Source organism: Dickeya lacustris (assembly GCF_029635795.1).
GTDB lineage: Bacteria > Pseudomonadota > Gammaproteobacteria > Enterobacterales > Enterobacteriaceae > Dickeya > Dickeya lacustris.
In genome coordinates this window covers 690,266-920,951 of the sequence record NZ_CP114280.1, presented here as the reverse complement: position 1 = coordinate 920,951, position 230,686 = coordinate 690,266, and the positions used below count along the sequence as shown (strand labels likewise).

Sequence of the window (230,686 nt, the reverse complement as noted above, 5' to 3'; positions counted from 1 at the left end):
CTGTTCTGGCAGTACGTCAGTGTAAGACAGACCATCATAGCCAACGGCACGGTTACGGCCGTAATCCAGTGAGCCTAAGTCACCGAATTTCAAGCCAGCATATGCGTAACGGGTTTTACCATCAGCGCTGTTAGTATCTTCAGCAGAGCTTGCGTTAAATTCATACTCAAAACGACCATAACCGGTCAGATCGCTATTGATTTTGGTTTCACCTTTGAAGCCCAGACGAGCAAAGGTCTGGTCGCCGTCACCCATGACACTTTTGGACTCATCGCCAAAATAATGGGCAGCTTCGATTTTACCAGTCAAATCCAGCTTGTTGCCGTCTTTGTTGTACACTTCAGCTGCATTCGCTGCACCAGCAGCTAACAGAGCCGGGATTACCACTGCAAGAATATTGCGCTTCATCATTATTACCCTCATTGGTGTTATATAAGACACCTGCATCACAATTCAAAAACCCGTTGGGAACTTTATTGTCGATACAGTTGTCTTCCTGTGTCTGCACGCAGTGTTCCATTCAGTTGCGTGTTTATCTACCGTTTAAATGATACTAATTTCGAAATCGAGTAACCAATAGAAAATTTGTATTACAATTTGTAAATATAACGGAACTTTGTGAGCAATCTCTAAAATAAAAAAATAAGGGCACCCTGAAGGTGCCCTTATTGATGCAGATATTTGTTTTTCTTATGTAATTTTTAGCTTAGAAACTTGCATTGCGCGGTGTACGCGGGAACGGGATCACATCGCGCACGTTTTGTACACCGGTTACATAAGCAATCAGGCGTTCAAAGCCGAGACCGAAGCCTGAATGAGGAATGGTGCCGTAGCGACGCAGATCGCGATACCACCAGTAATCTTCTTTACTGAGCCCCATTTCTTCCAGACGGGCGTCCAACTGCTCCAGACGCTCTTCACGCTGCGAGCCACCGATAATTTCGCCGATGCCGGGGGCCAGCACATCCATGGCCGCCACGGTTTTCCCATCCTGATTCATGCGCATATAAAACGCCTTGATATCTTTCGGGTAGTTTTTCACCACCACCGGTGCCTGGAAGTGTTTTTCCGCCAAATAGCGTTCGTGCTCGGATGAGAGGTCGATGCCCCAGGAAACCGGGTTCTCAAACGTCTGCCCGCAGTTTTCCAGAATGGTTATCGCATCGGTGTAATCCACCTGTGCGAAATCGGAACTGACAAAGCGCTCCAGGCGGCTAACGGCGTCTTTATCGACTCGCTCGGCGAAGAATTTCATGTCGTCAGCGCGCTCTTCCAGCACCGCCTGAAACACGAACTTCAGTAAGTTTTCCGCCAGCGAAGCGATATCGTCCAGGGTGGCGAACGCCACTTCCGGCTCAATCATCCAGAATTCAGCCAGGTGGCGGCTGGTATTGGAGTTTTCCGCCCGGAAGGTCGGCCCGAAGGTGTAGATTTTAGACAGCGCGCAGGCGTAAGTTTCGCCGTTCAACTGGCCAGAGACGGTCAGAAACGCCTCTTTACCGAAGAAGTCTTCGCTGAAATCCACCCGGCCTTGCTCGTTACGCGGCAGGTTTTCCAAATCCAGCGTGGAGACGCGGAACATTTCACCGGCACCTTCGGTGTCTGATGCGGTAATCAGCGGGGTGGAAACCCAATAAAAGCCGTTCTGATGGAAGAAGCGATGAATAGCCTGCGCCAGCGTGTGACGCACGCGCGCGACAGCGCCAATCAGGTTAGTGCGCGGGCGCAGGTGCGCCACTTCACGCAGATACTCGATGCTGTGGCGTTTTGCCGCCATCGGGTAGGTATCCGGGTCTTCTACCCAACCGACGACCGTCAGCGCGGTGGCCTGAATCTCAAAGCTTTGGCCTTCACCGGGAGATTCCACCACTTTACCGGTGACTTCGACGGAGCAACCGGTGGTCAGGCGCAGTACGTCGCTCTGGTAATTGTCCAGATTATTATTCACGACGGCCTGTAGCGAATCAAAGCAGGAACCGTCATAGACGGCGATAAAGGAAATACCGGCTTTAGAGTCTCTCCGGGTACGTACCCAGCCGCGCACGGTGACGTCACTGTCAACGGCGACACGGCCTTGCAGTACATCGACTACAGGCACTACGCTCATAACATTCTCTCTATTGGTTATTGGTCAATGTGGGTGAAATATTATCAATATGTTCAGTCCCGTCGTGGGACGTCGGTTTATGTTACTTGCCGTCTTGCAGGACACAAGTGGAAATCACCGCAACGCACCAAGTTTTGTGCGATCGCGGTGTTGGCGGATTAAAGAGTAGGCAGCGTAATGTGCGTCAGGACGCTTTTTTAATGCGCGGTAAATCGAAGGCTTTACGCAGCTCGCTGACGAAGGCCTGATCCTGGCAGATGGTTTTTCCGGGGCTGTCTGATAATTTCGCCACCGGTTTGCCGTTGCATTCCACTAATTTGATGACGATATTAAGCGGTTTAACGCCGGGGATGTCACAGGTCAGGCGCGTGCCGATACCAAATACAACCGGAATGCGCTGCTGGAAGTGGCGGTAGAGGTGTAACGCTTTTGCCAGATTGAGGTTATCGGAGAACACAAGCGTTTTGCTCATCGGGTCTATGCCTAAAGCCCGGTAATGGGCGATGGCTTTTTCACCCCATTCGATAGGGTCGCCTGAGTCATGGCGTAAACCTTGGTAACGCTCGGCGAAACGTTTGTCAAAGTCACGCAGGAAAGCATCCATGGTGATGCAATCCGTCAGTGCGATACCCAGTTGATGCGGGTATTCGCGCAGCCAGGCATCCAGCGCGGCGCGCTGGCTGTTGGCCAGTGTCGGGCTGATTTGTTGATGGGCCTGGAACCACTCATGGGCCTGTGTGCCGACGGGCGTCAATGCGAATTGATGCGCCAGAAAATAGTTGCTGGTGCCGATAAGCCAGGGAAAGTGATCGTTGAGCGTGCGCACAATGTCGTGGTGTACGCTGCGCGAGAAGCGGCGGCGAGTGCCGAAATCCATCAGGCGGAAGTCACGTAAATCCACATCCTGGCTGAGGGTGCGAAATTCGCTCAGAGTATGGTGCAATTGCGCGAGGGCGGCATCGCGATAATTTCCGGGGTGGCGCGCCTGATGTACCACTTCACTGATCACCGCCAGCAACGGCACTTCCCATAAAATCACTTCGTGCCATGGGCCGGTGATGCGGATGTCCAGCTTGCCCTGGTGTTGACTGACCTGAATGTGGGCCGGGTTAAAACGGAACGTTTTCAGCCAGTTGAGGTAGTCAGGTTGAAAGAACGGCAACGATGCGAGATAAGCATATTCGTCATCACGCAGCGATAACTGACTCATGGCGTCTATTTGAGCACGAATTTCATCGGCATAGACCCCCAGTAACTCATCGCCACGGCAGCGAAATTCCGCTGCAACATGAACATCACGATAATGATGATATACCGCTTGCTGCATGTGCAATTTATAAGCATCGGTATCCAGCAATGAGGTCAGTATCGGGGAGGTGTGTAAAGTCATAATGCGTTCCCGCATCCTCGTTTCATGCAATTTTGTTTAAGGCTGCCTTGCTCAAGGCAATCTTGTTTAATGCAGTTGACAGTGGCGCGACGTAGCCGTGGCGCTGCGGTGTCAACCTTCTGTCGATTTAATGGCGCTTATCACATCATATTGGGCGCATGAAGGCGAGATTCAATTGTGCGATTGTGACAAAAAAGTATCTGTTTTTACGCTGAATTTAACAGGAGTGATTGAATCATAATGTTTTTTATACTAAACAAAAAAGCCGCGTCCGCACGATAAGCCGCATGCTGGCGAGAAGACGAGCAGAACAGATGCAGAAAGTTTGCATTCCGCCACTCTCTCCCCTTTAATAGACCTAACAGCCTGTTGCATAACGGAACAGCGTAAAAACAGACAAGACAGCCTGCACAGAGGCGATGGGAAAACAGCGGCGCGCGCCGCTGTTTGTTCTTGTTTGCCGGGCGAATACATCAGGATGGCGCAAAACCTGATAAACACGGTTGGGCTTGTGCGGCAGGGTTGATGTGGTTCTTTCTTTATATATAGCCTCACAGAGAAGAAGGACTACCCGCACGGGGCGTCGCGCCATCTCTCATTCAGTCATAAGGTAATCAGTTATGAGTCAACAACCACAAGTAAAATATCGGCACGACTACCGCGCGCCGGATTACACCATCACCGACATCGCACTGGATTTTACGCTTGATGCAGAGCACACCCATGTGGTGGCGACCAGTCAGGTGGTGTTGCAGGGAGAAAAAGGCGCGACATTACGGCTTGATGGCGAAGGGTTGACGCTGGTGAGTGTGCAGGTCGATGGTCAGGCGTGGGCCGATTATCGAGAAATCGCCGGGGCGCTTGAGCTCTCTGGCGTGCCGGAGGCGTTCACGCTACGTATTGAAACACAGATAAACCCGGCGGCGAACAGCGCGCTGGAAGGGCTCTATCAGTCTGGCGAGGCGTTGTGTACCCAGTGTGAAGCAGAAGGCTTCCGTCATATCACCTATTATCTGGATAGGCCGGATGTGCTGGCGCGTTTTACCACCCGCATTACGGCACAGAAAGCCCGCTACCCGTATCTGCTCTCTAACGGCAACCGCGTGGCGCAAGGCGAGCTGGATGATGGCCGCCACTGGGTCGAATGGCAAGATCCGTTCCCGAAACCCTGTTATCTGTTTGCGTTGGTGGCCGGTAATTTTGATGTGCTGCGCGATACTTTTGTCACCCGTTCAGGCCGTGATGTGGCGCTGGAACTGTTTGTCGATTGCGGCAATCTCGATCGCGCTGACTGGGCCATGACCTCGTTGAAAAACGCCATGAAATGGGATGAAACCCGTTTTGGCCTGGAGTACGACCTCGACATCTATATGATTGTGGCGGTGGACTTCTTCAACATGGGGGCAATGGAAAACAAAGGGTTGAACATTTTCAACTCCAAGTATGTGCTGGCGAAAGCCGAAACCGCCACCGATAAAGACTATCTCGGTATCGAAGCGGTCATCGCCCACGAATATTTCCATAACTGGACCGGCAACCGCGTCACTTGCCGCGACTGGTTCCAGTTGAGCCTCAAAGAGGGGCTGACGGTATTTCGCGATCAGGAGTTCAGCTCCGACGTCGGTTCCCGCCCGGCGAATCGCATTGATAACGTGCGGGTGATGCGCGGCGCGCAGTTCGCCGAAGACGCCAGCCCGATGTCGCACCCCATTCGCCCGGACAAAGTCATCGAGATGAATAACTTCTACACCCTGACGGTGTATGAAAAAGGCTCGGAAGTGATCCGTATGATGCACACCTTGCTGGGCGAAGAAAAATTCCAGGCGGGGATGCGGCTCTATTTTGACCGCCATGACGGCAGCGCCGCCACCTGTGATGACTTCGTGCAGGCGATGGAAGACGCCTCAAGCGTCGATTTATCGCAGTTCCGCCGCTGGTACAGCCAGTCGGGTACGCCGGTTGTGACCGTGAGCGACGAGTATGACGCAGCGACCCGCCAGTACCGCTTGCATGTCAGCCAGATGACGCCGGTTGGCGCGGATAAGCAAGACAAGCTGCCGCTGCATATTCCGCTGGATGTTGAGTTGTATGATACCGAAGGCCGGGTGATTGCGCTGCGCCAGAAGGGGCAGGCGCTGGGGGCGGTGCTCAATGTCACCGCAGCGGAGCAAACCTTCGTGTTTGACGATGTACCTTGCCAGCCGGTGCCGTCACTGCTGCGTGAGTTTTCGGCACCGGTAAAACTCAATTACCCGTGGCGCGATGAACAGCTCACCTTCCTGATGCGCCATGCCAGCAATGCCTTCTCGCGCTGGGATGCGGCACAAAGTCTGCTCGGCAACTATATTCGCCTGAATGTGGCGTGCCACCAGCAACAACAGCCGCTGTCGCTGCCGCTGCATGTGGTCGATGCGTTCCGGGGCGTGTTGCTGGATGAAACGCTTGACCCGATGCTGGCAGCACAAATCTTGTCGTTGCCGAGCGAAAACGAAATGGCCGAGCTGTTTGAGGTGATTGACCCGGATGCGATAGCCGCTGTGCGCCAGATGCTGGTGCAAACGCTGGCCGATGAGATGGCGGATGAACTGCTGGCGGTGTATCGCGCCAATAAGCTCGCGCAATACCGCGTTGACCAACACGATATGGGCAAACGCGCGCTGCGTAATCTCTGCCTCAGCTATCTGGCCTTTGCCGATCGCGCCGAGGCGGATAAGTCGGTCATGGCGCAGTTCCAGAGTGCGGATAACATGACGGATTCGCTGGCGGCAATGAGTGCGGCCGTGGCCGCGCAGTTGCCTTGTGCCGATACGCTGCTGGCGGATTTTGACGAGCGCTGGCATCAGGATGGTCTGGTGATGGACAAATGGTTTATGTTGCAAGCCAGCAGCCCGGCCGCCGACGTGCAGGCGCGGGTACGCGACTTGCTTAACCACCGCTCATTTAGCCTTGGCAACCCCAACCGGGTGCGCTCGCTGGTCGGCGGCTTCTGTGCCGGTAATCCATCCGCCTTTCACGCCAAAGACGGCAGCGGCTATCAGTTTCTCACCGACATGCTGACCGAACTGAACACCCGCAACCCGCAGGTGGCCTCGCGCCTGATCGAACCGTTAATCCGCCTTAAGCGTTACGATTCAGCGCGTCAGGCGCTGATGCGCCAGGCGCTGGAAACCCTCAAAGGGCTGGAAAACCTCTCCGGCGATCTGTTCGAGAAAATCACGAAAGCGCTGGATGCGTAAGGTTCAAACATCAAGGATGGGTTATTTATTCGCTTACCCTCAAAGCCGGGAAATTCCCGGCTTTTTTAATTCCATCACATTATAGCCATTCGGTTAGTTATATCGCCTGCCACCTATCCTGCTTTTATTGACATTCAATTATCTGAGTGTAATAACTGCGACCGTAAAATAAGATTATCTGCTTTGTTATTTCAATATAATTTAATGGCATGGAGTGTTTATGAGTAATGAAAGTATTAGTGAGGTTATTATTGATCTCGATAATGTATTTGATTTAAATAAGTATGAGGTAAGCTCCATGCTGCAATATGCAGCGAAAGGGCAGTTAGATGATTTGATGAAGGGTTTTGTTGAAGATGTGAAAGAATATAATAAAGAAAAGTCATGTCAGCCGAATAGTGATGGTTTTCCAGGCGAAATAATTCGTAAAAATAATACCATTTTTATTAATGGCCAGCGAGGCACTGGTAAAACTACATTCATAAGAGCAATGTTGAATTGCTATTCTGAGGAAAAGAATGGTGTTTTCCCTCTGGCTTTTATAGACCCAACGTTAATTGAGACACATCAAAATATCCTGATTGATATTGTCGTGAAATTTAAACAACTCTATGACAGCAAGCTTAAGTATTGTGTGGATGAAGAGAAAAATCAGCGACTGAATAAATGCCTTGAAGAGATGGCGGAAGGGCTGAAACTTGCCAGTCACCATAAAGAAAACCATGATAAGCATGATGATGGCTGGTTCTTAAGTCAGGCGTTGAAAAGTGCCAAAAGTGGACAGTATTTGGAAGAACGATTACATCGCTTTATTAATGAAATTGCCGAGGTGTTAAATAAAGAATTATTTATTATCGCTATTGATGATGTTGATACCCATACGCAAAAAGCTTATGAGGTTCTGGAAACTATCCGCCGCTATTTGAACCACCCCAGAGTGGTGGTGCTGATTTCAGGGGATTTAAAACTGTACAATTACATTGTCAAAAATCAAAAAAAGATTGAGTTACAGTCGGGTGATGAAAAAGAAAGTGATGAAAAAGAATCTAGGGATTTGATCCTTCACTTAACTCAGCAGTATATGCTAAAAGTTTTTCCTGCACATCAACGCATCGATTTGCAGTTGTTGATTAAATTATTTGAAAGCCAACAGAGACGCGTATTTTTTTCAAGAAATGGTAAAAAGTACAAGGGGATTGAAGGTTCTGATCCACACACGGATGGGCAGTCGCCAGATTTTTTGTTTGATATTATCTCCCTCTCGCTGAAGGTAAAAAAAGATCAGCAAGAGTATTTTCGGAATTTTATTCTTTCTCAGCCAATAAGAACGGTTGTGCAGTTTTTAAGAATGATGCCTGTCAATCAGAATGGCGAATTGAATGAACTCTCTAAGTTAACGGAAACGATAATATCTGCATTGAAGCGTATTTTTTTGGGGGAGTTTATTGATCAGGGGATCGATGATGACCTATCGGAAGAAGGGGTTAAAGATTTTAATAAAATTGCCTGTGCAATATTTAATGTGTGCCATCGGCATGGCGATCTGGAAACCGGTTTTTATTTGCGACCTGATAGTGATGATGGCGCTTATAACGCGGCGAAAATGTATCTCACAATGCTCGTTAGCCGGTTTTTAAAAGAAAATACATTATCAAATGCGTTGACTTTTATGTTCACCAGTGCAATGCCAGCCAATGTCTATATGCACTATTTGGCTGAAAAAGAAAAAGAGGTTAGTAATCTGCCAAGAGCGTATGTTGAGTATCTTGGGTTAACCCGTGGTGAAAACGTGACGGGGGTGGCGGCGCATTGTAACCCGATAATTTTCCATGAACATGGGAGTATATCAAAAAAAATTCATGGTGGAGTGATAAGAGTCAATAGAAGAAGAAATAATCTTATTAAAGAGAGATTCAAAGCCCTAACGGGATGGGAAGACGGTGACGTGATAAGCTCGTTAGATTGGCTTTCCAGAAATTTAGCGAAAGTGAACCATAACTATATTGATGTCGTCGCGGCAGTGACTATTCTGGCCTCGGCCAGCAGCGTTCAGGAAGGGGCAGAAAAAAGAGATTATATTTCTGTCTTTAGCTTGCTGGCGGTGATGGCTCGATTGCTGGACAAAAATAGTAATTATTCTGTTGAGCGTTTTATTTCAGTACAGACATTCGGTTATCCAGCTTTCCTAAATAGAGACAAAGAGACAAAGGATAAAGCGGATGATACGGATGATACGGATGATACGGATGATACGGATGATGATAATACGCAAGATTCAGAAAATATTTTTATAGATATTCTGAATGATAAAATAACAGAATGGAAAAAAACTAGCGAAATAAGTTGTTCATCCTTACTGATGGGGAAAATCTGGGAGAGAGTTCAGTATACATTGCTTTCTGCATCAAAAGATTTTTCTGGCAAGAAATTTTCATATAAAGGTGAAGAAGGAAGCAAAAAAGAAGACATTCTTCTCGGTCATCTTTTCTCATCATTTGTTTTTGGGGTAATAAATTCTTTTTTGATAGAAGAAGTTAATTACAATCCAGATATCCCTGAAAAATTGGTAAAGCGATTCGCTTCTGCTAAAAACACGGCTATTTCTCCCAGAGAGTTAATCAATAATATAAATCGCGTTATTGGCTTTATTAATTCGCACAATAAAAAAACAGAGAATAAAAGTAATCAATTTAAATTCTCTGATTTCCTGCCAGTAACCAGCGCAATCATTCGCTGCCCGCTAATTTTACCCTTCTTATTGCCTGACTTGAAACCCTCCTCTTTTTGTCAGGTAGGTTTGGGAAATAAAAAAATCACATTATGGGAAATAAAAGGCGGCAGGAAAAAAGATAGAGAAAAACTGTACCAGATGATTTTATCCACTGGATTGTTGGGCAACTTATATTCTATTGAGGAAATTAACGATGTGCAAATAACTCAGAAAAGTAACACACCTTCGGAAGATAATTATTTATATATTTCCCGTTTGCCTGTTTCTGGATGTTTTATAACACCAAAAGAAGATACATCATCAACATCAAAGAAAAAACAACAGTAGCCCCACAACCAGATAACCAATAAGGCCCAACATGTTTCTCAACCAATACCTTCTTGCGGAGCCCCGGTTGTATGAGCTTTTGCTGACGCAACTGCCGTTGTTGCTGTCGGGTGAGCGCTCGACTTTGCCGGAAAAAGACATCGAAGCCGTGACCTATAACAGTTGGTATCAGCGTCAGTTTACCCATACCGACCCGATGTTTGAGCGCCACTGGGATCACTTGCTGTCACGTCAGCGTGAAGCCAAAGGGTGGTGCAGGGCGTTGCTTGGGCAGGCGGCTCGCTACCATCTGGACGAAGACCAGCGTCGGCTGGCGGTGCGCCAGTCGCGCTTTGGCGAGTGGCAAAACTGGGTGGCGAATCAATCTGGTTTCCCGGTTATCGCTTATCAACTGGAGCAGATGTGGTGCGGCAAGACGTGCCCACCGTTGTTTGAATTGCTGGCTCGGCTGAAGCAGACGTTGGGTTACCGGCCAATTGTGTCGCCCTGGCATCCACGCGTTGAGGATTATCTGCAACACGAAGGGTTGCATGAAGCGCATATGCACCTTAACGGCACCACCTTTGTGGAACTGATGTGGCATCACAGCCTGCTGCATCCCGATGCGCTGATTAATGAAATGGAGAAAAGCCGTAAGGATGACCCTACCCGATTGCGGCGCTTTTATGCCGTAGCTCACTCGCTGGATACCCCGATTAAAGTGAGCCGTATGCTGCATATCGCGCGTTATTGCCGCGAGTGGCTACTACGCTGGGCCGAAGGTCGGTATCACCCGGCGTGTGAGGGTAAACCGGCAAAACAGCACTTTGCTGACTTGCTGCGCTGTGACGATATTGTCGCTCCCGACGCGGGCTTTTTTGCCTGGGAACAGGCGGCATATGCCCAGCCACAACAGTATCAGGGCCTGTGCGAGCTGCATTTTCATATCCGGGTGTTACATGCGTTGCGCGCTCATCCGTCGGCGACGGAAGATGCCTGCTATTGGCTGTATTTGCTATGCATGAACCTGTTTCAGCGTTTGCTGGTGCAGCGCACCGATCAGATAGGTTTTGATCAGTTCCAGAAATTTACCGAGTTAGGTCCACGTGAGCCGATAGAAGAACGCTATGCTGCCCGTTTTTATCAGTTACATGGTGAGCGGGCATCGGGCACATCGATGATGGCGACGATTGAAGGGCGTTTTGCGCCGAAAGACACGTCCGATAAGAATAAGCAACTGATCACGCGTATCCTTGACGGGTTTTGGGACTACCAGAACCCGAGTGCGTCATCGCTTGATAAGCCACCGGAGTTAAATGCGCTGGCACAAGCCTGTCTTGGCGCGACACGTCCGGCGCTACGGCTGGTGGTGCATTTCATCAAACGTCACTGGGATTATCGTGATGGCTCTTCCCATTTCAGCGCACTACGTGAAGATGTGTTGATGCGTGCTCATGCATTATTTCAGGTGTTGGAGGCGTTTCCGGCGTTGCGCTCGCTGCTTACCGGGTTTGATGCCGCCGCCAATGAGCGCGAGGCTCCACCGGAAGTGTTCGCCGTGCTTTTTCGTCAGGCACGCCGTCAGGGTATCGCCCATTTCACCTACCACGCCGGGGAGGATTTTGAACATCTGATCAGTGGCATTCGCGCCGTCTATGACAGCCTGACGCTGCTGGAGTTATCGAATGGCGATCGCATCGGTCACGCTACGGCGATTGGTATTATGCCGACGTTTTGGCGTACGAAAATGCCGGAGACGTTGTTCATTAAGCAAGGCGAATGGCTGGAAAACCTGCTGTTTGTACGCAAGTTGTTACTGGAGCAGCGAGAGGGCAGCGATTTATCGCTGGTACGGCTGGATAGCGAAATTGCGATGCTGGCGTACCGGATTTTTGCACAGCACCCTTCCATCGTCGTGTTACAGATCTTTTTTGACGGTCGCGGGCTTGACCCCATACAGGTGCGAAATTATCTGCAAGATAAGACGGACAGGCCGGTGGGCTGGCTGGGAGAAGAGTTCGAGCGGGTCGGTGAGTTTGCAAAACGCTATGGCAAAGAGGCGTTGATATTGCTGAAACAGCGCTGGTTTGATGCAGACGTGATCACGCGGTATGAAGCCTCCGCCGAGTTCGACACCGATTTTCTGCCTGACAGTACTCTGCTTGCTGCACAGCAATACGTGCAAAAGCGGGTGCGTGAAAAACACATAGTGATTGAAACGCTGCCGACCAGCAATGTCAGGATCAGTTATTACGAGGATATTACCCAGCACCATGTATTCCGCTGGATGCATCTTCCCGAGCGTTATGTTGCAGGCGATCATCCTATGTCGGTGGCATTAGGATCTGACGATCAGGGGATTTTTGTCACCGATATGAAAGGGGAGTTTTATCATCTGTTTACCGTGCTGATGAACGAATTTGGCTACAGCGAGCAGGATGCACTGGCGCAGGTGGCGGCGTTAAATGAGAACGGACGTATTTACCGTTTCGATTATCCGCTTTAAAGAAGAACAGGGGGCAGTGAAACACTGTCGCCCCCTTGGTGGTGAATATCTCATCAACCATCTCATCAACCAACGCGCTGAGGTGCGGGCTGTGTCGCGCGAGCCACCGGCGTCAGTATCCGCTCCAGCACCTGTGCTTCCAGCTCTGCCAGCCGGGCGGAACCACGGCGGCGCGGGCGCGGCAGGTCAATCGTGACATCAAGCCCGATGCGGCCTTCTTCAATCAGAATCACCCGGTCAGCGAGGGCGACGGCTTCGCTGACGTCGTGCGTGACCAGTAATACGGTAAAACCGTGCTGTAGCCAGAGTGATTCAATGAGCCCCTGCATCTCAATGCGGGTCAGCGCATCCAGCGCGCCCAGCGGCTCATCGAGTAGCAGCAAGCCGGGGCGATGGATCAATGCACGTGCCAGCGCCACCCGCTGTTTTTGCCCGCCGGAGAGCGCCGCAGGCCAGTCGGCCGCGCGTGATGCCAGCCCGACGGCGTCCAGCGCCTGATGCGCGGCGGTGCGCCAGTCGCCGCGTAACCCGAGGCCGACGTTATCCAGCACCCGTTTCCAGGGTAATAAGCGCGCTTCCTGAAACATTAGCCGAATGTCGTCACGCGCCTGCTGTAACGGCGCGCTGCCCGCCAGCAGCGCACCGGCGCTTGCCGACTCCAGACCGGCCAGCAGGCGCAACAGGGTGCTTTTGCCGCAACCGCTGCGCCCGACCACGGCAATAAACTGCCCGGCTGGGATGTGCAGGTGAATGTCGTTGAGGATGGTGCGTGCGCCATAGCGTTTGCTCACGCCGTCAATCAACACCGGTGTGCCAGCGTTAAGGCGTGCCGGTACGTCCAGGGACAGGGTCATACGGTTTCCTCCGTTAATTGCCAGCTTGGGTGCCAGCGTAGCCACACCCGCTCCAGCGTCAGGGCAATGACGTCAGCCAGTTTGCCCAGCAAGGCATAGAGAATAATCGCCACCACGACGACATCGGTTTGCAGAAATTCGCGCGCGTTCATGGCCAGATAACCGATGCCGGAACTGGCGGAGATGGTTTCTGCGACAATCAGCGTCAGCCACATCAAACCCAGCGAAAAACGCACGCCGACCATAATCGATGGCAGCGCCCCCGGTAACACCACTTCATAAAACAGCCGAAAGCCTGATAAACCGTAGCTGCGCGCCATCTCCAGCAGGCCGCTGTCGATATTGCGAATCCCGTGATAGGTGTTGAGGTAAACGGGAAATAGCGTGCCGAGTGCGACCAGAAAAATCTTGGCGCTTTCATCAATGCCGAACCACAAAATCACCAGCGGGATCAGCGCCAGATGCGGCACATTGCGCAGCATCTGCATTGAGGTGTCCAGCAGGCGCTCACCGGTGCGCGATAACCCGGTGATAAAGCCGAGCGCCAGTCCCAGCGCACCGCCGATGGCAAACCCGGTCAGCGCCCGCCAGGTGCTGATGCTGAGGTGTTGCCACAGCTCACCGCTGCGCGTCAGCCGCCAGAAGGTGACGGCGATGGCCTGCGGTGACGGCAGGATGCGGCTGGAGAGCCAGCCTGCGCTGGCGGCCAGTTGCCAGACGGCGACCAGTAACAGCGGCAGGAGCCAGGGCGTAAGCCGCCCGGTCGCGAGGTGTACAATCCGGCGCATCGGCAGGCTCCTTAGCTCTGGGCGGCTTTTAACAGCGGCACGAATTCATTGCCGACGATTTCGCCTTGCGAGCGCAGTGGCTGCGGCTGCGGCACCTCGGGCACCGCCACATCCAGATGCGGGAACAGCAGCTCGCCCACCTTGTAGGCCTCTTCCAGATGCGGGTAGCCTGATAACACAAAGGTATCAATCCCCAGACTGGCGTATTCCTCAATGCGTTGCGCCACGGTTTGCGGGTCGCCCACCAGCGCCGTGCCCGCGCCGCCACGCACCAGCCCGATACCGGCCCACAGGTTGGGGCTGATTTCGAGCTTGTCGCGTTTGCCGCCATGCAGCGCCACCATGCGTTGCTGGCCTACCGAGTCAAAGCGTTTTAGCGATGCCTGCGCTTCGGCGATGGTCTCGTCATCCAGTTTGGAGATGAGCCGGTTGGCGGCCTGCCACGCTTCTTCGGCGGTTTCGCGCACGATAACGTGCAGACGAATACCGAAGCGGACTTGTCGCCCCTGCGCGGCGGCTCTGGCGCGCACCTGGTCGAGCTTTTCTTTCACTTGTGCAGGCGGTTCGCCCCAGGTGAGGTAGAGGTCAACCTGCTCGGCGGCTAAATCCAGCGCGGCATCTGAGGAGCCGCCGAAATAGAGCGGCGGGTGCGGCTGTTGTACCGGCGGGTAGTGCAGTTTCGCCCCTTTGACCTGAATATGCTTGCCATCATAGTCAACGGTTTCGCCTTTCAGCACTCCGCGCCAGATACGGGTGAATTCGGCAGAGGCTTCATAGCGCTGTTCGTGATCGAGAAACAGCCCCTCGGCTGCCAGCTCGTCCGGGTCGCCGCCGGTGACCAGGTTGAACAATGCCCGGCCATTGGAGAGTCTGTCCAGCGTGGCGGCCTGACGTGCGGCAAGCGTAGGCGAAATGATGCCGGGGCGTAGCGCAACCAAAAAGCGCAGCCGCTGCGTTACCGGGATCAGGGAAGCGGCGACCAGCCACGAATCCTCGCAAGAGCGCCCGGTTGGGATCAGTACGCCGCCAAAGCCCAGACGGTCAGCCGCTTGGGCAATTTGTTGCAGATAGCTGTGATCGACCGGCCGGGCGTTTTCGCCTTTACCAAAATAGTGGCCGTCGCCGTGGGTGGGCAGGAACCAGAAAATATTCAGACTCATTGTGAGCGTCTCCGTTCTCTTCTCTCAAACTGGATATTAGGGTGTGACCGGGGCGCGCCAGATTCGGCTGGCGACATCAAGCCGGGTTGGGATCAGGTGGTTGTCGTAAAACAGATCGGCGGTGTGCTGTTGCGCTTGCAGCGTGCGTTCATCCACCGGTTTGATAACGGTAATCGGGCGATGGTCGAAATAAGCGCTGATGACCGCTTCGGGCAGGCCCATGGCGTTGGCCAGCAGCGTGACGCTTTGCGCGCGCTGGCTGAGGGTTAACGCATCCGCTTGTGTCAGGGTATTGAGGAACTGTTGCAGGAACGGGCCGTATTTTTCCGCATAGGCGCGTGAGGCCAGATAAAACGAGCCGGTCAAATTCAGGTCGGTGCCATCGGCCAGTACCCGAACGCCACCTTGCAAGAGTGCCGCTGAGTAGTACGGGTCCCAGATAGTCCAGGCATCGACATTGCCTTGCTGAAAGGCGGCGCGCGCATCGGCGGGCGTCAGGTAAGCAGGCTGAATATCGGCAAAGGTCAGCCCGGCTTTTTGCAGGTTACGCAGCAGCAGGTTGTGCGAGCTGGAACCTTTCTGGAAGGCGACTTTGCGGCCTTTGAGGTCAGCGACGGTTTTGATTGGGCTGTCATCGCGTACCAGAATCACTTCCGCTTTGGGCTTGGCTGGCTCAACGCCGATGTACACCAAATCCGCCCCGGCCGCCTGGGCAAACAGCGGTGGAATATCACCGGTACTGCCAACATCAATACTGCCGATATTCAGCGCTTCGAGCATCTGTGGCCCGGCGGGAAACTCTATCCAACTGATTTGTGTCTGGGGGAACTGCTTTTCCAGCAATTGATGGGTTTTCGCCAGCACCAGACTGACCGAGCCTTTTTGAAAGCCGACGCGTAACTGGGCGGGGTCGGCCGCATGAGCCAGCGAGGTGGTACCGGCCAGTATCGGCAGTAATAACGTCAGGGCTGCATGTTTCAAGCGAGAAAGCAGCGGGCGGTGCAACATAACAGGCTTCCTTATTTCAACGGTCAACGTTTCAGGGGGTCGTGTAGTGGTGTCAGGCACTGAGTCGCTCAAGGACTGGCTGGCGTAGCGCCTCTGGCGCGCGGCGCTGTAATGCCAGGAAAAACAGCTGTAGCGCTTCTGTCAGGCGAGCTTCGAGCGCCGGGGCAAAATCCGGCGTGCGGTCGTAGTGGCTTATCTGGCTGTCTTCTGCGAACACGCCCTGTAGAATTTCCTGTGCTTTCAGGGCGTTGAGTACCGGTTTGAGGCTGTAATCAATCGCCAGCATGTGGGCTATCGAGCCTGCGCTTGCCAGTGGCAACACCACTTTGTTCTCGAAGGCCCGCTCGGGCAGTAAGTCGAGCAGCGCTTTCAGGCCGCCGGAAAACGAGGCTTTATAAATGGGCGTTGCTATCAATACGCCGTCGGCCTCGGCCAGTTGGCTATTGAGCGTTTGCAGCGAAGGGCTGTCAAAGCGGGCGTTGAGCAGGTCATCGGGCGCGAAGTTGTGCAGGTGCCAGGGCAGCACGTCCACACCTTGCGCTTCCAGCCACTTACCGGCGTGATGCAATAAAGCGGTAGAGCGAGAAGGGTAGCGCGGGCTACCGGCCAGCGTTATGACACGCATAGTGACTCCTTATAACTAAAAATTAGCAATAATCACGATTTGATAACAGTTTTTGCAGTCTGGCAGAGCCGATACCGATTCGAAAAATGATTTATTGTGGAATGGAAAGCGAAAAAACGAATAAAAAAGCGGCAGGGCTGGACGAAAGAAAAGAAAACGATTGCGCAGATGCGCCGTTTTTTGGCCAAGGTCAATTCCCTTTCATGGGCCGATAGACGATAATACGCCCCCGGTTTGCTACCGGGACTCCAGGAGAAGTCATGTATCCCCTCATTCGTAAAGCATTATTCCAGCTCGACCCCGAACAGGCGCACGAATTTACCGTGCATCAACTGCGTCGTATTACCCATACCCCCCTTGAATGGCTGGTGCGCCAAGCGGTGCCGACCAAGCCTGTCACCTGTATGGGGCTGTCGTTTCGCAACCCGCTCGGGCTGGCGGCAGGTCTTGATAAGGATGGCGAGTGTATTGACGCCTTGGGGGCCATGGGCTTTGGTTTCCTTGAGATAGGCACCGTGACGCCGCGTGCGCAGGCGGGCAATGACAAACCCCGGCTGTTCCGGGTGGTGGAAGCGCAAGGGTTGATTAACCGCATGGGCTTTAATAACCGTGGGGTAGACAACCTGGTTGAGAATGTGAAACGCGCCCGTTTTGGCGGCGTGCTCGGCATTAATATCGGCAAGAATAAAGATACGCCGGTTGAGCAGGGTAAAGAGGATTACCTTATCTGTATGGATAAGGTTTACGCCCACTCCGGTTATATTGCCATTAACATCTCCTCGCCGAATACGCCGGGCCTGCGCACGTTGCAATATGGCGACGCGCTGGATGATTTGTTGCAGGCGATAAAAAATAAACAGGCCGAACTGCATGCCCGCCATCAGAAATATGTGCCGGTGGCGGTAAAAATTGCGCCGGATTTATCCGAAGAGGAGTTGGTGCAAATTGCCGACAGCCTGGTGCGCCATCAGATTGACGGTGTGATAGCCACCAATACCACGCTCGACAGGCAACTGATTCAGGGCCTGAATCATTGCGGGCAAACCGGTGGATTAAGCGGACGACCGCTGCAATCGCGCAGTACCGAGGTGATTCGCCGCTTATCTCAGGAATTAAACGGGCGTTTGCCGATTATTGGCGTCGGCGGGATTGATTCGCTGGTGGCCGCGCGGGAAAAACTGGCGGCAGGCGCAACGCTTGTTCAGGTATACAGCGGCTTTATTTATCACGGCCCTCGCCTGATAAAGGATATTGTTACATACATCTGATTTTCCATTTCTCAGCGCCAGCGCCGGGGTTTCTTTCTCCGTGTCGCTGGTTTATATTCGGTTTCGTTTGCATAAAATCACGTCATTTTATTTTCTTCACGGCCTGATGATCACTCGGCCAGTGAAGCTTTAGACACAATAAGCATCAGCACCGGGCAATGGCTCGGGACAAAGGTTAAACATGAAGCTCATACCTGACGATCACTGGCGTTGGTATTTTGATGCCGAACAGGCGCGCCTGATGCTTGAGCTTGCCAATGGCACGCTATTTCGCTCGCATTTTCCCGCCGCCATGCTGACGCCGGATGCCTTTAACGCAACGGCGTTTTGCGTTGAGGATGCCGCACTGTTTTTCACTTTTCAGGAGAAGTGTCAGCCTTTGGGGTTAACCATGGCCGCAACCGCTGAGTTGGTACTCAATGCGTTGGTCGCCAACCGTTTTCTGAAACCGTTAATGCCGAAAAGCTGGCATTTCCGGGTGCAGGGCGAAGTGAATAGCGCTCCGCAACTGGGTGATCTGGTGAGTGTGGTGTTAAATGAGCGAGCGGAATCGGCGTGCTTTATGGTGGTGGAGGCTGGCGACAACGCCAGTTTGTGCCTGCTGGCGCAAGAGCAACTGGTGCTGAACGGCAAAACGCTACAACGCGCGGACGCGATAAAAATCATGCATGACCGACTATGCGTTTACACACCCTGTCGCGACGCGCTCTCCCCGCGTTACGCCTTTGCCGGATAAAGCAGAGCAACGCACCATTGGTGCGGCGGCGTTGCTCTGTCTTGTTTTATCGGTCTTGCTTTATCGGTATTTCTTGATTGGTATGTCTTTATCCATATCGCTTGATGCGACCAGGTTTAGTCCAGCGTAATATCGCTTGCAGGCACGCAACTGCACGCCAGAATTTCACCGTCATCCGTCTGTGCCCCGTCTTTTAGCGGCGTGACGGCACCTTGTGTCAGCGTTAACCGACAACAGCCGCATAAACCCGCCCGGCATGAATAAGGCACCCGAATCCCCTGTTGTTCCAGTTGCTCTAGCACTATTTGCTGGTTGTTGCCGATGAACGTCTGGCCCTGATAGGTGATGCGCACCGCCTGAGTCTGCGTTGGTAATGTCGGTTTTTCACGTGTCTCTTGAGCGGCAGCGCCATACGGTCGAGGGGGCTTGGTGGCGAGCACTTCCAGACTATCGCCAAGGCGCAGCACGCCCCGGCTGCGGGCTATCAGGTTCATACCGAAATCAACATCGCCATTTTGCGCGCTGCGATACTGTTGCAACGTTGCCAGCGGTTCGCCCGCCGGGTGGCGGCGTCCGCGCTCGATGCTAACTGTCGTCAGCACGCAGCGGCTGCAAGGTTTGGCGACATCGAAAATCACCTCCCCTATGCGCACGGTTTGCCACTGGTCTTCCTCGTAGGGCTGTGCGCCACTGACCGTCAGGTTGGCGCGAAATTGCTCTATGCGAATTCCGCCAGGGCAGCGCCGACGTAAATCGTCAAACGAGGCTTCATTTACCAGCAAAAAGGGGTAGCCATCGGCAAAATGCAGCGCGGTTTCCGGGTGGCGCTTAACGCGCCGCGAAGGTTGCGGCCCTTGCCAGCGCAACTGTACCGGACGCTGCAGGTATTCACTGAGCCAGCGGTTGATGGGGTCATGGGCAATATGCGCCTCAAAGTGGTTGCCCCAAACCTCGGTTGGCGCGAGCGAGGGCGAGAAATCAGTAAAGCTGACCGCCAGCGTGTTGCCGTCAGGGGCGCTCAGTAACAGACCCTCGGGCGTCAACGCAGGGGCAAAAAGCACCAATTGCGGGTACTGTCGCGCGGTAATAAAGGTGCCGTCTGGCTCGGTTAGCATAAAGATGCGGTCAAACGCGGGCCCGCTGGGGCTGACCATCATGGGCGACAAACTGATACCGCGCATCGATTTGACCGGGTGAACAAAAAGCCGGTTGAGTGCTATCACAGGGGGCTCCTTGCTGAAGGAAAGCGGCAACTTTATGACAAGCCGCCGGGATTAGCTATAATGCGCCTCAATTTTCTTTAAGGTGATAGCTGCGATATGAACTCTCTGTTTGCCAGCACGGCGCGTGGTCTGGAAGAATTGTTAAAAAGTGAACTGGAGGCGCTGGGCGCGCAGCACTGCACGGTGGTGCAGGGCGGTGTACACTTTCAGGGAGATAATCGGCTGCTGTACCAAAGCCTGATGTGGAGCCGACTGGCGTCGCGTATTCTGTTGCCGCTCAATACGTTCAAAGTCTACAGCGATCTGGATTTGTATCTGGGCGTGCAGGCGGTGGACTGGAGCGAGATGTTTGATGTCAATCACACCTTTGTGGTGCATTTCAACGGCACGAACGAGGTTATTCGTAACAGTCAGTACGGTGCGCTCAAGGTTAAAGATGCCATTGTGGACAGCTTTAGCCGTAAAACCGGCCAGCGCCCGGACGTGGCGCGCCAGCAAGCCGATATTCGCGTGGATGTGTTTTTGCAGCGTGAACAGGCAAGCGTTGCGCTGGATCTCAGTGGTGAAGGGCTGCATCTGCGCGGCTACCGCGAGCAGGCGGGACAGGCTCCGCTCAAAGAGACGCTGGCGGCAGCTATTGTGCAGCGCTCCGGTTGGCTGCCGGGCACGCCGATGTGCGACCCGATGTGCGGTTCCGGCACGCTGTTGATTGAGGCCGCGATGATGGCCGCCGATCGCGCGCCGGGTCTGCATCGCCAGCATTGGGGCTTTCTGGCCTGGAAAAAACACGATGCCGCGTTGTGGAAAAGTGTCACAACCGAAGCGCAAGCGCGCGCCCGTGCCGGGTTGCAAGCCACGACATCGCGTTTCTTCGGCTCGGATATTGACCGGCGCATCATCGAGATTGCCAGCGCCAATGCGCGTCGCGCCGGCGTCAGCGAACTTATCCGTTTTGACGCGCGTGATGCCACACAACTGAAAAACCCGCTGCCGCAAGGGCCGGCAGGCACCGTTGTCAGCAACCCGCCTTACGGCGAGCGGCTGGAGAGCGAACCGGCGCTGATTGCACTGCATAACCTGCTGGGCCGTAAGATGAAGAGTGAGTTTGGCGGCTGGCAGTTATCGCTGTTTAGCGCCTCGCCGGAACTGCTCAGTTGCCTGCAACTGCGTGCCGATCGCCAGTTCAAGGCGAAAAACGGCCCGCTGGATTGCGTGCAGAAAAACTACCGCCTGGCATCAGGCGAGCCGCAGGCAGATGCGCCGCAAACGGCGGTCTTTGCCGAGGATTTTGCCAACCGCCTGCGCAAGAATCTGCGCAAACTGGAAAAATGGGCGCAGCAACAGGGCATCGCCTGTTACCGTCTGTATGATGCCGACCTGCCGGAGTATAACGTGGCGATAGACCGTTACGGCAGCCGGGTGGTGGTGCAAGAGTATGCGCCGCCAAAGAGTATTGATGCGCAAAAAGCCCGCCAGCGCGTGTTTGATATTATTAATGCGACCCTCAGCGTGCTGGATATTCCGGCCAGCCATCTGGTGCTGAAAACCCGCGAGCGGCAGAAAGGCAAAAGCCAGTATGAGAAAATGGCCGAGAAGGGTGAGTTTCTGCAAGTCAGCGAGTTTAACGCCAAGCTGTGGGTGAACCTGACCGATTACCTCGACACCGGGCTGTTCCTCGACCATCGTATTGCCCGGCAGATGCTGGGACAGATGAGCAAAGGCAAAGATTTCCTCAATCTGTTTGCTTACACCGGCACCGCCAGCGTGCACGCCGGGCTCGGCGGCGCTCGCTCGACGACCACCGTGGATATGTCGCGTACCTATCTGGAGTGGGCGGAAAAGAACCTGCGCCTTAATGGTTTGACCGGGCGGCAGCACCGGCTGATGCAGGCTGACTGTCTGGCGTGGATGCAAGAGACGCACGAACAGTTTGACCTGATTTTTATCGACCCGCCGACCTTCTCTAACTCCAAACGGATGGAGGCGACATTTGATGTGCAGCGTGACCACCTGATGCTGATGACCCAGCTGAAACGCATGCTGCGCCCCGGCGGTACCATTCTGTTTTCCAACAACAAACGCGGCTTCCAGATGGATATCGCCGGGTTAACGACGCTTGGGCTGGTGGCAAAAGATATCAGCGCACAGACCTTGTCACAGGATTTCGCCCGTAACCGCCAAATCCACAACAGTTGGCTGCTTACACACGCTTCTGAGGAAAAATAATCACCATGTCATTAATCAGTTTATCCGGTGCCTGGCTGTCATTTAGCGACGCGCCACTGTTGGACAATACCGAACTGCATATTGAAGACAACGAGCGGGTGTGTCTGGTCGGGCGTAACGGTGCCGGGAAATCGACACTGCTGAAAATTCTGGCAAAAGAAGTTCTCCTGGATGATGGCCGACTGGTGTATGAGCAGGATTTGATTGTCGCCCGCCTGCAACAAGACCCGCCGCGTGATGTGGCTGGCAGCGTGTTTGATTTTGTCGCCGAAGGCGTGGCAGCGCAGGCTGAACACCTCAAAGCCTATCACGTTGCGCTGCGCCTGGTCGGGGAAGACCCGAGCGAGAAGAACCTCAACCAGTTGGCGAAGATTCAGGAAGTGCTCGACCATCAGGGGCTGTGGAAACTCGAAGACCGCATTAATGAAGTGTTAGATCAATTGGGGCTGTCGGCGGAGATGCCGCTGTCGGCGCTGTCCGGCGGCTGGTTGCGTAAGGCGGCGCTGGGGCGGGCATTAGTGAGTGGCCCGCGAGTGTTGTTGTTAGACGAGCCAACCAACCATCTGGATATCGAAACCATCGACTGGCTGGAAGGTTTTCTGAAGGCCTTTTCCGGCAGTATCGTGTTCATTTCTCATGACCGATCATTCATCCGTAATATGGCGACCCGCATTGTTGATTTGGATCGCGGCAAGCTGGTGTCCTGGCCGGGTAACTATGACACCTACTTAGCCGGTAAAGAAGAAGCGCTACGGGTAGAAGAGCTACAGAATGCCGAGTTTGACCGTAAACTGGCGCAGGAAGAGGTGTGGATACGCCAGGGCATTAAGGCGCGGCGAACCCGCAACGAAGGGCGGGTGCGCGCGCTTAAGGAAATGCGTCAGGAGCGCGCCGAGCGCCGCGAAGTGATGGGCTCGGCCAAAATGCAAGTGGAAGAAGCCGCGCGCTCCGGCAAAATCGTCTTTGAACTGGAAGACGTTGACTATCAGGTAGCGGGCAAGACGCTGGTGTCCGGCTTTTCGGCACAGGTGCAGCGTGGCGATAAAATTGCGCTGGTGGGGCCGAACGGCTGTGGGAAAACCACGTTACTGAAGCTGATGTTGGGGCAACTGGCGGCCAGCGCCGGGCGCATTCACTGTGGCACCAAGCTGGAAGTGGCCTATTTTGATCAACACCGGGCTGAATTAGACCCAGATAAAACGGTGATGGATAACCTCGCCGAAGGCAAACAGGAAGTGATGGTTAATGGCCGCTCCCGCCATGTGCTGGGCTATTTGCAAGACTTCCTGTTTCACCCCAAACGCGCCATGACGCCGGTCAGGGCGTTGTCTGGCGGGGAACGTAACCGCCTGTTGCTGGCTCGGTTATTTCTGAAACCCAGCAACCTGTTGATTCTTGACGAACCGACCAACGATCTGGATGTCGAAACGCTGGAGTTGCTCGAAGAGCTGCTGGAGAGCTATCAGGGTACGGTACTGCTGGTCAGCCATGACCGTCAGTTTGTCGATAACAGTGTCACCGAATGCTGGATTTTTGAAGGCGAAGGCGTCATTGGCCGCTATGTCGGCGGTTACTACGATGCGCAGCAGCAGCGTGCGTCCTCAGCGGCGCAGCGCGCGTCGAGCGGTGCTAAAAAAGAACCGACGCCGCAGCCTGCCGCCGTCGCCAGCGCACCGAGCGCCAAGCGTGGCGGCGGTAAACTCAGCTATAACCAACAGCGTGAGCTAGAGCAATTACCGCAGCAGATTGAGGCGCTGGAGCAAGACATTGAGCGCTTACAGCAACAGATGAATGACCCGGCGTTTTTCTCGCGCTCTCATGATGAAACGCAGCCGGTACTGACGGCGCTGGCGGCGGCCGAACAGCAACTGGAAGGCTGTTTTGAACGCTGGGAAGCGCTGGAAGCGCAGAAAAATGGCTGAATATTCGGCAGGCTACCGCAGCCTGCCCCTCACCGCGAGTGCGGTGAGGGATAATCTGTCTGCCGTGCCAAAAAGAGGGCGTACCGAACCCGCTGTTGCCCGTTATTGACGCAATACCACGCGTGTTGTCTCTCTCAGATTCTCATGAGGTGGCTAATGAACGAGCATCACCACCACGCTGATCCGCATCGCTATGATCGGCATAACCATGAACGCCATAACTATGATCGGCATATGTTGTGCCCGCATTGTGATTTGCTGCTGGAGTTGCCGTCGTTGCACGATGGCGAGCGGGCCGTATGCCCGCGCTGTCATGCGGTGTTATCCAGCCGTCAACGAGAGCCGCGCTGGCGGCCTGCCAGTTTCGCCTTCAGCGCCCTGATCATGCTGGTGTTATCCCTGCTATTTCCCTTCGTCTCGATGACGGTGGCGGGGATTCGCAGCGAGATTTCATTGCTGGAAATTCCCCGGGTGATGGTGGCCGAGCGTTATGTCAGCATGGCCACACTGTTTTTGCTGTTTGTGCAACTGGTGCCCGCCTGCTCGATGTTGATAATGGTGCTGCTGTGCCTGAGAGCACCGCTGCCTTATCGCATCAAACGCAGGTTTACGACGGTGCTGTTCCAGTTAAAAAGCTGGGGGATGGCGGAGATTTTTCTCGCCGGTGTGCTGGTGAGTTTTGTCAAGCTCATGGCCTACGGCGACATTGGTCTCGGGGCGAGTTTTATTCCCTATATTGTTTTTTGTCTGTTGCAGTTGCTGGCTTTTCAGAGCCTGGATAGACGCTGGCTATGGGATGATGTCGCACCGCCGCCGTTGATGCCAGCCGGTCTCGTCTGTGGCCAAAACGGGTTGTCGCAAGGGGTGCGCGCGTGTGCCTGTTGCAGTGCGATTTTGCCTGCGCATGAGCACCGCTGCCCACGCTGCCTGCGCCGGGGTCATGCGCGTCGCCGCCACAGCCTGCAATGGACAGTGGCGCTGCTGCTGACCTCGGTGTTGCTGTATGTGCCAGCGAATCTCTTACCGATTATGGTGACAGAGGCGCTGGGACACAACGCGACCTCAACCATTATGTCCGGCGTGATTCTGTTGTGGGAAAGCGGCTCATGGCCGATAGCATGGGTGATTTTCGTTGCCAGTATTATGGTGCCCTCATTGAAAATGCTGGCGTTGGGCTGGCTGTGCTGGCGCGCCCGTGCGGCGCGTTGCCGTGATTCAGCGCGTTTGCACCAGTTGTACGAGATAGTGGAATTTGTCGGCCGCTGGTCGATGATTGACGTATTCGTGATTGCCGTACTGTCGGCGATGGTACGAATGGGGCGACTGATGAGCATTTATCCGGCCATTGGCGCGGTACTTTTTGCCAGTGTCGTCATTTTGACCATGATTGCCGCGATGACCTTTGATCCCCGCTTGCTCTGGGACAGGCATCACGAACAGGGAGAGGAGCATTGCGTTGACAAAGACTAATCAAACGACGGCACACGTCGAGAGCATCGCGCGCTGGTCGCCGGTGTGGATAGTGCCGATAGTCACGGTTCTGATCGGTGCCTGGATTTTGTTTTATCACATCAGTCATCAGGGCCCGGAAATTACGCTGACGACACGCAGCGCAGAAGGGATTGAGGCGGGGAAAACCACCATTAAAAGCCGCAGTGTCAATGTGGGGGTGGTTGAGAATGTCCGGTTAAGCGATGACCTGCAACAGGTGGAAATTAAGGCCCGCCTGAACGAAGGAATGGAGAAATTACTGGGCAAGGATTCGGTCTTCTGGGTGGTGAAACCGCAAATAGGCCGTGAAGGTGTGTCAGGGCTTGGCACGTTACTTTCCGGTGCGTTTATTGAGCTGCAACCCGGGGCCGATAAGCAGGATAGCCGGGCATTTCATTTGCTGGACACACCGCCCCTGGCCTCTCCCGATGCCAGAGGTATCCGCATCACGCTGAACAGCGATCAGTCCGGCCAGTTAAATGCAGGCGACCCGGTGCTGTTTCGCGGCTTTCGCGTCGGCTCGGTGGAAACCAGCTATTTCGACCCCGTTGCCCGTAAAATGCGCTATCAATTGTTTATCACCGCCCCGTACGATCCGCTGGTGACGGCGAATGTCCGCTTCTGGAAAGACAGCGGTGTGGCGCTCAACCTCTCGGCACAAGGGATGCGTGTGGAAATGGGGTCGCTGAGTACCTTACTGAGCGGTGGGGTGAGTTTTGATGTGCCTGCTGGCTGGGAGCCTGGCAATCCGGCTCATGAGCGCGATGAATATCAGTTATTTGACAACCAGACCAGCATTCAGGATTCGCTCTATAGCGACTATAAAGAGTATTTGCTGTTCTTTGATGAATCGGTGCGAGGATTACAAGTGGGCGCACCGGTCGAGTTTCGCGGTATTCGGCTGGGTACGGTGGTTGAAGTGCCTTTCTTCCCGCATAACCTGCCGCAGAGTTTTGACAGTGATTACCGTATTCCGGTGCTGATCCGTATTGAGCCCGGTCGTCTCAAACAGGGGTTGCGCGAGCGGATGGACGTTGGGCAAGAGCTGAGTAAAGGGGCGATATCGGGGCTGCGTGCTTCGATGAAAACCGCCAATTTGTTGACCGGCGCACTCTATGTGGATCTTGATTTTTATCCGCAGCAAAAAGGGCGTGCCCTGGCGATGAGCACCCTGGATGGCTATCCGGTGCTGCCGACCGTCAACGGCGGGTTAACGCAAATTCAGCAAAAGCTGATGTCTGTGCTGGATAAAGTTAATGGTTTGCCGCTAAACCCGATGGTCGAGCAGGCGACTAAAACATTATCACAGGGTCAGACGACTTTGCGTGAGTTGCAAACCACCTTGACGTCGCTTAATACATTTATGCGCAGTGAGGCGATGCAACAGCTGCCGCAGGATATGCAGCGCACGCTGCGTGAGCTGAACCAGAGCCTGCAAGGTGTGCAACCGGGCTCCCCGGCCTATAACCACATGGTGGCGGATATGCAGCGCTTGGATCAAACACTGCGTGAATTACAGCCGCTGTTACGCACGCTCAATGAGAAAAGCAATGCGTTGATTTTTGAGGCACCCGGTGCCCAGGACCCTCAGCCGAAGAAGGCGAAACCATGAAGAAGGCGAAAGCATCATGATGAAAGGATGGCCGTTATGGCTGGTGCTGGTGCTGGGAGGCTGCGCCAGCCCGCAGAAGATTTACTATCAACTTCCGGTGACGGCGCAGAAGGCGCAGACCTCGGTGACGCAGGCGCAGGGGCGGCAGTTGTGGGTTGCGCCGATAGCGCTGGCCGATTCGCTGGCAGGGAGCGGCCTGGTGTTTCAGACCTCGCCCGTGCGTTACACCATTGCGGCGAATAATCTGTGGGCAAGCCCGCTAGACCAGCAACTCCAACAGGCGCTGGTCGCATCGTTACGTCATGACCTGGCGGGCTGGCACGTTTTTAGCAGCGGGCCGGTGACGAAAAATACCGCGAGTCTGCGTGTCAATGTGACGGCATTTCAGGGCCGGTTTGATGGGCGTGCGGTGATTCAGGGGGAGTGGGTGCTGCAAGACGAGCAACGCGTCGTGACGCAGCCATTTGCGCTGGAGATAGCCTTACGTGAAGACGGCTACGATGCCTTGGTCAGCGCGCTGGCACAAGGCTGGCAACAGGTCGCTGAGTCCGTCAGACGGCAGGCCGCTGCCGGCGTATAGGCGCTCATCACGCGCCACAGCGATAATAGTAAAAACCGCTGGATAGCGAGGGCTCACGGTAATTATGTGATGCTTGTCGCATTCTGGCGGTTTTGTTTTATGCTCAAGCGGTTAAGTGGCTATATCCCGCCCGATCGCAGAAAAACCCTCAGTGTGGTTCACAAATATGACAATCTCGTGAATTTTATCGCTTGATCTTCACCGCCGGAATGACTATTCATAAAGAGTGGTTGCATGAAAAGTAACCACTGGTTTCTTTCCACCAGCGTCAAAATGAGGGAAACAAGGCATGAAGAGACAAAAAAGAGATCGTTTGGCACGGGCACATTCACGGGGTTATCAGGCTGGCATTGTTGGTCGGCCCAAGGAGCTCTGTCCTTATCAATCTATCGATGCCCGCTCTAACTGGTTGGGAGGCTGGCGGCAAGCCATGGAAGACAGGACGGTGATTGCCTGACGCTGTCTTTCAAGAAGGAAGAACCTCCGCGAATGCGGAGGTTTTCGTTTATAGATATCCCCGTCATACGTCAAGTTGCAGGTGCGTGAGCCTTCCTGCAACGCGAATGATTTAGGGTATAACCGGATAATCAACGCGCGCTGTTGAATAAAACTATTCAGATAGCGCGTAAGCGATGCGCGGATGCCTCAGCCAGCATGTCGAGCAACTGTTCACTGTCTTGCCAGCCCAGACAGGCGTCGGTGACAGATTGGCCGTAAGTGAGCGGCGCTGAATGTTCTAAAGGTTGCGCGCCTTCGCGCAAGAAACTCTCCACCATCACGCCAGCAATAGCCTGACTGCCTGCGCGCATTTGCTCACAGATAGCCTGTGCAACACTCAACTGACGTTTGAACTGCTTCTGGCTATTACCGTGACTAAAATCGACCACTAACCGCTCTGGCAGGGCAAATTCACGCAAGGCAAGGCAGGCGCGGGTAATGTGTTCGGCCTCATAGTTGGGCGTTTTTCCGCCGCGCAGAATAATGTGGCCAAATGGATTGCCGTGCGTCTGGTAGACCGTCATGTGGCCCTGCTTATCAGGCGACAGGAACATATGGCGCGATCGGGCGGCTCTGATAGCGTCGATGGCGATGCGCACATTACCGTCAGTGCCATTTTTAAACCCCACCGGGCAGGAGAGCGCGGAGGCCATTTCCCGGTGAATTTGGCTTTCGGTTGTACGCGCGCCGATAGCGCCCCAGCTAATGGTATCGGCGATGTACTGACCCGTGACGATATCAAGAAACTCGGTGGCGGTTGGCAGGCCCAGCGCATTAATGTCGAGGAGTAGCCGACGCGCTTGTCGTAAGCCCTCGTTAACCTGAAAACTACCGTCTAGCTGCGGGTCGGCAATTAATCCCTTCCAGCCCACTACCGTGCGGGGTTTTTCAAAATAGGCGCGCATGACGATTTCTAGCTGCGACTGGTAACGGGTGCGCAGCATCGCCAGTTTTGCCGCATACTCTCTGGCGCTGTCGGGATGATGAATGGAGCATGGCCCGATTATCACCAACAGGCGGTTATCCTGACCGGAAAGAATGTGTTCTATACGCGTGCGAGAAGCGATGATGGTTTCTGCGACTGCCGGAGTCAACGGCAGTTCGCTCAACAGTTCGTGCGGCGTCACCAGACGGGTCAGCCGTTCGCTGCGCAGCTCATCAGTGGGTTGCATGTGTTATCTCTGAATGTGCATAAAGCTTGCCGTAGTCGGCGGGCCTGGAATGAATACCTGTCAGGTGTTACCTCATCACACGCAATCGGTGATGAGGCGTGCGCAATTGAGGCATGCGCAATAATGCAGCAAACGCACCTGACTGCGATGGGCGATAGTCTATCAGACAATCCATCGGTTGGGGCCGCTAAGTGGTCGTTAATACATACGTCGATTGATACCCATCAGGTCGATAATGCGGGCAGATATCTCTTCAACAGAATAATTGGTGGTGTTGATATAGTTGATCTGATGACGGCGAAACAGCGATTCCACCTCATTGAGCTCCATACGACACTGACGCAGTGACGCATAACGGCTATTACCGCGCCGTTCCTCGCGGATGGCGGCTAGCCGCTCGGCGTCAATCGTCAGGCCAAACAACTTTTGTTGATAGGGTTTGAGTGCCGCAGGCAGTGACAGGTTATCCATGTCATCGGCGGTAAACGGGTAGTTGGCGGCACGAATGCCAAATTGCATTGCCAGATACAGGCTGGTGGGCGTTTTACCGCAGCGCGACACGCCCAGTAAAATCACCTGAGCCTGATCGAGATTACGTAATGAAATACCGTCATCATGCGCCAGCGTGTAATCAATGGCGGCGATGCGCGCGTCATATTTGGTCAGGTTATTCGCGGTCAAACCATGCGTACGGTTAGCGACCGGCATGGGCGCAACATTTAATTCCTGCTGCAATGGCGCAACCAGCGCCTGGACGATGTCCTGACAAAACCCCTCGCTATGCGTGATGATATTGCGGATAGCCGGTGTGACAATCGAATAAAACACCAGCGGGCGAACGCCGCTCTGACGATAGAGCTCGTCGATTTGTTCGCGTACGGCCGTTGCCCGCGCTTCATTATCGACAAACGGCAAGGTGTGGCTGTGCGTGTTGACTGGAAACTGCGACATGACCGCATGGCCCAGCACTTCGGCGGTGATGGCGGTGCCGTCGGAGACATAAAAGACGCTTCTTGCCATACCGATTTCTCTTGCCAGATTCGGCTCTTTTTCCATACCCACTCCTTAGTGACCTGCGCTGATGACTGACACTCTTTGTGCCGAAAATTCGCTGTTTTGCTAAATTTTTATTGAAACGTTATTTCAATATCTTTCTGATTAAGATGCCTTTATTAAGCAATATTGTTTTTTTTATGGCTTTTGGCAATCACTGTCTGTCAGTTGTGTTTTTTTCACTAGGTTGATCGATTCACCTTTCCGAAGTTTGAGATGGCCTGTGCTACGCTCGTAGCGCCGGTGTCGTTCCGGCGCGATATTTCTCGTCTTAATTCTTTACACCCTAACTGTAAGCAAAAAGGATTATTTTCGATGTCTAATAACGGCCCTGATATGCGTCATGTCCTGTGGTACAACCAGCTCGGTATGCATGACGTTGAGCGAGTGGGGGGGAAAAACGCCTCCCTGGGGGAGATGATCACCAATCTGTCGGAACTGGGGGTGTCGGTTCCGAATGGGTTTGCCACAACGGCGCAGGCGTTTAATGATTTTCTCAATCAAAGCGGTATTAATCAGCGCATCTACGCACTGTTGGACACCATCGATGTTGACGATGTTAGCCAGCTTGCCAAAGCCGGTGCGACTATCCGCCAGTGGATTATCGACACGCCTTTTCAGCCAGAGCTGGAGCAGGCGATTCGCGATGCCTATCAACAACTGGCGGACGGTGAGCCGCAGGCCTCGTTTGCCGTGCGCTCGTCAGCGACCGCAGAGGATATGCCGGATGCTTCATTTGCCGGGCAGCAGGAAACCTTCCTTAACGTGCAGGGCATTGACGCCGTCATGGTGGCGGTAAAACATGTGTTTGCGTCACTGTTTAACGATCGCGCCATTTCGTATCGCGTCCATCAGGGGTATGACCATCGCGGCGTAGCGCTCAGTGCCGGTGTGCAACGCATGGTGCGCTCGGATTTGGCCTCATCGGGTGTGATGTTCACGATTGATACCGAATCCGGCTTCGATCAGGTGGTGTTCATTACTTCTGCCTGGGGACTCGGCGAAATGGTGGTGCAGGGGGCCGTGAACCCGGATGAATTCTATGTGCATAAACCGACATTGCTGGCAGGACGGCCTGCGGTTGTGCGCCGCAATATGGGCTCGAAAAAAATCCGCATGGTGTATGCCGCAAGCCAGGAGCACGGCAAGCAGGTGCGCATAGAAGACGTGGAAGACGCGCTGTGTACCCGTTTTAGCCTGAGCGATGACGAGGTGCAGGCGCTGGCGCATCAGGCGGTGCTGATTGAGAAACATTATGGCCGCCCGATGGACATCGAATGGGCGAAAGATGGTCACACCGGCAAGCTGTATATCGTGCAGGCTCGGCCAGAAACGGTGCGCTCTAACGGGCAGGTGATGGAGCGTTATCATCTTGCAGGCGCAGGCGAGGTGCGGGTAGAAGGGCGCGCCATCGGTCATCGCATTGGTGCTGGCGAAGTCAAAATCATTAATGACATTAGCGAAATGCACCGCGTGAATGCCGGTGATGTGCTGGTCACTGATATGACCGATCCCGACTGGGAACCTATCATGAAAAAAGCGGCCGCGATAGTCACCAACCGTGGCGGGCGCACCTGCCATGCGGCGATTATTGCCCGTGAATTGGGGATACCAGCCGTGGTGGGGTGCGGCGATGCAACAGAGCGGTTGCATAATGGCGAACCGGTAACGGTCTCGTGTGCGCAAGGCGACACGGGGTATGTGTATCAGGGGCGGCTTGATTTTACGGTGAACAGTTCGCAGGTAGAAACCCTGCCAGCACTGCCGCTGAAAATCATGATGAATGTGGGCAATCCTGACAGAGCATTTGATTTTGCCTGCCTGCCGAATGAAGGCGTTGGGCTGGCGCGGCTGGAGTTCATTATCAATCGCATGATTGGCGTACACCCGCGCGCATTGCTGGAGTTCGATGCCCAGACGCCGGAATTACAGCGTGAAATTCGCCGCCTCATGCAGGGCTACGACTCACCGGTCGAGTTTTATATTGAGCGGCTCAAAGAGGGCATTGCGACGCTGGCGGCCGCCTTCTGGCCGAAGCGGGTGATTGTGCGCTTGTCGGATTTTAAGTCCAACGAATACGCTAACCTGCTCGGCGGCAGCCGCTATGAGCCGCATGAAGAGAACCCGATGCTGGGTTTCCGGGGCGCCGGGCGTTATGTCTCGCCAGATTTTCGCGCCTGTTTTGCACTGGAGTGTGAAGCGGTGAAACGGGTGCGTAACCTGATGGGGTTGACCAACGTTGAGGTGATGATCCCGTTTGTGCGCACAGTCGTACAGGCGCAGGCGGTGGTTGATGAGCTGGCACATCAGGGGCTCCGGCGCGGCGAGAACGGGCTGAAAGTGATTATGATGTGTGAGATCCCGTCCAATGCGTTGTTGGCCGATGCGTTTCTTGAGCATTTTGATGGCTTCTCGATAGGTTCAAATGACATGACGCAGTTAACGCTTGGGCTCGATCGCGATTCCGGCGTGGTGTCGTCACTGTTTGATGAGCGTAATGATGCGGTGAAGGCGCTGCTGTCAATGGCGATTCAGGCGGCTAAACGCCACGGCAAATATGTTGGTATCTGTGGTCAGGGGCCGTCTGATCACGAAGATTTTGCCGCCTGGCTGATGGCAGAAGGCATTGATAGCCTGTCATTGAACCCGGACACCGTGGTGCAAACCTGGCTGAATTTGGCGCAAAAAGCGTAATCTGTCGTTGCTGCATCGGCGGCATCCGCTTACGACGCCTGGCATCGAGAGAGGTCAGGCGTTTTTTATTGCGCCGGATGAAACGGTGTGATGGAACTCGATGCGATAGACGAGGGGGCAGTGTGGGGCAGATTCCCTGTTGGGGTCATCGCGCCTGTTTGCGAGACCGTCAGCATCAGAAAAGAATAAAAAAAAGCCCACCTTAGGGGATGGGCAAAGACTACACACAGCAATTCGTTACTCGCTCTGACGAGGAAAAACCTCACTGACAAACATTCTGTTTTGAGGAACATACCGTTTTGACGAACATGACGTTCTGACAAACATAACGTTGACAATAGCTCTGGGGTTTATAGTAGGTTTTGGTGCGTGAGGAGTCATTAGGAATCATCCTAATGGTTAATCATTATTGAATAATTGATGTGTTCAAAAGAATTTTTATCGATCAAAGCGATCTTGTATCGAGTTTATTGCCGCAGATTGCAGATTAATAATGAGATTTTTCTTAAAATGTTAAGATATTCTTACCTTTCTTCAATTCCCGGCGTAAACCACGCCGGGAAGATGAATCCTCTTAGGATTTTTTGGTCGGCGAGGGGAGCGCATTGAGCGACGGGGGCTCTGGCGCATCCTTCATCCAGGCAGAGAGCAGGCGATAAGAGACAGCCAACACCACCGGCCCGATGAATAGCCCTATCATGCCAAATGCCAACAGACCGCCAATGACGCCGGAAAGGATGAGTAACATCGGCAAATCCGCTCCCATACGGATTAACAGCGGGCGGATGATGTTATCCAGCGTTCCTACCACGCAGCTCCAGATAAGCAAGACGGTGCCCCAACTGGTGTCGCCGCTCCAGTAAAGCCAGATTATCGCGGGAACCAGTACCAACAGTGGGCCGAGCTGCGCGACACAAGACAGGAACATCAGCACCGTGAGCAGCGTGGTATAAGGAATACCGGCCAAAGCCAGGCCGAGCCCACCCAAGACGGATTGTACAATGGCGGTGACAACGACCCCGAGCGCGACTGCCCGAATCGCCTGTGCCGCCAGAATTACCGCTGAATCGCCCCCTCTGCGCCCCAGCTTGATGGCAAAACGTCGCACGCCCAGAGCGACCTGATCGCCTTTGCTGTACAGCAAGATGCTAAACAGCACCATCAGGGCGCAATGCATCAGGAATCGACCAATATGCGCCGCTTGCGCCACGACCCAGGCCGCCGTTTGGCCGATATACGGCTGTACTTTCGCCATGAGCGCCGGGCCGCTGCTGTGGGCCAGAGAGTGCCAACTGCTGTGTAATTTGGCCCCGACCAGCGGAATAGCATTCAGCCAGTCAAGCGAGGGCGGCGTGAGGCGATCTTGTTGATTTATCCAGCTAATCAGGTTAGAGGCGTTATCAATGACGCTACTCACCAGAATCGAGGTTGGGATAACAAACAGCAACACCAACAAGAGCGTCATGACGATGACCGCCAGTGCGCGATATCCCCAAAGTATTTGCTGTAAACGCATCAACAAAGGCCAGGTGGCAATCACCACCATGCTTGCCCAGGCAAACCCGAGAATAAAGGGTTGCACCACCCAAAAACAGGCAATAATCAGAAAGCCGATAAATAGCAGGCTAAACAGGATTCGCGCCAGGTCGAATCGCTGTGACTGAGATGATTTCATCAAACGTAATTACCTCATTCATTTAGCAATATGGCTAATAAAAATGATGAAAGCAGGGGGGTGCTGTCATACCGCAGGCACCCGATTGACGGTGGCCTCAATCATGCGTGATTTTCAACACTTTGCACAGTGATACCTTAACGAACAAGGCGATATGAGCCGCGTTGCGCCGCTTACCGTGGCATAACGGCACTAAGTTTTTGTTATCCACTAACGCACAGACCTGAGAAATATGATAAAACGACATAGCCTCAGGCAGCGGCTATGTCGCCTGAAAGGTAATTATCGTAACTAGGCAAACACCTCTCGCACGGACAGGGTCAACACATAATGATCCCACAGATCACACAGGCACCGGGCATCGTTCAACCGGTGCTGAATTTTTTGGAAGCGTTGAAGCAACACGGGTTTACCGGCGATACCGCCACCAATTACGCCGATCGCCTGACAATGGCGACGGACAACAGTATCTATCAGTTATTGCCTGACGCCGTGGTTTTTCCACGCTCAACGGCGGATGTGGCGCTGCTGGCGCGTCTGGCGGGTGATGCGCCATTTCGCGAGCTGATTTTTACGCCCCGGGGCGGCGGCACCGGTACGAATGGTCAGGCGCTGAATCAGGGCATCGTGGTGGACATGTCCCGCTACATGAACCGTATTTTGGAAATCAACCCGGAACAGGGCTGGGTGCGTGTTGAGGCTGGGGTGATTAAAGACCAGCTTAACCAGTATCTCAAGCCATTCGGCTATTTCTTCTCACCAGAGCTCTCCACCAGTAACCGCGCCACGCTTGGCGGCATGATCAATACCGATGCCTCAGGGCAAGGGTCGTTGGTGTATGGCAAAACCTCAGACCATGTATTGGGGCTGCGCGCGGTGCTGTTGGGCGGCGAATTGCTGGATACCCAGGCAATGCCGGTGGCGCTGGCAGAACAACTGGCGCAGGATGACTCGCCCGTTGGCCGTATTTATCACACCGTGTTGCATCGTTGCCGCGAGCAACGTGCGCGCATTATTGAAAAATTCCCCAAACTGAACCGTTTCCTGACCGGTTATGACCTGCGCCATGTCTTCAGCGATGATATGCAATCGTTTGACTTGACGCGAATCCTCACCGGTGCGGAAGGTACGCTGGCGTTCATTACCGAAGCGAAGCTGGATATTACGCCGCTGCCTAAAGTGCGCCGCCTGGTCAACGTGAAATATGACTCGTTTGATTCTGCGCTGCGCAGTGCGCCGTTTATGGTGGAAGCCCGCGCGCTGTCGGTAGAAACGGTGGACTCAAAAGTGCTCAATCTGGCGCGTGAAGACATCGTCTGGCACTCCGTCAGTGAACTGATTACCGATGTGCCGGGCGAGGAGATGCTGGGGCTGAATATCGTTGAGTTTGCCGGAGACGATGAGGCCTTGATAGACGGGCAGGTCGGCGCGCTGTGCGAACGTCTTGACGGGCTGCTGGCTGGCCGTGAAGCCGGGGTGATTGGTTATCAGGTGTGTCGCGAGCTTGCGGGTATCGAGCGCATTTATGCGATGCGTAAAAAAGCGGTCGGCTTGCTTGGCAACAGTAAAGGTCAGGCCAAACCAATTCCGTTTGCCGAAGATACCTGTGTGCCGCCGCAGCACCTGGCGGATTATATTGTCGAGTTTCGCGCCTTGCTGGATAGCCACAACCTGAGCTATGGCATGTTTGGCCATGTCGATGCCGGTGTGCTGCATGTCCGCCCGGCGCTTGATATGTGTGACCCACAGCAGGAAATGCTGATGAAGCAACTCTCGGATGAGATTGTGGCGCTGACGGCAAAATACGGTGGTTTGCTGTGGGGCGAACACGGCAAAGGGTTCCGCGCACAGTACAGCCCGGCGTTTTTCGGGCCCGAATTGTATGATGAGTTGCGCCGGGTTAAAGCGGCGTTCGACCCGGACAATCGCCTCAACCCCGGCAAGATTTGCGCACCGTTCGGCCTTGATGCGCCGATGATGCAGGTCGATGCGGTGAAGCGCGGCACCTATGATCGCCAGATTCCACTGGCCGTGCGTAGCGCCTATCGCGGGGCGATGGAGTGCAATGGTAACGGGTTGTGCTTTAATTTTGATGTTCGCAGCCCGATGTGCCCTTCGATGAAAATCACCGGCGATCGCATTCATTCTCCCAAGGGGCGGGCCACGCTGGTACGTGAATGGCTGCGCCTGTTGTCAGAACGGGGGGCCGATCTGCTGGCGCTGGAAAACGCGTTGGCACAGCCGCGCCTGAGTCTGCGCGGTTTGATAGCCAAAACCCGCAATACGCTGGCGGCACAGCGGGGCGAGTATGATTTCTCTCATGAAGTGAAAGAGGCGATGTCGGGCTGTCTGGCCTGTAAAGCCTGCTCAACGCAATGCCCGATTAAAATTGACGTGCCGGGTTTCCGCGCCCGTTTTCTGCAACTGTATCACACTCGCTATTTGCGCCCGGTGCGCGATTATCTGGTGGCCGGAGTAGAAAGTTATGCACCGTTAATGGCGCGCAGCCCGAAAACGTTTAACTTCTTTTTACGCCAGCCGTGGCTTAATGCGATAAGCCGCACGCAAATCGGTATGGTGGATTTGCCGCTGCTTTCTGAACCCTCGTTGCGTCAGCAGTTTGTCGGCCACCGGGCAATGGCGACTACGCTTGAGCAACTCGAGCAAATGCCTGCTGCCGAGCGTGCCGATCATGTGCTCATCGTGCAAGACCCGTTTACCAGTTACTACGATGCACAGGTGGTTGCCGATTTCATTCGGCTGGTGGAAAAACTGGGGTTACGACCGGTATTGCTGCCCTTCTCACCTAATGGTAAACCGCAGCATATCAAAGGCTTTTTACAGCGATTTGCCCGAACGGCGGATAAAACGGCCGCCTTCCTTAATCGCGTGGCGCGCCTTGGTTTGCCGATGGTTGGGGTCGATCCGGCGTTGGTGCTGTGCTATCGCGACGAATACCGTGAAGCGCTGGGTGATAAGCGCGGTGATTTTCAGGTACAACTGGTACATGAATGGTTAAGCAGCGTTCTGAGCAAGCGAGACGGTGCCGCTGAAGCATTACGTGGTGAGAGCTGGTATCTGTTTGGTCACTGTACGGAAACCACGGCATTGCCTGCCAGCGGCCAGCAGTGGGCGACTATCTTCGCCCACTTTGGCGCGCGGCTGGAAAATGTCAGCGTCGGCTGTTGCGGTATGGCGGGGACTTATGGCCATGAAACCCGTAATTTGACACATTCCAAAGGGATCTATGCGTTGTCGTGGCAACCTGCGCTGCAACAGTTGCCTCCAGCCCGTTGTCTGACGACCGGTTATTCTTGCCGTAGTCAGGTGAAACGCATGGAAGGGCGCGGCTTAAGACACCCATTGCAGGCGTTACTGGAGTTGATGTGATGCTGTGGAAACGAGATGCGGATATTGAGCAATTAAATCAGATGGCCAAGGGCGGGATTGCGAGTCATATCGGTATTCGCCTGACGCGACTGACGGATGAGACGCTGGAAGGCGTGATGCCGGTTGATGAACGTACCCGCCAGCCATTTGGCCTGTTGCACGGTGGCGCATCCGTGGTGTTGGCTGAATCACTGGGGTCGATTGCCGGTTATTTGTGTTCACAAGGCGAGCAGCGTGTCGTGGGAGTAGAAGTGAATGCTAACCATCTGCGCGCGGTGACGAGCGGTGAGGTGCGTGGCGTCTGCCGTGCGCTGCATGTCGGCAAACGGATGCAGGTCTGGCAGATTGACATTTTCGATGAGCATGAGCGGCTTTGCTGTACATCACGCCTGACTACCGCTGTGGTGACGCCAGCCTCGTCATAGTACCGGTCGCTTTTCTCTCACAGGCTCCTTTGGATCCTGTGGTGAGATCAGGGCACAAAAACCACGCGTTGCATGAAATCAGCCTGAAAAGCGGTAACGTTGTCCCACAGACCCATCAGGCTGAATTGGTTGCAAATACACTGTAATGTCTGGCGTGCAAAGTAGTAGCTCTGTACCCGGAATAAACGCGTTCGTTCAGTAGAATTAATTTCGATGATCAAACGCTGATGAACCTTGATCATGCTGAACAGGTAGCTGGCATCATCCCCTTGCTTCATGCTCAGGTCTGCCATTTGTGTCCCCGTGAGGTAATAGTGTCTGAGATCGCTCACGTCGCTGTCATCTCGCTCTAGTGACAACTCAGCCAGATAAAACTCCATGGTGATATTGCGTAATTGACGCCGATAGTCATCAATCTGCGTCTGTAGCCAGGCGTTGAAGGAAAACATATCTATTGCTCCAATAAAAACAATTCTCATTATCATATATCTGATGTGTGCTTCATGCCATGCTTTTGATAGCGGTTACAGCAAAGGGGGCGCGGGTATATTGCGCAGGGAGACAGATGCCTGATGCTGTGCGACGAGATTTCAGAATCGAACGGCTGGATTTACAGGCAGCGGGATTCTATTCTTAAATTCTATTGAAAGTAGTTGGTTCAATGCGTTGATTTTCAATGAGAATGCTTGCTATTGCCCAGTGTTAGACGCTGGTTTTATGTGTGGTGTTAAAACAGGAAACCAATAATGAAACGTATTTTGACCTTAATGGGACTCTTCTTTTCTGCGGTGTTGGCAGGCGTTCAGCCCACGTATGCAACCGAGTATTCGCTGCCGCCGCCGGGCAGTCGATTGATTGGCGAAAATATCACCTATACGGTGCCGAATGAGGGGCATCCGTTAGAAACCATTGCCGCTAAATTTAAAATTGGACTATTGGGGATGCTGGAAGCCAATCCCGGTACCGATCCCTACTTGCCCAAACCGGGCAGCGTGCTGACCGTTCCTTTACAGATGTTATTGCCAGAGACGCCACGTGAGGGGATTGTCATTAATCTGGCCGAGTTACGACTGTATTATTTCCCTAAAGGGGAGAATACGGTGCGGGTTTACCCGATAGGTATTGGTCAACTTGGCCGCAATACGCCCGTCATGGTGACGCATGTTATCGAGCGGCGCCGTAATCCTACCTGGATACCAACGGCGAATACGCGCCGTCACTACAAAGAGCAGGGCGTCATCTTACCGGCGATGGTACCCGGAGGGCCGGAGAATCCGATGGGGTTATTTGCACTACGGCTGGAGAAAAGCGGCGGCGTGTATTCGATTCATGGCACAAATGCCGATTTTGGTATCGGTATGCGCGTCAGTTCCGGCTGTATCCGTCTGCGCCCTGAGGACATTGAAGCTCTGTTTAACGACGTGCCGGTAGGGACTCGTGTGCAGATAATCAATGAGCCGATTAAAGTAGCGGTAGAACCGGATGGAAAGCGTTATATAGAGGTTCATCAGCCGCTGTCACGCACGGATAAAGATGACCCGCAAACCATGCCGATAGCGCTGGGCCAAAAAGTAACTGCATTCATTCGCGATCAGCAGACCGATGCCAGTGTGGTGCAGCCAGCTATCGCAAGGCGCTCGGGTATGCCCGTATTAGTGAATGTCGGGCAGGTGCCATGATAATGCGTTGAAAGGGAGAAAGGCAGCGGAGCGCGTTTACGCGCGTTCTGCGCGGGTTTGCCAGCGGGGGTATCCGTAAGCGAGCTTAGCAGGTAAGGCCTGGTGATATAACGTTAGTCCGTTCATATGAACGGCGGTAGAAAAAGATAAAAAAAATGGCGCACAGAGTGCGCCATTTTTCATTCAGCCAGTTCTTACTTCTTGTAAGTACGAACCTGGTTGTCCAGGCGCTGGTTAGCACGAGCTGCGTCATCTTTAGCAGCCTGTACGTCGGTAGCCAGAGCGTCAACTTTGCTGGTCAGAGCAGATACTTTGTCGTTCAGAGAAGAAACGTCAGAAGACAGCTGATCCAGTTTAGCATTGCTGGAGCAACCAGCCAGCAGAGTTGAACCCAGGATTACCGCGCCCAGTACCAGTTTAGTACGATTCATTATTAATACCCTCTAAATTGAGTTAATCTCCATGTAGCGTTACAAGTATTACACAAACCGTTTTCTGATGAGAATAAATTTTTTATGGGAACGCGCTTAATTTTGATCGTTCGCTCAAAGAATCAGCGAGTTTTACAGAGAGGTTAAAAAAGTAAGTAAAACAGCGTTATTTTATCAGAGAACTCTGGCCTTTATGACGCTGGATATAGCATTTTTGTATAACCGATCACGCTATTAATTGATTGCCAAAAGGCGCTAAAAATAAAAAAGCGCCCCGCAGGGCGCTTTAAAAAGTTCTCATTATCACATTACAGGCGGTGTACCGAGGCGGTATTTGTCGTGCCGCTTGATACCAGCGCGCCGGAAACCATCACCACAACGTCGCCTTCCTGAGCCAAACCACTGGCCAGCGCCGCTTCTTTACCGATGCGATAGAAGTCATCTGTCGAGGCAATTTCTTTCACCAGCTGTGTTTCTACGCCTTTCGTCAGCAGTAACTGACGCGCAGTCAGCTCGTTGGTAGTCAGCGCCAGAATGCGGGCGTTCGGAAAGTATTTACGAATAGACTTCGCTGATTTACCACCCTGCGTCGCCACGACGATAAGCGGTGCTTCCAGCAACTCGGCTGTTTCTACTGCGCCACGGCACACGGCTTCGGTGATACGCAGTTTACCGGTGTTGTGCGCTTTATCCAGACGCTGCTTCATCACACGGTCAGTACGTTCACAGATGGTCGCCATGATGCTGACAGACTCCAGAGGATATTTCCCTTTGGCGCTTTCGCCAGACAGCATGACAGCATCAGTGCCATCCAGAATGGCGTTTGCGACGTCACCGGCTTCTGCGCGAGTCGGGCGTGGGTTTTTAATCATGGAATCAAGCATCTGGGTAGCGGTGATTACCACTTTACGTGCCTGGTTACATTTTTCGATCATCATTTTCTGGGCGAAGATCACTTCTTCTACCGGGATCTCAACACCCAAATCGCCGCGCGCGACCATGATACCGTCAGAGGCGTCCAGAATGTCATCGAAGTTATTCAGGCCTTCCTGGTTTTCGATTTTGGAAATGATCTGAATGTGTTCGCCACCGTGTTGTTTCAGGTGTGCGCGAATTTCTTCAACATCGGAACGCTTACGAATGAAAGACGCTGCGACGAAGTCAACGCCCTGCTCACAGCCGAAGATCAAATCACGTTTGTCTTTTTCAGCCAGCGCAGGCAACTGGATAGAAACGCCCGGCAGGTTGACGCCTTTATTTTCACCCAGGTCGCCGTTGTTGAGCACTTTACAGATGACTTCGGCACCTTTGATTTCAACAACTTCCATACCGATCAGGCCATCGTCAACCAGCACGGTATTACCCACTTGCAGGTCATTGGCAAAACCGGCGTAAGTCACGGCTACGCGATCTTTGTTACCGATGACGCTCTGATCCGTGGTGAAAGTGAATGTCTGACCAGCGGTCAGAGAAACATCTGCACCGTTTTCCAGTTTGATGGTACGGATTTCTGGGCCTTTGGTATCGAGCAGGATAGCGGCTTTCTGGCCGGTTTTTTCCATAACGGCGCGCAGATTTTTAATACGCTGGCCGTGTTCGGCATAGTCCCCGTGCGAGAAATTCAGGCGCATAACGTTCATGCCTGCACTCAGCAGCTTGCCCAATACTTCTTCTGATTCAGTTTTCGGGCCGATAGTACAAACGATTTTGGTCTTTTTCATAACGGTAGTTTCTACAAGTTGTGATGGATAAAAAAACGGGATGACCGACGGTTAGCGGCAGGCGAACCCTCGGGGATAATATGTTTGCGATGATATGAAAACGATAAGTCTGGATGGTGACAGTTGCAGGAAGATGAAGAAGCACGTGAGTGGATGCTGTCCGAAAAACAGGCGGAGCGAGGCGGCAGCATCCCTGAGGATTGTGTGATGTATTGTTGTGTTATCAGTGGCACGTGATTCGCTGAAACCATTCAATGAAACGACGTTCCGTATTATAGTTATCAGGCAAAGAGATACAAGCCGTTGACGGGAAGGATAATGCGTATTTTCGTGCTCTTGCGCAAAAAAATGCGCGATTTATTGTTTTTACACAAACTTGTTGCGCAAATGCACGAAAAAATCATTGCCTGATGGCCATGCCATCAGGTTGAGGTTGATTATTTGTCGGGCGCGTTACCGTGGGCGGTGTGGGTTTACCGGGTTGTTGCTGTTTTGTGTCGATCCGGTTCACGTTTCCGTTACCACAGACTTGAGCGTTGCCGGGCGGGTGGTAATTTAACAGCCACAGGGGATATCGGCTCATTGCGATAGTGAGCGCAACGATAAACCGCCAAGGGTTGTTACTGCGCGAGAAAGGCGACTGAATCGGCAGGCAAAACCAGATGTTCGCACCCGCTGCGAGCCTCTGGTTTTTTTGTTTTCGGGGCTCAGACAATGAAAATCGTCAAAATATTAAATAATAACGTTATTACGGCTCTTGATGAGCAGGGCAACGAACAAGTGGTGATGGGCCGAGGTCTGGGCTTCAAAAAGCGCATCGGTGATGAGGCCGATCCTGCGCTAATAGAGAAAGTGTTTTCGCTGCGTAGCAGTGAATTAACCGCACGCCTGAGTGAAGTGATTGACAGGATTCCGTTAGAAGTTGTCACCACTGCCGATAGAATCATAGCGCTTGCCAGGGAAACATTGCCGGGCACACTGCAAAATAGTGTGTATATCTCATTAACCGATCATTGCTACTTTGCAATTGAACGCCACCGGCAAGGGGTGGATATTCGCAACGGTCTATTGTGGGAGATTCGGCGTCTTTATCAAAAAGAGTTTGCGGTTGGTTTGGCGGCCCTCGATATTATTGAGCGGCGTCTTGGCGTTCGTTTACCGCAGGATGAGGCCGGATTTATTGCCTTGCATTTGGTCAATGCACAACTTGACAGCCATATGCCCGAGGTAGTGAAAATTACGCGAGTCATGCAAGAGATTTTGAATATCGTCAAATATCAACTGCATCTTGATTATAATGAGCAAGCATTCAGTTATCATCGCTTTGTTACCCATTTGAAGTTCTTTGCCCAACGTTTGCTGGGGCAGGCAACGGTTTTTAGTGAAGATGATTCATTACATGATGTGGTGAAAGAGAAATATCGTCTCGCCTATCGCTGTGCTGAGAAAATACAGGAGCATATAGTATTAAACTATGGTTATACCTTGACTAAGGAAGAACTGATGTTCTTGGCTATTCATATTGAGCGAGTCAGGTCTGAGTTGCAGGAGAACATATAATGCCTGTGCGCACGGTTGCGAGTGAAAATAGCGTTTCGTCACAAAATTAAAAAACGCTTATCGTCACTGCTTGTCAATACAGAAATAAAGCGTAGTCTGTCAGTAACAAAATTTGGATTGTGACTGTATCTCCTTGAAATGAGAATACAGGCAAAACCTGAACTGTTTTTTGCAGAGGCATTCTGCAAAAAGACGGTTCAGGTTTTTTTTCGTCCTGAAAATGCCGGTGCTGACGTTGTTTTAAAAAAGCACCATTTTCAGGGGGCGTGAATATTAAAAGTGTGGCGATGAATGGTGTAGCGATGAATAATGAAACATTAGCCAGTGAAATAAGGGATGGTGTCGGCGGCAGGGCGAATATCATTAGCGTGATTCATTGTGCCACCCGACTGCGGTTTAAACTGCGTGATCATGCCAAAGCCAATGTGACTGCACTAAAAAATCATCCTGGAATTATTATGGTTGTTGAAAGTGGCGGTCAGTTTCAGGTTGTGGTGGGTAATCAGGTTGCCGATGTCTATCAGGCATTAATGTCGCTTGATGGCATGGAAAATACGGGGGAAGATGCAGCCAGTGGTACGCCCAAAGAGGGCCTTTTTTCCCGATTCATTGACATCATTTCCAGTATTTTTACCCCGTTTGTTGGTGTTATGGCTGCAACGGGTATTTTGAAAGGGTTTTTAGCATTGGCGATTGCTGTCCATGTGATAACAGAGAATAGCGGAACATATAAGTTATTGTTTGCAGCCAGTGACGCGCTATTTTATTTTTTCCCGATTGTGCTCGGTTATACTGCGGGAAAAAAATTTGGTGGTAATCCATTTACGACGTTAGTCATTGGTGCAACGTTGGTTCACCCTAGCATGATAGCAGCATTCACTGCTGCACAGGCACCAGAAAGCACTGCGCTATATTTTCTGGGAGTGCCGATTACCTTCATTAATTATAGCTCGTCAGTAATACCTATTTTATTTGCCAGTTGGGTGTCCTGTAAATTAGAGAAACCGCTAAACGCCTGGCTACATAAAAATATTCGTAATTTCTTTACTCCGCTATTCTGTATTGTCATCAGCGTACCGTTGACGTTTTTATTGATTGGCCCAACGGCGATTTGGATAAGCCAAATGCTCTCTGACGGTTATCAGTGGTTATACGGCCTTAACTCTCTGTTAGCGGGTGCGGTTATGGGGGCTTTCTGGCAGGTCTGCGTCATTTTTGGCCTGCATTGGGGGTTCGTCCCTTTAATGCTCAATAATCTGAGTGTTATGGGGCATGACACGCTATTACCGCTGCTGACACCGGCAGTATTGGGGCAGGCAGGGGCGACGCTCGGCGTCTTGTTACGCACCCAGGATATGAAGCGTAAAGGTATCGCCGGGTCAGCATTTTCTGCCGCTATTTTTGGCATAACCGAGCCTGCGGTGTATGGCGTGACGCTACCACAGCGTCGGCCGTTCATTTTAGGATGCATTGGCGGAGCGCTGGGGGCGGCGGTGATGGGGTATTTTCATACCACCAGCTACTCATTTGGTTTTCCGAGCATTTTTACTTTCACGCAAATTCTCCCACCAACCGGCGTCGATAGCAGTGTGTGGGCGGCCATATTCGGCACCCTGGCAGCCTTTGCGTTCTCTGCGTTAGCCACCTACTTATTCGGCATTCCTGCGACAGAGCCACGGGATGAGGCCGTCACCGAGGCCGCGCCCGCTGAACGCCAGCAGGCGTCGGCGGTGCGTGATGAGGCGTTGTCCAGCCCGTTGGTGGGTGAGGTTGTGCCACTTGCTGATGTGGCTGATAACACATTTGCCAGCGGTATGATGGGAAAAGGCATCGCCATTCGCCCATCGCAAGGTCGGCTTGTTGCACCGGCTGACGGCACCATTGCATCCCTGTTTAAAACGCATCACGCCATTGGTTTGGCCTCTCACTACGGTGCCGAAATTTTGATACATGTCGGGCTGGATACCGTACGGCTGGATGGACGTTACTTTACGCCCCATGTCCGGGTCGGCGATGTGGTTCGTCAGGGTGATGTGTTATTAGAGTTTGATATCACAGCAATTTCAGCAGCGGGATACGACCTTACAACCCCGATGGTTATCACCAATAGTGAAGAGTATCGGGGCATTGAGCCTACCGTGAGTGGCTGTGTGCAGGCCAATGCCCCGCTATTGAAATTAGTCTGTCAATGAGTAGCCCATTTATACAGGAGAATCCGTGATGAAGAGTCCTTTTCCGGCGCAGTTTCTTTGGGGGGGCGCGATTGCCGCCAATCAGGTAGAGGGGGCTTATCAAGCTGAGGGAAAAGGGTTATCCACCTCGGATTTGCAGCCTCAGGGCATCTTTGGCGATATCGTCGAGCGCAGGCCTGGCGACAGTGGCATTAAAGATGTGGCGATTGATTTCTATCACCGCTACCCGCAGGACATCGCGTTGTTTGCCGAGATGGGGTTCACGTGTCTGCGCACATCGATTGCCTGGACGCGCATCTTCCCAGACGGGGATGAAACGCAACCCAATGAAGCCGGGCTGGCGTTTTATGACCGGCTATTTGACGAGATGGCGAAATACGGTATTCAGCCGTTAGTCACGCTCTCGCATTATGAAATGCCTTATGGCCTGATAAAGAAATACGGCGGTTGGGCAAATCGACTGACCATTGCGTGTTTTGAGCGCTATGCGCGGGTGGTGTTTGAGCGCTACCGCCATAAAGTTAAACGCTGGCTCACGTTTAATGAAATCAATATGTCGCTGCATGCCCCCTTTACCGGTGTGGGGTTGCCGACAAACAGTGATAAGGGCGCGATTTATCAGGCGATTCATCATCAACTGGTGGCCAGCGCCCGTGCAGTAAAAGCATGCCATGAACTGATCCCCGATGCGCAAATCGGCAATATGCTACTGGGTGCGATGCTTTATCCGCTGACGTGTAAACCACAGGATGTGATGGAGACTTTGCAACAAAACCGGGAATGGCTGTTTTTTGGCGATGTGCAGGTTCGCGGTGCCTATCCGGGTTATATGTGGCGTTACTTCCGTGAGCAGGGCATCACGCTGGATGTGAGTGAGCAAGATAAACTGGATTTGCAATCCACCGTGGATTTTATTTCTTTTAGCTATTACATGACGGGCTGCGTCAGCACTGATGAAGCGCAGCGAGAAAAAACACGCGGTAACATTCTTAATATGGTACCCAACCCTTATCTGGAAAGTTCTGAATGGGGTTGGCAGATTGACCCATTGGGACTGCGCTATTTATTAAATGTACTTTATGATCGTTACCAGAAACCGCTCTTTATTGTTGAAAATGGCTTAGGCGCTAAAGATACGCTAACAGAAAAGGGAGAAATTCATGACGATTATCGTATTCGTTATTTAAACGATCATCTGGTTCAGGTCAGCGAGGCTATTGATGATGGCGTTGACGTATTAGGGTATACCAGTTGGGGGCCTATTGATTTAGTCAGCGCATCAAAAGCAGAAATGTCGAAACGTTACGGTTTTATTTATGTTGACCGTGATGATAATGGTAATGGCACACTGGAGCGGCGGCGGAAGAAAAGTTTTTATTGGTATAAGTCTGTTATTTCCAGTCAGGGAAAAACACTGATTCGATAAATTTATTATTTTTTACCTGCGGGGAAATGACCCGCAGGTGGTCACTGCTTGCCAATTTCTTAGTGGTGCGTAATTTTCGTTACGCAATTTAATAAAAGACGGGGAAAAGAGTGATGAAGATAACAATGAATACATTAATGATGTTGGGTGTGATTTATCCCATGTCATGCATAGTAAGCGCTGCACCCTTGAGTATTGAACAACGTCTTGCTGCATTAGAAAAAGATTTGCAAGAGACGAAGCAGGAATTAACACGTTATAAAGAACAGGAAAAGAAAAGTAATGTCGCAGCGCTGCATAATCGCAATTCATCTTCGCCGATAACAGCGGAGAACATGGCGCTGCCAGCACCTCATGCGATCACACTGGTGGCAGATAAACCCCCGTCACCTGCCGTTGGGTCGCCAGGCGAACGCTCAACCATGACGCTTCATGAATTGAGTCAGGCGGTAAAGGAGGATCTTGGGTTTACCTATTCCGGGTATTTTCGTTCCGGCTGGGCAACCGGGTCACAGGGCTCGCCGAAGTCGTGGGCGATAGGCTCGCTGGGGCGTTTTGGTAATGAACATACCAGTTGGTATGATCTTATTTTAAAGCAGCGGGTTTTTAATAAAGACGGTAAATCTGCTTATGGTGTCGTAAAGCTTGATGGCAATGTTGGCCAATCCTATTCCGGTGGCTGGTTTGGCGAGAGCAGTAGTAATGAAAATAAACTGCAATTCTCCGATATTTATTTAACAACCACAGGGTTTTTACCCTTTGCACCGCAAGCCGATTTTTGGGTGGGTAAACATGCTTTACCGGTGTATGAGATCCAAATGCTGGATTGGAAAAGTAATAAAACCGACTCAGCCGCAGGTGTCGGTGTGGAAAATATTAAGTGGGGAGTCGGGGCGTTTGATTTGGCATTAACCCGCGAAGATATTGATGTCTATAATCGAAGTTTGACGCAGTTCCAGCAGGTGAATACTAATGCTGTCGAGGCACGCTATAAAGGCATTCCACTTTGGGATGGTGCCAGCCTGATGGTGCTTGGTAAATATGCCATGGCGAATAAAAATGACAGCCAGAAAAATAATGAAAGCAACAATAATTATTTCCCCATGAAGGACTCTTGGCTGGGGGGTGTTGTGGTGCGTCAGTCATTGCCGAATAACGGATTTAATGAGTTCACCGCGCAGCTGGCGAATAACTCCATTGCCAGTAGTCTGGCGCGCTATGCGGGTTCCAGCCCGTTTGTGGCCGTGAATGGCAAATATTATGGTGAACACAGCGGCGGCACGGCGTTGCGGTTGATATCACAAGGTGAAATGTATTTACGCCCGGATATTATCGTGGCCAATGCACTGGTATATACCCGGGGTCAGGATGTTTATAGCTATGACACCGGCGCGCATACTGATTTTGATAGTGTCCGGGCGGTTATCCGGCCTGCGTATATCTGGGGGCAATACCATCAAACCGGGGTCGAGCTTGGGTATTTTAGCCAGACCAACAAAAATCAGGCAGGAAAATCGTTTACCGAGTCCGGTTATAAAACTACGTTATTTCACACCATCAAGGTGGATACCAGTATGTTGACTTCCCGCCCGGAAATTCGCTTTTACGGAACGTATATTCATGTCGCCGATAATGAACTTGACCAGTTCACGTTTGCCGATAGCAAAAAAAATCAATTTACCGCAGGTGTACAGGCGGAAGTGTGGTGGTAATGGCACTGCCTATATCTTGACGGATTTACGCTCTCCCTACAAAAGAGGTTAAACATGAAAACCAGGAAAGGTTGTCTTGCCGTATTACTCTGTTCGCTGGGTGTGTGTGCGCCATGGGGCGCGCAGGCCGCAGGCGGCATCCCGGCGTTACCCAGCGTTGATGTGGCAACCCGGCATTACTTATCACAAGTGAATGCTGATAACAGCATCACTTTTCGGCTCTTTGCACCACAGGCCCGTGAAGTGAGCGTTGTTACTGGCGCGACGCCGGAAACCTGGGTCGCTCACCCAATGAGCAAGAATGAACGAGGCATTTGGTCATGGCAATCACCGCCACAGCAGCCCAATTTGTATGAATACTTCTTTAATGTTGACGGTTTTCGCAGTATCGATACCGGTTCAGCGCTGCCCAAACCACAACGTCAGGTTAATACCAGTATGATTCTGGTGCCCGGTAGTCTGCTGGATACCCGCGCTGTGCCGCACGGCGAGCTGCGGACAATCACCTACCATTCGCCCTCGCTGAAATCAGAGCGGCAGCTCTACGTCTGGACACCGCCGGGTTACGGTGCGAGCGGCGCGGCGCTGCCTGTACTCTATTTTTATCACGGTTTTGGCGATGCCGGAGATTCAGCGGTCGCGCAGGGTCGCATTCCACAAATCATGGACAACCTACTGGCAGAGAAAAAAATAGTGCCGATGCTGGTGGTTATCCCCGATACCGAAACAGACGCGGCGGAGGCAATTCCAGAGGATTTTCCGCCCAAAGAACGGCGTAAGACATTTTATCCCCGTAATGCGGCAGCGGCGGATAACGAATTAATCCATGAAATTATTCCATTGATTAGCGAGCGTTTTCATGTCCGCCGCGACGCGAATGGTCGCGCCCTGGCCGGGCTGTCACAGGGCGGGTATCAGGCATTGGTTTCCGGCTTGAGTCATCTGGATCATTTTGGCTGGCTGGCAACCTTTAGCGGCGTCACCACAGAGACGGTACCGAATGCGCAGGTGACGGCGCAACTGAACCATGCAGCAGTCATTAATCAGCAACTGCATAATTTTACTGTGGTTGTGGGTGAAAAGGATACGGTAACAGGTAAAGACATCGCAGGCTTGAAGGCGCAGTTGGAGCGCCAGGGCGTGCATTTTGACTATACGCTTTACCCAGGCCTTGGGCATGAAATGGATGTGTGGCGGCCCGCGTATAGTGAATTTGTACAGAAACTATTTAAGTAATCCACTGCGAGCCATCAAGACCGAACGGGCAGCGTATTCTGCCCGTTTTTTTATCACCGCAGGTGATGAACGGACAACAACGTCACAGGGCTGTTTTGCCGTAAAACCGGGAAAGACGCATCGAGAAAGTCGTAAAGGATGATGGAATGAGTCAGCAGGGTACACAAAACGTGTAGGATAAACGCATGCAGCGAAATAGCAGAAAATATATGGTGCGACCGAGTGGACTCGAACCACCGACCCCCACCATGTCAAGGTGGTGCTCTAACCAACTGAGCTACGGTCGCAATATGGTGCGTTCAATTGGACTCGAACCAACGACCCCCACCATGTCAAGGTGGTGCTCTAACCAACTGAGCTATGAACGCATTTTTTAATACCGCCGCCGGGTGGCGACGGGGACGAATATTAGCGGGCTACCTGGGCGCTGGCAAGGGGAAAAAACAAAAATAGCGATATTCACAGACTGATTGCACAGCTTATGGGCAGTACGCCGCATTTTTAGCGGCGTATCTGTAGATTAACGCGCCGCTCTGGTGAGAATGTGAGCAGCCGGCTGGCGCTGTACGCGACGGATGCGTAATACCATCATGGTGGCCGAAGAGGTGAGGCCAATAATAAATCCCCACCAAAAACCGGCTGGCCCCATGCGCGGTAACAGCACGTCAGTCAACGCCAGCAAATAACCGATGGGCAGCCCCAGCATCCAATAGGCGATAAACGTGATGAAAAAAATCGCGCGGGTGTCTTTATATCCGCGCAGTACGCCGCTGCCGATAGTCTGTATCGCATCAGAAATCTGATAAACCGCAGCCAGTAACATCAAATGAGAGGCCATCGCGACCACCGCCGGGTCTTTGTTATAGAGCATCGCGATAGGTTCACGCAGTGTAATGGTAAAAATCGCGGTACAGATAGCCAGAAGAATACCGGTGAAAATACTGGTATGGGCGGCGATGCGGGCGGCATCGACAGCCTTTTCCCCCAAACGGTGGCCAACGCGGATGGTGGCCGCTACGCCAACGGATAACGGCAATACGAACATGAGCGAGCTGAAGTTGAGGGCGATTTGATGCCCGGCGACATCCACCACGCCTAACGGCAATACCAGCAATGCGACAATGGCGAACAGCGTCACTTCAAATAACATGGCCAGAGCAATGGGCAACCCCAGACCCGACAAGCGTTTTAATACGGCCCAGTCGGGCTGCAACTGTTTTTTCTGCCGCCGGATATCCTTTAACCAATATGCGTGTCGCGAATAAAGTGCCATGAGCAACATCATTATCCAGTAGACCGAAGCCGTCGCAACCCCACAGCCAACGCCGCCGAGTTCAGGCATGCCAAACTTGCCGTGGATAAACACGTAGTTGATAGGAATATTGATCAATAAACCAATGAAACCGATAACCATACCCGGCTGTGTTTTGGATAACCCCTCACACTGGCTGCGCAGCACCTGATAGAACAGGTAGCCTGGAGCACCCCACAGTAGCGCATGTAAATATTTGATGGCTTTATCCGCCAATTCGGGAGCGCCATCATGCATCAGGCGAATAACATATTGCCCTTGATAAAGTACAAACATGGTGGCGACAGCGATAATAGCGGCCAGTATAAACGCCTGCTGGGTTTGATGGGCGATACGCTCCCGCCGGCCTGAGCCATTCAGATTCGCGACAACCGGGGTGAGCGCCATTAATAAGCCATGCCCAAATTAGAATCACCGGCAACCAGATGGAGGTGCCCACGGCAACGGCAGCCATATCGGTCGCGCTATACGAGCCTGCCATGATGGTATCCACCACACCCATTGAGGTTTGCGAGACTTGCGCAATAATGACGGGAATGGCCAGCGCCAGCAAATGACGCGCTTCTGCTAAATACTTCTGCACAACAACCTTCCTAGAACAGGATTGAGAGGGATCTCGGCACGAGAAAGACAATCATCCTTTATTTCGTAAAAAAAGATAATGCATTGTAACGATTTAACGGTGTTAAACCAATGCCTGTGCTATGCCGTCTGTTCCGTTTGGTTTTCCTGTCAATCTGGTGCACACTGCCGTGCATTCGATGAATGCGTTTTCAGGCGTTATTCCGATCATCGGATAAGCGCCAAGGTTGCATCCATCGCGTTTTATGACCCGATTCAGGAGAGCAGAACACCATCATGTTTACCGGTATTGTTCAAGGCACGGCGACAGTCGTGTCTGTTGATGAAAAACCCAATTTTCGCACTCACGTCATCCAACTGCCTGCTGAACTGCTGCCTGGACTTGAGCCGGGCGCTTCTGTGGCGCATAACGGCTGTTGTTTGACCGTAACCGAGATTAACGGCGATTGCGTCAGCTTTGATTTAATCAAAGAGACATTACGCTTGACTAACCTGGGCGAGATTAACGTCGGCGACAGCGTGAATGTTGAGCGTGCGGCCAAATATGGCGATGAAATCGGTGGGCATGTCATGTCCGGCCATATTATGTGTACGGCAGAGGTTGTGAAGATCCTGACCTCAGAAAATAACCATCAGATTTGGTTCCGCCTGTCGGATACCAGCCTGATGAAATATGTTTTGCATAAAGGGTTTATTGGTATTGACGGCATTAGTCTGACGGTGGGTGAAGTCACTCGCAGTCGTTTCTGTGTGCATTTGATCCCTGAAACACTGCAACGTACCACGCTGGGGAAAAAGCGGCTTGGCGATCGCATCAATATTGAAAATTGACCCGCAAACACAAGCGATAGTCGATTCCGTTGAGCGTGTGATGGCGGCCCAACAAGCCCGGCAGCAGGCAGAGGCAGAGGCAGCGCAAGACGAATAACCTTAACCCGGCGGCAAAGGGCAAAGAATGTGCCTGAGCCGCCGGTTGAGGCCTCAGTGAGAAACCTGGGCTCTTGCGCTGTCAAGCGGTTAGCGCGCGCAACGCACAGTCAGAACAAATGCACAGTCAGGACAGTTGGCGAGCCGTTGGCATAGCTATCTGGCAGCGTCAGATGATGGTTGTTGTCGTCAAAAACCATGACCGGAGTGTGGCTGCCAGCGCTGGTCATGGTTTTTCCTGACCAGCCGGGACTGGCGCGGTATTAGCGCCGATAGTCGAGGAAGGGGCCATCGCCGACAGAGCGACGCTCAATGAGCGTCGGGTGGACTTCAATGGTCTGCGCTTCCTCACGTTTGCTGGTAATGCGATCCAGCAACATTGAGAATGCGGCTTGTCCGAGACGCTCTTTCGGTTGATGGATAGTGGTGAGCGCCGGCGTGAAATAACGGGCGTGGCGAACATTGTCATACCCTATCACCGAAATATCCTGCGGAACCCGCAATCCCAGCTCATCTGCGGCACAAATCGCGCCCATCGCCATGATATCGCCGCCACAGAATACCGCCGTCGGGCGATGCTTTTGCGCCAGAATTTGGTGCATGGCCTTATAGCCGGATTCCGGTTCGAAATCGCCTTGCACCACCCATTCTTCGCGTATCGTAATTTCCGCTTCCTTCAACGCCTTGAGAAAGCCCAGATAGCGACCGCTGCCGGTATTACGTTCCTGCGAGCCAGGGATTGCGCCAATATCACGGTGGCCCCGTTCAATCAGGTAACGGCCAGCCATGTAGCCGCCGGTGAAGGCATTATCGATGATGGTGTCGGTAAAATCGCTGTGCGCTTCCCCCCAGTCCATGACGACCATCGGGATATGGCGGTAGTCAGCCAGCATGGATAACAGCGCGGGTGGGTATTCGGCACACATGACTAATAAGCCATCAACGCGCTTTTGCGCCAGCATGGACAAATAAGCGCGCTGTTTATCCAGATTATTGTGGGAGTTACACAGAATGAGGGTGTAGCCTCTGGCGTAACAGCTATTTTCGACGGCTTCGATAATTTCAGCAAAATAGGGCGCTTCACTTGAGGTGGCCAGCAACCCGATAGACTTGGTGTGATTCACTTTCAGGCTGCGCGCCACCGCGCTTGGTGAGTAGTGCAATTCCTTGATGGCTGCACGCACCGCAGCTTTGGTTTCTTCGGCGACGAAACGTGTTTTATTGATCACGTGTGATACGGTTGTGGTTGAAACGCCTGCGCGCTTTGCCACATCTTTAATCGTTGCCATCTCAAGTGACTCCTGAACAGTTGTAACAGCAACGCATCTGTTACAGCAGTAAATATGTTGTTAATCGTTTGCCTGCGTGAATTCATCTCCAGCCAGATAGCAAGGCACGATTTCAGGTGGAGATATGCCGAAGTGTCGCCGGAGGGGAGGCCGGGAGGCGGCCAACGCAGTGCATACAGTAAACTGCGAATTCTGGCCGATCTAGATCAAAAGTGGAAGAAATAATTCGTGTTATCTCTGTGATGAGGAAAGCGGTTTTTTTAACGCTGTTTCATATAATGAAAAACTGGTTATATTTATCGTCGGTGTATATTCATTGTGATGTGATAACCCGCCGTTTCGTCAAATACAGGAGCATGTTTATGGATACTAATTTGAAGATGTCGTTATTCACAACGGCCGTTGCGCTGGCGGTGATTGTGGTGTTCAGCATGAATGCTGTATTGAATTAACGCCGTATTGTCCGGCTGACGCGTTCTTGCTGGCCGGGCAATCTCAGTGCGCTAACGGCAGACGGCTTGTACAGAAGTGCATCGAGAGTGGATGGAGCGCGAATGAAATGAGAGTCATCGAGCGTCGTGGGCCATAACCGTAACCCGCCATCAAGCCGTATTACCGCGCTAAAGGTGTGATTTTTAATCGCTGTATCAACGAATTGTCTTCGGTGTCACCACGCGGCGTGCGCCGACGTAGTGATCCTGCCAGTAGTCTTCACTCAGTTTGCTGATTTTTATATCAGAGCCGGTGCGGGGCGACTGAATAAAGCGGCCATTGCCAAGATAAACGCCGACGTGATCGGCGGCACCTCGGTTGGTAATTCTGAAAAATACCAGATCCCCGCTCTCCAATTCATTTTTCTTGATAGGGGCGGCATCGCGCAGATGGAACATCTCGTTAGCGGTGCGAGGAATCGGGATTTTCACCACATCTTTGTAGGCGTAATACACTAATCCGCTGCAATCAAAACCAGAATAGGGCGATGAGCCACCCCAGTGATAAGGCTTGCCAATCTGACTCATCAGCTTATTCATCGCTGTCTGCTTGGCATGCTGATAACGCTTTTGATGCGCCGGATTCATGGCAATAACGGACTTGTTCTGTGTGTCTTTTTTGTTCTTACCGTGATGCGCGCTGGCGGCTAACTCTTCGCTATGAGTGCTGGATTTACCTTTGTGATTTTTTGCTGCTGGCTGCCCTGTGCCTGGTTTTGTGCTTTTGGTATGTGCCGCTTTCGCTACCGTTGCTGGCTGTTCGGGCACATGCCCTTTCTTGGCATTTTTAGCTGTGGGCAGGGGCGCTTTGGCTAAGGGGGTTTTCTCTGGTTTTTTATCATTTTTGCCGGTTTTAGCGGCATTGTGTGCCGTGTTAGCCGGGGCATTCCCTTTAGCTGCGGCAGTTTTGCTGTGTGCAGGTGCACCGGAGTGGCTGGTTGCCGTGTTTTTAGGTACAGGGTGCTTATCCGATACAGCGGCTTTACGCGATGACGCAGGGGGAGTAGACGGCGCACTGGCGCTTTTTTTAGCACTCTTTGCAGTCTTGCTTTTTTTCGGATCATCCACAGCCTTACTCGCCGTAGCCACGCCGCTTTTGCGTGGTAATACAGCGTTATTGTGAGGCGCAGCTTGTGCCAGACTAAAAAACAGATTACTGAAAAATAATAAAAAAAGCGTAATAAATAAACGCATAATGATGCTGACCGAATGGTGTCCTCAATCGTTCAATCTTTACAGTATTCCCCAAAATGACCTGATAAAAAAGTGGGGATAGGGCTTTTGTTACTACAAAATAGTGAGAAAACGTTAACAGCAGTTGTTTTTTGCTTAATTATCCATCAATGCGGCGGCGGCAGACACGCGGCGATGATAAAATCGTAAAACCCTACAAAAGATAGCGTTTTTTTGTGGTTGCCGCTATCGGTAGAATACCCGGCTATAGCACGAAAAGCGGCTAGCGCTCCTGGCCGTAATCCTATGTCGAGTCTGACTTGATACCGGCATCACCCGCTTAAGGAAGCATAAAGAATGACTAGCACTGTTGAGAAAATTCAGCGCCAGATCGCTGAAAACCCGATCCTACTGTACATGAAAGGCTCGCCAAAACTGCCGAGCTGTGGTTTTTCCGCCCAGGCGGTACAGGCGTTGTCAGCATGTGGTGAGCGTTTTGCTTATGTTGATATTTTGCAAAACCCAGATATCCGTGCCGAATTGCCTAAGTACGCCAATTGGCCGACCTTCCCGCAGTTGTGGGTTGATGGCGAGTTGGTCGGCGGTTGCGACATTCTGATTGAAATGTATCAGCGTGGGGAGTTGCAGAGCCTGATTAAAGAGACTGCCGATAAATACAGATCCCAGCAGGCAGACGAGCCTCAGGCTTAATCTGCGTTTGCGGTGACATCAGGCAACGCATGCGTTGCCTGATGTGGCAGCTATCACTCGGCTGTTTTGGTAACAGATTCTTTGGTAACAGATTGCCCTTCAGACTCATCGCCCATCACCAGTGGCCACCCACCTAAGCGTTTCCAGCGGTTGACCAATTCGCAAAATAACTCTGCGGTGCGCTGTGTATCATACAGCGCAGAGTGCGCCTGACTTGCATCAAACGCGATGTCTGCCGCGATACAGGCTTTTGCCAAAACCGTCTGACCGAGCACCAAACCACTGAGCGCGGCGGTATCGAAGGTGGCGAACGGGTGGAAAGGGTTACGCTTAAGGCCGCAGCGTTCGGCGGCCGCCATCAGAAAGCTGTGATCGAAAGTGGCGTTATGCGCAACGATGATCCCCCGATTGCAGTCTTGATCTTTAATGCCTTTTCGCACCTGCTTGAAGATCTCATGCAATGCGTCGTATTCACTGACGGCACCCCGTAACGGGTTTTCCGGGTCAATGCCATTAAATGCCAAGGCTTCAGGACGCAAAATCGCGCCTTCGAAAGGCTCAACGTGGAAGTGCAGGGTTTCATCGGGTTGTAACCAACCGTTTTCATCCATTTTCAGCGTAATTGCCGCGATTTCCAATAATGCATCGGTTTTCGCGTTGAATCCTGCTGTTTCCACATCAATGACTACGGGATAAAAACCGCGAAAACGTGCATTGAGGGCGTTCAGATTATGTTTTTCGGCCATTCGTTTTTTAATTTCTTCAGCAACATACAATGCGCATTATGGCAAATTTCGGCATGAGATGCAGCAGCAGAGCGGGTAAAGTCGCTTTGAGAGCGAAAAGCAGGTGCCTTACGGCACCTGAAACAGAAATATCAGCCGGTGAGCAAACGTTAGTTACCCAATCCCTGGCCTGCCTGAGCGCGCTCAATCAGCTCGATTTTGTAGCCATCAGGATCTTCAACAAAGGCGATGATAGTCGTACCGCCTTTGACCGGGCCCGCTTCACGCGTTACTTTACCGCCAGCCTGCCGGATACGCTCGCAAGCGCCTGCGACATCATCGACTCCCAGCGCGATATGACCAAATGCCGAGCCCATCTCGTAGCTGTCTACGCCCCAGTTATAGGTCAGCTCGATGACTGCGCCTTCGCTCTCTTCGGTATAGCCGACAAAGGCCAACGAGTATTTATATTCTGGGTTTTCGCTGGTACGCAGCAAACGCATGCCCAGAATCTTGGTATAAAAATCGATGGCACGTTGCAGGTCGCCAACGCGCAGCATGGTGTGAAGTAAACGCATAATGACCCCTAATAAAAAACGGTGGGTTAACTGTCATAGATAGCTCAGGCGGATGTTTGGCCTGAAATAGCAGAGGCCGAGTATAGCGTTGTTAACCTGCGAAGCACAAATCTCGGGCGCAGGGGATGCACTGGAAAAAAGGGATTGATGCAGTAAAATAGCGATGACCCGCTCATAAGCATACGACATCGCTTGCCAGTGACGACGATCATCGCTTCAATAAAGGCGTCTGATGAGGAGGTGTTGTGGCTGAACAGCTTGAGCTTTTTCCCGTACCCAATCCCTGTCGAGGGATTTGTCAGGCCGATGAACGAGGTTTTTGTCGCGGTTGTATGCGTAGCCGTAATGAGCGTTTTAGTTGGCAGACAATGAGTGATGCGCAAAAACAGGATGTGTTGCGATTGTGTCGGCAGCGTAAGCGTCGTGCCCAACGCAATGAAAAAAATTCAACAACGCCACAGGCCGATCAACCCACCTTGTTTTAAATGCCTCAGTGATATTTAATGATATAAATTAAGTTCAGAATCATTTTTAATTAATTATTATTTGCTAGAATAGCGCCACAACAATAAAACACCTTCTATCTATTAATGTTCGTTTTAAATCAGAGTTGATTGCAATCCAGGGATGTATCTTAGTACGCTAACTATAAGGAGAAGTGATGGAATTGCCGTTAGGTTCTGATTTAGCCCGGTTGGTTCGTGTATGGCGAGCGTTGATTGATCATCGATTAAAGCCGCTTGAGTTGACGCAAACACACTGGGTGACGCTACATAATATCCACCAGTTGCCGCCTGGACAGTCTCAGATTCAACTTGCGAAAGCAATAGGAATCGAACAGCCTTCTTTGGTAAGGACACTGGATCAGCTTGAAGATAAAGGTCTAATCACCCGACATATATGTACCCACGATCGTCGTGCCAAGCGTATATTGTTAACTGATATGGCCGACCCTATCATTCAGGCAGTCAATGACGTAATTGATCAAACGCGTAGTGAAATATTAGATGGTATTACGCCACAAGAGGTAGATGAGCTGGCAACAATTATCTCGCGGCTGGAGAAGAATATTTTAGCGTTACATGAGAGTCAGTCCTGATTAATAGAATAAATCCATGTCTTGGCAAGACAGTATTTGATTTTTAGTAACAGCGATGTGAATTTTCGTTGTAAAAATATGTCAGAACGATGTCATTGACTCTCGTTTCTGAATAATTATCGGGAGCGTCACACGTCTTTGCCGCTGTATTTACGGGCATTCGGGTGATGGTTGATGAGTAAAAGACACGCAATCAGAATGACACAAGGATAAACAATCACCACCGGTCGGTGGTGATTGTTTTTCAACAATAATTAACGAGCAGAAACGGTGACAGCACTGCCGTTGCTGGCCATAGCGACGCGCTGGCCTGCATGGAATTTGGTGTCGCCCTGTTTTTGTACCACTACGATGGTGGTGCCATCATCTTTACGAATTTCCAGCTCAACGCCCTGAACGCGGTTTGCTGCACCGCCGATTGCATTACCTGCAATCGCACCAGCACCAGCGCCGACAGCGGTGGCGACTGTTTTACCCGTGCCGCCGCCGAGCGTGTGGCCCAGCACACCACCCAGAATGGCCCCGCCAACGGTAGCCACGCCATTATCTTTGTCGCCAGCCTGAATCTGTACCGGACGAGTAGAAACAACGGTGCCGTAGGTGACAGTCTGCACTTGTTTGGCATCAGATGCACTGTAAACGTCTCCTGACAGGGTGCTGGTATTGGCGCAACCGGCCAGAGTGATACTCGTCAGAGTGATCACGAGAAAACGTTTCATCATAAAAAAGCTCCTTTTAATTTTGCTGTTATTGCTGCGTCGGGGCGTGCAGCCTGAGCCGACGAATTATCTACTGCTTCACTAGGGTAGGTGAAAGTACCATGCCACCGGTTTACATGTTGTTTAAGATATAAAAATATGCCCGTCAATATTGATAATAAACGCGCAATAAGGTTCCTTGGGAAGCCTCTTTTTTCTTAAAAAACGTATCAAACGGTTATTTTTTACCAGAGCTGGCATCCGCCTGACAAAAAAGACAAAATCTAGCCGTAATATACTACCCGTGTGCTAGTCTGTCGCGCAAATGTAAAGATAGCCGTAACGTTATTTTCCTAATTTAAAGGGTAATCCAATGAGGTCGGGAAGATATATTGGTGTGATGTCTGGAACCAGTCTGGATGGCGTTGATGTGGTACTGGCTGCTATCGATGACTCTACTGTTGCCCAACAGGCCAGCTACTGTCATCCGATTACCCCGGAATTGCGTCACGCTATTTTGGCGATGAATCAAGGCCAGGCCGTCACGCTTTCTGCGCTGGGGCAGTTGGATACACGCCTGGGGATGTTGTTTGCCGAGGCGGTACAGGCGTTATTGCATCAGACTGGGTTACGCGCCAGTGACATCACGGCCATTGGTTGCCATGGCCAAACCGTCTGGCATGAACCGCAAGGAGCGGCGCCGTGCACATTGCAAATCGGTGATGCGAACCGTATTGCCGCCATGACCGGGATTACCACGGTGGCGGATTTTCGGCGACGCGATATGGCGCTAGGCGGCCAAGGGGCGCCGCTGGTGCCGGTCTTTCATCATGCTTTGTTGCAACATCCGGTTGAGCGCCGCATCGTACTTAACATTGGCGGTATCGCCAATATTTCAGTATTGGCGCCGGGGCGAGCCGTGAAAGGTTATGACACCGGCCCTGGCAATATGCTGCTTGATGCCTGGATATGGCGAAACTGTGGGCTGCCTTATGATAAAGATGCTGCCTTTGCCATGAGTGGGCAGGTTAATCCTTCTCTGCTCAGTCAACTGTTGTCCGATCCTTACTTTGCTTTGCCCGCGCCGAAGAGTACCGGTCGAGAACACTTTAATCTGGCTTGGCTTGAGCGGCAGTTAGCGCGTTTTCCAACGTTACCGCCACAGGATGTACAGGCAACGCTGGTCGCATTAACGGCCGAGAGTATTGCCGGGCAAGTGCTGCTTACCGGTGGATGTGAGCGTGTGCTGGTGTGCGGCGGCGGGGCACGAAATCCGTTATTGATGAGCCAGCTTTCTGCACGTCTGCCGGGTATTGAGGTCAGTACGACCGATAATTTCGGGATTCGTGGCGATGATATGGAGGCGCTGGCCTTTGCCTGGCTGGCGTTTCGCACGCTTTCGGGGTTGCCGGGGAACCTGCCTTCGGTCACTGGGGCTCGAAGTGAAACGATACTTGGCGCGATTTATCCGGTAATCAACAGTGGCGGATAAGCAGCCGTCCGTAATCAGATTTAACTGACAGGTAGCCTTTGCACAGGTTGATAGACTGCTTCGTTATCGCATGTTTCCGGCACGGTGTGCCGGATTGGCATGAATAACAGGAGAACATGTCATGAAACCGCTAGTTATTGCCGCCGTCGTTATGTTAAGTGGCTGTGCCCGTTTAGTGCCCTCCAGCGAATTGAAAACCTTGCATTATCAATGTGGCACGATGCCATTAACGGTCAGCCTGCATGTGGATGATATGCGTGTGGACGGTAAAGGTGAAACGGCCTCCTTCCTGTTCGATGGCGAACGGCTGACTCTCCACCCGGTTGCGTCGGCAGCCGGTCATCGGTATAGCGATGGGAAATACACCTTTTGGTATCAAGGCCGGCAGGCATGGGTAATGCGGGATGACCGCGTTATTGTCAATGACTGTGTGTTGCGCTAGGTGCCGTTGAGATTTTGGCGTCACGGGCGCAGAATGACTTTTTGTTATTTTTCTGGCTTGGTAACGGCAGGATCTCATGACCACAGAACACGATGATGTGCATCACTCAGAGTCACGCAATAAGGTCGCGCTGTCTCCTCAGCAGGCGGCGAGTGTTGATATTGCCGATTTACGGCGCGAATACACCCGTGGTGGGTTGCGGCGTCACGATCTTAGCGCGAACCCGCTTGATTTATTCGAGCGCTGGTTGAAGCAAGCCTGTGAAGCGCAATTGGCCGATCCTACGGCGATGTGTGTCGCAACGGTTGATGAACAAGGGCAGCCTTATCAACGTATCGTGTTGCTAAAACACTATGATGAAAAAGGCATGGTGTTTTACACCAATTTAGGTAGCCGCAAGGCACAGCAACTGGCGGCTAACTCACGAATTAGCCTCTTATTCCCTTGGCATATGCTGGAGCGTCAGGTCATTGTGCTGGGGCGTGCGGAAAAGCTGCCAATGCTTGAGGTGATGAGATATTTCCATAGCCGACCGCGCGATAGCCAAATTGGTGCCTGGGTATCAAAACAATCCAGCCGCATTTCTGCACGTAATTTGCTGGAGAGTAAGTTTTTTGAAATGAAGCAGAAATTTCAGCAAGGGGACATTCCTCTGCCCAGCTTTTGGGGTGGGTTCCGTGTTGTTATCGATTCTATCGAGTTTTGGCAGGGCGGCGAACATCGGTTGCACGATCGCTTTCTGTACCAGCGTGAGGGAGAGGGCTGGTCAGTTGACCGCCTGGCACCGTAATTACGCGAATTCACGCGAATTTTGTTACGTGAAGCGCTGGCACTCGCGTGGGCTGCGCTTTATTCTATGTCACCCTGAATTTTTCTTTCGCCAACAGGGCGAAAAACCGTGTACCGGCAAAGGTGCAGTCGTTTATAGATGGAGATTTTGATGGCAAGCAATCTGATTCAACAATTGCAAGAGCGGGGTCTGGTGGCCCAGGTAACGGATGAAGCCGCGTTAGCAGAGCGACTGGCGCAGGGGCCGATTGCACTGTATTGCGGTTTTGATCCGACCGCTGATAGCTTGCATTTGGGACATCTGGTGCCGCTGCTGTGCCTGAAACGCTTTCAGATGGCTGGTCATAAACCTGTCGCTTTGGTGGGAGGCGCTACTGGGCTTATCGGCGATCCGAGTTTCAAAGCCGCCGAGCGTAAACTCAATACTGAAGATACGGTACAGGAGTGGGTGGAGAAAATCCGTCGCCAGGTTGCGCCGTTTTTGGCTTTTGATTGCGGTGATAACAGTGCGATCGCGGCCAATAACTATGACTGGTTCGGCTCAATGAATGTGCTGACATTCTTGCGTGATATTGGTAAGCACTTCTCCGTTAATCAGATGATTAATAAAGAAGCGGTGAAGCAGCGTTTGAATCGAGACGATGTCGGGATTTCATTCACCGAGTTTTCCTACAACTTATTGCAAGGGTATGATTTTGCTTCGCTAAACGGGCTACATAACGTTGAGCTGCAAATCGGTGGCTCAGATCAGTGGGGCAACATCACCTCGGGTATTGATTTAACCCGCCGTCTGCATCAGAAGCAGGTTTTTGGCCTGACTGTGCCGCTTATCACCAAGTCCGATGGCACGAAGTTTGGTAAAACCGAAAGTGGCGCAATCTGGTTAGATCCGAAAAAGACCAGCCCGTACAAGTTCTATCAGTTTTGGATCAACACCGCTGATGCAGACGTGTACCGTTTCCTGAAATTCTTTACTTTCATGGAGATTGAGGCCATTAACGCACTGGAAGAGGAAGACAAAAACAGTGGCGTGGCACCGCGAGCACAATATGTGTTGGCAGAGGAAGTGACCCGTCTGGTTCATGGCGAAGAGGGGCTGTCGGCGGCTCGCCGTATTACTCAGAGCCTGTTCAACGGCAATCTGGGCGATTTGACAGAGGCTGACTTCGCCCAGCTAGCGCAGGATGGCATTCCTATGGTCGAGCTGGCTGGCGGTGCGGATTTGCAGCAAGCGCTGGTCGATGCCGAATTACAGCCGTCTCGTGGGCAGGCGCGTAAAACCATCGCCTCTAACGCCATTACCATCAATGGCGAGAAGCAAGCTGACCCAGAGTATACCTTCACGGCGACCGACCGCTTGTTTGGCCGCTACACCCTGTTGCGTCGGGGTAAAAAGCATTATTGTCTCCTCTGCTGGAAGGACTAACCTACCGACTGAAGGGAGCGAGAGCTCCCTTCAACTTTAGATGCGCCGACGTAAAACCACGCGGTTGGACTGGTGGTGAAAATGTGTCGGCGTATGCCATTTGTATGATGCTAATGTATTGATTGTCATCATGAATGAAATGTAATGGCGCATCGAACAAGAACAACACACATCGCATTTATTAAGCAGGCAAGGGTAGTAAATTTCATGAAAAACATACTGTCTATCCAGTCTCATGTGGTTTTTGGCCATGCCGGAAACAGTGCCGCCGAATTTCCTATCCGGCGCGTCGGGGTGAATGTCTGGCCACTGAACACCGTGCAATTTTCGAATCATACCCAATATGGGCAGTGGACTGGCTGCGTGATGCCCGCAGAGCATCTGACTGAAATTGCACAGGGGATTGGGAATATTGGTCATCTCAAAGAGTGCGATGCGGTACTCAGCGGGTATATCGGCTCACCGGAGCAGGGCGGGCATATTCTGGAGATCGTCCGGCGAGTCAAAGAGGCTAACCCAAACGCTATCTATTTTTGCGACCCGGTGATGGGGACGCCCGAGAAAGGCTGCATTGTCCCCGCAGGCGTGAGTGATTTTCACTGCCAGCAGTCGCTGCAGGCAAGCGATATCATCGCCCCTAACTTACCTGAGTTAGAGCTGTTGAGCGCCCGCACTATTCATACGGTGGAGGAGGCTGTGAGTGCCAGCCGTGCGCTCTGTGAGCGTGGGCCGAGGCTGGTGCTGGTCAAACACCTGAGTCGCGCTGCGATGGATCAAGGCAGTTTTGAAATGCTGCTGGTTACGCGAGATGAAGCCTGGCATATTCGCCGCCCGTTGGTTGATTTCGGGCCGCGCCAGCCGGTTGGCGTTGGGGATTTGACCAGTGGTCTACTGCTGGCGAATTTACTCAAAGGGGCGACGCCGGTACAAGCGCTGGAACACACCACGGCGGCGGTATATGAGGTCATGTGCATGACGAAGCAGCTCGGGCAATATGAGTTGCAGTTGGTGGCAGCACAGGACGGCATTGCGAATCCTGGTCAACATTTCGCTGCGACAAGCCTGTAGAGATAAGCCAGTCGGGGCAGACATACGGCGCAATAACGGAATGCGATAGCCGGTTATTGCGCCGCGTGGTCAAGACTGCGTTGACCTCAGGCCAGTGTATGGTAAGAGGGGTTAAAATTTCACCTCTAACCCCTCTGCCGTGAGCGCTTTTTCTACCGCTGGCCGGGCGGATACGCGCTCAAGATAGGCTGACAACGCCGGGAACTGGAGCAAATTGAATTTCAGTTCGTGCGCCCAGCGACAAATGGTAAACAGATACGCATCGGCTACGCCAAAACGGTTGCCCACCAGATAATCATGTTCACTCAGCACTTCATTCAGATAGCGGAAACGCTGTTCCAGGTAGCTTTTCAATAACTCTTTGTACAATTCAGGCGTACCCGGGCGAAAAAGCGGTGTGAATGATTTATGCAGTTCGGTTGAAATATAAGCCAGCCACTCAATTGCCCGATAGTGGTGAATGGTGCTTGATGGCGCAATCAGATTATATTGCGGCGCTTTATCAGCCAGATATAGGGCGATAGCGACGGTTTCTGTTAAAACTGCCCCATCATCAAGTGCCAGTGCTGGCACCAGCCCTTTCGGATTGACCTGTAGATAATCGTTTCCCTGTTCCGTTTTTTTCGTGCGCAGGTCGACTTTTACCAACGTGAACTTGGCCCGGGTCTCGTGCAGGATGATATGCGGAAACAGTGAACAACTTCCCGGTTTGTAATAGAGTTTCATTCGCCATTCCTTCAGTAAACGTCTTTGCGGTGAGTCGCAGTGTCAGATAAACATATTCAGGTAAAACGCATAACCCCTTTTTAATGGAGGGGGAAACCGTGTTTGGTTCTGGTTCTCTTCTGTCTGTTATCGGTAAATTGGGTCTAACCACTGAGATTTTTAATCATGATTACTTATAACAATTGTAAAAATCTTAATAAGATAGCGTAAGTTCATCTTGCTACAGTTCACACCAACGGGCTGTGCGCGGCGTCGCAAGATAAGTGTGCTGTCTCGCTAAGGTTCATACCAACGGTGTGATGGAAAGCGCAACGTATGGCGCAACACATCAACGCACTGCATCACGGTTATCGGTTGTGCAACGAAAATATTCACGCGCTCAGGCCATTCTCTTGCCATCGCGTGTGCTAAAAAAGCGCGATGTGCAGGCTGTGTTATCGTTAAGTATGCTATCTCGGCCCCGGCATTACCCGCAGAAACCCGGCTGAGAGCAGAGGCGATGTCAGCCTATCACTACTATAGTTCACCCTTGATGCGACGGTGGCAATACGCCAGTAATAACGTGCGATAGCGGAGTTTTAGCGCGGGCATACGGTGGTTTTACGGGTAGCGCCTGACGGTATAAAAATCTCTCATACATCTCCCTCTTGTGCTGATGGCGATGATCCAGTATTAGTTATTGATGGCTTAATGCCATGATCCATAAAATAAAATTATAGAGGAGCAAGGAATGACGATAGACAAAAATTGGCTTGCATCGGTACTGGGTGCATTAAGCCTGACAGCGGTTTCAGTGCAAGCGGCGGACGTTCCTGCCGGTGTACAACTGGCAGACAAGCAAGAATTGGTCAGAGCCAATGGCTCTGAACCGGCATCGCTTGACCCACACAAAGTGGAGAGTGATGTCGAAGGCAATCTTATGCACGATTTTTTTGAAAAATTGATCTCGGTGCGTGATGACGGCACCGTCGTGCCGGGCCTGGCGGAACGCTGGGAAAATAAAGATAACCAGGTATGGACGTTCCATTTACGTCCGGGGCTTAAGTGGTCAGACGGCACGCCGATAACGGCAGATGATGTCGTCTTTAGCTGGCAGCGGCTGGTTGACCCGAAAACACTGTCGCCTTATCAGAGTTATATGGGCAGCTTGCATGTCCTTAATGCCGAAGACATTATCTCGGGCAAGAAAAGCCCGCAGGAGCTGGGCATCAAGGCAGTGGATGCCCAGACGGTGCAGGTTACACTTGATCAGCCATTGTCATACTTTTTGCCGATGGTGGATCACTATGTCATGGTGACGGTGCCGAAAGCGGCGATCGAAAAATTTGGCGACAAGTGGACGCAAACCGCGAATTTTGTCGGCAGCGGCCCGTTTGTACCGACAGAGTGGGTAGTCAATGAACGTATCAGCGCCAAACGTAACGTCAATTACTGGGATAACGCCCATACGGTGCTGAACAAAGTCACCTATTTGGTGATTGTTTCGAATACCGCAGAAGTGAACCGCTACAAGGCGGGCGAGGTTGACGTCACCTACACGATGCCGAACCAGTTGTTCAAGTCCCTCAAACAGGAATTGCCGAACGAAGTCAAAGTGTCGCCGTTCCTCTCTACCTATATTTATCGCTTTAATACCCAAAAACCGCCGTTTAATGACGCGCGGGTGCGGCGTGCGCTGGATTTGGCGCTGGACAAAGACGTGATTGCCGACAAAGTGCTGGGGCAAGGTCAGGTGCCTGCCTATAACTATGTCCCGCGCGGTATGGCCGGGTATACCAGCCATCAGCCCGAATGGGCCGGCTGGACGCAGCAGCAGCGTAACGCAGAAGCGAAGAAATTGCTGAAAGAGGCCGGTTTTGATGAAAGCCACCCGCTGAAATTTGAGCTGCTGTATAACACGTCGGAGTCACATCAGAAGATTGCTATCGCAGCGGCTTCGATGTGGAAACAAAACCTCGGTGTGGAGGCGACGTTGTTGAACCAGGAATGGAAGACGCTGCTGGATACCTCTCGTTCGGGGAATTTCTCCGTGGTGCGTAACTCCTGGGGGGCTGACTATAACGAGCCTTCTACCTATTTCGATACGTTACGTGCCAAAGACAGCAACAATGCCGGTAAATTCAACGATAAAGCATACGATGAGGTACTGGATAAAGCGGTGAGAGCCTCTTCGCTGGACGAGAGAGTCAAACTCTATCATCAGGCAGAAGGTATTTTGCAACAGCAAATGCCGCTGATCCCTATCTACTACTATGTGCGCAGCCAAATGGTGAAGCCCTATGTGGGCGGGTTTAAGCCTGATTTGAAAGGGGATTACTACAGTAAGGACGTTTATATCATCAAGCATTGATGGAAAATCTGCGCCAGGCAACCTGAGTTCCTGGCGCATTTTTATGCTGGCGGGGTGTTGAGCCTCGCGGGTTTGTTACTCGTTGCTGCTGACTACGCTTGGTTGCTTACTGCTTTTGATTGCTTACTACTCTTGGCTATTGAGCAGATGCCCCATTTTGGCCGCTTTGGTTGCAAGATAGTGCTCATTTTTCGGATTGCGGCCAACAATCAACGGCACACGTTCGACGATATTGATGCCTGCTTCAGTCAGAATGTTTACCTTTTTCGGGTTATTGGTCAGTAGTCGCACTTGCACGACGTTCAATAATTTAAACATGTCTGCACACAGGGTGAAATCGCGCTCATCGGCGGCAAAACCCAGTTGATGATTGGCTTCCACCGTATCTGCGCCCTGATCTTGCAGTGCATATGCCCGGATTTTGTTCAGTAACCCGATGTTACGCCCTTCTTGGCGGTGATACAGCAGTACGCCACGCCCCTCTTCAGCAATCTGATTAAGCGCCGCTTCCAGTTGAAAACCACAGTCACAACGCAGGCTAAACAGTGCATCCCCGGTCAGACACTCCGAGTGTACTCTGGCCAGCACCGGTTCGGGACTGGAAATATCGCCATAAACTAACGCCAGGTGATCACGCCCGGTCGCAGTTTCCTCAAATCCTACCATCAGGAAATCGCCCCACGGGGTGGGTAGTTTGGCTTCCGCCACCCGTTTTAGCTGCATGTTAATCTCCAAAGCATGAATGATGGATTCCGGCTCCTGCTGGGAGGGGAATCAAGTATCGACGCCACCGCCATGCTCCCGCGTCGGGGGCCTGAGGTCCTCATGACCGGTGACGAAATGACGTGGGGATTGCGGTGTCGTTGACATAACTGACAGCTATTTTACGCCATACTGACTGCGGCTGCCCTCTTTTTTGATAAAATTGTGAAAATTTTGTTTTAATATCCTGCTGAATTATAGGGAGAAATGATGCAAGACCTCACCAAACGTACCCTGATTGGTACCATGTCATTGATGGTGCTGCCGCTATGGGTATGGGCAACAGGATGGCAATGGCAACCAACGGTAACGGGGTGGTGGCTTAAACCTTTGTTTTGGATGACTGAAACCGTATCGGCCCCTTGGGGGATAGCAACCAGCGTCCTGCTGGCTGGCGTGACGGTGTGGTTATTGCGCCTCCGTGGGCGACAGGCTATGAGCGCGGTCGTCATCTTGCTTGCCACTATCGTTGCAGGGCAGGGGATAAAGGCGGTGATGAAGCACTGGACGCAAGAGCCGAGGCCGTTTGTCGTGTGGCTGGAGCAAACGAATCAGATAGCCGTCAGCGATTTTTATGCATTAAGCAATAATGCGCGCGCCGCGTTGCTGGCGCATCAATTGCCACCGTCAACCGCCATCCCTTCCTGGCAACGCCAGCACTGGCAGCAACAGGCTGATTATGCCTTTCCGTCGGGACATACCCTGTTTGCCGCCAGTTGGGCGCTTGTTATGGCGGGGCTGTTGTGGCCACGCCGACATTATACGGCGACGGTGCTGATTCTCTTATGGGCGAATAGTGTGATTGGCAGCCGGTTGCTACTGGGCATGCACTGGCCGCAAGATGTTGCTGTTGCAGCGCTGATAAGTGCTGTGCTGGCGCTAATAGCCGGTTGGTTGTTGCAGCGCGTTTGCTCTATTCCTGCCACCCCGCGATGAATCCCACCCGCTCTCAGGCAAGGCAGGCAACGCCTGTCGTGCCCCTTCGCTATGTTAGGTTGCTGTGCCACATGGCTTGCCATATTGAGTTTAAGCCGTGTGGCAGCATGATAAGCAACGCGTGATTCGCCATAGCAGGCCTCAAGTGCCGAATAATGCTATGCGTCGCGGCTTTTCTTGTCTGAGTCCTTGACTGCCTTTCCCTCTGCGCGAGGGAAATGCTAAGTTAATGGGGTTCATCGCCGTAATTTGGCATAATTCATCTGGTTAAGTTGAGCCTATTCAGTCTATTCGCCTAAGACGAACCCACAGGAAGCGAACGTGAAATACATGCTGATTTTTTTTCTGGTGCTGGCCATTTTTATTGTGTCTATCACTCTTGGTGCGCATAACGATCAAGGGGTGGTGTTTAATTATTTGCTGGCTCAGGGCGAATACCGCTTATCGACGTTACTGGCAACGCTGTTTGCTGTCGGGTTTGCTTTGGGATGGGTGATTTGTGGCATGTTTTATCTGCGTTTACGCATTGCGCTGGGGCGTGAACAACGTAAAATCAAGCGTCTTGAACAGCAGTTGTCAGCCGCCTCGGCTACCTCGCAAAATGATTCTGCCACCCATTAAGGAACAACCTCCATGTTAGAACTGCTGTTTCTGTTGCTGCCGGTTGCCGCCGCCTATGGCTGGTATATGGGGCGCAGGAGTGCACAGCAGGATAAACAGGACGAAACTAACCGTTTGTCACGCGATTACGTAGCAGGGGTGAATTTTCTGCTGTCCAATCAGCAAGATAAAGCCGTCGAGCTCTTTCTCGACATGCTCAAAGATGACAGTAATACCTTTGAAGCTCACCTGACGCTAGGCAATCTTTTTCGCTCGCGTGGCGAAGTTGACCGGGCTATCCGCATTCATCAGGCGCTGACTGAAAGCGCGTCGCTCAGTTTTGAGCAGCGTTTGCTGGCGGTGCAGCAGCTTGGTCGTGACTACATGGTCGCAGGGTTATACGACCGCGCCGAAGAAATATTCAAGCAACTGGTGGATGAAGACGAGTTCCGCCTCGGTGCCCTGCAACAGCTATTGCAGATTCATCAATCCACCAGTGACTGGCCAAATGCTATCGAAACGGCGGAGAAGCTGGTCAAACTGGGGAAAACACAGCAGCGTAGCGAGATTGCACACTTTTATTGCGAACAGGCATTACAAGCCCTGGGCAGTGATGACCTTGATAAAGCAATGTTAATGCTGAAAAAAGCCTCGGCTTCAGATAGTCAGTGCGCGCGTGTTTCCATCATGCTGGGGCGCATTTATATAGCGCAACAGCAGTATGACCGGGCCGTCGTGGTGCTCCAGCAAGTGCTGGAGCAGGATAAAGAATTGGTCAGCGAAACGCTGGCGATGCTACAAGATTGCTATTTTAAGCTTAATCAACCCGAAGGGTGGGCGACGTTTTTACGCCGCTGTGTTGAAGAGAAATGTGGTTCCAGTGCCGATTTGATGATGGCTGACGTTCTGGAACAGTATGAGAGCACCGAGTCAGCCCAGACCTATGTCACGCGGCAGTTACAGCGTTATCCAACCATGCGCGTATTCCACCGTCTGATCGATTACCACCTGCGTGAAGCAGAAGATGGGCGAGCGAAAGAGAGCCTGTTGGTGCTGCGTAATATGGTGGGCGAGCAAATTCAGGCCAAACCGCGCTATCGCTGTCACAAATGTGGCTTCACGTCTCAGTCGTTATATTGGCACTGCCCTTCTTGCCGCAGTTGGGCCAGCGTGAAGCCGATTCGTGGTTTGGATGGCGAATAATCATTTTTATGCCGATGGGATCGCGATACGACTAGCGGATCTCATTTTTCGTTGTTAGTTACAACATACTAATCAGTGTGTCCGGCATAGACGCACGGGTTTGGCATTTATCTGGCGGGGCAGGTAGAATGCGCGCGAAAACGATTTCACTCATTCGTGCTCAACGACGGGCATGATCAACGACGGGAACTCCAGTGAACGGCTCAACAACCTCTCTGAACAAGATGTCTACAGGCTCTCCGATTATTGTGGCGCTGGATTATGCTGACCAGCGAGCCGCGTATGATTTTGTCGATAGAATCGACCCGCAAGACTGCCGGTTAAAAGTGGGCAAAGAGATGTTCACCCTGTTTGGCCCGCAATTTGTCACGGCGTTGCAGCAGCGCGGTTTTCAGGTGTTTCTCGATTTGAAGTTTCACGATATTCCCAATACCACCGCGCGAGCCGTTGCCGCAGCGGCGGAGCTTGGCGTATGGATGGTGAATGTGCATGCCAGCGGCGGTGCCCGCATGATGACGGCGGCGCGTGAGGCGCTGCTGCCCTTTGGTCATCAGGCACCGTTGTTGATTGCCGTGACGGTATTAACCAGCATGGATGAAGCCGACCTTCATGGCCTTGGCATAACTTTATCGCCAGCGGAACAGGCTGAAAAGCTGGCAACCTTAACGCAGCAGTGCGGTCTGGATGGCGTGGTGTGCTCGGCCCATGAAGCCGTACGCTTGAAACAGGTCTGTGGGGCGAGTTTCCGTCTGGTAACGCCGGGTATTCGTCCGGCAGGCAGTGATGCTGGCGATCAACGCCGTATTATGACGCCGCAGCAGGCGCAGCAGGCTGGGGTGGATTATATGGTCATTGGCAGGCCGATTACTCAGTCAGTTGACCCGGCGGCGACGTTAAAGGCCATTCTGGCGTCATTAGGAGTGCGGTAATGCAAGACGATAACAGCCGTTTAGTCTATTCCACGCAAACCGGGCGTATTGAGGAGCCCGTCGTAAAACCGGCACGCGCCAAAGGCGACGGGGTGGTGCGTATTCAGCGCCAAACCAGCGGGCGAAAGGGGAAAGGTGTCTGCATGATTACCGGTCTTGATCTTGACGATGCAGAACTGGAAAAACTCGCCGCCGAGCTCAAAAAGAAGTGCGGCTGTGGCGGTGCGCTTAAGGATGGCGTGATTGAAATTCAGGGCGATAAGCGCGATCAACTAAAAGCGCTGCTAGAGGCCAAAGGGATGCGGGTTAAGCTTGCCGGAGGTTGATATTCTTAATACCGACAGGCTTCTTTGGGGAGCCTGTCGGCTGTTGTATGGCGCGGCGTTTATTGAAAATTGATGGCGGTTAGCGGGTCGTCTGGTGCCCGATAACGCCGCCGACTGCCGCGCCGCCCACCGTACCCAATGCGCTGCCATTGGTTAATACGGCACCGCCTAATGCGCCAATTCCGGCACCAATTGCAGTATTACGCTGACGCTTATTCATGCCCGCGCAACCGGCAAGCGTGCTGACAATCACCATGGCCAATACGGCGGCAGTCAGTTTTTTATTCATCTGCATTTTTATACTCCTGTTGTTGCTGTTCTAAGGTGCGGTAATTGCCGTGAACATGTTTGGGAAACGTCAATATGTGAGCCCTGGCTTGCCATTACACTCGGTGTGATGTCTGGCTGCCAGTATAGTGACCGGCTTCTCTCGCAACAGGTGAAAAACTCTTAATTCAGGGGGTGTCGGCGGTGCCTGCCGAGGTTTTATTCCGCACGCGTACCTGCGTTATCGCATTCCTGTTGACCCAGCAGAACATCGCCTGTTTTTCAGCCATTTCCGCCATACCGTCACCCTCAGGCCAACCGCAGAATAACCCAAATCACACGGGAGAATAAAAATGCTGGAAGAGCTGAAAATTCAGGTGCTTGAGGCCAATCTGGCTTTGCCTCGCCATCAACTGGTGACATTTACCTGGGGGAATGTCAGCGCCTGTAACCATGAGCGTGACCTGATGGTCATTAAACCCTCTGGGGTGGAATACGCGGCGATGACCGAGCAGGACATGGTTGTTGTGGATATTCGCACCGGGCAGGTGGTTGAAGGCGAGAGAAAACCTTCATCGGATACCGACACCCATCGCGCGCTGTATCTGGCGTTTCCATCATTAGGCGGTATTGTGCATACCCACTCACGCCATGCCACTATCTGGGCACAAGCTGGAAAAGATTTGCCGCCTTGGGGAACCACCCATGCTGACTATTTTTATGGTTCTATTCCCTGTACCCGATTGATGACGCCTGAGGAAATCGCCGGTCAGTATGAATGGGAAACCGGTCAGGTGATTGTCGAAACCTTTCGGGAGCGTGGTTTATCGCCACAAGCTATTCCCGCTGTATTAGTGAATGCCCATGGCCCTTTCGCCTGGGGACGTGATGCGAAACAGGCCGTGCATAATGCGGTTGTGCTGGAGGAGGTCGCTTATATGGGCCTGTTTTCGCAACAGCTGACCCCTGCGCTGGTGTCGATGCAACCCGTATTACTGGATAAGCACTACCTGCGTAAACACGGCGAGCATGCCTATTACGGGCAGTAGATGAAAAATCAGCGGGGCGGGAATATCCGCGCCCCGATAGGTTCTCCCGCTTTTTGCAAAGCAGAACGGCCCGACAGCACGTTCTGCTTTGTGCTTCGTTTTAGCGCTGTGCGCTATCCTGACGCCAGCTCACCGCCGTTTCCTGCGCCGTGGGGTATTGGCTATGTAGCGCCCGGCGAATGACCAGGAAGGCGGCAACCAACATCGTCACGGCCACCAGCATAAAGAATCCACACAGTATTGCGTTGATTTGGTTGCTAAAAACGATAGTCGCCATGTCCTGCATATTTTTAGCCGGTGCAATCAAGGTGCCGGATTCAATACCTTTTGAGAACCGGTTGGCCTGGGCCAAAAAACCGATACTGGGTTTTTCATGAAAAATTTTCTGCCAGCCTGCAGTCATCGAGGTGATAAATAGCCACGCTGTTGGTAACAGTGTGACCCAGGCGTAGCGCTGTTTTTTCATTTTAAACAGCACGACGGTACCGAGGATCAGCGCCATGGATGCCAGCATCTGGTTGCCGATGCCAAACAGCGGCCACAGCGTATTAATCCCGCCTAGCGGGTCAATCACCCCCTGATAGACAAAGAACCCCCAACCGGCGACAGCAACGGTTGTCCCCGCCATGTTGCCAAGCCAGGAGTGGCTTTTGCCCATGCCGGGGATAACCAGTCCCGCCAGGTCTTGTACCATAAAGCGGCAGGCTCGGGTGCCAGCATCTACCGCAGTCAGGATAAACAGCGCCTCAAACAGAATGGCGAAGTGATACCAGAAGGCCATCATTGCCCGGCTGTTAAAAATATCGGTAATGATATGCGCCATGCCGACGGCAAAGGTCGGTGCGCCCCCGGCGCGTGAAAGAATGGTATTTTCACCGACGTCTTTGGCGATGGCGGTCAGGTCTGCCGGGGTAATGACAAATCCCCAGGCGCTTATCACCTGTGCGGCGTTTTCGGCGGTAGTGCCTATCACGGCGGCCGGTGCATTCATCGCAAAGTAGACGCCTGGGTCAATCACCGAGGCGCAAATCAGCGCCATGATAGCGACAAATGATTCCATCAGCATCGCGCCATAGCCGATAAAACGAATATGGCTTTCGCGCTCAACCAGTTTAGGCGTCGTGCCGCTGGACACCAGTGCGTGGAAGCCGGAAATCGCGCCACAGGCAATGGTAATAAATAAAAACGGGAATAGGCTGCCGGAAAATACCGGCCCGCTGCCGTCGATAAAGCGGGAAATGGCGGGCATTTTCAGATCAGGCATCGCAACATACAATGCCTATCGCCAGCCCCACTATCACGCCGATTTTCAGAAAAGTGGATAAGTAGTCGCGTGGCGCGAGCAGTAACCAGACGGGCAGCACCGAGGCGATAAAGCCATAAATCACCAACACCCAGGTCAGGGTAGTGCCACTGAGGGTAAACACCGGCCCCCAATAAGGATGTACGGCAATATCACCGCCGTAAATGATGGCCAGCATCATCAGCACAAAGCCTATCAGCGAGACCTCGGCAATTTTCCCTGGCCGTAAAAAGCGCATGTAAACACCCATGAATAGCGCAATCGGAATAGTGGCGGCGATAGTAAAGGTGCCCCACGGGCTGTTAGTCAGCGCTTTGACCACCACCAGCGCCAGGGCAGATAAGATGATTATCATGACGCCTAACGCACCGAGCATGGTCACAACACCGGCGAACGCGCCTAACTCCTGGCGTGCCATTTCGCCCAGAGAGCGGCCATCACGACGGGTAGAGATGAACAGCACCAGAAAATCCTGCACTGCACCGGCCAGCATCACGCCAATCAAAATCCATAATGTGCCGGGTAAAAACCCCATTTGCGCGGCCAGAATCGGGCCGGCCAATGGCCCGGCACCCGCGATGGCGGCAAAGTGATGACCAAATAACACCCATTTGTTGGTGGGGACGTAATCCAGTCCGTCGTTATGGCGTTCGGCAGGTGTGATGCGCCGGTCATCAAGCTCAAACACCCGGCGGGCGATAAACAGGCTGTAAAAACGGTAGGCAATGCTGTAGCAGGCGACGGCGGCAATCACCAGCCAGACCGCATTAACATGCTCGCCCCGGCTAAGTGCCAGCATGGCAAACGCCACCGCACCGGCAATCGCAACAGCTATCCAGGCTGACATACTTTTGATGGTTTTCATCTCACTGACTCCAGAGTGGTTGTCATTTCCCGCTGCCGATTGGCTCATAGGCAGTGTTACCAAACGCATAACGTGTGGCATCAATAAACACCATAGTGCAGTGGTTCAGGAGCGTGATTAGAACGAGAGAAAAATGTGAACAACGCTATATTTTTGTTATGAAAATGATTTCTTCAGCGCCGGGCTGTCTTGTGCTGTGCAGAGGATAGGGTGGCGGGGGGGATAACCACCAGGCGGGGCGCAGGCGCACAACCGCCGGGCAGTAGCCCCGTCCGGTCATTCAGACGAGGCGAGCGGAAGTCAGGGCAGCGTGTTCCCTGCGGCGCGATAGATGTCATACCAGATTTCGCGGCTGATGCGCAGTGATGAGGCGGTGGCGATATCCTGCAAGCGTTGCGGATTCATACTGCCGACAATCACCTGCATGCTGGCCGGGTGGCGCAACAACCAGGCAACGGCGATGGCCGTCGTCGAAACGCCGTATTCATCGGCAGCGTTGCGTAAGGCAATGTTAAGCGTCGAAAAGTGGTCGTTATCGATAAACACACCGTCGAAAAAACCGTACTGGAAGGGAGACCAGGCCTGAATAGTCATGTTTTTCAGGCGGCTGTATTCCAGCACCATACCATCATGATGCAGCGATGGCGCATGGGTCATGTTGACGTTGAAACCGGCATCGATCATCGGGGTATGCATAATGCTTAACTGCAACTGATTGACCAGCAGCGGCTGGCGCACTACGGTTTTTAGTAACTCAATCTGCAACGGATGCTGGTTGCTGACGCCGAAATGGCGCACCTTGCCGCTGGCGTGCAGCTCGTCGAATGCGGCGGCGACCTCATCGGGTTCACACAGGGTATCCGGGCGGTGTAGCAGCAGGATGTCAAGATAATCGGTGTTCAGGCGCTTCAGGCTACCTTCAACGCTTGCGAGAATATGCTGTTTGGAAAAATCGAAATAACCGGGTCGAATGCCGCACTTGCTTTGGATGATGAGCGAGTCACGACGAATACCGGCCTGCGCGATGGCGTTGGCGAAGACCTCTTCTGAACGCCCCGCGCCATAAATGTCTGCATGGTCAAAAAAGTCCATCCCGACATCCTGCGCGCACTGTATCAGGGTTATAGCTTCCTGCGGGCTTTTGCCGGCAAGACGCATACAGCCCAGCGCAATATTGGGAACGTCGAGCGCACTGTTACCAAGCGCAATTCTTTTCATTGGGTTGACTCCTTGTATTTGCAGGACATCAGCGGGGCGATAAAAAAAACGCCATCCGTCAGGATGGCGTCAGGCAGTTCAGGGCTTAGGCTGCCGGTTTGGCAATGATACTGCGGGTGTCAAGACGCACGTCCGTCAGCACGACGTCGAGTGTATCGCTCTGGCGATAAACCGCTTCGCCTTTCACGGTGACGGTACCAGTTTCCTGGCTGCACACCAGTTCATCACGTACCGCATGAATAAAGGAGGCTGGGATAAACGCGGTCGCGCCGTTATCGAGCAGCCGAACGCGCAGGCCGCCGCGATTCACATCAATGATTTCGGCGTTAAAACGGGTTTCTGTACCTGCGCTCGCTTTCAGGAAACGGGCGTAGAGCCAGTCACTGACATCGCGTTCCGCCATGCGGTTTAAGCGGCGGCGTTCAGCCAACTGTTGGGTCACATCATCGTGTGGTTTTTCAGCGGCGGTGCCGGTAATAATCGCTTTCAGCAGGCGATGGTTGACCATATCGCCGTACTTACGAATCGGTGATGTCCAGGTGGCATAAGCGTCCAGGCCAAGACCGAAGTGCGGGCCCGGCACGGTGCTGATTTCGGCAAACGACTGGAAGCGGCGAATACGGCTGTCGAGAAATTGCGTTGGCTGTGCATCAAGCTCGCGGCGCAGTACGCAAAAACCGTCCAGTGTCAGCAATTGCTGCGCATCGGCGCTGATGCCATTGCTGGCCAGTACGGTGACGGCCTGTTCGACGCTTGATGGGTCAAAACCGTTATGCACGTTGTAGATACCAAAACCAAGCGTGTCACGCAGTACCGTCGCAGCACAGATGTTGGCGGCAATCATCGCCTCTTCCACGATGCGGTTGGCAATGCGGCGCGGCTCGGTGACGATATCCAGCACTTCGCCTTTCTCGCCGAGTAAGAAACGGTAATCAGGGCGGTCGCGGAATACCAGCGCATGGGTAGAGCGCCACAGGCTGCGTGCCTGACAAACCTGATGCAACAGGCGGATTTGGCTGGCGATAGCATCACTGCCGGGCTGCCATTCACCGTGTTGCTCCAGCCAGTCGGAAACCTCGTCATATACCAGCTTGGCGCGTGACTCAATCCAGGCGGCGAAGAAACGTACCTGACTGAGCGCGCCGTCAGCGGCAATCGTCATACTGCACGCCAGCACCGGGCGACGCTCATGCGGGCGCAGCGAACAGATATCGTCTGACAGGTGGCGAGGCAGCATTGGAATATTGAAGCCGGGCAGATAGTTGGTGAAGGCGCGTTGACGGGCAATCGCATCCAGTTCACTGTCCGCCGGGACATAGGCTGTCGGGTCGGCAATCGCGACAATCATCTCCAGATTGCCGTCATCGAGGGCTTTAACATACAGCGCATCGTCCATGTCTTCGGTGCTGGCGCTGTCGATAGTGACGAAATCCAGCCCGGTCAGGTCTTCGCGCGATAACGCGCCGTCATCCAGCGCTGCGGCTTCAGCCTGCGGTGCGGTGCGCTCCAGATTGTGGCGTGACAGCGTGACCCACCACGGTGCGAGCGGGTCATCGCCGGTGGTGATGTACTGAGTCAGGTCAGCAAAGAACCCACGATCGCCTTTGAGTGGATGACGACGCATTTCGGCAACCGCCCAGTCGCCTTCTTTGAAATCCTGCTCGACGCCGCGCGCCGGGCGGCAGGGGATCGCGTCTTTCAGCAGCGGATGATCCGGCACGATAGATAACCGGTCATCTTTCTTCTGCACCCGACCCACGAAGCGGCTCAGGAACGGCTCGACCAGCGATTCCGGCTCGGCGATTTCTCGGTCTTTTTCGGTGTGCAGCGTGACGATAATACGATCGCCGTGCATCACTTTTTTCATGTGCGGCGGCGGGATGAAATAGCTCTTCTGCGCGTCGGCTTCAAGAAAACCAAAACCTTTGTCGGTGGCTTTAACGGTGCCTTCCGCTCGTGGCGTCTGAGAGTGGAGTTGCTGTTTTAGCTGCGCAAGCAGCGGATTGTCTTGAAACATAGCGTCCAGAATTGCGATTAGCGGTTAAATTGCGGTTAATAATGGCGTTAATGGCAGACAGTTTTACGCGAATCAGCCGTCGTCGGCAAGCGTTGTTCGGGCTGTCATGCCTATCTGTTCATCGGCTGGGCAGCGCATCAGCCGTTAGCGAATTTGTTACAAGGATGTCATGCCGGGCTCTCGTGTTCCGGGCTGCGGACGCGTTGATAGCACCGCGTGACCAGAGGACGCTATGGTGTTGGCAGGCATGAGAAGGGGCGAGATGAAGGACTGAAATAAACACCCGCGTCGGGTGAACACAGCAAACGGGCCGGGCGACCCGTTTGCTGAGGAGCGGGGCGTTATTCGCCCAGCTCCAGCTCGTTCATGGCGGCGATATTGAAGCCACCGTCAACGTGCAGCACTTCACCAGAGATACCGGCAGCGAGGTCGGAACACATGAAGGCAGCGGCGTTACCCACGTCTTCAATGGTGACAACGCGGCGGATCGGCGTGACAGCTTCACAATGCGACAGCATCTTTTTGAAGTTTTTGATGCCGGACGCGGCCAGCGTACGGATGGGGCCAGCGGAGATGGCGTTAACACGCACACCGTCACGGCCCATGGCGTTAGCCATGTAACGTACGTTAGCTTCCAGCGACGCTTTCGCCAGACCCATCACGTTGTAGTTTGGAATGGCGCGCTCGGCACCGAGGTAAGACAGCGTGATAAGCCCGGCATTCGGGTTCAGCATGCTGCGGCAGGCTTTCGCCATTGCGACAAAGCTGTAAGCACTGATGTCGTGTGCAATAGCAAACCCTTCGCGGGTCACGGCGTTGACATAATCGCCATCAAGCTGGTCGCCCGGCGCATAAGCGATAGAGTGAACAAAACCGTCGAATGTTGGCCACACGTTGGCCAGTTCAGCGAACAGAGCGGTAATGCTGTCATCTTGCGCAACATCACAGGGTAACACGATGCTTGAGTCAAACTCTTTGGCGAACTCTTCCACACGCGACTTCAGCTTGTCGTTCTGGTAGGTAAACGCCAGTTCAGCACCTTCGCGGTGCATCGCCTGTGCGATACCGTATGCAATGGAGCGGTTGCTGGCAACGCCCGTGACCAGAATGCGCTTACCGGTAAGAAAACCCATGGCAGTATCCTTTGAGAATTGTTGCTGCGACCATCGGCAAAATAGGTTTTACCATGATCGGTGTGAATAAACCGGGCGATTCTAGCACGCCTGACGCCCGGAGGGGTACTCCAACCACTTTCAACCACCTTCAACCATTTTCAGCCACTCTCGCCACGCGCGTGATGGGGGCGAATCACGGTTGCTGGCTGTCTCGCCGCCAGGCATCGGCACTGAGTGCCTCACCGAAATGGCTGGCGATCAGCCGTTTGGTTAAATCGTGTAACGGCGAGGCCAGCACATCGGCGGTGCTGCCTCGTTCCACCACTTCACCGGCCTGCATCACCAGAATCTGGTCGCTGATGTGTTTCATCATGCCGAGATGCTGGGTCACGTAAATATAGGAAATACCGTGTTTTTCCTGTAACTCCAGCATCAGGTTGATGATTTGCGAACGCAGCGACATATCCAGCGACGCCAGCGCCTCGTCAGCCACAATGACTTTCGGTTGTAAAATTAATGCGCGCGCCAGCCCGACGCGCTGCTTTTGCCCCGGAGCCAGCGCATGCGGGTAATAGGTGGCGTGATCGGCGCGCAGCCCAACCTGACGCAATGCCAGATGAATGGCTTTATCGCGCTCATGCGGCGTGAGCGTTGTGTTAAGGCGCAGCGGTAATTCCAGCAACTGCCCGATACGCTGGCGCGGATTAAGCGCGTTGGCGGAGTCCTGAAAAATCATGCGAATACGCTGGCTGCGATAGTGATAATCGCCAAAATTCAGGGGATGGTCATCAATTACCAGCTCACCGGATGTGGGAGGAATCACGCCAGCCAGCATTTTTGCCAGCGTCGATTTCCCCGAGCCATTCTCGCCGATAATCGCCAGCGTTTGCCGCTCACGCAGGGTAAAACTCACCGATTTTACCGCTTCAACGTGCTGGCGACGGAACCAGCCGGTGCGATAGCGAAAGGTTTTGGTGAGATTGCGGGCTTCCAGCAAGGTTTCAACCATCAGGACTCCTCCATATTGAGCGGGAAATGACAGGCGTACCAATGGTTTTTCATCGGGATCAACGGCGGCGCGGTCATACACTGTTTTTGTGAATAGGGACAACGCGGGCCTAAACGACAGCCGACGGGAAGATGCCCGAGCGAAGGAATCGCGCCCGGCAGCGCATTCAGGCGGCTTTTGTGCGGCAGCGAGCGGCCAAAGTCAGGCATCGCGCGAATCAGCGCCTGAGTATAAGGATGGTGAGGCGCATGAATTAATTCCTTGCTCAGTGCGCTTTCCACCGTTTGGCCGCAATAGAGCACGTTGATGCGGTCAGCCCACTTACTCATGGTTTGTAAATCATGGCTGATGAGCAAAATGGTGGTGTTGTTGTTTTGATTCAGCCGCGAGAGCAGGCGGAAAATTTGCGCCTGTGTGGTGGCTTCCATGGCGTTAGTCGGCTCATCGGCAATCAATAGTCTTGGCTGGTTCGCCAGCGCGATGGCGATCATCACTTTCTGGCATTCGCCATCGGTGAGCTCATAGGGGTAACTGCGCATGATATCTTTATGATCTTTGATACCTACGCGGTGTAATAGCTCGATGGCGCGGCGCTTGCGCCAGTTCATGCGTTGCCACCAGCGGCCTTTGAATGTCCAGCCGGGAATGGATTGTATCAACTGGCGTCCCACCCGTGCTGAGGGGTCAAGGCAGGATTGCGGCTCCTGAAAGATCATCGACATATTATGCCGCACCAGCTTGCGCCGCTCACGCGGGGTCAGTTGCAGCATATCGACATCGTCGAAGCGAAAACGGTCGGCGCTAATGCGCCAGTTTTCTTTATTGATGCCACAAATCGCCTTGGCGATGAGGCTTTTACCTGAGCCGGATTCCCCAACGAGGCCGCGAATTTCGCCTTCATTGAGGCTGATGCTGACGCGATCTACCGCTTTGACCGGGCCGTCCGGCGTCAGGAATTCAATGGTCAGATTACGAATTTCCAGTAATGCCATGATGATCGTCCGTCACGATTCGGTTTGAGCAAGCAGGGCGCGGCGCAGGCCATCTCCCAGCAAATTAACGATAAGGACACTCACCGTGATGGCCGCTCCCGGCAGCATCACTGTCCAGGGGGCGGCATACACCAGCTCCAGCGCATTGCCCATCAAGCCCCCCCATTCGGTGGTGGGTAATTGCGCTCCCAGATTGAGAAAGCCGAGTGCGGCGATATCCAGAATGGCTATCGACAACGCACGGGTCACTTCACCGACTAACAGCGGCAAAACATTCGGCATCACCGCATACCAGATAATGTAGCGTGTGGACGCACCATCCAGCCGGGCGGCGGTGACATACTCTTTTTCCATCTCATCATGTACCGCGCTATATAGCGTGCGCACCATACGCGGCAGCAGCGCCATCCAGACAGCCAGCATCGCGTGCAGCAAACTTGGGCCGATAAAGGCAATCACCACCATCGCCAATAGCAATGACGGAATCGACAATAGCGGGTCAAGAATGTGATTCAGCACCGCCGATCGCAGGCCGTGCGTGACCCCGGCCAGTAAACCCAGCAGGATGCCAACCAACGCGGCGCAAAGTGTGACCAGCAGCGCTGAACCAAAGGTAGATGAAGTGCCATACAGCAAGCGACTGAGCAGGTCGCGGCCAAGATCGTCGGTACCAAGAAAGAACGACACTTCGCCATAGCGTGACCATGACGGCGGCAGCAACTGGTAGCCAAGGAATTGTTGATCGACGGCATACGGTGCCAGTGTACTGCCGAGCAGACACAGCGCCAGCAACATCAGAAAACCATAAAATCCGATCATCGCCATGCGATCCTGATAGAACACTTGCCAGGTATCGCGCCAGCGGCTGGGAACGGCTTTTTCGCTATAGAGATTATCGGAGTGCATACCACTCCTTATGTTTCAGCGGATTTGTCATAGCGCCCCAAATATCAGACAGAACATTAATCGTGATAACCAGTGCGCCGACCACCATGACGCCAGCGGAAATGGCGGCAAAGTCTTGCTGGCGCAGCGCGTTAACCAGCCAGCGCCCGATGCCCGGCCAGTTAAAGACCACCTCTGTTATCATCTCAAGCGTTAACATGGTAGAAAACTGCAACCCCAATTGGGGAATGATGGGGGGCAGCGCATTGTGCAGCACATGGCGGCGGATGACCGTTGCTCGCGGCAATCCCCGGGTTATCGCCGCTTTAATGTAGTTGCGGCTGCCGACTTCCGTGGTGCTAATGCGCATCAAACGAATCACTTCGGTTGTGGGCGCAACAGACAGCACCAGTACCGGCAGAATTATATGGTGCAGGGCGCTGATGATCATTTGCTCGCGATAAGGCGAATCAGACAGCCAGGCGTCTATCAACGCAAAACCGGTTACGGACGGAACGGGGTAGAGTAAATCAAAGCGGCCGGATACCGGCAGCCAACCCAGATGCAATGAAAAGAACAACGTCATCAGCAGCGCCAACCAGAATACGGGCAGCGAGAACCCCAGCAGGGCCAGCGCGCTGATCACCCGGTCGGCCGCTTTGCGTTGCATCACACCGGTTGTGATACCCAGCGGAATGCCGACAATCAGCGAGAGCGAAAATGCCAACAGACATAACTCGATAGTCGCGGGCAGCACCTCACGCAACTGCTCGCTGATAGGCTGGCCGTTGATGCTGGAAACGCCAAAATCTCCCTGCAACAGGCTGACGAAATAGAAACGGTACGCATCCTGTAATGCGGCACCGTTTAGCGGCGCATGAGGGGTGTAATACAGCAGGCTAAACCCGATGAGCGACAATAAAAACAGCGTCACCAGCAGCAATAACAGGCGTCGAAGGGTAAAAATAATCACGGCTGCTCTCCCTGGGTTGACGAGGTCGTCGGCTCTGCTGTTTTCGGCGGCTCCTTGCTCCCGTCATCGCGATACACACCGGCAAACGAGGCATTGCCAAACGGGCTTAACACCAGCCCTTTCATGTCGTAACGGTAGGCTTGCATACGCAGTGACGAGGCCAGCGGCAGCACCGGCAACTGCTCGGTCAAAATACGGTGAGCGACCCGGTAATACTCCATTCGACGTGAAAGCTGCTGAGAAGAGAGCGCATCTTGCAGTACCTGATCGAACGTTGGGTCACACCAGTGAGCGTAGTTGGTCTGTGAACGAATAGCGGCGCAACTCAACAGTGGCCGGAAGACGCTGTCCGGGTCATTGCTGTCGGTCGCCCAGCCTGCAAGCGTCAGGTCATGATTCATTTCCATCAGCCGCGCTTCCTGAAAACGCCCTTCAACCGGCACAATTGTCACCTTAATGCCAACCTGTGCCAGGTCTGCCTGGATTAATTCGGCGGTTTTCACCGGGCTTGGGTTGTAGGATTGCGACGCAGCGGGCACCCACAGTTGCAGGCTCAAATGGGTGATGCCCATCTCTTTGAGCAACCGGCGCGCCTTCTCGGGATTATATTCCGTGACTTGCGCTTCGTTATCGTAGGCCCAGGACGCGCGCGGTAATATCGACGCGGCGGTTTCTGCGGTGCCGTAGTAAATGGATTGCATCAGCCTGTCATTGTTAATCGACAGCGCGATGGCATGACGCAGACGCGAATCATTGAGCGGCGGCTTACGCACGTTAAACGCCAGATAAGCGACGTTCATACCCGGGCGAAGCGAGAGGCGCAGGCGCGGGTCGTTACGTAAAATCGTCAACTGGCTGGCGGCCGGATAAGCCAGCACATCGCATTCGCCGGTACAATAATTTTGACAACCGCCCGGTTCCGCCAGAACCGAGATCCACCACCACCCGCTCCATACGCGGCTGACCGCGCCAATACGCATCGTGGCGTTTAAGCCGCACATACTGACCATAGCGGTATTCATCAAGCCGATAGGGGCCGGTTCCCACGGGCTGGCGGTCAAGCAGCTCTCGCCGGTCCTGGCGGGTTAATTGCTGGGCATATTCTGCGGAAAGCACCGGCGCATAGTGGGTTGCCAGATGCCACAAAAAGGACGCATCCGGGCTGTTAAGCCGGATTTCAATACTGTAATCGCCAAGCTTACGCAGGCTTTGCACGTTATCAGCCAACTGCAGGCTGTCAAAGTAGGGATACTCGCCGCCGTTGATATCATGAAACGGGTGCTCCTTATCCAGCATCCGTTGGAAACTGAAGAGCACATCATCGGCATTCATCATGCGGCTGGGGGTAAACCAGGCGGTTTGTTGAAACGGCACATCGCGGCGCAAGGTAAAGCGGTAAGTCGCACCGTTATCCGCCACTTCCCAGTGCTGCGCCAGTTCGGGCATCAGCCGGTAGGTATAAGGGTCAACGCCCAGCAGACGGTCATAAAGCTGGGCGGCCAGGGTGTCTACCATCAGCCCGCTGCGTGCCATCTGGGGGTTGAACGTGCTAAAGACGTCATTAACACAATAAACAAAACCGCTGTGGCGGATGCTTTGCTCCGGTGTGAGCGTCTCGGGCGATGTGAGCGCCAGCGCCGGTAATGCCAGCCCGGCCAGCGCCAGTGCGAGTGTATATTTTCCGAACATACGGTTTTTTTCAGCCAATCTGCGATACACAGAGTGTACCGCACTCTGCCATTCCACCCAATTGCTTACGCGTGTCTGCGGTTTTTTTGCGCAGCGCGGCGGCTATTCTCGGTAAATGTTGTTTGTTTCAGGCCCGCTCTTTACGTGTTGATAACGCTCGCTTAACCCGCTGAAGTGTTTACATTTGGTAACGCAGAATGTCTTTTTTGGCGCGAAAATGACAATCATTGATAACGATTTTGAAAAAAAATAGTGATTTTTAAGTTCTTTTATTTTCGATAATGATCGTTTTTATGTTATTGAATGTAAGTTTTGGCTACCGGGTAAGATTTTTCTTAGGTTTTTTCATGGAGTGATGGCATGTCATTAAAAACACGCATTGCACTATTATGCGGTACGACGCTTCTGGGGTTAATTGTGTTATCAGCGGTGGCGCTCAATACGCTGTACCAGTCGATGACCAAAGAGCGCACCCAGCAATTATCAACGCTGGTCGAGCTGGCGCAGGCGGCGGCGCAGCAATTTTACGATCTGGAAAAAGCCGGGCAGATGTCAGCAGAGCAGGCGCAGGCTGAAGCCAAGCGAGCCATCAGCAGTTTTCATCAAAATGATCGCTATTTTTTCGTGCGTGGGTATGACAACGATGTGAACTATGTCCATCCTAACCCTAAGCGTGTTGGCATTGTTGATGCGAATGGTGGGCGAGAGGCGGGTATGCGTTACCGCGCCGCGCTACAGGATGTGCGCATTGGTATGGTGACGGCCAAAGGCACCCGCCCCGGCGCGACGCAAGAGGTGGAAAAGCTCTATGCGGTCGTGAAATTCGAGCCCTGGAACTGGATTATCGGTTATGGCGATTACATTGACGATATTCAGAGCGCATTCTGGCGTAGCGCCGTGTTGCTGTTGTCGATAGGGGCGGTGTTGCTATTGGTGATTTCGCTGCTGGCCTGGCAGATGATGCGCACGTTGCTGCGTCAGTTGGGGGGCGAGCCGCAATATGCGGTGGATGTGGTGCAACAGATAGCCGATGGCAATTTAACGGTTGAGGTTGCGCTGCGTGCGGGCGATCAAGGCAGCATCCTGCATGCGATTCGCCAAATGCGCGATAATCTCTCCGATCTGGTCGGCCAGGTGCGAGGCAGCACCCATGCGATTACCAGCGCGTCAGCACAAATCGCTTCAGGCAATGAAGATCTTTCCGCCCGCACCGATTCACAGGCCAGCGCGCTGGCGCAAACGGCGGCGGCGATGGAGCAGTTAACGGCCACCGTGCAACAAAACGCTGATAACGCTCATCAGGCAAATCACATGGCGCGAACGGCGTCGGATGTTGCCGTGCGTGGCGGCGAGGTGGTGCGCCAGGTGGTGGAGACGATGGCGTCTATCGATGCCTCCTCACGCAAGATTGTCGATATCATCAGTGTGATTGATGGCATTGCCTTTCAAACGAACATTCTGGCGCTTAATGCCGCCGTTGAAGCGGCGCGTGCCGGTGAACAGGGGCGCGGTTTTGCGGTGGTGGCAGGAGAAGTGCGTACATTGGCGCAGCGCTCGGCATCCGCCGCGCGGGAGATTAAAAACCTGATTGATGACTCGGTATCTCGCGTAGATGAAGGCACGGATCTGGTGAAGCGCGCGGGCGAAACGATGGAAGAGATCGTCAGCAGCGTGCAGCGTGTCACCAGTATGATGGTGGAAATCAGTACCGCCAGCAGCGAGCAGGGCAGCGGCATTGCACAAGTCAATCAGGCTGTGTCACAAATGGAGCAAAGTACGGAGCAAAATGCCGCGCTGGTGATGCAGGCGTTGGCCGCCGCACGTTCACTCAATCAGCAATCCGGTGAACTGTCGCAAACGGTCAACCGCTTTCAGATTGACGACGCACAGGCCGCGTACCTGCCGGTGGCGGCGAGTTAAACGGGCCGCGATGAGCCGTTAGCGCGGCTCATCGCGTGCCGGACCGTATTTTTCCAGACCGTACTTCTCCAGACTATGCTTTTTGAGCAGGCCGCGAAACTGGTGGTAGGTGACGCTCAATAATTCAGCCGCCTTGCGCTGATTAAATCGCGCCTGCGTCAGCGCGCGCTGCACCCACGCGCGCTCTTGCTGGTGTTGCCAGTCGCGCAGGCTGAATGGCAGGTCTGGCGCGTTATCGCCGGGCTCTGGCGTCGTCGGCGCAGGCGAGAACTCGGCCAACGGCTGAAAAGGGTTAATAATGATGCGCTCGACCGGTTGTGGGTTATCACCATGGCGGTAGACGGATCGTTCCACCACATTTTTCAATTCACGAATATTTCCCGGCCAGGCGTAATCGCGTAGTACCTGCTCTGCGTGCGGGCTAAAACCGGGAAACAGCGCCAGACCCAGTTCCCGGCACATTTGTACGGCAAAGTGGTGCGCCAGCAACATGATATCTTGCTGGCGCGCGCGGAGCGGCGGTAAATTCACCACATCAAACGCCAGACGGTCTAACAGATCGGCGCGAAAGCGCCCTTGTGCCGCCAGCGCCGGTAAGTCTTCATTGGTTGCACACACCAGCCGCACATCCACTTGCAGCGACTGCCCGCCGCCAACTCGCTCCAGCACGCCATATTCAATCACACGCAATAATTTTTCCTGCACCAGCATTGGCGCGGTTGCCAGTTCATCTAAAAACAGCGTGCCGCCGTCCGCGCGCTCAAAACGCCCCAGATGACGTTTCTGTGCGCCGGTAAACGCGCCTGCCTCATGGCCAAACAATTCGGAATCAAGCAGGTTTTCATTGAGTGCCGCGCAGTTCAGTGAAATAAACGGCCCCTGCCAGCGTGGGGATAAATAGTGTAACCGGCTGGCTATCAACTCTTTACCGGTGCCGCGCTCGCCAATCACCAACACCGGTTTATTGAGATGCGCCAACTGTGATACCTGCTCAAGCACTTCCAGAAAACGGTTTGCTTCCCCAAGGAGCGATTCTTGTTCATGAGCCATAATAGCAGCCTGTTTTTTTCACCAACTATTGGTAAATTTGACCATATCAAAGCGAGCGCCGTTTGTACATCGATGGATTAATTTCTTTATTTATCATAAATTTAATGTGATTGGAAAATCTGGCACGGAAATTGATTATCTCTTTGCGTCATCAGACTACCGCTGATGGAGAACGCATCGGGCGTGACAACCGCCGGAAATGACTGAGGAGTAGAGTATGGGTATTTTTTCCCGTTTTGCCGATATCGTGAATGCCAATATTACCGCTTTGCTGGATAAAGCCGAAGATCCGCAAAAATTGGTACGGCTGATGATTCAGGAAATGGAAGACACATTGGTTGATGTGCGCTCGACATCTGCACGGGCGCTGGCTGAGAAGAAACAACTGGCTCGCCGTATTGATCAGGCGCATGCCCAGCAGGAGGAGTGGCAGGAGAAAGCGGAATTGGCGCTGCGTCGTGAGCGAGAAGATCTGGCGCGCGCCGCACTGGTGGAAAAACAGAAACTGACCGAGCTGATTACCGTATTAGAGCAAGAGGCCGCCGCCGTTGATGAAACGCTTGATCGAATGAAGCGAGAAATTGGCGAGCTGGAAAATAAGCTTACGGAAACGCGAGCCCGTCAACAGGCCTTGACGCTGCGCCACCAGGCGGCCAGTTCATCGCGCGATATCCGTCGTCAGTTGGATAGCGGTAAACTCGATGAAGCCATGGCGCGCTTTGAGCAGTTTGAGCGCCGCATTGATACGCTGGAAGCTGAAGCGGAAAGCGTTGGGCTCGGCAAGCAGAAATCGCTTGAGCAAGAGTTTGCCGACCTGAAAGCCAGCGATGAAATTGACGCACAGCTGGCGGCATTAAAGGCAAAAGTGAAACCGGTTCAGTAATCGCCACGGGCTGTCGTGATGACGGCCCCTGCTGCATCACCATAATAATGAAGGAGAAAAAATGGGTGCTCTGGTAATAACAATGATTCCGCTGACGATTTTTCTGCTATTCGTGGCGCCGTTATGGTTATGGCTGCACTACAGCCAGCGCCGTAACCGTTCATCACAGTGGGATCAGGCGGAGCGGCAGCGGCTGGTGGCGTTAACGGAAGAGGCGCAGCGTATGCGTGCGCGTATTGACACACTGGAACAGATTCTTGATGCGGAACACCCTAACTGGAGGCAATCCTGATGAGCGTGCGTAATGACAAAACACTCTATCTGCTGCCGGAAGAGGGCATGATTAAAGGGGTGTGTGCCGGTCTGGCGCGTTATTTTGACGTCCCGGTCAAGCTGGTTCGTCTGATCGCCGTGTTATCGGTTTTCTTAGGATTATTTTTAATTACCGCCATTGCCTACATTGTGCTGAGTTTTGTGCTGGAACCGGCGCCGCCGCAACCTGACGATGGGCTGACACCGCCTGACGTCTCGCCGAACGCGTTGTTAGATAATGCGGATGCGATACTTCGCAACAGCGAGCAGCGCCTGCGCGACATTGAGCGTTACATCACCTCGGATACCTTTGGCATTCGTAGCAAGTTTCGTCAGCTGTAATGCCGGGCCATCGGCGAGTGAACGGGGTTTGCGTGTGTGGCAAATCCCGCTTGCTTTAGGGCGAGGCCCGTTGCCGGGCGGTTTGACCATCACGTGGTGTTTTCTCGTCACGCTACACAGATATATGGCCGTGTTGAACAGTGCGGTTGCCCTGCGATCACGGTGAAAACAGGAGTGTCATGGCCTATTCCCTGCCTTTTCATCGCTTACAGCATGAATTTAACGAGCTGGTTAACCGTAGCACTGATAGCCATTTGCGGCTGGCCGTCACCGGCCTGAGCCGTAGCGGAAAAACGGCGTTCATTACCTCGTTGGTGAACCAGTTATTGAACGTGAATCACGGCGCTCGCTTACCGCTCTTTTCGGCCGCGCGTGAAAACCGCCTGTTGGGTGTGCGTCGGGTGCCTCAGCAAGATTTAGGCGTTCCTCGCTTTGCCTATGATGAAGGGATTGCCGCGCTATACGGCGACCCACCAGCCTGGCCGACGCCGACCCGTGGCGTCAGTGAGATTCGTCTGGCGTTACGCTATCGTTCACATGACAGCCTGTTGCGCCATTTTCGCGACACGACGACCCTATATCTCGACATCGTCGATTATCCCGGTGAGTGGTTACTGGATTTACCGCTGCTAGAGCAAAATTATGCGGATTGGTCGCGGCAAATGTCAGGTTTATTGCACGGTGAGCGTTTAGCGCTGGCCCAGCCTTGGCTCACTTTGTGTGAGGGGCTTGATCCGCTGGCGGCAGTGGACGAAAACCAGTTGGCTGCGATATCGCAAGCCTACACGGAGTACCTGCTGCGCTGTAAACAGGCGGGGCTGCATTTCATTCAGCCGGGGCGCTTCGTGCTACCCGGCGAGCTGGCGGGGGCGCCGGTCTTGCAGTTTTTTCCCTGGCCCTGGCCGGATGACCGGCTTGACACACTGGTGGCACAAGCGGCAGATAACACGCTGTTTGGCATGCTGCGTCGGCGTTTTGAGTATTACGGTCAGCACGTTGTGCGCGAGTTCTACCACCAGTATTTTGTGCGCTTTGATCGCCAGATAGTGCTGGTCGATTGCCTGCAACCGCTTAATCGCGGCCCCGATGCGTTTAATGATATGCGCCAGGCGCTGACGCAATTAATGCAAAGTTTCCACTATGGCAAACGTACCTTGTTACGGCGGCTATTCTCCCCCTGTATCGATCGTTTGATGTTTGCCGCCACGCAATCAGACCACGTTACGGCCGATCAACATGGCAATCTGGTGGCGCTGTTGCAGCAACTGGTGCAAGAGGCATGGCGCAACGTGGCATTTGACGGCATCGACATCAATTGTGCTGGCATTGCAGCGATACAGGCCACGCAAAACGGCGTGGTGTCACATCAGGGGCAACAGCAGGCAGCACTGCGAGGCCAGCGCTTGTCGGATGGCGAGTCTATTACCCTCTACCCGGGAGATGTGCCCACCCGTCTGCCGCAGGCGACGTTTTGGCATCAGCAAGGGTTTCATTTTGAACCATTCCGCCCGCCGGTTATGCCGGTGGATACCCCTTTACCGCACATTCGTCTGGACGCGGTGATGGAGTTTTTATTGGGAGATAAATTGCGATGAGTGAACCACAGCAGGCGACCCCGCCGTTGAAGCCGCGAATGACATTTAGCGATGCACCGCTCGGGCCCGAAGCGGCTGGCCTAACGCCAACACTCACCTTTGATGCGCAGGCGGCTACGCAGTTCACTGAACATGCCCCGGAGCCGCAAAGTGAAGCCGACCAGGAAGATGAAGCCAGCCGGATAGTGACGCAGGCGCTGCGCCCGCGTCGTAGCCTTTGGCGGCGGATGTTGTCTGCCGGTATCGCGCTGTTTGCGCTGAGTGTGCTGGCACAGGGCGCTCAGACGTTGTATCGCGCCTGGCAACAACATGACTGGATAGCGCTGGGTGCCGTGGCAGCAGCCTCGCTGATGGTCTGTGCAGGTATCGGCGCGTTGGCCGTTGAATGGCGACGTTTATATCAATTACGCCAGCGTGCGCAAACCCGCGATCGCGCGCGTGAACTGCTTGCGAGCCATCACCACGGTGAGGCGCGTGCGTTTTGCGAGCAACTGGCGCGGCAGGCGGGGCTGGCTGATGGGCATCCGGCGCTATTGCGCTGGCAGGCCGCGCTACATGAAACCCATAATGACCGCGAAGTGACGATGCTCTATGCCCAAGCGGTACAACCGGTACTGGATGCCCGCGCCAGGCAGGAGATTAGCCAGTCAGCGGCGCAGGCGGCATTGATGATTGCGGTCAGTCCGTTAGCGCTGGTGGATATGGCGTTTATCGCCTGGCGCAACTTGCGCTTGGTCAACCGGATTGCGCAGCTATACGGCATTGAGCTCGGCTATTTTAGTCGCCTGACGCTATTTCGGCTGGTGCTGTTGAATGTGGCGTTTGCCGGGGCCAGCGAGTTGGTGCGTGAAATCGGCATGGATTGGATGTCGCAGGATTTAGCCGCACGGCTCTCTGCCCGTGCCGCACAGGGGCTTGGCACGGGCTTGTTGACGGCGCGGCTGGGTATTCGCGCCATGGAATTGTGCCGCCCGCTGCCGTGGCTTGATGATAAGCCCCGATTGGGCGATTTCCGCCATGAGTTGCTCAACCTGGTGCGCGTAAGGCCGTCTGCGCCCGGCCAGGAATCGTGACGATGGTCAATCGGCCCGCGTGTTAAGGCGCGGGCGTAGGAAACGCGCGTACATTATTTTCTCAATCACACACATTTTTGCCGAATAACGCACGGTGTTTTGATATAGCCCGCATTCCTGTATCACGAAACATGATGATCTCTACCTGGATTTTCTACAATCAAGGATAAGTACGGCAGATGATGATGGTGCATTACGGCGTTAAGATGATGCGCTACTGCCGATAATCAGGTGATGGAACATCCTTTTTCCCCCTTGCTGGAAGGATAGTGATGATGCTTCGTGGCAACCTCAGTGTATTAGCGGGTGTACTCAGTGCCCTGATTATGTCCGGTTCCGCCCAGGCGCAATGGGTGATGACCCCTGTCGAGGCCCAACGATTCGCCCAGGCCAGTTTCCCCGAATACCTCGATGCGCTGGCGATCAGTAACGATACGGATATCGCCGCCGATATTCAGCGCAACCTCAATTTCCTTGATAAAGCGTTCCAGAAACGCGGGTTTAGCACCCAGCAACTGGCTAATGGCGCACATCCGATGTTGTATGCCGAACTCGGCCCGATGCAGCCTAACCGCCCGACGGTACTGTTTTTGATGCATTTTGACGGCCAGTCAGCGGCGGCATCAGAGTGGAGTAGCGATCCGTGGAAGCCGACGCTGAAGATAAAAGATTCGCGCGGTATCTGGATGCCGCAGGGCAATGAAAAATTGCTGCAACCGGGCCTTGACCCGGAATGGCGGGTGTTTGGCCGCTCGGCATCGGATGGCAAGGGGGTTATCCAACTGTTTTTGACGGCGGTGGATGCGCTAAAAAGCGCCAACACCGCCACGACTGTCAATATTAAAGTGCTACTGGACTCCGAGGAGGAGCGCGGTTCTCCCCACTTAACGTCGGTGATTAATCAAAATGCCGCACGATTAAAAAATGATGGCGTAGTGATATTTAACGGCGCGGTGAACACCAATAATAAACCGGTCATCACCTTTGGCTATCGTGGGTCGATACAGGTGGATATGACGGTATTTGGCCCCGAACCGGCGGCACACAGTGGGGCGTTTGGTAATGTAATTATCAATCCGGTGCAGCAGTTATCTTCACTGTTGGCAGGGCTTAAGGACGCTAACGGGCGTGTCACGCTGCCGGGTTTTTACGATAAGGTTAAGTTGTCTGACGAGGAGCGAGCGCAACTGGCGTCTCAGGCACCTAAACCCGGCACCATTGAAAGCCGTTACGGTGTCACGCAGTTGGAGAAAATGGCCCCCAACCCCGTTGAGGCCGTACAGTACCCCTCGCTGGACGTGATTGGCCTAAGAGCGGGAGATACCGGTCGAAAAGCTATCTATGCCATTCCGTCAACGGCGACAGCCAGCATTAATATTCGCACCGTGCCGGAAACCTCGCCTGATTATCTGTATGATTTAATAAAAAAATATGTAACGGCCAACGGTTTTTTCATCGTTCGTTCAGACTCGCCCTCGTTGCAAGAGCGCAATCACAATCCCAGGCTTATCTCACTCAGTATGATGACATCGTCCGGCAGTTCGTTTGCTGTTCGCACGCAACTGGCGTCGCCGCTGGCGAAGTGGGTGGTTGACGGCGTGAAAGCGCCGCTCAAAGCCGAGCCGGAAAAAAACCGCATGCTTGGCGTTTCCCCGCCTATCAACGGTGCGCTGGCGGCATTGAAAAATGCATTTGCCGTCGTTTCGCTGGTGAATGCAGACAATAACGCCTACGGCAGTGATGAAAACATGCGCATTGGCAATTACGTGGAAGGGATTCGCACCATTGTGTCAATACTGACAACGCCTTTCCCGGCTGAGGAAAAAGCCAAATAATCCACAGCGGTGCATTGGGGTGTCAACATTTGCTGACACTCCACTTCATCCTGCGGCGGTGACAGGGTATGATGCAGCTCTCGTCCCTGCCGCGCCTGTCAAAGAAGGTTGTATTGATGCGTCTGGAAGTGTTTTGTGAAGACCGAATTGGTCTTACCCGTGAGCTGCTTGACCTGCTGGTACTGCGCCAGATTGATTTGCGTGGTATCGAAATCGATCCGACTGGCCGGATCTACCTCAATTTCACCACCCTCGGTTTTGATGAATTTCGTGAATTAATGACGGAAATTCGACGCATTGCAGGCGTCAGCGATGTCCGCACGGTGGCGTTTATGCCCTCTGAGCGCGAACATCGGGCGCTGAATGCGCTGCTGGAGTCGATGCCTGAGCCGGTGCTGTCGCTGGATTTGAAGGGCAAGGTCGAGCTTATCAATGCAGCGGCGCTTCATCTGTTTGAGATAACTGCCGACAAAGCGCGGGCGTTATCCATCGGCCAGTTACTGAGTGGCTATAACTTCACCCGCTGGCAGGAATCCGGCGGGCAGGCCGAGACAACGCGTGTTGTCATCCGTAATCAGGACTTTCTGTTAGAAGTGGTGCCGGTGCATCTGGAGGATGATAACGGCAAGTCCACCGTTGCCGGTGCGTTGGTGACGCTTAAATCCGCCGTGCGGATGGGACGCCAGTTGCAGGATACCCCGATTAATGATGAACGTGAGTTCGATCACATCGTGGCTGTCAGCCCACGCCTGCGTCAGGTGGTTGAGCAAGCGCGTAAACTGGCTATGCTGGATGCGCCACTGCTGCTGGTGGGCGAAACCGGCACGGGTAAAGATATGCTGGCGCGGGCCTGCCATTTGCGTAGCAGCCGGGGTAAAAAGCCGTTTTTGGCGCTGAACTGCGCCGCGTTGCCTGATGACGTAATGGAAAGCGAACTCTATGGCCATGCGCCGGGGGCTTATCCTAACGCGCTGGAAGGGAAAAAGGGCTTTTTCGAACAGGCGAATGGCGGGTCGGTGCTGCTCGATGAAGTCGGCGAAATGTCGCCACAGATGCAGACCAAATTGCTGCGCTTTCTTAACGATGGCACCTTCCGGCGCGTGGGTGAAGAGCATGAGGTGCATGTTGATGTGCGCGTTATCTGCGCGACCCAGAAAAACTTGCTGGATTTGGTGCAGCGCGGCCTGTTTCGTGAAGATCTCTACTACCGGCTGAATGTCTTAACGCTGTCGCTGCCGCCTTTGCGTGAATGCCCGGCTGATGTGATGCCGCTGGTGGAGTTGTTTGTCACTCGCTTTGCGGATGAACAGGGCATTTCCCGGCCGCGAGTGGCCCAGGAGGTGCGTAATCTCTTGCCGCAATATGGTTGGCCTGGCAACGTGCGGCAGTTGAAAAATACCGTGTATCGCGCGCTGGCGCAGCTTGATGGCGACGAATTACGTTTACACGATATTGATTTACCGGCTTTTCAGCCGGACGTGGTGACGCACAGCGATGAGCTGCTGGAAGGCTCGCTGGATGATATTAGCAAGCGTTTCGAGCGCTCGGTGCTGACCCGTTTGTATCAGGCGTATCCGAGCACCCGTAAGTTAGCCAAGCGACTGGGCGTTTCTCATACAGCCATTGCCAATAAGTTGCGCGAATATGGTCTCAGTGGCCGTAAAAGCAGCGAGGAAGACGACGCGTAATGGTCATCGATGAGCGGCAGTATCAGCGACGTGGGGTGACGTATACCGTGCGTTCGGCGCAGCACCGCGATGCGGCGTTGCTTTCGCCGCTGCGTCTTGAGATAGATGGCGAGACGGAATACCTCGACCGCGAGCGCGGCGAGGCATTCATGAGTGAGGCCGATTTTGCAGCGCTGATTGTCACAGACAGCGCCGCGCCGGGCAATCTCTTTCTCGTGGCAGAAGTCGAAGGCCAACTGGTCGGTTTCTCGCGTTGTCAGGGGAGCTGTCTGCGACGATTGTCGCATAAAGTCGAATTTGGCGTGTGCGTGCGTAAAACGTTTTGGGGATACGGGATTGGGCGCGCGCTGCTGGCGCAATCGATAGACTGGGCGCAGGCCAACCAGATTGAGAAAATGACGCTAAGTGTGCTGGAAACCAACCAAAAAGCCATCGACGTCTATCAGTTGGCCGGGTTTGAAGTGGAAGGGCGCTTAAAAAACGATAAAAAGCTGGCGGATGGCCGTTATTACGCAACGTTAATAATGAGCCGGTGCTGCACGCCTGCAGACGATTAAGCGATAACTTTTCGCTTAAGAGAAGCATGGTTTAATAAATCGAGCCACCCGAACAGCGCAGCGGTAATGGGCTCTCGCAGCCCGACATGTCGCAACCCGATTGTTGACCAGGTGCCCGACGGGTCAACAATCGGGTTGCCATCAACATGTTTAATAAATTTAGCGACTATTCAAAGTTCATTATTTAATGCTGTTTACAGGCTTTCTTATTTTCCGGTGAGACATATAAAAACTCAAAAGAGTAACTAACCGAATAATAAGAGTAGCCAAATTTAGAAACACTAATATTCATATCCCGGACTGTCTCAAGAAAATTGAATTTATGTAATATACTGGGGCTGTTTTTCGCAGCCAGTACATCAAATGCCCGCCACCAGTCGCATGAGCGCTCAACGTATGGCCTGGAAAATTCATTACCGGAATCATAAAAAATATCGCTATCTAAATCATGTTCATCATGCGTTTTCGTAAAGCAATAAGCCAGCGTTTGTTTTTCTGGATTATGATACTCTTCTTTCATACAACTTTGTAAGAGGTCTGGATGATTTTTTAGATAATATTTAAAACTATTGTGTTGGAATGAAATAAGATAAAACAAAGAAAATAAAATGGCAAAGAGAACAACAAAAATAATAAAGAACAGCCGGTTCTTTCCTGAAAATACAAAAAACAAGGAAATGAAAAACACCGAATGAATGATGCTGTCTATGATAAATAAAAGAATACCACTTTCATTATGTTTTATTGCTGCTTGAATAAACATCAAAAGTGTCGATACAAATAATAATAAGGGCAATGTGAAGCGTGATAGTGGGCGTTTTATTTTTATCATCTTATCTTCTTTTTTATTTTTTGATGAAAATCCTTTTAATAAATGGTGTTTTTTAATAAAAGCCGAGTTTGGCAGAGGCCGGATAAAAAATAATAAAAATTAAAACACCCATCCTATAACGTACATTGTATTAATCTATACGCATGCAAAAAAAACACAATACGCCAATACAAAGGTTCTTCCTGTTACCAGGATATTTTTGCCACTGGTTGTCTTTTTGTTGATGTAAGCGTAATAAAAGATAACGAACCGTATATGGCAAAGCTTGGTGCAAACGTCTACCGTATTGCCTGGGTTGACTACAGTCGCTGGTTATCCGGCCATGATGTTGTTATCCATCACGGTGGCGCGGGGATTATGTGGCACTGTTTGCCGCAGGAGATTCCGGCACTGGGCTACCCGGTGGATTATGACCAGTTTGATCATGCAGCCCGGCTTGAATATAGCGGCAAGGGAATATGGCTAAGGGGCGGGCTACACCAACTGACTAACGCTAAACCGCGCCTGATGGAATTATTGAGTAGGCGAAGAGTTCGCGCTAATACTCGGTAAGCGAGAGGGTTTTTATGTCAAAACGTCAGTATCGTCATTCTGAATTCCAGCGATAGCGGCATTTGCCGCCATCTTAAGGAGTGAAGAATGAAAAAAACACGAGCGATGCGCAGGCATCATGTTCGCCGCTTAAAAGCAAAACGTTGCCATTACCATAATGCTGGCGCCAGAACACCCTCACAGACAGGAATGTGTTACCGCACACCCTGTTGTTGTTCTTGTTGGATGTGTGGGCATCAGCGTAAATGGCATGGCATGAATAGGCAGGAACGTCGTGCGCGGGCGCGTTTTACGGATTAGCTGGCTCGTTTTACGTATGAATCGTTGTATGGCCCACGGATGGGCAGATTTTAGTCCGATTGTCGCTGGGAAATCGCATTCGTGCTGATGTGGGGTAAAGGTGCGGTACGGCGCAGTTTTGGCCGGTATTCGGCATCGGCCACCCATCAATTCACTACCCCGCCGCGAGGTGAATGCTACACCAGGAACCGCCGCACAGTGGGCCTGCAACCGTTTATGACGAAGGAGGGGAGAGGGGGATTATATCGTCAGGGGTGAGTGAGTAGATGGCTGCTGTGACAGGGTGGTCGCGCAGGATTATTCGATTACGGAGCAAACCTTCAAACTGCGCACCTACTTTATCTGCGACTCGACGGCTGGCGTGGTTCTGTTCAGCGGCGAGAATTTCCAGCCGGGTTAAACCGAGCGTACCGAAGCCAAATGCGGCTATCTCTTTGACTGCTTCGGTCATTACCCCTTGTTGCTGTGCCGACTGGCGAACCCAGTAGCCGATATTGCCAAGGCGGTAGGCTCTGTTAATGTCATTGATAGCAACCGAGCCAAGTAAATGCTCCGAGTTGCGGTCTGTTATTACCAATTCAAAAGAACGGCCTTCGTGACGCTGCTGGTCACAATGGTTGATCCATTCCTGTGCGCAACCCAGGTCATATGCCGGTGAACACCAAGGCAACCAGCGGCCAACGCTCTCTATCGATTCATGAATAGCCTCATGCAGCATAGGGGCATCAGCGGTGACGAACGGGCGTATAGATAAACGGGGCGTCAGTAATGGAAACATGTTCTCTCCTGAAAAAATCAGCAACAGGCATGCTAAACATGGATGAGGAGTCGTTTTTTACAACAGCTTATTATTGCGCATATTGCATACAGATAATACAGAAAATATGAATAATTCAAGGCAGAGAGGCAGGTTTAACGCGGGCTAATCGTTGCCAAAACGGGCGTTGTTGAGGGAGTGAGTGGCAGTTACGTGTGCCAGTGTACTTAAGTTTACTGCAACAGTGGCGTGAGTGATATTTTATGGCTGGCATTACCCTAAGATGGCACAAGGCCGCGTAGCGATGATACCGGCTCGGAATGTGGCCGCCGCGTTTTCTGCTTTCTGGTGGCCTGTGCGCAAGTGCGTTTTTTATCGCCCTCGCCGGTTGAGGCGATACCGTTGGGCATTCAGCGCAGAGGTGAGAGGGGCCAGACAAGGCAGCCGCGCGGGTATCATAAAAAATAAAAAAGGAGAGGTTTTTTGCCTCTCCTTTTGTTGTCAGCTTTAAACCACCTCTGTAGTGGTCAACAAAAACTGGCCACAGCGTTAGAGTTTTTCCAGAACAATCGTTCTGATTCATTCGGCGTCAAACCACCATTATATTGATGGGGTCTGAGCTGGCTGTAATATTCCGTGATGTAGTTCGTTATCGCTGCGCTGGCTTCACTAAAGTTGGCGTATCCATTATTCGGCACCCACTCTGTTTTCAGGCTTCTAAAAAAACGTTCCATCGGGCTGTTATCCCAGCAATTCCCCCGGCGACTCAGGCTTTGCTTTATCTGATATCTCCCTCCACAGTAATTGTCTGAAATTTCTGCTGGTATAGTGGCTACCTTGATCCGAGTGATACAGCAAATTAGAGGGTTTTCCTCGCGCTTCCCAGGCCATGGACAGCGCTTTCGTTGTCAATGCAGAGTCCGGGAAAAATGACATCGCCCAGCCAACTGGTTTACGAGAAAACAGATCAAGCACAACGGCTAAATAAGCCCAATGTTTACCTGTCCAGATATACGTCACATCACCACACCAGACCTGATTAGGTTCTGTTACTGCAAACTGGCGCTCAAGATAATTGGGGATCTCTACGTGCTCCTTAGACGCCTTCTTATATCGATGGCCGGGCTGCTGACAGCTGATGAGATTAAGTGCTTTCATCAGCTTTGTTGCCCGCCAGCGACTCAGTTTTACGCCTTTGGTTGTGACCCTCGCGGCAATATTACGTGCACCTGCAGAACCATTACTTTCGCGATAGCTTTCACGAACAAGACTGAGTAATACCACGTGTGTGGCATCAGGCTTCTTTGGTTGCCGCCAGTATTTATAGCTGCTGCGATGAACCCCAAACACATTGCACATAACGGCAACGGGAAACCGCGCCCTGAGTTTCTCAACTAATGAGAATTGTTCAGGGAGTCTGACATCAAGAGCGCGGTAGCCTTTTTTAATATATCCCTTTCCATTTCAACACGTTGAAGTCTTTTCTTCAGCTCGCGTATTTCAATCTGCTCAGGTGTCATGGGTGAAGCTATGGGTGATTTTCCCGCTCGTTCTTCTTTCAACTGGCGGACCCACTTATCCATCGTGGATTTGCCGACATTCATTGCCGTGGCAGCGGCGGCAACAGTGTAATGCTGATTCAGTACAAGCTGGGCAGCTTCAAGGCGAAACTCAGGGCTAAAATTGCGTCTGTTACGTCCGGTCATAATGTCACCTGTTTTTGACTATGAGGCGATGATATCACCTCTATTCAGGTGGCCAAATTTAGTGTGCCACTACACCTCCTCGGGAGGTGGTGATTGTTCCTGTGAGGCTATAGCCTGAAGAAAGCCCATGCCAGAAGATCTTCTCTTACTCACCACAAGTAAGAAGGAAATCACTGACATGAGCAGTTATAGAAGTTCAGCACATGTGTTTTGGCGTTGCAAATATCACTTGGTCTGGACACCGAAATATCGCTATAAGATTTTAACGGGAGCAGTGGGGAAAGAGCTTTATCGTTCAATTTACATACTGTGCAATATGAAGGATTGCGAGATATTGGAATTGAATGTGCAATCAGATCATGTCCATTTGGTAGTGATGATCCCGCCCAAACTCTCAATATCGACGTTAATGGGCGTCCTGAAAGGACGCAGTGCCATTCGACTCTACAATAAATTTCCGCATATACGAAAAAAGCTTTGGGGCAATCACTTCTGGGCAAGGGGCTACTTTGCTGACACGGTTGGAGTGAACGAAGAGATTATAAGACGTTATGTGAAGCATCAGGATAAGAAGGATCAGGAGTACGAACAGCAGATGGAGTTGTTACAGGATTAAAAAGAACAAGGCTCCCTTCTAGGGAGCCCCACTTTAAAGCCACCTCTTCAAGAGGTGGATTTTTACTTTATCTGCTTCTCTTTATCTGCGGCTTTAACGCATTTCCACGCTGGCCGATGGGGTATGTCCCGATACTGAATACTGCGCAGTCATTAACCAGACTATTAGCGATGGCATCTGGCATCAAACTGCGGCTGTATCGCGGCTCGACCTCTGTGGATCTTATACCGCTGTGTTTCGGTCAGAAACAGCCGTCAGACCAGCCGCAACGCGGAATTATTTCAATACCGCCAGTGCCGCATCATAGTTGGGTTCGTTGGTGATTTCGTTAACCAGCTCGCTGTGCAGCACGTTGTCGTTTTCATCAAGAACGACCACGGCGCGAGCCGTCAGGCCTTTTAATGCGCCATCGGCAATCGCCACACCGTAATCCTGCTGGAATGCTGCACCGCGCAGTGTGGAGAGCACCACCACGTTGTTCAGACCTTCCGCACCACAAAAACGCGCTTGTGCAAATGGCAGATCAGCAGAAATACACAGTACAACGGTATTCTCAAGCTCAGAAGCCAACTGGTTGAATTTACGCACAGATGCCGCACATACACCGGTATCAATGCTGGGGAAAATGTTCAGGACTTTGCGTTTACCGGCATAGTGGCTCAGTGCCACATCAGACAGGTCTTTGGCGACCAGAGAAAAGGCCGGTGCCTGGCTGCCCGTCGCTGGGAAGGTTCCTGCAACCGGTACTGGATTACCCTGAAAATGTACATTCGTTGACATGCTTACGTCCTTTATTACAGGTGATTAACATGCTGATTAGTGTAGGGCAACAAGTGCAACATTGGTATAAAAAATTACTGGCCCGCTGCGGGGTGGGTGAGTAGGCGAGTCAACGCGTGCAGGTAGTCTTGATTGGCTCGGTCTGGCGAAATGGCGGGGAGTTCAGCCGTAATACAGTGCAGATTGCGCTCCGCACACCAACTGCCAAACGACCCCGGCGTGGCATAGCCCACCGAGCTTGTCAGCGGTAAAGCAAACGTGTTTGCAAGCCAGGCCCCCAGGGGGGATAAATGCGGGTCTTCAATACAGGCCAGCGGTTCATGAAACGAGATGACCCATGCTGGCGATAACCGCCCGATAAGTTTGCATAACGCATCGGTTTCAGGTTCCGACCCCGGCACACCCCCTGTGCCGAGCTGTACATCGCGCACGGCGGTGTCCTCACTCCAGCGATATTGCGTTGGGCTGGACTGCCAATTGGCTGCCGGAAAATTGCGGTTGAGGTCAACTCCATATGCGTTTGCGCGGGTGCCGAGTTGACAGCCATCGGGATTGACGGCCAGCACCACGTGATGCGCCAGTGTCTCGGGCTGAATGGTGCGTAGCGCACACGACAGCGCCACAACCGACGCGGTTTCATCGCCGTGCGTTCCGGCGATGATAAGGCCACACTGCCCACCGGGTTTACTCGCGGCAAACCATAATAATGGCGCACCCAGCCGGGAGCGGCCATATTCCTGCGGCATGGTGCAGAATCGGCCCCGTTCCGGGCGTGGGCGATGCGGTGTCTGCTCATCAGTCATGGTGATTTCAGCCTGTCAAAAAGCGCTCGCCTTGTAAAATGGCGGCGATATAGGTGCGTGGTACCTGAGAATACCAAAAAACCAGACGGCCTTGAGCCACAGTCGCGGGAATTGCGCGGCGCTTCGCAATGTGTTGCCAGGAGGATGGCCGTGTTGCGTAACGCCTCGCAAACCTCGCACTGCTACTGGTTGGAAGGACGGGTTTGCGACTATGATAATCAGCAGGTTAATAAAGCAGGCTAATAAAATAGCGACGCGGTGGGTTTTTGCAGCGTCTGGCGTGTTAGCGGTCATGCGCCCGCAGGGCGTGAAATGTCAACGTTTTGTTTGAAGGAAATAACATGCACGTGGGGTATTGGAGCGTTTTTGTACGGATGATTTCCATCGCTGTCGTAGCATCAGCGGCGCTTGCGGCCCATGCCGCACAGGTTCCCCAGGGCGTTGAACTGGCAGCCAGGCAGACTATCGTGCGGCATATTAAAGATGAACCCGCCTCGTTAGACCCCGCTAAAGCGGTAGGGTTGCCGGAAATTCAAGTGATTCGCGATCTGTTTGAGGGGCTGGTCAACCAGGATGCGCAGGGCAATCCCATTCCCGGTGTCGCGGAGCGCTGGCAAAGCAGCGATAATCGCACCTTTATTTTTACCCTGCGCCCTGATGCCCGTTGGTCAAACGGGGAGCCGGTCACAGCGGGGGATTTTGTCTATAGCTGGCGCAGGCTGGTTAATCCACAAACCCTGTCGCCGTTTAGCCATATTGCTCGTCTGGCGGGTATCGTTAATGCCGATGAAATTCTGGCAGGAAAATTACCGGTCGATAAACTCGGTGTCGTTGCGGTGGACGAGCATACGCTTAAAGTGCAGCTCAGTAATCCGGTGCCGTATTTCATCAACCTGATGGCGAATTTCAGTGTGTATCCAGTACATCAGGCGACGGTTGAACGATTCGGCAATGACTGGACTAAGCCTGGCAATTTGGTGGGTAACGGTGCCTTTGTACTCAGTGAGCGCGTGGTAAATGAAAAGTTGGTGCTGACGCCGAATAATCACTATTGGGACCATGCTAATACCCGGTTGACACAGGTAACGTTTGTGCCGATTAATCAAGAATCGCATGCCACCAACCGCTATCTTGCGGATAATATTGATATTACAGAGTCATTTCCGAAGAACCAGTATAAGACGTTACTGAAAAAACTTCCCGGACAAGTGTTTACGCCCAACCAGCTTGGCACCTATTACTACGCCTTTAACACGCAACGCGCGCCGACTAACGATGTACGGGTGCGTAAGGCGCTCTCCTATGCGATTGACCGAAGCATCATTGCTGACAAGGTGCTGGGAACCGGGGAGAAACCGGCCTATCGCTTTACGCCGGATGTGACGGCAGGTTTCCCGCCAACGCTTTCACAACTGCAACAATACTCGCAGGCAGAGCTGGATGCGCAGGCCAAAGCATTGATGGCCGCCGCCGGGTATACCCCCGCGAAACCGCTAAAACTCACGCTGTTGTACAACACACAAGAGGTACATCAGAAAATCGCTATCGCCGTGGCGTCGATGTGGAAGACCAAGCTTGGCGTGGATGTCCGGCTGGTCAACCAGGAGTGGAAAACCTATATCGATAGCCGCAATAGCGGCAATTTTGATGTGATTCGGGCTTCATGGATTGGGGATTACAACGAACCCTCGACGTTTTTATCGCTGCTGACCTCTGAGCACAGTGGCAACATCGCCCGTTTCCATGACCCTGATTATGACCGCGTCATTGCAGATACTCGCGGCCAAACCCATCCGAAGATACTGCGTGATGATTACCAGCACGCCGAGCAAATTTTGGCCGAACAGGTGCCGATTGCGCCTATCTACCAATACACCAACGGGCGCTTGATCAAACCCTGGGTAAAAGGCTACCCGATCGCTAACCCGGAAGATGTGGCTTACAGCCACACCTTGTATATCCTGAAGCATTAAGCGATGAATACCGGCGGCCATTCTGATTGCATGCACCAGCATAAACAGTAAGATGGCCGCTGCCTAATGTAGCAGGAGAGAGCGCGTGAGTGTGATGGAAGGCGAAGCGATACGCTATACCGGAGCCGTTTTCGCTTGTCAGTTAAACGGTAAGGGAGGGATTACGCCGCTTGCCAGTAGTTCATTGACGGCGGAAGGTGAGACCCCTGCCTGGTTACATCTGGACTCCACGCAACCGGCCAGCGAACGCTGGTTGCACGAAACCACCTTACTGCCTGATAGCGTGCGTAATGCTCTTTCAGGTGAAAGTGCCCGGCCACGCGTCGTGCGTTTAGGCGAAGGCTCGCTGGTGACGCTGCGTAGCATTAATTATAACCCCGATGCCCGGCCTGATGAGCTGGTTGCCATTCGGGTATTTATTACCGAGCGGTTGATTGTCTCTACCCGGCGACGCAAAGTGGCGGCGATTGATGAGGTAATGAGTGACCTGAAAGAGGGTAATGGCCCGGCAGACAGCGGCGACTGGATGGTGGCGATTGCCGAAGCGCTGACCGATCACACCAGTGAGTTTATCGATGAGCTGCACGAGAAAATAATCGACCTTGAAGATGCCTTGCTGGAGCAGCGTATTCCGCCGCGCGGCGAGCTGGCGCTGATTCGCAAGCAACTGATTGTACTGCGCCGTTATATGACGCCGCAGCGTGACATCTTCTCGCGTTTGTCCGGCGAGAAATTTAGCTGGATGCGGGATGACGATCGTCGGCGCATGCAGGAAATTGCCGAACGACTGGGGCGCGGGCTGGAGGATTTGGATGCCAGTATTGCGCGCACGACCGTCATCGCCGATGAAATCACTACGTTAATGGCCGATGCCATGAACCGCCGCACCTATACTATGTCGCTGTTGGCGATGATTTTCTTGCCCACGACGTTTTTAACCGGGTTATTTGGCGTGAATCTGGGCGGCATTCCCGGGGCGAACAGTGGCGTGGGGTTTACCGTGTTTTGTCTGTTGTTATTACTGTTGGCAAGCGGGGTTGCCTGGTGGTTAAAACGCAGTAAATGGTTGTGAGGTCTGCATCGTAATTACTGTTTGATTTGTCACACAATTGCCCGTGTAGCGAAAAACTGCTGCCGATATTGAGCAACATCAACATTTTTGGTCTACGCCTGCGGCACTATCCTTCCCGCAGGTGAATGCAACGTCAAGCGATGGGCGTTGCACTCCATATTGTCTTACTTCCTTTTTTGAATTACTGCATAGCACAATTAATTCACACCATGCCGACTTCGTTGTCGGCTTTTTTTTGCCTGTTATTTAACCTGAACCTGTCTTGTCGTGCTGCGTTGGTAGGGTTGCGTGCACTCGCGTCAGCCGCCTTGCCGTTGCGCTGACGGGCACGGTAATACTGGCGGCAGGCACCGCCAGTGTGCTGCTGTAATGGCCGTTAGCGGATCTCTACCACGTCCAGGCGCTCCAGTGGCCGGGTGTCATCATCGTCATCAGCTTGCCAGCCAACCGGTTGCAGCGGGATTTCTTCGCGATCAAAGGCCAAATCACCGCCGTCTACCACCTCGCTGCCCTGGCGGATGGCTTTAAAATCAAATAATGCCGTATCACACAGGTGCGAAGGCACCACATTTTGCATCGCGCTAAACATGGTTTCGATGCGCCCTGGGTAGCGTTTATCCCAATCACGCAGCATGTCTTTAATTACCTGACGTTGCAGGTTCGGCTGCGAACCGCACAGATTACACGGTATTATCGGGAACTGGCGCGCTTCGGCAAAGCGCTCGATATCTTTTTCCCGGCAGTACGCCAGCGGGCGGATAACGATGTGCTTACCATCATCGCTCATCAGTTTGGGCGGCATCCCTTTGAGTTTGCCGCCGTAGAACATGTTGAGAAACAGGGTTTGCAAAATGTCATCGCGGTGATGGCCAAGGGCGATTTTGGTGGCGCCGAGTTCGGTGGCGGTGCGGTAAAGAATGCCACGGCGCAGGCGTGAGCACAGCGAACAGGTGGTTTTCCCTGCGGGGATTTTCTCTTTAACGATGCCGTAGGTGTTTTCTTCGACAATCTTGTATTCCACGCCGATGCCGTCGAGATACTGCGGCAGCACATGCTCGGGGAAGCCAGGCTGTTTCTGGTCAAGATTGACGGCCACCAGTGAGAAATTCACCGGTGCGCTCTGTTGCAGGTTGCGCAAAATTTCCAGCATGGTGTAACTGTCCTTGCCGCCAGACAGGCACACCATAATGCGATCGCCTTCTTCAATCATATTGAAATCGGCAATCGCTTCACCCACGTTGCGGCGCAGGCGCTTTTGTAATTTGTTGAGGTTGTACTGCTGCTTAGGTGTAACTGATTGATTTTCTGACATTTAACGGTAGCTCGTGTTCATGGGGCCGGTGCTCCAGCATTGCTGGGGGCTAAGTGTACCATTAAGTGCGTGGCAGGCCACGCAGCAAGCCACTTCGTTGAGATACACGGTAGCGTGCCGGGAGAGGCTGTCTGAGGGTTTTCATGTGAGCCGATTTCAGGCAGGAAAACCTGAACATCGGGAAATATCGTTATTTTTACGTTTTTCTTTAATGGAGAATGATATTTTTCATGCGGTTATACCGTGGTATATGGCGGTAGGAAGCGTGACTACTGATAAGCGCAAATATCCAGTGAGTAGCCTCTTTTTCCGGCTATCAAACCGCGCTATCACTGCTATGCTGTGGGCGCAGTTTGGTGCTGGTGTGATGCACCCTGTATCAGGATACGGGCCTTTATCCGGGTGAATGTGTTGGTGAAAAAGAGAACGATACCCATGAAAAAATTGCTTTTGGCCGTGGTGGCCACGGCGATGTTGTCAGGTTGTTCCGTGTTTAGTACGAAAACAACCAGCCTGAGCAGCACTTTTATTTCGCCTTACTATTTTTCTTACACCACTGCCCATGTGTTAGAGAAAAACACCAATTGGGTGGAGGACGTGTACTTAACCGGTAATCCGGCCCGCTGGGATGAAATCCGTGGCACGTATCGTGCGGCGTTGCCGAAAATCACGCTGACTTACCGGGTTGAACCGTCAAGCAACGGTTATCGGGTCACGTATAACGGTGCGGTGAGTTATCTGCTGCGTGCGCAGCACGGCGTTGAAAATGGTAAAGATATGGTTGAAGGCGAAAGTGTGCGCCAATTTGTGATCCCCCAGCGCAGTGTTGAGGTGACGTTTGATAAAAAAGCCTTGCTGACGCTCACTGATGATATCAAGGTTGAGGCGTCGCTACAGCAGAAGGTCGAGATGCACTCGATAGAAGATCGCTAATCGCAATAGCGAAACGGCAGAGGGCGATGTGCGGGCCATACCCGTCATCATGGCGCTGTGATAGCGCGGGCAGACTTTTACTACACCGCATTTCTGGGAATTCTTTTCCCTGGAACGGACAATAAGATTTGGGAGCAGGTGACATTATGGCGTTGCCGCAATGGCTGATAGCAACAGCCGCAATCATGTTGGTGGCTTGCAGTAGTGAGCCGGTTGATAAGGGGCAAAATCGCGCTGCCGTGGCGACACCTCGCGCATGGCAAGGGCAGGGAACCCCGGCAGACGTTAACTGTATGCTGGCAGGGGGGCGCATGGGGTTATCGCGTCAGCTCAGTGGCGCCAGCATTGGCACATGCCTGCTGGCAAACGGTAAACGTTGTGATGAAACGGCACTGCTTAATGGCCGTTGCCCCGCAGGGTGAATGGCATAACGTATAAATGACATAGCGCATAAACGATGTAAGCGGCCTTTCGCCGCTACGACGCGCCGGGCCAGTTAGCGGTGGTGATGTACCACCGCTAACATCAGGCTATGACGTCACCTGATTAGCACAGGGTTCATTGGCTATCAGTTGCTGGATATTTTGCAACGTCGTGTGTGAAATACTGGTGAGCGCTTCCTCGGTTAAAAAGGCCTGATGGCCGGTAAACAGCACATTGTGGCAGGCAGAGAGGCGGCGGAAGACGTCGTCCTGAATCACATCGTTAGATTTATCGCTAAAGAACAGATCGCGTTCATTTTCGTAAACATCCATCCCCAGTGAGCCAATTTTTTGCTGTTTAAGCGCATCAATGGCCGCCTGCGAGTCAATCAGGCCACCGCGACTGGTGTTGACGATCATCACGCCATTTTTCATCCGATCGAACGCTTCCCGGTTAAGCAGATGATGGTTTTCCGGCGTCAGCGGGCAGTGCAGGGAAATGACATCGGCGGCGGCATACAGCGTATTGAGGTCAACATATTGCGCACCCAATTCAAGCGCTTGCGGGTTTGGGTAGGGGTCGTGCGCCAGCAGTTTCATGCCAAATCCTTTGAGGATGCGCAGCGTCGCAATGCCGATTTTTCCGGTGCCGATAACGCCCGCCGTGCGCTGGTACATATTAAAGCCAATCAACCCTTCCAGTGAAAAATTGGCGTCACGGGTGCGTTGATAAGCGCGGTGAATGCGCCGGTTTAGGCTCATCATCATGCCAACGGCGTGTTCGGCAACCGCTTCAGGCGAGTAGGCCGGAACGCGGACTACCTGAATACCCAATTCCTGGGCCGCCTCCAGATCGACGTTATTAAAGCCGGCACAGCGCAAGGCCAGTATTTTGATGCCGTTATGCGCCAGTTCGGTGAGCACGTCGCGGCCCGCATCGTCATTCACAAAAATACAGACGGCATGGCACCCGGCAGCCATTTTGACGGTACGAGGACTGAGCATGAAATCAAAAAACTCCAGCTCGTAGCCGAATTGTTGATTCACCTGCTCAAGGTATTTGCGGTCATACTGTTTGGTACTGTAAATCGCCAGCTTCATGATTGTTTCTCCACAGGTAGTGTCGGCGGCGTCTGCCACTACGCTAAAAAGACGCAGCCCGATTAAGCTAGCAGAAAACCCTAAGCAGACAAACTGTTAGCATGCATCAGCAAAAAACGCCTGAATGAAATGAACGTCGCCGAAGGTTGATGCACGTTGCCATGAACCGCAGCGCGACGGGGCGGGAGCTTGCGCGCTGCGGAGTGCGGTATTAGCGGGATGCGCCAAATACCGATACGGCCTGTGCCATATTGGCGATTTGCTGTTGCAGGTGATCGGTTGCGGAGTGCGATTGGCTCGCCAGCGCCGTATTCTGGTGCGTCAGTTCATCAATACGGTTCACGGCATCATTGATTTGTTGCAATCCCTGCGACTGCTCTTTGGTCGCCTGGCTGATGCCGTTCATCAACTGTGTGACTTCCTGAACTTTGACCAAAATATTATTCATTGACCGGTTGGTGTGTGAGACTTGTTGATCGCCGGTGCGGATGCTCGTCAGCGTGTTGTCGATAAGCCCGGCAATGTCTTTGGCTGAAGCGGCACTGCGCTGTGCCAGCGAGCGTACTTCACTGGCGACGACTGCAAAGCTTTTCCCTTGTTCACCGGCATGCGCCGCTTCCACGGCAGCATTAATCGCCAGAATGTTGGTCTGAAAGGAGAGGTTGTCCAGCACGCTAATAATGTCGGTAATGCGCTCACTGGCCCGGGTGATGGTTTCCATGGTGCTGGCCACTTCGCTAACGGCCTGCTCACCGACGTTCACCACCTGATTCACATCCTCAGCATATTGCGATGCACGCAGTGAGGCATCGGCATTGCTTTTGATGGTGGCATTCAGTTGCTCAACGGAGGCCGCCGTTTGTTGCAGGCTCTCTTCGGTTTTTTCGCAGCATTCAGCCAAAATGGAGTTGCCCTGAGCGATTTCACCGCAGGCACCTTTCAGTTCTTGCAGGTTGATGTTGACGTCATCGACAAAGGTGCGGAAATTCATGCCGGACTGATTCACTGCCCGCATCAACATGCCAATTTCGTCGGCACGATTCAGCGCAACCAGGCTGTTGGCCTGGCCCGACGCTGAACGCATCGCTTGCGCCAAAACCTGTTCTGTCGGTTTGGCGATATGCAAAACCAGCAGTTCACACAGCAAGCCTGCACAGACCATCAGCGTGGCGAACAGGCTAAAGGCCAGCGCAGATTTGGGCAGCAGAGCAAAGGCTATCGCTAATGGCAATAACCCCAGCAGGCCGAAATAACTGCGGATACGCCAGCGTAATGCCATGGTTTTGAACATGCTGAGCCATTTTAGCGGCCCGGTATACACCAGCAGGCCGTTCTGGAATGCCTGATGCCTGAGCTGGCCTGTATTCACCTTATCGTAGAGCGCCTGCGCCTGATGAATTTCATCCGCCGTGGCAGCGGTGCGCACCGACATATAGCCGATGAGTTTGCCATCGCGCTTGAGGGGCGTGGTGCTGGAGCGCACCCAGTAATGATCGCCGTTCTTGCGCCGGTTTTTTACCACACCACACCAGATTTTCCCCGCTTTTAGCGTGTTCCACATATCGGCAAAGGCTGATGGTGGCATATCCGGGTGGCGGATGAGATTGTGCGGCTGATTCATCAACTCTTCCGGCTCATAACCGCTGACCTTGATGAAATCGCTATTGGCGTAGGTGATGTGGCTGTCAGGTGTCGTGACTGACATCAGCTTGGTGTTGGCATCCAGCGAATACTGACGTTGACTGACAGGATAATTTTTACGCATGACGTATCCCTTTTGCGATATTGAAGGGGTGAGCAGGTTCGTATTGTTTGAATAATCAACAAAACTTTATGGTTTTGTGTCTCAGCACTATCTGGTCGCTATCTGGCGACGGGCGATATCTGTGGCGCGAGAGTCTCGGTGGCTTCAGACATCGCACGCCCTACAATGCTGTATTTATGTAAAAATTTTATCACAATCAGGTAATTGGTATGTATGGCTTTTGCGGTGGAATGTGAACTGAATGGTGAACAGGTGTGCAATACGTATTAGATTTCGCACTGAATGGCAAAGCAGCGGCGGCATGCGCCAGTGAAAAACATCATATTTGTTGAAGAAATGTCGCGTGGGGCGAGAAGGGGAACGTGAGCGTGATGGCGCGGATTATTGCGCGATGGCGGGCATATGTAAAAAAATGGCCGCACCTGAGAGGGCGGCCACCGTACTGCCGGTAACTGGCGATTATGCTGACGCCAGACCCTGCAGTGCTTCTTTTGCACCGGCCAGCGCGTTTTGCGCCGCTTCCGGGCCGTAAGCCAGCCCTTCAGCGAAGACAAATTCGACGTCGCTGATACCGATAAAGCCCAGGAACAGACGCAGGTAAGGCGCCAGAATATCGCTTGGGGTATCTTTATGAATCCCGCCACGGCTGGTCAGTACGATAGCGCGTTTGCCTTTCACCAGGCCTTCCGGGCCCTGCTCGGTGTATTTGAAGGTCACGCCAGCGCGGGCAATCAGGTCGAAATAGTTTTTCAACTGGGTCGGAATGTTGAAGTTGTACATTGGCGCGGCCAGTACAATCACGTCATGGGCCTGTAATTCGGCAATCAGCTCGTCAGACAGCGCTTTCGCTTCTTGCTGACGCGGTGTCAGCGCGGCGTCGGACGGACGCAGCATGCCAACCAGTTCGCCATCCAGCACCGGCAGCGGATTAGCCGCCAGGTCACGCACCGTGATGGTATCAGCAGCGTGAGCCGCCTGCCATGCAGCGGTAAAGTGATCGGCCAACTGATTAGACTGGGAATAGTCTGCCAGAATACTTGATTTCAGAACGAGAACTTTGCTCATTGCCAATTCCTTGTTAAGTGTGACAAAGCGACGATTGTCGCCGGATGAAGGCATCATAGGCGCGTTAATGGCAACACGATAGCGCAATATTTCGAGATCTTTGTTCGATTTTATTGAATGACGATAGCGAACGCCTGCGGCGCTGACGGCAAATCAGGGGGAAACGTATAGCCTGCGCCATCAGTGTGATACCATGCCCGCCGCAGAATTTATGCCGCTGATTCCCGGCGCTGCGTGTATGGCGAATGCCGCGTGATAATGTCGCGTGATTGCCGAGATAGGCTCAATCAGCGCTGACGGCCATAAGCCAACGTTCCATCAACGTCCCATAAAGGGCGCGTATGCGCCTGTTGAGTTGCCAGACGAGTTAAGGATTGCACCGTGACATCACCTCTCCATGCGTTAGAACCTGAACTGAATGCCCTCATGCTGCGCGATAAGCAGCGTCTGCGCCGCCGTTTACAGGGGGCGATGAAAGTGGGTAACGCCGAGGCGCAGACGGCCATCGCGCAAGAAATCGGCCAGGAGATAGCGCGCGCGCGCGCGCAGGTAGCGCAGCGTCAGGCATCGTTACCCGCGATTCATTACCCAGAGTCATTGCCGGTTAGCCAAAAGCGCGCGGAGATTCTGGCGGCGATCCGCGATAATCAGGTGGTGATCGTTGCCGGGGAAACCGGGTCGGGGAAAACCACCCAGTTGCCGAAAATGTGTCTGGAACTGGGGCGTGGTATCACCGGTGTCATCGGCCATACCCAGCCGCGTCGGCTGGCGGCGCGAAGCGTTGCCGATCGTATTGCACAAGAGCTGGAAACCACGACTGGCAACACCGTTGGCTATAAAGTGCGCTTTAACGATCAGGTCAGCGACACGACGCTGGTTAAACTGATGACCGACGGTATTTTGCTGGCGGAAATTCAGCAAGACCGGCTGTTGATGCAGTACGACACGCTGATTATTGACGAGGCCCACGAGCGCAGCCTCAATATTGATTTTATTCTCGGGTATGTACGGCAACTGCTGCCAAAACGCCCGGATCTCAAGGTGATCATCACCTCTGCAACCATCGATCCGCAGCGTTTCTCTCGCCATTTTAATCACGCGCCTATCATTGAGGTTTCCGGGCGAACCTATCCGGTAGAGGTGCGCTATCGCCCGGTGGTTGATGAGGCGCAAGACAGTGATCGTGATCAGTTGCAGGCGATTTTGGATGCGGTGGATGAGCTGTGCCACGAAGGGCCGGGCGACATTTTGGTGTTCATGAGCGGCGAGCGTGAGATTCGCGACACGGCAGAGGCGCTCAATAAGCTCGACCTGCCGCATACCGAAGTGCTGCCGCTCTATGCCCGGCTCTCCAGCCAGGAGCAAAACCGGGTGTTTCACTCCCACCACGGGCGGCGCATTGTGTTGGCGACCAACGTGGCGGAAACCTCACTGACGGTGCCGGGCATTCGGTATGTGATAGACCCCGGTACGGCGCGCATCAGCCGTTACAGCTATCGCACCAAGGTACAGCGCCTGCCTATCGAGCCGATATCGCAAGCCTCGGCCAATCAGCGCAAAGGGCGGTGCGGGCGTGTCGCGGCGGGTATCTGCATTCGTTTATATGACGAGCAGGATTTTCTCTCGCGCCCGGCCTTTACTGACCCGGAGATCCTGCGCACCAATCTGGCGTCGGTTATTTTACAGATGACGGCATTGGGGCTTGGCGATATTGCGGCGTTTCCTTTTGTTGAAGCGCCGGATAAACGCAACATTCTTGATGGCGTTCGCCTGCTGGAAGAGCTCGGCGCGATTGACACTCGCGAAGATGGCCAGTACCGCCTGACGGCACAAGGGCGGCAACTGGCGCAATTGCCCATCGACCCGCGCCTGGCACGGATGGTGCTGGAAGCGCGAAACACCAGTTGTGTGCGCGAAGCGATGGTGATTACCGCTGCATTGTCGATTCAAGACCCGCGCGAAAGCGTCCGGCAGAGAAAAAGCAGGCGGCGGAAGAGAAACACCGTCGCTTTGCCGATAAAGACTCGGATTTTCAGGCTTTCGTTAATCTGTGGGATTACCTGCAAGCGCAGCAAAAAGCCCTGTCCTCGAGCCAGTTTCGCAAACTGTGCCGCACCGAGTACCTGAATTATCTACGGGTGCGCGAATGGCAGGATATCTACACGCAATTGCGTCAGGTCGTGAAAGAGCTCGGTTTCCCGGTGAACAGTGAACCGGCGGATTATCGCAGTTTGCACTGCGCACTGTTGACCGGGCTGTTATCACACATCGGGCAAAAAGATGTCGAAAAACAGGAGTTTAGCGGTGCGCGCAATACCCGTTTTGCCCTGTTCCCCGGCTCCGGCTTATTCAAAAAACCGCCCAAGTGGTCGATGGTGGCTGAACTGGTGGAAACCAGCCGCTTGTGGGGGCGCATTGCCGCGCGCATTGAACCGGAGTGGGTAGAGCCGCTGGCCCAGCATCTGGTGAAGCGCAGTTACAGCGAGCCGCACTGGGAGAAAGCGCAGGCGGCGGTGATGGCGCAGGAAAAAGTGACGCTGTATGGCTTGCCAATTGTGGCGGCCCGGAAAGTCAATTACGGCACGATTGACCCGGTAGTATCGCGCGAGCTGTTTATCCGCCATGCGCTGGTGGAAGGCGACTGGCAAACCCGGCATGCGTTTTTGCGCGCCAATCAGGCGCTGCGCCAGGAAGTGGAAGAGCTGGAAAACAAATCGCGCCGTCGTGACATCCTGGTCGATGACGACACGTTATTTGCGTTTTACGATCAACGGTTGCCGCAGGATGTGGTGTCCGGGCGTCATTTTGATAGCTGGTGGAAGCAGGCATCGAAAACCAACCCTGACCAGCTGAATTTCGAAAAAGCCATGCTGATTAAAGATGGCGCGCAGCGCGTGAGCGCATTGGATTACCCGAATTACTGGCAGCAGGGCGATTTGCGTTTACGCCTGACTTATCAGTTTGAGCCGGGGGCCGATGCCGATGGCGTGACGGTACATATTCCGTTGCCGGTGCTCAATCAGGTGCAAGAAGAGGGGTTTGAATGGCAGATCCCAGGGCTTCGCAGCGCCTTGATTGTGGCGCTGATAAAATCGCTGCCCAAACCGGTGCGGCGTAATTTTGTCCCGGCGCCCAATTATGCCGACGCTTGTCTGGCGCGTGTCACACCGCTGGAAAAGCCGTTGCTGGATGCGCTGGAGCGCGAGCTGCGCCTGATGACCGGGGTGAGTGTCGATCGCGACAGCTGGCAATGGGATCAGGTGCCGGATCATCTGAAGATGACGTTCCGCGTGGTGGATGATAAGCACCGTGCGCTGCGCGAAGGGAAGAGCCTGCGTGCGTTAAAAGAGCAATTACAGGATAAGGTGCAGCAAACGCTGTCGGCGGTGGCGGATGACGGCATTGAACAGCGGGATCTGCACATCTGGAGTTTTGGCTCACTACCGGAATGCTATGAACAGAAACGCGGCGGTTATTCGGTTAAAGCCTATCCGGCGTTGGTCGATGAGAAAGACAGCGTCGCCATTCGCCTGTTTGACTCGCCGCACCAGCAGCAGCAAATGATGTGGCGCGGCCAGCGTCGCCTGTTGCTATTGAACATTCCTTCACCGATTAAATACCTGCATGAAAAACTGCCTAACAAAGCCAAACTCGGGCTGTATTTCAACCCGTATGGCAAAGTGCTGGAACTGATTGATGATTGTATCGCCTGTGGCGTGGATAAACTGATGGCACAGGCCGGTGGCCCGGCCTGGCAAGAAGCAGATTTTCGCCAGTTGCATGAGCGGGTGCGGGCGGAGCTCAACGACACCGTGGTTGATATTGCCCGCCAGGTTGAGCAGATTCTGACGGCGGTGTTTACCATCAATAAACGTCTTAAAGGCCGGGTGGATATGGCGCTGGCGCTGGCCCTTGGCGATATTAAAAGTCAGATGAATGGGTTGGTGTTTCGCGGGTTTGTCACCGATAACGGCTGGCAGCGGCTGCCGGATGTGCTGCGTTACCTGAACGCCATTGAGCGGCGGCTGGATAAACTGGCGCAGGATGTTCACCGCGATCGCGCGCAAATGCTCAAAGTGGGGCAGGTGCAACAAGCCTGGCAGCAGTGGCTGAACAAACTGCCGCCAGAGCGACGTGATGATGAGGAGGTGAAAGCCGTCCGCTGGATGATAGAGGAGCTGCGCGTCAGTTATTTTGCCCAGCAACTCGGCACACCTTACCCGATATCGGATAAACGCATCGTGCAGGCGATGGAGCAAATTGACGGTTAATCCGGTGTCGTCATCCCCGCAATCGGCCATGTCTGGGCGATTGCGGGGAGACGAGCGCGCGCGGGTGAGGGGTTGTGCGTTTTAACGCTCAACCCCTTTGGACATCGTTGCCAATGTCTGGTGAATGGCGCTCACCGCAACGGCACGGTTATCGTCCTCATTGCGCTCGCTGGCATCCGGGGCGGAGCTTTGAATCGCGACCAGCACCCAGTTTCCGGCCGTTTTCAGCAATAGCGGCGATCCGCTATCGCCCGGTAGCGTGTCACACTGGTGCGCCAATACCGCGTCGTCTACCCAGCCGGTTATCAGGCAATTCTGGTGACGGTACAGCTCGTCTTGATGATCTTCAGGGTATCCCGCCTGAGTCACCCGCTGTTCTGCCTGCGTTAACGCGGCTTTGAATTCATCCTGCGTGCCTTGCCAGAGTGGTAAAGGGCGAATGCCCGGCGGGGTGTCTTTGAGGTGAATTAAGGCAAAATCCCACGGTGCAGCTTTGGGCGGCACTATCCAACCGTCGCCGTCGGCTTTCAGTAACTTACCGAGTTTTTTATTCGACAGCGCGCTAATCTGGCTGGTTTCATACTTCCATCCCTGCTCTGCGGTGGCCATAAAACGCAGCGCAACCGGTTTATCCGGCACGCCGGGCGGCGCGACAAGGCAATGACCGGCCGTAAGCGCCAGATGTGGGGAAATTAACGTGGCGGTGCAAAGATTGCCGCTGGCGGTTTCCAACTGGCCGATTGCCTGCCAGGGCCACTGGCTGGTGTCAGTGACCTGGTCACGATCATCATGGTTAAAGAATAGGGTTTGTTTTTCTTGTTCCGTCATTGTTGACGAGTCGCTATCGGCCCAGACGAAGGGGGACAGCATGATTAGGGAACACAGTAACCAGGCGGATATGCGCATGAATAACGAGCCTTTAAAAAATGAAATACCGCATATTAAGTCATCAATCCGGTACTCACACAACATGCCTGAGTAAGGCAGAGAAGGCGGGTGTGTCAGGCTTGTGTTGGTCGAATGAATTGAAGACCCGATGTCTGATTTGCTTACGCTTGTGATGTGACACCCACTTAAAGGAAAAACAACACAATGACCAGCGCGCAGATAAGCAGGAGGGACAACATAATTTCGAATGAGTAACGCCGCAGCATTATTCAGTCCTCCATGAAACAAACACCCGGCGAACCGGGTGTTTGATAACGCTATTGTCAGGTCGGTAGTAGAGCGATATTGCGGTTACTACCGTGGAACCATGACCATTAATTATCACTTTGGTGAATTAAGCGGCAGTTGGCGCTGCGGCTTTCGCTTTTTTAGCTTTTTTCACTTTCTTGGTAGCCTGCGCTTTCTGGGCGGCAGGTTTTTTAGCTTTTTTCACTTTCTTGGTGGCCTGCGCTTTCTGGGCGGCAGGTTTTTTAGCTTTTTTCACTTTTTTGGTAGCCTGCGCTTTCTGAGCGGCAGGTTTTTTAGCTTTTTTCACTTTTTTGGTGGCCTGCGCTTTCTGAGCGGCAGGTTTTTTAGCTTTTTTCACTTTTTTGGTAGCCTGCGCTTTCTGAGCGGCAGGTTTTTTGGCTTTTTTCACTTTCTTGGTAGCCTGCGCTTTCTGAGCGGCAGGTTTTTTAGCTTTTTTCACTTTCTTGGTAGCCTGCGCTTTCTGGGCGGCAGGTTTTTTAGCTTTTTTCACTTTTTTGGTGGCCTGTGCTTTCTGGGCGGCAGGTTTTTTAGCTTTTTTCACTTTTTTGGTGGCCTGTGCTTTCTGGGCAGCAGGTTTTTTGGCTTTTTTAGCTTTTTTCTTTGCCTGAGATTTCTGTTCGGCCTTTTTCTTCTCTACTTTTTTTACCGGTTTTTTGGCGTCGTCAGCTTTTGCTGGCGCGGCGGCAGCAGGCGCGGCGGCAGGAGCAGCAGCCGGGGCAGTGGTGCCAGCGGCAAACGCGACGGAGGACAGACCCAGAGCCGCACCTGCGATCATCACTAAAAACTTGTTCATCTTAAATTCCTCATCATCCAGTTTAGGTTTCGAACCCTTAGGTGGCCCGATGAATGAAGCATAGGAGAACATAAGCTAGCGATCTGTGAGTGTTTGGTTTCCGCGTGTAACGGATTGTACAATCCCATCGGCGGTGAGTGAGGTGGCCGGTTTTTGCTCGATGATCGGCCAGCAAAATTTAAAGCGCGCGCCACCTAACGGGCTGCTATCAACGGAAATCGTGCCTTGATAGGCGCGCACAATCGCAGAGACAATCGCCAGCCCCAACCCACAGCCGCCGCTGCTGTTTTCTATTCCGGCCTCAAGGCGGATAAAGGGTTCAAATACCGACTGGCGATCTTCGGGGGCGATACCGGGGCCGTCATCCTCGACTTGCAGACACGCGGTGCGTGCATCAAGCGTTAACCCAACGCGCAGGCGTTGTTGGCAAAACCGTAATCCGTTATTGACCAGATTATTCAGTACGCGCTCCATCAACCGGAGATCGACATAACCGAAAGGGTGGTGGCTATTGATATCCAGTTCAATGTGCTTGTCATCATGCACCAGACGAAAATCGTCAATACGTTTTTGCAGCCACTGCGATAAATCGATCGCTTCCAGATGCAGCGTCACCTGTGGCCGGTCAAGGCGGGCATAGGTCAGGAGTTCGTCGATTAACCCTTCAAGTTGCCCAATATCACGATTGATAGCCTCCTGCTCGTCGTCGCTCAGGTTATCGCTCATGGCTAAACGATAGCGTAACCGTACCAGAGGGGTACGCAACTCATGGGCAATGTTGTCGATGAGTTGCTTTTTACTGCTGATGAGCTGATTGAGATTATCCGCCATGCGATTGAACGCCACGCCAAGACGAAACAGGCTTGAGGTGTTATCAAAATGGGTGCGCTCTTCAAGATGGCCATCACCGAGGCGCTGGGCGGCACTTTCTAGTTGCAGCATCGCTTTCCAGTGCGGGCGCATCCACAAAAATACGGGTAGCGCCAGCGACAGGCCAATGAGCACCAGGAACAGTAAATTGACCAGCCGGATTTCATGCAAAAAGAACAGATACGGAATCGGCCCGACCGCCAGAACATAGTGGCTACGGGGAATGCGTTGAATAAAGGTGTATTCGTCATCCAGTGCGACGATTTCGCCCTGAATCAAGCGCTGTTGTGCCTGATTACTCAGGTGATATTTACTGATAGGTTCGATGTGAAGCTTAAAGGAGAGGTTCAGATCCATCTGGTTGATGGTTTTGTGCCACTCGCGTGGCGGAATGGAGCGCAGCTCGTTATTAATCAGGTACAGCGAGCTTTTCATCAGGTCATCCATTGACTGGCGGCCCGCCCGCTCGGCGGTCACTTTGTACACCAGCCCCACCATCAGCGTCATGACCAAAAAACTGGCGAAGAGCAACAGAAAGAACTGTACGAACAGTTTTTTCATGGCGTGATCGTCTCCCAGGCATTGGGGGCAAACAGATATCCCTTGTTACGTACGGTTTTAATGCGCACCGGCTCTAGCGCATTGTCGTGCAGTTTTTTGCGCAGCCGGGAAATCGCTACATCAATACTGCGATCCATCCCGTCATAGCTGACGCCGCGCAGGGCTTTTAACAACGCTTCCCTGTCCATGATTTGCCCGGCATGGGTCGCCAGTAGCCAGAGTAAGTCAAAGTCGGACGTTGACAGGGCGATGTTTTCATCAGCCAGAGTGACATCCCGGTTGACCGGATCGATACACAACAAACCGAAATGCAACGATTTGTGTACCTGAACCTGTGTTTGTACCGGCTCGTTTTTCTCTGCCGTTGGCTGCGGTGTGTTGGCGTACTGACGAAAATGCAGCCGCAGGCGCGCCAGCAATACCGCCGGTGGCGTCGTTTTCAGTATATAGTCATCCGCACCCATCTCCAGCGACAGAATATGGTTCATGTCGCTGTCGAGCGACGTGAGCAACACAATCGGGCCGTTGAAGCGTGGACGCAGCTCCCGGCAGAGCGTCATGCCGTCTTTACCGGGCAACATAATGTCCAGCAACACCAGGTCCGGCTGCTGCTGATCGATGAACGCCAGCGCGTTATCTCCGCGCGGCTCGATGCGTACGTCAATATCATGTTTACCCAGGTACGCGGCGATAAGCTTGCCAACCTCTGGATCATCTTCAACAAAAACCACTCTATACATGACATTCCACTCAAAACAAACGGCCAACCACATCGGTGGATATTACTGCGTGGCGACTAAACCATGGCTAACGTATGCGCGCCAACATCACACAGCAAAAAATACCGACGCAGCAAAAGGCACTGATGCAAGGTGCGCTGGATCGCATTGCCAGCAGAAAAATCGTTGCTTTCGCCCGATCGCTCTACAATTATCGGTGACACTATACCTTAATAATCCTTTTTACGTTGTAATGGTTAAGATGAAAAGGCGTCGCGCTGACGGTTTGACGGAAAGGAGAGAAAGGATGGAAGCGGCTCGTTCTGGGCCTGTGGGCTCCCCGGAAAAAATATGTATCGATTATACCGCCTACCTTGGCGCACTGTGCCGCAAACGCTGGCGTTTTACCGATGCGTTGTATGGCGTATTGCCTGTTTTCGGCATGGTGACGAAATCCACCGGGCAACCGCAGATTAGCCGCAACGACAAACTGCATGAACTGGCGATGCAGGTATTATCCACCCAGGCCAGTGATGAAACCAATCTTGCGCGCTTAATCGCGCTGGCGCAGCAGCAAGGGGTTGCCGAACTGGATATCCGGCTGCCTTATGCGCTCTCTGGCGAGCAATTGCAGGCGATAGACTCGGCCTGTCGTGATTATGCACTGGCGTTAACTCAGCAGGCCGAGTGCCTGTCGGTGCGTCGGGCATCGGCCCTCGTTCACCCATAGCGTGCGGCACACCGGGGTCTGTATCGCCCCGGTGTGGTAGGGCGTATGTGTGGTAGGGCGTATTAGCGCTCATCCGCGCTGTGCGGCGCGGTGTCATGTAACGCCTGCTCAAGCGTCGCGCAAAATACCAGCCGATTAGCGATAGGCGATATATTAGCCCGTGCCAGCGTCTTTAACGGCTGGAACGGAATATCAGTAATAATCAGCTGTTTCTCCGCCGGCAGTAATTCAACGAATCGCCGAAAGGCATTGAGCCCACCGGCATCCAGCACCGAGACAGCATCCCATTGCAAAATCACGGTCGGATAAGGGGCGGCTCGCTCCATTAATTCGCTAAACAGGCGCTCGGCGGCAGCGAAGAACAATGGCCCGTTGATGCGCAGCACCAGACGGTGGTCGGCCAGCGTGCCCGGCAACTCACTTAACCGGGTCATGCGGGCAACATTGCCCATAAACAGCAGGGACGCCAGGACAATCCCGACGGTAATGGCTATCACCATATCGAACAACACGGTGAGGGCCATGCACAACAGCAGAACCAGAATGTCGTCACGCGGCGCACGGCGCAGAATATCCACCACCTTATGTGCTTCACTCATATTCCAGGCAACCAGCAAGAGCAGCGCCGCCATTGCCGAAAGCGGCAGATAAGAGAGCCAGGGGGCGAGCACCAACAGCGAGAGCAGTACCAGCAGCGCATGGATAACGGCGGCTATCGGCGAGTTGGCACCCGCGCGAACGTTGGCCGCCGAGCGGGCGATAGCAGCGGTGGCGGTGATGCCGCCGAAAAATGGCGCGATAATATTTCCTATGCCTTGTCCGAGGAGTTCGCTGCTCGGATGGTGTTTCCGCCCCGTCATGCCATCGAGCACCACTGCGCACAGCAGTGATTCAATCGCCCCGAGCATCGCCATTGAGAATGCCGCAGGCAACAGCTGCGACACGGTGTGCCAGCTGACTGTCGTGGTGTGCCCGTCTTGCGCGGGTAGCTGCCAGGGCAGTATAAACTGCGGCAAAATAGCCGGAATACCTTGCCCGCGAGCGCCGTCGGCCAGCAGGTAACTGAACTGGGAACCAATGGTGGCAACGTCAATATGAAATGATGACAGCGCGGCCATCACGGCGGTGCCAGCCAGCAGCGCAGGCAGGTGCCCCGGAACACGGATGCCGAATTTTGGCCAGACAATCAGCACCAGCAGCGTGGTTGTGCCGATTAAGGTGTCGCCGATATTCAACGTCGGTAACGCCTGTACCAGTGCGATCACTTTTTCGGTGTAGTGCTCAGGCACATGGGTCAGCGTCAGGCCAAAAAAGTCTTTTACCTGCATGGTGGCAATGGTTATCGCAATACCGGAGGTAAAACCGAGCGTCACCGGCAGCGGAATATATTCAATCAACCGACCCAGACGGCACATTCCCATCAGCACCAGAAAAACGCCGGAAAGCAGGGTGGCAAGCAACAACCCTGAGAGGCCAAATTGCTGGGAGACCGGATAAAGAATGACGACAAAAGCGGCCGTCGGGCCGGATACGCTGTAACGAGAGCCGCCGCACAGCGCAATAACCAGCCCGGCAATCGCAGAGGTATAAAGGCCATACTGTGGCGGAACACCGCTGGCGATCGCCAGGGCCATGGCCAGCGGAATGGCGATAATCCCGACAGTAATACCGGCAATAACATCATGGATAAAACGAGGCAGCGTGTATTTTTCCCGCCAGCAGGCTTCAATTAGCGCACTGAACGGTCTGATGCCGTTAATTCGGTGTGATTTCATGGAAAAACAAGACCAGGCAATGAAAAACAGGCGGGTCGATAGCGGCCCGTCACGGCCAGAGCGAATACCTATGGCGCGGAGCATCAGGCGGGGCACCTGTACCGCCCGGCCAGCGGTACCGTTCAACGCCGATACCATACGCCTGTTTTTTGATGCAGATCCAGCGGTAAATCAAGGGAAAAGCGCTTTTTCCCGCCATGTTATCAACCGATGGGCGAGGCGGTGAACGCCCGCCCATTACTCAGAGCATGATGGTCATCAGGTAAGCGACAAATAATGCCAGATGTGCGCTGCCGTTCAGGACGTTGGTGCGCCCGGTCGAAAACGAAATATGGCACAGCACCAGCACGGTTAGCATGACCACGATGTGCGGCATGTCGAGCGCGAAATCGAGCGTGCGGCCAGTAAACGTCGCTATCAGTGTGACAGCCGGTACAGTGAGGGAGATGGTCGCCAGCACCGAGCCGAAAAACAGGTTCATGGCGCGTTGAACCTGATTACGCAACACCGCAGTAATCGCGCCCAGCCCTTCCGGGGACAGAATCAACAGCGCCACCAGAAAACCGGTGAACTGTGCCGGTGCGTGCATGGCGTCGAGCAATCCTTCGAGCTGTGGCGAGTCCATTTTGGTCACGCTGATGACGGCCACCAGATGCACCAGCAACCAGCAGGTATGCCATAACGTGCTGTGGGCTGATGGTTTACCGTGGTGCGGGTCGCCATCATCGCTTTCATCTTCATGCTCATAAACAAACAGGCTCTGGTGCGTTCGGGTCTGAATCAACAAGAAAACGCCGTACATCATGGCGGAAAGCAGCGCGATGATAATGGATTGCGTAACGGAGAAATTGCCTTGCGGCAGTGAGGCCGGAAACACCAGTACCAGCACAGCCAGTGGGAAAATGGCCATCAAATACTGTTTGATTCCCCCCAGATTCACATATTGCGTCGCGAATTTTCGTCCGCCGAGCAGCAACGCGAAACCAACCAGACCGCCACTGACTATCATGATGATGGAGTAGAGCGTATCGCGCATCAGCGTGGGGCCCGCATCGCCGGTTGCCATCAGCGCGGAAATCAAACTGACCTCCAGAATCACCACCGACAGGCTCAGGATGAGTGAGCCATAGGGCTCGCCAAGACGATGCGCCAGCACGTCGGCATGGCGCACCACGCTAAAGGCGCTCGCCAGAATACCGATAAGCGCCAGCAGGTTAATGCCCAGCATCGCCGCCAGTGAGCGGTTATCTCCCCATAAGGCCAGCACCAGGAGTGCCAATAACGGGAACAGCAGGGTGTATTCGTGGTGACGGGTTTTTACCGCCTCGCAGGAGGTTGGCATGGTTGTCGCTCCTTATGCATGATGATGGTCTGTTACCTGAATATTCAGCATAGCCTGTCTGATGCGTTATCAGACGGAAAGTAAATGAGGGGGTTTTACTGCACTAATAGTGCATTTTGTTGTATTAATTTCTATGTCTTTATTTTTTGTTTAATTTTAATTCAATTCATTGTTTTTTAAAAAAATTAATATTTTTAATTTTAAAATAAATAGATTTATTTTGGTTATTATTTGTTTTTATGTGTCTATTTTTATGGTTTTTGATTGATAAATCAAACGTAATGTTACTTTTTACAAAATCTGACGTTTTGCACCGGCGGTTTGTGTCTTTACGACCAAAAAAACACGCCGCGATGATACGGGCCTGATGCCTGTATTTCACTTTTCTCGTAAAGGTTAGCGATTTTTTGCCGTAGAAATAAACAATACCTGCGTTGATTACAGGGTTGAATATCGGTCAAAATGAGCGCTGGCGCGATAGTCAGAGAGTGGGAATGTTTTGGTGAGGGCAGTAGGTAGTGTTAACGCGTGATTTTTTGCAAAAAGCAGATTGTAAAACCTCGTTTGGCAAGATTGATGAATCCTTATTGCTGACCCCGCAGCAACGTGCTGCGTCACTGGCGTGTACGTTAGCTTCTCGCCCCGATCGAAGCCCGGTGTGGGTATTTGGTTACGGTTCGTTGATGTGGAACCCGGTATTTGACGCCGAAGAAGCGTGCGTTGCCACGCTCACCGGCTGGCATCGTACCTTTTGCCTGCGCCTGACTGCCGGGCGGGGCACGCACAGTCAGCCAGGAAGGATGCTGGGCTTAAAGCCGGGTGGTGAAACCACCGGGCTTGCCTACCGTTTGCCGGAGCGCTCATTGCAAGAGGAGCTTGAGCTATTATGGAAACGCGAAATGCTCACCGGCTGTTACCGCCCGTTATGGTGTGAATTACAACGTCATGACGGTGAGCCGCTGACCGCGTTGGTGTTTGTCACCAACCCTGAGCATCCGCTATTGGAAGCCGATACATGCGTGCATAGCATCGCGCCTCTCATCGCGCGTGCCAGCGGGCCGTTGGGCACCAATGCGCAATACCTGTTTGCTCTGGAGCAAGAGTTACAGCATTACGGTATGGCGGATGCCAGCCTGACCGAGCTGGCGCAGCGAGTGCGCGAATTGCAGCGTGGTTTTCCCGCCGAGCCTGCATAGCCTGAATGCCGTGACCGAATACCGTGAGAGAGATAAGCGGTTATCAAGACAGACAGATTATCAAGACAAATAGACCATCGCGGCAGTTCGGCCTCATCACCTATCGCGCTGCTTTGGCAGCGGCAATCGCCCGACGCGTTTAGCGCTGGCAGCCTGGGATATTCAATACCGTTGCTTAACGGTTCATCCCGAAGACCCTGTAGTTGTCTATATGGGTGTCTATATAGCTGTCTGCATAGTTGTCTATACCGCATCGCGGGCAGTGGTGATACCATGCTGCCAACGTATCACGTCCCGGCGTCGCCGTTCTGGTGACAGACAAGGCCTGCGCGAATGAATGCATTTTTCCAACCCTTATGGGGAGCGCTGTCTCGCCCCGGCCGTATGCTGGGCGCTATGGTATCGCTGTGTCTGACAGTGCTTGGCCTACTTTTTTTTACCTTTCTGCTGACGCATCTGGCACCGATTGATCCGGCGTTACCTGTTGCCGGTGAGCACGCCAGTGAATCAACCTATCAACAAACCCGCCAACAGCTTGGGTTGGACCACTCGCTGTGGTTGCAATTCTGGCATTATCTGAGCGCCTTGTTACACGGTGATTTCGGCACGGCGCGCACCACTGGGCAACCGGTGTTGCAAGATTTGCTGCGTACTTTTCCCGCCACCTTTGAATTGGCCAGCTGTGCCATCGTCATCGGGTTTATCGGTGGGATTACGCTTGCGTTGATTTCCGCGCTGAAACCCGGCGGCGTGCTCGATCACCTGATGCGTTTTATCGCCCTGATAGGTTATTCCGTGCCGGTGTTTTGGATAAGCCTGCTGTGTTTATGGCTATTTTACGCCCACTGGAACTGGTCTGCCGGGCCTGGACGATTGGATGATGTGTATCAATACAGTGCCGAGTGGCCAACGGGGTTCGTGCTGCTGGACAGTTGGCGCAGCGGCAATTCTGCCATGCTGCGTAATGCGTTGGCGCATTTATGGCTGCCTGCCGGCGTTTTAGGGTTAGTCGCGATGGCGGGCATTGCCCGTATGCTACGTACTGCCATTCTGGAAGAGTGCGGAAAGGAATATGTGATGCTGGCGCGCTCGCTGGGTGCCAGCCCTCTGCGGATATTGCTGTTTCACGTGTTGCCAAACATCCATGCGGTGATGATAACGGTGTTGATGCTCTCTTATGCCAGCCTGCTGGAGGGCGCCATATTAGTCGAAACGGTCTTTTCCTGGCCGGGTGTCGGCCGTTATCTGACAATGGCGCTGTTTGCTGCGGATATACCAGCGGTTCTCGGCGCAACCTTGTTGATTGGCATCTGTTTTATTGTGCTGAATACGCTGGCCGATGCGTTGATTTTATTGCTGGACCCCCGCACCCGATGAGATACCTGTCACCTTCTTATGCAACCCGTCCGGCGCGCCGCCGCTGGCAGCGGGTCATCAACAGCCTGAATATCTGTCTGCTGTTGCTGGCGCTGGTGGTGTCCGTGGCGCTGTTTGCGCCCTGGCTGGCTCCCTCAGACCCCTATGTTCAAAATGTGATGCAACGGCTGCATCCACCGAGCGCGTCACACTGGCTGGGCACCGATGGTTTTGGCCGCGATGTGCTCTCCAGAGTCATCTACGGCACGCGCCCGGCGCTGATGATGGTCGCGCTGATTCTGCTGATAACCATCCCGGTTGGCTTACTGGTGGGTATTGTCGCCGGTTATGTCGGCGGATGGACTGACCGGCTATTAATGCGCCTGACCGATATTGCGCTGGCGCTGCCTGGGCTTGTGATTGCATTAGCGCTGGTTGCGGTGATGGGGCCGGGAATATGGCACAGTGCGTTAGCGCTGGCGTTGACGGCCTGGCCGCAATTTGCACGGCAGGCGCGGGCTGAGGTGATGGCGTTACGCCGCAGCGATTTTCTGGCCGCCGCCCGCATGCAGGGCATCGATGGATGGCGGCTGATGTATGGACAGATGCTGCCGTTATGCCTGCCGGGGGCGTTAACTCGAGCGGCAATGACGCCGGGTAACATGATACTGGCATCGGCGGGTCTGGGTTTTCTTGGTGTCGGGGCTCCGCCGCCGATGGCCGAGTGGGGCGCGATGGTGTCAGAGGGCAGCAGCGTGATGTTTGAGCAGTGGTGGGTGGCGACGGTGCCTGGCGTGGCGATTTTCCTCACCAGCTTACTGTTTAACCTACTGGGCAACACATTGCGTGACCGACTGGACCCGCGTTATGACAGAAACTGAACCATTGCTGTTGGATATTGAACAACTGTGTATTGAGAGCGATGTGCCTGATGCCGCCCCGCTGGTTTCAGGCTTGTCGTTTACCATGCAGCGTGAGCGAGTCGCGTTGGTGGGGGAGTCCGGCGCGGGTAAGTCGTTGCTGGCCTGCGCGTTGATGGGGCTGTTACCGCCGAGCTGTCGTTTGCGTGCCGAGCGCTTGATGATTGCCGGACAAAATGTCATGGGATTGAGCGCCCGGCAGTGGCGGCAATTGCGCGCCCGGCGTATCGCCAATGGTGATGCAAGGCCCGAAGCAGGCGCTTAACCCGATGCGGACTCTCGGCTGGCAGTTAGAAGAGCCGCTACGATTGCATACCGCGCTGTCCCGACGTGAGCGACGTGAACGGGTGCAGGAGAGTTTGAATGCGGTGGGGCTGACCGGGCCGGGCGATGTGCTGCAAGCGTATCCGCACCAGATTTCCGGCGGCATGGCGCAGCGGGTGATGCTGGCAATGGCGATGATTACCCGCCCCGATTTACTCATTATCGATGAGCGCACGTTTGCGTTGGATCGAGAAACCCGCGTACAGGTGCTCTCGCTGTTGGATCATTTACTCCACAAGCATCGCATGGGGCTGTTGTTAATCAGTCACGATCTGCCGCTGGTCATGAACCATTGTTCGCGCATCGTGGTGATGAAAAATGGGCAACGCGTGGATGAGCTGCCCGCGTCGCAATTACCGCACGCCACGCATCCCTACACGCAGGCGTTATGGCAATCCCAACCGGGGTTGCACACGCGCGGAAAGCCGCTGGGGCCGAAACCGCAAGAGATGTTGTATGAATAACGTACTGGCTGTCACGGCACAGCATCTGTGTGTGGCGTATGGTGAGCACGGAAAACGCCACCCGATTATCCATGATGCCAGTTTTAGTCTGGCGCAAGGCGCATGTCTGGGCGTTGCTGGCGCATCCGGGAGCGGGAAATCATCGCTACTGTGGACGCTGGCGGGGCTGAATGCGTGCTGGTCAGGTGCGCTGACGTTGCTCGGGTGCCCTATTACACCGGGCCGTCCTTTTGCTGCGCCGCTGCGTTACCGGGTGCAAATGGTGTTTCAGGAGCCGTGCGCGTCACTGCATCCTCGTTACAGTGTGTATAAAACGCTGAGTGAACCGCTAAAGCGTCAAGGCGAGATGGATATCGACGGGCAGATAGGGCAACTTGCCGAGATGCTCGGGCTGCCGGTGTCGTTATTGGCGCGCTACCCGCATCAGTTATCTGGCGGGCAGTGCCAGCGGGTAGCGTTATTACGCGCTTTATTGCTGCGTCCGACATTGCTGTTGCTTGATGAGGCCACCTCGGCGCTGGATACATTAGGGCAGGCGCAGGTATTGAATGTGCTAAGTACGCTGCGTGAGCAAGAAGGGTTGACCATTATTCTGGTCAGCCATGATTGCCACGTCGTACAGCATATGTGCGATCAACTGCTCTGGCTGAAAAACGGGCGTTTACAGCCGGGGTGAGCAAACGTTTTCTTTGCCGTTATCTGCAATACCGCGTCCGCAACAGCGCGCGGCTAACGCATAGCACTACACCGTATTAGCACTACATCGTATTCAGGACGCCGTTGCAGGCGCATTGGCAGCAGTCAGGATAGACAGGACCACACAATGAGAAAGGCATGGTTGGCGCTTTGGCTGACAATCACATGGCTGACCGGCATACCCGCCAAAGCCGCAACGCCGGACAATACCCTGGTGGTCGCCATCTCTCTGAATGGCGTTCTCAGCTTTGATCCCGCCGAAAGCTTTGAGAGCGTCAGCAACAGCTGTCTGGATGCGCTTTATCAGGGGCTGGTAAAAGTCAATCGCACGCAACCGACGATGCTGGCCGCTGATTTGGCGTTGTCCTGGCATGAGGGGCACGAGCCAAATAGCCTGATTTTCAGCCTTGATCCGAATGCGGTGTTTGCCTCTGGCAATCCGGTGCTGGCGGATGATGTGGTTTACTCATTGCGCCGTGCGGTAACGCTCAATAAGACGCCGATTTTCATTCTCAATGAGCTGGGGTGGCGAGCGGAGAATATGGATGAGCAGGTGCGCAAAATTGACGATCATCGGGTCGTGCTCCGCTGGGCTGGCAACCTTGGCAGCGATCGGGTGCTGCATCTGTTATCTTCGTCCGTGGCGCGAATTGTGGACAGCAATTTGCTCAAGCAACACAGTCAGGACGGCGATTGGGCGAATGTCTGGCTGAAAACGCACTCGGCAGGCAGCGGTAGCTACCACATTCGGCACTATTACCCACAGCAGGCGCTCTTGCTGGAGCGTAATCCTTACGCGGCACACCCGCCCAGACTGCCTCAGGTTATCTTGAAAGATGTCGCAGACCCTGGCGTACGGCGTCTGCTATTGCTGCAAGGCGATGTGGATGTGGCCTACGATCTCGGTGCCGATCGGTTCAGCGCGCTGGAACAGCAGCCGGGCATCAATGTGAATGTGGCTGACGGCGCGAAAATTTATTACATGGGCTTCAATACGCGCGATAACGCGTCACCGTTTCTCGGTCATCCGGCGTTTTGGCAAGCGGCGCGCTGGCTGGTGGATTACGCAGCGATTGCCCATCGGTTGCTCAAACATCAATATCAGGTGCAGCAGAATTTTTTACCGCGCGGGTTTGACGGGGCGGCGAGAGATAAACCCTTCCATCTTGATGTCGCGCGGGCGAAGCGGATTTTATCGCAAGCCGGTATCGCCGCAGGTAGCCGGTTTACGTTACTGGTTGTCAATCAACCGCCGTATGTTGACATTGCGCAGGCGTTGCAAGGCAGTTTTGCCCTGGCGGATATTCATGTTGATGTACAGGCTGTGGTGGAAAGTGAATTGTGGACACGTATGCGCAGCGGCCGCTTTCAGGCGGTGCTGACTTACTGGGGCCCGGATTATATCGACCCCAATAGCAATGCGAGTGCGTTCGCTTACAGTGTACCGGGCGGGCCGAATACGCTGGCATCGCGCTTAGGTTGGCTGGCGCCCGCGCTCAGTCAACTGACCCGCAGCGCTTCAGCGGAGCGCGATCCCACGCAACGCCGCGAGTATTATTTACAGTTGCAGCAAGCGATACGAGAGAATTCGCCATTCGTTATCCTGTTGCAAGGAAAACGGCTGGTGGCGGTGCGCAATCATGTGCTCAATGTGCGCCAGGGCATTGAGAACTCGCTGCTCTACTTTGATGAAATTGAGAAATTTGATGAAATTGAGAAATTTGATGAAATTGAGAAAGCGGCCCCTTAAGCGGCGGCCGCCTGCTTACGGCTTATCGCCGTGGTTTATCGGCAGCGCTGAAAAAAAGCCGTTTTTTCAAGACAGGCCTGCGTCGCCACGGCACCGGTAATGCACAGCGCAATCGGTACGATAAAGTCGGCCTGAAGATGCGTAAACTCCATGATCAACACCAGGCTGGTCATGGGCATTTTCATCGATGCGGCTAAGAAAGCCGCTGCGCCAATTACCGCATAGGCACCCGGTTGGTTATGCGGGAATAACACCGACCATAGCGCACCGAATACCAGCGCCAGCAACGCGCCGTTAGCAAGGCCGGGTGTCAGTAATCCGCCTTGCGCACCGGAACGCAAACTACTCCACTGAATGAAGACTTTACCGACCAATACCATGATGGCCAACCCAACCGGCAACTGGCTGGTAAAGCTTAACTCTGCGGGCCCTTTACCGTTTCCGGCCAACGGCGGCAGGATGATGACCAGCAGGCCGAGCAGGGTGAAATTGAGCAGATTTGGTCAGAATAATACGTGAATGCCGGGGCGCATGTTGCCGCGCCTGACGCGTGATACGGACAAACAGGGTGGCGGCAACGCCAAATATTGGGCCGGTCAACAGGGCCCAGACCAGCAAATTGTCACTGACATCCAGCCGCATATTCAGGTGGTACTGGTATTCATTGCCTAATCCAAGACGCGCGATTAAGGCCGCCAGCGCACAGGTAAACAGGGCGGACAGAGTGGCTTTGAGGTGAAAACGCGCCAGCATCGCTTCAAGCACGAACAGCGCTGCGCCTAACGGCACATTGTACACCGCCGCGAGCCCACCTCCGGCGCCGCAGGCTATCAATAATCGGGTGTCTGGGGAGGAGAGGTTCAGCCAGTGCCCCAGACGGCTGGCGGCCAGTGCGCCGAGTTCACGCGGGGCGACTTCTCTTCCCAACGGCGACCCCAGCGCGACGGTAATGATTTGCAGCAAGGCATGAATGACCGTTTCGGCAACGGGCATCAGCGGTTTTTCCGCCTGAAGCGCGGCAGCGATACCGATCAATTTTCTCCCATAACGGTACAACGCATACCAGCCCAGTCCCGCTATCAGCCCCGCCCCCAACAGCGCCAGAACGCGGCGTAGTGGCGGGGCCTGCGTGACACCTTGCAGAAAACTTTCATCGCTGATGACCTTGTCCAGACTATAGCCGTACGCCAGATGCTGCACTTTGTGTAACAAGAGCGCCAATAGCATACCGCCAAGGCCGGACAGGACGCCGGTGAGCACCAGCGCCGCCATCATGCGTAACACGTTCACCAGGCGTGAACGCGGGGATATCATGACATCAGACATAAACACTTGCCCCGAAGAGAAAACATGGTCAATCCCCCGCCGGTAAAACAATCAATAACCGCAAAGGGGAGACGGCCATGTTACTGACGCGACTTCAACCGGGCGTCTCTGCACTGCAATGAGAGCGAAATACATGAGAGCGGAAGAAATACGCGCAGAATAAAGGCTATCGGCCCGCAGGACGAGTATGACGCTACGGGCCCCTGCGGGGTTCACACGGTGATGCAACGGCGTGGCGCTGGGCGTGGAAGAAAGCATGCGCCCCTGGCAGCGGGGCGCATGGCGTGTATTAACGAAAGACATGCAGAGCTTGCTCGAGCCGGTGTGCCTGCTGTTTGAGTTGATCGGAAGCCAAGGCGCAGGTGTTAACCTGGGTGGCATTTTGCTGGGTAATTTGCTCCAGTTCTTCCACGGCGCGGCCGATTTCCGAGAGCCCGACCGTCTGCTCTTTGGTTGAATCGGCAATGTGGGCGATTAACTGGCTAACGCTGTTTACCCGAGAGACGATATCCTGAGTGCTTTCGCCCGCCTCCCGAACGTGGCTGGAGCCGTAGCGAACTTGCGCCACGCTTGCTTCAATCAACTGTTTGATTTCACCGGCTGCGCTGGCGCTGCGTTGCGCCAGATTACGCACTTCGCCCGCGACGACGGCAAAACCTTTCCCTTGCTCACCGGCGCGCGCGGCTTCTACGGCGGCATTCAAGGCCAGAATATTGGTCTGAAAGGCGATGTTATCGATAATCGAGGTAATACCGGCGATTTTCTCCGAGCTGGCGACAATGCTGTCCATGGTTTTTTCCATCTCATGGATGACTTTACCGCCGCTGGTGGCGGCATTGCTGGCGGTTGCCGCTTGCTGGCTGGCTTCACGGGTGGTTGCGGTGTTGGTCTGTACGGTGGTGTTAATTTCGTTCATGGCCGCAGCGGTTTGCTGTACGTTGGCGGCGGTACGTTCGGCATGGCTATTCATATCCTCACTGCCGTGGGCCAGTTCGTCGCTGGCAGAGCGAATACTCAAAACCTGCATGCTGATATCATCCACCAACCAGCGGAACATTAACCCTAACTGGCCAATAGAGCGTTGAATCGCGCCAATTTCATCCGCTCTATCTTCATAGTGGATGGTGTTAGTGTTACCGGTGGCGATATCCAGCGCCTGCTGCCTGACGCGCTCAATCGGGTTGATTAATTGCCACTCTAATAACACATCAAGCACCAGCATCATCGCCGTCATAAAGACGCTGGAGATATAGAAATCCGAGTCAAAATTACTATGAATTGCCCAGAAGGTGACATAGCTGATAAGGGCCGCCAGCGCCATAATACCGCGCAACCGCCAGCGCATGGAGATCAGGCGAAAACGAGAAAAAATACCGCTCAGACCGCGTTTAAACAGTACCCCTTTGTGCAGTTTGATTTTACCGCGAGTATCTTCGCGCATGGTTTGATACAGCTTTTCCGCCGCTTCAACTTCCTGTCGCGCCGGTTGTGTACGTACAGACATATACCCGGTCGTGCGCCCCTGTCGCACAATCGGTACGGCGTTGGCGCGCACCCAATAGTGATCGCCATTCTTGCGCCGGTTTTTGACCAGCGCAGTCCAGGGTTCCTGATGTTTGAGCGTCTCCCACATATCGCGAAATGCTTCAACGGGCATGTCTGGATGACGAACAAAATTATGCGGCTGGCCTTCTATCTCTTCCGGGTCAAACCCACTGACCTCAATAAATGCATCGTTCGCGTACACAATATGGCTATTCACATCAGTAACTGACATGAGTGTCGCGTCCTTGTCGAAAATATATTCACGCTGTGTGACTGGCTGGTTATTGCGCATTTCAAGTCCTCTTAAAGATTATTTTTAGTCTGGACATCAGGTATCGCGATGAAAAAAACAAACAAACAACACAGTCGTTATTCGCCATCGATACGTGGCGAAAACAGCAACCTAACCTGTGTTTACGACCTCCTCGTTATTGGCAGAACAGTTTGGCGGGTAACGCCGATGGCGTTGAGCGGCTATCTCGCCTGTAACAGCGATTGTTATGCGTAAAATCGCCTTCAACACCCGCAGTGATTTGCCCAGGCAAGTGATAAGTCCCGCTTTTATATTGTGGTTATTTTAAATCTAGCACTTGTGCGGAGAATTTCATTTTCAAATCAAAATAACCTTTTAGAATCACAATTAATTAATTTTAATTTAACAAAAGTTAAACAAAAATCCTGGCGAGGCCGTGACGGGCGTCACTTAAGGATGGCGTTATCATTGGAGCGACAAGAAAACGCCTGCGCGGTAACGCGCGCAGGCAGAAAGTTGCGTAGCGCTAAAGGGGGAGGCGGTTAGCCCGATGTTTGGCGGCGTTTGGCGCGATACATGGCAGTATCAGCCTGACGAATCAACTCGTGGGCATTGAGTGGCACACCTTTGGGCAAAATGGCACGGCCAATGCTTGCGGATAACGAGATGGTTTGGTTACGGATAGTCACGGGTTTCTCAATGCGTTCTTTCAGTTTCTGCGTGATGACCCGTATTTCACTGATTAAATTGCGCTGCTCGTGAATAATCATCAAAAACTCATCGCCGGATAAACGGCCGATAAAGTCATATGAGCGGGTATGTTTGCGTAACAGACGGGCGAAAGTTTTAATCACTCTGTCGCCGAAGTCGTGACCGAACCGATCGTTATAGCTTTTAAAGTTATTGATATCAAAAAACAATAATGCCAATGCGCCGCGTCGTTTCTTACTGGCCTGACGATTAAGGTAACTGATCACCGCCCGTCGATTAGGTAAACCGGTCAGGTGGTCATGATTGGCTTCAAACGCCAACTGATCGCGCAAGACCGTCAGGTGGGTGATATCGGTTGAAAGAATATAGGTGCCTAATTCTGGCGAGGTCGCTGGCACCAGTTCTGTATGAAAGGTGATGGGATTGTCATCTGGAATATCCAGCACATGCTCGAATGACAGCGCCTGATGATTTTGCCGCGACTCTTCAAGTTTTGGCATAAACAAGCCCAGTTCCTGAGGGCGAAACAGCTCATGAATATCACGATCAAATGGCCTGTCGTGGCCGGTTAACGTCTCCAGCAGGTTGCGCAGATGACGATTGGCAAATGACAATTGGTTATCTGGCGTAATGCAGGAAATCATGGCGGGAATATTGTCAGTAATATCCTGAATAAACTGATTGCGCTGGCGCAGTTCTGAGGTGCGTTGTTCTACCCGCGTTTCCAGTTCCTGGCTTAAATCCAGCAGCGTTTTCTCGGTGGCCTTTTGCTGGCTGAGATCGGTTAACGCCAGCAGCAGCCCGAATTTGCTGCCATCGGGCTGGAACAGTACCGATATAGAAACCTGAGCCCATAAATCGCTGCCATCCGCGCGAACGTAACGCCGCAACTGCGTGCTCTCCTGTAGATTGTTCTCTATCAGTAGGCGGTGATCATGGAGCAGGGTGGGCAGATCATCAGGATGGACTATTTTTTCCGCCGGCAGCGCTAATAACGTGGCCTCATCGTAGCCAAGCATGTCACAAAATGCCGGGTTGAACTTGAGCGGCCGCCGGTCAGGGGCGACCAGCGCCAGCCCGATTGCTGCCCGTGAAAAAATTTGCTGATTGATACAATCCGACTGATAAAGCTGCTCCTGTGCGATGGCCTCGCGTGCCTGCATCTCCACTTTGTGCAGCCCCGTTTGCACGATAAAAGCCAGGTCACTGAGCTGTTGCAGCTCTTCTGCATCAAAATCTCGCGGTTTGTCATGATACAGACACAGTGCCCCCAGCGGCGTGCCACGGGTTGAACGTAACGGGTAGCTGGCGTGAAATCGTATGGCTTCGGGGCCTTGCACCAGTGGATTACTGGCGAAACGCAAATCGCGGTGGGTGTCAGGCACGATGAGCGGAGCATTGGCCGTCACGGTATGAATACAAAAAGAAAACTCGATAGCCGGTTCCTTGAGCGGAAAATTGGCACGGGACAAAAACCATTGCCGCTCGTGATTCACCAGTGAAATCACCACACTATTGACCTGAAAGAACCGGCGGGTAATACGCGTCAACCGGGTCATTTCCTCGGCCGGTTGAGCATCAAAAATGGCCAGCATACGCTCGAGGATCTGTTGCTGGTTTTCGGTATCACGATGGCATGAGGGAATCATGATGAAGCCTTACTGGTAATAGTGATTGGCGGGTGCGCAAACATGCCCAGCCCAATGTGCTGCCATCCCGTAACTGGCTGAAACCCTTCTCCGATATTATTCAAAGACAGTTATCGGTAAGCGACACCTCATCACGTTATTTTTTTTAATAAATTGTGGGGTGGATCACCGAAATCTGTGACGTGTCGCGCAATTTCTGCGCAAATTATCCATCCTTTATCACTGATATCGGCGTGGCAGTGCGCCGGAGATAGCCTCCGGCGCGCCGGTTTGAGGGCCCAGATCAGGGGCGTTGGTAAACGCAGCGGCCCTTCACATAAGTGGCGCTGATGTTTCTGTCATCACCTTGCATCATCAATGCGAACAGGCGATCATCCAGCGTGGCGGCGTGCTGCTGGCGCAAGTGCTGTAGCGGGGTGGCCGCCCAGTCCAGCACCACAAAATCTGCGGCTTTCCCCGGCAGGAAATTGCCCAACTGTTCATCCAGTGATAATGCGCTCGCGCCGCCCAATGTAGCCTGGTAAAACCCCTCGCGAGCCGAGAGTTTTTCTCCCTGTAGCTGTTGTACTTTGTAGCCATCGTTTAGGGTTTGTAGCAGTGACAGGCTGGTGCCCGCGCCCACATCGGTGCCGATACCTATGCGTATTCCCGCCTGCTTCAGCGCGTGTAACCGGAACAGGCCGCTCCCCAAAAACAGGTTCGAGCAGGGGCAAAATGCGACGGCAGACTGGCTTGTTGCCAGCAGCCCGACTTCATCTGCGTGCAGATGAATGGCATGGGCAAACACGGAGCGGCGTCCCGTCAGGCCGTGATGGTGATAGACATCAAGATAGTGGCGATGTTCGGGAAACAGCGATTGCACCCAGGCGATTTCGTCCTTGTTTTCTGCCAGATGTGTATGCAAATACACATCTGGGTGCTCTTGCAGCAATTTCCCCGCCAGCGCCAGTTGCGCACGACTGGATGTGGCGGCAAAGCGTGGGGTGACGGCGTAATGCAGCCGCCCGCGCCGGTGCCATTTTTCAATCAAGGCTTTCGATTGCGCGTAGCTCTGCGCGGGGGTATCGCATAGGTCATGCGGCGCATGGCTATCCATCATCACTTTTCCGGCGATTAAGCACATATCCAGCGTTTGCGCCGCCTGGAACAGCGCATCAACCGATTGGGGATGTACGGTGGCGAACACCAGCGCGGTGGTGGTGCCATGGCGCAGCAGTTGTTGCAAGAAAAAGTCGGCGCGTTCGCGGGCGTAGCGCGCATCGGCGAATTTACGCTCGGTGGGGAAGGTGTAGGTATTTAGCCAGGATAACAGCTGCTCGCCATATGACGCTATCATCTCCATTTGCGGGAAATGGACGTGTGTGTCGATAAAACCCGGCATCAGCAAGCGTCCGCGATAGTCAATGATCTCCAGCGAGGCGAGATCGTTGGCATCGAGCTGGTGGTAGGGCAGGGCGTGTTCAATGTAACCGTCACAGACAATCAACACACCATCGTCAATAAACTGGGTGGCCTGTGGGTCATTGAGTGGGTCAGCCGTAAAGTGCAACACGCTGGCGCGATACGCCTGACGTGAGGCGGTGCGAATAGAGTGTGGGAGGGCGTCCATTACTATCTCCTGAGTCCGTTAACATCAAAACGAGAACAATACGTCAAGTCACGTCACGTCTGATTTTTGAGAGCGCCCGAATTCTGTGCTCTCGTCACGGCAGGATTCATTCCCTTGCAAGAGCGTCAACGTCAACGCCAGCGCAAGTGACTGAAAATCAGCAAAAGCGTCCTGATACTAAAATCTACCGGCGGCCAACGTCAATAAGAGGTTTTTCTTATCGCATGCTCAGTAGTGGTAAAACACTTTTTGTGTATATCCCGCCGTGTTCATGGCATAAAAAACCCCGCCTGGCGGCGGGGAAAGACGGTCAGAGAAAGTCAAAACAACACGTCAAGCGGAGTGGGCGTCGGTTATGGGCGGCGTTCGCTTTCAACCGGTTCGGTTTTACCCGGCACCATGATGGAGCGGGTAATCGCTTCCATGGTGACGAAGGTATGGCCGCAGTTTACGTTAGTGCACTGATGGTAGCGCTCCTTGGTGTTCTCCGATAAATAACGGCTGGAACGAGCGTGAGCGGCATGACGGCACAGAGGACAATGCATCATTTTTGAAATCACCTTATGTGTACGAGTTAGTGAAACGTCTTACACATATACTACACTTAAAATTCGAATTTGCAAACTCAATGTTCGAAAAAGGAGTCCTAGAACATTGAGTTATTGTTTGGCTGGTTGTGCATCGACAGTGCTATAAACAATATCGTACTCAAGATTTAGCATGGAAACCTCCAGTTCGACGCTAGTCACAAAGCCATTGCCGGAGATAGTGTGAGTGAGCCGCTTGATGATCCAGGGTTGTGCATCAATAACGTACTTAAAGCCTTTTACATTCACTAGCGCTCCTGGTTTGAGGTTTTCCATGCCTTTAGCCAGCATCAGTGAAAATGTTGCGGTATTACGCTGGGTTTCGCGCCAGCGCCCTAATGCAGCCTGCGTCGCCTCGTCTTTTGAGGCATAAACCGTTTGCAGCGTTTGTAAACTCTCTTTGTCTCCGGCCAGATAATCTGTCGGTAAGGGGAGGGTCGGTTGGCTGCTGGAGCGAGCATCGGGATGTTGCGATGCCGTAGAGGGCTGTGAAGATCGTTTACGACTGATCTTCACAGAATGTGTTTTTGCTTCTTTACTGTCATGCCAATTGGCAGACACCGCCGTGTTAGCGATGCGGTCAGCAATACTAAAACTGTGTGAATCACCATCGCGACGCTCAATGAGGTAGGTCGAGACCTTTTTACCGTCAGCCGTGGTGCCGCTACCCGCTACATACAGGCGTAGGGTCGCGTCTTTAATCGCGACGGTTCCGCCATATTTCTTTGCCAGCCGACATAAAAACGAAAGATCGGACTCTTTTGACTGATCTTCATGCGTAATTTTTGTTTTGGCGAGTGGCTCTTCCAGCGATGGTATCAGGCTATAGCGCTCCGCAATGGTACGCGCGATATCCCCTAATGTGGTTTCATCATACCAACCATCGCGCGGAGTATTAAAATCGCCCCGGAAATTGACGCTACGCGCGGTGAGGCTAATACGGTCTGGTGCGCCGCTGTGCGTTACCTGGTCAACGATAAAGGTTCCTTTATCCACCAGTGTTTTCCCTTTCCAGCCGATTTTAATCGCTATTTTTTCGCCTCGCGCAGGCATGATCACTTTGTTATCGCTGTCATCGATTTCCAGCGATAATTGATCTGATTCGAATCCCATTTCGTCGTGCAGCGATAGCGAGATTAACCGCTGACTAAGGTTACGGGACGGTTGGATACGTCCACCCTCAAGATCGCTTGACAGCGTAATAAGGAAATCGGGTGCGAACTGTTCAGCAATACCGACACGATTATTCACTATCATGAAAATGCTCCGGTAATAGCAGACTTAGCGGAGGAAAGCGCGGGCGCTATTTTCTGATCGTAAAGATCATTGGCCTGCTGGTATAAATCGCTCGCCTGATCGGCCAGATCGCCAAACATGGCGATAAGCGACTCGTCAACGCGTGTCAGGGTAATGGTAAATTCAATACGTCTGGCGGCACCGTTCGAAAAGAACTCGGTATTGGTATGTTGTAGGCTTTCGACAATATACATGCCATAAATCATTCCGCTGCCTTCAATTAAAGGCCATGCCCGTCCGGTTCCGGCCATCATTTCGAAAGCATTAAGTGATAATTTGCTGAGTTTTCCATTCACTTCCGGGCATAGAAGACCATTTAAGGTTATAGTTTCCATACCCTTTCCTAAATACTGCTGAGATGGTCGCAATCCAACACGGCTATTATTGGCCCAGCGATAATTTACCTGGCGGCTAAGTGTGCCGTAAGGCATCGTTTTTAATTGAAAAACAAATAATCCAAGTGCAAGCATCATAGTAATTACTCCTCAATAAGCACAGAAGGATGTCATCTGGTTTAAATGACGATCATTTTTTTGACGAGAGCTTTCATTTAATGTTTCTAATATTTTTTCTCTCAATTGATCAACTTGGGTTCCTTCTGGCATTGTAATGTAGACATTGTTATTAGTAACACTGTTGTCAATATAGTTGCTATTTTCCCTCGTTATCAGAGAACGATAGCTTTCTTGATCAATGTTCCCTGGTAAGTCAATATTTATGTCGTCATGTGAATTTTCCAAAGGTGTTATGGGTTTATTTCCTCCAATAAGTAAGTTTTTTTCTCCGATAGATGAGGGAATTGATATCGGTGCTACTTCTAGAGTGTTGTTTTTTATTTCACTTCTTACCTTTCTTAAGTTCTCTGATGTCTCTTTTATTAATGAGTTATCATTGTCTATTTTTTCTGTTTTTCTTAATTTATTCATACCCTCATCAAGAGATTTTGTTTTATATAATTCTGTTCTGATTTTTTTGAAAATATCCTTGTTATCTGATTTTTCTTTTTTGTTTGTTAAATCACTATGGGGGTTATTTTTAACATCTAACAATCCCGCTTTATTGAGCGGTAACGTTCCAAAGTCAATCGGAGATTTTATTTTTTCAATGGCCTCTTTTTGTATGTTTTCAGCCGATTTTTCAATGCCTTCCTGATGCTTATCTAAATATTCATTAGCAGATAATTCATACATTTCATTTCCGAAAAGATAATTGTTCGATAAGAATTTTTTCTGTTCGGGATGTTCTTCATAATAGTCGTAGGCTATTTCTCCATAATATGATAAAAACTCACCAATAATGGGTACTTTCTTAGAGTAATTTTTAAGTAGTGACCTCACAGAGCCTGATGTTTCGCCTTTTAAGAATGGATTGTTATATAAGCTATTTTTCTCGGCTTTTGGTAATAATGGTTTTTTAGCTCTTAATTTTTTTTCTTTTTTGTTTTTTTCTCTATTAGGTTTATTTTTATTTGGATTTTTTTTGCTTCTTGGTTCAGGAGTATTTTTATCCTGTTCATTGATATCATCACTCTCTTCTGAAGAGTGATTAAGTGCTTTAGATAACGTGTTTACGTCATCGGTACTATCATCATCAGATTTTTCTTGATCATCCTCTGACTCCGATTGTAGAAGAGATGTTGTGGCTTTAAATTTATCATTAGCATATTGTACACCAGTACGAAGTTTTTTCTCGGCCTTCTGATATAGGTCAACCTGTAAGCTTTCCATACTTGATTTTAAATCACTAATATCACCTGCGAGATTATCTTTCATTGTCTTATGAGAGTCATCCAGATTCCCATCTGATTTATCAATGATAGTTTTTAATTTCGCAGTTTTACCATCTTGATAATCTTTAATTAATGCATTAACATTATCTTTTTGATCTTCTCCGAAAATAGATCTAATATAATTATCTCTGTCTTTTTTTTCTATTTTCCCTTTTTCAAATGCATCATTAATTTCACCAATTGTATTCATTGGGGATTTTAAAGAGCCATGCGAGTTTTTAGGGCTTACGTTTAATTTTTTAAGTGCTGTCTTTGCCTGGTTGCCTTGCTGGCTAAGAGAGTGAATGATAGATTTCGCTGTTTTTTCAGCGTCATCACCTGTTATATTATTGTTGGCCAGAGAACCAAGTAATAGACTTGTACCTTCAAAGCTTACTCCTGCCTTATGTGCATCAGGTGAAATCTTCTCCATATTCTTGTTGAAGTCATCAAAATCAATATCGGTTTCCTGTATAATTGAATTCGAAATGTCACCAATATGAGGATATTGTTTGTTGTCTAATTTAAAGTTCTTTTTTAGGTTTAACAGCATTTCTGCTGTCTCTTTAACTGGTTTTTGATTCACCTGAGACATTATTACAGCAGGGGGGGTGAGTGCTAGAACAGCCTCGGCATTAGGCCCCATGCTCGCGATGGTTTCTTGAGCTTGAACTGCTTGGGTGTTATTAAGTTCAGTCTTATCTGCAAGTGATCTTGCTTGAGCCTGAAGAGCTTTAGCAACGTCATCATCTGGTTTTAAATGTAGCAAGGCACGAAGTTTTCCATTTTCCTCAGAAAACTCATATCCTGGCTCCATAAATTTTTTGACTTTTTCAATGGATTTTTTAGCAACCTCAACTGGATCCATATCGGTTACATAGTCATTAATTTTTTCTCTTATTTTCTCTGTTATTCCTGGCTCCTCTTTTTCAGGTGCAGGATTGGAGTCTTTATCTTTTCCATTTTTTTTATTCGCACCTTTTTTTTTATTTCTACCTTTTCTTTTATTGCTAGCTGAATACCTGGTTGGTGATTCATCAGTAACCCCTCCTAGGAGGGATTGTTCTGTATTGCTTTCAGTGTCAGCGGTTGTGGTTTTGTTATTTTTTGGGGTAGGTGCAGATTGGCTGGCTTTGCTTGATGGATGACCGCCTGTATTACGCGGCCGGCTGTTTCTAAAAATTTTTTTAGACATTGATTTGTCCACTTCTTTCTAATGCCTTGGCGCGCCAGCGAACGAGCTCTGCCAGGCTCATGGGATAAAGTTCTGAGGGCGGCCAGTGGAAAATCACGGCGATGTCCGCCATCAGATCGTCAACGGTGAGTCTCCTTGGCAGCGTTACCGCGCCGAGCTCGGAGTCAAAAAACCAATCACCTTACCGGCAAACAGCAGCAGATCTGACAGATCCAGTGCAGTAACATCCGCCTCGGTAAGGGAAGGGTAGGTCATACGGGGTAATAATTTTATTAGGGCATCAACATCAGCATTAGTAAGATCTGCCAGAGCGATACCACGTAATGTACCTGCTGTCGGTTTAATCACGCTGATGGTTTCTATCAGCGTTTCTCCGCGTTTGATAGGGGTACTAAGTGTAATAACGTGTTCTTGTCCCGTCATTGCTACCGTCATAATAAAAACTCCGTGTTGATTTAGTGAAACTAGCCAGCCTGAGCTGGCCAGAAAAGGTGTTACAGCTAAGTTAATTACAACCCGATATTGCGGCGATGCTGTGCCAGACGGTCAACGCCGTTGACTTTCTCAATCATGTTGATGGTGTCGATTTCAATCATCTCGACGCCGTCAATGATCAATTTGTAGTACGTACATTGAGTGGAGATTTTCACTTCACTCTCTTCACCTTGTTTGGATTCGCCACTGTCGATAGATTTGTGACGACCACGCAGTACGATTTCAACGGCAGTGACATCACCGGTGTCATCGCGCTGGTAAGAACCGGCAAAACGCAGCGGAACCGCATCAGCACCCGGCAGGGCATACTGGCTCCAAAAGGTGGTATCCGGCAGGCCGCCCATGCTCCAGTCCATTACCAGAGCATCATTGTCCAGACCGAAGTCCACCGGTGCGGCACCATTCATACCGCCGCCACGGTAGTTTTCCAGTTTGCGGGTCAGTTTCGGCAGGGTGACAGAGTGCACCTGGCCCATGTAGCTCATACCGTCGTTAAACAGGTTGAGGTATTTAAGTTTGCGTGGCAGTGCCATGAGTCAGTCGCTCCTTAGCTTTTAACGGATGCAGCCAGGTTCACCAGATACTTGTCGGTGATGCGCTGACGCAGCGTGAGGTTTTCCAGTGGCGGCACCGGGGTATATTCGTAATCGATATACAGTTTGCCGGCCTTCAGCGTCTCTTTATCGTTGGCGCTTTCATCGAACCAGCAATCGGCATCGATGATGTAGCCGTTGGATTTCAGTTCGCGGAATTTGGCTTTAATGCCTTCAACGATGTCGCGGATAAGCGTTGCGCTTACCGGTTTGTCCACGGCCCACATATGGGCTTCGGCCATGGTGTCGGCCAGTACCTGAGCGGTACGGGTGTAGTTTTCAAACAAAAACAGCGGGTCGCCAGAACAGGTGCGGTTGCCCCAGAAACGGAAGCCGTCTTTGCGCACCAGCGTGGTGACGCCTGCTTCGTTGAGCAAGTCAGCGTCGCTACCGATGGTTTGCAGATCCCAGTACACGCTGGCAGATATGCCGGTGACACCGTTCACGCCGACGTTGGACAGGGTTTTATGCCAGCCGGTTTCCTGGTCGATTTTGGCGCGCAGGCCCAGCGCACGTGCGGTTGCATACGCGGTGTTGCTGGTGTTAGTGGCGGTATCCCAGGCGATAAAGTCAGGCCAGACCACCATCAGTTCGCGCTGGCTGAAGTTGCCGCGATATTTGATGGCATCAGACTGAGTTTTGCAGCCATACGCACTGATGTAGCCAAATGCACGCAGTGACTGGCAGATGGAAGCCAGCGCGGTCGCAACCGGCAGGGAGTCCAGACCCGGTACGCCCAGAATTCGGGGCTTCACGCCTGTTACTGCCTGTGCATCCAACAGCGCTTTCAGACCGGTATACTTACCGTTAGCATCGGCACCGCCAATGATGTTGGATACGGTTTCTGCTTCGTTAGCGCCAGTGGCGACACGCACAACGACCGTCACCGGTTTGGTTTGATCGCCGATAGCTTGCAGTGCAGCGGCCAGCGTACCGGTTTTGCCAGCTTTACCAACGGCTGCCAGCACATCGGTTACCAGCACTGGCGTGTTGAGTGGAAAGGTCGCGGCGTCAGCGTCTGGTGCGGTGCAAACCATACCGACGATAGCCGTTGATACTGTTGAAATGACGCGGGTTCCGTCGTTGATTTCGACGACCTGCGTACCGTGATGATAGTCACTCATCAAGAATGTCTCCTGTTGTGGGGTGCGAGTCATAGTGCCTTGTCGCGTGACGGAAGGCATGCGAATGGGGTTTGCTATCCGATGGCACAACAGCGCTCAATAAGAAATTTTTTAATTTTAAATAAAAACAAAGAGTTATTTTTTATTGCGGGGGTTGCAGGGGCTGTTCTGATAAAAAAACGGATGCCGTGCATCAGGCAACGGCATCCGTGGTGAGGAGGCAGGAGGGGGTATCAGGCCGGCATGATGGGCCAGTCGATATTCGGCGCGCTTGAGACATCAATGCGGTTAAGCAGAACCCGATAGGTTTTCCAGGCTTTCAGTGCAGCGGTTTCTTGCTCGGTGGCGATATTAAGATCGACCGCATCCTGTAATACGGCAAGTTGCAATTGCGCACGGGCAAGGGACTCGCTCTTCTGCGCACTGGCGGTTTTCACCTGTAACGCCTGAACGGCTTTGGCGTCAGTTTGCCATGCCGAGTCTTGCCAGACATCGCACTCGGTTTGTGGCACTAACAGGGTCAGGTTATCCGCTAAATCACCGAGTTGCGTAATCGTCACCGCCTGACGTGTTTGTTTGTCGTAAGCGGTGCGGCCCCGGTAATCGACCATGGTGCTCCAGCTCAGGCCATCCTGACTGCGCACGATAGCCTGCTCCGGTGCGGCGTCCGATGGGGCATCGGCAAAACTGTGCGCCGGAATACCGACACCGTCCATCAGGTATTCACGGCTACTGCCGATATATTCGCGCGTTTGCGGGTCAATGTGATAAACCTGAAAATAACCCGCATGGGTACTCAGGCCCTGTTCATTAAGTTCGGTGGTATTCCCATCTGAGATCAACATCATTAACCTGCCTTAACGATATAGCTAAAGGCGACATTGCGTGGGCGGGTAGCGCCCCAATAGGCTGGGCCAGCCTGTCGTTCATTGTTTGATGCCGCAATCCAAAATATTGCGCGAGATGCTGTATCAGGGGCATCAACATTGCATTCGGCGATGTTGCCGATACCGTGTACACAAGGATAAGCATTATTATCACCGGTGATATGTGTTCCGGATTGAGAGGATACAATTTCTCGTTTTGCGTCTACACCTCGCCCATCATCCCAGCCACGAATAAACTCACCGCGTAAATCAGGCAAATTCCCCGCAGGGTAAAGTTTCGCCAACTGTAGATATTTTGCAGTATCGAATGTTTGGCCATTACATTTCAGCCAACCTTCCGGCGCTTCGGCCAGCGGCCAGGGTTGTGGAATGCCGATAAGATCTTTCAAACCGTCCGTTGGGGTTGCCGGTGTTGGTGTCGCTTGGCTATCATCCTGACATTTGCAGCAGGCAAGTGATACGGTGCCAATATGGATGTGGTTATCTTTATACAGGCTCTCTTTACCAAGCGTTAAATTGAGCGAGCGAGGGGAGTGATATTTTTTCATATATTCTCTCTTGGTTAATTAACCCCGAATTGGGGATATTTTGTCTCGCTATTCTTTCGTGAAATGACACCTGATTCATTAAGCGAATGTTGTATCAGGCATCAGCGGGGTTGAATCACCAGGGCATAAAATAAAAACTTCTTTGCAGAGAAAATAGTGAGGCTGGTTATTCGCGCCTCGCCGGAAAATATTTATAAATGGTCTTGTCCGAGACGCCAATAATATTGGCAACCTGCCAGCGAGTGGCACCATTATCGAGTAGCGTTTTCGCCTGTTCCAGGGTATCTGGCGTCATAATGCGTCGTCTGCCGCCGATGCGTCCTGCTGCCCGCGCGGCGGCGAGCCCGGCACGGGTGCGCTCGACAATCAGCTCACGCTCCATTTCTGCCAGCGCGCTCATGACATGGAAAAAGAAGCGCCCAGCCGGTGTCGAGGTATCGATGGCATCCGTGAGGCTGCGAAAATGAATGCCTCGGGCTTGCAAGTCCGACACCATGGTTATCAAATCACGCACGCTGCGTCCGAGCCGGTCTAGCTTCCAGACGATTAACGTATCTCCGGGTTTGAGCCTGCGCATGGCCCGTTTAAGGCCAGGGCGACGCGCGTGCTTGCCGCTGGCCTGATCTTCAAAAATCAGCTCACAATTTGCACTGATTAACGCATTTTTCTGTAATTCCGTGTTCTGATCGCTGGTGGAAACCCTGGCATAACCGATCAACATGCTCTAACCCTATGAAAAAGCTGATTGTATTTCCCAACGCTGTTTCTCGCAAACCTGGGTTTGAGCGATGTGTTGCATCCCGGGGATTTAGCCGGTATCCCGCTGCCCTGGCCGCAGGCTGCCCCTCCCGCCGGTTGGTTGAAATGTAACGGCCAGGCGTTTGATAAAACCCTTTATCCGAAATTAGCGCAGGCCTATCCTGCCGGCGTGCTGCCTGACCTGCGAGGAGAATTTATTCGTGGCTGGGATGATGGGCGAGGAGTGGATAGCGGGAGAAGCGTATTATCCGCGCAAAAAGCGACTCATTTGCGTACCGCAATGATGGATTACAATGGTTCTGATACACATGGCTCAAGTGTTTTTATTGGTATGCCATTTTCCGAACCAGACAGTATAACTACGGGTTTTTTTCCCAGTAATAGTAAGTGTTATGCGCCCAACGCTTTAGATATAACAACAACGGTATCTGTCGATAATGGTGTTTCTGGCACCTCTAACAATCTGGTCTTTAACAGCGACAGACCTAACTGGATTAGTGTTCGCCCCCGCAATATCGCTTTTAGCTACATCGTAAGGGCTGCCTGAGTTCTCCGGTGCGTTGAGGTTGTAACGCATAGCGTTCGCTTGTCTGGCGTATTTACCCCCATACACCATGAACGCACTTCATCGTGTATGGGGTCTTGGTGCAAGCGACGTGATATTTTTAGGCACCATCGCTATAGTAGCGGCTGATTGTCCCACGCAGGAGAGACATGATGCTTCCAGAAGAAAAAGCCCTGTTTATGAACGAGATGGGTGATGTCATACCGCTGAAACCGTCCTCTACGGTGAGGCACCTGAAACCCGCCACGTCAACGCTTCACCTGCATCGAGCCGCAGAGGTGGAACCAGATAATTTTCTGATCACCGGATTTCTCGATCTGTTTTCATGCGATACCCCGCTGGAATTCAAGCGAGAGGGGGTGCAACAAGGCGTGGTGGATAAACTGCGCCAGGGGAAATACACGCTGGATGCCAGCCTCAATGTGTTGCGTAAACCGGTTGCGGATTGCCGGCAATTGCTGTTTGCATTTATATGCCTGGCACAGCGTGACAGTTTACGTAATCTTTTGATTATTCATGGTAAAGGCAGGAACGATAAGTCGCATGCCAATGTCGTGCGTAACTATCTGTTTCGCTGGCTGCAACAGTTTGATGCGGTGCAAGCCTTCTGCGTCGCACAGCCGTTTCACGGCGGTGCTGGTGCGTGTTATGTCTCGCTACGAAAATCAGAGCAGGCAAAACGTGAAAATCGCGAGCGTCACGCGAAACGAAGCCGTTAACGCCACTCGCCTCAGGAAGTCAAACGCCCGGTGTATCCGGGCGTTTATTCTTGGGTCAGGGCGTGACGAAGTGATGGAAGTGATAGACGTGAGGGTCTCAAGCCAATTCGGCAGTGGGGCGCGCGTGAGAACCCAACTGGCCTTTGGCCAAAATCATTAATGCCGTCAAGAGCGCGGGAAGCGACAGCACGGCAAATAACGTGGTTAATCCCCATCCCATACTGACCACCTGCGCGCCGACAAAGGCGCTCATAATCGCCCCCATACGACCGATGCCATGCATCCAGCCAGATCCGGTGGCCCGTGCAGATGTTGGGTAATAACGTGCGGATAGCGCATTCATTCCGGTGTTGGCGCCATTGAGACAAAAACCGCTGCTAAACGCCACGAATGCCAGCAAGACGAAATAATCATGCGTAACGCCTATCATCGCAGTGGCCACGCCACCTGCCGCATAAATGATCCCCAACGCCCAGTGAGGGTTGACCTTGTCCATCAACCAGCCTGCAAACAGTGAACCAAAGGTGCCCCCGGCTTGATACAACGCCGTAATCATGGTGGCCTGGGTGACGGTCATTCCCGCTTCTTTGATGACCGTGGGCAACCAGCTACCCAGCAGGTACCGAAACGATAAGTCCAGGCGGCTATTTTTTTGGTTTATTTATGGTGTACAGCTGGGTAGCTGCCGAAACGATAAGGGCGTGACAAGACCAATTTTATGGCAAAGGCGGCGGCTTTTGGCGCAGCCGGCATCACATACTGGCTGTCTGGCCGGCTCGCACCGGGCGCAACTTTGTCGATAATTGCATGAATACGCGGGGAAGATGCGCGCTTGCTGACGAGAAACTGCACGGACTCGGGTAACTTGACCCACAAAAACGGCAACAGCAACAAAGGCAGGATGCCCCCCATCAGCAAGACAGAGTGCCAGCCCCAGTTCGGAATCATCCACGAGGCCGCAAAACCGCCGCTGGCCGCGCCAAAGCTAAAGCCGCAAAATACAACGGTAATGATAAAAGAGCGTTTTCTTTCCGGCGCGAATTCAGAGACTAACGTGCCGACGTTTGGCATCGCAGCCCCCAGTCCAAGCCCGGTTAGAAAACGGAAAATCACCATGTGATGCACATTCTGTGAAAAAGCGGCCAGCAAGGTCCACAGCCCGAACAATAATACGCTGGCGATAATAATCATTTTTCGCCCGCGCCAGTCTGCCAGCGGCCCTGACACCATCGCGCCAATCGCCAGCCCAATCAATGCCGCACTGATAACCACAGCCAGTTCTGCATTACCGATTCCCCATGCAGCTTTGAGCGAGGGGGCGATAAACCCCATAATGGCGATATCCATGCCATCAAGCGCGATGATACAAAAACAAAGAAAAACAATCAGTTTTTGATACGCCCCCACCGGCTGCTGATTAATTAACTGGCGTACATCAATTGCGCTATCACCTGCCACGCTGTCACTCCCACTGTGCTGAATGTTCAAAATGGCTTACACTGTAAACAATTATTTCCGATTGGGAAATACTCTGGCCAGAATAATTCTGGCGCAAGACGATTTGTCAGCATTCGGCTTAACGGCAATCTGGCGAGAAAGGGAAAACGGCAACGGGGTGACAAGAAAGAATAAACAGCCTGAAGGTCAACCTCAGGCTGTTGTACTGACAGTAGCAGGCTCCGGCAAAGATAGCGCTATTGCACAAAACCGTTCAATGGGAATGGCGGCGTTCGATAATCCGTGGTGTAAGCCGCATCCCCGTAGAATTTGCCATCGGCAGGGTTGTAATACGCGCCGGGCTGCGCCGGGTTTTCCTCACTGATTTCAATCAGGTAATGGCCTTGCAGTGTAAAGTTTTCATCTGCGGTAATGGTGTTTTCCACATAGTAGTGGTCATTTTTTATTAGGGCGTAACTTTTGATCATTATGAATACTCGTGAATAATAACAATACCATCAGCGCCAGCGCCTGAAGGATTACTTAATGAGCTGGTTGTACTAGATATTGAGCTGCATGTACCCGAACCACCGGCTCCTGGGCCTGCTGTCACTCCACTGATTCCGGCATAAGTACTACCTGTCATGGGTGTATTCCCTGATAGAAAACTAGCACCACCGGCTCCCCCCGCCTGACCCATAGGGCCGAGGTATCCCCAGCCGCCGGTGTCTCCATTCGCTGCGATAAGCTGTGTATAACCAGCAGTTGGTGAATAGAACCAACCGCCTGGCCTGCCGGGGATGGCCATGGCACTCGGGCCATAATTGACGTAATATTGCATGGACAGATAACAGATGAGCCCGCTTGTTCCCCCTGTGACTATCTGTTTACCAAAAGAGCTATTCCCTCCCGTATTACCGATTGTACCGATAGTGGATACCCCTCCAGTGCCCACAGTAACAGCGACGTCCTTCAGCGTGGTTTGTTTAAGGTCAACCAAGAATTTCAGATAACCGCCGCCGCCCCCGCCGCCACCGGATGAACTGCTAATTTCTGTAGTAGCGCTCGGCGCACTGGCGCCGCTCGCCCCACCACCGACCATCTCAACGATGATTTTTTGCGTACCAGGGCTCGGGGTATATTGGCCGGAAGCAGTGTATTTAATGGTCTGCAAATAGCGGCCGGAGAACTTATCGCTCAAACCCAGGTTTGCGAGAAACGCGGTTTTATCGACGATATCCGCCCCGTTTTGCTCTTTAACCAGTGCGGTGTTTTTGACAAACGCGGTGGTGGCCAACTGGGTTGAGTTACTGCTTTTATCGGCGGTTGGCGCAGTCGGGGTGCCGGTCAGTGCGGGGTTAAGCAGCGGCGCATACTGTGGGTGAGGGTTGATTGCTGCACGGTGATCGGTGAGTTTGTTGTCTGTGTAGGCTTTGACCTCAATCGTTTTATCATCAACGTATTGCCGCGTAGCCAGTACCACTGCCGGGTCAATTTTGAGCGTCACGGTATCGGCATTGCTGACAATCAAAATCATGCGTACGGTTTGTACCCGGCCGGAGCCTTCTTGCATTTGCGGTTTATAGGTTTCTGCGCAGTTGGCCACCGCGACCATATCGCCGTCATTGTCATACAGGGCGATTTCGCGAATCCACCAGCCGCCTTCACTTTCAGGAATGACCTGTTCTGCAATGATTTGATTGGTGTTTTTGGGGTCGATACTCAGGGCATTCAGCGGGGCGCGACGTTTTTCATTGACCAGTTGGGTCTGGCTGGGCGAGGGCGCGGGCAGGCTGCCGCCACCATCGCCGACGGCCATCTGCGTAATCGTCAGACGACCACCCAGCGCGCTGGCATTCGCCAGTTTGGCCGCTCCGGTATTCGTCAGTAAAGCAAAGTATTTTGTACTCATGCAAATTACTCATAAGGTTAACAAGACAGAATGCTGTCAGACAGCATCGGGAAGCCGGGTTGACAAGGGGCGGTGATTGCCGCTGGCGAACCGGCCATGGTTGGGTTTGCTCAGTATGCGTGGGTGAAGGGGGCCGCGCATCTGTCTGGGGCTTGCAGAGCGGCAGGACAACAGTAAGAGAACGCGATGCGTAAAAAAAGCCAGCGAAGCTGGCTTGTTAGCGGGCGGTCATTCAGCCTGCGGAGATAGACAACTCATCGATAAGATGAACGGCCCCGGCGGTGTAAGTATCACCAGAAACACTGATCGTTTCAGGGAAGTAAGGATAAATGGTCATCTCATCGCCGCTGTAAGAGCTTGCGCCTATCGAAACGCTGCCTTGGCTATCAAGATTAATATTTAACCCCAGCAGCTGGCGACTAACGGGTTTGGCGTCGGCAATCAGGCGCTCCAGCTCCTGAAACGACTCTTCGGTGATCCCGGAATCCTGAATACCGATATCCAGGCGAAACGTGCCGGGCGTATCGCCCGTTTGCCACCATTCTTTAATCCGAATCAGGTAGCCCAGTGGTTCGACCACGCGCCGTAGCGCCCCGATGGTGCCTTTGTGACGGTGAATAAAAAAGGCATCTTTAATGACTTTGCGCTTGACCGTTTCAGACCAGCTTTCGTCCCAGCGGTCAACGGATAATGTCCAGGCCAGATAGGGGAGTAATTCGGTCGGGCAGGTGTCGGGATTCCAAAGCTGGCGCAATGGAATAGGCACTTGCTCCAGACTGGCTCCTGTAACGGCAACATGATGTTCCAGCGACGAGGAGCCCGGTGGTAACAAAGGGCTTTTACTCATCGGTGCCCCCCAGGGTTAACGTATAACCGGTGCAGAAGGAGGCCTGGGTATTGTCCAGCACGATATCTGCGGCCGGGCGCGTTAACTCGACGCGCTGTACACCTTCAACATGCAAGGCGGCGTAGATGGCCGAACGACGAACATCACGGCCTAAGCGGTGCTGGCTGTTGACGTAAGCCTGGAGTTTTTTCTCGGCGGCCGCGCGGATGGGTTCGGCTTCGGGGCCCGGATAGAGATAGAGCGTGGCGCTGATATCGTAAGGCACTATCACTGCGGATTTGACGGTGACACGGTCGGCAACCGGACGCACATCCTCGGCATTTAAGGCGGCATTGACCGTTGCAACCAGCGCATCGCTGGCCGCGCCGTCTTTCTCGCGCGACAGCACTGACACCAGAACTTGCGCCGGGCCGGGGCTGATGACCGAGATGTCTGCAACCTGCCCGCTGGCGCTGCGGCCATGAAATTGGTAGGCACCGATGGAACCGGCGACGCTAAACCCTTCATAAGCTTGCTGGATACGTAAACGAAAATCGGTATCTGATTCCAGCACGGCAGCGGTAGGCGGCACGGTGGTGGTATCTGCCGGTGTGATGACCAAACGGGTCACGTTAACATTGGCCCCCAACTGATCAAGATCGTTGCCCAGGGCAAAAGCCAACATACCGGCTTTGGCGGCTTCGTTAATACGCTGTCGCAGTAATAACTCTCGGTAGGCGTTTTCCTGTAATAACTTAACCAGCGGCTCTGATTCTAACGTCAGCGCGCGGGCGATGGCTTCGCGCTCCTCTGCGCTGTAAAGCGATAGCAACGTTTCCTTGCGGGTTGCCAGCAGGGTTTCATAGTCCAGCGTTTCGACCACGCTGGGGGCGGGTAATTGACTTAAATCGATAATTGGCATGATCTCAACTCACGGGAATGGTTAATGAAAGCGAGCTACCGCTGTCAGACAGATAGCCGGAAATATCCACAATCAACTGGCCGTCATAATGGCTTTCCATGGAAATCGACGTTAGCGTTAAACGCGGCTCCCATTTCAACAGCGCCACATAGCAGGCCGCCTGAACCTGCAATTTGAGGGCTGGCGTTTGCGGTTGGTCGATGAGTGTGGAGAGGAGTGAACCGTAGTCACGGCGCATCAAACGGCTGCCTTGTGGGGTTGTCAGAATATCGCGCACACTTTGGCGCAAATGTTCCAGTTCGTTCAATTGCAAGCCGGTATTACGGTTCATACCGGTGTATACACGGGTCATAACGGTCCTCCTGTGGTATCGCCACCACCTTTCACTCCGCTGTGTTGATGGGTATGCACCACCACGCCGTTGGAGCTGAAGCTGCCCCCGGAATGGGTGACGCTACCGGTGATGCTACCGCCTTGCTGTACAATCAACTTTCCAGTACAGAGCACTTCCGGCGTATCCAGACGAATGCGTTCGCTGGCGTTAACGGTGACATTACGGGTCGTGACAGTGACGGAGTCGGATGCCACGACCGTGGCCGTTTTGATGCCAGTGACTTTCAGCGCACTGGTTGCTGGTTCATATTCCACGATGGCGCCATCCGGGAAATGGATATGGCAGGCATCTGCGGATGTGGATGGGGCAGGGTGTTGCTCGCTATAAATTCCGGGTAAGACGAATGCGCTATTCAGTTCACCGCCAATAGAAAGAATTAATACTTGTTCACCCACCGATGGCGCCCACCATTCTCGGGAACTTCCCGCACGGCGAGACAACCAGTGGAGCCATCCGGTGACGATGCCACCGGTCTGCACGCGGCAACGAGCCTGCTTGGTATCGACGTCGGTAATCACGCCAATACGGATCAGGTTGCGCAGCGCGCGCTGGATTTCGGAGAGATATTCGTATGTATTCATGGGTAGAAGCATGCGTTTTCCCACAAGGGCAAACAATATCCCGGTGTTGTGTAGCGAGGGCGACAACGTGTTGCCGTCTTCTCCGGGGTTGAAAAGCCTGGTGGGGTATCGGTAACGTTAGTCCCTGTGTGAGCAAGAGCGCTCGCACAGCGTGAGATAACCGCTGAGTCTGGCGACAAGGCGGGCGCTAGCTGCTGCGCCATTGACTGACGAGCTCTCCGCCGATGTACAGCGATGTCGGGCGAGTGACCGCTTTGGGCGGCTGTGGCTCAGGCTCGAAATTGACGTTCAGTGTTTGGTTCTCCTCGCGAACGCGGATACGTTCTGTCAATTTCAGCCTTATCGATACGCTGGATGAACCATCCGGGTTATGGTCGATAGTGAAGCTGATACCCTGTTGGCGAATACTGTCTCGTGTCAGTAATTCCGGCTGATTCTGGCGCACCCACAGCAGTAAGGTGACGAAGAGCGTGTCCGGGTTATCGGCGAAGTTATTCAGTGTCAGTAGCAGTTGATAGCGGTATTCAAAAGAGAGAGATGGTTCTTGCAGCGCTGCAATTTCGCCATCCTGAATGCGGAATTGAAATTGCGTGCTTAACGACGGCAGTGCTGTCGTGAGCGCAAGTTTAAGGCTTTGTGGTTTTTGCATAGATGGGGTTCCTGGTGTGCATAGAAACGGCGAGCGCCTGAGTCGATATTGTCAGGTTGGCTGGCGCTACTCCCAGAGGTTGATACTTTCCTGAGTGTTGGATACAGCAATATCCGGCAGCACAACGGCCGTGCCATGTGGCAATACTGAACCGAGGTCGGCCAGTCCGGGGTTTGAGAGCAGTACCGCTTCGACGACTTCCTGTGTTCGGCCATAGTGGCGATAGCAGATAGCATCCAGGGTGTCGTCCTGATGGGCATAAACTTTCATACAGAACCTTTTAAACCGCGATATTTATTACCGTTTAACCGGTACGAGTATCGCTTTCAGGGGGAACATAGCCAGACCAGCGTCGGGCGCAGCAGTGGCAACCGAATAAAGTAGACGGCTGCGTTTTATCATCCTGCGGTGTATTACATCGTGCGGCAATTGTGGTCAGTTGTTCGCTGGACAGCACAACAACAGGTGGTGTGTCGTTATGGCGTATGGCGTATGGCGTATGGCGTATGGCGTATGGCGTATGGCGTATGGCGTATGGCGTATGGCGTATGGCGTATGGCGTATGGCGTATGGCGTATGGCGTATATGGCAAAGTGCAATAGCGCGGGAAATAAAAGACGAGAGAGACAGTGCTGCGCGCAAAATAAAAAATGGCAATATGTGCAGGATTACCGGGAAATAACGCTTTAGCCACGAAAATAACAAAGTGAAATTATTACCTTGTGATTATTCCCGGCAATCCTGTAACGATGTAATGGTGTATTCATTCTGCCGGTCAATCACTGACAGGCAGCACGCTTAACTAACGCAAATCCATTTTACATGGGCAGATATCCTTAATTCCGTGTTGCCGTTGCTGTGTAAAAGATCATTTAAAAACAGGTTTGCACTGGGTCAGGTATGCTCTTTACATCAATGTCTCTGTATCCTGAATGTCTCTGTATCCTGCTGGGTGTTCTTAACCTTTATTCTGTATACCTGGTTGCACTGAGGTGGGTTGGCGCGAGTGACTGTCGGCGATGAAACATGTTCAGTGCCTGGGTATTTGCGCTCATGTCGCTTTCCTGCAACACAAATTATTTAAGGTATTATCTATCAATTTATAAAAAATAAGCTGCTGTGTATTTGTCTGGCATCGTCGCCACAGAGAATATCCATCAATTCGACCAGCGTGCCTTGTCAGGTGCCAGAACGTTTCCTTTGGATCATCACTCATCATAATTCCTCACAACAAATGTTGTTCGAACCATGCCTTCAGCCGTTGTCCATCACCGCTGTGCGTCAGAAATTGAAAATAATCTTCTATCGCCATCTCGCCGTGAGATAACTCGGCGATGAGCGACATGGCTATTTTCATCTCTTCAGGGTTGCATTGTGATATCAAAGACATATCAGCAATTAATCTAATCCTTGACAAGGTCAGGTCTCTGTTTTCAGTCTGTTCCACGGTACCTCTTCCATTGTGAGACTGTATTTATATACAGTATTTTATTCAGTGGTATTCGTCAACCCATAAGTGCATAACCTGTGAGGTCATCATGCGCTTTTCATCAAAAGCCGATATAGCTTTATTCCTAAATTCATCAAGCAGTTGACCATTAATTTTTACCTGGGCTCCCCGCGCCAGCGCCTCCCGTTCCCAGCGTGAGGTTTCAATGCCGAGCTGCCCTAAACGTGGGCGTAATGAGGCCAGATAGTCGCGTTGTGAATAGGTTAATCTTGCTGATGGATGACGAACAATGTCGCTAAATGTACAGCTCGATTCCGTCTTGTTTCCACAGTTATTGACAGAACTCCAAGGACGGCGCGCTGGTGAAGTGCGCGCGCTGTCGTTTTCAGTCGTCTTCGCCACAATGCGCCATTCATCGGGGCGGGTAGGAAATAGCCGCTCGCCGCCTGCTTGGGTGGCAATGATGCCAACGGTACGAACCAGGGGTTCGTCATAAGGATTGCGTCGTCCGTTGGCTGCTCTGGCAATGCGTACGGATTGCTGTTTTCGGGAAACATTGGTTCCTCCTTGCGCTTCAATGTAGCGGGCAAAGTCTCCACGATCCGCCGCTACTCTTACGGCTTCAGCTTGCTCGCCTAACTCTTCTTTGATGGAGCGGCTGCGAATGCGCCGACATTCGCGGTACACCCCAATGCCCGGCAAGCCAATAAAATGAAACTGCGGAATACGCCACAGCGATGCCCAGGCGCAGGCGCGCGCGGCTATTTCACGCAGCGGTTTGCCGGTTTCATTATCGCGTTCGCCGTCAAGCGCGTAGCCATCAAGGTTCTTGGCGACATATTTTGCGACATACGCCGTCGCCCCTCCCCGGTTGATATGTTTGCAGTCAAACTGCCGTTTGGTCGGCGCGGCGGGCGCGTTATCCCCAAGGCTATAGCGCCGTACTATGTCGAGAATCGCCTGGCGTTGCGCGCGTTCGCAATAAAGCATCAAATGCCAGTGCGGCGTACCATCATGATGGGGTTCTACTACCCGTAACCCATAAACGCGCAGCCCTTTATCTTTAAAGGCGGTACGCATTTTCCCCCATTGCCTGACCAGATAGTGCTGGGTCGTTTTTGGCGTAGGGCATTCTGGTTGCCAGCGAGGATTGGTCAGCACCTGACGGGCGTTATGGGTGCGAGTGGGATGGTAAGCGCCGGGGGCGGTGAGCGTGATTAGCATCCCGATATGGTGGTGTTGCAGGGCGTATTGTTCGATGCCTGCCAGCAGGGTCATTAATTCCATACGGCGGATGGCTGGATTGGCAATGCTTGACATCATGGTTGCATGTAAATCAAGCCGTTCGCCGTTACGGGTGTTTTCCAGTTCACGGCTTTTCAAAAAATCGACGGTTGCCAGACGACGAGTGTGAATTTCCAGCATCGCCGGGCGGCTCAGGCATGGCGCGGCTGCGCGGCTAACCTCGCCACTGGCTATCCATAACGCTTCACGCCAGCGACTGCGCTGAATTTTTAGCTGGCGCTCCCACCATCTGGCATTAACCAGCCTGACAATACCGGCAAACGCCTGTTCGAGCGTCAGGGTGCGACGTTGCACCGCTTGCCAGTGAAGCGGCATGACGTGCAGGGCCCGCGCTTGTGCTGCCAGTTGGCGATAAATCTGCGACTGGATATCCTCACCGAGCAATGTTGCCGGATTTGCCTGCTGGTATCGGTCGCAACTGGCGTTATAGGCATCATGCATGTGCATGGCCATTCTGGCGGCAAAACGCGTGAGCAATTTATCCGGCATGTCGGGGAGCTGGTTGTAGTATTCACTTTCGCTGAGTAATGCCGGGCAGCGTGCGGTGTCCATCTGGTGTTGCGCCATGACGATGTCAACACGGGGTAATAAGCGGCGCTCTAGCACCGCCAGCAGATAGTGAAACGCAGCCTGCCCGCCGCGCTGTTGGTCGAGATAATCAAAGCGGCGGCGAAAGTGTTGGGCGAGAAAACGCGGTAATTTCGCCAGCCGGTATAGCGTTGCCTGGCCCTGTTGCAGCATGGATGGCGATAAGCGCACCGATTCGCCCGCAATCGCCAGGCGTGGTGTATTCCAGCTGTAGGCCCAGCCGTGTACTTCGCCATTATCGGTGGTGGATATAGCGGATGCGGTTTCTGCTTGCATATTATTGACCCGAAGAGCCTGCGCACCGGGGTGTGGTGACGCAATGAGGGCGTGAGATAGCCGGTGCGAGTGTTATCTGGGTCATGCAGTGAGTATCGCCATCGGTTAAACAAAAAGAGCGTGCGCAAAAAGCGAAAAGCCGCAGCGGTGTCGCAGTACGGCGCATCAGTCCGATACTGCGACAGCCGGTCAGAGCCCAGGACGGTAGTGGCGCTGCTGATGTTCCCGAATTTCCTGACAGGTGACGCAACAAACCACTCCGGGGATAGCCTGGCGGCGAGCGTCTGGAATCGGTGCATCACAATCCTCACAAACGTGGGCGGCGATAAGCGGCGTGGTTCGGCGTGCCTTGGCAATCTGGGCATCGAGCAATAACGCTTGTTGCTCCTGAGAGATATCCATACTGTCGGCCATCAGTGTGTCTCCCACAGGTGGTGGCGGATTTTTTCGGCCTCTTGCTCTAACAGTGTGACCAACTCGTCAGCAGAGAGATTTTCTCGCCCGGCATGCTGGGCCAACTGCGCTAAATGCTCACTGAAGCGGTGGGCCAGCGCGAGATCTCTGTCGTGCTGCCGTCCCGTGTTTTTAGGGGTGTTTTTCATCTATGTTCCTGTATGTTCCTGAATTTTCCTGGCGTAAAGGTGTAACAATCCCGGCAGCCTGAAAGCCGCCTGTTGCTGGTATTCGGTCAATCAAAATAGGTGATGACTGTTTTATGGCCGGTAACGTACCGCTCAGGATGACGTTACTGCGCGGCTTATTCCGACAAGTAATGCTCGGGCCGAATGTTGGTCAGCACCTCGGGGGCATCGGCAAATAAGCGCGTTAACTCGTCCTGCGCCTGTCTCAGCGGGCCTGACCACAGACAGTCTTGTTCCTCAAGCCGTCTGAGCGGCTGGTCAAATTCCCGGGTGGTCAATCCCGCATGGAAAAACAGCGTGCGCCGTTCGCTCAGGCGAAGCGTTCGCACGGCGGTGAGCAGCGAGGCCGGCTTGTCATCGCCGCAGAACGCATGGCGCAGTTCGTTCATGGCGTTGACGAGCCGCTCGCGAGCCATTTCATCCATTTCCTCAAGCTGATAACTACACCAACGTTGGTGCAGCGCCGCGTGAAAGCACAGTGTGCGCCGGTAACGCTCCGTCAACTGTTGATAAAAGCGCCTTGTCTGCGCCCAGCGTGAGTCTGCAAAGTGTTTTCCGATCAGCGCTCGCAAATGCGGCGGCAATGCCAGCAAGTGATCGGTGGTAAAGGCATAATGCATTTTCATCGACACCCTCCCGGTTGTTGCGCGACAACGAGGGGCTGGCATGGTGTGTCAGGTTGCGATATTCGCATTTTCGAATTCAATGTTTTGCCGTTACGCGGTGCGATACGCACGCCAGCGTGAAACCGAATAAGACCGTGGTGATGAAGATTGCCTGTCTGTTTACCGTAACGTGATACAGAACGGTTGAAATTTATTTTTGCATTTGCAAAATGAGTTGACGTTTGCGTATGGATTAACATACTGCGTCTCTTTTTGTGTGATACGTTATTACTGGTCAAGCCTGTGGCGGCGGTTATCACCCCATAGACCGTGACCTGTTTTTGCAAGCCTGTGAAAGCGTTAGCGTGATTATCAGGTATAGCATGAGGCCGTTGTATCACCGCCGGTTGTGCTGTGTTTGCCAAGGCAGCCAGCGGTGCAGACGTAGGATTATCCTCAGAAATGAGTGATGGAATTGAAATCTCATCAGACATAAAGCAATATCTCCCCCGGGCCAAGGTGTTCTATGGTGTTACATGTGCTGTGTAGACACTATAAAACACGTAACGTGTATATGTAAATACTCGTGAGGTGTTTTTGAATACAAATAGTAGTGCCGTGTCTGCGGCCTCCGTACTTGAGCGGATCATGTCAAGTTATGGCGTTAAGACTCAGAAGGAACTGAGTGAAACAACGGATATACCGACTAATACCATCAGTAATTGGGTGCAGCGAGGGAACGTGCCGGGTAATATTGTCTTAAAGTGTGCGCTTGATACCGGTGCTGATGCCGGATGGTTAATGACAGGTGAGTTTGCAAATGCAAATGTTGCGCCGCCGAAAACGCCTCTGAAAGGCAAAGCCCTGTATGAACAGATTTTGTCCTCTGGCGGAAAAGCGGTATTGCGCCGCATGCTGGATGCCTATGGGTTCAGTACGCAAAAAGAGCTGGGCGATTTGTTAGGGATTGCGCCAGGCACGATAAGTACCTGGATTCGACGTGACTTTTTTCCCGGTGACGTTGTGGTTACGTGTGCGCTGGATACCGGGGTGTCTCTGGCCTGGCTGGCGACGGGAAAAGGCTCGCCGCGTTCGGAGGCCGAGAGCGTTGACATCACCGATGAGACTATCTGCCTCATGCCGCGCTATGTGTTAAAGACGGGCAAGTTACATCCGGCGGGGGAGTGGAAAATTGATGCGCAATTTATTCCACAAGGCGTACATGCGCCGCAATGGGTTGAGGGCAGTGCGGCATGTTGGTTGGTGGATACGGATGTGACCAGCATCAGCAACGGTCGCTGGCTGCTAGACATTGACGGTAAAAATGATATCTACGATGTCGCATTACTGCCCGGTCGCAGAATGCAGGTTGATGGCGGAGGGTTGCAATTTCAATGTGGTGTCGAAGAGGTGACGCCGCGTGGGGTGGTGGTTTTGACGCTAACGCCCAGTCTTTGATGTTCTCTGCGGTGTTGTCTTCCCCGGTAATTGAAATAATGGGCCGGGGAAGTGGCCGTTATTCTGTTAGCTGAGTTTGCGTGCTGCGCTATCTTTTCTTCGGTGAATGTCTCTGGCAGCTCTCTCTGCTGAAGGGCCAACAGTCCGTTGTGGCTGTCATGGCAGCGGTTCATCTATTTGTTATCTGTCCATCTGTTATCTATCTGTCTATTCACTCTTCACTTTTTGTGTGTTATTCACATCAAGTATGGTTTGCGATATGCGTATGCAAGGCGCAGTTTAGCTGATAATTGGGAAATATGTTTTTATTTTCAACTTTATTGTTTCTGGTCATAGGTTTCATCAGTATATATTTATATTAAATGATGGCTGTCGCAGATTTTTTTATCTGTTGAAATGACTTGTGATACTCATCTAACTATTTACTGTTTATTTTTTCTATTTGTAAACTACATTAAAAAGAGCGTGATACTTCTTTGTGGGTAATGGCAGGGACGGCCCGTGATAGCAAAAGCAAAGGTATGCTGCTGTCTCTCTTTTGCTGTTGCTCTCTTTTGCTATTGCTGTGTTGTGGTGATGCGGTATTCGCCCTGTCTGGTCGCTGGCGATGATGACCGTTTTGGCACGGTGCCCGGTTGGTGAATACCGTATCCGTGCCGAGAACCGTGAGATGTCAGGAAGAGATGCCCTCATTTTTTATGATGATATAGCGATATTTTATCCATCATGGCTGCATGACCGGAATAACGGCTGCGACTGAACCACAATAGTTAAAAATAGGTGACGCTATGAGCATTTTGGCTGGAAAATACGAAAATATAAAGCTGGCTACAAAATTATCACTAGGATTTGGCTCAGTATTATTACTCTCATTAATCGTATTGGTCTCGGGGATATTTGGATTTCGCAGTATTTCAGTAAATAATGATAACGCCGCTATTACTAATCAACTCAATGCAACATTGGCACAGGCGCGCATGTTGCGTATTCAATTTCAGTACACGCACGATTACAGTTTCATTGAGAAGAATGGTGAATTATTGAATAAGATGGAGGACATTCTCCGCCAGGCTAAAAATATGGGGAATGGACAGGAAATTGTTGATGATATTGATAAAATTACTCAGGATTTAAAAAACTACCGCGCAACGCGCGATGCGTTTGTGGCTGCCAGTAAGAAGCGCGATGAGGCGGGATTAAAAATCAGTCAGGATGAGAGTGAGCGTGTGCTGAATGATTTTTATCGTAAATGGAATACGACCGGCACCATTACCGCTGATGCGCAAGTGCTTTTGTTTCAACTTGGGCAAAGTCTGGCTGATATTCGTGATGTGTCCCATGATTTGCTGCTGGCCCCCTCGACCAACACATTAGCCATTACGCTGAAAAGCATTGATGAAGCTGAAAAGCTCATCAAGGAAAAAAACAGTCTGCTTACCACGGAGATGCAAACGTGGTTAAAAGGTAGCTGGGATTATTTCCTGCAATATCGCCAGTCTGCACCGGGCTATCTTGCCGCTTTTCAGCAGGAAAATAGCGCAGGCCAGGCAATGGGCGTGGCGGCTGACAAACTGAATACCGACGTTTCTGGCCTGTTTAATCAGCAACTCGACAATTCTGCACAGACGACCCGTTCATCTGAAACCAAAATGATGTTAACCAGCCTTGCCGTTATCTTGCTGGGCGTCATGATGGCGTGGCGCATCTCGGTGCAAATCGTGACGCCGATTAAACAGGGTCTGTCGATTGCCGAGCGGATAGCCAATGGCGATCTCTCCTCGTCTATCCACTCGACACGCCGCGATGAGCTTGGGATGTTGATTAGCGCGATGGCGGCGATGAATGAAAAATTGCGCACGATGATTCGCGATATTCGTGAAGGTGTTGGTCAGGTCACGCTGGCATCAGCGGAGATTGCCGCCGGGAATAGTGATCTCTCCTCGCGCACAGAGCAACAGTCCGCCGCTGTGGTAGAAACCGCCGCCAGTATGGAGCAGTTAACCTCCACCGTGAAGCAGAACTCGGAGAATGCGCATCATGCTTCTCAACTGGCGTCAGAAGCCTCACAAAATGCGATAAAAGGTGGCGAGATCGTCAGTAATGTTGTGAAAACGATGGATGACATTTCCGGGAGCTCTAAACGTATTTCGGAAATTACCTCGGTGATAAACAGCATTGCCTTTCAAACCAATATTCTGGCGTTGAATGCTGCCGTCGAAGCTGCCCGCGCCGGGGAGCAGGGACGGGGGTTCGCCGTGGTTGCCAGCGAGGTGCGCAATCTGGCCCAGCGCAGTTCACAGGCCGCCAAGGAAATTGAAGGGTTGATTCATGAGTCGGTCTCTCGGGTGAATGCCGGTTCCGCCTTGGTTGATGAGGCCGGTCAAACCATGCAGGACATTGTACGTTCAGTGACGCATGTTTTTGATATTATGGGTGAAATTGCTTCAGCCTCGGATGAGCAAAGCCGAGGTATTTCACAAATTGCCCAGGCTGTGTCTGAGCTTGATACAACGACACAACAAAATGCCGCACTGGTTGAGGAGTCATCGTCAGCGGCGAATTCGCTGGAGGAACAGGCCCAGCGGTTGTCGCACACCGTGTCTATTTTCCAATTGGGCGATGAGCGTCATGACTCACACGCCTTCCACGAGCACTCCTCTTATGGGCCGTCTTCCCACGAACAGTCATCCCGGCATAGCCGCGAGGCGTCGCCATTGCTGCTGGCAAAACCCGCAGCCCGTAAACCGGGACAGAAAAAAGGCGCTCAACCTGGTGCGGCGAAGGCGGCAAAACCCCATGCTGCCGACGATGAGTGGGTTAAATTCTAACGGTGGGTCACTCTCACGGTAAGCCATTCTCACCGTGAGTAATGCGTCATCGGCTGTTTATACGTACCAGCAAGGGCAATGGCGGTTGGCGCGTCATTGCCCATTCTGCGGTGACTGCTCATTGTGCGGTGATTACCGTTTGCGCGGTGATTACCGTTTGCGCGGTGATTACTGATGGCATGGTGATTACTGATGCACGGTGAAGGCAGCGCAAGCGAGGCGACGCCGGTATATTGGCGTCGGTTGGGTTATTGGCGGTCGCGGTATTCGTGAGCGGGCCGCCAATATCCGTGATGGAATTCATCCAGCGGAAAACAGCCGCCATTTCGTATTTGCTGTTCTTCCATGGCACTCAGGCACTGTGGCTCATTGATATAGGTTCCGGCCACCAGACTCTCGCAATGCCCTCCGAGGTAACAGACAAAAATCACCAGTGCGAACATGACGCCTCCGGGACGTTAACGTACAGCGTTGTCTTGAGTGAGAGTGTAGCCGAAAAACCGCGTCAGGGCGTTTCGCTCATGCGGATGGCGCAGAGATCGACGTGATACCGGCACCGTCACGCACCAGATCGCGCGGGAGCGTGTTCTTCAGGCGAGTGCCGACCGGCTTACTCAACCCCAGCGCTATCTGATCCCAGCGTAACAACACCTCATCGCGTCCAACTGGCGTGTCAGGGTAAATATCCTTTCCCTGAAACCAGTCAATCACCTGTTGCGTATTCAATGCCAGATTCGGCGCTTGCCCGACGACGCCTAAAGCAATAATCGCTTCATGCTGCCAGCGGTAGCCTTTGCCGATCCGCTCGGCAAGTTTGATACCCATGCGTGAAAATCGCATTTTGCCCAGCAGCGGATGTAAGGCTACGGGGAATAACCAAATTTCATCGTCACGCTGCCAGAGCTGTAATTGGTGTTCATGCCAGAATAAACCGCGTTGTTGCGCCGCCTGTCGTAACGGCAAGGCGTCTTTAGGCGAGAGGGGCGTGAACGGGAGTTTACCAAGCTTATAACGAGGTTCTGGCAACGCCGGGACACGGGCCGTTTTACGTAAGCGGGCGACGAAAAACCCTTCACTGTCATAAATTTGCGGGAAGACATGCAAGAAACCCTCTTCCGTTAACGCGTGCTCTGCCTGTGGAAACAGTGAGCCCAGTGATTCAACGGTGCAGGCTTCTGGAAACTGGTCTAGTAACCAGCGGCAGACATGCTGATTTTCCTGATGATTGAGGGTGCAGGTGGAGTAAATCAGTACCCCGCCGGGTTTCAGGGCGTGAAATGCGCTTAAGATCAATTCTCGCTGAGTTGTGGCGATTTCATCGATGCTTTCAGGCGACCAATGGCTCATGGCCGCCGGGTCTTTACGAACCACGCCTTCACCAGAGCAGGGCGCATCGAGCAGAATGGCATCGAAAGTGTCAGGCAGCGCGGCACCAAAAACCCGGCCATCAAAGTGTGTCAGCGCCGTATTACTGACGCCGCAGCGGTGCAAATTAGCATGTAGCACCTTGACCCGACTCGCCGAGTATTCATTGGCAACAATCAAGCCGTGGTTGTGAAGATGTGCTGCGATTTGCGTGGTTTTTGACCCCGGCGCTGCCGCCATATCCAGCACACGTTTTTCGTCAGGCTTTTCGTCAGGCTCGGCGTCATGCGGCGTCTGCATGAATAACGCGCTGACAGGCAACATCGAGCTGGCCTCTTGAATATAAAACAGGCCGCAGAGGTGTTCTAAGGTATTGCCCAGCCGCAGAGTATCATCGTGCGTTTGTTGCAGCCAAAACCCCTCCTGGCACCATGGGATGGGGTGTAATTCCCAGCCGTATGGCGTCACCCGCTCCAGGAATTCCGCGACGCTAATTTTTAATGTATTGACGCGAATACTGCGCCGCAGCGGGCGCTGGCAGGCGGCGATGAAATCATCCATAGCAAGATGAGCAGGCATGATGGCTTGCATCATGCTGAGAAATTCGGGCTTGAGAGCAGAAGACGAAGTGGCCTTGGTCACGGTATGGTTTCCGTTACAACAACAATCGAAGCCGGGATTTTATCATATTCGGGTGTGATTTGAGGCGTGATGAAGGAATGCGGCTCACCCGCATGGTGCGGGTGAGCGTTGCGGCACGGGTGAGGTGAGGAATTAACGTTCGGGCAGCGCGGTGCCCCAGTCACGCCAGCCATTCGGTTCCTCGTTATGTAACAGGAAATGTTTGCCGGGAAGCGTGGCGGGGGCTAATGGCGTTGCCGGTGGTGTAGCAAAAGCGATACCACCGCGAATAAATTGCTGGAACGTACCGCTTTTGATGACGCCGCCGGTTAAGCCAAACTGTAAGTTATAGCCCGAGGCCAGCCAAAAGACCGAGTTGTCACGCACCAGTTGTGCGTGACGTTTGCTGATGCGTAATGCCACCGATACCCGGTCGGATAACGGGCCGAGCGTCAGGCCAGTCACCGTCCCGACTTCAATGCCCCGGAACAGCACCGGTGTCCCTATCTGTAGCGAACCCGCTTCAGCGGTGTCTACGCTGATATTGAGCCCATCCTGATAGCGCGAATCTGAAATGGTGGCTTTTTGCAGCTCAAAGCTACGCGTCTGGGCACCGTTGCCCGGATCGGCATTAATGTAGGGCTGAATCAAGGTTTCCAGATGATTGACGCCAGCGGCGGAAATCTCCGGCGTGACAACGGAAAAACGCGTGCCGGTACGGGTAAAGTGGCGCACATATTCAGGGTATAGCACGGCTTGTACCTGCACTTCGTCGCGCCGCTCGGAGAGTTTCAGTGATTCGAGCTGACCGATATCAATGCCGAGATAACGGATGGGCATACCGGCAGAGAGCTTACTGGCATCATACGTGCGAAGCGTAATGCGGCTGCCGATTGCGCGAGCTGCCGTTTCGTTACTGTACAGTGGCCGTCGGGCGGCCTGCACGTCGGCGGCACCGTCAACATTATCAAAACTGATAGCGCCTTTCAGGGCCCGACTCAACGGCGAGGCTTGTACCGTTAAACCGGCACCATTGAGCTGTACTTTCGCGCCGCCTTCGGCCCAAAAAACGCTATTCGCCGTCAGTAACTTACGGTATTCGGGGCGGATGGCGACATCAATGGTGAACCATTCTGCATCCGGGCGAATACGCGTGATTTCGCCCACCGGGAATTTGCGATACAGCACCAGCGAACCTTCTTGTATATCCGGCAGGCTGTCGGTTTGCAGCGTGAGCGTTGTCGCAAGCGAGGCGCCGGTAACGCCAGCGCTGGCTTTTTCTTTATCGCTATATAACGGGTAGCGGGATTGCGGCTCGCCACTGCGACCAGGGAGTACCGTCACGCCGCCATTGAGCCACTCTTGCGCGCTGGCGCCCAGCACCTGTACGCCATCCAGCCCCAGTTTGACATTGACCTGACTGCTGGCGATGAACTGGCTGTCCTGGTGCAGTAAATGGCGATAGTGGCCGTCAATGACGGCGGTGAAATTCACGCCGTTATCGCCGAGGGTGCGGCGTACTATCTGGCCGATTGTCACGCCGTGCAGTATCACCGGCTGGCCGCTGTCGATGCCATAACTCTGGCTGGCCGTCAGTTCAATGCGCAGTGCGCCGGGTTGTTGTAACGCTTGTTGCATGGCATCTGCCACGGCAAAATGCTGTCTGGGCTCGCCGTCGCCGGGGATCAGCGTGAATGTTGTGCCGCCCAGCAGGGCGGGCAGGTTCATTTGTGCCAATGAGAGCCTGGGTGACGCCAGTTCGATGCGTGTTTGTTCGCGCAATAAAGGGACGACTGATGGGTCAACAATCAGCTCGCCGGTCACACGCTGATTGTCGCCTAGTGATAAACGTTGCAATGTACCGACTTCGAGCCCCTGATACAGCAGCGGGGTACGCCCGGCGTGCAGACCATCGCCGGAAGGTAAATCCAGCGTTATCTGTACCCCACGCTGGCTTTGCGCTAAATCCGGGTACAGGTCGTAGCTTTGGTCGGCTGGCGCGGCGTCTCCCTGTTCCGGTGAGTCAAAGGCCACGGCACCATTGACCAATGCAGACAGGTTTTGCATCTCAATTGTCGCTCCGCTCAGGCTAACGTCAGCTTTGAGGCCTGAGATATTCCAAAACCGACTGCTCTTTTTAACCAGTGCGGTAAAGCGGCGATCGATCAACACATCAATCACCACTCCGCGATGATCCGGGTTGACGCTATAGTCATATACCTTTCCGACCGGGATTTTACGAAAATACACCAGTGAGCCGATATTCAGTGAACCCAGGTCGTCTGCCCGCAAATGCACCAATAATTCGCCGCTATTTACCCGGTATTTAGGCTGTGTATCCTGCGCAACGAAGTGGCGAGAGGGCGAACCAGTGCCGGGCAGCATGCCGATGTAATTACCGCCAACCAGCGCATCAAGCCCGGAAACACCGGCCAGCGAAGCCTTGGGCGTCACCAGCCAGAATTGTGTCGAGCTGCGCAGCGCCTCTTTCATGTCGTTGCGAATACTGGCGATGACTTGAATGGTGCGCAGGTCATCACCGAGTTTTATGCTGCGCACCGTGCCCACTTCCACCCCCTGATAACGTACCGGGGTGCGGCCAGGCACAATGCCATCTGCCGAGACAAAATCAATCGTAATCGTCGCGCCTCGTTCTTGCTGGTTGGTATAAAGTAGCCAGCCTGCGATGAGTAACGCGACCAGCGGCAGCAGCCAAAACGGCGAGAGCCGACGGCGGGTTTTGATTTTGGCTTCGCCTGACGGCGTTGGGGTGTGCATGGTTATTTCACATTACTCCACATCAGTTTTTGCTCCACGTCTGTTGGCATCCCACATCAATCGGCTATCCAGCCACTCAACAGACAATATTGTCAGTATGACCGCCGCGCCAAAATAGAATGCCGCTGGCCCCATCGTGAAGGCCAGTAACTGGTCACGATTAACCAGAGACATTGTCAGCGCGATAACAAATAAATCCAGCATTGACCAGCGCCCAACCCAGCGCATGGCGCGTAGCAGCCGCATACGTATCAGCAAACCGCGCTGCGCCTGCATGTGGATACTGAGCAGCAGCGATGCCGTAACCAGGACTTTGCAAAATGGCACCAGAATACTGGCAATAAACACAATCACCGCCACCGGGACATTACCACTTGCCAGCGACACAATGCCCGACAATATCGTGTCTTCACGCCGCACGCCATTGACGTAGATTATTGAAATCGGGAGTAGATTGGCGGGGATGAGCAGAATCACCGCCGCCAACAGCGCTGACCAGGATTTTTGCAGGCTATAGGGGCGGCGAGCCGTCAGTGGAACATGGCAGCGCTGACAACGCCCTCGAGGGTCTGGAACCTGGGTAAAATGACACGAGAGGCAAACGCAGGCCTGCGCCGGAAGCGATCGCAATGGCCGTTGGGGATAGAAACGTTGCCAGAGTTGCTCAGGGTTGAGATGGATGAGCGTCAGTAGACTTAGCACCATCAAAAGAAGAAAAGCTATCAACCCCTGACCGGCGATAACTTCAGAAAATTCACGGACTTTAATTGCGGAAACTGCCATACCGACCAGGTAAACATCAAGCATCACCCACTCTTTGAGGCGGGCAAACAGCAGCAACGCCGGGCGCAAGTTCATGCCAATGCGCGGGGCGAAAAACAGGTATAACAGCGCGGTCACGAGCGTCAGCGGTGCGCCGATGGTGCAGAACGCGACCATGCTGGCGGTAAGCGGGTGGCCCTGACGCGTGATTTGCCAGATGCCTTCCAGCAGGCTGGCGCTGATCGATACGCCAAACAACTGGATATTAATCAGCGGTTCGGTATAGGCAAACGGCATCAATAGCAATATGGCCATCGCCATGGCGGCGAGGCGCGTAATTGACCAGTCCCGCCCGCTGGCGATAGGGGCTTCACAGCGAGGGCAATAGCCATGCTGATGGCGTTTTAGCTCCGGCAGTGTGAAGGGCGCGTCACAGTGCGGGCAACGCCGTTGCCGTAGCAAGGGGGCGTGGATGGTATCGACCGGCCCGTTAGCAGGGGGCATGTTATAAATTTTCATATTTCCTGCGGGCAGGTTAACAGGACAGGTATTATCATAGTGTAACTGAATGATGCATGACACAAAATCACTGCTACGCTGGTGGTTTAGGCGCGAGCCGGATTGGTGCCGTGCATCTATGTTTCTCTTGTCTGTTTCTCTTGTATGTCCCTCTTGGGGAAGGCCTTGGAGACGGCATTGGGGAAGATGTACCGGCTCTTGGGTCGTCGTCAGGTGTATCGCGTGGGATGACACCGCGTGAATGCCGGATGAGGTCATGTGAGGGGCATGTAATAGGCCATATGAATAGGTCATGTGAATAGTTGGGCTCGCAACAGAAATCCTGTAGCATCTCTATCCGATTCTCTCATGTCATTACCGTGTTGCCTGAGCGATAAGCAGGCGATAAAAATATTTTTTCCGATTTGCAAGAATATGAAAAAAGAACAATTTTACGATGAGCTGGTGCGCGATCTGACGGCATTAATTGCGGGAGAAGATCGCTTTATTACTCTGTTGTCAAACAGCAGTGCGTTGCTGTTTGAGCGTCTGGAAGCGGTGAATTGGGCCGGTTTTTACCTGCTGGAGGGAGATACGCTGTTTTTGGGGCCATTCCAGGGGCGACCTGCCTGTGTACGCATTCCCGCCGGAAAAGGCGTTTGTGGCCGTGCAGTAGCTGAAAACCGCATACAGCGGGTGGGTGATGTCCATGCGTTTCCCGGCCATATCGCGTGTGATGCCGCCAGTAATGCGGAGATTGTCCTGCCGCTGGTGGTCGATAATGTGCTGGTTGGCGTGCTGGATATCGACAGCGTCGCTTACGAGCGCTTTGATAGCGCGGATGAGCAGGGGCTGAAGGCTGTGGCAGCCGTGTTATGCCAGCAATTATCACAGAGTGATATGCTGACTTTCATTAATTCTCGTATGTTGCGACAAGGATAACGTGGCAATTGCCGATGGCGTCATTATAATGACGCCTGTTCATGCCTGCGCTGGTTGGCAAACCCGTTGTAATCAGGAAATTTCATGGAAAATCAACCTAAGTTGAACAGCAGTAAAGAAGTGATCGCTTATCTGGCAGAGCGTTTTCCGCTCTGCTTTACGATTGAAGGTGACGCGCGTCCGTTAAAGATCGGCATTTTTCAGGACTTGGTAAGCCGAGTCTCCGAATCTGAGCACGTCAGCAAAACACAGTTACGCTCTGCACTGCGTCTGTATACGTCGAGCTGGCGCTATCTGTACGGCATAAAGCTGGGTGCCCAGCGCGTTGATCTGGATGGCAACCCTTGCGGTGAGCTGGAACAGCAGCATGTTGAGCACGCGCGTAAGCAGTTGGAAGAAGCCAAAGCCCGCGTACAGGCGCAACGCGCTGAACAGCAAGCGAAACGACGTGAGTCGGGCGAAGCTGAACCCGCGCGCCCCCGTCCGGCTGGCAAAGGTGCGCCACGCCGTGAGCGTGAAGGCGCTGCCAATACGCCGCGTAAACCCCGTCCGGCTTCCCGTCATGCATCCTCTTCACCTGCCCCTTCATCCGTTGCCGACAGCAAACCTCGCCAGCCGAAACCGGCGCGTGCGGTGACGCCTGAGCGTCAAAGCGTAACGGATATTTCCAGCCTGAAAATTGGCCAGGAAATCAAAGTCAGGGCTGGCAAAAACGCCATGGATGCGACTGTGCTTGAGATAGCCAAAGACGGAGTCCGGGTGCAACTGGCTTCCGGTCTGGCAATGATCGTACGCGCAGAACATTTGCAGTTCTGATACGGAGGCCAACCAGGGCATGAACACTTTTGTCAAAGCAACCGCTTTAAGTTTATTGTTGCTCTCCGGGTATGGTGTTGCCAGCGAAACCATCACTCGTGAAGATCAGCTTCCGCAGCTACAACCGGAAGCGCAACACTCGACCGTCAGTGAGCGCGTCGCATCGCGTTTCCTGCGATCTCACTATCGTCAGTTCATGCTGGATGCACAGTTCTCTGGCAAGATCTTCGATCGTTACCTCAATATGCTCGACTACAGCCACAATACGCTGTTGGCGTCTGACGTGGCGCAATTTGCCGATCAGAAAGCACAGTTGGGTGACGATCTGAAAAACGGCAAACTGACCCTGCCGTATACCATGTATAACCTGGCGCAGAAGCGCCGGTTCGAGCGCTATCAGTATGCGCTCTCCCTGCTGGAAAAACCGGTCAATGTGAATGGCAGCGATGTCATTGATTTAGATAGGGCTAAAGCACCCTGGCCGCAGAATACACCAGAGCTCAATGCGCTGTGGGACGCCAAGGTCAAATACGATTGGTTGAGCCTGAAGCTGACCGGGAAAGCAGACGCTGAAATCAAAGAGACGCTCACTAAGCGTTATCAGTTCGCCATTCGTCGGTTAGCGCAGACTAACAGTGAAGACGTATTCCAGATGGTGATGAATGCGTTTGCGCGTGAAATAGACCCGCACACCAGCTACCTGTCACCACGCAATACCGAGCAGTTCAACACCGAGATGAGCTTGTCTCTCGAGGGGATCGGCGCTGTGTTGCAAATGGATGAAGACTATACGGTGATTAACTCGATGGTGCCCGGCGGCCCGGCGGCGAAGAGCAAACGCATCAGCGTGGGCGATCGCGTTGTTGGCGTGGGTCAGGCGGGTAAACCGATGGTGGACGTGATTGGCTGGCGTCTGGATGATGTGGTCGCGCTTATCAAGGGGCCGAAAGGCAGCAAAGTGCGCCTGGAAGTGCTGCCCGCCGGTAAAGGTACTAAAACGCAGCAGATTACTCTGACCCGCGAGCGTATCCGCCTTGAGGATCGCGCGGTGAAAATGTCGGTAAAAGAGGCCGGGAAAGATAAAGTTGGCGTGCTGGATATCCCTGGGTTCTATGTCGGGCTGACGGATGATGTGAAAGTTCAGTTGCAGAAACTGGAAAAAGAGCATGTCAGCAGCATTATTATCGATCTGCGTGGCAACGGTGGTGGCGCGTTAACTGAAGCCGTCAGCTTATCGGGGCTGTTTATTCCAAGTGGGCCAGTCGTTCAGGTGCGTGATAATAACGGCAAGATTCGGGAAGACAGTGATACCGACGACACGCTCTATTACAAAGGGCCGCTGGTGGTACTGGTCGATCGTTTCAGTGCGTCGGCATCGGAAATCTTTGCCGCTGCAATGCAAGATTATGGCCGGGCGCTGATTGTCGGGGAGCCGACGTTTGGTAAGGGCACGGTGCAACAGTACCGCTCAGTCAACCGAATCTACGATCAGATGCTGCGCCCGGAGTGGCCTGCGCTGGGGTCGGTGCAGTACACCATCCAAAAATTCTATCGTATCAATGGCGGCAGTACGCAGCGTAAAGGCGTCACGCCGGATATCATCATGCCGACGGGTAATGAGGTGGTGGATACCGGTGAGAAGTTTGAAGATAACGCATTGCCGTGGGACAGTATCAAGCAGGCTAATTATGCGGTGATGGGGGATGTGAAGCCGATACTGCCGGGATTGCTTGAGCAGCATAATGCCCGTATCGCCAAAGACCCAGAATTCCAGTTTATTCAGCAAGATGTGGCGCGTTATCAGGAGATGAAAGAGAAACGCAACCACGTATCGCTGAATCTGGCGCAGCGCCAGAAGGAAAATAACGAGGATGAGTCAAACCGGTTGATGCGTATCAACGATCGGTTGAAGCGTCAGGGTAAACCGCCGTTAAAATCACTGGATGATTTGCCGAAGGATTATCAGGACCCAGATGCCTATCTGAGCGAGACGGTGCAAATCGCGGAAGACCTGTCAAAAACCGTGGCTAAACCTCAGTGAGGATATAACGGTTATAGCAGTTGGCGTTTAATAAAAAGCCCGGTTTAAAAACCGGGCTTTTTTTCGTTCAGGCTATTCGTTCAGGTTATTGCCTTAGGGCTCAACGCGGGCGGTGGTGATTACCAGCCGACGCCTAAACCGAGCGTATAGAGCGTGTCGTTTACGTTACCCTGAATGCTTTCGGTACGGTTGCGAGACACTTTCATGCTGACGGAAGACCAGTCGGTAACTTTCAAGCGCACGCCAGCACCGGCTTTGATGTAGAGAGGGGTGGTACTGTCAAACGAACGTCCCACTTCGCCGTCAGTAAACAGTTCAGTCCGTTTACTAAACAAGAAACGGCTATAGTTCCATTTCAGGCCGCTGGAGTAGAAGTTATCTTCAGTGTCATTGCGATAGATGAAGGTCTGGGAGTTGACCAGCGTGGTGACAGAGAATGACCCCAGATCGTTATCCCAGAACTGATAACCCGGACCTGTACCGACTGAGCGGTTGATCTTGATGTTTTCTATCCAGTCACGTTTATACTCGTAGCGACCCTGCCAGAACCAATGCTCATCGATGAACTTGTCCAGCGCGTATTCGCCTGCCGCATTCTTGGTGCTTTCCACCTTATCTTCTTTCGCCATGTGGTAGCTGGCGTCAAGATTGTGACGCCAGGTGCCATGGCGCAGGCGAGTGTTCAGCGTAACATCGCGGTTATCGGTTTCTGTGGAGCTTTTCTTATGGGCCAGGCTGACGTCAACGTTGCCTTTCCAGGAGAAATCTTCCACCCAACGGCGTGGCACTACCATTGAGTTAATGTCGGATAACGGCAGCGTTTCCTGACCGGCGCTGACCTGCTGGCCGTCTACGCTTGCAGGTTGGGCAACGATAGCGCGTGAATTCTCAGACGCTTTGATGGCCGGGTAGAGCACCCCTTTTTCATAGCGTTGACCTTGAATGACCAACCCGTGATCGGTCTGGAACGTTTTTACTTTGTCCCAGGTGACGGATACGGTGTCAGCATAATCAGTTTTGATAAACAGTTTGCCGCTATCGAGCAGCGTGATCTGGCCGCTGATTTTGTCGCCATTGGTTAACCAGACGGTATCTGCATAGCTTGCAGACATGCCAGTAACGCTGAGTGTGACAAACAGACTCAGTGAAGAAAGAACGTGTTTGGAATGTGTCATGATGTCAGATAAAACAGTGGGTGACTAAAAAGTGAAAGACGCCGTCCAGCGGCGCAGCCGCTGCATCGATATGCCGTTTTTTCTTCCGGCGGGCAAACATTAACAGGAATTGCGTTTTGTCTCTAGGTATAAGTGCGACGGAATTAGAATTGAAATTGTTATAAACGATGTGGTTAATGATTTACGGCTATAACGGTGATGGCTATCACAGTCTGCCACCACCGTGGTGCGGATAGCGTCAGACCGCGTTGCGCGATGGGGTAAAGCGTGGTGCCAGACAGCGCTTTTCGGCATCAAAGCATGAAAGCATCAAAGCATGAAAGCGGGGCAAGGGCTGAGGCCGCCCTTTCCCGGTTAAAAAATCTTTTCCTGCACCACCCACACTGCGGCTTCGACTCTGGAGCGCAATTTCATCTTTTTCAGCAGGTGTTTTACATGGACTTTCACCGTGCTTTCCGTGATGTCCAGTTTGCGGGCAATCACTTTATTAGGCAGCCCCTGGGCAATCAGCTTGAGAATATCTTTCTCTCGCGGAGTGAGGAGTTGAATATCCCGCGTGTCGCTGCTGCGCGCCTCTCGCAGGCTGGCTGCCAACACCGGCGTGAGCGTATCACTGAGCACCATTTTTCCGGCCGCCGCCTGATGCAGGGCGACTAACAGATCTTCCGGCTCCATGTCTTTGAGAAGATAACCGTCTGCGCCGCCTCTAAAGGCGTTGATCACATCCTCTTCGTGGTTGGATACGGTAAACACCACAATTCGACCGGAAAGCGCGGTCTCGCGCAGACGTGACAGGGTGGCCAGGCCGTTCATACCGGGCATGTTCAAATCCAACAGCACCAGGTCTGGGTCAAGCTGTGCGGCTAGTTCAACCCCTTGCTCACCGTGGCTGGCTTCGCCGACCACCCGTAAATCAGGCGCCATACTGAGTAATTGTTTGACGCCGTTACGTAACATGGGGTGATCGTCGATAAGCAGTACCGTCGAGGTGTCATCGCTTATTGACGGGGTGTTATCAGGCCTCTCCTCAGAGAAATGGTCAGGCATGCTGTTCTCCTGTTAGAACGTTAGGCTGGCGGTAGTCGGCCAGAAAGCGAACACAGACTTCTGTGCCGCCGGACACAAGCCGTGCAAGGGTGAGTTCACCATTCAGGCTGCGAGCGCGATCGCGCATGATAATCAGGCCATAGTGATTCAGGCGCGAGGCATCATCGCTGATGCCGATACCGTTATCGCGTACCTGCAATTCAATGTGCCCTTGATGCTGGCGCAGCGTAATGGTGACGGCGCTGGCTTGCGCGTGCTTGTAAATATTGCTCAGGGCTTCGCGGATGATTTGCAGTAGATGGATACCCTGATGCGCTGAAACGGACTGTAACGGCAGTAGATAGTGCAGTTCAATGTCATAACCCAGACGCGAATTAAACTCGGTGACGGTCGCGCGTAGCGCGGCCAGCAGCCCTGATTCTGATAGCTGAAGCCGAAAGGTGGTGAGCAATTCCCGCAATTGTCGGTAGGCGGTGTTAATTTCATCGCGCATAGCGGCTAACTGTTGTTGCACATCATCAGGCAGGGCGGTGTGCTGCATTTGCAGGCAACTGAGCTGAATTTTCAGGCATGAAAGTGATTGAGCGATAGAGTCGTGCAATTCACGTGCAATGGTGGCGCGCTCTTCCATTAGCATCAGTTGTTGGCGGTGGCTGGATTGCCGCTCCAGCGCCAGCGTGCCGGTCAACTGTTCGAGCAGGGTATTAAGGAGTTGATGCTGGTCTGGGCTCAGTGATTGTTGGGCGGGCATCCACGCCAACACGCGGCCATAGCGTCCCAGTTTGTCGTGCAAATCCCAGCTTACCGGTTTTCCCTCTTCGGGTTGCGAAGGGGCCAGCCGGTGACATGCCCGTGGGCAGTGGTTATCCGGGCAGGTTTGTGGGTCAGGCAGGTGGGTCAACCCTGACGCAGTCAACTGCGGTTGATGATTATCTTCATACAGTTGCAGGCGGATATCATAAAGCGGGATCAGGACACTGAGCTCATCCAGTACCGGTAGCAGGCGACTGCACAGCGGCGCGCTGGTGTGCAGGCGGCGACTGGAGCGATAAAGAAACGCCAGCGTTTCATTTTTTTGCCGTAAATCTGCCGTTTTTTCTGCGACCCGGCGCTCCAGCGAGCGGTACATAGCGGAGAGTTCATCCGACATGGTATTCAGTGTGTGTGCCAGCGTACTCATCTCATCGTGACCACGCAGGGCGACACGCTGTGTAAATTCGCCCTGACCAATGGCCCGGGCCATGGCCATCAGTTTATGTAGCGGGGAGAGCAAGCGGTGGCGCAAATAAAAAAAGGTCAACAGCAGTAGCAATAGCATGATGCCGATAAACACCCTTTGCACCTGAGTGGCCACGCGCAAGTGGGCTTCGGTTTTTTGGTCGATACTGAGCACCAGCGCATCCAATTGATGGACAAAATCAGCGACGGCGGCGCTGGCGTCATGAGGGTGTGAGGCCTGTCGCAACTGCGGTTTGAGTTGTGCGGCCCAGTAGTGTTGTAATGCCGTTAAGCCCGCGCCCAAATTTTCGCGCGCGACCGCTTGTTGCAAATCATCGCTGTAGGCGTCTTGTTCCAAATCCTGCAAATAGCGTTGGCTCTCGCCATCGAGTGGCAGCAGCGAGAGCAAGCGGTAACTTTGCATGCGCAGTGAACCGGCTTTGTTGATGGCGTGCGCGTTTCCCTGAATTCCCTGAGACATCCAGCTCGACACCGCCATTCCTGCGATACCCAGCAAACCTTGTAGCAACATCAGCAGGACAACCTGGTTGACCAGCGAGAGAGGGAACCGAAAGCGTCTGAACATCGGGAAACCGCCTGTACGAAAGAGAGTGCGTCTGTGCAGCGGCAAGCCGACCAGAAACTGGCCGATAAACCGCTATCCGCGTCGCTATGGCATTTTTTCTTATTTTGGTTCACAACCCCATACCTATAAAGGGGTAATCCCGAATTTCCAGTGTGTTCGCGTGGTGGGAGTACACGGTGAGGTTTTTGGTGTAATCAATTGAAATTAAATAATTATATTGTGTGATAAATCATACTCCTTTGGAAGTGGGCGAGAGGTGGCGGCATTTTTCTACCTGCCGGGGGGTTGATGCACATCAACGTTGCCGGGTACAGACCTTCTAATGTGGCGCCTGAGGATAGGGCTCTTTTCTGATTTGAGGCTTGTGATATATGACGCACTCCACTACTACGCCAGATTCGTCACAACAGACGGTTATCCGGGAATGGCGACCGGAAGATCCACAATTTTGGCAACAGTCAGGGCGTCATATAGCCCGACGCAATCTTTGGATTTCAATACCTTGCCTGTTGTTGGCCTTCTGTGTCTGGATGTTGTTTAGCACCGTTGCTGTCAACCTGAACAAGGTTGGCTTTCATTTTAGTACCGACCAACTGTTTATGCTGACGGCGCTGCCATCGGTATCCGGCGCGCTGCTGCGCGTACCTTACTCGTTTATCATTCCGCTGGCGGGCGGGCGGCGCTGGACGACATTCAGCACGATAATCCTGATCATTCCCTGTGTGTGGCTGGGGTTTGCCGTACAAAATCCGCAAACCGACTATAACGTGTTTATCATCATCTCCCTGTTATGCGGGTTTGCCGGTGCTAACTTTGCTTCCAGCATGGCCAATATCAGCTTCTTTTTTCCCAAAGCGCAGCAAGGTAGCGCGCTGGGATTAAACGGTGGCTTCGGTAATCTGGGCGTCAGCGTGATGCAACTGTTGGTGCCGGTGGTGATTTTCCTGCCGGTGCTCAGTTTTACCGGCAAGGGCGTGGTTCAACCGGATGGCAGCCAGGTGTGGTTGCAGAATGCCCCCTGGGTCTGGGTGCCGCTGTTGCTGATCGCGTCGGCGGCCGCCTGGTTTGGTATGAACGATCTGTCTACCGCTAAGGCGTCGTTGCGCCAGCAGTTGCCGGTACTCAAGCGCGCGCATTTATGGATACTCAGCGTGCTGTATTTATCGGCGTTCGGCTCATTCATCGGCTTCTCTGCCGGGTTTGCCATGCTGTCGAAAACCCAGTTCCCGGATGTGATTATTCTGCATTATGCCTTCTTTGGCCCGCTGCTGGGCGCACTGGCAAGGCCGGTGGGCGGTATGCTGTCAGACCGGTTTGGCGGCGTGAAAGTCACGCTCATCACCTTTATGTTGATGGCCGTGTTGTCCTTACTGCTGTTTACGGCGCTGCCGGGAGAAAACCAGCCGGGGTCTTTCCTGCTGTTCTTTGGCATTTTCATGCTGCTGTTTTTAACCGCCGGACTGGGTAGCGGCTCAACGTTTCAGATGATTGCGGTGATTTTCCGTGGCCTGACTCTTGCCCGCGTCACCGCAGCCGGTGGCAGTGAAGAGCAAGCGCAGCGCAGCGCGGTGACGGATACCGCTGCGGCGTTAGGGTTTATCTCCGCTATCGGCGCTATCGGCGGCTTTTTCATTCCGAAAGCGTTTGGTACTTCACTGGCGCTGACCGGCTCACCGGCTGGGGCGATGAAAATCTTTGTGCTGTTCTATGTCGCCTGTGTGCTGATTACCTGGCTGTGCTACGGACGTAAAGCACGTAAATAACCGGGCAAAGTGACGGGACGATAACAACGAGGTAGCGCCACGCTACCTCTGTTATTGTCAGCGTTAACCCCTTCCTTGGGAGAGGGGGGGCGGGCCTCAACGGTGGGGCGATTATTGCGTTACCGGTGCTTTTTGCTGCTCAAGGTGCAGGCGTTGTTCGGCCTGTGCGCGCGCGTCATCAAGCTGTTTTAGTAAATCCGCCTGATTGACCAGTGGGTGCGTTTCACCGCTGTGATGGCTGGCCAGTTGCGCGCGTTTTTCCGTCAAGCCGGTATTAAATGGATGCGCGGTAAGATGGACGGAAATGGGGTGCGCGGGGTCAGAAACCAGCCGTTTAAGCCGGTCGATACTGGCGATATAGGCGTCAACCTGACGCGCGTTTTCGATAGCGTTTAATCCCATACCGCCGACGGTCAGCGCGCGATAGGTGTTCGCGCCATCTTTGACATCAAACGCATAAGAGGTGGTTCCCCAGGTATGGCCCGGCGTCGCGTAGGCATAAAACGTGGTGTCGCCGACGGTAAATGCCTGCCCGTCCTGCGCCACAATGTCAGCGTGTTCCAGCATTTTCCATGGCCGAGCCGAGTGTTGTGACTGGCTGGCGTCTTTTTGCGCTTCATCCCAGCCCGCCTGAGTCATGACAAATCGCGCTTTACTCAACGCCTTGATTTTATACGCGCCACCCACATGGTCGAAATGGCCATGGGTCATCAACACCAGTTTGATCTCCGCTGGATCAACGCCGATTTGCCGGATGTTAGCCAGCAGTTGATCAACATACGGCTCATGTAACGTATCAATTAATACCGGGCCTTCACTGGTTTTGATAAGCCAGGCCGACACCCAGCAGATGCCGACGAAATAGACGTTATCAAACACCTTGTAGGGCGCGATCTGTTGCTCCTGACGATTGTTTAGCCACTGCCCCAGCGCGGGCGGTAAGCGCCCGGTACGGCCAAATTCGGCGAATTGCGCGTTAATCGCATCCGATGGGCAACCCGATAACGACGACGATGCGCCTTTTGGCTCGGGAGACGATGGTGTTTGCGCCAGTGTGCTGACGGGCAGAGACAGTAAGAGGGTACTTAGGCTTGGAACGAGGTATTTTTTTAACATAATCAATCTCATAACACGAATATTAAGCTGTTGCTTATGATTATGGCTTCCTGACATGACCGAATAAACCCTAGAATGCGCCATAGTTTGTTGCATCATTCGGTCAGTTACATCATGCGGTCAGTTGCATCAGGGATAATAGGAGCGAGATGGATCGTCTCATTGCGATACGGGTATTTGTGACGGTGGCGGATTTGGGTAGCCTGACGGCGGCGGCGAATAAGCTTGATATGTCGCGCTCAATGGCGACACGTTATATCGCCACCCTTGAGCACTGGTTAGGGGCGCGATTACTACACCGCTCCACACGCAGTCTGGGATTAACCAGCATCGGTAATGACATGCTGGCGCGCTGCCGCCAGATTTTGGCGTTATCGGAGGATATGACGGCGCTGTGTAGCCACCATGATAATGAACCGCACGGCGTTATCCGCATCGCCAGCAGCGTCTCATTCGGTCAATCCTATCTGGCGCAGGCGCTGGGCCGTTATCGCACCCGCTATCCGCGCATGACAACCGAACTGATATTGACCGATCGCACTATTAAACTGGTGGAGGAACGTATTGATTTAGCGCTTGAGATAACCAATACGCCGGATGATAACCTGATAGCCAGACGGTTGGGCCAGTGCGCTTCGGTTGTCTGCGCTGCACCGGCGTATCTGGCTACGCATGGCCCTCTGCTCACACCGCATGATCTTAGCCAACACGCCTGTCTGAACCATACCCGGCTTGGCCCGGCATGGTCTTTTAGCGACAGCCTTAGCGGTGAGCGGTTCAGTGTGCCCGTTGCCGGGCGAGTGGTGGCGAATGACACGCTGGTGCTGCTTAACGCTGCGCTGGCCGCCGAAGGCGTGGCGTGTCTGCCGGAGTTTGTGGTTCACTCTGCATTGCAATCCGGCGAGCTTGTCGCCGTGCTGACCGATTACCAGACCGGATCGCTTGGGATTTACGCATGCTATGCCTCTCGGCGTCACATGCCTGCTGCGTTACGCTGCTGTCTGGATTTTCTGGCGCAAGATTTGTCGGCATCGGGCTGATGACCAGAAGGCGTTAAGGGCAAATGCGGGTGGGATGTCCGGTTACGCGGCCGATGACATTCTACTACCTCCAAAGAGTCTCCATGAGCAAATGTCACCTGACCTTATCATTTCATTCCTAAAAATTTCCTTTTTTATCAGTTAATTAAGTGTTTTCTCCCTGATGCCTCTTTGGTGGTATTTTCGCCACCCCCACCACAAGCCGGCCCCTGAGGGCTTGATCGCTGTCAAGTTCAGGCCGCTCCTCGCTGGCTACCCTACGCGGTAGTGAGCAATACCCACGTGTACTTCTATAACGACAGGAGCCGTCAGGTTCCGTAGCAGGAGAGTCCGGATGAGCAAATTTCTTGACCGGTTACGTTATTTCAAACAGGTGGCCGAGCCGTTTTCCGGCGATCACGGTCAGACGTTGAATACCAATCGTGACTGGGAGGACGGCTACCGCAGCCGCTGGCAACATGACAAAGTGGTGCGTTCGACGCATGGCGTCAACTGTACCGGTTCGTGCAGCTGGAAGATTTACGTCAAAAACGGGCTGGTCACTTGGGAGACGCAGCAGACCGATTACCCGCGCACCCGGCCCGACCTGCCGAATCATGAACCGCGCGGCTGCCCACGCGGTGCCAGTTATTCCTGGTATCTCTACAGCGCCAATCGCCTGAAATACCCGATGATGCGTAAACGCCTGATGAAACTGTGGCGTGAAGCGCGTCGGCACCATGCCGACCCGGTCGATGCCTGGGCGTCTATCGTCGGTGATGCCAATAAAACGAAAGAATACAAGCAAGTCCGTGGTCGCGGTGGTTTTGTGCGTGCCGACTGGCAGGAAGTGAATGAGCTGATTGCTGCTGCTAACGTCTATACCGCGAAAACGTTCGGCCCAGACCGCGTGATAGGCTTTTCACCGATCCCGGCGATGTCGATGGTGTCTTACGCCGCCGGTGCCCGTTACCTGTCGCTGATGGGCGGGGTGTGCCTGAGCTTTTACGACTGGTATTGCGACCTGCCGCCCGCCTCACCGCAAACCTGGGGCGAGCAAACCGACGTGCCGGAATCGGCCGACTGGTATAACTCATCGTATATTATTGCCTGGGGCTCCAACGTCCCGCAGACCCGTACTCCTGATGCGCATTTCTTTGCTGAAGTGCGCTACAAAGGCACCAAAACCGTCGCCATTACCCCGGATTACGCCGAAATCGCCAAACTGTGCGATCAGTGGCTGAACCCGAAACAGGGCACCGACAGCGCGCTGGCGCTGGCGATGGGCCACGTTATCCTCAACGAGTTCCATCTCAGGCAGCCGCGTCAGTATTTTACCGATTACGTGCGCCGCTATACCGACATGCCGATGCTGGTGCTGCTGGAGCCGCGTGCCGATGGCAGCTATGCCGCCGGACGTTTACTGCGCGCCGCTGACCTGGTGGGCAATCTGGGCGAGGAAAACAACCCGGAATGGAAAACCATCGCCATTGATGAAACCACCGGCGAGCTGGTGGCACCGCAGGGTTCTATCGGTTATCGCTGGGGCGAACAGGGTAAATGGAACCTGGAAGCGCGTGAAGGCGGAAGCCAGCGCGAAGTGAACCTGCAACTGAGCTTGCTGGGCCACCATGACGAGGTGGTATCCGTCGGCTTCCCCTATTTTGGCGGGGCGGCCAGTGAACATTTTGCCAGCGTCGCACTCGATGAGGTGCTGCTGCATCAGTTGCCGGTGAAACACCTGACGCTGGCCGATGGGCAGCAAGGGTTAGTCACCAGCGTTTTTGACCTGACACTCGCCAACTACGGTGTGGATCGCGGCCTGAACGACGAACAATGCGCCAGCGATTACGATCAGGTGAAAGCCTATACCCCGGCGTGGGCCGAGCAAATAACCGGTGTGTCACGGCAGAACATTATTCGTATTGCGCGCGAATTTGCCGACAACGCCGACAAAACCCATGGCCGGTCGATGATCATCGTCGGTGCCGGGATGAACCACTGGTATCACCTCGACATGAACTACCGTGGCATCATCAATATGCTGATCTTCTGCGGCTGTGTCGGGCAGAGCGGTGGCGGCTGGGCGCACTATGTTGGCCAGGAGAAACTGCGCCCGCAAACCGGCTGGTTGCCGCTAGCGTTCGGGCTGGACTGGCAGCGTCCGCCGCGCCACATGAACAGCACCTCGTTTTTCTATAACCACTCCAGCCAATGGCGTTATGAAACCGTCGCGCCGCAGGAATTTTTGTCACCGCTGGCGGACTCGTCACGTTTTAGCGGCAGCCTGATTGACTTTAACGTGCGCGCCGAGCGTATGGGCTGGCTGCCGTCTGCGCCGCAACTGGGGGCCAACCCGCTGCATATCGCCGGGCAGGCTGCCGCCGTTGGCATGTCGCCGCAGGATTTTACCGTGGCGGAGCTGAAAACCGGTCGCCTGCGTTTTGCTGCCGAACAACCGGACAACCCGCAAAACTTTCCGCGTAACCTGTTTATCTGGCGCTCCAACCTGCTGGGTTCTTCCGGTAAAGGCCATGAATACATGCTTAAGTACCTGCTGGGCACCGAACACGGTATCCAGGGGCAGGATTTAGGCGAGCAGGGTGCCGTAACGCCGGAAGAAGTGGAATGGCGGGCGCAAGGTGGTGAAGGCAAGCTGGATCTGGTGGTGACGCTGGATTTCCGTATGTCCAGCACCTGTCTCTATTCCGACATCGTGTTGCCGACCGCTACCTGGTATGAAAAAGACGACATGAACACCTCGGACATGCATCCGTTCATTCATCCGTTGTCGGCAGCGGTTGACCCGGCCTGGGAGTCGAAAACCGACTGGGAAATCTATAAAGGGCTGGCGAAAACCTTCTCCCGCGTGTGTCAGGGCCACCTTGGGGTCGAAACCGATGTGGTGACACTGCCCATCCAGCACGACTCCGCCGCCGAACTGGCGCAGCCGCTGGGCGTGAAAGACTGGAAAAAAGGCGAGTGTGACCTGATTCCGGGGAAAACCGCGCCGCACATTATGGTGGTGGAGCGCGACTACCCGAACCTGTATGCCCGCTTTACCTCACTTGGCCCGTTGCTGGATAAACTCGGCAACGGCGGTAAAGGCATTAGCTGGAATACCCAAAACGAAGTGGATTTCCTCAAACGCCTGAACCGCGTGCAGGAAGAGGGCGCGGCAGCCGGTCGCCCAAGAATCGACAGCGCCATCGATGCCGCCGAGGTGATTTTGTCGCTGGCGCCGGAAACCAACGGCCAGGTAGCGGTGAAGGCCTGGGATGCGTTGAGTAAAGTCACCGGGCGCGATCACACCCATCTGGCGCACCCGAAAGAAGACGAGAAAATCCGCTTCCGCGATATTCAGGCGCAGCCGCGCAAAATTATCTCCAGCCCGACCTGGTCTGGCCTTGAAGATGAGCATGTCTCTTACAACGCCTGCTACACCAACGTGCATGAGCTGATCCCGTGGCGCACGATTTCTGGCCGTCAGCAGTTGTATCAAGACCACGAATGGATGCGCGCCTTCGGCGAAAGCCTGCTGGTGTACCGCCCGCCGGTGGATACCCGCGCGGCACAGCCGTTGCTGAACAAAAAGCCCAACGGCAACCCGGAAAAAGCGCTCAACTTCCTGACGCCCCATCAGAAGTGGGGGATTCACTCCACCTATAGCGAAAACTTGCTGATGCTGACGCTTGGGCGCGGTGGCCCGATTGTCTGGCTGAGTGAGGACGATGCCCGCGAGCTGAATATTGCTGACAACGACTGGGTGGAAGTGTTCAACGCCAATGGTGCGCTGACGGCACGTGCGGTGGTGAGCCAGCGTATTCCCGCCGGGATGACCATGATGTACCACGCGCAGGAGCGCTTGGTAAACCTGCCGGGCTCGGAAATTACCGGCCAGCGCGGTGGTATCCATAACTCGGTGACGCGCGTTTGCCCGAAACCGACCCATATGATTGGCGGTTACGCTCAACTGGCTTACGGCTTTAACTATTACGGCACCGTCGGTTCTAACCGCGATGAGTTTGTGGTGGTTCGCAAAATGAACCGCATCGACTGGCTGGATGAGGACAGCCATGACGACCTGTCTTCCCATGTGCAACCTCATCTGCAGGAGAAAGCCTGATGAAAATTCGTTCACAAGTCGGCATGGTGCTGAATCTGGATAAATGCATTGGCTGTCATACCTGTTCAGTGACCTGTAAAAACGTCTGGACCAGCCGTGAAGGGGTGGAGTACGCCTGGTTTAACAACGTGGAAACCAAACCGGGCACCGGCTACCCGCATGCCTGGGAAGATCAGGACAAATGGAAGGGCGGCTGGATCCGTAAGATCAACGGTCGGCTGGTGCCGCGTATGGGCAACCGCATCGGCGTGTTGTCGAAGATTTTCGCCAACCCGGATGTGCCCGCGCTGGATGACTACTACGAGCCGTTTGACTACGACTACGCGCACCTGCAACGCGCCGGTGAAAGCCGGCATCAGCCGGTGGCGCGCCCGCGCTCGCTGGTGACGGGCCAGCGCATGGAGAAGATCGAAAACGGCCCGAACTGGGAAGACGATCTGGGCGGCGAGTTCAGCAAACGCTCGCAGGACAAGAACTTCGACGACATGCAAAAAGCCATGTACGGCGAGTTCGAAAACACCTTCATGATGTACCTGCCGCGCCTGTGCGAACACTGCCTTAACCCGGCGTGTGTCGCCACCTGCCCGAGCGGGGCGATTTACAAGCGCTCGGAAGACGGCATTGTGCTGATCGACCAGGATAAATGCCGTGGCTGGCGTATGTGCCTGACCGGTTGCCCGTACAAGAAAATCTACTTCAACTGGAAGAGCGGCAAATCGGAAAAATGTATTTTCTGCTATCCGCGCATCGAATCCGGTATGCCGACGCTGTGCTCGGAAACCTGCGTGGGCCGTATCCGTTATCTGGGCGTGCTGCTCTACGATGCCGACCGCATTGAACAGGCGGCCTCCACAGAGAGTGAAACCGACCTGTATGGCCGCCAGTTAGACATTTTCCTCGACCCGCATGACCCCGAGGTGATTGCACAGGCGCAGCGTGATGGTATTGCGCTCAGTGTGATTGAAGCCGCACAGCAGTCGCCGGTGTACAAACTGGCGGTGGAATGGCAACTGGCGCTGCCGCTGCACCCGGAATACCGCACACTGCCGATGGTATGGTACGTGCCGCCGTTGTCACCGATTCAGTCAGCGGCCGATGCGGGCAATCTGGCGCACAGCGGCGTGCTGCCGGACGTCGAGAGCCTGCGTATTCCGGTGCAGTATCTGGCCAACCTGCTGACGGCGGGCGACACCCGCCCGGTGCTGCGCGCGTTGCGGCGCATGCTGGCGATGCGTCATTACAAACGGGCGCAGACTGTCGAGCAGATAACCGATATCAGTGCGCTGGAGCAAGTGGGGCTGACGCAGTCTCAGGCTGAGGAGATGTACCGCTATCTGGCGATCGCCAACTATGAAGATCGCTTCGTGGTGCCGTCCAGCCACCGTGAACTGGCGCGTGAGGCCTTCCCGGAAGCGCATGGCTGTGGCTTTAGCTTCGGCGATGGCTGCCACGGCAGCGATTCCTCGTTCAACCTGTTCAACAGCCGCCGTATCGACGCCATCGACGTCACCAGCAAAACCCAGACCATGGGTGAGCGGCGCATGCGGGAGAACAAGTCATGATCAGTCTTCGCGTTATCGCCCGGCTGCTGGAGTACCCGGATGCGGAACTGTGGCAACAGCGTCAGGAGATGCTGGACGCGCTGGAGCAGGCCGACGAGCTGCCGCTGCGCCAAAGTGCGCAGTTGCTGCAATTCATCGGCGACTTTTATCAGGGCGACCTGCTGAATAGGCAGGCGCGCTACAGCGAGCTGTTTGATCGCGGTCGTGCGCTGTCGTTGCTGCTATTTGAACACGTCCACGGTGAGTCGCGCGACCGTGGTCAGGCGATGGTGGACTTGCTGGCGCAGTACCGTGAGGTTGGGCTGGAGTTGGATTGCCGCGAACTGCCGGACTTCCTGCCGCTGTATCTGGAGTATTTGACGCTGCGTGAGCCGCAGGCGGCGTGTGATGGGTTGCGTGATATCGCGCCAATCCTGACGCTGCTGGCCGAACGCCTGCGCCAGCGCGACAGTGACTATGCGCTATTGCTGGAGTTGCTGCTGACGCTGGCTGCCTGCGCGCCATCAAACGAGGCGGTGGCGGTGAAAGTGGCGCAAGAAACCCGCGACGATACGCCGCAGGCGCTGGATGCCGTGTGGGAAGAGGAGCAGGTGCGTTTTCTGGCTGATGCCGGTTGCGCGCCCGCGCAGCAGACGCGCCATCAGCGTCGGTTTGCCGACGCCGCGACACCACATTATCTGAACCTTGACGCGTCACCGGTCAAAGGAGAGTGCTGATGCATTACCTCAATCTGTTTTTATTCGATATCTACCCTTACATTGCCGGTGCGGTTTTTCTGGTAGGCAGTTGGCTGCGTTATGACTACGGTCAGTACAGCTGGCGCGCCGGTTCCAGTCAGATGCTCGATAAGAAAGGCATGCGACTGGCGTCAAACCTGTTTCATCTGGGCATTCTCGGCGTGCTGGGCGGCCACTTTCTCGGCATGATGACGCCGCACTGGATGTACGAGTCGTTTTTGCCGTTGGAGGTGAAACAGAAGATGGCGATGTTAGGCGGCGGCACCTGCGGCGTGTTAACGCTGGTTGGTGGGGCGTTGTTGCTAAAACGGCGTTTGACCAATCCGCGCGTTCGCGCCACGTCCAGCACCGGCGACATCTTGATTTTGACCTTGCTGGTGATTCAGGCAGCGTTAGGGCTGTTGACCATCCCGTTCTCTGCCCAGCATATGGACGGCAGCGAAATGATGAAGCTGGTCAACTGGGCGCAAGCGGTGGTGACATTCCGGGGCGGCGCATCCGCCTATCTGGACGATGTGGCCTTTGTGTTTCGCGTGCATCTGGTGTTGGGCATGACGCTGTTCCTGCTGTTCCCATTCTGCCGTCTGGTGCATATCTGGAGCGCGCCGGTTGAATACCTGACCCGCCGTTATCAACTGGTGAGAAATCGTCGCTAATCGCCACGAACTCATCGTCATGAATAATGCTACCCCAGTCACCACTCAGGTCCATTGGCGCCGGTGGCTGGGGTGATTATTGTGTTCCCCGCCGTCCACCCCGCTTAATGTGAAAATCCTCACACTTTCCACCTGAAATGACAGAGAAATGACACATTCACTTATCTTTGCTCATACTTTTTTATACTGATTGATGTATAGCAACAAAAACGGTTTAGCAACCGCAGCCACAGAGTAAGAGAAGTTTGCTTTTGGTCAATTTCGCCCGAAAATGTCAATGCTAGGATGGCCTCAGGTTAACACTCTGTGATAGAGGGATGGTGAACAATGAGCAGCGTATTTTATATTCCGGCATTAAACCTGATGGGTGAAGGGGCGTTAGAAGAAGCCGCCCGGCAAATTCAGTTACAGGGTTTTAAACATGCATTGATCGTCACGGATGGCGTCTTGAATAAAATTGGGGTTGCCGCCTCCGTCCAGACATTACTGGCTAAATACCAGATAGATAGCGCCATTTATGATGGTGTCCAGCCTAACCCGACCGTCGCCAATGTGGACGCCGGGCTTGCCATACTGAAAGCAAACAACAGCGATTGTATCGTCTCGCTGGGCGGGGGCTCCTCGCACGACTGTGCCAAAGGGATCGCACTGCTGGCTACCAATGGCGGTCAAATTGCTGATTATGAAGGCGTTGATGTTTCTGCTAAACCGCAGTTACCGCTCATTGGTATCAACACCACCGCTGGCACCGCATCGGAGATGACCCGTTTTTGCATCATCACTGATGAAGCACGCCACGTGAAAATGGCGATCGTGGATAAAAACGTCACACCGGTGATGTCGGTTAACGACCCGGCGCTGATGGTCGGTATGCCAGCCTCTCTGACGGCTGCGACCGGCATGGATGCGCTGACGCACGCCATTGAAGCCTATGTGTCAACCGCCGCTAACCCGATTACCGATGCCGTGGCGATTAAAGCGATTGAACTGATTCGTGACCATCTGCGCGATGCCGTTACCGACGGTAAAAACATGGTGGCGCGTGAGCAAATGGCCTATGCCCAGTTCATGGCGGGCATGGCGTTTAATAACGCCTCGCTGGGGTATGTGCATGCGATGGCGCACCAGTTGGGCGGTTTCTACAACCTGCCGCACGGGGTATGCAACGCCGTGCTGCTGCCGCACGTTGAACGTTATAACGCTACCGTTGCAGCCAAGCGCCTGAAAGACGTAGCCGTCGCACTGGGTGTGGATGTTGCCGGTCTGAACGACTCGCAGGCAGCGGAAGCGGCGATTCAGGCCATCAGCCAACTGGCGAGCGATGTCGGTATTCCCGCCGGGCTGAAAGACCTGGGTGTGAAAGAAGAAGACTTCAACATCCTGGCCGATAACGCATTGAAAGACGCCTGCGGGTTGACCAACCCGAAACAGGCTACCCACGCAGAAATCGTCAGTATTTTTGCCGCCGCATTCTGATGTGAGTGTTGGTAATGTGAGTGTTGGTATGGAAAAGCTCCTGGCCTGATGGTCGGGGGCTTTTTTTATCACGCGCTATCGTTGGGGTAACAGGCTATTTTATCAATCGCTATCGTTCGTTATCTCAGGCTTATTTCATGGAGTTGTAAACGTTGAAGGTGGGATTTTTTTCAAAAATGTCAGCCACAAAATCCATGAAGACCATTGCCCGTTTGGGTAACAGTCGATTAGCAACATAAACGGCCTGAATGGGAACGGGTGGTGCGGTGTAATCCGTCAGTAATAATTGTAAGTTGCCCTTTGCCAGCCCCTCCTCGAACAACCATGCTGGGCCCTGTGCGACCCCAACCCCGGCATTGACAAATTTCTGTACGGCTTCGGGTGAATTGACCCTGAGCCGACCAGAAACAGGGATACTGATATCCTGAAATCGCCAGGTAGCTCCTGTTGTCAGCAAGGTATAGATCAAGCAGTCATGTTTTTTTAAATCCTCTGGGGTCGTCGGGGTTCCGTGTTTAGCTAAGTATTTGTTACTGGCAACACAGACTCGCTCATACATGCCAAGCCTGCGGGCACGCATCGCACTGTCTTCCAGGTGTCCAATGCGGATTGCCAGTTCAACCGCTTCGTCAACGAGATTGATATAGCGGTCATTAATCTGTAGCTCGAGTGTTAGCTCTGGGTAGCGTTCTAAAAAATCCGGGATGTGCGGGACTAAGAATGTGTGAGCCAATGCGGTGGGGCAAGCAACGCGTAATAGCCCTGTGGGGGTAACATTTTCTCTGAAAGAAGACTCTGACTCTTCAACGGCTTCCAGAATACGTCTTGCTTCCAGATAATAACGTTCTCCTTCAGGCGTCAGGGAAAGTTTGCGCGTTGATCGGTGGAGTAATCGGGTCTGCAAATGCTCTTCGAGGGTTGCAACATGACGACTCACGTTCGGCTGCCCTAAGCCTAAATCCCTGCCAGCGGCGGAAAAACTGCCGGTTTCAGCGGTACGGACAAAGCATGTCATCAAAAGTAATCTATCCATCCTGAAACCTATTCATGCTTTAAATGCATGGAACATATCTAAAAATACAATCTTATCACTTTTTGGGCATGAGCATACAGTGGCTACCACATCGGCCACGCGCCGATCGATTGTTAAAACTCACAGGAGATTTTTAGATGTCCAGATTACAAGGTAAACGCGCACTGATTACGGGTGGAACCAGTGGTATTGGTCTTGAAACAGCGAAGCTGTTTGTGGCGGAAGGTGCCCGCGTCATTGTTACCGGTGTTAACCCTGATTCTATCGAAAAAGCGAAAGCAGAGCTGGGTGATGCGGTGTTAGTCGTGCGCGCCGACTCTGCGGATGTGAATGCACAGAAAGCGCTGGCACAAACGGTTAAACAGCACTTTGGGGAACTGGATATCGCTTTCCTGAATGCGGGTATATCCATGTATATGCCTATCGAGGTGTGGACGGAAGAGATGTTCGACCGTATTTATAATATCAACGTTAAAGGCCCTTACTTCCTGATGCAGGCACTGCTGCCGGTGTTCGCAAGCCCGGCATCCGTGGTCTTTAATACCTCTGTAAATGCGCACACGGGGCCAGCGAATTCTTCTGTTTATGGCTCAACCAAAGCGGCATTGCTGAACATGTCAAAAACACTTTCTAACGAGTTACTTGCTCGTGGCATTCGTATCAACGCAGTGAGCCCAGGCCCGGTTGACACACCGCTTTACGATAAGGCGGGGATTCCAGTGGAATATAACGATCAAGTGATGAAAGATATCGTTGCAACCATCCCTGCCGGTCGTTTTGGTAAGCCACAAGAAGTCGCGCAAGCGGTACTTTACTTCGCATCTGATGAGTCTGCCTGGACTGTGGGTTCAGAAATCATCATCGACGGCGGCGTTTCCATCTAAGCCACCAAAATAAGCTTTACCGTTCACCAAACCCGCCACCGTTTATGGCGGCGGGCTATCATTTTATCTGGAGTTTGAGATGTTTACTCATGACCTGACACTGATTAGCCACCCACTGTGCCCCTTTGTGCAGCGTTCAGCGATCGTTCTTCTCGAAAAAAATGTGCCATTTGAGCGCATAAATGTAGACCTATCGGCGAAGCCTGACTGGTTTCTTGCTCTGTCACCCACGGGCAAGGTGCCGCTGCTTAACGTGCGTCAGGCCAACGGCGACGATGCCATTATTTTCGAGAGCATGGTGATTTGCGAGTACCTTAATGAAACGCAAGGCGGTGATTCGATGTATGCGGACAATGCATTAGAAAGAGCCAGGCAGCGCGCATGGATTGAGTTCTCTACCTCAATGCTTGGCAATGCATGGCAATTTTTAAATGCGACGGATAAAGCCATCGCAGCCAGTAAACGCGCGCTGTTCCGTGCGCAGCTTGAACGTATTGAATCTGAATTAAGCGTAGGGCCTTATTTTTCTGGTGCCCGATTCAGTATGGTTGATGCGGTCTACGCGCCTATTTTCCGCTACTTCTCCCTCATCGATACATCAGTCACTGAGGCGATTTTTGCCGGGCTTGCGCGTACTTGCGCCTGGAAAGCGGCACTTGCGGAAAGGGAAAGCGTAAAAGCCGCTGTATCACCAGAGTATGCGGCACTTTTCCAAAACCATCTGCGTCAGCATTCTGCCATTCTCGCCGTCTGAAGATATTCACTGGGCAACCGTGACCAGTTCCCCATTGATTAAAACACGGCAATGTGAGTAATTCCGCCACCGACTGAGAGAACGATGTTGAACGCCTGCTGTTCACTTATAACAGTCTAAGGGGGGCGCGATATTGGGTTTCGTCCCTAAACGCAGATCATGAACGGCATCGTGTGTTGATCGGGGAGAGCAGGGCAGAGGTTGCCTGTCGGTTGTTCTTTTCGTTCGACTTTGCAAAGATGTAGCACACGCGATTTCAGCGCTGCCACGCCATCAGAAACAGGATCGATTCTTCACGGCCCATGGCCTGTGCCCCGGCAGTAATGCGCGACGTGGCAATGGCAATCGTAATGACAATCGCAATGTCGAACTGGCTCTGCTTTAAGGATTCCGAGATGACACCTTTTTATCAACTCACAGCCACCAGCCTGGGTGGACAGCCTATCGCTATGGCCGACTATGCAGGTAAGGTGGTTCTGGTCGTTAATACCGCCAGCCATTGCGGTTTCACGCCACAATACGGCGGCCTTGAAGCGCTCTACCAGAAATACGCCGCACAGGGACTGGTGGTGCTGGGTTTCCCCTGCAACCAGTTCGGTAAACAGGAGCCCGGCAACGCCGATGACATCGCGCAGACCTGCCACATTAACTATGGTGTGAGCTTCCCGATGTTCGAGAAAATCGAGGTCAACGGCACCGCCGCGCACCCGGTGTTCCGTTATCTGAAACACGAATTGCCCGGCGTGCTGGGTGGGCGAATCAAGTGGAACTTCACGAAGTTCCTGATCGGTCGCGACGGTAAACCACTGAAGCGGTTTGCGCCGTTCACCACCCCGGAGAAAATGGAAGCCACAATCGTTGCGGCACTTGAAAGCTGCGAGTTTCGATAATTCGAACCATGCAATTTTAGCGCGCTGTCGAACAACGCATGATCCGTGGGATAGCTTTCGCTATTCGCTATTCGCTGGTATCAGTCCTGCCTTAGTGTCTGCGCGACTTAGCCAACAGCCCGGATGTTGCTGGCCTTATTTCTTCTTATTAAGCATCGACTTAAGGTCGGCAAAGGGATTATAGGTTGCTACACCCACATCCTTTTGCGCGTCTTCCCCCGCCACAACGGTTGTGCCGTACTGCTCGGCTTCCGTGTACTTCGAGTGTTCGTGGTCATGGCAATACAGACACAACAACTCCCAGTTGCTGCCATCTTCCGGGTTATTGGTATGGTCGTGATCGATATGGTGAACCGTTAATTCACGTAAGTTTGAATAAACAAACTCCCGTGAGCAGCGCCCACACACCCATGGGTAGATTTTTAGTGCTTTCTCACGATAACCGCTTTCCAGCCGCGAGTAGTTTTTTGGGATAAAAGCCATTGCCGGTGCCACCTGTGATTTATAAAGAGGTAATTTTACAATATATCCCCTATCTGGAACAGAAAGAGAGGCGTCGCCGTCGTCCGTCTTTCGCACGTAACAGCGGGCCAGCAACGACGCCTCACCCGCACAGAGAACGGCACGCCAGCGACCATGGCATCGCGGCTTGCCTTTCCTGCTCACATAGCCACAATGGAAACCGTAAGTCGTAAAGTCAGTTAACCTCAACGATTTCATACTCTCGGGCGATAGCGCGGGTTTCGGTTCCCCATACTGAAGCTCGGGTTCTTTGCTGATGAGCGTCAAACGTTGCCTGGTCTGTGAATAGCTCCTCAACTTTCCAGATTAGCGGGTTCGTTGTTTCAGTGACCTCAAACGAAAGACACCCCGTTTCCTCTTTTGTCAGACGCTGATGTTCAGGAAGATACTGACGAACCCGTGCCGCCTCTTCCACGCTGCTGCATACCAAACGACCGGTCAATTTAATCATTTTTATCCTTTGCCAGGGTTGAAGGAGTAGCGGTTTTCCTGCTGCCAGATGTTATACCTAACAGATAAACCCTGAGTGATTTATCTCGCTCCGGGCTGGCTTTTTACTGGCCGGTAGCAAGAGGGCATAAGACTGGTGTAGTGTTTTTGAACGATGGATCACGCGGAAGGGCATTCTAATCATGCTGAAAATACTGGGAAAAAAGACGTCAATCAATGTGCGCAAAGTGCTCTGGACGTGCGAAGAGGCGGGGCTGGATTATGTGCAGGAGGATTACGGTAGCGGATTTGCCTCGACGCAAACTGATGCTTTTCGTGCCATGAACCCGAACGCCATGGTGCCGGTGTTGATTGACGATGAATTCGTGTTGTGGGAATCCAATTCAATTTGTCGCTATCTGGTGCGTAAAGCCGGGCGCGATGACCTGCTTCCCCGCGAACCGCAGGCGTGCGCTAACGTCGAGCACTGGATGGACTGGCAGGCGACCGAATTTAACAACGCCTGGCGTTATGTGTTCCCGGCTTTGGCGCGCCAGAACCCGGCCTATAACGACCAGAATGCGATTGCCGAGGGGATTAAGGCGTGGAACCACTGTGTGGGGATTCTGGAGCAACAGCTCCAGCGCACCGGGGCATGGGCGGCAGGTGAGACGTTTACGCTCGCCGATGTGGTGCTTGGGCTGTCGGTGAATCGCTGGAAAATGACACCGTTTGCCCACCCCGACGTGCCTGCCATTGATGCGTGGTTTATGCGTTTGAATCAGCGGCCAGCGTTTTTGCGCCATGGCAATAATGGTATGGTCTAAAAAAATCGGGGTGACGGCATTATATCAATCCGCCGCTTTTCATCCGTAATCTTGTCATGAGCAATATGACTCAGTCCGGTTGGTGGTTCAGGTTATTTGGCGATGGGCCGGATAACCTGACACGGACTGAGTTTTTCATCACCGACAGTGCAGCGGCGTTATTTCGCCAGAAGCTCTCTGCGCACGATATCTGCGCCTGCGCTTAATGCGTTGAGTTTGCCGGTGGCGACGCGACGAGATAACGGTGCCATACCACAGTTGGTAGACGGATAGAGTTTATCGGCATCGACAAACTGTAGTGCTTTTCGTAGCGTATTGGCGACGTCTTCGGGGGTTTCAATGATATTGGTTGCCACATCAATGGCCCCTACCATGACTTTTTTGCCGCGAATCAGTTCGAGCAGATCCATCGGCACCCGTGAGTTATGGCATTCCAGTGAAATGATATCGATAGTCGAGGTTTGCAGTTTCGGAAAGGCTTCTTCATATTGCCGCCATTCTGACCCCAGCGTTTTTTTCCAGTCGGTATTGGCCTTAATGCCATAGCCATAGCAAATATGTACAGCCGTTTCACAGTTAAGCCCTTCGGTGGCTTTTTCTAACGCGGCAATCCCCCAGTCATTCACCTCATCAAAGAAAACATTAAATGCGGGTTCATCAAACTGAATAATATCGACACCCGCGGCCTCTAATTCTCTCGCTTCCTGATTGAGTATTTTGGCGAATTCCCAGGCGAGCTTTTCGCGGCTTTTGTAGTGATTATCATAGAGTGTATCAATCATCGTCATCGGCCCCGGCAACGCCCATTTAATCGGTTGCTTCGTCAGTTGACGCAAGAATTTGGCATCTTCCACAAACACCGGTTGTTGACGCGCTACGGCACCGACCACGGTCGGTACGCTTGCGTCATAGCGATTACGAATTTTAACCACTTCACGCTTCTCAAAATCGACGCCGCTGAGGTGCTCAATAAAGGTGGTGACAAAATGTTGGCGCGTTTGTTCGCCATCGCTGACAATATCAATCCCTGCGCGCAGTTGATCAAACAGCGACAAACTTAAGGCGTCTTTTTTCCCTTCAATTAATTCTTCGTTTTGTAATTTCCAGGGAGACCACAGTTTCTCCGGCTCGGCGAGCCAGGAGGGTTTGGGTAAACTGCCCGCAGTCGAGGTGGGTAGCAATGTTTTCATAGCAGATGACCTTATTATTTTAAGTGAATCAACGCGCGTAATGGGCAAACCATTGTTCAAGAATAGGCTGGTACGGTTTGATGAAGTGCTCTTCGGCAAATTTCCCTTGTTTAATTGCCAACTGGCTGCGCTCTTCCCGGTCATACACAATCTTTGTTAATGAATGATCCTGATGATTTAAATCGGGTTGATAGTATTGCCCGGCGGCGGAATTAGCATTGTAAATCTCAGGGCGGTAAATTTTCTGGAATGTCTCCATCGTGCTGATGGTACTGATTAGCTCAAGATCGGTGTAATCACTCAGTAAGTCGCCCGAAAAATAAAATGCCAAAGGCGCAACGCTATGTTGCGGCATAAAATAGCGAACCTGTAAGCCCATTTTTGCGAAATATTGTTCGGTCAAAGAAGAACCGTTGGGCTGGTATTCTATGCCCAAGACCGGATGCTGATTCCCCGTGCGATGATAGGTATCTTTACTGGAAACACTCAAGCATATTACCGGTGCCTTGCTAAAGTTATCTTTATATTCTTGTGAGTTCACAAAATGTTTAAATATATTGCCATGCAAAACGCCAAAATTATCTGGGACGCTAAATTCGGCATGCTGCTTGTTATGCTCTAACAACAACACACTAAAATCATAATCTCGTACATAAGAAGAGAAGTTATTGCCGACAATCCCTTCGATACGCAGGTTGGTTTTTTTATCGAGAATATTGGTTTTTAATATTTCAATTGCCGGAAAGGTGCCGTCATTATTGGCAAGATGCAGGTCAACAGAAATGATTTCAAGCTCGATAGCATAACGATCGCCTTTGGGGTTATCCCAATGCGCCAGCGTATTGAAGCGATTATCGATCATCACTAAGGTGTTGCGTAAGTTCTCCTGACGACGCTCTCCTCTGGCCAAATTCGCAAAATTGGTCGTAATACGCGTGCTTTCGGAAGGGTTATAGTGCTCATCAAAGCGACTGCTCTTAATCGTAAATGTAAAATGTTTCGTCATCGCGCTCTTTTCCCTGCTGCCTGAGATGAAAACCATTGTTAATATTTTGATATTAAATGACTTTGTTTTATCGTCGAGTGGTTTTCATGTTGCCAATAAGTTAATTAAGCATTCTTTATGCCAGAGTTGTTGAGGGAGTGAAAGAGAGTTAATTTCATCACAACATGAGCCATATTCATGTCGGGTGTGCAGTCAGATCAGGACGCGAGTCCGGGGGAGGATGATGTCGGGGGGACTCAAGCTAATCAAGCATAAAAACGTGGTGTACCACAAGGGCGGTATCAACCTTGTGATACACCGGGTGACGAAAACCGTTCAGTGCTGCTATCGGTAAGACGTTGTCCTGTCTTTTATTGCCGATGATGCACTCAGGCGTTGTTACAGCGTATATCCCGGTTTTTTGGTGAGGTTATCCAGCTCTGGGCCGATTTCGATATCGTATACCGTCTCTTTCCAGCGGTCTGGCTGGACTTCAGTTAACGCCACCGAGATGGATTTGTCTTCGGCATTCAGGTACTTCTTGAGTAATTCACTGATTTCGTTTGTCAAATCCTGTTTGACGTTTTCCGGCAGATTGCGGGGAAAATACTTGATGGCGACATGCGGCATAGTGGAATCACTCCCTTAATCAATGAGATGGCTTGCTCGGCTGTATGCGGTTGCACGCCGACAGCCCCTGAGCGCGCTATCTTGGCAGAATCCGCGTGTATTCGTCATCTGCCAACTGTGCGGTTGCCGCCGCCGGGTTAGTGGGTGGTGAGCGCATCCAGTGCACGCAGGTGCTCGGGCAGCCAGGAGAGCCGCACTTCGCTGCCTGCCTGCCAGTTCGGGTTGAGCTCGCTGGCGGGCAGTTTCACCATAAACTGTGGCTGACCGGCCACTTCAGTCATCATACGTACGTGGTCGCCCAGATAAATAAATTGCTGGATACGGGCGCTGACTTGCTGGGCGCCGTCCGGCAGTACGCTTGCGTTAACGCGCACGCGCTCCGGGCGAATGCACAGGTGAATTTTGCGCCCCGGCGAGCTTGGCCGTACTTTCAGCGCGCGCAGCAGGGTGCCGTCATCCAGCGTGGCCTGATAGTAGTCGCCCTCGCTGCTGGCGTGCGTGGCAATCAGCGTGTTGTTTTCGCCAATAAACTGCGCCACAAACGCATTTTGCGGGCGTTCGTAAATGTCGCTCGGGCTGTCCATCTGTTGAATGATGCCATCGTTGAACACGGCAACCCGGTCAGACATGGTCATGGCTTCGCTTTGGTCGTGGGTGACATACACCACCGTGAGCTCCAGCGCCCGGTGCAGCGCTTTAATCTCCAGTTGCATATGTTCACGCAGCTGTTTATCCAGCGCGCCCAGCGGTTCATCCATCAGTACCAGTCGGGGTTCAAACACCAGCGCACGCGCCAGTGCCACCCGCTGCTGCTGGCCACCGGACATTTGCGCCGGATAGCGGTCAGCCAGAGTGGTTAATTTCACCCGGTCGAGCACCCGGTCAACTTTTTCTTTAATGTCGCTGCGGTTCATGCGGCGGATAGCCAGCGGGAAGGCCAGGTTTTCCGCCACGGTCATATGAGGAAACAGCGCATAGTTTTGAAACACCATGCCGATGCCACGCTGATGAGGCGGCAGGTTATGCAGCGGTGTATCACGCAGTAAAATCTCCCCCTGCGTTGGCGTTTCGAACCCGGCCAGCATCATCAGGCTGGTGGTTTTACCCGACCCCGATGGGCCAAGCATCGTCAGAAATTCCCCTTCCTGAATGTCCAGATTCAGGTTTTTGACCACCAGGCGATCGCCATCGTAGGTTTTTTGAATATTTTTGAAGCTAACGTAGGTTTTCATTCTTCCCTTCTCTTACCGGGTTATAGCCTGGCTGTGCTTTTCTTGATGAGTAACCTTATGCATAACTCATGCCTGACAATGAATTAACAAGAAAAATTTATTATTTTCGGGGTGAATAATGGGTCGCGCCGTGGGCGAGGTGATGATTTTTCGGCGTCATTTACGGTTCTGTAACGGTCTAAAAAGTGAGCCGGAACGGTAGGCCAAGATGCGCAAAGTCGTGAGAAACGGTAATGAAAAGAGGCCCGCTGAAAAACCGCCTGCTTCAAAATGGTGAGTGCGTGTTAATGAAGCGGGCAATTTTGGTGCATTTTAACCGGCAGGGCAGCGTCAAAATCCCGGCTGCCCTGCAAGGGTGCAAGGCGGCGTTTAAGCCGGTCTTGCGGCACGCTCGGGCTCACGCAGGCAGGCCAGAATGACATCGAAGGCCGCCGCCATTTGTGGCTCCTCAACGCAGGCATAACCCAGCAGCAACCCGCGCTCGGGCACGGGGCGCAGGTAGTAACTGGACAGCGGTTTGACCATCACGCCGCGCTGCATAATGCGGGCGGCGAGCAGGACGTCATCAATGGTTTCCGGCAGTTTTAAGATCAAATGCAGCCCGGCATTACTGTTGTAGCCAAGGTAGTCAGCGCCGAGGTGCTGCATAATTAACTCACTGAGCAGCGCTCGCCTGCGGGCATAAAGGAGTCGCATACGCCGGATGTGGGCGGCGTAGTGCCCTTCGGCGATGAATTGACTCAGCGTGAGCTGTGTCAGCCAGTGGCCGCCGCGATACAGCTCGGCGTGGGCCACTTTCAGCTCTCGTGCCAGCGTAGGCGGCAACACCATGTAGCTGACCCGTAGCCCCGGATAGAGCGTTTTGCTAAATGTGCCGATATAAATGACCGGTGGCTCGGTTTGCAGGCCTTGCAGCGCGGGAATTGGGCTGCCGGAGAAGCGAAACTCGCTGTCGTAGTCATCTTCAATCACCCAACTGTTGTGCTCTTGTGCCAGCGCCAGTAAGCGCTGACGGCGGGCAAGGCTCATCACCGCGCCCAACGGGTACTGGTGCGATGGCGTCACGCAAATCAGCCTGGGGGCTGTGTCGTCATCAACCTGCTCTGGCGGCACCATGCCTTGCTCATCAACGCCAACGGGCGATACCCGCAGCCCGTTAATCGTCAGCACATTGCGCATTCCCCAATAGCACGGGTCTTCAATCCATGCCACATCGCCGGGGTTACACAGCATTTTCGACAGCAGATCCATCGCCTGATGGGTGCCCTCGGTTATCAGAATCTGCTCGGCTGTGCAGGTCACGGAGCGGGCCACGCGCAGGTAGTCCACCAGCGATTGTTGCAGCTCCGGGCAGCCGCCCATCGGTGAGTAAGACAACTGCTCCGGTTTCACCCGCCGGGCAAGGCGGGTTTGCAGCCGCCGCCACAACGCATGGGGAAAACTGTTGATATCGGGAATGCCCGGCATAAACGCCCCCCACTGGCGTGCAGATGCCCCGGCGTATCCCAGCAGATGCTTGCCCCGGCGCGATAATTCCTGTGTGGCCGGGCGTCTTGGCAACGCGGCTTCGGTACGCACATCCGGCGGGCGGGCATCGGGCAATTGCTCGGTAACGTAGCTGCCGCTGCCGCTGCGGGTTTCGATATAGCCTTCCGCCAGCAACTGCTCAAACGCCGCCATCACGGTATTGCGTGACAGTGAGAGCTGTTGTGCCAAGTCGCGCGAGGAGGGCAGACGCTGGCCGGGGCTGATATCTCCGGCCAGAATCGCCAGCCGGATGCTATCGTAAAGGCGTTTGTTTAGCGTGCCTTCCTGCTGCCGCTCCAGCGCTTGCAGCAGTAAATCCGTCAGAAGTGAGCGCAAAGTGGATCCTTTAAATATTAAAAACTGGCTCTGGATTATAGGGCCATGCAAAGGATAAATAACAGCATTAGACGGTCATCGTCAGCCCAAGCCGGGTGGTGTTTCATCGAATCGGAGCCGAATTATGAGTAACAGCGAACTGAATCAACGTCGTATTGCCGCTACGCCGCGTGGTGTGGGGGTCATGTGTGATTTCTTTGCCGAGAAGGCGCAAAACGCCACGCTGTGGGATGTGGAAGGGCGCGAGTATACCGATTTTGCCGCCGGGATTGCGGTACTCAATACCGGCCATCGTCATCCGAAACTGCTGGCCGCCGTGCATGAGCAACTGGAAAAATTCACCCACACCGCCTATCAGATTGTGCCTTACGGCAGCTATGTGGCGCTGGCCGAGCGCCTGAATGCGCTGGCACCGATTGACGGTACAGCGAAAACCGCCTTTTTCACCACCGGTGCCGAAGCGGTCGAAAACGCGGTAAAAATCGCGCGCGCCTACACCAAGCGCCCCGGTGTTATCGCCTTTGGTTCGGCGTTTCATGGCCGTACCCTGCTGACATTGACCCTGACCGGCAAAGTGGCCCCGTACTCCACCGGTTTTGGCCCGTTCCCCGGCTCCATCTTCCACGCGCTTTATCCCAATGCCCAGCATGGCGTGTCGGTTGAACAGTCGCTGGAGAGTATCGAGCGCCTGTTGCACACCGATATCGCCGCCGATCAGGTCGCGGCCATTTTGCTTGAACCGATTCAGGGCGAAGGAGGGTTTAACGTGGCACCTCCCGAGTTCATCGCGGGCGTGCGTCAGTTGTGCGACAAGTACGGCATGTTGCTGATAGCCGATGAAGTCCAGACCGGTTTTGCCCGCACCGGCAAGGTGTTTGCCATGGAGTATTACGACGACAAAGCTGACCTGATTACCATGGCGAAAAGTCTTGGCGGCGGCTTCCCTATCTCGGGCGTGGTGGGGCGTGCCGAGGTGATGGATGCGCCGGGCCCCGGCGGGCTGGGCGGGACGTATGCCGGTAATCCGCTGGCGGTGGCGTCGGCGCTGGCGGTGCTGGATGTGATTGAAGAAGAGCAACTGTGCCAGCGCGCCCAACAACTTGGCTCGACACTGGTGGAGACGCTGGAGCGCCTGAAGGTCGTCAACCCGGCGATAGCCGATATCCGTGCACGCGGCTCGATGGTGGCGGTGGAGTTTAACGATCCGCAAACCGGCAAACCGAGCGCCGAGATAACCAAACACTACCAGCAGGCAGCACTACAACAGGGGCTGCTGCTGTTGACCTGTGGCACATATGGCAACGTGATTCGCTTTTTGTATCCGCTGACTATTCCGCAAGCGCAGTTTACTCAGGCGCTGGCGGTGTTAAGTGATGTACTGGCGAAATAAACTGCCAACAGAGTCGTAACCAAAAGGGTCGTTATGCAACTGAAAAATCAAGCGTTATTCCATCAGCAATGTTTAATCGGCGGAGAATGGCAGGACAGCCTGAACGGCGAGCGCCTGAACGTTAATAACCCGGCAAGCGGTGAAATCCTGGGCTCGGTGCCGCTCGTCACCGCCCAGCAAACGCAGCAGGCGATTGCGGCGGCACAGGCGGCACAGCGGGAGTGGAGCCAACGTACCGGTAAAGAACGGGCGGCGCTGATGCAGGCCTGGGCGGCGTTGATTCGTGAAAACCAGAGCGACCTGGCGGCGTTGTTGACCGCCGAGCAGGGTAAACCGCTGGCAGAGGCCAGCGGTGAAATCACCTACGCCACCTCGTTTATCGATTGGTTTGCCGAAGAAGCCAAACGGGTGGAAGGCAGCGTGTTGCAGTCGCCTCAGGCGAACCAGCGCCTGCTGGTGATTAAGCAGGGCATCGGTGTGTGCGCGGCGATTACGCCGTGGAACTTCCCGGCGGCGATGATTACTCGCAAGGCAGCGCCAGCGTTGGCTGCCGGGTGCGCCATGATAGTCAAACCAGCGGAGCAAACGCCGTTTACCGCGCTGGCGCTGGCGGAACTGGCGGTGCAGGCGGGGATTCCGGCGGGCGTGTTGCAGGTTGTGACCGGCGATGCGCCTTCGGTCGGGAAAATTCTGTGTGACAGCCCGGTGGTGCGCAAACTGAGCTTTACCGGTTCGACCGAAGTCGGGCGCATTTTGATGGCGCAAAGCGCGCCGACGGTGAAAAAACTGTCGCTGGAGCTGGGGGGCAATGCGCCGTTCATCGTGTTTGATGATGCCAGTGTCGAGCAGGCGGTAAAAGGGATCCTCGCGTCCAAGTTCCGTAACAGTGGCCAAACCTGCGTGTGTGCTAACCGCATCTACGTGCAACGGGGCATTTACCCGGCGCTGGCGGCACGGCTGGTGGAAGAGGTGGAGAAGCTGCGGGTGGGCGATGGTCGTGAACCCGGCGTTACCCAAGGGCCGCTGATTGACCATGAGGCGGTTGCCAAAGTGCAGCAGCACATCAGCGATGCGCTGGAAAAAGGTGCCGAACTGCTGACTGGCGGAGACGTACACCCGCTGGGCGGCACCTTTTTTACGCCGACCGTCATCGGCGGCGTGACACAGTCGATGCGCGTTGCCCGCGAAGAGACATTTGGCCCGGTGGCACCCCTGTTCCCGTTTGATGACGAACAGCAAGTGGTGGCGATGGCCAACGATACCGAATTCGGCCTGGCGGCATATGTGTATACCCGCGATGCGCTGCGCCAGTGGCGGGTGCCGGAAGCGCTGGAATACGGCATGGTTGGTATCAATACCGGTTTGATTTCTAACGAAGTGGCGCCATTTGGTGGCGTGAAACAGTCAGGCCTTGGGCGTGAAGGATCGCGCTTTGGTATCGAGGAATATCTGGAGATGAAATATCTCTGCGTTGACCTCACTGCGTCAGACTGACTTTCCCCGGTGCGGGGCGCATCGTCGCTCCGCACCATGAATCACCGTGGTGCGGCCCCTGTCATGCTTGCACCACAACAAGGCGAATCTGCCTGTCTCCATCGTGGCCTTTATCTCCGGCGTTGCCTCTTTTGCGCAACGAGGTATCGCCACAGCCTTATTCCGGTCATTTTTATCGGAGGGCATAGAAACTGGCACGAAAACTGCTTGTATAAAGATGTGTATGTATCAAAAAAATTAAAGCGTTTTACCCGTGTGGCATTGCGTCGATTTACTCTCTTCAGGAGCCAGACTATGTTGAAAAAATTTGCATTATCCGCACTGTTGGTGGCGATAGCCTCCCCAGCCTTGGCTGACAATCTGACGGTTATCTCTTTTGGCGGCACCAACAAAGACGCGCAGGATAAAGCGTTTTATAAACCGTTTCAGGCCGCAGGGAAGGGCTCAGTGGAAGCGGGTGAATATAACGGTGAAATGGCCCGCATCCGTGCAATGGTGCAGACCGGGCAGATAGGCTGGGATGTGGTGGAAGTGGAGGGGCCGGAGTTACTGCGCGGTTGTAACGAAGGGCTATTCGAAACGCTGGACTGGAACAAGCTTGGCACGCAGGCCGATTTCGTCAAAGGCGCGGTTTCCGAGTGCGGGGCCGGGATTTTTGTCTGGTCAACGGTGCTGACCTATAACGCCAACAAGTTGCAGCAAGCGCCGAAAAGCTGGGCGGATTTCTGGGATGTGAAAAACTTCCCCGGTAAACGCGCGCTGCGTAAAAGCGCCAAATTTACGCTGGAGATTGCGCTGCTGGCGGATGGCGTAAAACGCGAAGACGTCTACAAAGTGCTGGCGACCCCGGCGGGCGTCGATCAGGCCTTTAAGAAGCTTGATCAAATTAAGTCGAATATTCAGTGGTGGGAGTCGGGCGCACAGCCGTTGCAGTGGCTGGTGGCGGGCGATGTTGTGATGACGTCTGCCTATAATGGCCGCGTGGCGGTAGCGCAGAAAGAGAAACCGGGCATCAATATTGTCTGGAAAGATGGCCTGTACGATCTCGACAGTTGGGCGATTGTCAAAGGCTCGAAACACAAGGCGCTGGCCGAGCAGTTCATCGCGTTTGCCAATCAGCCGGAAAACCAGAAAGTGTTTGCCGAGAACATTGCCTATGGCCCGACCAACACCAAAACCACCGCGCTGTTGTCACCTGCGGTAAGCAGCAACCTGCCAACCGCACCGGATAACCTGGCTCAGTCGGTACAGGTGGATACCGAGTTCTGGATCGATCACGGCGAAGAGCTGGAACAGCGCTTTAACGCCTGGGCTGCCCAGAAGTAATTGGCTTAAACCGGTAGACCACAAGGAGAGATGCCTATGACCCAGAACGCCATGTTGACGACAGCGACCGAACAACAGCCTACGGGCCTGAAGCAGCAATTGCGTCAGGCGCAGGCCCGCTATCAGAAACGTTCACTCCTGCTGATAGCCCCGCTATTTTTGTTCATTTTGGTCAGCTTTCTGTTTCCGATATTGTCGATTCTGGGCAAAAGCGTCGCTAACCCTGACCTGCGCGTCAGCATGCCTGCCACCATTGAGGCGATGCGGCAATGGTCAGGGAAATCGATACCGGATGAGGCGGTGTTTCAGGCACTGGTGCGTGACCTGCGTAATGCCCGTAATACCGGGCAGGTGGCGACCATCACCAAACGGCTGGGCTATGAAGACGGCCAATACCGCACGCTGATTACCCGCACGCTGCGCGCATTGCCGTCAGACGATCAGCCCGAGCTGCGGGCGGCGATGATTGCCGCGCAGCCGCTATGGGGCGAGCTGACCACCTGGAAAACGCTGGACAGGGCTTCACGGCCATTTACCAGTTACTACCTGCTGGCGGTGTTTGACCATAAAGTTGACCCGCAAACCGATAGCGTGGTGGCACAACCGGCTGATCAGGCGCTGTATGTCGATGTCTTGTTGCGCACGCTGGTGATGGCCGCTGTGGTGACGCTACTGTGTGTGGTGTTGGGCTATCCGCTGGCCTACTGGCTGGCAAAACAGCCGGATAACCGAGCCAATCTCTTGATGATTCTGGTGCTGTTGCCTTTCTGGACATCGTTGATTGTGCGCACCGCCAGTTGGATTGTGCTGCTCCAGTCCGGCGGGCTGATTAACCATGCGCTGCTGGGCATAGGGATTATCGATCAACCGCTGGTGATGGTGTTTAACCGCATCGGGGTCTACATCTCCATGACCCACATTCTGCTGCCATTTTTTGTGTTGCCGCTGTATGCGGTGATGAAAGGCATTTCGCCGGGCTATGTGCGGGCGGCTATCTCGCTGGGCGCACACCCGTTTGTTGCATTTTGGAAGGTCTATGTTCCACAAACTTACGCTGGTGTTACCGCTGGCGCGTTGCTGGTGTTCATGATGGCGATTGGTTATTACATCACGCCTGCGCTACTCGGTGGGCCGGGCGATCAGATGATCAGTTATTTCGTGGCGTTCTTTACCAACACCACCATGAACTGGGGAATGGCAGCGGCGTTGGGAACACAATTGCTGGTGATTGTGGTGCTGCTGTATGTGTTCTATATCCGTGTCACGCGTACCAACGCGGAAGCGGCGGCGCGTTAAGCGAAGGAGTCAGCGATGAAACCGATGAAAGAGATGAGACAACAGGGTTCGCAACTGCTGCGGCTATGGAATGCGGCCTTCAACCTGTACGGTGCGGCAATGCTGCTGTTTCTGGTGGTGCCGGTTCTGGTGATTGTGCCGCTGTCATTTAACGCCGGTTCGTTTCTCAGTTACCCGTTGGCCGGTTTTTCCCTGCGCTGGTATCGGGAATTTTTCCACTCCAGCGAATGGCTCAGTGCGCTGGGCAATAGCCTGCTGATTGCGCCGCTGGCGACATTATTGGCAACGGCGCTGGGGGTGCTGGCGTCGGTCGGGCTGGTGCGCGGCGAGTTTCGTGGCAAATCACTGGTGATGGCGGTACTGATTTCACCGATGATTGCGCCGGTGGTGATCGTCGCCGTGGGGATGTTCTTCTTCTTTGCCAAATTATCGCTGCTCAACAGCTATGTTGGGCTGGTGCTGGCCCATGCGGTGCTGGGCGTGCCCTTTGTGGTGATAACCGTCACGGCCGTGTTGAAAAACTATGACCAGAACCTGAGCCGAGCGGCGGCAAGCCTGGGTGCGCCACCGCTGTTGACCTTCCGCAAAGTGACGCTGCCGCTGATTGCGCCCGGCGTATTTTCCGGGGCATTGTTTGCCTTTGCGACCTCGTTTGATGAAGTCATCGTGACGCTGTTTTTGGCCAGCCCGCGCCAGCGCACCTTACCATTACAGATGTTCGCCGGTATTCGTGAAAACCTCGACCCGACCATTGCCGCCGCCGCAACCATGATGGTGGCAGCGGCACTGCTGCTGCTGGTGGTGATGGAGGTACTGCGTCGGCGTGGCGAGAAATTACGCGGCGGCCACTGAGTTAAAAAAACTGACTGGTTGTGTATTGCGCCCTTGCTGTTATCAGCAGGGGCGTTTGTTTATCTATAGCCCCCAACCAGGCGAGGGAAGGGATGTAAAACGTTAAGTCATGGGACCATTACCTTAGGCCTTACCGATAAGGACGATGTTTTTAGCCATTATTAACGTGATGTGAATATTAACGAGATGTGAAAGTGCGAGGTGGTAAATAGGGGCTGTGGCTAACGGTGTGTTGGGTAAGGCAGAGATAAATATCGCAACGGTTGAGTCAGTAACGATAAACCTATCAGGGTTAATCAGGTTGGCCCTGATAGGTTTCAATAAGAAAAATAATTAACGGCCAAACAAGTCACGTCGTTTCGGACGAAAAGGTTGAGCAATCAATACCAGTGCTGCGACCAGCAGATAGGCGCCGAAGATAACAATCATCCATTGTGGCATCTCCAGACTCATGAAACTCCACTGACGTTGTGAACAATCGCCTGTTGCAGTGAAAATAGCTGGCAGCCATTTATCTAATGGCAACCATGCGGGGAAGCTGACGAAGAAGTCGCAGGTGACGAACGGCGAAGGGTGTAACTGGATATTCGTGTGCTTGATTGCCAGTGCGATCCCTTCCCATGCACTGTAGATCCAAAGTCCGATGGCCGGATAACGCAACATGCTACCGGGTGCAATAGCACCGACCAGACCAGCCAACATGACGCCATAAAGCGCAGTTCGTTGATAAATGCACAGCACGCAGGGCTTGAGGTTCATAACATACTGGAAATAGAGGGCGACCAGCTCAAAGACTAATGCGGTAAACGCCATCAGAAGCCAGGCACCTCGACCACGGGAGCAACGGTTCAAAAATCGCAACATAAAAATATTCCATGCTAAAAACGATAGTATGGGCAGTGATAACCGTGCTCACGGCCCTCATTGAATCTCTGTTTGGGGTGAACGTAACTGTCCAACTGTCCCCCCAGATATCTGTTGCACACCGGCAAGAGTGCATCGTTGCTGGTGCGGAGATTCTGCTGTGTTAACAAATACCCTGCTGTTTTTAACGCGTCATCTGCGGGATTGCCAGCCAGCGGCAAAATCCGCCTCTACTATACACGATTTAGGTTGGAAAATGGCTGTTTGATTCATCAACGACGGACTACATTTACTCACGTTGACCTGAACCCATGATCTACCCGCAGGATTTGTGTTGTCAGTCACCGGATAGAGGTAAGTAACGTGCTTTCCCTACAGGGATTCTTGAGGTGAAATTACCCGTTATCTTTAATTCATCAAGATGTTAGACCAACAGCGACTGAATAAATAACTATAAGATAAATCATTATATTTTGTTATTCCTGAGGTCGAGAAACCTGTCTTATGCAACAAATTGTGTTACATGAAAATATTGGCTGGCGGGCAAATTTCTGTTGCTATGTTGGGGTAAAGAATAAAGAGATGATGCAATCAAGGAGCATGTTGTCATAATCCTTTACTAAAATCAGAATGAATGACTGAAATTTTTTACGAACAAAACTTCAATATCTTCATAACCATGATGATGTACTTGATCTTGGCTGGTCATGCCAGTGAAAATAGCGGCCAGTAGCGTGATTCAGAGGGTGGTTAAACGGGAAATGCGTGCAGGCTGCAGAGCGCTGGCGAATAAATATGACGGCCGGTAAAGTCTGGTACAGATAATGCGTTGTATTGGCGAGGCTGGCGTATTGTACGCTCCGGGTTAATCACGATAGGGATAACTTGCTCATGTGAGTGGCAAATATATCCTTCGCTAATATTAATTTATTTTAACAATGTCGGCATGTCGGGAGGCAATTATCATGACACACCACAGATATTTGCATTTGTCTGACTGGAATTGTCTTTAGTCACAGTTTTTATGTCGAATTGAGATTTTCAGGTCCTGCTATGCTATGTGATGTAGGGGTCGTTTGGTATGATGATGTTGACTTTCACTAGTTAACATCGCTACGGAATATAAACTTATGGTTATAAAGGCGCAAAGTCCGGCGGGATTCGCGGAAGAATATATTATTGAAAGTATATGGAATAATCGTTTTCCTCCAGGCTCTATTTTGCCTGCAGAGCGAGAGCTTTCAGAACTGATTGGGGTGACGCGTACAACGTTGCGTGAGGTGTTACAGCGCCTCTCCCGTGATGGCTGGTTGACGATTCAGCACGGAAAACCGACCAAAATCAATAACTTTTGGGAGACATCCGGGCTAAACATTCTTGAAACACTGGCGCGGCTTGATCACGACAGCGTACCGCAGTTGATTGATAACTTGCTGGCCGTGCGTACCAATATTGCCGGAATTTTTATTCGTACGGCAATTCGTTTGCACCCGGCGAAATGTGTCGAAATACTTAAGTTGTATGAATCAGTTTCCGATGCGGCAGATGCGTATGCCGAGCTTGATTACAATATTTTCCGTGGTCTGGCGTTCGCATCGGGTAATCCAATTTATGGACTTATCATCAATGGTCTAAAGGGGCTATATATTCGGGTGGGGCGTTATTATTTCTCCAATCCAGAAGCCCGCAAGACGGCGCTGGCGTTTTATCAGCGCCTGGCGTCGTTAAGCCGTGATGGTTCATATGAGCAGGTGCCTGACGCTGTTCGCCAATATGGTAAAGAGAGCGGCGCGCTGTGGCACTGTATGCAAAATTCGATTCCTCGCGATCTGGCGGAAGGGCGTAGCTAGTTGTACGTCTGACCTGCGAGTAGGTATGGCGCAGAGGTAAACGGGAAGCAGGCATGCGACCCGTTTTTTTACGTCTGCATATGCGGTGATAATGGCGGCGTCAGTCAGGACGCCACCTGAGTGTTATAGTTACAGCGCATTATTTCTGGGCGGGCACCTGTCGATCAATTCGATGCTGCCATCCTCATTCACCTGCTCGAGAGTGACGTCAAACCCCCACAGGCGGTGGACATGCTTCATCACTTCCTGGCTACTTTTATCCAACGGTGCGCGATTTTGCGGTACGTAGCGTAGCGTTAGCGAGCGATTTCCGCGCAAATCGACATTCCACACCTGAATGTTTGGTTCTATCTGGCTCAGGTTGTACTGCGCAGAGAGCTCTTGACGGATTTTGCGATACCCTTTTTCATCGTGAATAGCCGCGATTTCCAGATAATTATTGCGGTCGTCATCCAGAACGGTGAAGAGCCTGAAATCTCGCATCACTTTCGGCGACAAGAACTGGCTGATGAAGCTCTCGTCTTTAAAGTTCTGCATGGCAAAATGTAGCGTATCAAGCCAATCTTTACCGGCAATATCAGGGAACCAGTAGCGATCTTCCTCCGTTGGTTGCTGGCAAATACGCTTGATGTCCTGAAACATCGCAAATCCCAGCGCGTACGGATTAATACCGTTGTAGTACGGGCTGTTATAGGGTGGCTGGTAGACAACATTGGTGTGGCTATGCAGAAACTCCAGCATAAAGCGATCGGTCAACTTACCTTCGTCATACAGGTGGTTCAAAATCGTGTAATGCCAGAAGGTTGCCCACCCTTCATTCATGACTTGGGTCTGCTTTTGTGGGTAAAAATACTGGCTGATTTTTCGCACGATACGCAGTATCTCGCGCTGCCACGGCTCTAATAGCGGCGCGTTTTTCTCCATAAAATAGAGCAGATTTTCCTGTGGTTCCTGTGGGAAACGGCGCGCTTTTTCCGGCGACATTTCCTGCTCGCGGCGAGGCAGCGTCCGCCAGAGCTCATTGACCTGACTTTGCAGGTAGGCCTCGCGGCTTTTCTGGCGGAGTTTTTCCTCTTCCAGCGAAATTTTCTGCGGGCGCTTATAGCGATCGACGCCGTAGTTCATCAGCGCATGGCAGGAATCGAGTAATTTCTCGACTTCGTCCACACCGTGCCGTTCCTCGCAGTGAGCGATGTACTGGCGGGCAAACAGCAGGTAGTCAACGATAGAGCTGGCATCTGTCCAGCTACGAAACAGATAGTTGCCTTTGAAGAACGAGTTGTGCCCATAGCAGGCATGGGCCATCACCAGTGCTTGCATGGGAAGCGTGTTCTCTTCCATCAAATAGGCAATACACGGGTTTGAGTTAATGACAATCTCATAAGCCAGCCCTTGCTGACCATGTTTATAACGCTGTTCGGTTTCAATGAACTTTTTGCCAAATGACCAGTGAGCGTAGTTGATGGGCATACCGATACTGGAGTAGGCATCCATCATCTGCTCGGAGGTGATGACCTCAATCTGGTGAGGATACGTATCCAGCCGGTAGTGCTTTGCTACGCGGTTGATTTCATCCAGGTAAATGTGCAACAGATCGAACGTCCAGTCAGGTCCGTCACTCAGGCGTTGTGGGTTTGTTACCCGCTCATCAGTCGATATAACCATCAGCGCACCCCTTACTTATGACTGCCGTCACCTCATTGCGACGACATAGTTAATCGTAGCTTACTTTGGGAAAAGTGATGTGAAATCGGTAGCTTGGATGACATTTTTCATTTGCAGATGTCGCGTTCATCGCGGCGAAAACCGCCTGTTGACGGCATTTATCCTACGTTGCAGTGCTGTTCTTCTCATAATAAATAAAAGCTATATCTGCAACGGATGACAATTGAATGCCTCATGATAGAGTAGTCTTTTATTTTGGTGTTTAAGCTATTAAGCAGCATATTTAGCGGTATTGATCGGAAAATAGGGGAGAACAGCAATAATGAAGGTGGTGATTTTAGGGAGTGGTGTTATTGGCGTTAGTACCGCCTGGTATCTGGCCTGTGCCGGTCATGATGTGACCGTGATTGACCGTCAGGCTGATGTCGCACAAGAAACCAGTGCAGCCAATGCCGGTCAAGTTTCTCCCGGTTATTCAGCTCCCTGGGCGGCACCGGGTATCCCGCTCAAGGCGATGAAGTGGCTGTTTCAGCGCCACGCGCCGCTGGCCATTCGCCCTGATTTCACTACGGCGCAATTACGCTGGATGTGGCAGATGCTGCTGAACTGCGACAGCCGCCATTATCGTGTTAATAAAGCGCGCATGGTGAGGCTGGCCGAATACAGCCGGGACTGTTTGCAAGCGCTGCGCGCTGAAACAGGCATTGCTTATGAAGGCCGTCAGGGTGGGACGCTGCAACTGTTCCGCACCCGCCAACAGTACGAGAATGCGTATCGCGATATTGCCGTGCTCAAAGAAGCCGGAGTGCCATATGAATTGTTGGAAGCCGGGCAACTGGCAACGGCGGAGCCCGCACTGGCGCGAGTATGCGATAAATTAGCCGGGGGATTGCGGCTGCCACATGATGAAACCGGCGATTGTCAGCTTTTTACCCAGCAACTGGCGAAAATGGCGCAGCAGGCGGGGGTTGTCTTTCGCTTTAACACGGCGGTGCAGCATCTTGATGTGAGCGCCGGGGCCATCAATGCCGTCTACTGCGGGGGAGAAAAAATCACCGCTGACGCCTATGTGATGGCCTGCGGCTCTTATTCGCGAAGCCTGCTGGATAAGTGGTTTGATATTCCGGTGTATCCATTAAAGGGGTATTCGTTAACCATTCCGCTTGCCAGCGACGCCGATGCGCCGGTGTCTACCGTGCTTGATGAAACCTATAAAATTGCGATAACCCGTTTTGATAAGCGGATTCGTGTGGGCGGCATGGCGGAGATTGCCGGTTTTGATCTGTCTCTTAACCTAAAACGCCGCGCAACGCTGGAAATGGTGGTGCGCGATCTGTATCCCGCGTGTGGGCCTGTCGAGCAGGCGACGTTCTGGACGGGTCTGCGCCCCATGACCCCTGATGGTACGCCGTTGGTTGGACGCTCGCCGCTAAAAAACCTTTACCTGAATACCGGGCATGGCACTCTGGGGTGGACGATGGGCTGTGGCTCTGGGCGACTGCTGGCCGATATTATTTCCGGTAAAACGCCTGATATCGAATATCAGGATCTCTCTTACTCCCGCTATGCCTGAGTCGGTGTTTATCAGAAGGTGCCAGATAACCCGGCACCTTCTGAATCGCTATATAAAAAACACGTATCGATAATTCCTCCTACCCTCTCTCCGCATTCTATTTTGCTGGTGTTTCGATCATTGTGTTTTTAGCCTTTATTCCATGATTTTATTCGCGAATACATATTTCGTGAGGGCATGACCGATGAGGACATGATCCATAAGGACATCGGATTGGCCATGTCGCTATCTTCATCCGCCTTGACGTGCATCAAGGGGCGCAATGCTGACAGGAATATGATTGATAATCGTTATTACTTGCTTTGATGCACTAACGCACACAATCAGTGAAGAAAAGAATCAGTGAAGGAGAGTGGTATGGCTCTGAGTCTTCAAACGTTGCTTGATCTCCCCCTTAATGTGAATGCCGTTGTGGCGCGGATCCGCTCTGGCGGAGAGCATCAGCAGCGACTGACTGAGCTGGGTATCCGTGTGGGCGGGCAGGTTCGCGTGATCCAACGTGACGAAAATCAACCGTTGATGCTGGCCGCTGGCGATAGCCGTGTGGCCATCAATTGGGAAATAGGCAAGCAGGTATGGGTGCATGCGCAATCAGGCCAATAAGAGCCGAGGGCTGGCACAAAAAAGAACATCGGCAGAGGTGATAGAGCAATGACGCTGGAAGCATTGGCAGTTGGCACACAGTGGCGTGTGCTGGGGTTTCAGAAAGGGTCGGCAGATTATCGTAAACGCTTGCTGGCGCTTGGTGTGACGCCGGGCGTGGAGTTTTCGGTTGCTCGTGTTGCCCCATTGGGCGACCCGATTGAGTTACGTTTGCGCGGTGCATCAATCAGCGTGCGCAAAGGCGAAGCACAGATTTTGATTCTGGAAAAATGTTAATCCAGACGAGTAAGGATTTTTTATGAGTACGCAATCCGTTATTGGGGTGGTAGGCAACCCGAACTGTGGCAAAACGACGCTGTTTAATGTCTTGACCGGTGGCAAACAAACGGTTGGTAACTGGCCTGGCGTTACGGTAGAGAAAAAAGTAGGGAGCTACCGCTACCAGCAACAGCACGTCACGCTGGTTGATTTACCGGGAGTGTATTCACTCAACCCGTCATCAGAAAGTTCAGAAGATGAGCGTGTTGCGCGGGATTATATTTTATCTGGCGAAGCCGGACTGGTGCTGAATATTGTCGATGCGGCCAATCTGGAACGTAATTTGTACCTGACGGCGCAACTGCTGGACATGAATGTTCCGATGGTTGTCGCCGTTAACATGATGGACATTGCCGCCGCCCGTAAGCTTGATATTGATATTCAGGCGTTATCCCAGCGTCTCGGTTGCCCGGTGGTGGCGATTACCGCCAGCCAGAAAAAAGGGATGGATACCCTGTTACAGGTTTGTCAGTCGGCGCTGGCGCGGCCGACGTTGCCTACGGTGTCTATTGCTTACGATGAACCGCTCAGTCAGGCCGCGCAGGAGATTGCCGCGCAACTCGTCGCGGTACAACCTGATGGCGCAAAAGCCATTCGCAATCCGCACTGGCTGGCGTTGCAGTTGCTGGAAGGGGATGTGACGGTGCGCGACCAACTTAGCGCCGAATCATTGAGGATGGCTGATGAGCAGGTTGCCCGGCTGGTTGCGCATTATGAGGATGAATTGGACATTTTTCTGGCGGATGCGCGCTATCAGTTTGTTGCGGCGGTCGCTCGTGAGGTAATCACCCGTCGTGGCGAGGCGTCCGCCACCTTGACGGATAAAATCGACCGCATCGTGTTACACCGCTTTCTGGGTATCCCTATCTTTTTGCTGGTGATGTATTTGATGTTCGTGTTCACCATCAATATTGGCAGCGCGTTTACCGACTTTTTTGACAAGTTGTTTGGCGCGTTACTGGTTGATGGGTTCGGCGAGCTCTTGCTGGCGCTGAATGTTCCCGAGTGGTTGAAAACGTTGCTTGCTGACGGTGTCGGTGGCGGTATTCAGACGGTATCGACATTCATTCCGGTAATCGGCTGTCTTTATCTGTTTTTATCCTGGCTGGAAGACTCCGGGTACATGGCGCGTGCGGCGTTTGTCATGGACAGGTTTATGCGCAGTATCGGTCTGCCTGGCAAAGCCTTCGTGCCGTTGATTGTCGGTTTCGGCTGTAATGTCCCGGCGGTAATGGCAACGCGCACCATGGAGCGCCATAGCGACCGGATTGTCACCGTGATGATGGCTCCGTTTATGTCTTGTGGCGCGCGGTTGCCAGTCTACGTGCTGTTTGCTTCGGCACTGTTTGTCGAAGGCGGGCAGAATCTGGTCTTCGGGCTGTATCTGGTGGGTATTGCAGCGGCGGTAGCGACCGGCTTCTTGTTAAAAAATACCGCCCTGAAAGGGGAAGCATCAGCATTTGTGATGGAAATTCCACCCTACCATTTACCCAGTCTGCACAGTGTATTGATTCGTACCTGGGAGCGATTAAAAGGCTTCTTGCTGCGTGCCGGACGGTTGATTGTGGTGGTCGTCACCGTATTAGGATTCCTCAATTCGATGGGGACAGACGGTTCATTTGGTAATCAGAATACGCAGAAGTCGGTGCTGTCAGCGGTAGGTCAGGCGATTGTCCCGGTTTTCCAGCCGTTGGGTATTCGTCAGGAAAACTGGCCTGCGGCTGTCGGTGTGTTTACCGGGATTTTTGCTAAAGAAGCGGTCGTCGGTACGCTGGATTCGCTCTATGGCGCGATGGCGGCTTCTCAAGAAGGCCGCGCCAAGGCAGAGGAAAAAACCTTTAGTTTGATGGGCAGCGTGCAGGTGGCGTTAGCGACAATTCCAGAGAATCTGGGCAAACTTGGCGGCGCCGTGCTTAACCCGCTGGGTATTAGCGTCGGGGATTTGAGCGATACGGAAAGTGTGGCGAAAGACAATAAATTCTCGGTGACATCGCTGACGGTTATCAGCCAGCTGTTTGATGGGCAGTTGGGTGCCTTCTGCTATCTGCTGATGGTGTTGTTGTATGTGCCTTGCGTTGCGGCTATTTCCGCTATCTGGCGCGAAGTCGGCACAGCCTGGACGCTGTTCTGTGCGGGCTGGACTATTCAGGTGGGGTACAGCGCTGCCGTGGTGGTGTATCAGGTAGGACGGTTTGCCGAGCACCCGCTCTATTCCTCTTGTGCATTGGCGGGTGTTGCCATGATGCTGGCGTTGACGGTGCTCATGTTGCGGCGCAATGGGCAACGGCGTCAGCGTGTGGTGGTCGGTGAGGCGAAACGCTGAATGGCAAAAACGGCAGGTGATAAAACGCCGATGTAGCAAAAGGTCATGAATGAAGGGGCGATGCGTCGCCCCACAGGAGAGAGTGAATGACGTTGCTGGAACTGCGGGATTTTGTTCGGGAAAGGAAAAAGGTGTCGCTCAGTGAGGTCAGCCATGCGTTTCAGGTTGATCCCGGTGTGGCGCAAGGCATGCTGGCTATCTGGGTACAGAAAGGCAAGATGCGTTTTCATGAGGGAGAGGCTGCGCCCAAATGCGGCGGATGCTGCGGTTGTGATAAACGCGTCGGCCAATACTATGAATGGCTGTCACGCCCATAAATTCTTGTCACGCTCATGAACGGTGGTCATACCTATGGATGCTTGTAACGCCGATGGGTGATGGCCGCCGTCATATCGTTATGGTTTGCAGGTAAACGCGGTATTTTTCCTTCTTTGCGGCGCAATCGCCGTTTTCCTGGTGTTGCATGCTAATGAAATGTGTGCGATTTGTTGCTTGTTTTTTCAGTGTGACGCGCGCTCGCGGCGGTATCGTGGGAACGGCGGCGAGCGCTATCGATAATCCCCGCCAGTGAAACCCAATAAAAACTGACCTGACGCAATAACTGGTGTTTATACCCTCTACATAATGAAATACATGGTCCATCGCAGGGGGTAATGATGGAAAAGTTGCTCGATCGTTTTTTGAATTATGTTGCGTTTGATAGCCAATCTAAATCGGGTGTCAGGCAAGTGCCCAGTACGGAAGGGCAGATGAAGCTGGCGCAAGCGCTACAGCAAGAGTTAACCGAGCTGGGGTTTACTCAGGTAACACTCAGCAAGCATGGCTGTGTGATGGCGACATTGCCCGCTAATGTCGCCTGGTCGGTGCCCGCTATTGGGTTTATTGCCCATATGGACACCTCGCCTGATTTTAGCGGTAAGCATGTGAACCCACAGATTGTAGAAAACTACCGAGGCGGCGATATTGCGCTGGGGGTAGGCGATGAAGTGCTATCACCGGTGATGTTCCCGGTCTTGCACCATCTGTTGGGGCAAACGCTCATCACTACCGATGGCAAAACGCTGTTGGGTGCAGATGATAAAGCCGGTATTGCAGAGATAATCACCGCGTTGGTACGCCTCAAGAAACGGCAGATTCCACACGGCGATATCCGCCTCGCTTTTACGCCGGATGAAGAGGTCGGTAAAGGCGCTCAACACTTTGATGTTGCTGCATTTAATGCTGAGTGGGCCTATACCGTAGACGGCGGGGGCGTGGGCGAGCTGGAGTATGAGAATTTCAATGCGGCGTCGGCTGTAGTGAAAATCGTGGGTAATAATGTGCATCCCGGCTCGGCCAAGGGCGTGATGGTCAATGCATTGTCATTAGCCAGTCGTTTTCATCAGCATATTCCTGCGCAAGAGGTACCGGAGCAGACCGAGGGCTATCAGGGGTTTTATCACTTGCACAGTGCCAAAGGCACGGTAGAGCGAGCGGAATTACACTACAGCATCCGTGATTTTGAGCGCGAAGGGTTTGAGCGGCGCAAGAAAACGTTATTAAACATTGCGGAGAAAGTGGGTAAGGGATTACATCCTGATTGCTATATTGAGATAACGATAACCGACAGTTATTACAATATGCGCGACCAGGTTGAGCAATATCCACATGTGATTGCGCTGGCGCAGCAGGCGATGCGGGATTGTGATATCAACCCGGTCATGCAACCTATCCGTGGCGGCACAGATGGCGCGCAACTTTCATTTCAGGGCTTGCCGTGCCCGAATTTGTTTACCGGCGGCTACAATGCCCATGGCAAGCATGAATTTGTGACGCTGGAAGGCATGGAAAGCGCGGTGTCGGTGATTATGCGCATAGCGGAACTGACGGCACTGCGGGCAAGAGACCAACAGGCGAGTTACAGTGGTTTGGCGACCAACGTCTGACCGTTACATGGCCGTCCGGCCATTAAATCACGCCCAGATGCCGGATAGGGTAGCCCGTGACAATACCGCTTAAAGGCGTTGTCACGGGCGGGCGAGGTTGCCTTAGTCGGCAAAATACCAGTAGCCGCTGTTAACAAAAGCGGTTAACTGGGCAAGAAAGGAAGGATCGTCCAGCGCCGCACCCAAATGGCCCGCCTCGAGTTCCTCATCTTGAGCAAGCGCATGCACCGCTGCGGTTTGCGGGCTGTCGAGACATTCACCGTTGACAAAACAGGCTTTGCCGATACGCAGCACCCGCAGCCCGCCGAGACGATGTAGCGTTTCCCCCTGTTGTAGCAGGTCATACACCTCGCCCGGTTGATAGGGCGGCTGCGGTGGTGCTAAATCCAGTTCATGGCGTGACTGAGAGATAAATTCGCCGAACCATGAAGCAAAGGCGGTTTTATCCTGCATGAGGTCGAGCATCAGTTGGTGTAAACGGTCAAGCTCCTGCGGCAAAATGTCTGCCGGATGCTGTCGCGGGGCGATATCCGGGTCGGTGTAGCGCTGCCCGCCCATTTCCCGCGCGAGAACGTTGTCGGCAAAACCGCTAACCAGTTCGCGGGCGCTGGGCGCGCGAAAACCAACAGAGTAATTGAGCGAGTTTTCCAGCGAGTAGCCTTCGTGGGGAAACGCCGGGGGAATATAGAGAATATCGCCCGGTTCCAGCTCTTCATCAATAATGGCTTCGAACGGTTCAACCTGCAGTAAATCCGGGTGCGGGCAGTGTTGTTTCATTGGGATTTTGTCACCGACACGCCAACGGCGGCGGCCTGTTCCCTGAATAATAAACACATCGTACTGATCCAAATGTGGGCCGACGCCACCACCGGGAACCGAAAAAGAAATCATCAGGTCGTCAATGCGCCAGTCAGGTAATTGACGGAAGGGGCGCATCAACGCCGCTGAAGGCTCATGCCAGTGATCGACCGCCTGCACCAGCAGCGACCAGTTGGTTTCACCCAGATGATCGTAACTGTCGAACGGGCCATGACTGACGTTCCAGCATGCGTCCTGATGGCTGACCAGACGGCTATCGACCTCGTTTTCCATCGCCAAACCCGCCAGTTCATCCGGGCTAATCGGGTCAATAAAAGAACGAAATCCACCTTTGATCACCACCGGGCGCTTTTGCCAGTGGTGTGCCAGAAAATCCGGCCAATCGAGATTGAGTTGGTAGTCCATAGCATGTTTCCGCTAACAAGGGGCTGGCGGCGATTATAACCAAGTCGTGTCGCTACTGCTTGTGCATATTTACCGGCGGGCGAGCATCGCGCCCAAGCGCTCGGTTTCGAGGGGCGATTTAGTTTTCATGTTGCCCCAGATGCTGACGGCCAAAAATGGCCTCGACTTTGGCTCCGCCAAGCGGACTACTGCCGATAACAATTTCTCCTTGATATTGCTCGATAATTTCCGCCGCTACCGCCAGGCCAATGCCCTGGCCGGGGCGCAGAGTGTCTGCGCGCTGGCCGCGCTGGAAAATGACTTCCCGTTTGCTGTCAGGGATGCCTGGCCCGTCATCGTCAATAATCAAGTGCAGTTTTTGCCCGGAATACTGAGCGCTGATTTCGACAAACTCAAGACAGTATTTACACGCGTTATCAAGGATATTGCCCATGACTTCCATGAAATCGTTCTTCTCGCCAATAAACGTCAATTCCGGGGCAATGTCCATGGTGAGCACTACGCCTTTACGCTGATACACTTTATTTAGCGCCGAGCACAGTGCATCAAGCTGGGCAGGCACTGAATGCACTTCGCGTATCATCGTTAAATGTTCGGTGCGCACGCTGGCGCGGTGCAGATAATAGCCAATTTGCTGTGAAATACGGCTGATTTGCGTCAGCATGATCGGTTCCGCCTGCTCAATGGTTAGCTCTTTACCGCTGCGCAGTGAGCGTAGCGTGGTCTGTAGCACCGCCAGCGGTGTTTTCAGACTATGGGTAAGGTCAGTCAGCGTGGTGCGGTATTTGTGATAACGCTGGCGCTCATTACTGAGCAGCGTGTTGAGATTGCGCACCAAACTGTTGAGCTCTTGCGGCGGATATTCGTTGAGGTGCTCGCGTGAGCCCTGTTCCAGCTCACTGATTTGATGCACCAGGTCTTTGATAGGGCGCAGGCTCCAGTGCGCCGCCAGCCATAAAAGTGGCAGAACCAGTACCAGATGCGCGATAAACACGTAGCGAAACCACTCCCAGACGATATCGGCTTGCTGTAGTTCCTGAGGAATTCTGTCTACCACCACAATCACCATTTGTGGCAGGCGTTCAGATTCCGGGTATACATTCACAGCAATAGAGTGGGTAAAGGGCGTTTTATCTTCCGAGCTGTAGGCGTGCAGCCTATCGAGCATTTGTGGGGTGCTGCCTTGCATGACGGCATTACTGACGGTGCTATCCGCATCGAGTTCGTGGTAGTCCGTTTTTTCGAGCCACTCCGGTTTTATTTGTGATTCCAGTTCCGGTACCGCGCGCTCTCGCCACAGTAACTTGCCATTTTTGTCATAAATAAACACCAGCGTTGGGTAATTGATGTCGATTTCTGGCGGCGTCGCGATAGTTAACTGATTTTCACGCCACTGCGCCAGGCTGTAGACCAGGTTACTTTCCCCTCGCAACAGGCGAAATGATGTTTTATCAAAGCTGACGCTATAACCCACAATAGCGACAACGCCGTAGGACAGCGTTAAAGCCAGCACGACGGCTGCGGTGGCAATCAGAAAGCGAAACCGCAGTGAGAGAGGAGGGGCTTTTTTCACCCTGAGTCAACCTTATGTTATCGGGTTGTTGTTATATAACGGTTAAACATCAAAGCGATATCCTTGTCCACGCACGGTCGTGATGACATCGTGAGAATCCGCTGCCTGGAGCTTTTTGCGTAAACGCCCCATCAGAACATCAATTGTATGACTTTCACGCAGTTCGGCATCCGGGTAGAGTTGCAGCATCAATGATTCTTTACTCACGACCTTGCCATTATTGCGGATCAGGGTTTCGATAATCGTGTATTCAAAAGCGGTCAATTTGACCGACTCGCTATTAACCAGCAATTCACGGCGCGAAAGATCCACTTCAAACGGCGGCAGGCTGATAATCTGAGAGGCCAGCCCGCTGTTGCGGCGCATTAGCGCCTGCATGCGGGCGATGACTTCTTCAATATGAAACGGTTTGGTCACGTAGTCGTCAGCGCCAGCTTCAAGAACGGCGACTTTTTCCTGCCAGCTTTCCCGTGCGGTCAGTACCAGTATCGGCAGCTTTACCTGGTGCGCGCGCCAGCGACGAATAAGGCTGGTGCCATCCTCCTGCGGCAATCCCAAATCGACAATGGCGATGTCGGGCGCATGCTCCTGCAGGAAGTAATCTGCCTCCTTCGCATCTGCCGCTGCATCAACCTGATGCCCCATTTCATTGAGCTGCACAGTCAGGTGATGGCGGAGCAGAACATTATCTTCAACAACAAGAATGCGCATGACATTTTCCTCAGTCATTCGTCCTGAGAGGAGCGAACCACAATCAATACACTATTATCGGCGGGGTCGTCAGCATTATCCACAGTGGGTTTCAACTGAGACTAAACAGCAAGGCAGGAAACGGTGCGGGCGGCTGAGGGTTAACCGCCCGGCAGATTGAAATGAGATGAAACGAGATAAAATTAGAGCTCATCGACCATTTTAACGGCGCGACCAATATAGTTAGCCGGTGTAAGCGCCTTCAGGCGGACTTTTTCCTCTTCTGGCAATGCCAGACCATCAATGAAGGCTTTCATCCCTTCAGCATCCACCCGCTTGCCACGGGTCAGTTCTTTGAGTTTTTCATACGGCTTCTCAATACCATAGCGGCGCATCACGGTCTGGATAGGCTCGGCCAACACTTCCCAGTTATTATCGAGTTCAGCCAGTACATGATCGCGGTTGACTTCAAGTTTGCTGATGCCTTTCAGTGTGGCCTGATAGGCAATCACCGCATACCCGACACCGACGCCAAGATTACGCAGTACCGTTGAGTCGGTAAGGTCACGCTGCCAGCGCGATACCGGGAGTTTGCTGGCAAGATGTGCCAGCACCGCGTTTGCCAGGCCAAGGTTGCCTTCAGAGTTTTCGAAGTCTATCGGGTTGACTTTATGTGGCATGGTCGATGAGCCGATTTCGCCGGCAATGGTCTTCTGTTTGAAGTGGTTAAGTGCGACATAGCCCCAAACGTCACGGTCGAAATCAAGCAAAATGGTGTTAAACCGGGCGATGCAGTCAAACAGTTCGGCAATATAGTCGTGTGGTTCAATCTGTGTGGTGTAGGGGTTCCACTGAATGCCCAGCGAGGTGACGAAACTTTCGCTGAACTGGTGCCAGTCAACCGCCGGATATGCCACCATGTGTGCGTTATAGTTGCCTACCGCACCGTTGATTTTGCCCAGGATCTCTACACGCTGTAATTGCTGGAATTGACGTTCCATCCGATAGGCAACGTTCGCGAATTCTTTACCAATCGTTGATGGCGTTGCCGGTTGTCCGTGGGTACGGGACAGCAGCGGAATATCGCGGTATTGCTGCGCCAGATGTTTGATAGCATCAATGATATTGCGCCAGAACGGTAGCACCACCTCGCGGCGTGCCGTTTCCAGCATCAGCGCATGTGACAGGTTGTTAATATCTTCGGATGTGCAGGCGAAATGGATAAATTCGTTCACTGCCTGTAAAGCGGGTAGTGCGGCAACCTTTTCTTTCAGAAAGTATTCAACCGCTTTCACGTCATGGTTCGTCGTACGTTCAATGGTCTTGATGCGCGCAGCGTCTTCTTCGTTAAATTCAGCCACGATTTTATCAAGGAAAGCGTTTGCGTCAGCGTCAAATGCAGGAACTTCCTTGATTTCTGCACAGGCCGCCAGTTTTTGCAGCCAACGTACTTCAACCTGCACGCGGAACTTCAGCAAGCCGTATTCGCTGAAAATAGCGCGCAACATGCTGACTTTATCGCCGTAGCGTCCATCAATGGGGGAAACGGCGGTCAGTGAGGATAATTCCATCGCAAGCAACTCCTGGGATTGTGTTCGAAAAAGAATGTAGTAGTAACAGCATTATCTCACGATGGCGGCGTAACCGGAATACGCGCTTGCCGCCAGCGAGCGAGGCTGCTGCCAGCAAACATCAGGCATGGCATCGGGACAGCATATCTTGTGCGTGGCGCACCAACTTGCTGCGGGAGAACATCAGTTGCAGTCGGCTGCCGCCAACCTGTTGCCAGAGCACCGCAGCACGAATGCCCGCTAACAGGGCAGCCCGGACTTTGGCCTGAATGAGCGAATTTTTCAGGACTTCCTGCGCGCCGGTTACTTGTATCCGAGGGCCAAGTTTGCTGATGACATCAACATAAATTCCGGCCAGAACATTAATAAACGTATCAGATAGCAGGTCATAATGATCGAGCTGGCGATCGAGCTGGCTGATGCGTGAGCACAGCTCGTTGAGGGCATCACGGTTATTGTGCAAACGCCGCTCCAGTACCATCAGGCTGAAGGTATAACGCGATAATTCCGCGCCAAGACCTTCGCGCGAGGAGTTCAGAATGCCTAGCAGCGTTTCCAGGCCTATCTTTAGGTTTGCTTCACGATTGCCAAAGACATCCAGCGTATTCGACGGATTGATGTTCAGGATACTTTGCAGCGATGTTTTCAGTGCATCTGTATTGCATGTTCCCTGATGCGCCAGCTGTTGTACCAACTGGGCAGACTGGCAAACACCCGCCATAGCCAGCGTAATTTCATCATAGTTTTTAGCCACAATCGCTCCTGTTGACATCATCTGGCTGGGCGTGAGGGCATAAGCGAGGCCTGTTTGATGACGCAGCAAAGAAAGGGCAAGCAAGCCCGCTTTCCGCCATTGTGCATTCACACCCGATAAAGATGGCCGATCATGCCATAAAAACGGCGTTTAACCCAGTATATGGCCGGGAAAAACCGCTTCATGCGGCAAATTGACAGTGATTCGTGCCAGATGGCAACTGTCGCTGCGCGCTGGGCGTGCGTTGATACCAGAATAGATTCTGTGCTGTGCCGTGAGTGCGCCACCGGCCAGAAAGCGCGGTGGCGTAGGATTGTTGACTGTCGGTTACTGTGACGATGTCGGGTGCTGCAATGGTATCTGATAGCCGTGATTGCCCCCGGATTAGCGCCCGGGAGACAAGCGCTCTTCAATGATGCCGCCGCCGAGGCAGATCTCGTCTAAATAGAACACCGCGGATTGGCCGGGCGTGACGGCAGCCACAGGATTATCAAACCGCACGTCGATACGGTCTTCATCAAGCGGTGTGACCAGACAGGGAATATCCGCCTGACGATAGCGGGTTTTGACCGTACAACGCAGCGGCGCGTTTAGCGGCAGGCGATCGACCCAATGCAGCTGTTGCGCGATTAAACCAGTGGACATCAGGCGAGGGTGTTCATGGCCTTGCGCCACATATAAGACGTTATTGGCCACATCTTTATCGACCACGTACCACGGGTCATCTCCGCCTTCTTTCACGCCACCGATTCCCAGGCCTTTTCGCTGGCCCAGCGTGTGATACATCAACCCCTGATGCTGCCCCATCACTTTGTCATCATCGACGGATAGAATCGGGCCCGGCTGTGCAGGCAAGTAACGTGCGAGAAAATCGCGGAATTTGCGCTCACCGATAAAACAGATGCCGGTCGAGTCTTTCTTGCGCGCAGTCGCTAAGTCCAGTTGTTCGGCGATAGCACGCACCTGCGGTTTTTCCAGTTCACCGACAGGAAACAGGCTTTGCGCCACCTGTTGGTGACTTAAGGTGTAGAGGAAATAGCTTTGGTCTTTATTGCCGTCCAGTCCGCGCAGTAACTGGCTTTTCCCATCGACATCGTGGCGGCGTACATAATGCCCGGTAGCGATATAGTCAGCGCCCAGATCCTCCGCCGCAAATTCCAGAAAGGCCTTAAATTTAATTTCCTTATTACACAGAATATCGGGGTTGGGCGTTCTCCCGGCGCGGTATTCCGCCAAAAAGTGTTCGAACACATTATCCCAGTATTCAGCGGCAAAATTAACGGTATGCAGCTCGATACCCAGTTTGTCGCAAACGGCCTGTGCATCAGCGAGGTCGGTGGCGGCAGAGCAATACTCTGTATCGTCATCCTCCTCCCAGTTTTTCATAAACAGGCCTTCGACCTGATAACCCTGCTGCTGTAGCAAGTAGGCGGATACTGAGGAGTCCACACCGCCGGACATACCGACAATGACTTTTTTCTGGCTGTTATCTGACATGGATATCTCACGAACGTAATGATGTACGGTAAAGCAGTCGCGCAAAAAACAGGCGTAGCAGAGTAGCATACTTGCCGCACGCACGCACTGGCATCACGAAAACCTGTATGGCAAAGCGTCAGGCTGGATTGGGAAAGGGCCAATTAAACGCGGCTAGTATCTCTAATGGGTAGCGTTGCCCCTGTTGATAACAGCGTATACTCGCTGCGACCAGTGGTGAACGCAGGCAGTCTGCATGCAGAATTTCTTCTGGTGTTAACCAATGGCAGCAGATGATGTCACTGTCTTGCGGCGTCGTTGGTACGCGCTTTGGCAGATCGATGACAAAGCTGAAACGTAAGAATGGCGTTTTGTCCGGCGCTATCCATTGATGTAACTGAAGAAAACTTTGCGGTGCTATGCGCAGACCCGTTTCTTCAAACAGTTCGCGCTGTGCGGCCTGTAACAGGGTTTCATCGGCTTCGAGATGACCGGCTGGCTGGTTCCATAAGCGGCGCTGCTGTATCTCTTCTTCTACGACCAGAAAATGGCCTTCCGCCTGCACCACACAGGCGACGGTCACATGGGGCTTAAACATTCTCTATTTCTCTCCATTCGCCGGGTTTTAGCCCTTCAAGCGTTTGATTGGCCATACTGTAACGAATCAGGCGTAAAGTCGGATAGCCAATATGGGCGGTCATGCGTCGAACCTGACGGTTGCGGCCTTCATGCAGGGTGATTTTCAGCCAGCTTACCGGGATGTTTTTTCGTTCACGGATAGGCGGCTGGCGTGGCCATATCCAGGTGGGTTCATCGACGATATCAACACCTGCCGGTAGCGTGGGGCCATCGTTGAGCGTCAATCCGCGCCGAAAAGCCTGTAGTGAGCTTTCATCGGGAATGCCTTCTACTTGCGCATAGTAGATTTTTGCGGTCTTACGGCCTGGCTGAGTCAGGCGCGCCTGTAATCGACCGTCATTTGTCAGGAGAATTAAGCCTTCGCTATCGCGGTCTAATCGCCCGGCCGCATAGATATCGCGAAAAGGAACATAATCTTTCAGCGTTGTTCTGCCACTTTCGTCAGTGAACTGCGATAGCACATCAAAGGGTTTATTGAACAATACGATGCGTGTTTTTGCCGCCTCAACGGGTTGATTTTTTATGGAGCGTGAGCTGAAACGTTTAAGTCGGTGATTTTTAACAGGGAATTTATTCATGTTATTACTGGCTGTGAATGACAAAACCATTATACTCGAAATGGTTTGTGATTGGCTCAGGCTAAATATTCAAGTAGTATTGACACGCATCTTACAAGTCATTAACAAAAATGGCGCTCGAAGGAGAGGTTAATGGAAAGTAAAGTAGTTGTACCGGCAGAAGGGCAGAAGATCACGGTTGATGCGCAAGGCAAACTGGTTGTGCCGGATAATCCGATCATTCCGTTCATTGAAGGTGATGGCATCGGTGTTGATGTGACGCCGGCTATGATCAAAGTTGTCGATGCCGCAGTGAACAAAGCCTATCAGGGTAAGCGCAGCATTTCCTGGATGGAAATCTACACGGGTGAGAAATCAACCCAGGTTTATGGTCAAGATGTTTGGCTGCCGGATGAAACGCTGGATCTTATTCGCGAATACCGTGTTGCAATCAAAGGCCCGTTGACGACGCCAGTTGGCGGCGGTATCCGTTCTTTGAACGTAGCGCTGCGTCAGCAACTGGACTTATATGTGTGCCTGCGCCCGGTTCGTTATTATGAAGGCACGCCAAGCCCAGTGAAACAGCCTGAGCTGACAGATATGGTTATCTTCCGTGAAAATGCTGAAGATATTTATGCTGGCATCGAATGGAAAGCGGGTTCGCCGGAAGCCGATAAAGTCATCAAGTTCCTGCAAGATGAAATGGGCGTGAAGAAAATCCGTTTCCCGCAGCAGTGTGGCATCGGCATCAAACCTTGCTCCGAAGAAGGAACCAAACGTTTGGTGCGCGCCGCTATCGAATACGCTATCACCAATGATCGC

Annotated in this window: 191 protein-coding genes, 2 tRNA genes, 1 other RNA gene and 10 pseudogenes (2 of these 204 cut by a window edge); 94 read left to right on the top strand and 110 right to left on the bottom strand. The window is 53.0% G+C overall.

All coding sequences use genetic code 11. From position 1 onward, the window contains the following. The 3 genes from O1Q98_RS04125 to pncB all read right to left on the bottom strand — a co-directional run. On the bottom strand, positions 1–411 hold the start of the coding sequence (locus O1Q98_RS04125) for a porin (protein ID WP_269975656.1). Its footprint begins 660 nt before the window's first position; 411 of the gene's 1,071 nt are visible here — the first part of the coding sequence; it begins with the start codon at positions 409–411; its stop codon lies beyond the left edge, outside the window. Between the two features lie 295 nt (positions 412–706). Further along, on the bottom strand, positions 707–2,107 hold the full coding sequence (asnS, locus tag O1Q98_RS04120) for an asparagine--tRNA ligase (RefSeq protein WP_125259072.1): 1,401 nt from the start codon (positions 2,105–2,107) through the stop codon (positions 707–709). Between the two features lie 184 nt (positions 2,108–2,291). Further along, complete coding sequence (gene pncB, locus O1Q98_RS04115; RefSeq protein ID WP_125259073.1) at positions 2,292–3,497, bottom strand: nicotinate phosphoribosyltransferase; 1,206 nt, start codon at positions 3,495–3,497, stop codon at positions 2,292–2,294. Positions 3,498–4,117: 620 nt separating this feature from the next. Between pncB and pepN the strand changes: the two genes are divergently transcribed. The 3 genes from pepN (at position 4,118) to O1Q98_RS04100 (ending at position 12,276) form a co-directional block, all read left to right on the top strand. Beyond that, the gene (gene pepN / locus O1Q98_RS04110) at positions 4,118–6,733 is read left to right on the top strand and encodes an aminopeptidase N (RefSeq protein WP_125259074.1); all 2,616 of its coding nucleotides are present in this window, start codon (positions 4,118–4,120) and stop codon (positions 6,731–6,733) included. A 220-nt stretch (positions 6,734–6,953) separates the two neighbouring features. Further along, a complete protein-coding gene (locus O1Q98_RS04105) occupies positions 6,954–9,791 on the top strand; it encodes a P-loop NTPase fold protein (protein ID WP_125259075.1) in 2,838 nt (945 codons plus the stop codon). A 67-nt stretch (positions 9,792–9,858) separates the two neighbouring features. Next, a complete protein-coding gene (locus O1Q98_RS04100) occupies positions 9,859–12,276 on the top strand; it encodes an amidohydrolase family protein (RefSeq protein WP_125259076.1) in 2,418 nt (805 codons plus the stop codon). Between the two features lie 65 nt (positions 12,277–12,341). On the opposite strand, the gene ssuB is transcribed toward O1Q98_RS04100, so the two are convergent. From ssuB to ssuE, 5 genes are all read right to left on the bottom strand, one after another. Continuing rightward, positions 12,342–13,130, bottom strand: a complete 789-nt coding sequence (gene ssuB, locus O1Q98_RS04095; protein WP_125259077.1) for an aliphatic sulfonates ABC transporter ATP-binding protein — start codon at positions 13,128–13,130, stop codon at positions 12,342–12,344. Further along, positions 13,127–13,918 (bottom strand): aliphatic sulfonate ABC transporter permease SsuC, encoded by a 792-nt coding sequence (gene ssuC, locus O1Q98_RS04090; RefSeq protein ID WP_125259078.1) that lies wholly within the window; start codon positions 13,916–13,918, stop codon positions 13,127–13,129. The genes ssuB and ssuC overlap by 4 nt, the downstream gene beginning before the upstream one ends. A gap of 11 nt (positions 13,919–13,929) precedes the next feature. Then, the gene (gene ssuD, locus O1Q98_RS04085) at positions 13,930–15,078 is read right to left on the bottom strand and encodes an FMNH2-dependent alkanesulfonate monooxygenase (protein ID WP_035341230.1); all 1,149 of its coding nucleotides are present in this window, start codon (positions 15,076–15,078) and stop codon (positions 13,930–13,932) included. A gap of 36 nt (positions 15,079–15,114) precedes the next feature. Then, positions 15,115–16,071, bottom strand: coding sequence for a sulfonate ABC transporter substrate-binding protein (locus O1Q98_RS04080; RefSeq protein WP_240632741.1), 957 nt, complete (start codon positions 16,069–16,071; stop codon positions 15,115–15,117). 67 nt (positions 16,072–16,138) lie between these two features. Continuing rightward, positions 16,139–16,711: an NADPH-dependent FMN reductase gene (gene ssuE, locus O1Q98_RS04075; protein WP_125259080.1), complete on the bottom strand. Its 573-nt coding sequence runs from the start codon at positions 16,709–16,711 to the stop codon at positions 16,139–16,141. Positions 16,712–16,971: 260 nt separating this feature from the next. Here ssuE and pyrD point away from each other — a divergent pair, with 260 nt between their 5' ends. Both pyrD and O1Q98_RS04065 read left to right on the top strand, forming a co-directional pair. Beyond that, a complete protein-coding gene (pyrD, locus tag O1Q98_RS04070) occupies positions 16,972–17,979 on the top strand; it encodes a quinone-dependent dihydroorotate dehydrogenase (protein WP_125259081.1) in 1,008 nt (335 codons plus the stop codon). Positions 17,980–18,160: 181 nt separating this feature from the next. Continuing rightward, a complete protein-coding gene (locus tag O1Q98_RS04065) occupies positions 18,161–18,715 on the top strand; it encodes a cell division protein ZapC (protein WP_125259082.1) in 555 nt (184 codons plus the stop codon). A gap of 116 nt (positions 18,716–18,831) precedes the next feature. Here O1Q98_RS04065 and O1Q98_RS04060 read toward each other — a convergent pair whose 3' ends face one another. Beyond that, positions 18,832–19,938 carry a YcbX family protein gene (locus O1Q98_RS04060; protein ID WP_125259083.1) on the bottom strand — a complete coding sequence of 369 codons (1,107 nt, stop codon included), beginning with the start codon at positions 19,936–19,938 and terminating at the stop codon, positions 18,832–18,834. A gap of 96 nt (positions 19,939–20,034) precedes the next feature. On the opposite strand from O1Q98_RS04060, the gene rlmKL reads away from it, so the two are divergent. The 6 genes from rlmKL (at position 20,035) to rmf (ending at position 28,226) form a co-directional block, all read left to right on the top strand. After that, the gene (gene rlmKL / locus O1Q98_RS04055; protein WP_125259084.1) at positions 20,035–22,164 is read left to right on the top strand and encodes a bifunctional 23S rRNA (guanine(2069)-N(7))-methyltransferase RlmK/23S rRNA (guanine(2445)-N(2))-methyltransferase RlmL; all 2,130 of its coding nucleotides are present in this window, start codon (positions 20,035–20,037) and stop codon (positions 22,162–22,164) included. A 5-nt stretch (positions 22,165–22,169) separates the two neighbouring features. Continuing rightward, positions 22,170–24,086 carry an ABC transporter ATP-binding protein gene (locus O1Q98_RS04050; RefSeq protein ID WP_125259085.1) on the top strand — a complete coding sequence of 639 codons (1,917 nt, stop codon included), beginning with the start codon at positions 22,170–22,172 and terminating at the stop codon, positions 24,084–24,086. A 156-nt stretch (positions 24,087–24,242) separates the two neighbouring features. Beyond that, positions 24,243–25,556: a membrane integrity-associated transporter subunit PqiA gene (pqiA, locus tag O1Q98_RS04045; protein ID WP_125259086.1), complete on the top strand. Its 1,314-nt coding sequence runs from the start codon at positions 24,243–24,245 to the stop codon at positions 25,554–25,556. Further along, positions 25,543–27,189 (top strand): intermembrane transport protein PqiB, encoded by a 1,647-nt coding sequence (gene pqiB / locus O1Q98_RS04040; protein WP_125259087.1) that lies wholly within the window; start codon positions 25,543–25,545, stop codon positions 27,187–27,189. Before pqiA ends, pqiB begins: the two co-directional genes overlap by 14 nt. A 16-nt stretch (positions 27,190–27,205) precedes the next feature. Beyond that, positions 27,206–27,769 carry a membrane integrity-associated transporter subunit PqiC gene (gene pqiC, locus O1Q98_RS04035; RefSeq protein ID WP_125259088.1) on the top strand — a complete coding sequence of 188 codons (564 nt, stop codon included), beginning with the start codon at positions 27,206–27,208 and terminating at the stop codon, positions 27,767–27,769. Positions 27,770–28,058: 289 nt separating this feature from the next. Next, a complete protein-coding gene (gene rmf / locus O1Q98_RS04030) occupies positions 28,059–28,226 on the top strand; it encodes a ribosome modulation factor (protein ID WP_125259089.1) in 168 nt (55 codons plus the stop codon). A 157-nt stretch (positions 28,227–28,383) separates the two neighbouring features. Here the strand turns inward: rmf and O1Q98_RS04025 are convergent, their stop codons facing one another. Next, a complete protein-coding gene (locus O1Q98_RS04025) occupies positions 28,384–29,439 on the bottom strand; it encodes a 3-deoxy-7-phosphoheptulonate synthase (protein ID WP_125259090.1) in 1,056 nt (351 codons plus the stop codon). Positions 29,440–29,637: 198 nt separating this feature from the next. Beyond that, the gene (ppsR, locus tag O1Q98_RS04020; protein ID WP_125259158.1) at positions 29,638–30,459 is read right to left on the bottom strand and encodes a posphoenolpyruvate synthetase regulatory kinase/phosphorylase PpsR; all 822 of its coding nucleotides are present in this window, start codon (positions 30,457–30,459) and stop codon (positions 29,638–29,640) included. A 348-nt stretch (positions 30,460–30,807) separates the two neighbouring features. On the opposite strand from ppsR, the gene ppsA reads away from it, so the two are divergent. Continuing rightward, positions 30,808–33,186: a phosphoenolpyruvate synthase gene (gene ppsA, locus O1Q98_RS04015; protein ID WP_125259091.1), complete on the top strand. Its 2,379-nt coding sequence runs from the start codon at positions 30,808–30,810 to the stop codon at positions 33,184–33,186. A 185-nt stretch (positions 33,187–33,371) separates the two neighbouring features. Here ppsA and rprA read toward each other — a convergent pair. Then, positions 33,372–33,479, bottom strand: an RNA gene (gene rprA / locus O1Q98_RS04010) — antisense sRNA RprA. Positions 33,480–33,760: 281 nt separating this feature from the next. Beyond that, positions 33,761–34,864, bottom strand: a complete 1,104-nt coding sequence (gene ydiK, locus O1Q98_RS04005) for an AI-2E family transporter YdiK (protein ID WP_125259092.1) — start codon at positions 34,862–34,864, stop codon at positions 33,761–33,763. 327 nt (positions 34,865–35,191) lie between these two features. On the opposite strand from ydiK, the gene ydiJ reads away from it, so the two are divergent. Both ydiJ and O1Q98_RS03995 read left to right on the top strand, forming a co-directional pair. Next, on the top strand, positions 35,192–38,251 hold the full coding sequence (gene ydiJ, locus O1Q98_RS04000; RefSeq protein WP_125259093.1) for a D-2-hydroxyglutarate dehydrogenase YdiJ: 3,060 nt from the start codon (positions 35,192–35,194) through the stop codon (positions 38,249–38,251). After that, a complete protein-coding gene (locus O1Q98_RS03995) occupies positions 38,251–38,676 on the top strand; it encodes a hotdog fold thioesterase (protein ID WP_125259094.1) in 426 nt (141 codons plus the stop codon). Before ydiJ ends, O1Q98_RS03995 begins: the two co-directional genes overlap by 1 nt. Positions 38,677–38,723: 47 nt before the next feature. Here the strand turns inward: O1Q98_RS03995 and O1Q98_RS03990 are convergent, their stop codons facing one another. Next, on the bottom strand, positions 38,724–39,125 hold the full coding sequence (locus O1Q98_RS03990; RefSeq protein WP_125259095.1) for a hypothetical protein: 402 nt from the start codon (positions 39,123–39,125) through the stop codon (positions 38,724–38,726). A 297-nt stretch (positions 39,126–39,422) separates the two neighbouring features. Between O1Q98_RS03990 and O1Q98_RS03985 the strand changes: the two genes are divergently transcribed. Beyond that, on the top strand, positions 39,423–40,355 hold the full coding sequence (locus tag O1Q98_RS03985) for a L,D-transpeptidase family protein (protein WP_125259096.1): 933 nt from the start codon (positions 39,423–39,425) through the stop codon (positions 40,353–40,355). A 194-nt stretch (positions 40,356–40,549) separates the two neighbouring features. Here the strand turns inward: O1Q98_RS03985 and O1Q98_RS03980 are convergent, their stop codons facing one another. Beyond that, entirely contained in the window at positions 40,550–40,786 is a 237-nt protein-coding gene (locus O1Q98_RS03980; protein WP_012765277.1) for a major outer membrane lipoprotein, read from the bottom strand. 308 nt (positions 40,787–41,094) lie between these two features. Continuing rightward, the gene (pykF, locus tag O1Q98_RS03975; protein WP_125259097.1) at positions 41,095–42,507 is read right to left on the bottom strand and encodes a pyruvate kinase PykF; all 1,413 of its coding nucleotides are present in this window, start codon (positions 42,505–42,507) and stop codon (positions 41,095–41,097) included. Between the two features lie 714 nt (positions 42,508–43,221). Between pykF and licT the strand changes: the two genes are divergently transcribed. Further along, the gene (gene licT / locus O1Q98_RS03970) at positions 43,222–44,067 is read left to right on the top strand and encodes a BglG family transcription antiterminator LicT (RefSeq protein WP_125259098.1); all 846 of its coding nucleotides are present in this window, start codon (positions 43,222–43,224) and stop codon (positions 44,065–44,067) included. Between the two features lie 73 nt (positions 44,068–44,140). Here licT and O1Q98_RS03965 read toward each other — a convergent pair whose 3' ends face one another. Then, positions 44,141–44,431, bottom strand: coding sequence for a hypothetical protein (locus tag O1Q98_RS03965; RefSeq protein WP_164512974.1), 291 nt, complete (start codon positions 44,429–44,431; stop codon positions 44,141–44,143). On the opposite strand from O1Q98_RS03965, the gene bglF reads away from it, so the two are divergent. From bglF to O1Q98_RS03945, 4 genes are all read left to right on the top strand, one after another. Beyond that, positions 44,370–46,259, top strand: coding sequence for a PTS beta-glucoside transporter subunit IIABC (bglF, locus tag O1Q98_RS03960; RefSeq protein WP_125259099.1), 1,890 nt, complete (start codon positions 44,370–44,372; stop codon positions 46,257–46,259). The genes O1Q98_RS03965 and bglF overlap by 62 nt on opposite strands. Positions 46,260–46,287: 28 nt before the next feature. After that, positions 46,288–47,685, top strand: coding sequence for a glycoside hydrolase family 1 protein (locus O1Q98_RS03955; protein WP_125259159.1), 1,398 nt, complete (start codon positions 46,288–46,290; stop codon positions 47,683–47,685). 113 nt (positions 47,686–47,798) lie between these two features. Continuing rightward, on the top strand, positions 47,799–49,397 hold the full coding sequence (locus tag O1Q98_RS03950; RefSeq protein WP_125259100.1) for a carbohydrate porin: 1,599 nt from the start codon (positions 47,799–47,801) through the stop codon (positions 49,395–49,397). A gap of 54 nt (positions 49,398–49,451) precedes the next feature. Next, complete coding sequence (locus O1Q98_RS03945) at positions 49,452–50,633, top strand: alpha/beta hydrolase-fold protein (protein WP_125259101.1); 1,182 nt, start codon at positions 49,452–49,454, stop codon at positions 50,631–50,633. Between the two features lie 210 nt (positions 50,634–50,843). Here O1Q98_RS03945 and O1Q98_RS03940 read toward each other — a convergent pair. The 3 genes and pseudogenes from O1Q98_RS03940 to O1Q98_RS03930 form a co-directional block, all read right to left on the bottom strand. Further along, positions 50,844–50,920 (bottom strand) — tRNA-Val (locus O1Q98_RS03940). Positions 50,921–50,924: 4 nt separating this feature from the next. Continuing rightward, positions 50,925–51,001, bottom strand: a tRNA-Val gene (locus O1Q98_RS03935). A gap of 152 nt (positions 51,002–51,153) precedes the next feature. Beyond that, positions 51,154–52,528 (bottom strand): annotated as a pseudogene (locus O1Q98_RS03930) (MATE family efflux transporter). Between the two features lie 275 nt (positions 52,529–52,803). Between O1Q98_RS03930 and O1Q98_RS03925 the strand changes: the two are divergent. Next, positions 52,804–53,455, top strand: a pseudogene (locus O1Q98_RS03925) (riboflavin synthase subunit alpha). A gap of 262 nt (positions 53,456–53,717) precedes the next feature. On the opposite strand, the gene purR reads toward O1Q98_RS03925, so the two are convergent. Then, positions 53,718–54,743, bottom strand: coding sequence for an HTH-type transcriptional repressor PurR (gene purR, locus O1Q98_RS03920; protein ID WP_125259104.1), 1,026 nt, complete (start codon positions 54,741–54,743; stop codon positions 53,718–53,720). A 362-nt stretch (positions 54,744–55,105) separates the two neighbouring features. Between purR and cydH the strand changes: the two genes are divergently transcribed. Further along, positions 55,106–55,195, top strand: a complete 90-nt coding sequence (gene cydH / locus O1Q98_RS03915) for a cytochrome bd-I oxidase subunit CydH (RefSeq protein WP_164512976.1) — start codon at positions 55,106–55,108, stop codon at positions 55,193–55,195. Between the two features lie 195 nt (positions 55,196–55,390). Here the strand turns inward: cydH and O1Q98_RS03910 are convergent, their stop codons facing one another. Next, positions 55,391–56,428, bottom strand: a complete 1,038-nt coding sequence (locus tag O1Q98_RS03910; protein ID WP_125259106.1) for a C40 family peptidase — start codon at positions 56,426–56,428, stop codon at positions 55,391–55,393. Between the two features lie 336 nt (positions 56,429–56,764). Here O1Q98_RS03910 and O1Q98_RS03905 point away from each other — a divergent pair, with 336 nt between their 5' ends. Further along, the gene (locus tag O1Q98_RS03905) at positions 56,765–57,118 is read left to right on the top strand and encodes a Grx4 family monothiol glutaredoxin (RefSeq protein ID WP_125259107.1); all 354 of its coding nucleotides are present in this window, start codon (positions 56,765–56,767) and stop codon (positions 57,116–57,118) included. Positions 57,119–57,171: 53 nt separating this feature from the next. Here O1Q98_RS03905 and rnt read toward each other — a convergent pair whose 3' ends face one another. Beyond that, positions 57,172–57,864, bottom strand: coding sequence for a ribonuclease T (gene rnt, locus O1Q98_RS03900; protein WP_125259108.1), 693 nt, complete (start codon positions 57,862–57,864; stop codon positions 57,172–57,174). A gap of 149 nt (positions 57,865–58,013) precedes the next feature. Then, a complete protein-coding gene (gene gloA / locus O1Q98_RS03895) occupies positions 58,014–58,421 on the bottom strand; it encodes a lactoylglutathione lyase (RefSeq protein WP_125259109.1) in 408 nt (135 codons plus the stop codon). Positions 58,422–58,666: 245 nt separating this feature from the next. Between gloA and O1Q98_RS03890 the strand changes: the two genes are divergently transcribed. Next, a complete protein-coding gene (locus O1Q98_RS03890; protein WP_125259110.1) occupies positions 58,667–58,906 on the top strand; it encodes a DUF1289 domain-containing protein in 240 nt (79 codons plus the stop codon). A gap of 176 nt (positions 58,907–59,082) precedes the next feature. Further along, the gene (gene slyA / locus O1Q98_RS03885) at positions 59,083–59,520 is read left to right on the top strand and encodes a transcriptional regulator SlyA (protein WP_035341297.1); all 438 of its coding nucleotides are present in this window, start codon (positions 59,083–59,085) and stop codon (positions 59,518–59,520) included. Between the two features lie 254 nt (positions 59,521–59,774). Here the strand turns inward: slyA and O1Q98_RS03880 are convergent, their stop codons facing one another. Continuing rightward, positions 59,775–60,242 carry an outer membrane lipoprotein gene (locus O1Q98_RS03880; RefSeq protein WP_125259111.1) on the bottom strand — a complete coding sequence of 156 codons (468 nt, stop codon included), beginning with the start codon at positions 60,240–60,242 and terminating at the stop codon, positions 59,775–59,777. Between the two features lie 349 nt (positions 60,243–60,591). Here O1Q98_RS03880 and anmK point away from each other — a divergent pair, with 349 nt between their 5' ends. The 5 genes from anmK to pdxY all read left to right on the top strand — a co-directional run bounded on the left by anmK (position 60,592) and on the right by pdxY (position 65,435). Continuing rightward, the gene (gene anmK, locus O1Q98_RS03875; protein ID WP_125259112.1) at positions 60,592–61,710 is read left to right on the top strand and encodes an anhydro-N-acetylmuramic acid kinase; all 1,119 of its coding nucleotides are present in this window, start codon (positions 60,592–60,594) and stop codon (positions 61,708–61,710) included. Between the two features lie 121 nt (positions 61,711–61,831). Next, complete coding sequence (locus O1Q98_RS03870; RefSeq protein WP_125259113.1) at positions 61,832–62,152, top strand: MliC family protein; 321 nt, start codon at positions 61,832–61,834, stop codon at positions 62,150–62,152. A 76-nt stretch (positions 62,153–62,228) separates the two neighbouring features. Beyond that, positions 62,229–62,942, top strand: coding sequence for a pyridoxamine 5'-phosphate oxidase (gene pdxH, locus O1Q98_RS03865; RefSeq protein ID WP_125259114.1), 714 nt, complete (start codon positions 62,229–62,231; stop codon positions 62,940–62,942). Between the two features lie 147 nt (positions 62,943–63,089). Beyond that, positions 63,090–64,367 (top strand): tyrosine--tRNA ligase, encoded by a 1,278-nt coding sequence (tyrS, locus tag O1Q98_RS03860; RefSeq protein ID WP_125259160.1) that lies wholly within the window; start codon positions 63,090–63,092, stop codon positions 64,365–64,367. 207 nt (positions 64,368–64,574) lie between these two features. Then, positions 64,575–65,435: a pyridoxal kinase PdxY gene (gene pdxY / locus O1Q98_RS03855; RefSeq protein ID WP_125259115.1), complete on the top strand. Its 861-nt coding sequence runs from the start codon at positions 64,575–64,577 to the stop codon at positions 65,433–65,435. Between the two features lie 111 nt (positions 65,436–65,546). On the opposite strand, the gene gstA is transcribed toward pdxY, so the two are convergent. Both gstA and O1Q98_RS03845 read right to left on the bottom strand, forming a co-directional pair. After that, entirely contained in the window at positions 65,547–66,161 is a 615-nt protein-coding gene (gene gstA / locus O1Q98_RS03850; protein WP_125259116.1) for a glutathione transferase GstA, read from the bottom strand. A 276-nt stretch (positions 66,162–66,437) separates the two neighbouring features. Then, on the bottom strand, positions 66,438–66,560 hold the full coding sequence (locus O1Q98_RS03845; RefSeq protein WP_278142947.1) for a hypothetical protein: 123 nt from the start codon (positions 66,558–66,560) through the stop codon (positions 66,438–66,440). A gap of 331 nt (positions 66,561–66,891) precedes the next feature. Here O1Q98_RS03845 and O1Q98_RS03840 point away from each other — a divergent pair, with 331 nt between their 5' ends. After that, the gene (locus O1Q98_RS03840; protein ID WP_125259117.1) at positions 66,892–68,511 is read left to right on the top strand and encodes an ABC transporter substrate-binding protein; all 1,620 of its coding nucleotides are present in this window, start codon (positions 66,892–66,894) and stop codon (positions 68,509–68,511) included. Between the two features lie 126 nt (positions 68,512–68,637). On the opposite strand, the gene ribA is transcribed toward O1Q98_RS03840, so the two are convergent. After that, entirely contained in the window at positions 68,638–69,234 is a 597-nt protein-coding gene (gene ribA, locus O1Q98_RS03835) for a GTP cyclohydrolase II (RefSeq protein ID WP_125259118.1), read from the bottom strand. 249 nt (positions 69,235–69,483) lie between these two features. Between ribA and pgpB the strand changes: the two genes are divergently transcribed. From pgpB to yciH, 5 genes are all read left to right on the top strand, one after another. Further along, entirely contained in the window at positions 69,484–70,209 is a 726-nt protein-coding gene (gene pgpB, locus O1Q98_RS03830; RefSeq protein WP_125259119.1) for a phosphatidylglycerophosphatase B, read from the top strand. Between the two features lie 321 nt (positions 70,210–70,530). Further along, a complete protein-coding gene (locus O1Q98_RS03825) occupies positions 70,531–70,830 on the top strand; it encodes a LapA family protein (protein ID WP_125259120.1) in 300 nt (99 codons plus the stop codon). Positions 70,831–70,842: 12 nt separating this feature from the next. Beyond that, complete coding sequence (lapB, locus tag O1Q98_RS03820; RefSeq protein WP_125259121.1) at positions 70,843–72,012, top strand: lipopolysaccharide assembly protein LapB; 1,170 nt, start codon at positions 70,843–70,845, stop codon at positions 72,010–72,012. A gap of 224 nt (positions 72,013–72,236) precedes the next feature. Next, complete coding sequence (gene pyrF, locus O1Q98_RS03815) at positions 72,237–72,941, top strand: orotidine-5'-phosphate decarboxylase (RefSeq protein ID WP_125259122.1); 705 nt, start codon at positions 72,237–72,239, stop codon at positions 72,939–72,941. Continuing rightward, complete coding sequence (gene yciH / locus O1Q98_RS03810; RefSeq protein WP_125259123.1) at positions 72,941–73,267, top strand: stress response translation initiation inhibitor YciH; 327 nt, start codon at positions 72,941–72,943, stop codon at positions 73,265–73,267. The genes pyrF and yciH overlap by 1 nt, the downstream gene beginning before the upstream one ends. Positions 73,268–73,346: 79 nt before the next feature. Here the strand turns inward: yciH and osmB are convergent, their stop codons facing one another. Further along, positions 73,347–73,562 carry an osmotically-inducible lipoprotein OsmB gene (gene osmB, locus O1Q98_RS03805; protein ID WP_125259124.1) on the bottom strand — a complete coding sequence of 72 codons (216 nt, stop codon included), beginning with the start codon at positions 73,560–73,562 and terminating at the stop codon, positions 73,347–73,349. A gap of 325 nt (positions 73,563–73,887) precedes the next feature. Here osmB and araD point away from each other — a divergent pair, with 325 nt between their 5' ends. After that, complete coding sequence (gene araD / locus O1Q98_RS03800) at positions 73,888–74,583, top strand: L-ribulose-5-phosphate 4-epimerase (protein WP_125259125.1); 696 nt, start codon at positions 73,888–73,890, stop codon at positions 74,581–74,583. Positions 74,584–74,683: 100 nt separating this feature from the next. Here the strand turns inward: araD and O1Q98_RS03795 are convergent. The 9 genes and pseudogenes from O1Q98_RS03795 to sapA form a co-directional block, all read right to left on the bottom strand. Then, positions 74,684–76,751: pseudogene (locus tag O1Q98_RS03795) on the bottom strand (carbon starvation CstA family protein). A 300-nt stretch (positions 76,752–77,051) separates the two neighbouring features. After that, positions 77,052–77,969 carry an aldo/keto reductase gene (locus O1Q98_RS03790; protein WP_125259127.1) on the bottom strand — a complete coding sequence of 306 codons (918 nt, stop codon included), beginning with the start codon at positions 77,967–77,969 and terminating at the stop codon, positions 77,052–77,054. A gap of 85 nt (positions 77,970–78,054) precedes the next feature. Beyond that, positions 78,055–79,986 carry an exoribonuclease II gene (locus tag O1Q98_RS03785; protein ID WP_125259128.1) on the bottom strand — a complete coding sequence of 644 codons (1,932 nt, stop codon included), beginning with the start codon at positions 79,984–79,986 and terminating at the stop codon, positions 78,055–78,057. Positions 79,987–80,327: 341 nt separating this feature from the next. Continuing rightward, positions 80,328–81,119 carry an enoyl-ACP reductase FabI gene (fabI, locus tag O1Q98_RS03780; protein WP_125259129.1) on the bottom strand — a complete coding sequence of 264 codons (792 nt, stop codon included), beginning with the start codon at positions 81,117–81,119 and terminating at the stop codon, positions 80,328–80,330. A 175-nt stretch (positions 81,120–81,294) separates the two neighbouring features. Continuing rightward, entirely contained in the window at positions 81,295–82,110 is an 816-nt protein-coding gene (gene sapF / locus O1Q98_RS03775) for a putrescine export ABC transporter ATP-binding protein SapF (protein WP_125259130.1), read from the bottom strand. Further along, positions 82,110–83,102, bottom strand: coding sequence for a putrescine export ABC transporter ATP-binding protein SapD (gene sapD / locus O1Q98_RS03770; protein ID WP_125259131.1), 993 nt, complete (start codon positions 83,100–83,102; stop codon positions 82,110–82,112). The genes sapF and sapD overlap by 1 nt, the downstream gene beginning before the upstream one ends. 12 nt (positions 83,103–83,114) lie before the next feature. Next, positions 83,115–84,008, bottom strand: coding sequence for a putrescine export ABC transporter permease SapC (gene sapC / locus O1Q98_RS03765; RefSeq protein WP_125259132.1), 894 nt, complete (start codon positions 84,006–84,008; stop codon positions 83,115–83,117). Further along, positions 83,995–84,960, bottom strand: coding sequence for a putrescine export ABC transporter permease SapB (gene sapB / locus O1Q98_RS03760; RefSeq protein WP_125259133.1), 966 nt, complete (start codon positions 84,958–84,960; stop codon positions 83,995–83,997). The genes sapC and sapB overlap by 14 nt, the downstream gene beginning before the upstream one ends. Then, positions 84,957–86,649 (bottom strand): annotated as a pseudogene (sapA, locus tag O1Q98_RS03755) (ABC transporter substrate-binding protein SapA). Before sapA ends, sapB begins: the two are co-directional and overlap by 4 nt. Before the next feature lie 360 nt (positions 86,650–87,009). On the opposite strand from sapA, the gene O1Q98_RS03750 reads away from it, so the two are divergent. Continuing rightward, on the top strand, positions 87,010–88,569 hold the full coding sequence (locus O1Q98_RS03750) for a methyl-accepting chemotaxis protein (protein WP_125259135.1): 1,560 nt from the start codon (positions 87,010–87,012) through the stop codon (positions 88,567–88,569). A gap of 18 nt (positions 88,570–88,587) precedes the next feature. Here O1Q98_RS03750 and pspF read toward each other — a convergent pair whose 3' ends face one another. Further along, positions 88,588–89,619 carry a phage shock protein operon transcriptional activator gene (pspF, locus tag O1Q98_RS03745; RefSeq protein WP_125259136.1) on the bottom strand — a complete coding sequence of 344 codons (1,032 nt, stop codon included), beginning with the start codon at positions 89,617–89,619 and terminating at the stop codon, positions 88,588–88,590. A gap of 217 nt (positions 89,620–89,836) precedes the next feature. On the opposite strand from pspF, the gene pspA reads away from it, so the two are divergent. The 8 genes from pspA (at position 89,837) to O1Q98_RS03705 (ending at position 97,904) form a co-directional block, all read left to right on the top strand. Further along, a complete protein-coding gene (pspA, locus tag O1Q98_RS03740) occupies positions 89,837–90,502 on the top strand; it encodes a phage shock protein PspA (protein ID WP_125259137.1) in 666 nt (221 codons plus the stop codon). A 61-nt stretch (positions 90,503–90,563) separates the two neighbouring features. Continuing rightward, positions 90,564–90,794, top strand: coding sequence for an envelope stress response membrane protein PspB (pspB, locus tag O1Q98_RS03735; protein ID WP_125259138.1), 231 nt, complete (start codon positions 90,564–90,566; stop codon positions 90,792–90,794). Further along, positions 90,791–91,156, top strand: coding sequence for an envelope stress response membrane protein PspC (gene pspC, locus O1Q98_RS03730; RefSeq protein WP_416232412.1), 366 nt, complete (start codon positions 90,791–90,793; stop codon positions 91,154–91,156). The genes pspB and pspC overlap by 4 nt, the downstream gene beginning before the upstream one ends. 179 nt (positions 91,157–91,335) lie before the next feature. Continuing rightward, on the top strand, positions 91,336–92,751 hold the full coding sequence (locus tag O1Q98_RS03725; RefSeq protein ID WP_125259140.1) for a YcjX family GTP-binding protein: 1,416 nt from the start codon (positions 91,336–91,338) through the stop codon (positions 92,749–92,751). Next, on the top strand, positions 92,748–93,824 hold the full coding sequence (locus O1Q98_RS03720; protein WP_125259141.1) for a YcjF family protein: 1,077 nt from the start codon (positions 92,748–92,750) through the stop codon (positions 93,822–93,824). Before O1Q98_RS03725 ends, O1Q98_RS03720 begins: the two co-directional genes overlap by 4 nt. A gap of 275 nt (positions 93,825–94,099) precedes the next feature. Beyond that, positions 94,100–95,659: a M20/M25/M40 family metallo-hydrolase gene (locus O1Q98_RS03715; protein ID WP_125259161.1), complete on the top strand. Its 1,560-nt coding sequence runs from the start codon at positions 94,100–94,102 to the stop codon at positions 95,657–95,659. A gap of 116 nt (positions 95,660–95,775) precedes the next feature. Continuing rightward, positions 95,776–97,347, top strand: a complete 1,572-nt coding sequence (gene tyrR, locus O1Q98_RS03710) for a transcriptional regulator TyrR (protein WP_125259162.1) — start codon at positions 95,776–95,778, stop codon at positions 97,345–97,347. Beyond that, positions 97,347–97,904, top strand: a complete 558-nt coding sequence (locus tag O1Q98_RS03705; RefSeq protein ID WP_125259142.1) for a GNAT family N-acetyltransferase — start codon at positions 97,347–97,349, stop codon at positions 97,902–97,904. The genes tyrR and O1Q98_RS03705 overlap by 1 nt, the downstream gene beginning before the upstream one ends. A 184-nt stretch (positions 97,905–98,088) precedes the next feature. On the opposite strand, the gene O1Q98_RS03700 is transcribed toward O1Q98_RS03705, so the two are convergent. Next, positions 98,089–98,736: an ABC transporter ATP-binding protein gene (locus O1Q98_RS03700; protein ID WP_125259143.1), complete on the bottom strand. Its 648-nt coding sequence runs from the start codon at positions 98,734–98,736 to the stop codon at positions 98,089–98,091. 273 nt (positions 98,737–99,009) lie between these two features. On the opposite strand from O1Q98_RS03700, the pseudogene O1Q98_RS03695 reads away from it, so the two are divergent. Next, positions 99,010–99,288, top strand: a pseudogene (locus O1Q98_RS03695) (glycosyltransferase); the annotation flags it as partial. A 514-nt stretch (positions 99,289–99,802) separates the two neighbouring features. On the opposite strand, the gene O1Q98_RS03690 reads toward O1Q98_RS03695, so the two are convergent. Further along, on the bottom strand, positions 99,803–100,366 hold the full coding sequence (locus tag O1Q98_RS03690) for a GNAT family N-acetyltransferase (RefSeq protein WP_125259145.1): 564 nt from the start codon (positions 100,364–100,366) through the stop codon (positions 99,803–99,805). Between the two features lie 506 nt (positions 100,367–100,872). Beyond that, positions 100,873–102,051, bottom strand: a pseudogene (locus O1Q98_RS03685) (IS3 family transposase). Positions 102,052–102,229: 178 nt separating this feature from the next. Here O1Q98_RS03685 and tnpA point away from each other — a divergent pair. Then, positions 102,230–102,667 carry an IS200/IS605 family transposase gene (tnpA, locus tag O1Q98_RS03680; protein ID WP_102802660.1) on the top strand — a complete coding sequence of 146 codons (438 nt, stop codon included), beginning with the start codon at positions 102,230–102,232 and terminating at the stop codon, positions 102,665–102,667. Between the two features lie 276 nt (positions 102,668–102,943). Here tnpA and tpx read toward each other — a convergent pair whose 3' ends face one another. Beyond that, a complete protein-coding gene (gene tpx, locus O1Q98_RS03675; protein WP_125259163.1) occupies positions 102,944–103,447 on the bottom strand; it encodes a thiol peroxidase in 504 nt (167 codons plus the stop codon). A 74-nt stretch (positions 103,448–103,521) separates the two neighbouring features. Beyond that, the gene (mpaA, locus tag O1Q98_RS03670; RefSeq protein WP_125259164.1) at positions 103,522–104,250 is read right to left on the bottom strand and encodes a murein tripeptide amidase MpaA; all 729 of its coding nucleotides are present in this window, start codon (positions 104,248–104,250) and stop codon (positions 103,522–103,524) included. 374 nt (positions 104,251–104,624) lie between these two features. Between mpaA and O1Q98_RS03665 the strand changes: the two genes are divergently transcribed. Together O1Q98_RS03665 and zntB are read left to right on the top strand one after the other, a co-directional pair. Beyond that, on the top strand, positions 104,625–106,223 hold the full coding sequence (locus O1Q98_RS03665) for a peptide ABC transporter substrate-binding protein (RefSeq protein WP_420810495.1): 1,599 nt from the start codon (positions 104,625–104,627) through the stop codon (positions 106,221–106,223). A gap of 85 nt (positions 106,224–106,308) precedes the next feature. Next, positions 106,309–107,295 carry a zinc transporter ZntB gene (gene zntB, locus O1Q98_RS03660; RefSeq protein ID WP_125259166.1) on the top strand — a complete coding sequence of 329 codons (987 nt, stop codon included), beginning with the start codon at positions 106,309–106,311 and terminating at the stop codon, positions 107,293–107,295. 376 nt (positions 107,296–107,671) lie between these two features. On the opposite strand, the gene ttcA is transcribed toward zntB, so the two are convergent. Continuing rightward, positions 107,672–108,607, bottom strand: coding sequence for a tRNA 2-thiocytidine(32) synthetase TtcA (gene ttcA, locus O1Q98_RS03655; RefSeq protein WP_125259167.1), 936 nt, complete (start codon positions 108,605–108,607; stop codon positions 107,672–107,674). A 145-nt stretch (positions 108,608–108,752) separates the two neighbouring features. Here ttcA and O1Q98_RS03650 point away from each other — a divergent pair, with 145 nt between their 5' ends. From O1Q98_RS03650 to O1Q98_RS03640, 3 genes are all read left to right on the top strand, one after another. Continuing rightward, positions 108,753–109,013, top strand: coding sequence for a hypothetical protein (locus O1Q98_RS03650; RefSeq protein ID WP_125259168.1), 261 nt, complete (start codon positions 108,753–108,755; stop codon positions 109,011–109,013). 29 nt (positions 109,014–109,042) lie between these two features. Continuing rightward, entirely contained in the window at positions 109,043–109,540 is a 498-nt protein-coding gene (locus O1Q98_RS03645) for a membrane lipoprotein lipid attachment site-containing protein (RefSeq protein WP_125259169.1), read from the top strand. A gap of 146 nt (positions 109,541–109,686) precedes the next feature. Beyond that, complete coding sequence (locus O1Q98_RS03640) at positions 109,687–109,962, top strand: putative hemolysin (RefSeq protein ID WP_125259170.1); 276 nt, start codon at positions 109,687–109,689, stop codon at positions 109,960–109,962. A gap of 108 nt (positions 109,963–110,070) precedes the next feature. On the opposite strand, the gene O1Q98_RS03635 is transcribed toward O1Q98_RS03640, so the two are convergent. The 3 genes from O1Q98_RS03635 to O1Q98_RS03625 form a co-directional block, all read right to left on the bottom strand. Beyond that, entirely contained in the window at positions 110,071–111,063 is a 993-nt protein-coding gene (locus tag O1Q98_RS03635; protein ID WP_125259171.1) for a 2-hydroxyacid dehydrogenase, read from the bottom strand. Positions 111,064–111,274: 211 nt separating this feature from the next. After that, positions 111,275–112,828, bottom strand: coding sequence for a methyl-accepting chemotaxis protein (locus O1Q98_RS03630; RefSeq protein WP_125259172.1), 1,554 nt, complete (start codon positions 112,826–112,828; stop codon positions 111,275–111,277). 459 nt (positions 112,829–113,287) lie between these two features. After that, positions 113,288–113,893: an FMN-dependent NADH-azoreductase gene (locus O1Q98_RS03625; protein ID WP_125259173.1), complete on the bottom strand. Its 606-nt coding sequence runs from the start codon at positions 113,891–113,893 to the stop codon at positions 113,288–113,290. Between the two features lie 381 nt (positions 113,894–114,274). Here O1Q98_RS03625 and hrpA point away from each other — a divergent pair. After that, positions 114,275–118,164 (top strand): annotated as a pseudogene (hrpA, locus tag O1Q98_RS03620) (ATP-dependent RNA helicase HrpA). Positions 118,165–118,245: 81 nt separating this feature from the next. Here the strand turns inward: hrpA and O1Q98_RS03615 are convergent. The 4 genes from O1Q98_RS03615 to rstA form a co-directional block, all read right to left on the bottom strand. Next, positions 118,246–119,070, bottom strand: a complete 825-nt coding sequence (locus tag O1Q98_RS03615) for a trypsin-like serine peptidase (RefSeq protein ID WP_125259175.1) — start codon at positions 119,068–119,070, stop codon at positions 118,246–118,248. A 376-nt stretch (positions 119,071–119,446) separates the two neighbouring features. Next, on the bottom strand, positions 119,447–120,154 hold the full coding sequence (gene asr, locus O1Q98_RS03610) for an acid resistance repetitive basic protein Asr (RefSeq protein ID WP_125259176.1): 708 nt from the start codon (positions 120,152–120,154) through the stop codon (positions 119,447–119,449). A gap of 75 nt (positions 120,155–120,229) precedes the next feature. Further along, positions 120,230–121,585 carry a two-component system sensor histidine kinase RstB gene (rstB, locus tag O1Q98_RS03605; RefSeq protein WP_125259177.1) on the bottom strand — a complete coding sequence of 452 codons (1,356 nt, stop codon included), beginning with the start codon at positions 121,583–121,585 and terminating at the stop codon, positions 120,230–120,232. Beyond that, positions 121,582–122,325, bottom strand: a complete 744-nt coding sequence (gene rstA / locus O1Q98_RS03600) for a two-component system response regulator RstA (protein ID WP_125259178.1) — start codon at positions 122,323–122,325, stop codon at positions 121,582–121,584. Before rstA ends, rstB begins: the two co-directional genes overlap by 4 nt. A gap of 74 nt (positions 122,326–122,399) precedes the next feature. Here rstA and O1Q98_RS03595 point away from each other — a divergent pair, with 74 nt between their 5' ends. Together O1Q98_RS03595 and O1Q98_RS03590 are read left to right on the top strand one after the other, a co-directional pair. Continuing rightward, on the top strand, positions 122,400–122,525 hold the full coding sequence (locus tag O1Q98_RS03595) for a hypothetical protein (RefSeq protein WP_269975662.1): 126 nt from the start codon (positions 122,400–122,402) through the stop codon (positions 122,523–122,525). Between the two features lie 86 nt (positions 122,526–122,611). Continuing rightward, positions 122,612–123,034: a hypothetical protein gene (locus tag O1Q98_RS03590; RefSeq protein ID WP_125259179.1), complete on the top strand. Its 423-nt coding sequence runs from the start codon at positions 122,612–122,614 to the stop codon at positions 123,032–123,034. 62 nt (positions 123,035–123,096) lie between these two features. On the opposite strand, the gene dauA is transcribed toward O1Q98_RS03590, so the two are convergent. Continuing rightward, the gene (dauA, locus tag O1Q98_RS03585; protein ID WP_125259269.1) at positions 123,097–124,809 is read right to left on the bottom strand and encodes a C4-dicarboxylic acid transporter DauA; all 1,713 of its coding nucleotides are present in this window, start codon (positions 124,807–124,809) and stop codon (positions 123,097–123,099) included. Between the two features lie 241 nt (positions 124,810–125,050). Then, complete coding sequence (gene chaA, locus O1Q98_RS03580; protein WP_125259180.1) at positions 125,051–126,151, bottom strand: sodium-potassium/proton antiporter ChaA; 1,101 nt, start codon at positions 126,149–126,151, stop codon at positions 125,051–125,053. 518 nt (positions 126,152–126,669) lie between these two features. Between chaA and O1Q98_RS03575 the strand changes: the two genes are divergently transcribed. From O1Q98_RS03575 to O1Q98_RS03550, 6 genes and pseudogenes are all read left to right on the top strand, one after another. Beyond that, positions 126,670–127,347, top strand: coding sequence for a gamma-glutamylcyclotransferase (locus tag O1Q98_RS03575; protein WP_125259181.1), 678 nt, complete (start codon positions 126,670–126,672; stop codon positions 127,345–127,347). A gap of 333 nt (positions 127,348–127,680) precedes the next feature. Continuing rightward, positions 127,681–128,724 (top strand): ABC transporter permease, encoded by a 1,044-nt coding sequence (locus tag O1Q98_RS03570; RefSeq protein WP_125259182.1) that lies wholly within the window; start codon positions 127,681–127,683, stop codon positions 128,722–128,724. After that, positions 128,721–129,584 carry an ABC transporter permease gene (locus O1Q98_RS03565; protein ID WP_125259183.1) on the top strand — a complete coding sequence of 288 codons (864 nt, stop codon included), beginning with the start codon at positions 128,721–128,723 and terminating at the stop codon, positions 129,582–129,584. The genes O1Q98_RS03570 and O1Q98_RS03565 overlap by 4 nt, the downstream gene beginning before the upstream one ends. Further along, positions 129,571–130,411 (top strand): annotated as a pseudogene (locus O1Q98_RS03560) (ATP-binding cassette domain-containing protein). Before O1Q98_RS03565 ends, O1Q98_RS03560 begins: the two are co-directional and overlap by 14 nt. Continuing rightward, a complete protein-coding gene (locus O1Q98_RS03555) occupies positions 130,404–131,087 on the top strand; it encodes an ABC transporter ATP-binding protein (RefSeq protein WP_125259185.1) in 684 nt (227 codons plus the stop codon). Before O1Q98_RS03560 ends, O1Q98_RS03555 begins: the two are co-directional and overlap by 8 nt. 147 nt (positions 131,088–131,234) lie before the next feature. Beyond that, the gene (locus O1Q98_RS03550) at positions 131,235–132,857 is read left to right on the top strand and encodes an ABC transporter substrate-binding protein (RefSeq protein WP_125259186.1); all 1,623 of its coding nucleotides are present in this window, start codon (positions 131,235–131,237) and stop codon (positions 132,855–132,857) included. Positions 132,858–132,892: 35 nt separating this feature from the next. Here the strand turns inward: O1Q98_RS03550 and O1Q98_RS03545 are convergent. The 15 genes and pseudogenes from O1Q98_RS03545 to O1Q98_RS03475 all read right to left on the bottom strand — a co-directional run bounded on the left by O1Q98_RS03545 (position 132,893) and on the right by O1Q98_RS03475 (position 149,164). Next, positions 132,893–134,183: pseudogene (locus tag O1Q98_RS03545) on the bottom strand (chloride channel protein). Positions 134,184–134,472: 289 nt separating this feature from the next. Further along, the gene (locus O1Q98_RS03540) at positions 134,473–136,020 is read right to left on the bottom strand and encodes a methyl-accepting chemotaxis protein (protein WP_125259188.1); all 1,548 of its coding nucleotides are present in this window, start codon (positions 136,018–136,020) and stop codon (positions 134,473–134,475) included. Positions 136,021–136,523: 503 nt separating this feature from the next. Then, positions 136,524–138,341 (bottom strand): sensor domain-containing diguanylate cyclase, encoded by a 1,818-nt coding sequence (locus O1Q98_RS03535; RefSeq protein WP_125259189.1) that lies wholly within the window; start codon positions 138,339–138,341, stop codon positions 136,524–136,526. A 283-nt stretch (positions 138,342–138,624) separates the two neighbouring features. Beyond that, complete coding sequence (guaD, locus tag O1Q98_RS03530) at positions 138,625–139,950, bottom strand: guanine deaminase (RefSeq protein ID WP_125259190.1); 1,326 nt, start codon at positions 139,948–139,950, stop codon at positions 138,625–138,627. A gap of 353 nt (positions 139,951–140,303) precedes the next feature. Then, entirely contained in the window at positions 140,304–140,498 is a 195-nt protein-coding gene (locus O1Q98_RS03525) for an ogr/Delta-like zinc finger family protein (protein ID WP_035341441.1), read from the bottom strand. Positions 140,499–140,609: 111 nt separating this feature from the next. Beyond that, positions 140,610–141,794, bottom strand: coding sequence for a contractile injection system protein, VgrG/Pvc8 family (locus O1Q98_RS03520; protein ID WP_125259191.1), 1,185 nt, complete (start codon positions 141,792–141,794; stop codon positions 140,610–140,612). Beyond that, positions 141,791–142,306, bottom strand: a complete 516-nt coding sequence (locus O1Q98_RS03515; protein ID WP_125259192.1) for a phage tail protein — start codon at positions 142,304–142,306, stop codon at positions 141,791–141,793. The genes O1Q98_RS03520 and O1Q98_RS03515 overlap by 4 nt, the downstream gene beginning before the upstream one ends. A gap of 12 nt (positions 142,307–142,318) precedes the next feature. Then, positions 142,319–144,796: a phage tail tape measure protein gene (locus O1Q98_RS03510; RefSeq protein WP_125259193.1), complete on the bottom strand. Its 2,478-nt coding sequence runs from the start codon at positions 144,794–144,796 to the stop codon at positions 142,319–142,321. Next, positions 144,789–144,908, bottom strand: coding sequence for a GpE family phage tail protein (locus O1Q98_RS03505; protein ID WP_125259194.1), 120 nt, complete (start codon positions 144,906–144,908; stop codon positions 144,789–144,791). The genes O1Q98_RS03510 and O1Q98_RS03505 overlap by 8 nt, the downstream gene beginning before the upstream one ends. A 32-nt stretch (positions 144,909–144,940) precedes the next feature. Then, positions 144,941–145,231: a phage tail assembly protein gene (locus O1Q98_RS03500; RefSeq protein WP_125259195.1), complete on the bottom strand. Its 291-nt coding sequence runs from the start codon at positions 145,229–145,231 to the stop codon at positions 144,941–144,943. Positions 145,232–145,305: 74 nt separating this feature from the next. Then, positions 145,306–145,824 carry a phage major tail tube protein gene (locus tag O1Q98_RS03495; RefSeq protein ID WP_125259196.1) on the bottom strand — a complete coding sequence of 173 codons (519 nt, stop codon included), beginning with the start codon at positions 145,822–145,824 and terminating at the stop codon, positions 145,306–145,308. Between the two features lie 14 nt (positions 145,825–145,838). Next, a complete protein-coding gene (locus O1Q98_RS03490) occupies positions 145,839–147,008 on the bottom strand; it encodes a phage tail sheath protein (protein ID WP_125259197.1) in 1,170 nt (389 codons plus the stop codon). A 233-nt stretch (positions 147,009–147,241) separates the two neighbouring features. Continuing rightward, a complete protein-coding gene (locus O1Q98_RS03485; protein ID WP_240632743.1) occupies positions 147,242–147,856 on the bottom strand; it encodes a tail fiber assembly protein in 615 nt (204 codons plus the stop codon). After that, positions 147,856–148,443, bottom strand: a complete 588-nt coding sequence (locus O1Q98_RS03480) for a phage tail protein (RefSeq protein ID WP_125259198.1) — start codon at positions 148,441–148,443, stop codon at positions 147,856–147,858. Before O1Q98_RS03480 ends, O1Q98_RS03485 begins: the two co-directional genes overlap by 1 nt. A gap of 166 nt (positions 148,444–148,609) precedes the next feature. Next, entirely contained in the window at positions 148,610–149,164 is a 555-nt protein-coding gene (locus O1Q98_RS03475; RefSeq protein ID WP_125259199.1) for a recombinase family protein, read from the bottom strand. A gap of 24 nt (positions 149,165–149,188) precedes the next feature. Here O1Q98_RS03475 and O1Q98_RS03470 point away from each other — a divergent pair, with 24 nt between their 5' ends. Further along, the gene (locus O1Q98_RS03470) at positions 149,189–149,749 is read left to right on the top strand and encodes a phage tail protein (RefSeq protein WP_125259200.1); all 561 of its coding nucleotides are present in this window, start codon (positions 149,189–149,191) and stop codon (positions 149,747–149,749) included. Positions 149,750–149,919: 170 nt separating this feature from the next. Then, positions 149,920–150,486 carry a DNA endonuclease SmrA gene (smrA, locus tag O1Q98_RS03465; protein WP_125259271.1) on the top strand — a complete coding sequence of 189 codons (567 nt, stop codon included), beginning with the start codon at positions 149,920–149,922 and terminating at the stop codon, positions 150,484–150,486. Between the two features lie 97 nt (positions 150,487–150,583). Here the strand turns inward: smrA and O1Q98_RS03460 are convergent. The 9 genes and pseudogenes from O1Q98_RS03460 to O1Q98_RS03420 all read right to left on the bottom strand — a co-directional run bounded on the left by O1Q98_RS03460 (position 150,584) and on the right by O1Q98_RS03420 (position 157,477). Further along, positions 150,584–151,944 (bottom strand): annotated as a pseudogene (locus O1Q98_RS03460) (MFS transporter). 236 nt (positions 151,945–152,180) lie between these two features. Continuing rightward, positions 152,181–152,411 (bottom strand): hypothetical protein, encoded by a 231-nt coding sequence (locus tag O1Q98_RS03455; protein WP_240632744.1) that lies wholly within the window; start codon positions 152,409–152,411, stop codon positions 152,181–152,183. Further along, the gene (locus tag O1Q98_RS03450; RefSeq protein ID WP_125259203.1) at positions 152,411–153,835 is read right to left on the bottom strand and encodes a phage tail protein; all 1,425 of its coding nucleotides are present in this window, start codon (positions 153,833–153,835) and stop codon (positions 152,411–152,413) included. Before O1Q98_RS03450 ends, O1Q98_RS03455 begins: the two co-directional genes overlap by 1 nt. Before the next feature lie 232 nt (positions 153,836–154,067). Further along, a complete protein-coding gene (locus tag O1Q98_RS03445; protein WP_125259204.1) occupies positions 154,068–154,682 on the bottom strand; it encodes a phage tail protein I in 615 nt (204 codons plus the stop codon). Then, positions 154,675–155,583: a baseplate assembly protein gene (locus O1Q98_RS03440; protein WP_125259205.1), complete on the bottom strand. Its 909-nt coding sequence runs from the start codon at positions 155,581–155,583 to the stop codon at positions 154,675–154,677. Before O1Q98_RS03440 ends, O1Q98_RS03445 begins: the two co-directional genes overlap by 8 nt. A 4-nt stretch (positions 155,584–155,587) precedes the next feature. Further along, complete coding sequence (locus O1Q98_RS03435; RefSeq protein ID WP_125259206.1) at positions 155,588–155,935, bottom strand: GPW/gp25 family protein; 348 nt, start codon at positions 155,933–155,935, stop codon at positions 155,588–155,590. After that, positions 155,932–156,558 (bottom strand): phage baseplate assembly protein V, encoded by a 627-nt coding sequence (locus tag O1Q98_RS03430; protein WP_125259207.1) that lies wholly within the window; start codon positions 156,556–156,558, stop codon positions 155,932–155,934. Before O1Q98_RS03430 ends, O1Q98_RS03435 begins: the two co-directional genes overlap by 4 nt. A gap of 187 nt (positions 156,559–156,745) precedes the next feature. After that, complete coding sequence (locus tag O1Q98_RS03425; protein WP_125259208.1) at positions 156,746–157,207, bottom strand: phage tail protein; 462 nt, start codon at positions 157,205–157,207, stop codon at positions 156,746–156,748. Between the two features lie 66 nt (positions 157,208–157,273). Then, positions 157,274–157,477 (bottom strand): tail protein X, encoded by a 204-nt coding sequence (locus O1Q98_RS03420; protein ID WP_125259209.1) that lies wholly within the window; start codon positions 157,475–157,477, stop codon positions 157,274–157,276. A gap of 200 nt (positions 157,478–157,677) precedes the next feature. Between O1Q98_RS03420 and O1Q98_RS03415 the strand changes: the two genes are divergently transcribed. Then, a complete protein-coding gene (locus O1Q98_RS03415) occupies positions 157,678–157,809 on the top strand; it encodes a hypothetical protein (RefSeq protein WP_269975665.1) in 132 nt (43 codons plus the stop codon). Between the two features lie 623 nt (positions 157,810–158,432). On the opposite strand, the gene O1Q98_RS03410 is transcribed toward O1Q98_RS03415, so the two are convergent. From O1Q98_RS03410 to O1Q98_RS03385, 6 genes are all read right to left on the bottom strand, one after another. Beyond that, positions 158,433–158,654, bottom strand: coding sequence for a hypothetical protein (locus O1Q98_RS03410; protein WP_125259211.1), 222 nt, complete (start codon positions 158,652–158,654; stop codon positions 158,433–158,435). Between the two features lie 45 nt (positions 158,655–158,699). Then, positions 158,700–160,826: a replication endonuclease gene (locus O1Q98_RS03405; RefSeq protein ID WP_125259212.1), complete on the bottom strand. Its 2,127-nt coding sequence runs from the start codon at positions 160,824–160,826 to the stop codon at positions 158,700–158,702. A 189-nt stretch (positions 160,827–161,015) separates the two neighbouring features. Next, positions 161,016–161,240, bottom strand: coding sequence for a TraR/DksA family transcriptional regulator (locus O1Q98_RS03400; protein ID WP_125259213.1), 225 nt, complete (start codon positions 161,238–161,240; stop codon positions 161,016–161,018). Next, positions 161,240–161,428, bottom strand: coding sequence for a DUF2732 family protein (locus tag O1Q98_RS03395; protein ID WP_125259214.1), 189 nt, complete (start codon positions 161,426–161,428; stop codon positions 161,240–161,242). The genes O1Q98_RS03400 and O1Q98_RS03395 overlap by 1 nt, the downstream gene beginning before the upstream one ends. 155 nt (positions 161,429–161,583) lie before the next feature. Further along, the gene (locus O1Q98_RS03390; RefSeq protein ID WP_125259215.1) at positions 161,584–162,093 is read right to left on the bottom strand and encodes a replication protein B; all 510 of its coding nucleotides are present in this window, start codon (positions 162,091–162,093) and stop codon (positions 161,584–161,586) included. Continuing rightward, complete coding sequence (locus O1Q98_RS03385; RefSeq protein WP_125259216.1) at positions 162,090–162,566, bottom strand: hypothetical protein; 477 nt, start codon at positions 162,564–162,566, stop codon at positions 162,090–162,092. Before O1Q98_RS03385 ends, O1Q98_RS03390 begins: the two co-directional genes overlap by 4 nt. A 154-nt stretch (positions 162,567–162,720) precedes the next feature. On the opposite strand from O1Q98_RS03385, the gene O1Q98_RS03380 reads away from it, so the two are divergent. Together O1Q98_RS03380 and O1Q98_RS03375 are read left to right on the top strand one after the other, a co-directional pair. Beyond that, positions 162,721–163,530 carry a helix-turn-helix domain-containing protein gene (locus O1Q98_RS03380; RefSeq protein WP_205744249.1) on the top strand — a complete coding sequence of 270 codons (810 nt, stop codon included), beginning with the start codon at positions 162,721–162,723 and terminating at the stop codon, positions 163,528–163,530. A gap of 788 nt (positions 163,531–164,318) precedes the next feature. Continuing rightward, positions 164,319–166,358, top strand: coding sequence for a methyl-accepting chemotaxis protein (locus O1Q98_RS03375; RefSeq protein WP_125259217.1), 2,040 nt, complete (start codon positions 164,319–164,321; stop codon positions 166,356–166,358). Between the two features lie 248 nt (positions 166,359–166,606). On the opposite strand, the gene O1Q98_RS03370 is transcribed toward O1Q98_RS03375, so the two are convergent. The 4 genes from O1Q98_RS03370 to yebS form a co-directional block, all read right to left on the bottom strand. Further along, on the bottom strand, positions 166,607–166,801 hold the full coding sequence (locus O1Q98_RS03370) for a YdfD/YebW family protein (protein ID WP_125259218.1): 195 nt from the start codon (positions 166,799–166,801) through the stop codon (positions 166,607–166,609). A 76-nt stretch (positions 166,802–166,877) separates the two neighbouring features. After that, positions 166,878–168,317, bottom strand: a complete 1,440-nt coding sequence (gene rsmF, locus O1Q98_RS03365; protein ID WP_423201730.1) for a 16S rRNA (cytosine(1407)-C(5))-methyltransferase RsmF — start codon at positions 168,315–168,317, stop codon at positions 166,878–166,880. A gap of 180 nt (positions 168,318–168,497) precedes the next feature. Next, a complete protein-coding gene (locus O1Q98_RS03360; RefSeq protein WP_125259220.1) occupies positions 168,498–171,122 on the bottom strand; it encodes a PqiB family protein in 2,625 nt (874 codons plus the stop codon). Between the two features lie 12 nt (positions 171,123–171,134). Beyond that, on the bottom strand, positions 171,135–172,403 hold the full coding sequence (gene yebS, locus O1Q98_RS03355) for a membrane integrity lipid transport subunit YebS (protein WP_125259221.1): 1,269 nt from the start codon (positions 172,401–172,403) through the stop codon (positions 171,135–171,137). A gap of 414 nt (positions 172,404–172,817) precedes the next feature. On the opposite strand from yebS, the gene O1Q98_RS03350 reads away from it, so the two are divergent. The 3 genes from O1Q98_RS03350 (at position 172,818) to prc (ending at position 176,181) form a co-directional block, all read left to right on the top strand. Continuing rightward, complete coding sequence (locus tag O1Q98_RS03350; protein ID WP_125259222.1) at positions 172,818–173,324, top strand: GAF domain-containing protein; 507 nt, start codon at positions 172,818–172,820, stop codon at positions 173,322–173,324. Between the two features lie 84 nt (positions 173,325–173,408). After that, positions 173,409–174,140 carry an RNA chaperone ProQ gene (proQ, locus tag O1Q98_RS03345; protein ID WP_125259223.1) on the top strand — a complete coding sequence of 244 codons (732 nt, stop codon included), beginning with the start codon at positions 173,409–173,411 and terminating at the stop codon, positions 174,138–174,140. 19 nt (positions 174,141–174,159) lie between these two features. Next, positions 174,160–176,181, top strand: a complete 2,022-nt coding sequence (gene prc, locus O1Q98_RS03340) for a carboxy terminal-processing peptidase (protein ID WP_125259224.1) — start codon at positions 174,160–174,162, stop codon at positions 176,179–176,181. Positions 176,182–176,300: 119 nt separating this feature from the next. Here prc and O1Q98_RS03335 read toward each other — a convergent pair whose 3' ends face one another. The 3 genes from O1Q98_RS03335 to narX form a co-directional block, all read right to left on the bottom strand. Continuing rightward, positions 176,301–177,356 carry a DUF481 domain-containing protein gene (locus O1Q98_RS03335; RefSeq protein ID WP_125259225.1) on the bottom strand — a complete coding sequence of 352 codons (1,056 nt, stop codon included), beginning with the start codon at positions 177,354–177,356 and terminating at the stop codon, positions 176,301–176,303. A gap of 354 nt (positions 177,357–177,710) precedes the next feature. Next, positions 177,711–178,313: a two-component system response regulator NarL gene (gene narL / locus O1Q98_RS03330; RefSeq protein ID WP_416232413.1), complete on the bottom strand. Its 603-nt coding sequence runs from the start codon at positions 178,311–178,313 to the stop codon at positions 177,711–177,713. Positions 178,314–178,395: 82 nt separating this feature from the next. Next, positions 178,396–180,207 (bottom strand): nitrate/nitrite two-component system sensor histidine kinase NarX, encoded by a 1,812-nt coding sequence (narX, locus tag O1Q98_RS03325; RefSeq protein WP_125259227.1) that lies wholly within the window; start codon positions 180,205–180,207, stop codon positions 178,396–178,398. Positions 180,208–180,578: 371 nt separating this feature from the next. Between narX and O1Q98_RS03320 the strand changes: the two genes are divergently transcribed. Then, positions 180,579–181,970, top strand: a complete 1,392-nt coding sequence (locus O1Q98_RS03320) for a NarK family nitrate/nitrite MFS transporter (protein ID WP_125259228.1) — start codon at positions 180,579–180,581, stop codon at positions 181,968–181,970. A 111-nt stretch (positions 181,971–182,081) separates the two neighbouring features. Here the strand turns inward: O1Q98_RS03320 and blaCAR are convergent, their stop codons facing one another. Next, positions 182,082–183,086, bottom strand: coding sequence for a CAR family subclass B3 metallo-beta-lactamase (gene blaCAR / locus O1Q98_RS03315; RefSeq protein ID WP_240632745.1), 1,005 nt, complete (start codon positions 183,084–183,086; stop codon positions 182,082–182,084). 149 nt (positions 183,087–183,235) lie between these two features. Between blaCAR and O1Q98_RS03310 the strand changes: the two genes are divergently transcribed. The 6 genes from O1Q98_RS03310 (at position 183,236) to yiaY (ending at position 192,662) form a co-directional block, all read left to right on the top strand. Then, on the top strand, positions 183,236–184,126 hold the full coding sequence (locus O1Q98_RS03310; RefSeq protein WP_125259229.1) for a LysR family transcriptional regulator: 891 nt from the start codon (positions 183,236–183,238) through the stop codon (positions 184,124–184,126). Between the two features lie 334 nt (positions 184,127–184,460). After that, positions 184,461–188,231, top strand: coding sequence for a nitrate reductase subunit alpha (locus O1Q98_RS03305; protein ID WP_125259230.1), 3,771 nt, complete (start codon positions 184,461–184,463; stop codon positions 188,229–188,231). Further along, a complete protein-coding gene (gene narH, locus O1Q98_RS03300) occupies positions 188,231–189,793 on the top strand; it encodes a nitrate reductase subunit beta (RefSeq protein WP_125259231.1) in 1,563 nt (520 codons plus the stop codon). Before O1Q98_RS03305 ends, narH begins: the two co-directional genes overlap by 1 nt. Next, positions 189,790–190,509, top strand: coding sequence for a nitrate reductase molybdenum cofactor assembly chaperone (gene narJ, locus O1Q98_RS03295; RefSeq protein WP_125259232.1), 720 nt, complete (start codon positions 189,790–189,792; stop codon positions 190,507–190,509). Before narH ends, narJ begins: the two co-directional genes overlap by 4 nt. Beyond that, positions 190,509–191,186: a respiratory nitrate reductase subunit gamma gene (gene narI, locus O1Q98_RS03290; protein WP_125259233.1), complete on the top strand. Its 678-nt coding sequence runs from the start codon at positions 190,509–190,511 to the stop codon at positions 191,184–191,186. The genes narJ and narI overlap by 1 nt, the downstream gene beginning before the upstream one ends. A 327-nt stretch (positions 191,187–191,513) precedes the next feature. Then, entirely contained in the window at positions 191,514–192,662 is a 1,149-nt protein-coding gene (gene yiaY, locus O1Q98_RS03285; protein ID WP_125259234.1) for an L-threonine dehydrogenase, read from the top strand. Positions 192,663–192,792: 130 nt separating this feature from the next. On the opposite strand, the gene O1Q98_RS03280 is transcribed toward yiaY, so the two are convergent. Next, positions 192,793–193,695 carry a LysR family transcriptional regulator gene (locus O1Q98_RS03280; RefSeq protein WP_125259235.1) on the bottom strand — a complete coding sequence of 301 codons (903 nt, stop codon included), beginning with the start codon at positions 193,693–193,695 and terminating at the stop codon, positions 192,793–192,795. A 137-nt stretch (positions 193,696–193,832) separates the two neighbouring features. Here O1Q98_RS03280 and O1Q98_RS03275 point away from each other — a divergent pair, with 137 nt between their 5' ends. From O1Q98_RS03275 to O1Q98_RS03265, 3 genes are all read left to right on the top strand, one after another. Further along, positions 193,833–194,579: an SDR family oxidoreductase gene (locus tag O1Q98_RS03275; protein WP_125259236.1), complete on the top strand. Its 747-nt coding sequence runs from the start codon at positions 193,833–193,835 to the stop codon at positions 194,577–194,579. Positions 194,580–194,706: 127 nt separating this feature from the next. After that, entirely contained in the window at positions 194,707–195,333 is a 627-nt protein-coding gene (locus O1Q98_RS03270) for a glutathione S-transferase family protein (protein WP_278142880.1), read from the top strand. Between the two features lie 395 nt (positions 195,334–195,728). After that, positions 195,729–196,223: a glutathione peroxidase gene (locus O1Q98_RS03265; protein ID WP_125259238.1), complete on the top strand. Its 495-nt coding sequence runs from the start codon at positions 195,729–195,731 to the stop codon at positions 196,221–196,223. Between the two features lie 135 nt (positions 196,224–196,358). On the opposite strand, the gene yajD is transcribed toward O1Q98_RS03265, so the two are convergent. Beyond that, positions 196,359–196,706, bottom strand: a complete 348-nt coding sequence (gene yajD, locus O1Q98_RS03260; protein ID WP_125259239.1) for an HNH nuclease YajD — start codon at positions 196,704–196,706, stop codon at positions 196,359–196,361. A 214-nt stretch (positions 196,707–196,920) separates the two neighbouring features. After that, positions 196,921–197,196 carry a putative quinol monooxygenase gene (locus O1Q98_RS03255; RefSeq protein WP_125259240.1) on the bottom strand — a complete coding sequence of 92 codons (276 nt, stop codon included), beginning with the start codon at positions 197,194–197,196 and terminating at the stop codon, positions 196,921–196,923. Between the two features lie 181 nt (positions 197,197–197,377). On the opposite strand from O1Q98_RS03255, the gene O1Q98_RS03250 reads away from it, so the two are divergent. Further along, entirely contained in the window at positions 197,378–198,001 is a 624-nt protein-coding gene (locus tag O1Q98_RS03250) for a glutathione S-transferase family protein (protein ID WP_125259241.1), read from the top strand. 158 nt (positions 198,002–198,159) lie between these two features. Here O1Q98_RS03250 and O1Q98_RS03245 read toward each other — a convergent pair whose 3' ends face one another. The 5 genes from O1Q98_RS03245 to pdxR form a co-directional block, all read right to left on the bottom strand. After that, complete coding sequence (locus O1Q98_RS03245) at positions 198,160–199,191, bottom strand: methionine synthase (protein ID WP_125259242.1); 1,032 nt, start codon at positions 199,189–199,191, stop codon at positions 198,160–198,162. Between the two features lie 28 nt (positions 199,192–199,219). Further along, complete coding sequence (locus O1Q98_RS03240) at positions 199,220–200,197, bottom strand: DUF1852 domain-containing protein (RefSeq protein ID WP_125259243.1); 978 nt, start codon at positions 200,195–200,197, stop codon at positions 199,220–199,222. 378 nt (positions 200,198–200,575) lie between these two features. After that, complete coding sequence (pptA, locus tag O1Q98_RS03235) at positions 200,576–200,806, bottom strand: tautomerase PptA (RefSeq protein ID WP_125259244.1); 231 nt, start codon at positions 200,804–200,806, stop codon at positions 200,576–200,578. A 137-nt stretch (positions 200,807–200,943) separates the two neighbouring features. Further along, positions 200,944–202,038, bottom strand: coding sequence for an ABC transporter ATP-binding protein (locus O1Q98_RS03230; RefSeq protein ID WP_125259245.1), 1,095 nt, complete (start codon positions 202,036–202,038; stop codon positions 200,944–200,946). 369 nt (positions 202,039–202,407) lie between these two features. After that, positions 202,408–203,901: a MocR-like pyridoxine biosynthesis transcription factor PdxR gene (pdxR, locus tag O1Q98_RS03225; protein ID WP_125259246.1), complete on the bottom strand. Its 1,494-nt coding sequence runs from the start codon at positions 203,899–203,901 to the stop codon at positions 202,408–202,410. A gap of 124 nt (positions 203,902–204,025) precedes the next feature. Here pdxR and O1Q98_RS03220 point away from each other — a divergent pair, with 124 nt between their 5' ends. The 5 genes from O1Q98_RS03220 to O1Q98_RS03200 all read left to right on the top strand — a co-directional run bounded on the left by O1Q98_RS03220 (position 204,026) and on the right by O1Q98_RS03200 (position 210,259). Continuing rightward, positions 204,026–205,291, top strand: a complete 1,266-nt coding sequence (locus O1Q98_RS03220) for a 4-aminobutyrate--2-oxoglutarate transaminase (RefSeq protein ID WP_125259247.1) — start codon at positions 204,026–204,028, stop codon at positions 205,289–205,291. A gap of 33 nt (positions 205,292–205,324) precedes the next feature. Next, positions 205,325–206,785: an NAD-dependent succinate-semialdehyde dehydrogenase gene (locus tag O1Q98_RS03215; protein WP_125259248.1), complete on the top strand. Its 1,461-nt coding sequence runs from the start codon at positions 205,325–205,327 to the stop codon at positions 206,783–206,785. A gap of 294 nt (positions 206,786–207,079) precedes the next feature. Next, positions 207,080–208,111 (top strand): ABC transporter substrate-binding protein, encoded by a 1,032-nt coding sequence (locus O1Q98_RS03210; RefSeq protein WP_125259249.1) that lies wholly within the window; start codon positions 207,080–207,082, stop codon positions 208,109–208,111. Positions 208,112–208,147: 36 nt separating this feature from the next. Next, complete coding sequence (locus tag O1Q98_RS03205) at positions 208,148–209,407, top strand: ABC transporter permease (RefSeq protein WP_125259250.1); 1,260 nt, start codon at positions 208,148–208,150, stop codon at positions 209,405–209,407. A 33-nt stretch (positions 209,408–209,440) separates the two neighbouring features. Continuing rightward, positions 209,441–210,259 (top strand): ABC transporter permease, encoded by an 819-nt coding sequence (locus tag O1Q98_RS03200; protein ID WP_125259274.1) that lies wholly within the window; start codon positions 209,441–209,443, stop codon positions 210,257–210,259. Positions 210,260–210,592: 333 nt separating this feature from the next. Here O1Q98_RS03200 and dsbB read toward each other — a convergent pair whose 3' ends face one another. Beyond that, a complete protein-coding gene (dsbB, locus tag O1Q98_RS03195; RefSeq protein WP_125259251.1) occupies positions 210,593–211,123 on the bottom strand; it encodes a disulfide bond formation protein DsbB in 531 nt (176 codons plus the stop codon). Positions 211,124–212,253: 1,130 nt separating this feature from the next. Here dsbB and fadR point away from each other — a divergent pair. Next, the gene (gene fadR / locus O1Q98_RS03190; RefSeq protein ID WP_125259252.1) at positions 212,254–212,973 is read left to right on the top strand and encodes a fatty acid metabolism transcriptional regulator FadR; all 720 of its coding nucleotides are present in this window, start codon (positions 212,254–212,256) and stop codon (positions 212,971–212,973) included. A 129-nt stretch (positions 212,974–213,102) separates the two neighbouring features. On the opposite strand, the gene O1Q98_RS03185 is transcribed toward fadR, so the two are convergent. Beyond that, entirely contained in the window at positions 213,103–214,638 is a 1,536-nt protein-coding gene (locus O1Q98_RS03185; RefSeq protein ID WP_125259253.1) for a SpoVR family protein, read from the bottom strand. A 322-nt stretch (positions 214,639–214,960) separates the two neighbouring features. Here O1Q98_RS03185 and O1Q98_RS03180 point away from each other — a divergent pair, with 322 nt between their 5' ends. From O1Q98_RS03180 to pepT, 6 genes are all read left to right on the top strand, one after another. After that, on the top strand, positions 214,961–216,211 hold the full coding sequence (locus tag O1Q98_RS03180; RefSeq protein WP_125259254.1) for a D-amino acid dehydrogenase: 1,251 nt from the start codon (positions 214,961–214,963) through the stop codon (positions 216,209–216,211). Between the two features lie 357 nt (positions 216,212–216,568). Beyond that, positions 216,569–216,814, top strand: coding sequence for a FeoA family protein (locus tag O1Q98_RS03175; protein ID WP_125259255.1), 246 nt, complete (start codon positions 216,569–216,571; stop codon positions 216,812–216,814). A 48-nt stretch (positions 216,815–216,862) separates the two neighbouring features. Then, positions 216,863–217,090, top strand: a complete 228-nt coding sequence (locus O1Q98_RS03170) for a FeoA family protein (protein WP_035341557.1) — start codon at positions 216,863–216,865, stop codon at positions 217,088–217,090. Positions 217,091–217,112: 22 nt separating this feature from the next. Continuing rightward, the gene (gene feoB, locus O1Q98_RS03165; RefSeq protein WP_125259256.1) at positions 217,113–219,455 is read left to right on the top strand and encodes a Fe(2+) transporter permease subunit FeoB; all 2,343 of its coding nucleotides are present in this window, start codon (positions 217,113–217,115) and stop codon (positions 219,453–219,455) included. Positions 219,456–219,541: 86 nt separating this feature from the next. Further along, positions 219,542–219,772: a FeoC-like transcriptional regulator gene (locus O1Q98_RS03160; protein WP_125259257.1), complete on the top strand. Its 231-nt coding sequence runs from the start codon at positions 219,542–219,544 to the stop codon at positions 219,770–219,772. Positions 219,773–220,111: 339 nt separating this feature from the next. Next, positions 220,112–221,380 (top strand): peptidase T, encoded by a 1,269-nt coding sequence (pepT, locus tag O1Q98_RS03155; protein WP_125259258.1) that lies wholly within the window; start codon positions 220,112–220,114, stop codon positions 221,378–221,380. Between the two features lie 102 nt (positions 221,381–221,482). Here the strand turns inward: pepT and O1Q98_RS03150 are convergent, their stop codons facing one another. From O1Q98_RS03150 to rluE, 8 genes are all read right to left on the bottom strand, one after another. Continuing rightward, on the bottom strand, positions 221,483–222,604 hold the full coding sequence (locus tag O1Q98_RS03150; protein ID WP_125259259.1) for a ribosomal protein uL16 3-hydroxylase: 1,122 nt from the start codon (positions 222,602–222,604) through the stop codon (positions 221,483–221,485). Between the two features lie 118 nt (positions 222,605–222,722). Beyond that, positions 222,723–224,177 carry a two-component system sensor histidine kinase PhoQ gene (gene phoQ, locus O1Q98_RS03145; protein WP_125259260.1) on the bottom strand — a complete coding sequence of 485 codons (1,455 nt, stop codon included), beginning with the start codon at positions 224,175–224,177 and terminating at the stop codon, positions 222,723–222,725. A gap of 42 nt (positions 224,178–224,219) precedes the next feature. After that, positions 224,220–224,888: a two-component system response regulator PhoP gene (phoP, locus tag O1Q98_RS03140; protein WP_125259261.1), complete on the bottom strand. Its 669-nt coding sequence runs from the start codon at positions 224,886–224,888 to the stop codon at positions 224,220–224,222. 182 nt (positions 224,889–225,070) lie between these two features. After that, positions 225,071–226,438 (bottom strand): adenylosuccinate lyase, encoded by a 1,368-nt coding sequence (gene purB, locus O1Q98_RS03135; RefSeq protein ID WP_125259262.1) that lies wholly within the window; start codon positions 226,436–226,438, stop codon positions 225,071–225,073. Between the two features lie 121 nt (positions 226,439–226,559). After that, a complete protein-coding gene (gene hflD / locus O1Q98_RS03130; RefSeq protein ID WP_125259263.1) occupies positions 226,560–227,192 on the bottom strand; it encodes a high frequency lysogenization protein HflD in 633 nt (210 codons plus the stop codon). A gap of 384 nt (positions 227,193–227,576) precedes the next feature. Then, a complete protein-coding gene (mnmA, locus tag O1Q98_RS03125; protein WP_125259264.1) occupies positions 227,577–228,689 on the bottom strand; it encodes a tRNA 2-thiouridine(34) synthase MnmA in 1,113 nt (370 codons plus the stop codon). A 118-nt stretch (positions 228,690–228,807) separates the two neighbouring features. Continuing rightward, complete coding sequence (locus O1Q98_RS03120) at positions 228,808–229,266, bottom strand: NUDIX hydrolase (protein WP_125259265.1); 459 nt, start codon at positions 229,264–229,266, stop codon at positions 228,808–228,810. Beyond that, positions 229,259–229,915 (bottom strand): 23S rRNA pseudouridine(2457) synthase RluE, encoded by a 657-nt coding sequence (rluE, locus tag O1Q98_RS03115; protein ID WP_125259266.1) that lies wholly within the window; start codon positions 229,913–229,915, stop codon positions 229,259–229,261. Before rluE ends, O1Q98_RS03120 begins: the two co-directional genes overlap by 8 nt. A gap of 102 nt (positions 229,916–230,017) precedes the next feature. Between rluE and icd the strand changes: the two genes are divergently transcribed. Further along, positions 230,018–230,686: the 5' portion of an NADP-dependent isocitrate dehydrogenase gene (gene icd, locus O1Q98_RS03110; protein ID WP_125259267.1), read on the top strand. Its footprint extends 585 nt past the window's final position; only the first 669 of its 1,254 coding nucleotides appear in the window; it begins with the start codon at positions 230,018–230,020; its stop codon lies off the right edge, out of view.

What these genes read in the sequence shown, in the direction of transcription:
- O1Q98_RS03870 (WP_125259113.1), top strand. Translation starts at nt 61,832, where the DNA reads ATGAAACCGCTAGTTATTGCCGCCGTCGTTATGTTAAGTGGCTGTGCC.
- asnS (WP_125259072.1), bottom strand. Translation starts at nt 2,107, where the DNA reads ATGAGCGTAGTGCCTGTAGTCGATGTACTGCAAGGCCGTGTCGCCGTT.
- O1Q98_RS03665 (WP_420810495.1), top strand. Translation starts at nt 104,625, where the DNA reads ATGATTTCCATCGCTGTCGTAGCATCAGCGGCGCTTGCGGCCCATGCC.
- narI (WP_125259233.1), top strand. Translation starts at nt 190,509, where the DNA reads ATGCATTACCTCAATCTGTTTTTATTCGATATCTACCCTTACATTGCC.
- O1Q98_RS03515 (WP_125259192.1), bottom strand. Translation starts at nt 142,306, where the DNA reads ATGATGCTTGCACTTGGATTATTTGTTTTTCAATTAAAAACGATGCCT.
- O1Q98_RS03635 (WP_125259171.1), bottom strand. Translation starts at nt 111,063, where the DNA reads ATGAAGCTGGCGATTTACAGTACCAAACAGTATGACCGCAAATACCTT.
- sapD (WP_125259131.1), bottom strand. Translation starts at nt 83,102, where the DNA reads ATGGCATTACTGGAAATTCGTAATCTGACCATTGAATTCCTGACGCCG.
- dauA (WP_125259269.1), bottom strand. Translation starts at nt 124,809, where the DNA reads ATGAAATCACACCGAATTAACGGCATCAGACCGTTCAGTGCGCTAATT.
- O1Q98_RS03120 (WP_125259265.1), bottom strand. Translation starts at nt 229,266, where the DNA reads ATGTTTAAGCCCCATGTGACCGTCGCCTGTGTGGTGCAGGCGGAAGGC.
- guaD (WP_125259190.1), bottom strand. Translation starts at nt 139,950, where the DNA reads ATGGACGCCCTCCCACACTCTATTCGCACCGCCTCACGTCAGGCGTAT.
- O1Q98_RS03495 (WP_125259196.1), bottom strand. Translation starts at nt 145,824, where the DNA reads ATGGCACTGCCACGCAAACTTAAATACCTCAACCTGTTTAACGACGGT.
- ssuE (WP_125259080.1), bottom strand. Translation starts at nt 16,711, where the DNA reads ATGCGTGTCATAACGCTGGCCGGTAGCCCGCGCTACCCTTCTCGCTCT.
- O1Q98_RS03200 (WP_125259274.1), top strand. Translation starts at nt 209,441, where the DNA reads ATGAGACAACAGGGTTCGCAACTGCTGCGGCTATGGAATGCGGCCTTC.
- proQ (WP_125259223.1), top strand. Translation starts at nt 173,409, where the DNA reads ATGGAAAATCAACCTAAGTTGAACAGCAGTAAAGAAGTGATCGCTTAT.
- fadR (WP_125259252.1), top strand. Translation starts at nt 212,254, where the DNA reads ATGGTTATAAAGGCGCAAAGTCCGGCGGGATTCGCGGAAGAATATATT.
- rlmKL (WP_125259084.1), top strand. Translation starts at nt 20,035, where the DNA reads ATGAACTCTCTGTTTGCCAGCACGGCGCGTGGTCTGGAAGAATTGTTA.
- O1Q98_RS03700 (WP_125259143.1), bottom strand. Translation starts at nt 98,736, where the DNA reads ATGATAAAAATAAAACGCCCACTATCACGCTTCACATTGCCCTTATTA.
- O1Q98_RS03510 (WP_125259193.1), bottom strand. Translation starts at nt 144,796, where the DNA reads ATGTCTAAAAAAATTTTTAGAAACAGCCGGCCGCGTAATACAGGCGGT.
- ppsA (WP_125259091.1), top strand. Translation starts at nt 30,808, where the DNA reads ATGTCTAATAACGGCCCTGATATGCGTCATGTCCTGTGGTACAACCAG.
- O1Q98_RS03320 (WP_125259228.1), top strand. Translation starts at nt 180,579, where the DNA reads ATGACGCACTCCACTACTACGCCAGATTCGTCACAACAGACGGTTATC.
- anmK (WP_125259112.1), top strand. Translation starts at nt 60,592, where the DNA reads ATGAGGTCGGGAAGATATATTGGTGTGATGTCTGGAACCAGTCTGGAT.
- pdxH (WP_125259114.1), top strand. Translation starts at nt 62,229, where the DNA reads ATGACCACAGAACACGATGATGTGCATCACTCAGAGTCACGCAATAAG.
- O1Q98_RS03170 (WP_035341557.1), top strand. Translation starts at nt 216,863, where the DNA reads ATGACGCTGGAAGCATTGGCAGTTGGCACACAGTGGCGTGTGCTGGGG.
- O1Q98_RS03430 (WP_125259207.1), bottom strand. Translation starts at nt 156,558, where the DNA reads ATGAATACATACGAATATCTCTCCGAAATCCAGCGCGCGCTGCGCAAC.
- rmf (WP_125259089.1), top strand. Translation starts at nt 28,059, where the DNA reads ATGAAGAGACAAAAAAGAGATCGTTTGGCACGGGCACATTCACGGGGT.
- O1Q98_RS03555 (WP_125259185.1), top strand. Translation starts at nt 130,404, where the DNA reads ATGAATAACGTACTGGCTGTCACGGCACAGCATCTGTGTGTGGCGTAT.
- O1Q98_RS03880 (WP_125259111.1), bottom strand. Translation starts at nt 60,242, where the DNA reads ATGATGAAACGTTTTCTCGTGATCACTCTGACGAGTATCACTCTGGCC.
- purR (WP_125259104.1), bottom strand. Translation starts at nt 54,743, where the DNA reads ATGGCAACGATTAAAGATGTGGCAAAGCGCGCAGGCGTTTCAACCACA.
- pepT (WP_125259258.1), top strand. Translation starts at nt 220,112, where the DNA reads ATGGAAAAGTTGCTCGATCGTTTTTTGAATTATGTTGCGTTTGATAGC.
- O1Q98_RS03445 (WP_125259204.1), bottom strand. Translation starts at nt 154,682, where the DNA reads ATGAGTAAAAGCCCTTTGTTACCACCGGGCTCCTCGTCGCTGGAACAT.
- O1Q98_RS03475 (WP_125259199.1), bottom strand. Translation starts at nt 149,164, where the DNA reads ATGTTGATCGGTTATGCCAGGGTTTCCACCAGCGATCAGAACACGGAA.
- pdxY (WP_125259115.1), top strand. Translation starts at nt 64,575, where the DNA reads ATGAAAAACATACTGTCTATCCAGTCTCATGTGGTTTTTGGCCATGCC.
- bglF (WP_125259099.1), top strand. Translation starts at nt 44,370, where the DNA reads ATGAATAATGAAACATTAGCCAGTGAAATAAGGGATGGTGTCGGCGGC.
- pncB (WP_125259073.1), bottom strand. Translation starts at nt 3,497, where the DNA reads ATGACTTTACACACCTCCCCGATACTGACCTCATTGCTGGATACCGAT.
- pyrD (WP_125259081.1), top strand. Translation starts at nt 16,972, where the DNA reads ATGTATCCCCTCATTCGTAAAGCATTATTCCAGCTCGACCCCGAACAG.
- O1Q98_RS03595 (WP_269975662.1), top strand. Translation starts at nt 122,400, where the DNA reads ATGCGCGCCAACATCACACAGCAAAAAATACCGACGCAGCAAAAGGCA.
- gstA (WP_125259116.1), bottom strand. Translation starts at nt 66,161, where the DNA reads ATGAAACTCTATTACAAACCGGGAAGTTGTTCACTGTTTCCGCATATC.
- fabI (WP_125259129.1), bottom strand. Translation starts at nt 81,119, where the DNA reads ATGGGTTTTCTTACCGGTAAGCGCATTCTGGTCACGGGCGTTGCCAGC.
- prc (WP_125259224.1), top strand. Translation starts at nt 174,160, where the DNA reads ATGAACACTTTTGTCAAAGCAACCGCTTTAAGTTTATTGTTGCTCTCC.
- pepN (WP_125259074.1), top strand. Translation starts at nt 4,118, where the DNA reads ATGAGTCAACAACCACAAGTAAAATATCGGCACGACTACCGCGCGCCG.
- pptA (WP_125259244.1), bottom strand. Translation starts at nt 200,806, where the DNA reads ATGCCGCATGTCGCCATCAAGTATTTTCCCCGCAATCTGCCGGAAAAC.
- pqiC (WP_125259088.1), top strand. Translation starts at nt 27,206, where the DNA reads ATGATGAAAGGATGGCCGTTATGGCTGGTGCTGGTGCTGGGAGGCTGC.
- ppsR (WP_125259158.1), bottom strand. Translation starts at nt 30,459, where the DNA reads ATGGCAAGAAGCGTCTTTTATGTCTCCGACGGCACCGCCATCACCGCC.
- O1Q98_RS03980 (WP_012765277.1), bottom strand. Translation starts at nt 40,786, where the DNA reads ATGAATCGTACTAAACTGGTACTGGGCGCGGTAATCCTGGGTTCAACT.
- O1Q98_RS03335 (WP_125259225.1), bottom strand. Translation starts at nt 177,356, where the DNA reads ATGACACATTCCAAACACGTTCTTTCTTCACTGAGTCTGTTTGTCACA.
- O1Q98_RS03255 (WP_125259240.1), bottom strand. Translation starts at nt 197,196, where the DNA reads ATGATTAAATTGACCGGTCGTTTGGTATGCAGCAGCGTGGAAGAGGCG.
- O1Q98_RS03220 (WP_125259247.1), top strand. Translation starts at nt 204,026, where the DNA reads ATGAGTAACAGCGAACTGAATCAACGTCGTATTGCCGCTACGCCGCGT.
- O1Q98_RS03435 (WP_125259206.1), bottom strand. Translation starts at nt 155,935, where the DNA reads ATGACCCGTGTATACACCGGTATGAACCGTAATACCGGCTTGCAATTG.
- O1Q98_RS03395 (WP_125259214.1), bottom strand. Translation starts at nt 161,428, where the DNA reads ATGAAAAACACCCCTAAAAACACGGGACGGCAGCACGACAGAGATCTC.
- ribA (WP_125259118.1), bottom strand. Translation starts at nt 69,234, where the DNA reads ATGCAGCTAAAACGGGTGGCGGAAGCCAAACTACCCACCCCGTGGGGC.
- O1Q98_RS03950 (WP_125259100.1), top strand. Translation starts at nt 47,799, where the DNA reads ATGAAGATAACAATGAATACATTAATGATGTTGGGTGTGATTTATCCC.
- O1Q98_RS03630 (WP_125259172.1), bottom strand. Translation starts at nt 112,828, where the DNA reads ATGCGTAAAAATTATCCTGTCAGTCAACGTCAGTATTCGCTGGATGCC.
- O1Q98_RS03250 (WP_125259241.1), top strand. Translation starts at nt 197,378, where the DNA reads ATGCTGAAAATACTGGGAAAAAAGACGTCAATCAATGTGCGCAAAGTG.
- pykF (WP_125259097.1), bottom strand. Translation starts at nt 42,507, where the DNA reads ATGAAAAAGACCAAAATCGTTTGTACTATCGGCCCGAAAACTGAATCA.
- araD (WP_125259125.1), top strand. Translation starts at nt 73,888, where the DNA reads ATGCTGGAAGAGCTGAAAATTCAGGTGCTTGAGGCCAATCTGGCTTTG.
- dsbB (WP_125259251.1), bottom strand. Translation starts at nt 211,123, where the DNA reads ATGTTGCGATTTTTGAACCGTTGCTCCCGTGGTCGAGGTGCCTGGCTT.
- O1Q98_RS03180 (WP_125259254.1), top strand. Translation starts at nt 214,961, where the DNA reads ATGAAGGTGGTGATTTTAGGGAGTGGTGTTATTGGCGTTAGTACCGCC.
- tnpA (WP_102802660.1), top strand. Translation starts at nt 102,230, where the DNA reads ATGAGCAGTTATAGAAGTTCAGCACATGTGTTTTGGCGTTGCAAATAT.
- yebS (WP_125259221.1), bottom strand. Translation starts at nt 172,403, where the DNA reads ATGAAAATTTATAACATGCCCCCTGCTAACGGGCCGGTCGATACCATC.
- O1Q98_RS03955 (WP_125259159.1), top strand. Translation starts at nt 46,288, where the DNA reads ATGAAGAGTCCTTTTCCGGCGCAGTTTCTTTGGGGGGGCGCGATTGCC.
- pspF (WP_125259136.1), bottom strand. Translation starts at nt 89,619, where the DNA reads ATGGCTCATGAACAAGAATCGCTCCTTGGGGAAGCAAACCGTTTTCTG.
- O1Q98_RS03840 (WP_125259117.1), top strand. Translation starts at nt 66,892, where the DNA reads ATGACGATAGACAAAAATTGGCTTGCATCGGTACTGGGTGCATTAAGC.
- O1Q98_RS03500 (WP_125259195.1), bottom strand. Translation starts at nt 145,231, where the DNA reads ATGACGGTAGCAATGACGGGACAAGAACACGTTATTACACTTAGTACC.
- O1Q98_RS03640 (WP_125259170.1), top strand. Translation starts at nt 109,687, where the DNA reads ATGGCGTTGCCGCAATGGCTGATAGCAACAGCCGCAATCATGTTGGTG.
- O1Q98_RS03215 (WP_125259248.1), top strand. Translation starts at nt 205,325, where the DNA reads ATGCAACTGAAAAATCAAGCGTTATTCCATCAGCAATGTTTAATCGGC.
- O1Q98_RS03400 (WP_125259213.1), bottom strand. Translation starts at nt 161,240, where the DNA reads ATGGCCGACAGTATGGATATCTCTCAGGAGCAACAAGCGTTATTGCTC.
- O1Q98_RS03995 (WP_125259094.1), top strand. Translation starts at nt 38,251, where the DNA reads ATGCTGTGGAAACGAGATGCGGATATTGAGCAATTAAATCAGATGGCC.
- O1Q98_RS03280 (WP_125259235.1), bottom strand. Translation starts at nt 193,695, where the DNA reads ATGGATAGATTACTTTTGATGACATGCTTTGTCCGTACCGCTGAAACC.
- O1Q98_RS03645 (WP_125259169.1), top strand. Translation starts at nt 109,043, where the DNA reads ATGAAAAAATTGCTTTTGGCCGTGGTGGCCACGGCGATGTTGTCAGGT.
- O1Q98_RS04050 (WP_125259085.1), top strand. Translation starts at nt 22,170, where the DNA reads ATGTCATTAATCAGTTTATCCGGTGCCTGGCTGTCATTTAGCGACGCG.
- slyA (WP_035341297.1), top strand. Translation starts at nt 59,083, where the DNA reads ATGGAATTGCCGTTAGGTTCTGATTTAGCCCGGTTGGTTCGTGTATGG.
- O1Q98_RS03550 (WP_125259186.1), top strand. Translation starts at nt 131,235, where the DNA reads ATGAGAAAGGCATGGTTGGCGCTTTGGCTGACAATCACATGGCTGACC.
- O1Q98_RS03305 (WP_125259230.1), top strand. Translation starts at nt 184,461, where the DNA reads ATGAGCAAATTTCTTGACCGGTTACGTTATTTCAAACAGGTGGCCGAG.
- blaCAR (WP_240632745.1), bottom strand. Translation starts at nt 183,086, where the DNA reads ATGTTAAAAAAATACCTCGTTCCAAGCCTAAGTACCCTCTTACTGTCT.
- O1Q98_RS03525 (WP_035341441.1), bottom strand. Translation starts at nt 140,498, where the DNA reads ATGATGCATTGTCCTCTGTGCCGTCATGCCGCTCACGCTCGTTCCAGC.
- O1Q98_RS03480 (WP_125259198.1), bottom strand. Translation starts at nt 148,443, where the DNA reads ATGAAAAAATATCACTCCCCTCGCTCGCTCAATTTAACGCTTGGTAAA.
- narH (WP_125259231.1), top strand. Translation starts at nt 188,231, where the DNA reads ATGAAAATTCGTTCACAAGTCGGCATGGTGCTGAATCTGGATAAATGC.
- phoP (WP_125259261.1), bottom strand. Translation starts at nt 224,888, where the DNA reads ATGCGCATTCTTGTTGTTGAAGATAATGTTCTGCTCCGCCATCACCTG.
- O1Q98_RS03540 (WP_125259188.1), bottom strand. Translation starts at nt 136,020, where the DNA reads ATGCGCAATAACCAGCCAGTCACACAGCGTGAATATATTTTCGACAAG.
- O1Q98_RS03240 (WP_125259243.1), bottom strand. Translation starts at nt 200,197, where the DNA reads ATGACGAAACATTTTACATTTACGATTAAGAGCAGTCGCTTTGATGAG.
- O1Q98_RS03210 (WP_125259249.1), top strand. Translation starts at nt 207,080, where the DNA reads ATGTTGAAAAAATTTGCATTATCCGCACTGTTGGTGGCGATAGCCTCC.
- O1Q98_RS03590 (WP_125259179.1), top strand. Translation starts at nt 122,612, where the DNA reads ATGGAAGCGGCTCGTTCTGGGCCTGTGGGCTCCCCGGAAAAAATATGT.
- O1Q98_RS03380 (WP_205744249.1), top strand. Translation starts at nt 162,721, where the DNA reads ATGTCAAGTTATGGCGTTAAGACTCAGAAGGAACTGAGTGAAACAACG.
- O1Q98_RS04025 (WP_125259090.1), bottom strand. Translation starts at nt 29,439, where the DNA reads ATGCAACCCACTGATGAGCTGCGCAGCGAACGGCTGACCCGTCTGGTG.
- cydH (WP_164512976.1), top strand. Translation starts at nt 55,106, where the DNA reads ATGGATACTAATTTGAAGATGTCGTTATTCACAACGGCCGTTGCGCTG.
- narX (WP_125259227.1), bottom strand. Translation starts at nt 180,207, where the DNA reads ATGTTCAGACGCTTTCGGTTCCCTCTCTCGCTGGTCAACCAGGTTGTC.
- mpaA (WP_125259164.1), bottom strand. Translation starts at nt 104,250, where the DNA reads ATGACTGATGAGCAGACACCGCATCGCCCACGCCCGGAACGGGGCCGA.
- narL (WP_416232413.1), bottom strand. Translation starts at nt 178,313, where the DNA reads ATGTTACGTAACGGCGTCAAACAATTACTCAGTATGGCGCCTGATTTA.
- O1Q98_RS03420 (WP_125259209.1), bottom strand. Translation starts at nt 157,477, where the DNA reads ATGAAAGTTTATGCCCATCAGGACGACACCCTGGATGCTATCTGCTAT.
- O1Q98_RS03945 (WP_125259101.1), top strand. Translation starts at nt 49,452, where the DNA reads ATGAAAACCAGGAAAGGTTGTCTTGCCGTATTACTCTGTTCGCTGGGT.
- O1Q98_RS03490 (WP_125259197.1), bottom strand. Translation starts at nt 147,008, where the DNA reads ATGAGTGACTATCATCACGGTACGCAGGTCGTCGAAATCAACGACGGA.
- O1Q98_RS03175 (WP_125259255.1), top strand. Translation starts at nt 216,569, where the DNA reads ATGGCTCTGAGTCTTCAAACGTTGCTTGATCTCCCCCTTAATGTGAAT.
- sapC (WP_125259132.1), bottom strand. Translation starts at nt 84,008, where the DNA reads ATGCACTCCGATAATCTCTATAGCGAAAAAGCCGTTCCCAGCCGCTGG.
- O1Q98_RS03985 (WP_125259096.1), top strand. Translation starts at nt 39,423, where the DNA reads ATGAAACGTATTTTGACCTTAATGGGACTCTTCTTTTCTGCGGTGTTG.
- O1Q98_RS03910 (WP_125259106.1), bottom strand. Translation starts at nt 56,428, where the DNA reads ATGCGTTTATTTATTACGCTTTTTTTATTATTTTTCAGTAATCTGTTT.
- O1Q98_RS03375 (WP_125259217.1), top strand. Translation starts at nt 164,319, where the DNA reads ATGAGCATTTTGGCTGGAAAATACGAAAATATAAAGCTGGCTACAAAA.
- O1Q98_RS03505 (WP_125259194.1), bottom strand. Translation starts at nt 144,908, where the DNA reads ATGGCGGACATCGCCGTGATTTTCCACTGGCCGCCCTCAGAACTTTAT.
- O1Q98_RS03350 (WP_125259222.1), top strand. Translation starts at nt 172,818, where the DNA reads ATGAAAAAAGAACAATTTTACGATGAGCTGGTGCGCGATCTGACGGCA.
- ssuC (WP_125259078.1), bottom strand. Translation starts at nt 13,918, where the DNA reads ATGCGCCGGATTGTACACCTCGCGACCGGGCGGCTTACGCCCTGGCTC.
- O1Q98_RS03455 (WP_240632744.1), bottom strand. Translation starts at nt 152,411, where the DNA reads ATGATCAAAAGTTACGCCCTAATAAAAAATGACCACTACTATGTGGAA.
- O1Q98_RS03405 (WP_125259212.1), bottom strand. Translation starts at nt 160,826, where the DNA reads ATGCAAGCAGAAACCGCATCCGCTATATCCACCACCGATAATGGCGAA.
- ssuB (WP_125259077.1), bottom strand. Translation starts at nt 13,130, where the DNA reads ATGACCCTGTCCCTGGACGTACCGGCACGCCTTAACGCTGGCACACCG.
- pspA (WP_125259137.1), top strand. Translation starts at nt 89,837, where the DNA reads ATGGGTATTTTTTCCCGTTTTGCCGATATCGTGAATGCCAATATTACC.
- smrA (WP_125259271.1), top strand. Translation starts at nt 149,920, where the DNA reads ATGCTTCCAGAAGAAAAAGCCCTGTTTATGAACGAGATGGGTGATGTC.
- O1Q98_RS03150 (WP_125259259.1), bottom strand. Translation starts at nt 222,604, where the DNA reads ATGGACTACCAACTCAATCTCGATTGGCCGGATTTTCTGGCACACCAC.
- O1Q98_RS03390 (WP_125259215.1), bottom strand. Translation starts at nt 162,093, where the DNA reads ATGAAAATGCATTATGCCTTTACCACCGATCACTTGCTGGCATTGCCG.
- O1Q98_RS03230 (WP_125259245.1), bottom strand. Translation starts at nt 202,038, where the DNA reads ATGAAAACCTACGTTAGCTTCAAAAATATTCAAAAAACCTACGATGGC.
- O1Q98_RS03845 (WP_278142947.1), bottom strand. Translation starts at nt 66,560, where the DNA reads ATGGCAAGAGAATGGCCTGAGCGCGTGAATATTTTCGTTGCACAACCG.
- O1Q98_RS04065 (WP_125259082.1), top strand. Translation starts at nt 18,161, where the DNA reads ATGAAGCTCATACCTGACGATCACTGGCGTTGGTATTTTGATGCCGAA.
- O1Q98_RS03720 (WP_125259141.1), top strand. Translation starts at nt 92,748, where the DNA reads ATGAGTGAACCACAGCAGGCGACCCCGCCGTTGAAGCCGCGAATGACA.
- yiaY (WP_125259234.1), top strand. Translation starts at nt 191,514, where the DNA reads ATGAGCAGCGTATTTTATATTCCGGCATTAAACCTGATGGGTGAAGGG.
- osmB (WP_125259124.1), bottom strand. Translation starts at nt 73,562, where the DNA reads ATGCAGATGAATAAAAAACTGACTGCCGCCGTATTGGCCATGGTGATT.
- yciH (WP_125259123.1), top strand. Translation starts at nt 72,941, where the DNA reads ATGCAAGACGATAACAGCCGTTTAGTCTATTCCACGCAAACCGGGCGT.
- O1Q98_RS03370 (WP_125259218.1), bottom strand. Translation starts at nt 166,801, where the DNA reads ATGTTCGCACTGGTGATTTTTGTCTGTTACCTCGGAGGGCATTGCGAG.
- O1Q98_RS03245 (WP_125259242.1), bottom strand. Translation starts at nt 199,191, where the DNA reads ATGAAAACATTGCTACCCACCTCGACTGCGGGCAGTTTACCCAAACCC.
- O1Q98_RS03615 (WP_125259175.1), bottom strand. Translation starts at nt 119,070, where the DNA reads ATGCGCATATCCGCCTGGTTACTGTGTTCCCTAATCATGCTGTCCCCC.
- lapB (WP_125259121.1), top strand. Translation starts at nt 70,843, where the DNA reads ATGTTAGAACTGCTGTTTCTGTTGCTGCCGGTTGCCGCCGCCTATGGC.
- O1Q98_RS03625 (WP_125259173.1), bottom strand. Translation starts at nt 113,893, where the DNA reads ATGAGCAAAGTTCTCGTTCTGAAATCAAGTATTCTGGCAGACTATTCC.
- O1Q98_RS03310 (WP_125259229.1), top strand. Translation starts at nt 183,236, where the DNA reads ATGGATCGTCTCATTGCGATACGGGTATTTGTGACGGTGGCGGATTTG.
- rluE (WP_125259266.1), bottom strand. Translation starts at nt 229,915, where the DNA reads ATGGTTTTGTCATTCACAGCCAGTAATAACATGAATAAATTCCCTGTT.
- O1Q98_RS03790 (WP_125259127.1), bottom strand. Translation starts at nt 77,969, where the DNA reads ATGAAAAGAATTGCGCTTGGTAACAGTGCGCTCGACGTTCCCAATATT.
- tyrR (WP_125259162.1), top strand. Translation starts at nt 95,776, where the DNA reads ATGCGTCTGGAAGTGTTTTGTGAAGACCGAATTGGTCTTACCCGTGAG.
- yajD (WP_125259239.1), bottom strand. Translation starts at nt 196,706, where the DNA reads ATGGCTTTTATCCCAAAAAACTACTCGCGGCTGGAAAGCGGTTATCGT.
- O1Q98_RS03705 (WP_125259142.1), top strand. Translation starts at nt 97,347, where the DNA reads ATGGTCATCGATGAGCGGCAGTATCAGCGACGTGGGGTGACGTATACC.
- licT (WP_125259098.1), top strand. Translation starts at nt 43,222, where the DNA reads ATGAAAATCGTCAAAATATTAAATAATAACGTTATTACGGCTCTTGAT.
- purB (WP_125259262.1), bottom strand. Translation starts at nt 226,438, where the DNA reads ATGGAATTATCCTCACTGACCGCCGTTTCCCCCATTGATGGACGCTAC.
- pspB (WP_125259138.1), top strand. Translation starts at nt 90,564, where the DNA reads ATGGGTGCTCTGGTAATAACAATGATTCCGCTGACGATTTTTCTGCTA.
- O1Q98_RS03905 (WP_125259107.1), top strand. Translation starts at nt 56,765, where the DNA reads ATGACTAGCACTGTTGAGAAAATTCAGCGCCAGATCGCTGAAAACCCG.
- ttcA (WP_125259167.1), bottom strand. Translation starts at nt 108,607, where the DNA reads ATGTCAGAAAATCAATCAGTTACACCTAAGCAGCAGTACAACCTCAAC.
- O1Q98_RS03570 (WP_125259182.1), top strand. Translation starts at nt 127,681, where the DNA reads ATGAATGCATTTTTCCAACCCTTATGGGGAGCGCTGTCTCGCCCCGGC.
- O1Q98_RS03725 (WP_125259140.1), top strand. Translation starts at nt 91,336, where the DNA reads ATGGCCTATTCCCTGCCTTTTCATCGCTTACAGCATGAATTTAACGAG.
- asr (WP_125259176.1), bottom strand. Translation starts at nt 120,154, where the DNA reads ATGAACAAGTTTTTAGTGATGATCGCAGGTGCGGCTCTGGGTCTGTCC.
- O1Q98_RS03750 (WP_125259135.1), top strand. Translation starts at nt 87,010, where the DNA reads ATGTCATTAAAAACACGCATTGCACTATTATGCGGTACGACGCTTCTG.
- O1Q98_RS03990 (WP_125259095.1), bottom strand. Translation starts at nt 39,125, where the DNA reads ATGTTTTCCTTCAACGCCTGGCTACAGACGCAGATTGATGACTATCGG.
- O1Q98_RS03385 (WP_125259216.1), bottom strand. Translation starts at nt 162,566, where the DNA reads ATGTCTGATGAGATTTCAATTCCATCACTCATTTCTGAGGATAATCCT.
- mnmA (WP_125259264.1), bottom strand. Translation starts at nt 228,689, where the DNA reads ATGTCAGATAACAGCCAGAAAAAAGTCATTGTCGGTATGTCCGGCGGT.
- tpx (WP_125259163.1), bottom strand. Translation starts at nt 103,447, where the DNA reads ATGTCAACGAATGTACATTTTCAGGGTAATCCAGTACCGGTTGCAGGA.
- O1Q98_RS03205 (WP_125259250.1), top strand. Translation starts at nt 208,148, where the DNA reads ATGACCCAGAACGCCATGTTGACGACAGCGACCGAACAACAGCCTACG.
- O1Q98_RS03265 (WP_125259238.1), top strand. Translation starts at nt 195,729, where the DNA reads ATGACACCTTTTTATCAACTCACAGCCACCAGCCTGGGTGGACAGCCT.
- ssuD (WP_035341230.1), bottom strand. Translation starts at nt 15,078, where the DNA reads ATGAGTCTGAATATTTTCTGGTTCCTGCCCACCCACGGCGACGGCCAC.
- O1Q98_RS03485 (WP_240632743.1), bottom strand. Translation starts at nt 147,856, where the DNA reads ATGATGTTGATCTCAGATGGGAATACCACCGAACTTAATGAACAGGGC.
- chaA (WP_125259180.1), bottom strand. Translation starts at nt 126,151, where the DNA reads ATGCCAACCTCCTGCGAGGCGGTAAAAACCCGTCACCACGAATACACC.
- ydiJ (WP_125259093.1), top strand. Translation starts at nt 35,192, where the DNA reads ATGATCCCACAGATCACACAGGCACCGGGCATCGTTCAACCGGTGCTG.
- O1Q98_RS03715 (WP_125259161.1), top strand. Translation starts at nt 94,100, where the DNA reads ATGCTTCGTGGCAACCTCAGTGTATTAGCGGGTGTACTCAGTGCCCTG.
- feoB (WP_125259256.1), top strand. Translation starts at nt 217,113, where the DNA reads ATGAGTACGCAATCCGTTATTGGGGTGGTAGGCAACCCGAACTGTGGC.
- narJ (WP_125259232.1), top strand. Translation starts at nt 189,790, where the DNA reads ATGATCAGTCTTCGCGTTATCGCCCGGCTGCTGGAGTACCCGGATGCG.
- sapF (WP_125259130.1), bottom strand. Translation starts at nt 82,110, where the DNA reads ATGGTTGAAACCTTGCTGGAAGCCCGCAATCTCACCAAAACCTTTCGC.
- rnt (WP_125259108.1), bottom strand. Translation starts at nt 57,864, where the DNA reads ATGGCCGAAAAACATAATCTGAACGCCCTCAATGCACGTTTTCGCGGT.
- pyrF (WP_125259122.1), top strand. Translation starts at nt 72,237, where the DNA reads ATGTCTACAGGCTCTCCGATTATTGTGGCGCTGGATTATGCTGACCAG.
- O1Q98_RS03185 (WP_125259253.1), bottom strand. Translation starts at nt 214,638, where the DNA reads ATGGTTATATCGACTGATGAGCGGGTAACAAACCCACAACGCCTGAGT.
- pgpB (WP_125259119.1), top strand. Translation starts at nt 69,484, where the DNA reads ATGCAAGACCTCACCAAACGTACCCTGATTGGTACCATGTCATTGATG.
- pqiA (WP_125259086.1), top strand. Translation starts at nt 24,243, where the DNA reads ATGAACGAGCATCACCACCACGCTGATCCGCATCGCTATGATCGGCAT.
- gloA (WP_125259109.1), bottom strand. Translation starts at nt 58,421, where the DNA reads ATGCGTTTACTTCACACCATGCTGCGCGTTGGCGACCTGCAACGTGCC.
- O1Q98_RS03520 (WP_125259191.1), bottom strand. Translation starts at nt 141,794, where the DNA reads ATGATAGTGAATAATCGTGTCGGTATTGCTGAACAGTTCGCACCCGAT.
- O1Q98_RS03440 (WP_125259205.1), bottom strand. Translation starts at nt 155,583, where the DNA reads ATGCCAATTATCGATTTAAGTCAATTACCCGCCCCCAGCGTGGTCGAA.
- O1Q98_RS03275 (WP_125259236.1), top strand. Translation starts at nt 193,833, where the DNA reads ATGTCCAGATTACAAGGTAAACGCGCACTGATTACGGGTGGAACCAGT.
- rstA (WP_125259178.1), bottom strand. Translation starts at nt 122,325, where the DNA reads ATGTATAGAGTGGTTTTTGTTGAAGATGATCCAGAGGTTGGCAAGCTT.
- O1Q98_RS04105 (WP_125259075.1), top strand. Translation starts at nt 6,954, where the DNA reads ATGAGTAATGAAAGTATTAGTGAGGTTATTATTGATCTCGATAATGTA.
- O1Q98_RS03785 (WP_125259128.1), bottom strand. Translation starts at nt 79,986, where the DNA reads ATGTTTCAAGACAATCCGCTGCTTGCGCAGCTAAAACAGCAACTCCAC.
- rstB (WP_125259177.1), bottom strand. Translation starts at nt 121,585, where the DNA reads ATGAAAAAACTGTTCGTACAGTTCTTTCTGTTGCTCTTCGCCAGTTTT.
- O1Q98_RS03450 (WP_125259203.1), bottom strand. Translation starts at nt 153,835, where the DNA reads ATGAGTACAAAATACTTTGCTTTACTGACGAATACCGGAGCGGCCAAA.
- O1Q98_RS03425 (WP_125259208.1), bottom strand. Translation starts at nt 157,207, where the DNA reads ATGCAAAAACCACAAAGCCTTAAACTTGCGCTCACGACAGCACTGCCG.
- O1Q98_RS03160 (WP_125259257.1), top strand. Translation starts at nt 219,542, where the DNA reads ATGACGTTGCTGGAACTGCGGGATTTTGTTCGGGAAAGGAAAAAGGTG.
- rsmF (WP_423201730.1), bottom strand. Translation starts at nt 168,317, where the DNA reads ATGATGCAAGCCATCATGCCTGCTCATCTTGCTATGGATGATTTCATC.
- O1Q98_RS03565 (WP_125259183.1), top strand. Translation starts at nt 128,721, where the DNA reads ATGAGATACCTGTCACCTTCTTATGCAACCCGTCCGGCGCGCCGCCGC.
- O1Q98_RS03535 (WP_125259189.1), bottom strand. Translation starts at nt 138,341, where the DNA reads ATGATTCCCTCATGCCATCGTGATACCGAAAACCAGCAACAGATCCTC.
- O1Q98_RS03360 (WP_125259220.1), bottom strand. Translation starts at nt 171,122, where the DNA reads ATGCACACCCCAACGCCGTCAGGCGAAGCCAAAATCAAAACCCGCCGT.
- O1Q98_RS03690 (WP_125259145.1), bottom strand. Translation starts at nt 100,366, where the DNA reads ATGTTTCCATTACTGACGCCCCGTTTATCTATACGCCCGTTCGTCACC.
- O1Q98_RS03965 (WP_164512974.1), bottom strand. Translation starts at nt 44,431, where the DNA reads ATGATATTCGCCCTGCCGCCGACACCATCCCTTATTTCACTGGCTAAT.